The 230,686-nt window shown below is 70.0% G+C and carries 205 protein-coding genes and 2 pseudogenes (2 of these 207 only partly in view); 130 read left to right on the forward strand and 77 right to left on the reverse strand.

Going from position 1 to position 230,686, the window contains the following annotated elements; translation table 11 throughout:
* From ASD56_RS06090 to ASD56_RS06110, 5 genes are all read left to right on the forward strand, one after another.
* Nucleotides 1–1,012, forward strand: the 3' end of a protein-coding gene (locus ASD56_RS06090; protein WP_055962494.1) for a family 78 glycoside hydrolase catalytic domain. 1,646 nt of this gene lie to the left of the window's left edge; 1,012 of the gene's 2,658 nt are visible here — the last part of the coding sequence; its start codon lies off the left edge, out of view; its stop codon occupies nt 1,010–1,012.
* Nucleotides 1,013–1,058: 46 nt separating this feature from the next.
* A complete protein-coding gene (locus ASD56_RS06095) occupies nt 1,059–2,300 on the forward strand; it encodes a glycoside hydrolase family 1 protein (protein WP_055962496.1) in 1,242 nt (413 codons plus the stop codon).
* Nucleotides 2,297–3,124 carry an SDR family NAD(P)-dependent oxidoreductase gene (locus ASD56_RS06100; protein ID WP_082541280.1) on the forward strand — a complete coding sequence of 276 codons (828 nt, stop codon included), beginning with the start codon at nt 2,297–2,299 and terminating at the stop codon, nt 3,122–3,124. Before ASD56_RS06095 ends, ASD56_RS06100 begins: the two co-directional genes overlap by 4 nt.
* A gap of 4 nt (nt 3,125–3,128) precedes the next feature.
* Entirely contained in the window at nt 3,129–4,109 is a 981-nt protein-coding gene (locus ASD56_RS06105; RefSeq protein WP_055962499.1) for a Gfo/Idh/MocA family protein, read from the forward strand.
* A gap of 165 nt (nt 4,110–4,274) precedes the next feature.
* Nucleotides 4,275–5,771, forward strand: a complete 1,497-nt coding sequence (locus tag ASD56_RS06110; protein WP_055962502.1) for an MFS transporter — start codon at nt 4,275–4,277, stop codon at nt 5,769–5,771.
* Between the two features lie 56 nt (nt 5,772–5,827).
* On the opposite strand, the gene ASD56_RS06115 is transcribed toward ASD56_RS06110, so the two are convergent.
* On the reverse strand, nt 5,828–7,042 hold the full coding sequence (locus ASD56_RS06115; protein WP_055962505.1) for a helix-turn-helix domain-containing protein: 1,215 nt from the start codon (nt 7,040–7,042) through the stop codon (nt 5,828–5,830).
* Nucleotides 7,043–7,178: 136 nt separating this feature from the next.
* Between ASD56_RS06115 and ASD56_RS06120 the strand changes: the two genes are divergently transcribed.
* A complete protein-coding gene (locus ASD56_RS06120) occupies nt 7,179–9,416 on the forward strand; it encodes a glycoside hydrolase family 2 protein (protein WP_055962508.1) in 2,238 nt (745 codons plus the stop codon).
* A 236-nt stretch (nt 9,417–9,652) separates the two neighbouring features.
* Here ASD56_RS06120 and ASD56_RS06125 read toward each other — a convergent pair whose 3' ends face one another.
* Entirely contained in the window at nt 9,653–10,603 is a 951-nt protein-coding gene (locus ASD56_RS06125; RefSeq protein ID WP_055962511.1) for a manganese catalase family protein, read from the reverse strand.
* A gap of 570 nt (nt 10,604–11,173) precedes the next feature.
* Here ASD56_RS06125 and ASD56_RS06130 point away from each other — a divergent pair.
* Nucleotides 11,174–11,998: a DUF4397 domain-containing protein gene (locus ASD56_RS06130; protein ID WP_055962514.1), complete on the forward strand. Its 825-nt coding sequence runs from the start codon at nt 11,174–11,176 to the stop codon at nt 11,996–11,998.
* A 79-nt stretch (nt 11,999–12,077) separates the two neighbouring features.
* Nucleotides 12,078–12,710 (forward strand): class F sortase, encoded by a 633-nt coding sequence (locus tag ASD56_RS06135; RefSeq protein WP_055962517.1) that lies wholly within the window; start codon nt 12,078–12,080, stop codon nt 12,708–12,710.
* Between the two features lie 16 nt (nt 12,711–12,726).
* On the opposite strand, the gene ASD56_RS16145 is transcribed toward ASD56_RS06135, so the two are convergent.
* The 3 genes from ASD56_RS16145 to ASD56_RS06145 form a co-directional block, all read right to left on the reverse strand.
* Nucleotides 12,727–12,894 (reverse strand): MetS family NSS transporter small subunit, encoded by a 168-nt coding sequence (locus ASD56_RS16145; protein ID WP_157535783.1) that lies wholly within the window; start codon nt 12,892–12,894, stop codon nt 12,727–12,729.
* Nucleotides 12,891–14,468 (reverse strand): sodium-dependent transporter, encoded by a 1,578-nt coding sequence (locus tag ASD56_RS06140; RefSeq protein WP_055962520.1) that lies wholly within the window; start codon nt 14,466–14,468, stop codon nt 12,891–12,893. Before ASD56_RS06140 ends, ASD56_RS16145 begins: the two co-directional genes overlap by 4 nt.
* Nucleotides 14,469–14,609: 141 nt before the next feature.
* Nucleotides 14,610–15,740: a peptidoglycan-binding domain-containing protein gene (locus ASD56_RS06145; protein WP_055962523.1), complete on the reverse strand. Its 1,131-nt coding sequence runs from the start codon at nt 15,738–15,740 to the stop codon at nt 14,610–14,612.
* A 186-nt stretch (nt 15,741–15,926) separates the two neighbouring features.
* Between ASD56_RS06145 and ASD56_RS06150 the strand changes: the two genes are divergently transcribed.
* Nucleotides 15,927–16,454 (forward strand): DUF1269 domain-containing protein, encoded by a 528-nt coding sequence (locus tag ASD56_RS06150; protein WP_055962526.1) that lies wholly within the window; start codon nt 15,927–15,929, stop codon nt 16,452–16,454.
* A 41-nt stretch (nt 16,455–16,495) separates the two neighbouring features.
* Here ASD56_RS06150 and ASD56_RS06155 read toward each other — a convergent pair whose 3' ends face one another.
* From ASD56_RS06155 to ASD56_RS06165, 3 genes are read right to left on the reverse strand one after another with little or no spacing between them, the layout of a single operon-like run.
* Nucleotides 16,496–17,149, reverse strand: a complete 654-nt coding sequence (locus ASD56_RS06155; RefSeq protein ID WP_327043462.1) for a response regulator transcription factor — start codon at nt 17,147–17,149, stop codon at nt 16,496–16,498.
* Nucleotides 17,146–18,279, reverse strand: coding sequence for a sensor histidine kinase (locus ASD56_RS06160; protein WP_055962533.1), 1,134 nt, complete (start codon nt 18,277–18,279; stop codon nt 17,146–17,148). Before ASD56_RS06160 ends, ASD56_RS06155 begins: the two co-directional genes overlap by 4 nt.
* A 4-nt stretch (nt 18,280–18,283) precedes the next feature.
* Nucleotides 18,284–18,991 (reverse strand): DUF2306 domain-containing protein, encoded by a 708-nt coding sequence (locus ASD56_RS06165; protein ID WP_055962536.1) that lies wholly within the window; start codon nt 18,989–18,991, stop codon nt 18,284–18,286.
* A gap of 133 nt (nt 18,992–19,124) precedes the next feature.
* On the opposite strand from ASD56_RS06165, the gene glsA reads away from it, so the two are divergent.
* Nucleotides 19,125–20,144: a glutaminase A gene (gene glsA, locus ASD56_RS06170; RefSeq protein WP_055962540.1), complete on the forward strand. Its 1,020-nt coding sequence runs from the start codon at nt 19,125–19,127 to the stop codon at nt 20,142–20,144.
* Nucleotides 20,141–21,793 (forward strand): MFS transporter, encoded by a 1,653-nt coding sequence (locus tag ASD56_RS06175; RefSeq protein WP_055962543.1) that lies wholly within the window; start codon nt 20,141–20,143, stop codon nt 21,791–21,793. The genes glsA and ASD56_RS06175 overlap by 4 nt, the downstream gene beginning before the upstream one ends.
* A gap of 214 nt (nt 21,794–22,007) precedes the next feature.
* Here ASD56_RS06175 and ASD56_RS06180 read toward each other — a convergent pair whose 3' ends face one another.
* Nucleotides 22,008–26,393, reverse strand: a complete 4,386-nt coding sequence (locus ASD56_RS06180) for a S8 family serine peptidase (RefSeq protein WP_055962545.1) — start codon at nt 26,391–26,393, stop codon at nt 22,008–22,010.
* Nucleotides 26,394–26,558: 165 nt separating this feature from the next.
* A complete protein-coding gene (locus ASD56_RS06185) occupies nt 26,559–27,641 on the reverse strand; it encodes a serine hydrolase domain-containing protein (RefSeq protein WP_055962548.1) in 1,083 nt (360 codons plus the stop codon).
* A gap of 59 nt (nt 27,642–27,700) precedes the next feature.
* On the opposite strand from ASD56_RS06185, the gene ASD56_RS06190 reads away from it, so the two are divergent.
* The gene (locus tag ASD56_RS06190) at nt 27,701–28,219 is read left to right on the forward strand and encodes a PadR family transcriptional regulator (protein WP_055962550.1); all 519 of its coding nucleotides are present in this window, start codon (nt 27,701–27,703) and stop codon (nt 28,217–28,219) included.
* A 59-nt stretch (nt 28,220–28,278) separates the two neighbouring features.
* On the opposite strand, the gene ASD56_RS16270 is transcribed toward ASD56_RS06190, so the two are convergent.
* The 5 genes from ASD56_RS16270 to ASD56_RS06215 form a co-directional block, all read right to left on the reverse strand.
* Entirely contained in the window at nt 28,279–28,581 is a 303-nt protein-coding gene (locus ASD56_RS16270; RefSeq protein WP_055962553.1) for a DUF4234 domain-containing protein, read from the reverse strand.
* A gap of 137 nt (nt 28,582–28,718) precedes the next feature.
* Nucleotides 28,719–29,480 (reverse strand): ABC transporter permease, encoded by a 762-nt coding sequence (locus tag ASD56_RS06200; protein WP_055962555.1) that lies wholly within the window; start codon nt 29,478–29,480, stop codon nt 28,719–28,721.
* A gap of 9 nt (nt 29,481–29,489) precedes the next feature.
* On the reverse strand, nt 29,490–30,278 hold the full coding sequence (locus ASD56_RS06205) for an ABC transporter ATP-binding protein (protein WP_055962558.1): 789 nt from the start codon (nt 30,276–30,278) through the stop codon (nt 29,490–29,492).
* On the reverse strand, nt 30,275–30,643 hold the full coding sequence (locus ASD56_RS06210) for a DUF1048 domain-containing protein (protein WP_055962561.1): 369 nt from the start codon (nt 30,641–30,643) through the stop codon (nt 30,275–30,277). The genes ASD56_RS06205 and ASD56_RS06210 overlap by 4 nt, the downstream gene beginning before the upstream one ends.
* Entirely contained in the window at nt 30,640–30,987 is a 348-nt protein-coding gene (locus tag ASD56_RS06215) for a PadR family transcriptional regulator (protein WP_055962564.1), read from the reverse strand. Before ASD56_RS06215 ends, ASD56_RS06210 begins: the two co-directional genes overlap by 4 nt.
* 106 nt (nt 30,988–31,093) lie before the next feature.
* On the opposite strand from ASD56_RS06215, the gene ASD56_RS06220 reads away from it, so the two are divergent.
* The 4 genes from ASD56_RS06220 to ASD56_RS06235 all read left to right on the forward strand — a co-directional run bounded on the left by ASD56_RS06220 (nt 31,094) and on the right by ASD56_RS06235 (nt 33,599).
* Nucleotides 31,094–31,645 (forward strand): YaeQ family protein, encoded by a 552-nt coding sequence (locus ASD56_RS06220; protein ID WP_055962567.1) that lies wholly within the window; start codon nt 31,094–31,096, stop codon nt 31,643–31,645.
* Nucleotides 31,646–31,754: 109 nt separating this feature from the next.
* Complete coding sequence (locus tag ASD56_RS06225) at nt 31,755–32,462, forward strand: hypothetical protein (protein WP_055962570.1); 708 nt, start codon at nt 31,755–31,757, stop codon at nt 32,460–32,462.
* A 49-nt stretch (nt 32,463–32,511) separates the two neighbouring features.
* Entirely contained in the window at nt 32,512–32,697 is a 186-nt protein-coding gene (locus ASD56_RS06230) for a CsbD family protein (RefSeq protein WP_055962571.1), read from the forward strand.
* 215 nt (nt 32,698–32,912) lie between these two features.
* A complete protein-coding gene (locus ASD56_RS06235) occupies nt 32,913–33,599 on the forward strand; it encodes a GntR family transcriptional regulator (RefSeq protein WP_055962576.1) in 687 nt (228 codons plus the stop codon).
* A gap of 17 nt (nt 33,600–33,616) precedes the next feature.
* On the opposite strand, the gene panB is transcribed toward ASD56_RS06235, so the two are convergent.
* The 3 genes from panB to ASD56_RS06250 are packed head-to-tail and all read right to left on the reverse strand — an operon-like array spanning nt 33,617 to nt 36,071.
* On the reverse strand, nt 33,617–34,489 hold the full coding sequence (gene panB / locus ASD56_RS06240) for a 3-methyl-2-oxobutanoate hydroxymethyltransferase (RefSeq protein ID WP_055962580.1): 873 nt from the start codon (nt 34,487–34,489) through the stop codon (nt 33,617–33,619).
* Nucleotides 34,486–35,337 (reverse strand): pantoate--beta-alanine ligase, encoded by an 852-nt coding sequence (gene panC / locus ASD56_RS06245; RefSeq protein WP_055962582.1) that lies wholly within the window; start codon nt 35,335–35,337, stop codon nt 34,486–34,488. Before panC ends, panB begins: the two co-directional genes overlap by 4 nt.
* Nucleotides 35,334–36,071, reverse strand: a complete 738-nt coding sequence (locus tag ASD56_RS06250; protein WP_055962585.1) for a DUF2520 domain-containing protein — start codon at nt 36,069–36,071, stop codon at nt 35,334–35,336. Before ASD56_RS06250 ends, panC begins: the two co-directional genes overlap by 4 nt.
* A 119-nt stretch (nt 36,072–36,190) precedes the next feature.
* On the opposite strand from ASD56_RS06250, the gene ASD56_RS06255 reads away from it, so the two are divergent.
* Complete coding sequence (locus ASD56_RS06255) at nt 36,191–37,063, forward strand: potassium channel family protein (protein ID WP_055962588.1); 873 nt, start codon at nt 36,191–36,193, stop codon at nt 37,061–37,063.
* Between the two features lie 28 nt (nt 37,064–37,091).
* Entirely contained in the window at nt 37,092–38,081 is a 990-nt protein-coding gene (locus tag ASD56_RS06260; RefSeq protein WP_055962590.1) for an FUSC family protein, read from the forward strand.
* Between the two features lie 449 nt (nt 38,082–38,530).
* Here the strand turns inward: ASD56_RS06260 and ASD56_RS16365 are convergent, their stop codons facing one another.
* The 3 genes from ASD56_RS16365 to ASD56_RS06280 are packed head-to-tail and all read right to left on the reverse strand — an operon-like array spanning nt 38,531 to nt 41,020.
* A complete protein-coding gene (locus tag ASD56_RS16365) occupies nt 38,531–39,727 on the reverse strand; it encodes a S26 family signal peptidase (protein ID WP_157535787.1) in 1,197 nt (398 codons plus the stop codon).
* Nucleotides 39,728–39,746: 19 nt separating this feature from the next.
* Nucleotides 39,747–40,337: a SipW-dependent-type signal peptide-containing protein gene (locus ASD56_RS06275; protein WP_162249507.1), complete on the reverse strand. Its 591-nt coding sequence runs from the start codon at nt 40,335–40,337 to the stop codon at nt 39,747–39,749.
* Between the two features lie 50 nt (nt 40,338–40,387).
* On the reverse strand, nt 40,388–41,020 hold the full coding sequence (locus tag ASD56_RS06280; RefSeq protein ID WP_082541285.1) for a SipW-dependent-type signal peptide-containing protein: 633 nt from the start codon (nt 41,018–41,020) through the stop codon (nt 40,388–40,390).
* A 291-nt stretch (nt 41,021–41,311) separates the two neighbouring features.
* Between ASD56_RS06280 and ASD56_RS06285 the strand changes: the two genes are divergently transcribed.
* A complete protein-coding gene (locus ASD56_RS06285; protein WP_055962597.1) occupies nt 41,312–42,325 on the forward strand; it encodes a pyridoxal-phosphate dependent enzyme in 1,014 nt (337 codons plus the stop codon).
* The gene (locus ASD56_RS06290) at nt 42,322–43,482 is read left to right on the forward strand and encodes a cystathionine gamma-synthase (protein ID WP_055962599.1); all 1,161 of its coding nucleotides are present in this window, start codon (nt 42,322–42,324) and stop codon (nt 43,480–43,482) included. Before ASD56_RS06285 ends, ASD56_RS06290 begins: the two co-directional genes overlap by 4 nt.
* A gap of 65 nt (nt 43,483–43,547) precedes the next feature.
* Here ASD56_RS06290 and ASD56_RS06295 read toward each other — a convergent pair whose 3' ends face one another.
* The gene (locus ASD56_RS06295) at nt 43,548–44,609 is read right to left on the reverse strand and encodes an SDR family NAD(P)-dependent oxidoreductase (RefSeq protein ID WP_055962603.1); all 1,062 of its coding nucleotides are present in this window, start codon (nt 44,607–44,609) and stop codon (nt 43,548–43,550) included.
* A gap of 49 nt (nt 44,610–44,658) precedes the next feature.
* Here ASD56_RS06295 and ASD56_RS06300 point away from each other — a divergent pair, with 49 nt between their 5' ends.
* Nucleotides 44,659–45,222, forward strand: a complete 564-nt coding sequence (locus tag ASD56_RS06300) for a TetR/AcrR family transcriptional regulator (protein ID WP_055962605.1) — start codon at nt 44,659–44,661, stop codon at nt 45,220–45,222.
* Nucleotides 45,223–45,244: 22 nt separating this feature from the next.
* Nucleotides 45,245–45,562: a DUF7882 family protein gene (locus tag ASD56_RS06305; protein ID WP_055962608.1), complete on the forward strand. Its 318-nt coding sequence runs from the start codon at nt 45,245–45,247 to the stop codon at nt 45,560–45,562.
* Between the two features lie 138 nt (nt 45,563–45,700).
* On the opposite strand, the pseudogene ASD56_RS06310 reads toward ASD56_RS06305, so the two are convergent.
* Nucleotides 45,701–46,021, reverse strand: a pseudogene (locus ASD56_RS06310) (DUF7882 family protein); the annotation flags it as partial.
* A gap of 19 nt (nt 46,022–46,040) precedes the next feature.
* Complete coding sequence (locus tag ASD56_RS06315) at nt 46,041–46,673, reverse strand: TetR/AcrR family transcriptional regulator (RefSeq protein WP_055962611.1); 633 nt, start codon at nt 46,671–46,673, stop codon at nt 46,041–46,043.
* 102 nt (nt 46,674–46,775) lie between these two features.
* Between ASD56_RS06315 and ASD56_RS06320 the strand changes: the two genes are divergently transcribed.
* Nucleotides 46,776–47,582: a sugar phosphate isomerase/epimerase family protein gene (locus tag ASD56_RS06320; protein ID WP_055962614.1), complete on the forward strand. Its 807-nt coding sequence runs from the start codon at nt 46,776–46,778 to the stop codon at nt 47,580–47,582.
* On the forward strand, nt 47,582–48,712 hold the full coding sequence (locus ASD56_RS06325; RefSeq protein WP_055962617.1) for a Gfo/Idh/MocA family protein: 1,131 nt from the start codon (nt 47,582–47,584) through the stop codon (nt 48,710–48,712). Before ASD56_RS06320 ends, ASD56_RS06325 begins: the two co-directional genes overlap by 1 nt.
* A 71-nt stretch (nt 48,713–48,783) precedes the next feature.
* Here the strand turns inward: ASD56_RS06325 and ASD56_RS06330 are convergent, their stop codons facing one another.
* From ASD56_RS06330 to ASD56_RS06345, 4 genes are all read right to left on the reverse strand, one after another.
* Nucleotides 48,784–49,419, reverse strand: coding sequence for an NADPH-dependent F420 reductase (locus ASD56_RS06330; protein ID WP_055962620.1), 636 nt, complete (start codon nt 49,417–49,419; stop codon nt 48,784–48,786).
* A gap of 55 nt (nt 49,420–49,474) precedes the next feature.
* A complete protein-coding gene (locus ASD56_RS06335) occupies nt 49,475–50,881 on the reverse strand; it encodes an aspartate aminotransferase family protein (protein WP_055962623.1) in 1,407 nt (468 codons plus the stop codon).
* Nucleotides 50,882–51,071: 190 nt separating this feature from the next.
* Nucleotides 51,072–51,374, reverse strand: a complete 303-nt coding sequence (locus tag ASD56_RS06340) for a hypothetical protein (protein ID WP_055962626.1) — start codon at nt 51,372–51,374, stop codon at nt 51,072–51,074.
* An 86-nt stretch (nt 51,375–51,460) separates the two neighbouring features.
* Nucleotides 51,461–52,633, reverse strand: coding sequence for an ROK family transcriptional regulator (locus ASD56_RS06345; protein ID WP_055962629.1), 1,173 nt, complete (start codon nt 52,631–52,633; stop codon nt 51,461–51,463).
* A gap of 133 nt (nt 52,634–52,766) precedes the next feature.
* Here ASD56_RS06345 and ASD56_RS06350 point away from each other — a divergent pair, with 133 nt between their 5' ends.
* From ASD56_RS06350 to ASD56_RS06375, 6 genes are all read left to right on the forward strand, one after another.
* Entirely contained in the window at nt 52,767–54,065 is a 1,299-nt protein-coding gene (locus ASD56_RS06350; RefSeq protein WP_055962631.1) for an ABC transporter substrate-binding protein, read from the forward strand.
* 3 nt (nt 54,066–54,068) lie between these two features.
* A complete protein-coding gene (locus tag ASD56_RS06355) occupies nt 54,069–55,112 on the forward strand; it encodes a carbohydrate ABC transporter permease (protein WP_055962634.1) in 1,044 nt (347 codons plus the stop codon).
* The gene (locus tag ASD56_RS06360; protein WP_055962637.1) at nt 55,112–56,008 is read left to right on the forward strand and encodes a carbohydrate ABC transporter permease; all 897 of its coding nucleotides are present in this window, start codon (nt 55,112–55,114) and stop codon (nt 56,006–56,008) included. Before ASD56_RS06355 ends, ASD56_RS06360 begins: the two co-directional genes overlap by 1 nt.
* Nucleotides 56,009–56,010: 2 nt before the next feature.
* Nucleotides 56,011–58,398: a beta-glucosidase family protein gene (locus ASD56_RS06365; RefSeq protein WP_200947461.1), complete on the forward strand. Its 2,388-nt coding sequence runs from the start codon at nt 56,011–56,013 to the stop codon at nt 58,396–58,398.
* Nucleotides 58,395–59,636 carry an endo-1,4-beta-xylanase gene (locus tag ASD56_RS06370; protein ID WP_055962642.1) on the forward strand — a complete coding sequence of 414 codons (1,242 nt, stop codon included), beginning with the start codon at nt 58,395–58,397 and terminating at the stop codon, nt 59,634–59,636. The genes ASD56_RS06365 and ASD56_RS06370 overlap by 4 nt, the downstream gene beginning before the upstream one ends.
* 121 nt (nt 59,637–59,757) lie before the next feature.
* Nucleotides 59,758–63,282, forward strand: a complete 3,525-nt coding sequence (locus tag ASD56_RS06375) for an SIR2 family protein (RefSeq protein ID WP_055962645.1) — start codon at nt 59,758–59,760, stop codon at nt 63,280–63,282.
* Nucleotides 63,283–64,245: 963 nt separating this feature from the next.
* Here ASD56_RS06375 and ASD56_RS06380 read toward each other — a convergent pair.
* Nucleotides 64,246–68,253: an endo-1,4-beta-xylanase gene (locus tag ASD56_RS06380; RefSeq protein ID WP_055962647.1), complete on the reverse strand. Its 4,008-nt coding sequence runs from the start codon at nt 68,251–68,253 to the stop codon at nt 64,246–64,248.
* A 106-nt stretch (nt 68,254–68,359) separates the two neighbouring features.
* Entirely contained in the window at nt 68,360–69,370 is a 1,011-nt protein-coding gene (locus ASD56_RS06385) for a LacI family DNA-binding transcriptional regulator (RefSeq protein WP_055962648.1), read from the reverse strand.
* A 140-nt stretch (nt 69,371–69,510) separates the two neighbouring features.
* Here ASD56_RS06385 and xylA point away from each other — a divergent pair, with 140 nt between their 5' ends.
* The 4 genes from xylA to ASD56_RS06405 all read left to right on the forward strand — a co-directional run bounded on the left by xylA (nt 69,511) and on the right by ASD56_RS06405 (nt 74,024).
* On the forward strand, nt 69,511–70,698 hold the full coding sequence (gene xylA, locus ASD56_RS06390; RefSeq protein WP_055962650.1) for a xylose isomerase: 1,188 nt from the start codon (nt 69,511–69,513) through the stop codon (nt 70,696–70,698).
* A gap of 105 nt (nt 70,699–70,803) precedes the next feature.
* Nucleotides 70,804–72,111 carry a xylulokinase gene (locus ASD56_RS06395; protein WP_055962653.1) on the forward strand — a complete coding sequence of 436 codons (1,308 nt, stop codon included), beginning with the start codon at nt 70,804–70,806 and terminating at the stop codon, nt 72,109–72,111.
* 293 nt (nt 72,112–72,404) lie between these two features.
* A complete protein-coding gene (locus ASD56_RS06400; RefSeq protein WP_235565536.1) occupies nt 72,405–73,238 on the forward strand; it encodes a transposase in 834 nt (277 codons plus the stop codon).
* A 48-nt stretch (nt 73,239–73,286) separates the two neighbouring features.
* Nucleotides 73,287–74,024, forward strand: a complete 738-nt coding sequence (locus ASD56_RS06405) for a GTP pyrophosphokinase (protein WP_055962656.1) — start codon at nt 73,287–73,289, stop codon at nt 74,022–74,024.
* Nucleotides 74,025–74,026: 2 nt separating this feature from the next.
* On the opposite strand, the gene ASD56_RS06410 is transcribed toward ASD56_RS06405, so the two are convergent.
* Nucleotides 74,027–74,626: a TetR/AcrR family transcriptional regulator gene (locus ASD56_RS06410; protein ID WP_055962659.1), complete on the reverse strand. Its 600-nt coding sequence runs from the start codon at nt 74,624–74,626 to the stop codon at nt 74,027–74,029.
* A 68-nt stretch (nt 74,627–74,694) separates the two neighbouring features.
* On the opposite strand from ASD56_RS06410, the gene ASD56_RS06415 reads away from it, so the two are divergent.
* The 4 genes from ASD56_RS06415 to ASD56_RS06430 all read left to right on the forward strand — a co-directional run bounded on the left by ASD56_RS06415 (nt 74,695) and on the right by ASD56_RS06430 (nt 78,439).
* Complete coding sequence (locus tag ASD56_RS06415; protein WP_055962662.1) at nt 74,695–75,843, forward strand: hypothetical protein; 1,149 nt, start codon at nt 74,695–74,697, stop codon at nt 75,841–75,843.
* A gap of 41 nt (nt 75,844–75,884) precedes the next feature.
* Nucleotides 75,885–77,087 (forward strand): cation:proton antiporter, encoded by a 1,203-nt coding sequence (locus tag ASD56_RS06420; RefSeq protein WP_055962665.1) that lies wholly within the window; start codon nt 75,885–75,887, stop codon nt 77,085–77,087.
* Entirely contained in the window at nt 77,084–77,569 is a 486-nt protein-coding gene (locus ASD56_RS06425) for a hypothetical protein (protein WP_055962668.1), read from the forward strand. The genes ASD56_RS06420 and ASD56_RS06425 overlap by 4 nt, the downstream gene beginning before the upstream one ends.
* Before the next feature lie 63 nt (nt 77,570–77,632).
* The gene (locus tag ASD56_RS06430; protein ID WP_055962671.1) at nt 77,633–78,439 is read left to right on the forward strand and encodes a tryptophan-rich sensory protein; all 807 of its coding nucleotides are present in this window, start codon (nt 77,633–77,635) and stop codon (nt 78,437–78,439) included.
* A gap of 12 nt (nt 78,440–78,451) precedes the next feature.
* Here the strand turns inward: ASD56_RS06430 and ASD56_RS06435 are convergent, their stop codons facing one another.
* Nucleotides 78,452–79,204 (reverse strand): glutamine amidotransferase-related protein, encoded by a 753-nt coding sequence (locus ASD56_RS06435; protein ID WP_055962674.1) that lies wholly within the window; start codon nt 79,202–79,204, stop codon nt 78,452–78,454.
* Between the two features lie 113 nt (nt 79,205–79,317).
* On the opposite strand from ASD56_RS06435, the gene ASD56_RS06440 reads away from it, so the two are divergent.
* From ASD56_RS06440 to ASD56_RS06455, 4 genes are all read left to right on the forward strand, one after another.
* On the forward strand, nt 79,318–79,932 hold the full coding sequence (locus tag ASD56_RS06440) for an RNA polymerase sigma factor (protein WP_235565538.1): 615 nt from the start codon (nt 79,318–79,320) through the stop codon (nt 79,930–79,932).
* Nucleotides 79,922–80,389, forward strand: coding sequence for a hypothetical protein (locus ASD56_RS06445; RefSeq protein WP_055962680.1), 468 nt, complete (start codon nt 79,922–79,924; stop codon nt 80,387–80,389). The genes ASD56_RS06440 and ASD56_RS06445 overlap by 11 nt, the downstream gene beginning before the upstream one ends.
* 75 nt (nt 80,390–80,464) lie before the next feature.
* A complete protein-coding gene (locus ASD56_RS06450; protein WP_055962683.1) occupies nt 80,465–82,072 on the forward strand; it encodes a S8 family peptidase in 1,608 nt (535 codons plus the stop codon).
* 10 nt (nt 82,073–82,082) lie between these two features.
* Nucleotides 82,083–84,557, forward strand: coding sequence for a CHAT domain-containing protein (locus ASD56_RS06455; protein WP_055962686.1), 2,475 nt, complete (start codon nt 82,083–82,085; stop codon nt 84,555–84,557).
* A gap of 200 nt (nt 84,558–84,757) precedes the next feature.
* Here the strand turns inward: ASD56_RS06455 and ASD56_RS06460 are convergent, their stop codons facing one another.
* A complete protein-coding gene (locus ASD56_RS06460; protein WP_268777907.1) occupies nt 84,758–85,369 on the reverse strand; it encodes a LysR substrate-binding domain-containing protein in 612 nt (203 codons plus the stop codon).
* Between the two features lie 188 nt (nt 85,370–85,557).
* On the opposite strand from ASD56_RS06460, the gene ASD56_RS06465 reads away from it, so the two are divergent.
* Nucleotides 85,558–85,956, forward strand: coding sequence for a DUF1304 domain-containing protein (locus ASD56_RS06465; protein ID WP_200947462.1), 399 nt, complete (start codon nt 85,558–85,560; stop codon nt 85,954–85,956).
* On the opposite strand, the gene ASD56_RS06470 is transcribed toward ASD56_RS06465, so the two are convergent.
* Nucleotides 85,957–86,559, reverse strand: coding sequence for a thermonuclease family protein (locus ASD56_RS06470; RefSeq protein WP_055962692.1), 603 nt, complete (start codon nt 86,557–86,559; stop codon nt 85,957–85,959). It abuts the gene before it with no gap.
* 58 nt (nt 86,560–86,617) lie between these two features.
* On the reverse strand, nt 86,618–87,025 hold the full coding sequence (locus ASD56_RS06475) for a transferase (RefSeq protein WP_055963760.1): 408 nt from the start codon (nt 87,023–87,025) through the stop codon (nt 86,618–86,620).
* Between the two features lie 235 nt (nt 87,026–87,260).
* Between ASD56_RS06475 and ASD56_RS06480 the strand changes: the two genes are divergently transcribed.
* Nucleotides 87,261–88,925: a PucR family transcriptional regulator gene (locus tag ASD56_RS06480; protein WP_235565541.1), complete on the forward strand. Its 1,665-nt coding sequence runs from the start codon at nt 87,261–87,263 to the stop codon at nt 88,923–88,925.
* A 123-nt stretch (nt 88,926–89,048) separates the two neighbouring features.
* Here the strand turns inward: ASD56_RS06480 and ASD56_RS06485 are convergent, their stop codons facing one another.
* The 12 genes from ASD56_RS06485 to ASD56_RS06540 form a co-directional block, all read right to left on the reverse strand.
* Complete coding sequence (locus tag ASD56_RS06485) at nt 89,049–89,399, reverse strand: cupin domain-containing protein (RefSeq protein ID WP_055962695.1); 351 nt, start codon at nt 89,397–89,399, stop codon at nt 89,049–89,051.
* Entirely contained in the window at nt 89,396–90,832 is a 1,437-nt protein-coding gene (locus ASD56_RS06490; RefSeq protein WP_055962698.1) for an NAD(P)/FAD-dependent oxidoreductase, read from the reverse strand. Before ASD56_RS06490 ends, ASD56_RS06485 begins: the two co-directional genes overlap by 4 nt.
* A 51-nt stretch (nt 90,833–90,883) precedes the next feature.
* Nucleotides 90,884–92,539, reverse strand: coding sequence for an amidohydrolase (locus ASD56_RS06495; protein ID WP_055962701.1), 1,656 nt, complete (start codon nt 92,537–92,539; stop codon nt 90,884–90,886).
* A 63-nt stretch (nt 92,540–92,602) separates the two neighbouring features.
* Nucleotides 92,603–93,514 (reverse strand): ABC transporter permease, encoded by a 912-nt coding sequence (locus tag ASD56_RS06500; protein ID WP_082541288.1) that lies wholly within the window; start codon nt 93,512–93,514, stop codon nt 92,603–92,605.
* On the reverse strand, nt 93,511–94,452 hold the full coding sequence (locus ASD56_RS06505) for an ABC transporter permease (protein ID WP_055962704.1): 942 nt from the start codon (nt 94,450–94,452) through the stop codon (nt 93,511–93,513). The genes ASD56_RS06500 and ASD56_RS06505 overlap by 4 nt, the downstream gene beginning before the upstream one ends.
* On the reverse strand, nt 94,445–95,629 hold the full coding sequence (locus ASD56_RS06510) for a polyamine ABC transporter substrate-binding protein (RefSeq protein WP_055962707.1): 1,185 nt from the start codon (nt 95,627–95,629) through the stop codon (nt 94,445–94,447). Before ASD56_RS06510 ends, ASD56_RS06505 begins: the two co-directional genes overlap by 8 nt.
* 96 nt (nt 95,630–95,725) lie before the next feature.
* A complete protein-coding gene (locus tag ASD56_RS06515; protein ID WP_055962710.1) occupies nt 95,726–96,895 on the reverse strand; it encodes an ABC transporter ATP-binding protein in 1,170 nt (389 codons plus the stop codon).
* A gap of 284 nt (nt 96,896–97,179) precedes the next feature.
* Nucleotides 97,180–97,968 (reverse strand): DNA-formamidopyrimidine glycosylase family protein, encoded by a 789-nt coding sequence (locus tag ASD56_RS06520; RefSeq protein ID WP_055963770.1) that lies wholly within the window; start codon nt 97,966–97,968, stop codon nt 97,180–97,182.
* Nucleotides 97,961–102,715, reverse strand: coding sequence for an ATP-dependent helicase (locus ASD56_RS06525; RefSeq protein ID WP_055962712.1), 4,755 nt, complete (start codon nt 102,713–102,715; stop codon nt 97,961–97,963). Before ASD56_RS06525 ends, ASD56_RS06520 begins: the two co-directional genes overlap by 8 nt.
* A 68-nt stretch (nt 102,716–102,783) precedes the next feature.
* Nucleotides 102,784–102,966 carry a PspC domain-containing protein gene (locus ASD56_RS06530; RefSeq protein WP_055962715.1) on the reverse strand — a complete coding sequence of 61 codons (183 nt, stop codon included), beginning with the start codon at nt 102,964–102,966 and terminating at the stop codon, nt 102,784–102,786.
* 75 nt (nt 102,967–103,041) lie between these two features.
* Nucleotides 103,042–104,688, reverse strand: coding sequence for an ABC-F family ATP-binding cassette domain-containing protein (locus ASD56_RS06535; RefSeq protein ID WP_055962717.1), 1,647 nt, complete (start codon nt 104,686–104,688; stop codon nt 103,042–103,044).
* Nucleotides 104,689–104,940: 252 nt separating this feature from the next.
* The gene (locus ASD56_RS06540; RefSeq protein WP_055962719.1) at nt 104,941–105,612 is read right to left on the reverse strand and encodes an alpha/beta hydrolase; all 672 of its coding nucleotides are present in this window, start codon (nt 105,610–105,612) and stop codon (nt 104,941–104,943) included.
* A gap of 75 nt (nt 105,613–105,687) precedes the next feature.
* Here ASD56_RS06540 and ASD56_RS06545 point away from each other — a divergent pair, with 75 nt between their 5' ends.
* The 3 genes from ASD56_RS06545 (at nt 105,688) to ASD56_RS06555 (ending at nt 110,014) form a co-directional block, all read left to right on the forward strand.
* Nucleotides 105,688–106,317 (forward strand): NUDIX hydrolase family protein, encoded by a 630-nt coding sequence (locus tag ASD56_RS06545; protein WP_055962723.1) that lies wholly within the window; start codon nt 105,688–105,690, stop codon nt 106,315–106,317.
* 25 nt (nt 106,318–106,342) lie between these two features.
* On the forward strand, nt 106,343–108,262 hold the full coding sequence (locus ASD56_RS06550; protein WP_055962726.1) for a M3 family metallopeptidase: 1,920 nt from the start codon (nt 106,343–106,345) through the stop codon (nt 108,260–108,262).
* A 156-nt stretch (nt 108,263–108,418) separates the two neighbouring features.
* A complete protein-coding gene (locus ASD56_RS06555) occupies nt 108,419–110,014 on the forward strand; it encodes a hypothetical protein (RefSeq protein ID WP_055962729.1) in 1,596 nt (531 codons plus the stop codon).
* 801 nt (nt 110,015–110,815) lie between these two features.
* Here ASD56_RS06555 and ASD56_RS06560 read toward each other — a convergent pair.
* The 3 genes from ASD56_RS06560 to ASD56_RS06570 are packed head-to-tail and all read right to left on the reverse strand — an operon-like array spanning nt 110,816 to nt 114,163.
* Entirely contained in the window at nt 110,816–111,883 is a 1,068-nt protein-coding gene (locus ASD56_RS06560) for a threonine aldolase family protein (RefSeq protein WP_055962732.1), read from the reverse strand.
* A 44-nt stretch (nt 111,884–111,927) separates the two neighbouring features.
* Nucleotides 111,928–112,611: an SDR family NAD(P)-dependent oxidoreductase gene (locus ASD56_RS06565; protein WP_082541367.1), complete on the reverse strand. Its 684-nt coding sequence runs from the start codon at nt 112,609–112,611 to the stop codon at nt 111,928–111,930.
* Nucleotides 112,604–114,163 carry a DUF6421 family protein gene (locus ASD56_RS06570; RefSeq protein ID WP_235565543.1) on the reverse strand — a complete coding sequence of 520 codons (1,560 nt, stop codon included), beginning with the start codon at nt 114,161–114,163 and terminating at the stop codon, nt 112,604–112,606. The genes ASD56_RS06565 and ASD56_RS06570 overlap by 8 nt, the downstream gene beginning before the upstream one ends.
* A gap of 152 nt (nt 114,164–114,315) precedes the next feature.
* Here ASD56_RS06570 and ASD56_RS06575 point away from each other — a divergent pair, with 152 nt between their 5' ends.
* Nucleotides 114,316–114,762: an Lrp/AsnC family transcriptional regulator gene (locus ASD56_RS06575; RefSeq protein ID WP_055963772.1), complete on the forward strand. Its 447-nt coding sequence runs from the start codon at nt 114,316–114,318 to the stop codon at nt 114,760–114,762.
* A gap of 22 nt (nt 114,763–114,784) precedes the next feature.
* A complete protein-coding gene (locus ASD56_RS06580; protein ID WP_055962737.1) occupies nt 114,785–115,750 on the forward strand; it encodes a diacylglycerol/lipid kinase family protein in 966 nt (321 codons plus the stop codon).
* Here the strand turns inward: ASD56_RS06580 and ASD56_RS06585 are convergent.
* The 10 genes from ASD56_RS06585 to ASD56_RS06630 all read right to left on the reverse strand — a co-directional run bounded on the left by ASD56_RS06585 (nt 115,747) and on the right by ASD56_RS06630 (nt 127,212).
* Entirely contained in the window at nt 115,747–116,709 is a 963-nt protein-coding gene (locus ASD56_RS06585; protein ID WP_055962740.1) for a hypothetical protein, read from the reverse strand. The two genes, ASD56_RS06580 and ASD56_RS06585, sit on opposite strands and share 4 nt — an antisense overlap.
* A 211-nt stretch (nt 116,710–116,920) precedes the next feature.
* On the reverse strand, nt 116,921–118,453 hold the full coding sequence (locus ASD56_RS06590; RefSeq protein ID WP_055963775.1) for a CoA-acylating methylmalonate-semialdehyde dehydrogenase: 1,533 nt from the start codon (nt 118,451–118,453) through the stop codon (nt 116,921–116,923).
* A 52-nt stretch (nt 118,454–118,505) separates the two neighbouring features.
* Entirely contained in the window at nt 118,506–119,825 is a 1,320-nt protein-coding gene (locus ASD56_RS06595; protein WP_055962744.1) for an aspartate aminotransferase family protein, read from the reverse strand.
* A gap of 112 nt (nt 119,826–119,937) precedes the next feature.
* Nucleotides 119,938–121,092 carry an ABC transporter substrate-binding protein gene (locus ASD56_RS06600; protein ID WP_055962747.1) on the reverse strand — a complete coding sequence of 385 codons (1,155 nt, stop codon included), beginning with the start codon at nt 121,090–121,092 and terminating at the stop codon, nt 119,938–119,940.
* Between the two features lie 70 nt (nt 121,093–121,162).
* A complete protein-coding gene (locus ASD56_RS06605) occupies nt 121,163–121,984 on the reverse strand; it encodes an ABC transporter permease (protein WP_055962750.1) in 822 nt (273 codons plus the stop codon).
* Complete coding sequence (locus ASD56_RS06610; protein WP_055962752.1) at nt 121,981–122,820, reverse strand: ABC transporter ATP-binding protein; 840 nt, start codon at nt 122,818–122,820, stop codon at nt 121,981–121,983. The genes ASD56_RS06605 and ASD56_RS06610 overlap by 4 nt, the downstream gene beginning before the upstream one ends.
* Nucleotides 122,820–123,773, reverse strand: a complete 954-nt coding sequence (locus ASD56_RS06615; RefSeq protein WP_235565545.1) for an ABC transporter permease — start codon at nt 123,771–123,773, stop codon at nt 122,820–122,822. The genes ASD56_RS06610 and ASD56_RS06615 overlap by 1 nt, the downstream gene beginning before the upstream one ends.
* Nucleotides 123,770–124,786: a TIGR03842 family LLM class F420-dependent oxidoreductase gene (locus ASD56_RS06620; protein WP_055962755.1), complete on the reverse strand. Its 1,017-nt coding sequence runs from the start codon at nt 124,784–124,786 to the stop codon at nt 123,770–123,772. The genes ASD56_RS06615 and ASD56_RS06620 overlap by 4 nt, the downstream gene beginning before the upstream one ends.
* Nucleotides 124,787–124,802: 16 nt before the next feature.
* Nucleotides 124,803–126,245, reverse strand: a complete 1,443-nt coding sequence (gene hydA / locus ASD56_RS06625) for a dihydropyrimidinase (RefSeq protein WP_055962758.1) — start codon at nt 126,243–126,245, stop codon at nt 124,803–124,805.
* A gap of 118 nt (nt 126,246–126,363) precedes the next feature.
* On the reverse strand, nt 126,364–127,212 hold the full coding sequence (locus ASD56_RS06630; RefSeq protein ID WP_055962761.1) for a nitrilase-related carbon-nitrogen hydrolase: 849 nt from the start codon (nt 127,210–127,212) through the stop codon (nt 126,364–126,366).
* A 174-nt stretch (nt 127,213–127,386) separates the two neighbouring features.
* Between ASD56_RS06630 and ASD56_RS06635 the strand changes: the two genes are divergently transcribed.
* Both ASD56_RS06635 and ASD56_RS06640 read left to right on the forward strand, forming a co-directional pair.
* Nucleotides 127,387–128,568 carry a sensor histidine kinase gene (locus tag ASD56_RS06635; RefSeq protein WP_055962764.1) on the forward strand — a complete coding sequence of 394 codons (1,182 nt, stop codon included), beginning with the start codon at nt 127,387–127,389 and terminating at the stop codon, nt 128,566–128,568.
* 59 nt (nt 128,569–128,627) lie between these two features.
* Nucleotides 128,628–129,212, forward strand: a complete 585-nt coding sequence (locus ASD56_RS06640; protein WP_442922396.1) for a response regulator — start codon at nt 128,628–128,630, stop codon at nt 129,210–129,212.
* A 263-nt stretch (nt 129,213–129,475) separates the two neighbouring features.
* Here the strand turns inward: ASD56_RS06640 and ASD56_RS16475 are convergent.
* Nucleotides 129,476–129,937, reverse strand: a pseudogene (locus ASD56_RS16475) (hemerythrin domain-containing protein); the annotation flags it as partial.
* 203 nt (nt 129,938–130,140) lie between these two features.
* Here ASD56_RS16475 and ASD56_RS06645 point away from each other — a divergent pair.
* Together ASD56_RS06645 and ASD56_RS06650 are read left to right on the forward strand one after the other, a co-directional pair.
* Nucleotides 130,141–130,923 (forward strand): ABC transporter ATP-binding protein, encoded by a 783-nt coding sequence (locus tag ASD56_RS06645; protein WP_055962770.1) that lies wholly within the window; start codon nt 130,141–130,143, stop codon nt 130,921–130,923.
* Between the two features lie 143 nt (nt 130,924–131,066).
* Entirely contained in the window at nt 131,067–132,449 is a 1,383-nt protein-coding gene (locus ASD56_RS06650; RefSeq protein WP_157535789.1) for an ABC transporter permease, read from the forward strand.
* 66 nt (nt 132,450–132,515) lie between these two features.
* On the opposite strand, the gene ASD56_RS06655 is transcribed toward ASD56_RS06650, so the two are convergent.
* Entirely contained in the window at nt 132,516–133,049 is a 534-nt protein-coding gene (locus ASD56_RS06655; RefSeq protein WP_055962775.1) for a hypothetical protein, read from the reverse strand.
* A gap of 120 nt (nt 133,050–133,169) precedes the next feature.
* Here ASD56_RS06655 and ASD56_RS06660 point away from each other — a divergent pair, with 120 nt between their 5' ends.
* Nucleotides 133,170–133,817: a 2-phosphosulfolactate phosphatase gene (locus ASD56_RS06660; protein WP_055962778.1), complete on the forward strand. Its 648-nt coding sequence runs from the start codon at nt 133,170–133,172 to the stop codon at nt 133,815–133,817.
* A gap of 120 nt (nt 133,818–133,937) precedes the next feature.
* Here ASD56_RS06660 and ASD56_RS06665 read toward each other — a convergent pair whose 3' ends face one another.
* The 3 genes from ASD56_RS06665 to ASD56_RS06675 form a co-directional block, all read right to left on the reverse strand.
* Entirely contained in the window at nt 133,938–134,426 is a 489-nt protein-coding gene (locus ASD56_RS06665; RefSeq protein ID WP_055962781.1) for a SprT-like domain-containing protein, read from the reverse strand.
* Between the two features lie 30 nt (nt 134,427–134,456).
* Nucleotides 134,457–134,984: a hypothetical protein gene (locus ASD56_RS06670; protein WP_055962784.1), complete on the reverse strand. Its 528-nt coding sequence runs from the start codon at nt 134,982–134,984 to the stop codon at nt 134,457–134,459.
* Nucleotides 134,985–135,086: 102 nt separating this feature from the next.
* Nucleotides 135,087–135,950, reverse strand: coding sequence for a spermidine synthase (locus tag ASD56_RS06675; RefSeq protein ID WP_055962787.1), 864 nt, complete (start codon nt 135,948–135,950; stop codon nt 135,087–135,089).
* Between the two features lie 255 nt (nt 135,951–136,205).
* On the opposite strand from ASD56_RS06675, the gene ASD56_RS06680 reads away from it, so the two are divergent.
* The 3 genes from ASD56_RS06680 (at nt 136,206) to ASD56_RS06690 (ending at nt 139,942) form a co-directional block, all read left to right on the forward strand.
* Nucleotides 136,206–137,876 carry an ABC transporter substrate-binding protein gene (locus ASD56_RS06680; protein ID WP_055963782.1) on the forward strand — a complete coding sequence of 557 codons (1,671 nt, stop codon included), beginning with the start codon at nt 136,206–136,208 and terminating at the stop codon, nt 137,874–137,876.
* 102 nt (nt 137,877–137,978) lie between these two features.
* Nucleotides 137,979–138,983, forward strand: coding sequence for an ABC transporter permease (locus ASD56_RS06685; protein WP_055962790.1), 1,005 nt, complete (start codon nt 137,979–137,981; stop codon nt 138,981–138,983).
* A complete protein-coding gene (locus ASD56_RS06690) occupies nt 138,980–139,942 on the forward strand; it encodes an ABC transporter permease (protein WP_055962792.1) in 963 nt (320 codons plus the stop codon). Before ASD56_RS06685 ends, ASD56_RS06690 begins: the two co-directional genes overlap by 4 nt.
* A gap of 446 nt (nt 139,943–140,388) precedes the next feature.
* On the opposite strand, the gene ASD56_RS06695 is transcribed toward ASD56_RS06690, so the two are convergent.
* Nucleotides 140,389–142,128 carry an ABC transporter ATP-binding protein gene (locus ASD56_RS06695; protein WP_055962795.1) on the reverse strand — a complete coding sequence of 580 codons (1,740 nt, stop codon included), beginning with the start codon at nt 142,126–142,128 and terminating at the stop codon, nt 140,389–140,391.
* Nucleotides 142,129–142,350: 222 nt separating this feature from the next.
* On the opposite strand from ASD56_RS06695, the gene ASD56_RS06700 reads away from it, so the two are divergent.
* Nucleotides 142,351–143,106 carry a LamB/YcsF family protein gene (locus ASD56_RS06700; RefSeq protein ID WP_055962798.1) on the forward strand — a complete coding sequence of 252 codons (756 nt, stop codon included), beginning with the start codon at nt 142,351–142,353 and terminating at the stop codon, nt 143,104–143,106.
* Nucleotides 143,100–144,656, forward strand: coding sequence for an urea amidolyase family protein (locus tag ASD56_RS06705; protein WP_200947463.1), 1,557 nt, complete (start codon nt 143,100–143,102; stop codon nt 144,654–144,656). Before ASD56_RS06700 ends, ASD56_RS06705 begins: the two co-directional genes overlap by 7 nt.
* A gap of 7 nt (nt 144,657–144,663) precedes the next feature.
* Here ASD56_RS06705 and ASD56_RS06710 read toward each other — a convergent pair whose 3' ends face one another.
* A complete protein-coding gene (locus ASD56_RS06710; RefSeq protein ID WP_055962801.1) occupies nt 144,664–146,547 on the reverse strand; it encodes a hypothetical protein in 1,884 nt (627 codons plus the stop codon).
* A gap of 182 nt (nt 146,548–146,729) precedes the next feature.
* On the reverse strand, nt 146,730–149,363 hold the full coding sequence (locus tag ASD56_RS06715) for a DUF4062 domain-containing protein (RefSeq protein ID WP_082541290.1): 2,634 nt from the start codon (nt 149,361–149,363) through the stop codon (nt 146,730–146,732).
* A 317-nt stretch (nt 149,364–149,680) separates the two neighbouring features.
* Between ASD56_RS06715 and rpoB the strand changes: the two genes are divergently transcribed.
* Nucleotides 149,681–153,172 carry a DNA-directed RNA polymerase subunit beta gene (gene rpoB, locus ASD56_RS06720; RefSeq protein WP_055962806.1) on the forward strand — a complete coding sequence of 1,164 codons (3,492 nt, stop codon included), beginning with the start codon at nt 149,681–149,683 and terminating at the stop codon, nt 153,170–153,172.
* A gap of 41 nt (nt 153,173–153,213) precedes the next feature.
* Entirely contained in the window at nt 153,214–157,104 is a 3,891-nt protein-coding gene (gene rpoC / locus ASD56_RS06725; protein ID WP_055962809.1) for a DNA-directed RNA polymerase subunit beta', read from the forward strand.
* Nucleotides 157,105–157,204: 100 nt separating this feature from the next.
* Here rpoC and ASD56_RS06730 read toward each other — a convergent pair whose 3' ends face one another.
* From ASD56_RS06730 to ASD56_RS06740, 3 genes are read right to left on the reverse strand one after another with little or no spacing between them, the layout of a single operon-like run.
* Complete coding sequence (locus ASD56_RS06730; RefSeq protein WP_055962812.1) at nt 157,205–157,837, reverse strand: DUF3618 domain-containing protein; 633 nt, start codon at nt 157,835–157,837, stop codon at nt 157,205–157,207.
* Complete coding sequence (locus tag ASD56_RS06735) at nt 157,834–158,256, reverse strand: phage holin family protein (RefSeq protein ID WP_055962814.1); 423 nt, start codon at nt 158,254–158,256, stop codon at nt 157,834–157,836. Before ASD56_RS06735 ends, ASD56_RS06730 begins: the two co-directional genes overlap by 4 nt.
* Nucleotides 158,253–158,990, reverse strand: a complete 738-nt coding sequence (locus ASD56_RS06740; RefSeq protein WP_055962817.1) for a hypothetical protein — start codon at nt 158,988–158,990, stop codon at nt 158,253–158,255. The genes ASD56_RS06735 and ASD56_RS06740 overlap by 4 nt, the downstream gene beginning before the upstream one ends.
* A gap of 221 nt (nt 158,991–159,211) precedes the next feature.
* Between ASD56_RS06740 and ASD56_RS06745 the strand changes: the two genes are divergently transcribed.
* From ASD56_RS06745 to ASD56_RS06990, 50 genes are all read left to right on the forward strand, one after another.
* Entirely contained in the window at nt 159,212–159,838 is a 627-nt protein-coding gene (locus ASD56_RS06745; protein ID WP_235565546.1) for a hypothetical protein, read from the forward strand.
* 121 nt (nt 159,839–159,959) lie between these two features.
* On the forward strand, nt 159,960–160,907 hold the full coding sequence (locus tag ASD56_RS06750; RefSeq protein ID WP_055962822.1) for a hypothetical protein: 948 nt from the start codon (nt 159,960–159,962) through the stop codon (nt 160,905–160,907).
* The gene (locus tag ASD56_RS06755; protein WP_055962823.1) at nt 160,908–161,417 is read left to right on the forward strand and encodes a hypothetical protein; all 510 of its coding nucleotides are present in this window, start codon (nt 160,908–160,910) and stop codon (nt 161,415–161,417) included. It begins immediately after the preceding gene.
* A 75-nt stretch (nt 161,418–161,492) separates the two neighbouring features.
* Entirely contained in the window at nt 161,493–162,149 is a 657-nt protein-coding gene (locus tag ASD56_RS06760) for a hypothetical protein (RefSeq protein ID WP_055962826.1), read from the forward strand.
* Nucleotides 162,150–162,284: 135 nt separating this feature from the next.
* The gene (locus tag ASD56_RS06765) at nt 162,285–163,421 is read left to right on the forward strand and encodes a serine/threonine-protein kinase (protein WP_055962835.1); all 1,137 of its coding nucleotides are present in this window, start codon (nt 162,285–162,287) and stop codon (nt 163,419–163,421) included.
* The gene (locus tag ASD56_RS06770) at nt 163,421–169,378 is read left to right on the forward strand and encodes an Ig-like domain-containing protein (RefSeq protein ID WP_055962838.1); all 5,958 of its coding nucleotides are present in this window, start codon (nt 163,421–163,423) and stop codon (nt 169,376–169,378) included. The genes ASD56_RS06765 and ASD56_RS06770 overlap by 1 nt, the downstream gene beginning before the upstream one ends.
* A gap of 44 nt (nt 169,379–169,422) precedes the next feature.
* Complete coding sequence (locus ASD56_RS06775; protein ID WP_055962841.1) at nt 169,423–170,388, forward strand: AAA family ATPase; 966 nt, start codon at nt 169,423–169,425, stop codon at nt 170,386–170,388.
* Nucleotides 170,385–171,758, forward strand: coding sequence for a DUF58 domain-containing protein (locus ASD56_RS06780; RefSeq protein ID WP_055962844.1), 1,374 nt, complete (start codon nt 170,385–170,387; stop codon nt 171,756–171,758). The genes ASD56_RS06775 and ASD56_RS06780 overlap by 4 nt, the downstream gene beginning before the upstream one ends.
* Nucleotides 171,755–174,265: a transglutaminase domain-containing protein gene (locus ASD56_RS06785; RefSeq protein ID WP_055962847.1), complete on the forward strand. Its 2,511-nt coding sequence runs from the start codon at nt 171,755–171,757 to the stop codon at nt 174,263–174,265. Before ASD56_RS06780 ends, ASD56_RS06785 begins: the two co-directional genes overlap by 4 nt.
* Nucleotides 174,262–175,707 carry a DUF5684 domain-containing protein gene (locus tag ASD56_RS06790; protein ID WP_055962850.1) on the forward strand — a complete coding sequence of 482 codons (1,446 nt, stop codon included), beginning with the start codon at nt 174,262–174,264 and terminating at the stop codon, nt 175,705–175,707. The genes ASD56_RS06785 and ASD56_RS06790 overlap by 4 nt, the downstream gene beginning before the upstream one ends.
* A complete protein-coding gene (locus ASD56_RS06795) occupies nt 175,704–176,606 on the forward strand; it encodes a hypothetical protein (RefSeq protein ID WP_055962853.1) in 903 nt (300 codons plus the stop codon). Before ASD56_RS06790 ends, ASD56_RS06795 begins: the two co-directional genes overlap by 4 nt.
* 325 nt (nt 176,607–176,931) lie before the next feature.
* Nucleotides 176,932–177,300, forward strand: coding sequence for a 30S ribosomal protein S12 (gene rpsL, locus ASD56_RS06800; RefSeq protein WP_018187369.1), 369 nt, complete (start codon nt 176,932–176,934; stop codon nt 177,298–177,300).
* A 5-nt stretch (nt 177,301–177,305) separates the two neighbouring features.
* Nucleotides 177,306–177,776 (forward strand): 30S ribosomal protein S7, encoded by a 471-nt coding sequence (rpsG, locus tag ASD56_RS06805; RefSeq protein ID WP_055962856.1) that lies wholly within the window; start codon nt 177,306–177,308, stop codon nt 177,774–177,776.
* Nucleotides 177,777–177,877: 101 nt separating this feature from the next.
* A complete protein-coding gene (gene fusA, locus ASD56_RS06810) occupies nt 177,878–179,992 on the forward strand; it encodes an elongation factor G (protein ID WP_055962859.1) in 2,115 nt (704 codons plus the stop codon).
* Nucleotides 179,993–180,151: 159 nt separating this feature from the next.
* Complete coding sequence (gene tuf, locus ASD56_RS06815; RefSeq protein WP_055962862.1) at nt 180,152–181,345, forward strand: elongation factor Tu; 1,194 nt, start codon at nt 180,152–180,154, stop codon at nt 181,343–181,345.
* 174 nt (nt 181,346–181,519) lie between these two features.
* A complete protein-coding gene (locus ASD56_RS06820) occupies nt 181,520–181,735 on the forward strand; it encodes a hypothetical protein (RefSeq protein WP_055962865.1) in 216 nt (71 codons plus the stop codon).
* 1,015 nt (nt 181,736–182,750) lie between these two features.
* A complete protein-coding gene (gene rpsJ / locus ASD56_RS06825) occupies nt 182,751–183,059 on the forward strand; it encodes a 30S ribosomal protein S10 (RefSeq protein ID WP_013584016.1) in 309 nt (102 codons plus the stop codon).
* Nucleotides 183,060–183,067: 8 nt separating this feature from the next.
* A complete protein-coding gene (gene rplC, locus ASD56_RS06830) occupies nt 183,068–183,727 on the forward strand; it encodes a 50S ribosomal protein L3 (RefSeq protein WP_055962867.1) in 660 nt (219 codons plus the stop codon).
* A 4-nt stretch (nt 183,728–183,731) separates the two neighbouring features.
* Nucleotides 183,732–184,394, forward strand: a complete 663-nt coding sequence (gene rplD / locus ASD56_RS06835) for a 50S ribosomal protein L4 (protein WP_055962869.1) — start codon at nt 183,732–183,734, stop codon at nt 184,392–184,394.
* Complete coding sequence (gene rplW, locus ASD56_RS06840; RefSeq protein WP_055962871.1) at nt 184,391–184,690, forward strand: 50S ribosomal protein L23; 300 nt, start codon at nt 184,391–184,393, stop codon at nt 184,688–184,690. The genes rplD and rplW overlap by 4 nt, the downstream gene beginning before the upstream one ends.
* Before the next feature lie 25 nt (nt 184,691–184,715).
* On the forward strand, nt 184,716–185,555 hold the full coding sequence (gene rplB, locus ASD56_RS06845) for a 50S ribosomal protein L2 (RefSeq protein WP_055962873.1): 840 nt from the start codon (nt 184,716–184,718) through the stop codon (nt 185,553–185,555).
* A gap of 12 nt (nt 185,556–185,567) precedes the next feature.
* Nucleotides 185,568–185,849, forward strand: coding sequence for a 30S ribosomal protein S19 (rpsS, locus tag ASD56_RS06850; RefSeq protein WP_055962876.1), 282 nt, complete (start codon nt 185,568–185,570; stop codon nt 185,847–185,849).
* A gap of 25 nt (nt 185,850–185,874) precedes the next feature.
* Entirely contained in the window at nt 185,875–186,273 is a 399-nt protein-coding gene (gene rplV, locus ASD56_RS06855) for a 50S ribosomal protein L22 (protein ID WP_055962879.1), read from the forward strand.
* Nucleotides 186,273–187,034, forward strand: coding sequence for a 30S ribosomal protein S3 (gene rpsC / locus ASD56_RS06860; RefSeq protein WP_055962881.1), 762 nt, complete (start codon nt 186,273–186,275; stop codon nt 187,032–187,034). The genes rplV and rpsC overlap by 1 nt, the downstream gene beginning before the upstream one ends.
* Complete coding sequence (gene rplP / locus ASD56_RS06865) at nt 187,034–187,453, forward strand: 50S ribosomal protein L16 (protein WP_018171451.1); 420 nt, start codon at nt 187,034–187,036, stop codon at nt 187,451–187,453. The genes rpsC and rplP overlap by 1 nt, the downstream gene beginning before the upstream one ends.
* Nucleotides 187,453–187,767, forward strand: coding sequence for a 50S ribosomal protein L29 (rpmC, locus tag ASD56_RS06870; protein ID WP_055962883.1), 315 nt, complete (start codon nt 187,453–187,455; stop codon nt 187,765–187,767). The genes rplP and rpmC overlap by 1 nt, the downstream gene beginning before the upstream one ends.
* Nucleotides 187,767–188,138: a 30S ribosomal protein S17 gene (gene rpsQ, locus ASD56_RS06875; protein ID WP_082541291.1), complete on the forward strand. Its 372-nt coding sequence runs from the start codon at nt 187,767–187,769 to the stop codon at nt 188,136–188,138. The genes rpmC and rpsQ overlap by 1 nt, the downstream gene beginning before the upstream one ends.
* Before the next feature lie 34 nt (nt 188,139–188,172).
* Nucleotides 188,173–188,541 carry a 50S ribosomal protein L14 gene (gene rplN, locus ASD56_RS06880; protein ID WP_055962886.1) on the forward strand — a complete coding sequence of 123 codons (369 nt, stop codon included), beginning with the start codon at nt 188,173–188,175 and terminating at the stop codon, nt 188,539–188,541.
* Between the two features lie 3 nt (nt 188,542–188,544).
* On the forward strand, nt 188,545–188,904 hold the full coding sequence (rplX, locus tag ASD56_RS06885; protein ID WP_055962887.1) for a 50S ribosomal protein L24: 360 nt from the start codon (nt 188,545–188,547) through the stop codon (nt 188,902–188,904).
* Nucleotides 188,905–188,906: 2 nt separating this feature from the next.
* The gene (gene rplE, locus ASD56_RS06890; RefSeq protein ID WP_055962889.1) at nt 188,907–189,497 is read left to right on the forward strand and encodes a 50S ribosomal protein L5; all 591 of its coding nucleotides are present in this window, start codon (nt 188,907–188,909) and stop codon (nt 189,495–189,497) included.
* 97 nt (nt 189,498–189,594) lie between these two features.
* Nucleotides 189,595–189,993 (forward strand): 30S ribosomal protein S8, encoded by a 399-nt coding sequence (gene rpsH, locus ASD56_RS06895; RefSeq protein WP_055962891.1) that lies wholly within the window; start codon nt 189,595–189,597, stop codon nt 189,991–189,993.
* 6 nt (nt 189,994–189,999) lie between these two features.
* On the forward strand, nt 190,000–190,536 hold the full coding sequence (rplF, locus tag ASD56_RS06900) for a 50S ribosomal protein L6 (RefSeq protein ID WP_055962893.1): 537 nt from the start codon (nt 190,000–190,002) through the stop codon (nt 190,534–190,536).
* Nucleotides 190,537–190,538: 2 nt separating this feature from the next.
* Nucleotides 190,539–190,898 (forward strand): 50S ribosomal protein L18, encoded by a 360-nt coding sequence (gene rplR / locus ASD56_RS06905; RefSeq protein ID WP_055962896.1) that lies wholly within the window; start codon nt 190,539–190,541, stop codon nt 190,896–190,898.
* Nucleotides 190,899–190,930: 32 nt separating this feature from the next.
* Entirely contained in the window at nt 190,931–191,587 is a 657-nt protein-coding gene (rpsE, locus tag ASD56_RS06910; protein WP_055963791.1) for a 30S ribosomal protein S5, read from the forward strand.
* Entirely contained in the window at nt 191,587–191,772 is a 186-nt protein-coding gene (gene rpmD, locus ASD56_RS06915) for a 50S ribosomal protein L30 (protein WP_023954062.1), read from the forward strand. The genes rpsE and rpmD overlap by 1 nt, the downstream gene beginning before the upstream one ends.
* Nucleotides 191,772–192,488: a 50S ribosomal protein L15 gene (gene rplO / locus ASD56_RS16480; protein ID WP_082541293.1), complete on the forward strand. Its 717-nt coding sequence runs from the start codon at nt 191,772–191,774 to the stop codon at nt 192,486–192,488. Before rpmD ends, rplO begins: the two co-directional genes overlap by 1 nt.
* 100 nt (nt 192,489–192,588) lie before the next feature.
* Nucleotides 192,589–193,914: a preprotein translocase subunit SecY gene (gene secY / locus ASD56_RS06925; protein WP_055962899.1), complete on the forward strand. Its 1,326-nt coding sequence runs from the start codon at nt 192,589–192,591 to the stop codon at nt 193,912–193,914.
* Nucleotides 193,911–194,519, forward strand: coding sequence for an adenylate kinase (locus ASD56_RS06930; protein WP_055962902.1), 609 nt, complete (start codon nt 193,911–193,913; stop codon nt 194,517–194,519). Before secY ends, ASD56_RS06930 begins: the two co-directional genes overlap by 4 nt.
* Before the next feature lie 3 nt (nt 194,520–194,522).
* Complete coding sequence (gene map, locus ASD56_RS06935; RefSeq protein ID WP_082541294.1) at nt 194,523–195,362, forward strand: type I methionyl aminopeptidase; 840 nt, start codon at nt 194,523–194,525, stop codon at nt 195,360–195,362.
* A gap of 9 nt (nt 195,363–195,371) precedes the next feature.
* Nucleotides 195,372–196,064 (forward strand): DsbA family protein, encoded by a 693-nt coding sequence (locus ASD56_RS06940; protein WP_055962906.1) that lies wholly within the window; start codon nt 195,372–195,374, stop codon nt 196,062–196,064.
* Nucleotides 196,065–196,219: 155 nt separating this feature from the next.
* A complete protein-coding gene (gene infA / locus ASD56_RS06945) occupies nt 196,220–196,441 on the forward strand; it encodes a translation initiation factor IF-1 (protein WP_017201569.1) in 222 nt (73 codons plus the stop codon).
* Nucleotides 196,442–196,507: 66 nt separating this feature from the next.
* The gene (gene rpmJ, locus ASD56_RS06950) at nt 196,508–196,624 is read left to right on the forward strand and encodes a 50S ribosomal protein L36 (RefSeq protein ID WP_005050492.1); all 117 of its coding nucleotides are present in this window, start codon (nt 196,508–196,510) and stop codon (nt 196,622–196,624) included.
* Nucleotides 196,625–196,769: 145 nt separating this feature from the next.
* Nucleotides 196,770–197,144, forward strand: coding sequence for a 30S ribosomal protein S13 (rpsM, locus tag ASD56_RS06955; RefSeq protein WP_055962910.1), 375 nt, complete (start codon nt 196,770–196,772; stop codon nt 197,142–197,144).
* Nucleotides 197,145–197,183: 39 nt separating this feature from the next.
* Entirely contained in the window at nt 197,184–197,582 is a 399-nt protein-coding gene (gene rpsK / locus ASD56_RS06960; RefSeq protein WP_055962912.1) for a 30S ribosomal protein S11, read from the forward strand.
* Between the two features lie 158 nt (nt 197,583–197,740).
* The gene (locus ASD56_RS06965; protein ID WP_055962915.1) at nt 197,741–198,730 is read left to right on the forward strand and encodes a DNA-directed RNA polymerase subunit alpha; all 990 of its coding nucleotides are present in this window, start codon (nt 197,741–197,743) and stop codon (nt 198,728–198,730) included.
* Nucleotides 198,731–198,772: 42 nt separating this feature from the next.
* Nucleotides 198,773–199,339: a 50S ribosomal protein L17 gene (rplQ, locus tag ASD56_RS06970; RefSeq protein WP_055962917.1), complete on the forward strand. Its 567-nt coding sequence runs from the start codon at nt 198,773–198,775 to the stop codon at nt 199,337–199,339.
* 239 nt (nt 199,340–199,578) lie between these two features.
* Nucleotides 199,579–201,756, forward strand: coding sequence for an adenylate/guanylate cyclase domain-containing protein (locus tag ASD56_RS06975; protein ID WP_055962920.1), 2,178 nt, complete (start codon nt 199,579–199,581; stop codon nt 201,754–201,756).
* Nucleotides 201,757–201,765: 9 nt separating this feature from the next.
* A complete protein-coding gene (locus tag ASD56_RS06980; protein ID WP_055962923.1) occupies nt 201,766–203,196 on the forward strand; it encodes a mechanosensitive ion channel domain-containing protein in 1,431 nt (476 codons plus the stop codon).
* A 29-nt stretch (nt 203,197–203,225) separates the two neighbouring features.
* Nucleotides 203,226–204,104: a tRNA pseudouridine synthase A gene (locus ASD56_RS06985; RefSeq protein WP_055962924.1), complete on the forward strand. Its 879-nt coding sequence runs from the start codon at nt 203,226–203,228 to the stop codon at nt 204,102–204,104.
* Nucleotides 204,105–204,182: 78 nt separating this feature from the next.
* Nucleotides 204,183–204,896 carry an endonuclease/exonuclease/phosphatase family protein gene (locus ASD56_RS06990; RefSeq protein ID WP_055962928.1) on the forward strand — a complete coding sequence of 238 codons (714 nt, stop codon included), beginning with the start codon at nt 204,183–204,185 and terminating at the stop codon, nt 204,894–204,896.
* A gap of 5 nt (nt 204,897–204,901) precedes the next feature.
* Here ASD56_RS06990 and ASD56_RS06995 read toward each other — a convergent pair whose 3' ends face one another.
* Nucleotides 204,902–205,753, reverse strand: a complete 852-nt coding sequence (locus tag ASD56_RS06995) for a hypothetical protein (RefSeq protein ID WP_055962932.1) — start codon at nt 205,751–205,753, stop codon at nt 204,902–204,904.
* Between the two features lie 218 nt (nt 205,754–205,971).
* Here ASD56_RS06995 and rplM point away from each other — a divergent pair, with 218 nt between their 5' ends.
* The 6 genes from rplM to ASD56_RS07025 all read left to right on the forward strand — a co-directional run bounded on the left by rplM (nt 205,972) and on the right by ASD56_RS07025 (nt 213,031).
* Nucleotides 205,972–206,418 carry a 50S ribosomal protein L13 gene (gene rplM, locus ASD56_RS07000; protein WP_055962934.1) on the forward strand — a complete coding sequence of 149 codons (447 nt, stop codon included), beginning with the start codon at nt 205,972–205,974 and terminating at the stop codon, nt 206,416–206,418.
* 26 nt (nt 206,419–206,444) lie between these two features.
* Nucleotides 206,445–206,921: a 30S ribosomal protein S9 gene (gene rpsI, locus ASD56_RS07005; RefSeq protein WP_055962937.1), complete on the forward strand. Its 477-nt coding sequence runs from the start codon at nt 206,445–206,447 to the stop codon at nt 206,919–206,921.
* A gap of 16 nt (nt 206,922–206,937) precedes the next feature.
* A complete protein-coding gene (gene glmM / locus ASD56_RS07010; protein WP_055962940.1) occupies nt 206,938–208,296 on the forward strand; it encodes a phosphoglucosamine mutase in 1,359 nt (452 codons plus the stop codon).
* 181 nt (nt 208,297–208,477) lie between these two features.
* Nucleotides 208,478–210,037 (forward strand): dicarboxylate/amino acid:cation symporter, encoded by a 1,560-nt coding sequence (locus ASD56_RS07015; RefSeq protein WP_055962943.1) that lies wholly within the window; start codon nt 208,478–208,480, stop codon nt 210,035–210,037.
* Nucleotides 210,034–210,900, forward strand: coding sequence for a fibronectin type III domain-containing protein (locus tag ASD56_RS07020; RefSeq protein WP_055962946.1), 867 nt, complete (start codon nt 210,034–210,036; stop codon nt 210,898–210,900). The genes ASD56_RS07015 and ASD56_RS07020 overlap by 4 nt, the downstream gene beginning before the upstream one ends.
* Before the next feature lie 61 nt (nt 210,901–210,961).
* A complete protein-coding gene (locus ASD56_RS07025) occupies nt 210,962–213,031 on the forward strand; it encodes a fibronectin type III domain-containing protein (RefSeq protein WP_055962949.1) in 2,070 nt (689 codons plus the stop codon).
* Between the two features lie 142 nt (nt 213,032–213,173).
* Here ASD56_RS07025 and ASD56_RS07030 read toward each other — a convergent pair whose 3' ends face one another.
* Nucleotides 213,174–214,118 carry a Ppx/GppA phosphatase family protein gene (locus ASD56_RS07030; protein WP_055962952.1) on the reverse strand — a complete coding sequence of 315 codons (945 nt, stop codon included), beginning with the start codon at nt 214,116–214,118 and terminating at the stop codon, nt 213,174–213,176.
* A 236-nt stretch (nt 214,119–214,354) separates the two neighbouring features.
* Here ASD56_RS07030 and ASD56_RS07035 point away from each other — a divergent pair, with 236 nt between their 5' ends.
* The 10 genes from ASD56_RS07035 (at nt 214,355) to ASD56_RS07080 (ending at nt 223,905) form a co-directional block, all read left to right on the forward strand.
* Nucleotides 214,355–215,959: a M28 family metallopeptidase gene (locus ASD56_RS07035; protein ID WP_055962955.1), complete on the forward strand. Its 1,605-nt coding sequence runs from the start codon at nt 214,355–214,357 to the stop codon at nt 215,957–215,959.
* 102 nt (nt 215,960–216,061) lie between these two features.
* Complete coding sequence (gene coaA, locus ASD56_RS07040) at nt 216,062–217,024, forward strand: type I pantothenate kinase (protein WP_442922386.1); 963 nt, start codon at nt 216,062–216,064, stop codon at nt 217,022–217,024.
* 78 nt (nt 217,025–217,102) lie between these two features.
* Nucleotides 217,103–218,953, forward strand: coding sequence for a glutamine--fructose-6-phosphate transaminase (isomerizing) (gene glmS / locus ASD56_RS07045; protein WP_055962960.1), 1,851 nt, complete (start codon nt 217,103–217,105; stop codon nt 218,951–218,953).
* Nucleotides 218,954–219,036: 83 nt separating this feature from the next.
* A complete protein-coding gene (locus ASD56_RS07050) occupies nt 219,037–219,417 on the forward strand; it encodes a holo-ACP synthase (RefSeq protein WP_055963800.1) in 381 nt (126 codons plus the stop codon).
* The gene (gene alr, locus ASD56_RS07055; RefSeq protein ID WP_082541296.1) at nt 219,414–220,538 is read left to right on the forward strand and encodes an alanine racemase; all 1,125 of its coding nucleotides are present in this window, start codon (nt 219,414–219,416) and stop codon (nt 220,536–220,538) included. Before ASD56_RS07050 ends, alr begins: the two co-directional genes overlap by 4 nt.
* A 59-nt stretch (nt 220,539–220,597) precedes the next feature.
* Nucleotides 220,598–221,047, forward strand: coding sequence for a tRNA (adenosine(37)-N6)-threonylcarbamoyltransferase complex ATPase subunit type 1 TsaE (gene tsaE / locus ASD56_RS07060; RefSeq protein WP_055963806.1), 450 nt, complete (start codon nt 220,598–220,600; stop codon nt 221,045–221,047).
* Between the two features lie 119 nt (nt 221,048–221,166).
* Nucleotides 221,167–221,823 carry a tRNA (adenosine(37)-N6)-threonylcarbamoyltransferase complex dimerization subunit type 1 TsaB gene (gene tsaB / locus ASD56_RS07065; RefSeq protein WP_055962962.1) on the forward strand — a complete coding sequence of 219 codons (657 nt, stop codon included), beginning with the start codon at nt 221,167–221,169 and terminating at the stop codon, nt 221,821–221,823.
* Nucleotides 221,820–222,314: a ribosomal protein S18-alanine N-acetyltransferase gene (gene rimI, locus ASD56_RS07070; protein WP_055962964.1), complete on the forward strand. Its 495-nt coding sequence runs from the start codon at nt 221,820–221,822 to the stop codon at nt 222,312–222,314. Before tsaB ends, rimI begins: the two co-directional genes overlap by 4 nt.
* Nucleotides 222,311–223,381, forward strand: coding sequence for a tRNA (adenosine(37)-N6)-threonylcarbamoyltransferase complex transferase subunit TsaD (gene tsaD / locus ASD56_RS07075; protein WP_082541371.1), 1,071 nt, complete (start codon nt 222,311–222,313; stop codon nt 223,379–223,381). The genes rimI and tsaD overlap by 4 nt, the downstream gene beginning before the upstream one ends.
* Nucleotides 223,378–223,905, forward strand: a complete 528-nt coding sequence (locus ASD56_RS07080) for a hypothetical protein (RefSeq protein WP_235565548.1) — start codon at nt 223,378–223,380, stop codon at nt 223,903–223,905. The genes tsaD and ASD56_RS07080 overlap by 4 nt, the downstream gene beginning before the upstream one ends.
* Here the strand turns inward: ASD56_RS07080 and ASD56_RS07085 are convergent.
* Entirely contained in the window at nt 223,895–225,088 is a 1,194-nt protein-coding gene (locus ASD56_RS07085; protein ID WP_055962970.1) for a class I SAM-dependent methyltransferase, read from the reverse strand. The two genes, ASD56_RS07080 and ASD56_RS07085, sit on opposite strands and share 11 nt — an antisense overlap.
* 146 nt (nt 225,089–225,234) lie before the next feature.
* Between ASD56_RS07085 and groES the strand changes: the two genes are divergently transcribed.
* Nucleotides 225,235–225,531 (forward strand): co-chaperone GroES, encoded by a 297-nt coding sequence (gene groES, locus ASD56_RS07090; protein ID WP_017203655.1) that lies wholly within the window; start codon nt 225,235–225,237, stop codon nt 225,529–225,531.
* Between the two features lie 237 nt (nt 225,532–225,768).
* Nucleotides 225,769–226,710 carry an EamA family transporter RarD gene (rarD, locus tag ASD56_RS07095; protein WP_055963813.1) on the forward strand — a complete coding sequence of 314 codons (942 nt, stop codon included), beginning with the start codon at nt 225,769–225,771 and terminating at the stop codon, nt 226,708–226,710.
* Nucleotides 226,711–226,782: 72 nt separating this feature from the next.
* Here the strand turns inward: rarD and ASD56_RS07100 are convergent, their stop codons facing one another.
* The 3 genes from ASD56_RS07100 to ASD56_RS07110 are packed head-to-tail and all read right to left on the reverse strand — an operon-like array spanning nt 226,783 to nt 229,641.
* On the reverse strand, nt 226,783–227,103 hold the full coding sequence (locus tag ASD56_RS07100) for a metal-sensitive transcriptional regulator (RefSeq protein WP_055962974.1): 321 nt from the start codon (nt 227,101–227,103) through the stop codon (nt 226,783–226,785).
* Entirely contained in the window at nt 227,087–229,429 is a 2,343-nt protein-coding gene (locus ASD56_RS07105; RefSeq protein ID WP_055962977.1) for a heavy metal translocating P-type ATPase, read from the reverse strand. The genes ASD56_RS07100 and ASD56_RS07105 overlap by 17 nt, the downstream gene beginning before the upstream one ends.
* A complete protein-coding gene (locus ASD56_RS07110; RefSeq protein WP_055962979.1) occupies nt 229,429–229,641 on the reverse strand; it encodes a heavy-metal-associated domain-containing protein in 213 nt (70 codons plus the stop codon). Before ASD56_RS07110 ends, ASD56_RS07105 begins: the two co-directional genes overlap by 1 nt.
* Nucleotides 229,642–229,883: 242 nt before the next feature.
* Here ASD56_RS07110 and ASD56_RS07115 point away from each other — a divergent pair, with 242 nt between their 5' ends.
* Nucleotides 229,884–230,686 carry the 5' portion of an ABC transporter substrate-binding protein gene (locus ASD56_RS07115; protein ID WP_055962981.1) on the forward strand. The gene runs 481 nt beyond the window's last position, so 803 of the gene's 1,284 nt are visible here — the first part of the coding sequence; it begins with the start codon at nt 229,884–229,886; the stop codon falls past the right edge of the window.

A 230,686-nucleotide genomic window follows, 5' to 3' on the forward strand; every position in this document is an offset into this window, starting at 1 on the left:
GGTGCGCTGGGTGGAGTGGGCGCTCGAGCAGGCGCGCAGCTCCCGCCACCACGCCCGAGTGCAGGCCTCCGCAGAGCCGGCTCCGTTCGAGCAGTACCTGTGGGACGGCACCTTCCACTGGGGCGAGTGGACCGAGCCCAAGCAGCGCGACGCCGACGGCAACCCGATCGACCCGATCCAGCACAACCCGATGGCCTGGTTCATGGCCGACAAGGGCGAGACCGGCACCGCCTACCTGCATCGCTCGACGGCGACGCTCGCGCGGATCGCGATGATCCTGGGAAGACCGGATGCCGCGCAGTACGCTGCCACGTCGCAACGGGTGGCGGACGCCTGGCGCAAGGCCTACCTACGGGAAGACGGGACGACCGTCACCGACACCCAGGCGGCGTACGTCCGGGCCCTGTCTTTCGGCCTCATCCCCGACAGCCTGCACGGGGCCGCGGTCGAGCGCCTCGTCGGCCTGATCCGCGCGGCGGGCACGCACTTGGGCACCGGATTCCTCGCCACCGGCGACCTGCTGCCGGTGCTTGCCGATGCCGGCCGCGCGGACGTCGCCTATGAGCTGCTCGCTCAGCGCACGGCACCGTCGTGGCTGTACATGCTCGACCGCGGAGCCACGACTGTATGGGAGGGGTGGGAAGGCATCGACGAGCGCGGCGTCGCCCACGACTCGCTCAACCATTACAGCAAGGGCGCGGTGATCCGGTTCCTCCACACCCACACGCTCGGGCTGCGGCAGGACGACGACTCCATCGCATGGGAGAAGGTGGTCGTCGCACCGGTTCCGGCACCCGGGATGACGTGGGCGCGCGGGTCGCACGACGGACCCCAGGGCGAGATCGCCGTCGAGTGGGTCATCGAGGACGGCCGCATCCGCATCGCCGCCGACATCCCTGCAGGCACCACCGCGGTGGTCGTCTTCCCCGACGGCACGACCCACGAGACCGGTCCCGGCAGGTTCGAGCACTCCGCCGCGCTGCCGGCATCCGATCCCGTCGCCTCACGGTGACACCCAGACACCCAGCCCGCACATCGATGTGAAAGAGAGCATGACAATGACCGAGACCCGCTTCCCCGACGGATTCCTCTGGGGCGCCGCCACCGCCGGACACCAGATCGAAGGGAACAACGTCAACAGCGACTGGTGGGCTCGCGAGCAGATGATGCCCGGCATGGAGCTCTCCGGCGACGCCGTCGACAGCTACCACCGCTACCGCGAAGACATCCAGCTGCTCGCCGACGCCGGCCTGACCTCGTACCGGTTCAGCTTCGAATGGTCGCGCATCGAGCCCGTCCGCGGCCACTTCTCCAAGGCGGAGTTGGCGCACTACCGCCGCATGATCGACTTCTGCCTCGAGCGGGGCGTCACGCCCGTGGTGACCCTGCAGCACTTCACGGCTCCGCAGTGGTTCGCCGCGCTCGGCGGGTGGGACTCGCCCGAGGCGGAGTCGCTGTTCTGCGCGTATGTCGAGCAGGCGTGCACGATCCTCGACGGTGTCGAGTGGGTCGCGACGATGAACGAGCCCAACATGCAGGCCGCGATCATGACCGCGATGCGGCGCCTGGCCGCATCCGGCGGTGACTGGACCAGCCCGACGGTCGAAGCCGAGGGCGACGACGAGAAGAAGCAGACCCACAGCGAGTTCCTCACTTACGCGGATCCCGAGATCGGTCGCCTCTTCACCCGGGTCCACCATGCGGCGCGTGAGATCGTGCGCGCCCGCACCGGAGCGAAGGTCGGATGGACCATCGCGGCCGGGGCGCTCACGGCTGCGCCGGGCGGTGAGGAGAAGCTTCTCCAGATCCGGTACGGCAAGGAGGACGTGTACTGGGAAGGCAGCCGCGGCGACGACTTCGTCGGCGTCCAGGCCTACTCGTCCCAGCAGGTCGACGCCAACGGGCTCGTCCCGCACCCGCCGCACCCGGACAACACCCTCGTCGGCACCTCCTTCCGCCCCGACGCGTTGGCGATGGCGGTTCGCCACGCCTGGGAGGTCAGCGAGCACACGCCGATCCTCATCACCGAGAACGGCATCGCGACCGGCGACGACGCGCAGCGGGTCCGCTACACGGACGCGGCGCTGCGAGGACTGCTCTACACGATCGCCGAGGGCATCGACGTGCGCGGCTACCTGCACTGGTCGCTGCTCGACAACTTCGAGTGGGGCCACTGGGAGCCGACGTTCGGTCTCATCGCGGTCGACCGCGACACCTTCGTGCGCACGCCGAAGCGCAGCCTCGCGTGGCTCGGCGCGGTCGCGCAGCGGAACTGCCTCGCGGCGGAGGTGACCGCGTGAGCCATCCCTTCGCCGACGTCTCCGCGCGCCCGCTCACCGATCTGCTGTCGCTCAGTGGCCGTCGCGCGGTCGTCACGGGCGGCGCGCAGGGGCTGGGTCGCGCCATCGCCGAGCGTCTCGCCGAGGCCGGTGCGGCCGTGGCGATCGCGGACCTCGACGTCCAGAAGGCATCGGATGCCGCGGCCGCCGTCGCGAGCGCGCACGGCACGCCGGCCATGGGCGTCCGCATGGATGTCTCAGATTCGGCATCCGTGCGCGAGGGGACCGACGCGGTCGTGGCGGAGCTCGGGGGAGTCGACATCTGGGTCAACAACGCCGGGGTCTTCCCCAGCGCCCCGGTGCTCGAGATGAGCGACGAGCAGTGGGATCACGTGTTCGCCGTCAACGCGCGCGGGGTGCGCAACGGTGCTCGTGAGGCGGCTCGGCGCATGGACGACGGGGGAGTGGTGATCAACGTGGTCTCGACCGCCGGCTTCCGCGGCACGGCCCCGGGCCTTTCGGCCTACGTCGCCTCGAAGCACGCCGTGCGCGGCATGACGAAGCAGATGGCGCTCGAGTTCGCGCCTCGCGGCATCCGCGTGCTCGGGGTGGCTCCGTCCTACGTTCCCACCGAGGGCAACATGGGGGCGGCCGCCGCGGCCATGGAGAAGATGGCGGCGTCCGGCATGGACATGTCGAGCGTCCCGGCCGCGATGTCGCAGAGCCTGATCGGGCGCGTCGGCAAACCGGACGACATCGCCCGGGTCGTGCTGTTCTGCGCCAGCGATCTGTCGCTCATCATGACCGGGAGCACCCTGCTGGCCGACGCAGGAGAGACGATCTGAGCCGATGGTGACCTGGGGGATCGTCGGGACCGGCGACATCTCGGACAAGCTCGTGCCGGACCTCCTCGCGGTGGCGCCGGGATCGGTCGCGGGCGTCTGGGGGCGCACGCGCGCACGGGCGGAGCACTTCGCGGCCGTGCACGGCATCCCGTTCGCCACCGAGGACTTGTCCGAGCTGTTCGAGCGCGCCGACATCGACGCGGTCTACATCGCCACGCCCGCGCACACGCACGCCGACGTCGCGATAGAGGCGCTCGCCGCGGGCAAGCACGTCCTCGTCGAGAAGCCGATCGCCGAGAGCGCCGCGGACGCGGAGCGCATCTTCGCCGCCGCCCGCGCCGCCGGTCGCTTCGCGATGGAAGCGATGTGGATGCGTTTCAATCCGCTGCACGTCGAGCTGCTCGACCGCATCGGGTCCGGACTGCTGGGCGAAGTGAGCAGCGTCCGGGCGAGCTTCGGCACGCCGTTCCGGGCGCGCGGCAGGATCTTGACTCCCGCGCAGGCCGGCAGCGCGCTGCTGGATCGCGGCATCTACACCGTCACCATCGCCCGCTGGTTCCTCGGTGACCCGACGCGGGTCGTCGCAGCGGGGACCTTCGCGGAGGACACCGATGTCGCGGGTCATGCGACGGTCGAGTCCGAGCGAGGGTTCGCGCAGCTCGCCTGGTCGGGAACGGAGTTCCTCGATCTCTCCGCGACGATCAGCGGCCAACAGGGCTGGATCACCCTCGATCCCATGTTCTGGGCGGGGACCCGTGCGCGCGTGCACGCGGGCTCGGTCGAGCGGATCTTCGGCTCTCCGGACGTCATCGAGCATCCCCGCGAGGGGAACGGGTATCGCCCGATGCTCGCCGCCGTGTCGGCCGCGATCGAGGACGGGCTCCTCGAGCACCCGTGGCACACGCACGCCGACACTCTCGCGGTGGCCCGCACGATGGACGATGTCCTGACGCAGATGCGCCGGGGCGCGGCATCCGGGAACTGAACCGGACAGCGGAGAAGCACCTGCGTGCCGAATGCGTGCTGTGCGTGCCGTTGTGTTTCTATTCCAGAGCGTCATCACCGGCATAACGTTGCGTTCGTCTCACCCAGCCCGCCTCGGTTGAACACCGACGGCGTCGAGACGAACACCCGAAGGAGAGTGAACGCGATGGCGCGTACCCCCAAGCAGACCGCGAGTGAAGCGGATGGAGTTTCCTACCGGCGCGCGCGCACGTGGGAGATCGCCTTCTCCCAGCTGAACAACGGCTCGGCGATGATCTTCTACGTCCTCGTCGGACTCATGAGCTACCTGCAGAACGCCGGCTACGGCATCGCGGTGGCCGTGGCGGGCCTGATCCTGACGCTCACGCGCGTGTTCGACGGGATCATCGATCCCCTGCTCGCCCTGATCATCGACCGGGTCACCCTTCCGTTCGGCAAGCTGCGGTTCTTCATGCTCACCGGGTGGGCCATCCGCTCCCTCGCGATCCTCCTGCTATTCGTCTGGGCGCCCGACACAGGGCTCGGCGCGCTGTTCTTCATCGCGATCTACGTCGTCTACATCATCGGCTCGTCGATGAACGACATCGCCGGGCAGATGTCCGGACCCGTGCTCACCAACGACCCCCGGCAGCGACCGACCGTGCAGGTGTGGGCCACGACCTACGCGTACCTTGTTCCCGCGATCTTCACGATCATCTCGACGGTGGTGTTCCTGCCGCGCCACGGCAACGAGTTCACCGTCGACATGCTCCGGGAGACCGCCATCACCTATGTGGCGTGCTCCCTCGTCTTCCAGCTGCTCGCGTGCCTCGGCGTCTGGCGGATCGACAAGCCGGAGAACTTCGCCCACCTGTCCGACCAGCCCATCAAGGCGGACGTCACCCTGCGCGACATGTGGCACCTCCTCACGCGCAACGGTCCGTTCCAGCGGTATCTGATCAGCGGCGCCTCCGACAAGCTCGCGCAGGTCGTGCGGTCTCAAGCCGTGATCGGCACCCTCATGTGGGGCATCCTGCTCGGCAACATGCAGATCGGGACGACGCTCAGCCTGATCGCGATCCTTCCCGGCATCCTGTTCGCCATTCTCGGCGCTCGCTACACCGGCAGGCGCGGGGCCAAGGCCGCGACGGTCGTGTCGACCTGGATCTGCCTCATCCTCGCGGGTCTCCTCACCGTCTTCTGCTTCGCGGTGGACATGCGATCGATCCTCGGCAGCATGCCGCTGACCATCGCGTTCTTCCTCGTGTACCTGCTGCTGAACGGCGCATCCATGGTGGTGACCGTCGCGTCCGGTGCGATGCGGGCTGACATCATCGACTACGAGCTCGACCGCTCCGGAAAGTACCTCCCCGCCACGGTCACCGCGACCTACAACATCGTCGACCAAATCATCTCGTCGCTCGGTGCCAGCCTGGCTCTGGGAGCCGTCGCGCTGATCGGCTTCACGCAGGTCATGCCGCAGCCCACGGACAGCCCGACCACGCCCATCCTGATGATGACCTTGCTCCTGTTCTTCGGCCTTCCGATCCTGGGCTGGGTGTGCACGCTGATCGCGATGCGCGGCTACGTGCTCGATCGCACCGGCATGATCGAGGTGCAGCAGCGCGTGGCCGAACGCAAGGCGGCGCTCCAGGCTCCCGAGCCGGCCGAATCGCTGACGTAACGGGCTCCGTCGTCTGAGGACTCGACCCGCATCCCCGCGAAGGGATGCGGGTCGAGTCATCTGGTGTGGGCGTCCCGGTACGCCGTCGGGGTGACCCCGTACGCCGCCCGGAAGACCTTGACGAAGTAGTTCGCGTCGTCGTATCCGACGAACAGCGCGATGTCGCGCACGCTCTGCGAGGTGGTGGAGAGCAGCCGCGCGGCGCGTTCGGTGCGCTGGCGCGCGACGTAGTCGGCGACGGTCATGCCCGTGGCCTCCTTGAACCGCCGCGCGAGGGTCGAGGTCGAGACGCCCAGCCGTTCGGCGAGCTCCGGGGTCGAGACCCGGTGGCTGAGGTGCAGGTCGATCTCGTCGGTCACCTTCCTCACGAGCGGCGGATAGGTGCGCTGCCGATGTCGCCGGACGTGGCGGCAGAAGTCGGTGACCATCTCGGAGGTGAACCCGACCGTCCGCCGGGGATCCGTGGTGTGGCCGACGCGGTGCAGCCGTTGCGCGTACTCCTGAGAGATCGCGTCGATCGTGACCGCGGGCAGGCCACCGCGCTGCGCCGCGACCCGGGCCATGATCCGGAGGATGGTCGTGCCGAGGAACGGCGTCGTCAAGTAGCTGATGGTCTGCGGCATCCCCGCCAGGCGCTGAAGAGCGGCCAGCGCAGCGTCCGCGGATCCGTCGGCCACGGCATCCATGAACTCCTGCTCGAGGCGATAGCGCTCTTCGATCACCGAGAACGAGGCCGATTGCGGCGTCTCTCCGTAGCCGGGTGCGATGGTCCCGCCCTCCGCCTTGATCTGATGCAGGCTGCCGAGGAGATCCTCGCTGCCCGAGGCCTTCAGCAGTGACGCAGCCGCGCGGTGGACGTACGCGGCATCAACGATCGGGTAGCGCGTGCGGTAGAGCTTGTACAGCCGCAGGTGCACCATCGGGATGCCGAGCCTGCTCATGACCTCCTCGCCGGCGCCCGGGTACATGGGTTCGTGCGTGTAGGGGCCGATGATCAGCAGCCGGTCATCCCAGCGCGCCATGGTCACCGCCATTCCCAGCGGCTCCCGGATCTCGTGCACGACCTGCGGAGCCATCTCCCGGACGAACTCGCGAAGCGCCGCGGCCGTGAAGGCAGGCTGGATGCGGGGCCCCAGGCAATGCTCGGCCTCGAACGCGCTCAGAGCGCCGGGGACATCGGTCGTCAGGGTGATTGGGCAGCTCAGCACTTCGGTGAGCGCACCAACGATCGGATCGAGCGGACCGTCGGGTGTCGCCGGCGACATCGCCATAGCTCCCTTCACTGCACCCAGCCGCTGTTGAATCAGTTCTGATGATGCGTCACCAGTTCTATCACCATGCTTCCGGCGATCCATACATTCGTACGACCGGTATGTCCCGTTGCCGCGCCTGTCGAAGGAGACCCCCATGACGCGACCGCCCGTCGACCGCCCCCGTCGGATGACGCTCATTCACGACGACTGGGCGTTCGCACCCGTCGCGCTGCCGTCGGATTCGACCTGGGAGGATGTCGCTGCGGCGGGGTCGTACGTGACGCTGCCGCACACGTGGAACGCGATCGACGGACAAGCGGGCGGCGAGTATCGCCGCGGGCGGTCCACGTACGCCCGACGCGTCGTGGCCGAAGCGGCGGACGTGCGGACCTGGGTCGAGTTCGAGGGTGTGAACTCCTCTGCCGAGGTGTACCTGAACGGCCGACTGGTCGCTGCGCACGACGGCGGATACTCGACCTTCCGGGCGGACCTGACCGGACACCTCGAGAACGGTGCCGGGACCCTTGTGGTCATCGTCGACAACGCCGCCAACGAGCGCGTGTACCCGCAGCAGGCAGACTTCACCTTCTACGGCGGCATCTACCGAGACGTCCGGCTCATCACCCTGGGAGCGCCGCACTTCGCCCTCGACGACCACGGCGGACTCGGGCTGACCGTGACGCCGATCGTCGACGGTGTCCGGGCGGACGTGGCGCTCGCGGCCGACGTCGACGGCGAGGCTTCGGCAGTGCGCTTCGTCATCGACGGCGAAGCGTCGGTCACCGTTCCCCTTCTCGACGGCGTCGCGACCAGCGAGCTGACGATCGAGCGCGTGCGCCGCTGGCACGGGCTGCGCGATCCCCACCTCTACACCGCACGTGCCGAGCTCCTGGTGGGCGAAGCCGTGGTCGATGCGGTCGAGCTGCGGTTCGGCTGCCGTGAGTTCGCGGTGGACCCCGATCGGGGCTTCCTGCTGAACGGCGAGCAGTACCCCCTGCGCGGGGTATCCCGCCACCAGGATCACGAGGGCGTGGGCAACGCCGTCACCGAGGAGATGAAGCAGACCGATCTCGCCCTGCTGCGCGAGCTGGGCGCGACCACGGTGCGTCTCGCGCACTACCAGCATGATCAGCGGTTCTACGACCTGTGCGACGAGGCCGGGCTCGTGGTGTGGGCGGAGATCCCGCAGATCACTGTCTTCCTCCCCGGTGCCGTCGACAACGCCCGCGATCAGCTCACGGAGCTCATCGTGCAGAACCGCCACCACGCGAGCATCATCAGCTGGGGGCTCTCGAACGAGATCACGCTCGCCGGCGCCGGTGAAGACGTCCTCGCCGCCCACCGTGAGCTCAACGACCTGGCGCACCGACTCGATCCCGGCCGGCTCACGGCGATGGCCCACCTGTTTCTGCTCGAGACCGACAACCCGCTGGTCGCGCTGGCAGACGTCATGTCCTACAACCTCTACTTCGGCTGGTACGTGGGCGAGGCCGCCGACAACGACACCTGGCTGGACGACTTCCACACGTCTTATCCGGAGGTCGCCATCGGTCTCTCCGAGTACGGGGCGGACGCCAACCCGCAGTACCAGTCCGCAGCGCCCGTCAAGGGCGACTACACCGAGAGCTACCAGGCGCTGTATCACGAGCACATGGTCACGATGATCGAGCAGCGGCCCTGGCTGTGGGCGACGCACGTGTGGAACCTCGCCGACTTCGGGTCGGCGGGTCGCGATGAGGGCGGAGTCGCCGGGCGGAACCAGAAGGGTCTGGTCACCTTCGATCGCGGGCTGAAGAAGGACGCGTTCTACGTGTACAAGGCTGCCTGGTCGGATGAGCCCTTCGTGCACGTGGCCGGCCGGCGCAGGGCCGAACGGGTAGAGGATGTGACCGAGGTCATCGTCTACTCCAACCAGAAGCACGTCACGCTCCTGGTCGACGGCGTCGAGGTCGGCTCCCTCACGGGGGAGCGGGCGTTCCGTTTCCAGGTGCCTCTGTCGGGCGAGCATGAGATCACCGCCCGGTCCGGCGACCTCGCCGACACGATCACGCTGCGCAAGGTCGACCACGTCGCCGCGGCCAGTGTCATGCCCACCACGACCATCGCGAACTGGTTCGACGATGCGGCGCTGCCGACTCCGGCCGGATACTTCTCCATCCGTGACACGCTCGGCGAGATCAAGCAGTCCGAGGACGGCGCGCGGATCATCTCGTCCGTGCTCGAGGCCGTGGCCGTCAGCCGCGGCGAGGTGGGCCGGGGAGCCCAGATCCCGCCCGCGATGCAGTCCATCGTCGACAGGATGAGCGTCGAGAAGCTCATCCTTCAGGCCGGAGGCGTGCCCGTCGAGCGTATTGCGGCACTGAACGCCGAACTCAACCTCATAGCCAAGTAACCCGACTGGGCACGCACGCGTTCGCCCACTAATGCGAGCATCTCGGGTTAGCAGACGCTGGAACCGAGCGCCTCAAGCCCGGTTCGGCCAATCAGCCTGAGCCGACCTGATGACCCGACCGGTGCACGCTTTGGCACTGGCCCTTCAGCGACGCCTATGCCACGTAGAAGCCCCGAGATCCCTGGTAAACACTGGGATCGCGGGGCTTCTCTCGTCGCGGAGATCGAACCGATGGGTCAGGGCAGTCTGCCGAACGTCGCATCGATGTCGGCGAGCTCCATCGCTGCGGTCGCTTCGATGAGCGCGATGAGGTCTTCGTCCGCGCCGGGCGAGAACTCTTCCGGGCGTTCTGGGGCGATCTCGATGGGCACCCCCTCCGGTGCCTGCTCCCTCGCTTCGAGGTTCGTTCCGTCCCCGGACGGCGACAAGCCCTGGAAGATCTTGCCTGCTTCGGACTGGTCGCCGAGGTCGAAGGAGTATTGCTTGTTCTGCAGCCCCAGGTCCAGGAGTCGCTTGACTTCTGGGAAGCGCTCTGCATTGGTCTTGGGGATCGGCAGCGTGTTCCTCCACTTCACCCCCAGCGTCTCGAGGGCCTTGGCGTAGGCGTTCTCGTGCGCCTGGTCGCGGACGATCAGATACGAGATCGTGGATCGGGCCGTCTTGTTGTCGGTCATCTCATACAGCCGGCATTTCTGCAGACGCCCGGTGGATTCGAGCATCAGGTTGTAGAGCAGGTCCAGCACGAGGTTGCCGGAGTTGTAGACATAGCTGCCGCTCCACGGATTGCCGACGGCGTCCACGGGCAACGCTCCCTGCGCGCCCACCAGGTAGTGGTGGATGTTGCCGTGGTCGAGCGCGATCTCGAGGGGAGTGGCTCCCTTGGCGCCCGGCATGTCCACCGGAGCGCCTGCCTTGCCCTGGTAGGCGGGCGAGCCGTCCAGCAGCCGGGCGATCGTGGTGCCGATCAACTCGACGTGGCTGATCTCCTCCGTGCCGATGCCCTGGATCAGATCCTTGTAGGGCTTGGCGTTGGGACCTCGGAAGTTGATGCTCTGGAACAGGTACTGCATCATCGTTCGCATCTCGCCGAATTGCCCCCCGAGCCCTTCCTGCAGCGCGTTCGCCGCCGCGGGATCGGGCTCGTCCTGCTCGATCGGGTTGATGAGATTCTGCAAGTGGAAGTACATGAGGGTCCTCTCGTCGGCTTGTGACCGACCACCCTCCGGCGGCTGCGCGGGATCGCCGTGGGATGGACACGATGGAATGCGCCGCGTAGCATCCAGGCCGCGTCGCCCAGATGCACTCCGCCGGGTGCCCTCGAGAGCCCGGTGTTGTTCGCGATCACGCGGAGAACGGCACGTGTCATCGTTGCGATCGCGTCGGAACATGAGCGGAGACTGTTCGAGGCGGAGCTCCGCGCTGCATGCACGCCGGCGGACACAGGCGAGCGAAGCAGAGCCGCTCGACGCCTCGCTCCACGTCACGACTGCGGGTGCAGCCCCGCCTCCGAAGGATCTTGAGGCCCCAGGTCTCGCGATCGCGATGGGGCGGGGCTGCATGCTTGTCTCTCCCCAGAGTTGCAAGCGTTCCGTCGCGTCATCGGTGAAGGACGTCGAGGAATACTTCCTCGGTGAGAGAGATGCGGAGCCACGCGTTTCGTTACGCGAACGTCGAAAGAACTTGCTGCATCCAAAAGGTGCGTTCGCCGGAAGAACTCCTTACAGGGCGGAACCCCGCATATCCCGAAGGAGAACAACGTGCGCAGGACACTCGCAGCAGGCGTGGTCGCCGGCTTTGTCGTGGCGGCGGGCTTCGCAGCCCCGGCCCAGGCGATTTCCGAGACCACCGCAGATCTTTATGTGCTTCACGCCATTCCAGCGACTCCGGTCGACGTCTACGTGAACGGAACGCTCACCCTGGACGACTTCCAGCCCGGCACCCTGGCCGGACCGCTCGATCTCCCGGCCGGCGACTACGCGGTCGCCCTGACCGCTCCCGACGCTGCGGACGACAGCGCGCCGGTGCTCGGTCCGGCGACCATCACCCTCACGGCCGGAACGAGCTACACGGCCACAGCCAACCTCGATGACGCGGGTGCGCCGGCGCTGAACCTTTTCACGAACGACATCGCGACGACCAGCGCAGGCGAAGGTCGCCTCACGGTGCGCCACGTCGCTGCCGCTCCGGCCGTCGATGTCCTCGCCGGAGGGGCTCCGGTCGTGGAGGACTTGGCCAACCCCGATGAGGCCACGCTCAACCTGCCCGTCGGCACCGTCGCCGCCTCCGTAGCGCTCGCCGGGACAACCGATCCTGTGATCGGTCCGGCAGACGTCGCCATCGAGGACGGCAAGCTCACGATCGTCTACGCCTGGGGCAGCGCCGAGGAGGGCACCCTCGCCCTGGCGACCCAGAGCATCACCGTCGGACACTCCACCCCCGGTGGCGTCAATTCCGGCACCGCCGGCTATGCGGCAGAGCGCGACGCGCTCATGCAAGCGAGCTGGATCTTCGGCGGAGCAGTGATCGCGATCGGCCTGCTGGCCGCGCTGGTGATCCGCCGCCGCGCGCACATCGAGTCCTGACCACAGCCTGCGGACCGCGAGGACTTCTCCCGCGGTCCGCAGGCCGCGCCAACAGCGACACCACCCGTTGGAAGGAAGCATGCCCCACAGGTTCAGCGCTGGCGTCGCGCTGCTTCTTGTGCTCACGCTGACGGCGTGTGCCGGCCCGACTCGTCCCGTCGGTGCCGAGCCCTCCCCGATCACATCAACGGCCCCGCCGGCGCCGGCGCCCACGCCGACGATCCAGGTGCCTGTGGCGTCTGCGGCACTGACGGAACCGGTCGCGGTCGTGCCGCCAATTTCGGTGCGCATCGAGGCCCTCGGCATCGAGGTGCCGGTGATACCCGTCGGCGTGGAATCCGACAGCTTCATGGAGCTGCCGGAGGACCCGGCGATCGCCGGCTGGTACCGATTCGGGCCGGCCCCCGGCACGGGCTCGGGCAACACCGTCATCTCCGCGCACATCGACTCGCCCAGATACCCCATCGGGCCCTTCGCCGCGCTGCGCGACGTGCCGGTCGGGGCCGAGGTGTCAGTGGCTTCGGCTGACGGCTCTTCCGTTCGCTACGCCGTGGAGAGCGTGACCTACTACGCCAAGACCGAGCTTCCGGTCGACGAGCTCTTCGCTCGAGGCGGCCCACCGGCACTCGTGCTCATCACCTGCGGCGGCGAGTTCGACAGCGCCACAGGCCGCTACCGCGACAACGTGGTGCTCATCGCCCGGTCCATGTGAGCATCTGCTCACGCGATCAGGTGTCGCGGATGTCCGGCGCGTCGTCTTCGCGGTGATCGTCGTCCCCGCCTGCGGGGTACGCGGCCAACTCCGGGCGAGCGCGCAGGAACAGGATGCTGGCGATCAGCCCTCCCCACACCAGCACGAGCGCGAGCAGCAGGAAGGTGATGGCGATACCGGTCATGAGCGCTTCTCCTTCTCGACCACTGCGTATTCCGGCCAGGCGGTGAAGTCGTCAGGGTCCCGTTTCCACCGCAGTTTCGTGAAGAGGACCGCTGCGACGATGATGAACGCGATCGTTCCCCAGCCGACCACCCCGAGGTACCACGCCGGCAGGTCGGCGTAGCCGTCGACGATCAGTGTGATGATCCGCGAGATGAGCATGTAGGCGAGCACGACCGGCGCGAGGATGCCGACGAGGAAGATCCACACCTTGCCGACGCGGAACGTCGAGACGGCGTTGAGGTGGAAACGGAGTTCGTCACCTTTCCGCACCACCCAGACGACGAGGATGGTCGACAGGACGGCTGAGGCGACGATTCCGATGTTGTTCGCCCACTGATCTGCGGTGTCGAGGGCCAGCAGGCCGGTCGTGGTCGAGAAGATGAGGATCGACAGGATGGCGGACACTCCGCCGACGCGCACGGCGGCCTGGCGAGGCGACAGGCCGAACTTCTCCTGGAATGCCGCAGAGACGACCTGCAGCACCGAGAGGAGAGACGTGAAGCCGGCCATCGTGAGAGAGCCGAAGAACAGTGCGCCGAAGATCGGCCCTCCGGGCATCTGCGAGACGATCGCGGGGAAGGTGATGAACGACAGTCCGACCCCGGTGAGCCCTTCGAGCTCGCTGACATCGACGCCCTGCTGGAACGCGAAGAAGCCGAGGGTGGCGAACACACCGATGCCCGCGAGGATCTCGAACGACGAGTTCGCGAACGCCACCACGAGCCCCGGTGCCGTCAGATTGGCCTTGCGCTTGCGATAGGACGCGTAGGTGATCATGATCCCGAACGCGATCGACAGCGAGAAGAAGATCTGGCTGTAGGCGGCGATCCACACGTTCGGATCGCCCAGCGCTTCCCAGTTCGGGGTGAACAGCGCGTTGAGTCCTTCGGCCGCGCCGTCGAGGAAGAGCGCGCGCACGACCAGCACCGCGAATGCCACCACCAGAAGGGGAAGGAAGATCACGTTCGCGCGCTGCACGCCCTTGGCCACACCGGCGGCGAGGACCGCGATGGTCACGATCCAGACGATCGCGAGCGGGATCAGGACACCCGGCACGAAGTCGAAGGAGAAGCCTGGGTCGCCGACCTGCAGGTATTCACCGGTGAGGAACGAGGCCGGGTCATCACCCCATCGCAGGTCGAACGAGAAGACGAAGTAACTCAGTGCCCAGGCGATGACGACTGTGTAATACAGGCCGATCACGAACGCGATCGCCACCTGGAACCACCCGAGTCCCTCGAGCCAGCGGCCTGATCGGCGCCCTCCCAGACGTCGGAACGCCGTCGGTGCGGATCCGCGGAAGCGATGACCGATCGCGTAGTCCAGAAACAGGATCGGGATGCCGGCGGTGATCAGCGCGACGAGGTACGGGATGAGGAACGCGCCTCCGCCGTTCTCGTACGCGACACCGGGGAAGCGCCAGATGTTCCCGAGGCCGACCGCGGAGCCGATCGCTGCGAGGATGAACCCGACCTGCCCTGTCCATTGCTCGCGGGGCGGTGCTGCCGACTGCGGTCTGGGTGCTGCGGACATGGGATCTCCTCGACATCCGGCCCGGGACGACGGACGAGCGCCGGGCGGTACGCCTCAGGTTAGACAAGAAATCACGCGTCCCCAAGACTCGAGTCCGCGAGGGCTGTGGTGGACCCGCACGGCACCCGAGCAGTGTCGGCCCTACGGGCTCTCGGTCGGCTCCGCCGAAGGCGTCGGCTCAGGTTCGGGCGCTGTGAGCTCCGCGAGGGCCTCGTTGAAGGCCGCGATCGTGACGGCATCGACGCTGCCGGTCGGTTCGACGCCGAGGGCGGTCTGGAACTCCTTGAGAGCCTCGGTGAGTTCCGGGGTCCACGTTCCGTCCACCGGCCCCTTCCAGAAACCCGCGAGCTTGAGGGTCTGCTGGACCGCGGCGGTCGTGGCGACCGCCTCTTGCGCAGCGACCCCGCCCAGAGCGAGCAGCTCCGCGTTGAGCGCCTCGGCGGTCGCCTTGTCGACCGTGCCCGTGACCGGCAGACCGTTCGCGCTCTGCAGGTCCTCGACGGCTGCGACGGTGGCGGGGCCGTAGATGCCGTCGATGGCGCCGGCGTAGCGTCCTGCGTCAGCGAGATTCTGCTGCAGCGCCGCGGTGTAGGCGCTCACCGCCGCCAATGCCGTCTGCTGCTGCGCGTCGCTGAGGCATCCGGCATCCGCGAACAACCGCAGCCACGCCATCTCCAGCGCGACGGCCGCGCTGTTGAACTGCTCCGAGGCGTCGGCCAGGGTCGTCTGATCGGTGACCGCCTCCTGCGCAGCCGAGAACTCGTCATCGGCCTGCTTCACCCGCTCGATGGAGTCGGTCGGAACCGACGGCGTCGGAGCCGGCGGCTCGGCGGCCTCGGACGGAGCGGGGGCGCCCGTCTCGGCGAGCGTCAGAGCCGCGGTGGCCTCGGCCAGATCCTCCTCCGCTTCGACGAGCTCCTGCTGCGCCTGCCCGGCGGCTTCGGCGTCGTCGAACGCGTCGTCGCGGAGATCGGTCAGGTCGCTGCCGGCATCCCTGACGTCACCGACGGTCGGCGCGGTGTCATTGAGGACGTCGCCGTAGCGATCGAGCGCGGTGATGTAGGTCTTGCTCGTGTCGCAGAAGGTCTCCGCCGCAGTGGTGAGATCGGCCTGCGCCTGCGCCACATCCTTCTCAGCCAGGGTCACGCGGGCCTTCGCCCGGTCGACGTCGCTGACCTCGCCCGAGCAGCCCGCCAGCCCGATCGCCGCCACCGCCAGCCACAGCAGGGCTGCAGTCCGGATGCCGAGCGTCTTCGCGTCCTGGCTGCTCACGGCGGCCCTCCTATCGATGCGACCACGCTAGTGAGCGTCTTCCGGGTCGCCGTCACCCCTCGAGAGTGATCCCACAGGGACTCTCGAAACTGCGGTAGGCCCAGGCATAGGATCACAGCACCGTCAGGAAGCGAAGCTCGCAGGCGACCGGCCGAACGTTTCCGGCGTGGATCGAAGGAGATATCGATGGGCGCGCAGAACCTCGTGCTGGTGGTCGGGTCGTATGACGATGCTGCCGCAGCCTCTGTCGACTACGACGGACTCAAGAGCGGTCAGGATGCCGGCGGCTATGAGATCGTCGGCGCCGTTGTGTTGGAGCGCGACAAGGACGGAAAGGTCCAGGTCAAGGAGCACGGCGACAAGTCCGTCGGGCACGGTGTGGCCCTGGGTGCCGGCGCGGGCGTGGTCATCGGACTGTTCGCACCACCGCTGTTGGCGGCTACTGCGGTGGGCGCGGGCATCGGCGCAATCCTCGGCGCCATCAAGAAGGGGCACGAGGAGAAGAAGATCGGCGACGACATCGACGAGTACCTCGCGCCCGGGACGTCGGCGATCGTGGCGGTCGTGGACGACAAGTGGGCCGACCGAGTCGAGGACGCGCTGGTGCGCGCGGAGAAGCGCATCACCAAGGCGATCGACTCGGAGAACTACGAGAAGCTGCGCAAGGCCATCGAGGAGTCGGACGATGACATCGTCGCGCAGCTCAACTCCTAGCTGACCTTGATCCGGGAGAGCAGGCCGGCACCGAGTCCCGGTCAGCGTAGCGAGCGCCCGCCCTCGTGAGCCCAGATGGCGAGCTCGACGCGATTGCGCGCACCGATCTTCGTCATGATGCTGGCGATGTGCGTCTTCACCGTGCCGAGCGAGATGTGCAGTTCCCGGCCGATTTCGCCGTTGCTGAGCCCGCGGGCGACCGCCTCCACGACATCCTCCTCACGATCGGTGAGGGGACTCGGCGCGCGAGAGGTCCGCTGCGGGGCTGAGTCTGCGAACGCCTCGATCAGTCGCACCGTGACGGCGGGGTCGATCAGGGCGTCGCCGCGGGCGGCGGCGCGCACCGCGTCCGCCAGAAGCACGGGTCCGGCATCCTTCAGGAGAAACCCCCGCGCTCCGGCTCGCAAGGCGGCGAACACGTGCTCGTCGAGGTCGAACGTCGTGATCACGACGACGGGGATCGGCTCGGCGACGGTCGGCCCTGCGAGCTCGCGGGTCGCCTCGAGGCCGTCCATCACCGGCATCCGGATGTCGATGAGGCACACGTCAGGGCGGAGGCGCCGCGCGAGCGCGACGGCCTCGGCACCGTCGGAGGCGACGCCGACCACCTCGATGTCGGTCTGCGCGTCGAGGATCATCCGCAGGCCGGTGCGCACCAGTTCCTGATCGTCCGCGATCAGCACCCGCACGCTCACGCCGACCATCTCCGACGCGGAAGCCAGGCCGTCACGACCCAGCCGCCATCGGGGCCGGGGCCTGCCTCGCAGGTGCCGCCGAACAGCGCTGCTCGTTCGCGCATGCCCGCCAGACCGAACCCTTCGGGAGCGGATGCCGCGTCCCGCCCGTCGTCGCGCACTTCGATGTGGGCTCCGGTCTCGTCGATGCGCACGCTCAGCTCCACGCGCGTAGCAAGCTTCGCGTGCCGACGTGCATTCGTGACCCCCTCCTGGGCGATCCGGAAGACGGCCGCAGCGACAGGTGACGTCACGGCATCCGCATCTCCTTCCAGACGCACCTCGATGACGGGAGCACGGGGGCCGCCTCGATCGAGCCGGACGAGATCGTCCAGTCCCGGCATCGGGGCGAGATCGGGAGCATCGCCCGAGTGCCGCAGCACGCCGACGATCGAGCGCATGTCGTGCAGTGTGCGCGACGCCTCGCCCTCGATCGTGCGCAGCGCCGCGAGCGCGGCGGCGGGGTCGGTCGAGGCGACGGCCGTGCCGGCTTGGGCCTGGATGGCGATCGCGGACACGTGATGGGCGACGGTGTCGTGGAGGTCGCGCGCGAGCTGCTCGCGTTCGAGCATCCGCACGCCCTCGAGCTCGCGTCGACGCGCGCCCGCGCGCAACCGGAACGCCAGGCCGAGCGTGGCCGTCATGGCGGCGACGGCCAGCCCGCCGATGACGTCGCCGAGGACGGGAGCGCTGCCCACGAGAGACAGCCCGATGCCGCAGATCACGAGCGCGGAACCCAGCACGAGCGCGCGCCCGGATCCCCAGCGGAAGAGCGCGTAGAGCAGCACGAGGAAGTACGCCGTCGTGAACAGCTGCGAGTCGCCGCCGGTCACGATTCCGACGACCGTGCCGGCGCCGAAGGCGATGGCGAACATCAGGAAGGGGCGCGCTCGCCGCCAGAGCAGCGTCGGTGCCAGCGCGACGAGCACGCCGGCCCACAGCCAGCGCCACGGCACGTCCGGGCGGAGGGATGCCTCCAGCACCGCGAGCACGGGGACCAAGCCGACGAGCGGCCAATCCCGCCAGACCCGTCGAGGCGGCTCCGGCGATGCCGCCGGCGCTCCCCAGAGCTGGCGGACCGGGCTCGTCATGCCCTCATGATAGGTGCGCGACGGAGCCGGATGCCGGGGCGACGGCTCGCCTCAGTGGACCCGCGCCTCGTGCGCGACGCCGGATGACGACCTCGGCGACGGCGAGGTTGATGGCCCAGCCCGCGCCCATCAGCACCGTGTGCACGGTCTGCGACGGTGGCGTGCCGACGATGAGCGCGCACGGCAGGAACGTGAGCACCTGGGTGCCCGCCCCGAGCCCGATGGCATAGGCCCGCGTCATCCAGGCACTGTGCACAGCCACGTTCCCCCGGCGGATGGCGAGGAAGGCCACCACGAGTCCGCCGGCCATGACCGTCGCCAGCACGAGACGCATCACGTACAGGCCCGGTCCGTTGACCGCCGGCATGGAGTAGAAGAGCGTCATCCACAGTGCGGACAGTGCAGACAGCAGGCCGGCTGGGAGGGCGATGCGGCCGGCGATCCGATGCCAGTGCCTGCGGCGCAGGGACGGCACGAACTGGAGCGCGCCGAGGACGAGGAACACTGTCGACCCTGCGATGTGCACGATGACCGGGGCCGGCGATGTCACGAACCGGGCGTTCTCCGCAGTCACCTCTGCTCCGACCGCGAGCGACGTCACCCTCAGCGCGCCGGCGAGGATCGGGACCAGGCTCAGCGCGGTCAGGCCCGCTGGCACGAGCCATTCCGGGCGCTGGCGACGGGTCCGCACGAGCGCATCAGTGATTGTCATTGCGCCATGCTCGCGCTCTGGGCAGGTGCGCCGCATCGGCCTGCCGGCCGGACCCGCCTCAGCCGAACGGCCGATCCTGCTCGCACGGCCGTGCACTGACGCCGCGCGCTCGAGGCCCCCTAGGGTGAGCCCTATGCGGGAAAGCGAACTCGATGTGGCGGATGTGCAGCAGCGCGCCGGGACCGGGGCGCTTCCGCCGGGGGATCGGATCGACGACCTGGTCCGCGAGGCATACGGCCGCGCCCGCACCCACGCCGAGGGAGAGGTCGCCGACTACATCCCCATCCTCGCCGAGGCGGATCCAGCGTCCTTCGGTGTCTGCGTCGCAGGGGTCGACGGCGAACTCCACGAGATCGGCGACACCCGCATCCGGTTCTCGATTCAGTCGATCTCCAAGGCCTTCGTCTACGCGCTCGTCTGCGATGCCCTCGGTCATGAGAAGGCCTTCGACGTCATCGGCGTCAACAACACCGGGCTCGCCTTCAACTCCGTCGTCGCAATCGAGCTCAACGACGGCCACCCGATGAACCCCATGGTCAACGCAGGCGCGCTGGCGGCGACGGCGATGGTCCCCGGAGACACCGCTGCGGAGAAGTGGGATGCCGTGGTCTCGGGGCTGTCGAGATTCGCGGGTCGCGAGCTCGTCGTCGACGAGACCGTCTACCGCTCGGAGGTGGAGACCAATCTGCGCAATCGCGCGATCGCCCAGCTGCTCGAGAGCTATGGGCGCATCACCGTCGATCCGCTGGAGGTAGTGGACGTCTACACCCGCCAGTGCGCGCTTCTCGTCGACGCGCGCGACCTGGCAGTCATGGGGGCGACTCTCGCCGACGGCGGCGTCAACCCGCTCACCGGCGAGAGGGTGGTGTCGGCATCCGTGTGCCGCGATCTGCTCGCAGTGCTTGCGGCCACCGGCCTCTACGAGCGGTCAGGGGAGTGGCTGTTCGAGATCGGGCTTCCCGGCAAGTCCGGCGTCGCGGGCGGACTGGTTACGGTCGCGCCGGGCAAGGTCGGCATCGGAACGTACTCGCCGCCCCTGGATTCCGCCGGCAACAGCGTCCGGGGCCAGATCGCGACCGCCTACCTGTCCCGAGGCCTTGGTCTCAACATCTTCGCGTCCGACTCCCACTTCTCCGGAAGGACTCCCCGATGACCGCTCCGACGACCGTGGACGCCAGCATCCGCACCTCCTGGGTGCCGATGATCGGCCTCTTCCTCGCCCAGATCCTCATGTCGTACAACGTCTCGGCGCTTCCCGTCTCGCTGGGAGGGATGGTCGAGACGTTCGGCGTGCCACCCACCGACGTGAGCACCGCGATCGTCACTTACGGGCTCGTCGTCGCGGCGCTCGTGATGCTTGGGGCCAAGATCGGCCAGCGAGTGGGATGGGTGCCGATGTTCCGCATCGTCGTCGCACTGTTCGCGGTGTCGGCCCTGCTCATGATCTTCGCGCCGACCGTCGAGTATGTCATCGCCGCGCAGGCTATGGCGGGAGCGGCGGCAGCCATCATCGTCCCCTCCCTCGTCGCGCTGATCGCCGAGAACTACCGCGGCCGGCAGCAGGAGACGGCGATCGGGTCCCTCGGGTCGGCCCGCGCCCTCGCCGGAGTGAGCGCCTTCCTCATCGGCGGGACGCTCGCGACCCTGGTCGGATGGCGGCAGGTCTTCGTCGTGGTCCTCATCCTCGCGGTCGCGGTCTTCGTCCTCAGCTTCTGGCTCCGCGGGCTGCCCGGCAATCCCGCGATCAAGATCGACCTGGTCGCGGCGGCCCTCATCGGCTTCGGCATCGTCGCGCTCACGCTCGGCGTCAACAATCTCAACAACTGGGGCATCGTGCTGGCTCGCCCCGGAGCGCCGTTCGACATCCTCGGTCTCTCGCCGGCGCCGCTGCTCATCCTCATCGGTCTCGTGCTCGCGCAGCTGTTCTTCCTGTGGACGCGGCGGCGGACGAAGACGGGCAAGGTGCCGCTCGTCAGCCTGTCGGTGTTCGGGTCCTCGCGCGAACGCGCCGCGGTGTACGCGATGTTCATCGTCGTCGGCCTCGAAGCCGCGCTCAACTTCTCGATCCCCCTCTATATCCAGATCGTCCAGGGGCGGACGCCGTTCGACACGTCACTGGCGATGCTGCCGTTCAACCTCACGGTCTTCGTGACCGCGACCGTCGTCGTGCGGTTCTACCGCCGCTTCCCACCCCGCGTCATCGGGATGTTCGGGTTCGGGCTCACCACGATCGCGCTCCTGTGGCTCGCCTTCGTCGTGACCAACAACTGGGAGACCCTGCCCACGATCCTGGGCCTTTTCGTGTTCGGCGTCGGCCAGGGCGCCCTGGTCACGCTCGTCTTCAACGTGCTCGTGACCGCTTCGCCCAAGGAACTCGCCGGCGACGTGGGCTCGGTGCGAGGCACGACGCAGAACCTCGCGTCCGCGGTCGGCACCGCCGTCTCCGGCGCGCTGCTGATCGGCATCCTGAGCCTCAACGTCGTCTCGGCGCTCGCGGAGCACCCGCAGCTGACCCCGGAGCTCGTGTCGCAGGTCGACCTCGACAGCATCAACTTCGTCAGCAACGACCGCCTCGACGACGTGCTCACCGAGCAGACGGACGCCACTCCCGAGCAGGTTGATGCCGCCGTGGCACTGAACGAGCAAGCCCGGTTGAGCGCGCTGAAGCTCGGCCTGCTGATCCTCGCCGGCGTCAGCGCGCTCGCGATCGTTCCTGCCAGCCGGCTGCCCCGGTTCCGTCCCGGAGAGGTGCCGGAGTCCGTCGCGACCGGCGAGGCGACGAAAAGCGATCCCGCAGTCTGAGATTCGTCGGCGTGTTGTCCCCCAAATGGGGGACAACACACAGGTTCAGTCCTGTACCGTCCTTCTTTGGAGCGGTGCTCAGTTCCGGCTCATCCCCCCTGAGCTGATGAACGAGCACCGCTCTTCCACCAGCCATTTCCGCGCCACGCCGCTGGGGAAACACCGCGCCCCGCCGAACCGATGATCGGTTCGACGGGGCGCAGTGGTACTTCGGCTAGTCGCGCATCGAGGCGGGGATGCTCAGCATCACCGAGCTCGAGTCCGAGCCGTTCGCTCCGCCCTCTCCGTAGAGCATCAGCTGGTGCTCGTTGTTGATGTCGAAGCTGTACAGCGGCAGGAACCAGCCGCCGTTCTCGACGGGCACCATGCCCGACAGGTCCCACAGGCGACCCTGCGGATCCCACAGGGACGACACCGCGAAGTCGGGCGCGAGCTCGACCGTGCCGAGCACCCAGCCGTCGTCCGTGACCTTCTCGGCCGTCGCGTTATAGCCGTAGTCGGCGAGACGCGTCATGCCGCCCGTCTCCGTCCACACGAAGGCGTCGTCACCGCTCGTGCCGACCACGGTGCCCGACGCGTTCACATCGAGGCCCATCGCCATGTACTGACCCGGAAGCGTGCCGAGGTTGCGCACGGCGCCGGTTGCGGCATCCCACGTCACCGCATTCGGTGCGTACTCGGCGGTGTTCGCGTACCCGACGACGGTGCCTGCGGCGTTGATGGCCCGCGTCTGCGTGCCCGACGGGTCGTCCGACAGTTGCTCCAGCTTGTGGAACACTCCGTCGGGCGTGCGGGTGAACGGGTCGCTGTAGCTGTGCCACATGCCGTCCTCGCCCTGCTCCATGAGCTCGGCGAACCCGGTGACGATGCCGTCGTCGTTGATCGCCGTGGCGTAGCCGCCCGGGTACGCACGCCAATCCGGAACGCCGATGACCGTGAGCGCGCCGTCGGCCGTCCACATCGAGGGCTGGTAACCCCAGAAGCTGTCGGTCAGGATGCCGACCGCGGTCTGGTCCTCGTTGATGCCGAGCGCCATGCCGTGGCGGGAGTCGCCCATGTGGAGGTTGACGAACCCGTTCTCGGCGGACCACGTCGTGGGCGTCATCCGCTCCTCGTACTGACGGTCTCCGGCGACGACCCCGCCGTCGGTCATCTCAGCGCCGACGAACGGCCCGGCCCAGCCGACGACGTCGAGCTGCGGCACCTCGACGGCCTTGATCGCGACGCTGGCTGCGCCGATGATCGTGCCGTGCTCGTTGGCCACGCGCACGCGTCCGACCATGGCCTCGGTCGTCAACTGACGAGCACTGACCGTCAGCGCGCCCTCGACGGGCATGGTCTCACCCGGGGCGAGAGAGTACGTCGCATCCGACGTCGGGGTGACGGTGCCCTGACCCTTCGAGAACAGCTCCTGGTGGTAGTCGAAGGTGACACCCTCGCCCGGCACGCTGACTCCCGCGACCACGATGTAATACGTGCCCGGCTGCGGGTCGTCGATGACGATCCGCTCTGCGCCAACACCCGTGGTCGCGCTCTGCCCGATGGGGCGTCCGCCGAAGAACACGTAGAAGTCCAGGTCGGCGGACTCGCGAGCCGTGAGCGTCACATCCAGTCGCGTGGATTCGCGCGGGATATAGAGCATGTTCGCGATCTGCTCGCCCTGAGCGACCGTCGCGAACAGGTTCGTGACCGTGCCGATCTCCCCGGTCGCGACGTGGGCCTCGACGGCGCCGAACGCGTTCGTTCCCGTCATGCTCACGTCGGTCGGCTCGTGCATCGTCACCGAGTCGATGGTCGTCGACACCGGTGCCACGGTCAGGCCCTGCAGCGCCACCGACGCGGAGTAGGCGTTGGCGTCGGTGCCGGAGGTGCGGCGCGCCTCGATGACGAACTCCCAGACACCGGGCTTCGGGCGGTAGATCGCACGTGCGGTCGCATCGCACTCCGCGGGATCGGCGTAGTCCGTGTAGCAGTGGTTGCTCGCATTGGAGTCCGCCGGCATGCCGTCCGGGTCGACCGGGAGGATGCGCATCTGGCTGCCGTCGACGATCCCGTCGAGCGTCAGCTGCAGCGCCTCCACACCCGCGGGCACGGGCACCAGCACCGAGGTGCTGCCGCCGCGCGGCAGGACGCCGGAGTCGGTCACCGCGAAGTCCGGGCCGGTGAGCGGCGCGGTCGCGAGAACGGTCACGCCGACGAACTGATCGATACCGGGGGTCGCCGGGTCGTCGATCGTCATGATCGCACTGTGCAGGCCCGACGTCGCCGCGTCGGCCGTGACGGTCACGCCCGAGGCCTTGTCCTTTTTCAGGGGGAGGGAGCCACGTGCGCTGAAGGTGCCGTCGTTGCCGATCCACCCGATCTTGTGGCCGATGCTCTTGTCGGAGCCGCTGGTGCGGGTGACCTGGATCCCGTAGGTCTTCTCCTGACCGGTCACCTGTCCGCCTGCTTCGGGCAGGCAACGGTTGTAGACGCCCGCTCCGACGTGCGGGGTGTCGAGCATTCCCGACAGCGAGGTGCACACGGGTGCTGCGATCTCGAGCTCGTTGACCGAGACCTTCTTCGCGAGGGTCTTCCAGGCGGCGACGGTGTCGATGACACCCGCACCCTGTGCGGTGGTCGGGATGCCGGGGATCAGGCTCGCGGTGCCGATCAGCGCCGTCTTGAGCGCCGACGCCGAGACCGTGACCTTGGACGCCTTCGCCGCCGACAGCAGCAGTGCCGCGGAGCCCGCGACCTGTGGGGCCGCCATGGACGTGCCGTTGAACATGCCGTAGCCGGCGGGCAGGTCGTACCCCGTCTCGAGGACGGCCTGGCCGGGCAGCCACATCGGGATGGGCGACACCGCGGAGCCGGGAGCCGCGACCTGCGGCGCGAGGCCGCCGTTCTCAGCGGGGCCCCGCGACGAGAAGCCGAAGATGCCCTCGTCGGTCGAGACCTGGGAGCCGTAGTTGGCCCACCAGGTGGACGAGCTGACCGAGGCGGCGACCGAGATGACCTCGGCGGCGACCGACGGCGAGCCGACCGTGTTGGTGCCCAGACCATCGTTGCCCGCGGCGACGACGATCTGCACGCCGTACTGCTCGATGAGCTGGTCGTAGAGGTCGGCGATCACGTCCGAGCCGTCGTTGAGCGGCGGGAGGCCGCCGATCGACAGGTTGACGACGTCGACGTCGCGGTTCACGACCAGGTCGATCATTCCCTCGGTCAGTGCGGCCTGCGTGCAGCCGCCTGCGAAGGTGCACGCCCGCGACGAGACGATCTGCGCGCCGGGCGCGGCGCCGTGCATCTCGCCGCCGAACATCGAGGTCGCCGCGACGATGCCGGCGACGTGCGTGCCGTGGGCGCCGGACGGGATGCCGATGTTGACGAAGGTGCCCGTCGTGCCCGCTTCGCCGCCCGCGGGGGCCATGTCGACGCCTTCGCGGTACTCGACGACGAACGGGATCTGCTCGTTCTGTGCCGTTGCCGGGTCGTCGGCACCGAAGTGGCTCAGCTGCTGGTCGATTCCGAACGGCGCCATGGCGGGCTGGTTCGTGAAGTCCTTGTCGTTGTCGGCATCCACCCAGATCGTGTGCGTCGACGGCTCGTACAGCACGCCGAAGGCATCCCACTTGGTGCCGTTGCCGTCGAGGTCGCCCGAGAGCTCGGCACCCATCGTGTAGTACTCGTAGAAGTTGCCGATGAGGAACTCGCCTGCGGGTGCGGTCCACTCGTAGCCGGCGAAGCGGAACGCGGGGCCGCTCTTCGCGGTCGCCATCTCGACCCACGTGCCGTCGCGGTCCTGGATCGGATCGGTCGCCGTCACCCAGTCGATGATCTTGGGCTTGCCGTCGCTCGTCGTCTGGAGGGCCGGGTGGCCCAGGTCGACGCCGGTGTCGACGACGCCGACCACGGTGCCTCGGCCGTCCCACTCGGGATTCGCCGTGAGGAAGGAGAGCGCGCCGGTCTCGTCGATCGGCATGTACGGGTTCGCCGCCGGGGTACTCGCGTCGGGAGCGCTCGGGCCTGCGCCGAGTGCGAACGGCGAGGCGGTGACGCCGGCTCCTCGGTCGGGCGCGGGCACCTGGAAGGTGCGGTTCAGGTCGATCGCCTTGACGCTCGGCATCGCGGCCAGCGTGGCGACGGCATCGGTGGGCACGGTGGCCCGGACGTAGCCGAGTTCTTCGGTCGTCGAGCCGACGACGCCGCCGGCCTGGTGCACAGCGGCGATGATCTCCTCGTCGGCCCCGTCGCGGGCGAGCATCATGACCGTGACGGTCTCGGCCTCGTCGGACTGGGCCTGCTGCAGGAGCCGGGTGTCGGCTTCCCCCAGCTTGTCGGTGGCGTCGTCGGTCGATCCGATCGAGTCGATCGGGTGGAACCCGGCTTCTCCCTCGGGCTCGTAGAGCTTGTCTCCGGCCGCCTGCTGCTGATCGATCGCCTCGTCGGCGAGAGGGCGGTCGGCGGCGAATGGACCACTCGGGTCGGGCGCCGCCGAAGGGTCCCGCTCGGGGAGCGGCGTGGGCGCTGCCACGGCGGTCCCGAGCGGCGCGATCACCATCGCGGCGGAGATCAGCGCCGCTGACGCGGCCCCGACCAGCTTCTTACGTTTACTCATCGTGCTCCTTGGTGGGGGGTGAGCACGGCGTCATATCGGCGCCGGACCGTGCCCGGGCGCAGACGACGTTGTCCGCCCGGCACACGCGTCCGAATCTCTCAGCGCCGTTCCCCGAGGGCAATCGATAATGGCGGCGGATGAGTGCCATGGCACGTTGTCGCCGCGCTACCGCCCGCGGAGCACCCGCTGCAGCAGCTGGATGTGCAGCTGGAAGCTCCTCGTCATCTCCTTTGTCGAGTGGAGGTTGAGCACGATCGTGATGTCTCGCTCGGGGTCGGAGAACAGATGGACGCCGGTCACTCCGAGGTGGCCGATCGTGCGCGGGAGGCCGAGCAGCAGCGGGAAGAAACCGGGATAGCGCAGCTGCATGAGTCCGGCTCCGTAGTGGATGCCGGGGCGGAACCGGTTCTCGATCCGCGCCATCCTTGCCCGCGACTCGGCGCCGAGGAGCGCACCGGAGTGCCAGGCGGCGGCGAACCGGTGCAGGTCGTCGACGGTGGTGACGACCCCGCCTCCGCCCCAGTCGCAACTCAGGCTCTGCGCACGGCTGAGGTCGACGCCGTCCACCAGGATCGGCGCGATGTCGAGCGCGCGGCCGGGGTCCGGATCGACGGATGCCGCGCCCCCGGGCATCGTGTGGAACAGCAGGCACGAGGCATCCATCCCCGACGGCCCGAGGATGCGCTCGTGCAGCTGCGTGCCGAGCGGAGCGCCACCCGACTCCTCGATCACGCGGGCCAGCAGCACGTAGCCCGTGTCGGAGTACGAGAAGCGCTCGCCGGGGCGGCCGACCGGCCTCTGGTGCTCGCGGGAGAAGGCGAGCAGGTCCGCCGGGGTGTACTCCCGGTCGAGGTCCCGGGTCGCCTGTGCTGTGAACGTCTCTCCGGTGTCGTTGCGCCCGCCGAAGTAGTCGGCGACACCGCTGGTGTGGGTGAGGAGGTGAAGAGCGGTGACGGATGCCGCGGCATCCCCATCCGAGAACAGCCCGTCCGTCTCACCGGGCGGGAGCAGCGAGGGCAGGGGAGCAGTGAGGTCGAGGTCGCCGCGCTCTGCGAGCTGGAACGCGAGGGTGGCCGTCAGCATCTTGCCCACGCTGGCGGCATGGAAGCGGCGCGCGCGGTCTCCGGACGCGAACTCCACGCCCGGCGCGCGGACCAGCACCTGCGGGGCCGGCAAGTCGGGACGCTTGCGAGCGAACCGCTCAGCGATCGCGGTGAGATCGGATTCGATGTCGCGATAACGGGCCATGGCACTCCCTTGTGATATATCTAAGGGATAGGTTGCCACAGATGCGACAGGATGGGCACATGCAGTTCGTCATCCTGGGCCTGCTCATGATGCGGCCGATGTCGCTCTACGACCTCCATGCCCAGTTCTCGGCCGGTCCGTCGCTGTTCTACAGCGCCAGCTTCGGCAGCATCCATCGCGCGCTCCGGCAGCTGGTCGCCCAGGGCATGGTGACGGTCGACGACGCCCCCGACTCGGCTCGAGGGCGCAAGCTGCACACGCCGACGCCGGCGGGCGTGGACGCCTGGCGGCAGTGGATGCACGAGCCGATCGGCGGGTCGAATGCCGAAACGGCGATGCTGGCGAAGGTCTACCTCCTCGGGCTGCTCGACGACGGCGACGAACGCCGCAGCGCCGTCGCCGTGCTGAAGGCCAGCGTCACCGAAGAGCTCTCCGCGCTGCGCGCCGTCGCCGCCGACCTGGATGCGACCGACATCCCCGAGGAGTACGCCGGTGTCTTCCGGTATCAGCGGGCGACTCTGGACTACGGCCTCCGCTCCCACGAGCTCGCGCTGGCCTGGCTCGATGACCTGGTCTGAGGACGCGAAAACGGGCCGCACCCGGCAGGTGTGCGGCCCGTTCTGCGTTGCTGATGCGTTCAGCTGGCCTTGCGGCGGTTGATGCGGGCCTGCACGAACGCCTGGCCGATCCAGCCGAGGAGGAGCATGAGGGCGAAGTTCGCGCCCTTGCTGGCGCCGGTGACCTCTTCGATCGCCTTGGAGAGCGACCACAGGTAGATGAAGGACATGATCGGGACGATCAGCCACCAGGTCGTCATCGGCTTCGCGCCGTTGCGCGCCATGTCACCGCGGGTCTTGGCGTACCAGACGATCGAGTAGATGCCGAAGGTGATGAGGGGAAGCCAGAAGACGGCGGCCGCGGAGCGGTGGGTGAGATTCACGAGGGTCCTGTCGAGCGAGGGTGTAGGGCGCGGCGAGTACCGGTGCCGGTGCTCACCGTACAGGTGCCGAAGGCTCTCGCCGGACGAAAACGGGCCGCACCCTGCAGGGTGCGGCCCGTTCCGGCAGTGCCACGGGATCAGCTGATCTTGCGGCGGTAGATCGCCATCGCCCAGAAGTACGCGACGACCAGGATGCCGACGCACCACGCCAGTGCGATCCAGATGCCGTCGCCGACCGGCTGGCCGGCGAACAGGTCGCGGAGGGTGTTGACGATCGGCGTGACCGGCTGGTTCTCGGCGAACCAGGCGACCGGCGCCGGCATCGTGTCGGTGGGAACGAAGGCCGAGCTGATGAACGGCAGGAAGATGAGCGGGTACGAGAACGCGCTCGCTCCGTCCACCGTCTTGGCCGAGAGCCCTGCGACCACGGCCAGCCAGGTCAGTGCCAGGGTGAACAGCACCAGGATGCCGGCTACCGCGAGCCAGTCCCACAGGTTCGCCTCGGTGCGGAAGCCCATCGCGAATCCGACGCCGATCACGATGACCAGCGAGATGACGTTCGCCACCAGTGACGTGAGCACGTGCGCCCAGAGCGCGGCGGACCGCGCGATCGGCATCGACTGGAAGCGCTCGAAGATGCCGCCCTGCATGTCCATGAACAGGCGGTACGCCGTGTAGGCGATGCCGGAGGCGATCGTGATGAGCAGGATGCCGGGCAGCATGTAGTCGATGTACGACGTGCCGCCGGTGTCGATGGCCCCGCCGAAGACGAAGACGAACAGGACCATGATGGCCACCGGGGTGACGGCGGTGGTGATGATGGTGTCGGGGCTGCGCAGGATGTGCCGCAACGACCGACCGGTGAGGACGGCGGTGTCGCCGGCGAAGTGCGTGGTCATCGTCGTTCCTTACTTGTCTGTGGTGGCGGCGTCGGGGACGAGCCCGTCGTCGCCGGTGATCGCGAGGAAGACCTCCTCGAGGGTGGGCTGCTTCTCGACGTACTCGACGGTCGCGGCCGGCAGCAGGCGCTTGAGCTCGGCCAGCGTGCCGTTGACGATGATGCGCCCCTGGTGCAGGATCGCGATCCGGTCGGCGAGCTGCTCGGCCTCGTCGAGGTACTGCGTCGTCAGCAGCACGGTTGTGCCGCTGTCGGCGAGCTCCTTGATCGTCTGCCAGACCTCGATGCGCGCTTGCGGGTCGAGGCCGGTCGTCGGCTCGTCGAGGAAGATCACCGGCGGCCTGCCGATGAGGCTCATCGCGATGTCGAGCCGGCGGCGCATCCCGCCCGAGTACGTGCCCGCCCTGCGCCCGCCCGCCTCGGTCAGCGAGAAGCGGGCGAGCAGCTCGTCGGCGATCGCGCCCGGGTCCTTCAGGTGGCGGAGGCGAGCGAGCAGCACGAGGTTCTCGCGCCCAGTGAGGATCTCGTCCACCGCGGCGAACTGCCCGGTCAGGCTGATTGACTCCCGCACCTTCTGCGGCTGGGACGCCACGTCGAAGCCATGGACGTCGGCCGAGCCGGCATCCGCCTTCAGCAGGGTGGCGAGGATCCGCACCACCGTCGTCTTGCCGGCGCCGTTGGAGCCGAGCAGGGCGAAGATGCTGCCGCGGGCGACGTCGAAGTCGACGCCCTTCAGCACGTGGAGGTCCTTATAGGACTTCTCCAGTCCGGTCACCCGGATCGCGGCATCCGTGGTCATTTCTTCTCTCCTTCTTCGGCGTCGTCCATCGCCTTCGTCAGACGGGCGCGTTCCTTGTCGATCCACTGCTTGCCGGTGTACGCCTGCGCGAACGTCTCGGCGAACTCGACGGGGTCATCGCCCACGATGTCGCGGACGGGGGTGCCGTCGACCGCTGCGCGCTCCCACAGATCGGCCAGGTCGGTGTACATCGTGATGAGCGTGGGGCCGTCGGTGATGCCGCCGGAGTACATGAGGTACCGGTGCATCGCCTTGGCGGCGGCGGCGTACGGCTCGGGCAGGGCGTCGATGCGGGCCTTGTCCTTCTTGTACTGCTTCTTTTCTGCGAGCGCGCCGGTGAAGAGCTCGATCCACTTCGCGGTCATGCGCTGTCTCCTTGGTCGTTGCTGCTGTCGTGGAGCTGTTCGATGCGTTCTGCGAGGAAGCTCCACGTCCTCCAGAAGTCCTCGAGCTGTTCGCGTCCCTGCGCGTTGATCGAATAGACCTTGCGCGGCGGCCCCTTCTCGGAGGGGACCTTCTCGACATCCACGAAGCCGCGCTGCTCGACGCGGACGAGGAGCGCGTACACCGTGCCCTCGGCGAGGTCGGAGAAGCCCTGCTCGCGCAGTCGCGCGGTGATGTCGTAGCCGTACGCGGGACGATGCGACACGATCGAGAGCACGATGCCCTCGAGAGTGCCCTTGAGCATCTCCGTCATCTGACTGGCCATGCTCACCTCCTCTACTCTGTGCTGCTGACTACCACTAGACGGTAACACTAAGTACCGGTAGTTAGCAACACTGAATACTGAACTTCTTCGCGTAGGCTCCTGACCTATGGCACTGGGCGCGACGATCATCACCTTCACGGTGCAGCTGGCAGACGTCGATCGCGGGGTGTACGAGGAGCTCGCGCTGCGTGTGGCGCGGCATCCCTCCGAGACGGAGGCGTACATGATGACGCGCCTCCTCGCCTACTGCCTCGAGTACGAAGAGGGCATCGTGTTCAGTGACGGGATCTCGCAGACCGACGAGCCCGCCGTGCTGGTGCGCGACATGACGGGCCGGATCACCGCGTGGATCGAGATCGGCGCACCCGACGCGGAGCGCCTGCACTACGGCAGCAAGCTCGCCGACCGTGTCGCCGTGTACACGCACCGCGATCCGGCCAAGGTCGCGGCGCCCTGGACCGGGAAGAAGATCCACCAGGCCGAGGCGATCACGCTGTACAGCTTCGACCCGGGCTTCATCGACGATGCCGTCAGGCCCCTCGAACGTCGCAACGACATGACCGTCTCGGTCACCGAGCGCCAGCTGTACCTCGAGCTGAACGGAACGACGCTGAGCACGGAGATCCACGCGCACCCGGTCGTGGCGCCCGCTCTCTGAGGCCCCGTAAATCCGGGCTTTCCCGCCGTGCGGAGGGAAAGGATAAACGCTTGACCGGATGCTGGCAACCCAGGCTCTGAACGGCCGGGTCCCGGCTTATCGTCTGGCTATGAGCACCTCAAGCACGCCCCGTGACTCCGCAGGTCGCCCGATCGACGACTCGGGTCGCCCGATCGACGACCGCGCGTACACGGCGGACGACCGCGCCTACACGGCACCGGTCGACCGCGAACTCGCGCACTCCGACGCCCTCGCGCTCGAGAACCGCCGGTTCCGCGGCGTCAAGTTCGGCTCGGCGTTCTTCGGATGGCTGACGGCGTTCGGCGCCGCGGTGCTGCTGACCGCCGTGGTGGGCGCCATCGGCGCCGCGATCGGCGTCAACACCGGGACCACGGTTGAAGAAGCAGCGGATGCCGCGGCTGACAACGCCGAGACGGTCGGCATCGTCGGCATCATCGCGGTGGCCGTCGTGCTCTTCGTCGCCTACCTCGCGGGTGGCTACGTCGCCGGGCGCATGGCTCGGTTCAGCGGAGCGCTGCAGGGCGTCGCGGTGTGGGTGTGGGGCATCGTGATCGCGCTCCTCGTGGCCATCCTCTCGATGATCCTGGGTGCGCAGTGGGACATCCTCGGCAACCTCGACAGCTTCCCGCGGATCCCCATGGCCGACTCCGCCACCACCACGGGCATCATCACGGCGGTCGTCGCCGCGGTCATCACGCTGGGCGGCGCAATCCTCGGCGGCATGGCCGGCATGAAGTACCACCGCCGGGTCGACAGCGTCGGCCTCGGCGACGAGCGCGTCGTGCGGGATCGATGACGCACGCGATGGATCGGCGGCACGAGGCCGCCGGAGAGGAGAAGAGCCCATGGGCATGGACGACGACATGAAGCACGGCGCCGAGGAGATGAAGGGCAAGGTCAAGGAGTCGGTCGGAGACATGACCGACAACGAGCGCCTTCAGGCCGAAGGCAAGATGGACCAGGCCAAGGCCAACATCAAGCAGGCCGGCGACGATGTGAAGGACGCGTTCACCGACGACGACCGGAGGTGATCCGCACCTCTGGTGCCCCCCGCGCAGACGCGGGGGGCACTGGTGTGTCAGCGGTCAGTCTCCGGTGAGGACGACGAGCTGCTGGGTCGCGCGGGTCATCGCGACGTAGCGGTCGACGGCTCCCTCGATGCCGAGCCCCACCCGTCAGGCTCGACGAGCACCACCAGGTTGAACCCGGCAGCCGGTCCTGCGGGTCTATCTCCTATAGTGAGCGGATGCCGAACGGAGAACCCCTGCAGATCCCGAGGCGCCAGATCCTCTCCGATCACGTCTACGCACAGCTGAAGAGCCTGATCATGAACGGCCAGGTGCCGCCCGGCGAGCGCCTGAACATCGAGGACCTCTCACGACGACTCGACGTGTCGCCGACGCCCGTGCGCGAAGCGCTCGCCCGTCTGGAGTCGGAGGAGCTCACGATCAAGCTTCCGCTCCGCGGTTACACGACGACGGCTCTGCTGGACCGCGAACAGATTCTCGACCTCTACGATCTCCGGTTCCTCCTCGAGGTTCCCTCCGCCAAGCGAGCGGCCACGCGTGTTTCGGCGGCCGACGCCGATGCGCTGCGGGCCGAACTGGCGACCGTTCAGAACGCGCCGCACGCGGACGGGTACGAGACGTACCGGGTCTTCATCGATCACGATGCCCGCTTTCACCGACTCGTCCTCGATCTGGCGGGGAACGAGATGGTCACCCAGGCGTTCCTGCGCACGCACTGTCATCTCCACCTCTATCGGCTCGCATACGACGGAACGTCCGGCAGCGATGCCGTCGAAGAGCATGCGGTGCTGGTGGATGCGCTCGTCAGCGGCGATCCCGAGGCGGCTGAAGAGTCCATGCGCAACCATCTCGCCCTCGCGCGCGACCGCGTGCTCGCCGGCCTCGACGCTCGCCCGGCTCCCTGAGGCGAGCAGAGGGAACGTCAGCCGCCGAGCAGCTCGTGAAGCCGGGTGACCTCGGCCTCCGGCATCCCGTAGCCGTGCTCTTCTTCGGGGTAGCGACCTGAGCGGACGTCCTCGGCGTAGGCCGTGACGGCAGCGATCATCTCGCCGCGCAGCTCGGCGTAGCGCTTGACGAAGCGCGCGGCATGGCCGTCGTAGATGCCGAGCAGGTCGTGGAACACCAGCACCTGTCCGTCGGTTCCGGGACCGGCGCCGATGCCGATCACGGGCACCGACAGCCGGGGCATGATGGCGTCGGTGACCGCGGTGGGGATGGCCTCGAAGACGAGGGCGAAGCACCCTGCCTCCTCGAGGGCGCGGGCGCTCTCGAGGAGAGTCACGGCCTCGTCGGCGGTGCGGCCCTGCGAGCGGTAGCCGCCGATCGTCGCGGCGGTCTGCGGGGTGAGCCCGATGTGGCCCATGACCGGGATGCCGGCGGCGACGATGGCCCGGGCGCGCTGCACCGACGTGCCGCCCCGTTCGATCTTCACGCCGTCGCAGCCCGTCGTCTTCACGAACCGCTGCGCGGTGGCCACGGCCTGCTCGTCCGATCCCTCGTACGAGCCGAAGGGGAGATCGGCGATGAGCAGCGGGGTCGAGAGACCTCGCCGAACCGCCGAGGTCAGCACGAGCATCTCGTCCACGGTGATGGGGACGGTGCTGTCATATCCGAGCACCGTCATCGCGCCCGAGTCGCCGACGAGCACGACGTCGACGCCCGCGGCCTCGGCGATCTGCGCGCTCGGGTAGTCGTACGCGGTGACCATCGCGATCGGATCCCCGGCGGCCTTCTGGGCGGCCAGGTCGGCGAAGGTGCGTCGCCGGGCGGGCGTCGCGGTGGGTCCTGTGCTCATGCGTGGGCCTCCAGAATCCGGTTGTCGATGAGGCGTGCGGCGCCGACGCGCGCGGCGACCGCGAGCAGTGCGGCGTCGTCGACGGTGTCGACCGGAGCGAGGTCGCCGGCGGACCGCAGCTCGAGATACTCGGGCTCGATGCCTGCGGCGTCGAGCACCGATCGCGCCGCCGCGACCACGGCCGCGGCATCCGTCTCTCCCGCGGCGACAGCCGCTTCGGCGGCGTCGAGCGCACGGTTGATGTGCGCGGCGCGCGCACGGGCTCCGGCGTCGAGGTAGACGTTGCGCGAGCTCATCGCCAGACCGTCGGGCTCGCGGACGATCGGGCAGGCCTCGATGCGCACCGGGATGTCGAGGTCGCGCACCACGCGGCGCACCACGAGCACCTGCTGGGCGTCCTTCTGCCCGAAGTAGGCGGTGTCGGGCGCGACGATCTGCAGCAGCTTCGTGACGACGGTGGCGACGCCGTCGAAGTGGCCCGGGCCGCGCGTCGCCCCGCAGAGCACGTCGGTGATCCCGGAGACATGGATGCTCGTGGCGAAGCCGTGCGGATACACCTCGTCGACGGCGGGAGCGAACAGGATGTCGGCGCCCGCGCCCGCGGCGAGCTCGGCGTCGCGGGCCTCGTCGCGGGGGTACGCGGTGAGATCTTCGCCCGCGCCGAACTGCGTGGGGTTGACGAACAGCGAGACGACGACGAGATCGGTGCCGGCCCGAGCGGCGCGGATCAGCGAGAGGTGGCCCTCGTGGAAGGCGCCCATCGTGGGCACCAGCCCGACGGTACGGCCCTCGGCACGGGCTGCGCGCACGGCGGAGCGGACGTCGGCGACGGTTCTCAGGATCCTCATGCGGTGTGCTCCTCGGCAGCGGCCAGCGCGCGCGTGCGCTCGACCAGGATGTCGAACAGCGGAAGCTCTGCGGGTGTTCCGGCGCGGACCGCTTCTCGCTGCCGGTCGACCGTCACCTCGTCACCGCGCGCGACGGGTCCGGTGAGGGCTGCGCGCGGTCCGTGCTGCGCCCAGTTGTCGACCGTTCCGTGCACGAGGGGCACGAGGTGGCGGCGCAGCACGACGGGATCCAGGCCCGATGCCGCGGCCGTAGCCTCGGCCGCCGCGGCGAGGGTGACGAAGAAGTTGGAGGCGATCGAGGCGGCCGCGTGGTACCCGGCGCGCTGATCGTCGGTCACGGTGAACGCCTCGCCGCCGACGGCGGCCACGAGGTCGCCGGCCGCGCTCAGGGCGTCGGGCGAGACGCCCGCAACGGCGCAGCCGATCCCCTGGAACGCGTCGGGTCCCTCGTCGCCGACGAACGCCCGCAGCGGATGCAGCCCGAAGTCCGCGCCGGATTCGCTCAGGGTGGTGGCGCCCGACGTGTGCCCGACCAGCGCGGCGCCGGCTCGCGCAGCGCGCACCGCCGCAGAGATCTCGCGGTCGGGAACGCACAGCAGCACGATGTCGGCCGGCTCCACCGGCTCGCCGCGACCGGTCGGTCCGTTGACCCGGTATCCGGCGGCGCGCAGCGCGGTTGCCGCGGCCCGGCCCAGGCGTCCGGGGCCGACGATGCTGATGGTCGCTGCGCTCATGGTCTCTTCCGCAGGCGGCTGCGGTGCGCCACCCAGTATCGCACCACCCCTCCGGCCCGCGAACTCGCGCGAATGTCACCATCGCAGCGGAGAGCGGTAGGTACTGCCAGAATCCAGGCATGGCCGCACCGCGCACTGAGCTCAAGAGCACCGGATACGAGATCTTCATCGGGCTGCTCTCGATGCTGTCGATCGCCAACCTCGTCCTCGTCTACGCCTTCGTGCACGACCCGGCACTGCAGCAGATCCTCAGTGTGATGAACGCGTTGTTCAGCGTGATCTTCCTGATCGACTTCATCTATCGCATCAGGACCGCGCCTTCGGCGGGCGCGTATTTCTTCAAGCACTTCGGCTGGGCAGACCTCCTCGCGAGCCTTCCCTTCCCGCAGGCGAAGATCCTGCGCGTCTTCCGCCTGGTGCGCGTCGCGCGCCTCATGCGAGATGTCGGACCTCGCAACCTCTGGAAGGCGATCGTTCGCGACCGCGCGGGTAGCGCGCTCCTGCTGCTCCTGCTCATGGGCATCCTCGTCCTCCAGTTCGGCAGCCTGATGGTGCTGCGCGTGGAGCAGTACGCCAACGGCGCGAACATCACGTCGGCCTCGGACGCGCTCTGGTACACCATCGTGACGATCTCGACCGTCGGCTACGGCGATCAGTTCCCCGTCACGGACGCCGGCCGCCTCATCGGCGCGGGCATCATCGTCATCGGCGTCGGCATCTTCGGCACGTTCACCGGCTACCTGGCGAACCTCTTCCTCACGCCCAAGAAGAGCAAGGACGAATCGGATGCCGCGGCCGCCGCGCCGGTGGATGACAGCGTGACAGCGGCCGAGGCCGCCCCGGCCGTCATCGTGCCGGCCGCTGCCGTCGTGTCCGCGAGTGCGACGACGGAGGAGCTCCGCGAACTGCTCGCCCGGTCCGAGGCGAACCTCGCCGAGATGCGGGTGCTGCTGGGCGCGCCGGACGACGGAGTGGGCTCCGCACCCGCGTGATGCGGCTCGCATGCGGCAGGGTGGTCGCATGATTGCCGCTCGCCCGATCGCCTGGTCCTGGCGCGGCGTCGCCCACGGCGCGATTCTCGGTGTTCCTGCCGCGATCGCGTCGGTCAGCGACCCAGGGCTCGGTCTCGCGCTCGCCGTCGGCGTGCTCCCGGCTGCGGCGCTCGGCCTGCGCAGCACCCGGCGCGAGCGCGCGATGGTGGTCGTCATCGGAGCGGTCGCCGGGGTGTCGCTGTTCCTCGGCTCGCTGGTGTCGGGCCTTCCGGTGCTCGCCGTTGCGCTGGTGTTCGCGCTGTGCGTCGGCGTCGCCCTGGCGGTCGCGGACTCGTCGCGGCGGCTTGCGCCGCTCGTGATGATGCTGGGGCTTCCGCTGTACGGCGCGGGGCTGTCCGAGAGTTCGTGGTCGGCCGGCCTGGCCGCCGGCCTGCTGATCGTCGGCGGCTCGGTATACGGGTGGCTCGTCTCGCTGGTCTGGCCGAGCGGCCCGGCCGTTGCGCGGCCGCCGCGGCGGGCGGCTCCTCGCTCGGCGATGCTCGTCTACGGCATCCAGATCGGACTCGCCGGCGCCGCCGGCGCGGCACTCGGCTTCGCGCTCGGAGTCGACCACCCCGGCTGGGCGTGCACGGCCGCACTGCTCGTGAGCCGCCCGGACCGCCGGCAGCTCGACGCCCGCGGAGCGGGCCGTACGGTCTCGGTCGTCGCCGGTGCGCTCGTCGCGTGCGCCCTCGCCGCGGCGTCGCCGTCGGCGCCGGCCATCGGCGCCGCCGTGCTCGTGGTGCTCGCGGTGGCCGCCGGCACCGCGGGGAGCCGCTGGTACGTGTTCCCGTTCTTCTCGACGGTGATCGTGCTGTCGATGCTGCTCCAGGACGAGACGACGCCGCCGGCGCACTGGTTCGTGGAGCGGGTGCTGCTCACGCTGGCCGGAGTCGCGCTCGCACTGGCGGCCGCGTGGGTGGTGCCGAAGGTGGCGCGGCGAGTGGGTCGGACGGAGCGTCTAGGGGGACCGGACTAGCGGCGAACAGTTACTGACGAGGCCGGTGAGGAACGTGACGCTGGCCGTGGCGGCAGCCGACTCCCAGCCCCCAGGTCCAACCGCGTAGAGCGAATAGATTCCGGAACCGAGGTCGAGGAGGCTTCGTGGAAGCGACATGCTTATGGCACTCGCACCCAACGTGCCTGCCTTGTCGACCGCCCCTACGAGAGCCCACCTATATCCGCTGCGCGCCAGTCCACCCGAGGCTGGCGCAGTCCACGTGAAGTCGATCGCTCCGAGGAGACCCTCGGAACAGTTGAGGTTGGAAACCGCTGTGACCTTGCCCGCGGTCATCGTGTCGCTGGTCGTGAATTCACTGTCCGTCCAGGCGGCATCGGTGTGGACCGGGCCGCCGGTGAACCCGGTCAGCGTGACGCATACGAGTGCCACGACGAAGACGGCGGCACGCAGCATCCGTGATCGTCGATTCATGGGCGCACCCTGCTGCGCGCGTAGACGCCGGCTCCGGCCGCCGCGAGCACCAGCGCCGTCGCCGCGAGCAGCCACGGCGCCTGCGCCCCTGTCGCGGGCAGAGCGCCGCCGGGACCGGTCGACACGTCGTCGCCCATGCCCACCGCCCGGACCGTGAGGTCGACCGCACCCGCGGCGTCTGGGTCGGCGGTGGCGGGCATCGCAACCACGACACGCAGCCAGCTCTGCTCGGTCGACGTCATCGATTGGATGCTGCGCTCCACGCCGTCGAGCGGCACAGGCTCCTCGCGGACCAGAGTCGTCGGGGTGGGGCAGGATCCACTCACCCATCGTTGCGGGCACGTGAGGACCTCGTACTGGAGGGCCAGCTCGGGGTCGCCCAGGGAGGAGAGCAGCACAGTGATCGTGCCCGGGGTGGGCGCGTCCGCACTGACTCCGACCTCCCACGCGGCGGATCCGCCGGGAAGAAGATCCCGCATCTGCGGCTGCTCGATGGAGATCAGACGGATGACCTCGCCCTGGATGATCCGCTCACCGCTCGCAGCGTGTGCTTGGTGGGGTGCGGCGACGATCGATCCGACCGCGAGCAACAGGGCCATGGCGGTGACGACGCCGGCGGTCTTGCCCGGGGCATCAGCAGATTCGGGTTCCGATTCCGGTACGGGCTCGCGTTCCCTTGTGCGCCTGTCGCGGCGCGGCCAGAACACCCACACCACCAGGACCGTCGCGCACACCGTGATGGTGCCGAGCACCCACGGGTTGCCCATCGAGGCGATCACCGGAGCGATTCCGGGCACCGAGCCGACCACCAGGCGCACGCGCTCGACGTCGTATGGCAGAGGGTCGTCGACGGCGTTGGCGTCTCCGCGCATCGTGATGCGGCGCATCTCGGCGGACGCGTCGGGCACCTCCGCCACACTCGTCACTCGGTGCGTGATCGGCAGCTTCCCCGGTCGATCGACCGTGACCACGTCTCCGACGGCGATCTCGTCCGCCGGGATGTGCCGCACGATCGCCGCGGAGCCCGCGGGAATCGTCGGCGACATCGACCCGGTGCTGAAAAGGATGATGCGCACGTCGAAGATGGCGGCGACGATCACGAGCGCGATGCACACGGCGCCCAGCACGGCCGCGACCGTGAGGGCGCCGTCGCCGAGGACGGCCCCCCACGATCGTTCATCCCTGCGTGGCATGGTGCGCTCTGACTTCAGATCAGCTGTTCGACGTCGACGTGAAGGTCCACGTCACCGTCCCGGTGGTTCCTTGGAACGTGTTGGGCGAACCGGGTGCGACGCGCACCTCGAAGCACAGTCCGATTGCACCGTTGGCCGCGGCGATCGGACTGGCGATCACGGGCGTGGGAGCCGGTGGCGCTGCCGCCACGTAGGTCGTGGCATTCCCCGCGATGAACGTGCCGGTCGTGAACGCGCCCGCATTGCAGGTAGCGGTGGGGTTCACCGCGGTCATGCGCACGGCGCGATACTGCAGCGCGGGCGCGAGTGCGCCACTGCTCGTGATCCCCGTCAGCGAGACGGTCCCCGCGACGTTGGTGGTGAGAGTGGTGCGGACGTTCAACCAGGCATAGTGCGACACGCTCGGCGACATCGCCGTCGCGTTGAACGTGAGCGAGGCGCCTGGCGCCGTCGTGTTGCTGGCGTACGTCGGTGACCCCGCGCTCTGCGACTCCGTGTCGAAGATGCTCGCGCCGAAGCTGCCCGTCGCGTTCTCGGTGTCGGTCCACGCCGCGAGCGTGGCGAACGAGCCGATGCCGAAGACGAGTCCTGCGGCGAGGACCACCCTCACGCGCCGGCTCCGAAGTCGCCGGCGCGTGATCCGCCTCGAGGAGCCCACGATCAGAGCGGGTCGCCCGACGTGCCCGCGAACTCCCACGTGATGGTTCCGGTCGCGCCCTGCGGCAGGCCGGCGCCGGCGGTCACGACGAAGCAGAGGTTGACGGGCGTCGCGGCAGCGGTGAGGTCGAATGCGGGAACGGTGCCGGTCGCGGTGGCCGCGCGGTTCGCGACGATGGCGGTCCCGGTCGGGGGAGCCGCCTCGGAGCAGGTGGCCCCGAAGGTGCCGACGTCGTACAGCGAGTAGGTCAGGTTGGTGCCGATTGCGCCGCCGATGACGTTCTCGAGCGTCACGTCCGCGGCGTAGTCGGAATCGGTGGAGAGCTGCACCGCGAACGGTGCGTAGACGACGTCTCCCGGTGAGAGCACGTCAGCGTCCAGCGCGAAGGCGAGCGTCTTGCCCGGGGCGGCCGGGTCGCTCGAGAAGGCCGTGCCGTCCGTGCTGCCCTGCAGATCGAACTGACCTGACGAGAACGTGCCGGTGGCGAACTCGGAGTCGTTCCACACAGCGAGGGTGACGGCGGCACCGACGCCGAGCACGAGGCCTCCGGCGAGGATCGCCGCCACCATGCGGCGCCGGTCGCGCGAGCGTCCGGGTGATTCGGGCACGGTCGGGGGAACTGTCTGGGCGGTCATGCTGTCTCCTTGATGCGATGGGTTGATACGGCATGCCCCAGACATGTGCTCCGATGCTAGAGCGGCGTGTCGCCCGGCGACAGGGGGGCAGGCTCATGCTTCGGCAAGCATGTGACCAACGCCACCGCGACGATTCCTCAGATGTCGGCAGCCGTCGCGCACCTCGATGGATCGGGCTACACTGACCGACGTGTTGACCTGTCGTTGTTGTCGCTGAGTGCCGTAGGCACGCTTCCGCGACCCCAGACAGCACTTCCGCGCACTCGCGCGGCGACACCGAGGACTCCATCCGTGCGTTACGCCAAGAGCGTTGCCGACCTCGTCGGCGACACCCCCCTCGTCCAGCTCACCCGTGTCACCGAGGGCATCGCCGCCACGGTGCTCGCGAAGGTCGAGTACTTCAATCCCGGCGGGTCCGCCAAGGACCGCATCGCCCGCGGCATCATCGACGCCGCCGAGCGCGACGGCCTGCTCAAACCCGGCGGCACGATCGTCGAGCCGACCAGCGGCAACACCGGCGTCGGCCTGGCTCTGGTCGCGCTCGAGCGGGGCTACCGCATGATCTTCGTGGTGCCCGACAAGTTCGCGGGCGAGAAGGTCGCCGTGCTCAAGGCCTATGGCGCCGAGGTCGTCATGACCGAGACCAGCGTCGAGCCCGACGATCCGCGGTCGTACTACAGCGTCTCGGACCGGCTCGTCCGCGAGATCCCGGGCGCCTTCAAGCCCAATCAGTTCGCGAACCAGAACGGCCCGGCCGCCCACTTCGGGTCGACCGGTCCCGAGATCTGGCGCGACACCGACGGGCGGGTCACGCACTTCGTGGCCGGCATCGGCACGGGCGGAACGATCACGGGCACCGGCCGGTACCTCCGCGATGTGTCCGGCGGCGCCGTCGAAGTGGTGGGCGTCGATCCCGAGGGCTCGATCTATTCCGGCGGCCCGGTGCACGGCTACCTGGTCGAGGGTGTGGGGGAGGACTTCTGGCCCGAGACGTACGACCCCTCCGTGGTCGGATCTCTCGAGCGAGTAGCGGATGCCGAATCCTTCGCCATGACCCGCCGGCTGGCGCGCGAAGAGGGCCTTCTCGTCGGCGGTTCCAGCGGGATGGCCGTCGTCGGCGCCCTCCGGGTCGCGAAGGACCTGCCCGCCGACGCCGTCGTGGTGGTGCTGCTTCCCGATCACGGCCGCGGCTACCTCAGCCGGATCTACGACGACGAGTGGATGCGCTCACGCGGGTTCGACCTGGACGATCCGCCGCATCCGCCCTACGAAGCACCCACCCCCATCGAAGGAGCATCCGAATGACCGACCCGATCGACCCGCGCGGATTCGACACCAGGGCGGTGCATGCCGGTCAGGCGTTCGACCCGACGACGGGCGCGGTCATCCCGCCCGTGCACTTCTCGACCACCTATGCCCAGGACGGCATCGGCGGTCTGCGGCAGGGCTACGAGTACGGGCGCAGCGGCAACCCGACGCGCACCGCGCTCGAGGCGCAGCTCGCCGCGCTCGAGGGAGGAGCGCACGGGCTCTCGTTCGCATCGGGCCTCGCGGCCGAGGATGCCCTGCTGCGCGCGGTCCTCAAGCCCGGCGACGAGGTGCTCCTGGGCGACGACGTCTACGGCGGCACCTACCGTCTCATCGCCCGGATCCTGGGCCCCTGGGGCGTCGGTCTGCGCGTGGTCGACATGAGCGACCTGACCGCGGTCGAGGCCGCGCTCGCCGAGCGCCCGGCGCGCATCGTCTGGGTCGAGACGCCGAGCAACCCGCTGCTGCGCATCACCGACATCGCGGGCCTCGCCCGGCTCGGCCACGCGGCGGGCGCTCTGGTCGTGGTGGACAACACGTTCGCCTCGCCCGCGCTGCAGCAGCCGCTGTCGCTCGGCGCCGACGTCGTCGTGCACTCGACCACGAAGTACCTGGGTGGGCACTCCGACGTCGTCGGCGGTGCGCTCGTCATGAACGACGACGCGCTCCACGAGCAGGCCAAGTTCCTGCAGTTCGCGGCCGGCGCCGTATCGGGACCGCTCGACGCCTGGCTCACGACCCGCGGCATCAAGACGCTCGGACTGCGGATGCGCCGGCACAGCGAGAACGCCCAGTCGGTGGCGGAGTTCCTCGCCGGGCACCCCAGGATCGCGCGCGTCCACTACCCCGGACTCGCCACGCACCCGGGTCACGAGCTCGCCGCCCGCCAGATGTCGGGATTCGGCGGCATCGTCTCGGCGGAGCTGGCGGATGCGGCATCCGCTCGCCGCTTCGCCGAATCGACGCGCCTGTTCCAGCTGGCCGAATCGCTCGGCGGCGTCGAGTCGCTCATGAACTACCCCGACGAGATGACGCACGCATCGGTGCGGGGCACCGAGCTGGCCGTTCCCGAGGAGCTCGTGCGGCTGTCGGTGGGCATCGAGAGCGCCGACGACCTCATCGCCGACCTCGACGCGGCGCTCGCCGCACTGTAGTCACGCACAGCCGAAGGGCCCTGGAGTCGCCTCTCCAGGGCCCTTCGGGGTGCGTCGCAGTGCGATCAGGCGGCCGACCAGCCGCCGTCACTCGGGAGCACCACTCCGTTGATGTTCACACCATCTTCGGAAAGAAGGAAGGTGATGGATGCCGCGAGGGCGTCGGCCTCGACCGGATCGGGCATGACCGACATGCCGACCTGGATGCGCGAAGCGCCCAGCGGCGAGCCGAACGTGGCCTCGATGTTGGTGATCGTGGGTCCGGGCGCGACCGCGTTCACGCGGATGCCGCTGGGTCCGTACATGAAGGCGCTCGACTTCGTGAGCCCGGCGACCGCGTGCTTCGAGGCGGTGTAGGCGGCACCGGCGGCGGAGCCGCGCAGCGCAGCCTCGGACGCGGTGTTCACGATCGAGCCGCCGCCCTGAGCGAGCATCGCGGGGATGACGGCGCGCATCATCTTCATGGTGCCCTCGACGTTCACGCGGAAGACGCGCTGCCACACGGCATCCGTCACGTCGCCGACGGGGGTCATGTCGTCCATGATCCCGGCGATGTTCGCGAGACCGTCGATCGTGTCTCCGGCGGCCTCGACGATGCGCGCGACGCCCGCGTCGTCGGTGATGTCGGCCACCAGCGACACGATGTCGGATCCGGCGTGCTCGGCGAGGAACTCGTCCAGACGCTCCTGGCTGACGTCGACCGCGACCACGCGCCCGCCCTCACGGGCGATCCGGGATGCCGTCGCCCGGCCGATGCCCGATCCGGCACCGGTGACGATCACCGTCTGGCCGGTGAAGCGGCCCTGATCCAGGCGCTCGGTCCACTCGCGCAACGCCACGGCGGCCTCGGCATCCTCTGCGTCGGAATCGACGGCGACAGGCACCGGGGCTCCGGCGGGGACATCACCGGCAGCCACCCGGCGGATGAGATCGTCGAGCATCTCCTGCGTGAAGGCCCCGCGGCTCATCTTGACCAGACGCTTGATGGCGAGGCGCCGGACCGGTTTGAAGACGTCGGGGGACTGCCCGCTCTGCGCGAGCATATCGGTGAGGATCGCGTTGCCGGCCGGGTCGGCCAGCCAGTCGGCGATCGAGGAGTCGCCGGTGAGCGGCTTCGGGTTGCCCATGTGTGTTTCCTTTCGACCGGACATCAGTGTCCGGTACTAGGCTACACCCGTGTCGACCGCCCTCTCCCCTCGCACCAACCGCGGTCCCGCCGCCGCTGCGGACAACCGCCGTGCCCTCATCGCCGCCGCGCGCGAGGTGTACGCCGAAGGCGGGCTCAGCGCGCCCTTCAGCGCGGTCGCCAAGCGCGCCGGCGTCGGTCAGGGCAGCCTCTACCGTCACTTCCCCGACCGGACGGCGCTGGCGGTCGCGGTGTTCGAGGAGAACGTCGCCGACCTCGAGGTCTTCACCGCGACGGGCGAGCGCACGATCGACGACCTGATGGATCGCGTCGTCGACCAGGCGGTCTCGTCGACCGCGTTCATCGAGCTGATCACGGCCGACATGAACGACCCTCGCGTTCAGCCTCTCGGCGAGCGGTTCGGGGCGGTCGTCGCTGCTCTCGTCGCCCGTGAGCGAGCCGCCGGACGCCTCGGCGAGCACATCGACGCGGCGGATGTGAACATGGCCGTGGGGATGCTTGCGACCGAGCTCGCGCGCGCCGACGCCGCCTCGCGCCCCGCCGTCGCCCGACGCGCACGGGCCCTCTTCCACGCCGCATTCGCTCCGCGCTGACCTGTGCCCTTATGCTCCTGGCATGGGCAGGTTCATCTACGACACGGCCGCCAATGCCGTCGACATCGAAGACCGGACACTCGCGCACCTGCGCATCGTGATGATGAACAAGCTGCGCCGGTCTGAGCCGTTCATGTTCGACGTCGAGGTCGGCGACGGCAGCGGTCGCCGCAGCTTCTGGATCCACCCCTCGGTGCCGCTCCAGTTCCACTTCTTCGGCAGTCGTCAGCCCCGGATCAACCGGCTCTGGGTCGAGGAGCTCATGCAGGCCGCGAGCGGACCCGGCGGCCTCACGATCCTGCCCGAGCCCTCTGACGAAGCGCCGCCCGAGCAGGGCTGACCGCGCGCCGCGAAAGCGTCAGCCGGCGGGAATGTCCGCCGGCGGCACGTCGGTGCCGGCGACCTTGAGCTTGTCGATCTCGAGGCTCTCGACCTCGACCGTGCCGACCTTCAGCGTGTCCGCTTCGCCGTCCTGGCCCACGACCGGCACGGGGCCGGTGTCGAAGTGCTCCGCGATCAGCGTGATGCCGCCGGAGGAGTTCGCGGAGTTCGCCAGCTCTTCGATCCACTCGCGGCTGAGTTCGGTGGGATCGGGATCGTCGAAGACGAAGCGCAGCGGGATCGACGGATGCAGCCAGATCGTGCTGCGTCCTCGCGGCTGATCGTCCGGATGCTTCCACGACACCGTGAAGCTCTCGTCTCGGCGCAGCTTGGTCGCGATGACGACTTTCAGGTGCGCGAGCGCGCGGTCTTCGATGTGGATCGGTGTGGCCGATCCTCCGTAGTAGATGGTCCCCACGATCAGAAGCCTAAGCCTGTTAAGACGCTGAATGCGCCCCGGAACCCAAAAGTTGCGCGAGCAGATCCAGCGCGTCGTTCTGGGGCACGGACTCGTCGAGCATCCACTGGATCTGAAGACCGTCCGAGGCGGCGATCACGAGCGAGGCGACGACCTCGGGATCGACGTCCTTGCGCATGCGGCCCCCGGCCTGATTGCGGCGCACGCGGTCGGCCAGGTCGGCCCGTACGCGGGCGAACCGGCTGGTCGCGAACTCGGCGGCGTCGGGGTGCCCCGACTCGAGGGCGGCGGCGACGAGAGTCGAGTACAGCTGCACCAGCCCGGGGACCGTGTGGTTGCGCCGCGCCGACTCGGTCATGATCTCGACGGGCGAGGCGTCCGGGCTCCACGGCTCGTTCTCGTTGATCTGGCGCTCGGCTTCGCGGTACACCTCGACGAGCAGCTGCTCGCGCGAGGAGAAGTAGTGGGTCAGCGCCGCGTGCGAGACGCCGATCTCTTCCGCGATGGCGCGGAGGCTCGTGCGGGCCGCCCCGCGCCGGGCGAAGACCTCGATGGCGCGATCGAGGATCTGCTGCCGGCGTGCGAGCCCCTTGGCGTAGGGGCCGCGTGCGCGAGCGGCGGACTCGTCCTCGGTGGTGGGCTCATCGGGCATGCAGGCATCCTATCGTTCAAAACCTCCACATGGAGGTTTATGCTAGCGTGCTGTCGAGGCGCCGCGCACGGCGCTCGTCGACGCCGACCTCAGGAGGTTCCCATGACGGCACTCACATCCGTCCAGCTGTTCACGGTAAAGGACGCGCTCGAAGCGGACCTCGACGGCACTCTCGCCGAGATCGCTCGCCGCGGCTTCACCGCGGTCGAGCCCTACGACTTCGTTCGCCGCGCGGAACCCCTCGCCGCGTCGCTCGCCGCTCACGGCCTGGTCGCCCCGACCGGCCACGCGATGCTGGCGACCGAGACCTTCGTCAACCCGGACGGCAGCGGCACGGAACTGCCGGTTCCCAGCCACGACGCAGTCTTCGATGCCGCCGAGACGCTGGGCATGGGCACCGTGATCGACCCGTACACGACCGCAGAGCGCTGGACGACGCGCGAGCAGATCGAGCACACTGCCGGGCTGCTCGACGCCGCCGCCGAGCGGGGCGCCGCACGCGGCATCCGTGTCGGCTATCACAACCACGCTCACGAGCTGGAGGCGCAGATCGACGGGCAGACCGGCCTCGAGGTGCTCGCCGAACTTCTCGACCCGCGCGTCGTGCTCGAGGTCGACCTGTACTGGGCGGCTCGTGCGGGGGTCGACCCCGCTGCACTGCTGCGCACGCTCGGCGACCGGGTCGTCGCGGTCCACGTGAAGGACGGCACCCTCGACCCTGAGGCGATCAAGGCGTACCCGCCGGCCGACCAGGTTCCCGCCGGGACGGGCAGCGTGCCGCTGGCCGAGGCGCTGGACGCGGCATCCGCTCTCGAGTTCGCGATCGTCGAGTTCGACGCTTACTCGGGCGACCTGTTCGAGGGCATCGAGCAGAGCCGGGTCTTCCTCGACGAGCGGGCGGCCCGCTGATGGGCGCCCCCGTCGGCGTCGGCATCATCGGCGCGGGGAACATCAGCGACCAGTACCTGTCGAACCTGACGCGCTTTCCCGACGTGCGGGTGCTCGCGATCGCCGATCTGATCGAGGACCGCGCGCGGGAGCAGGCCGAGAAGTACGGCGTGCCGCGCTTCGGAGGGATCGACACCGTCCTCGCCGATCCCGAGATCGAGATCGTCGTGAACCTCACGATCCCCGCGGTCCACATCGAGGTCTCCGAGGCGATCCTCGCCGCCGGCAAGCACGTGTGGACCGAGAAGCCCATCGGCGTCGATCGTGCGTCGTCACTCGGAATGCTGGAGAAGGCGGATGCCGCGAGCCTGCGCGTCGGCGTCGCGCCCGACACCGTGCTCGGCCCCGGCGTGCAGACCGCCAAGCGGGCGATCGCCCGCGGCGACATCGGGCGGCCGCTGTTCGCGCAGACGACGTTCCAGTGGCAGGGCCCGGAGCTGTTCCACCCGAACCCCGCGTTCCTCTACGCCGTCGGCGGCGGGCCGCTGCTCGACATGGGGCCGTACTACGTCTCGACCCTCATCCACGTCTTCGGTCCCGTCGCGGCCGTCGCCGCGCTCGGCCTCAAGGGCAGCGAGAAGCGCGCGGTGCAGGTCGGTCCGGCCGCGGGCGAGGAGTTCCCGGTCGAGATCCCGTCGACCGTCTCGGCGCTGTTCCAGTTCGAGGAGGGCGGTCAGGCCCAGAGCCTGTACAGCACCGACTCGCCGCTGTACCGCCACGGGATCGTCGAGATCACCGGCACCGAGGGCACCCTCGTGATCCCTGACCCGAACACCTTCGGCGGCCCCATCACCATCACGCGTCCGCTGGCCGAGATGGTGGTGCCGCCGGCCGTGATGCAGCAGGAGATCGTCGACGTGCCGCAGGAGGGCGTGCTCGCCGGCCGCGGCATCGGGCTGCTCGACATGGCCCGCTCCATCCGCGCCGGCCGGCCCCACGTGGCGACCGGCCGCTTCGGCTTCCACGTGCTCGACACGCTGCTCGCGGTCGAGGAGTCGGTCGAGGCCCGCCAGTTCGTGCCCGTGCAGAGCACGGTGGACGAGGTCGGCTCGATCTCGGCTGACTTCGACCCCTTCGAGGCGACGCTCTAACGTTTGATCTCGCTCAACGACCGGCGCGGACCGGCCGGTCGTTGAGCGAGGAGCGAAACGCCTCGCGCAGGTCAGCGGGTCGCGCGGGCCAGGTTCTGCTCGAGCTCCGACTTCGTCTGACGCGTCACGTACGCCGGGCGGTCGCGCTCGACGCGCCAGCTCTCGGCGACCGAGCCGATGTCGACGGTGTCGAAGCCGAACTCGTCGTACAGCGCCGTGACGTAGGCCGCGGCATCCGGATCATCGCTCGCCGTGGCGAGGGCACGACGGTCCTCGGTGCCGGCGGGGGTCCCGGTGGTCAGGATGTCGCTCGCGAGGATGTGGTTGAACGCCTTCGCGACCTTCGACTCGGGCAGGTGCCGCTGCAGCAGACCGGTCGTGGTCGTCTTCCCCTCGTCGAGCTCGGGGATGCGGCCGTCGCGCTCCCAGTAGTAGTTGTTGGTGTCGAGCACGATCTTGCCGGCGAGCGGCTCGACCGGGACGTCGGCGATCGCTTTGAGCGGCACCGTCACGACGACGACATCTCCGGATGCCGCGGCCCCCGTCGCCGTCGCGGCCGTGGCCTTCTCTCCCAGGTCTGCGACGAGGTCAGCGAGGGTCTCAGGACCCCGCGAATTGCTGATCACGACCTCGTACCCGCGCTCGACGAGGCCGCGCGCAAGGGCCGATCCGATGTGTCCTGCTCCGATGATTCCCACAGTTGTCATGCCGAGGGGGAACGCCGGGACGCGTCATCCATTCCCGCGATGTCGGTGGGTTTCCTCAGAGGCGGGTCCAGGCCTCCGTCAGCACGGAGCGGAGGATCTGCTCGATCTCGGTGAACTCGCTCGGGCCGACCGTCAGCGGCGGTGCGAGCTGGATGACCGGGTCGCCGCGGTCGTCGGCCCGGCAGTACAGGCCGGCGTCGAACAGCGCCTTGGAGAGGAACCCGCGCAGCAGGCGCTCGGACTCGTCGTCGTCGAAGGTCTCCTTGGTGGCCTTGTCCTTCACGAGCTCGATGCCGAAGAAGTAGCCGTCCCCGCGGACGTCGCCGACGATCGGCAGATCCTTGAGCTGCTCGAGAGTCGACCGGAAGATCGGCGAGTTCTCGCGCACCCGCTCGTTGAGACCCTCCTCCTCGAAGATGTCGAGGTTCTCGAGCGCCACGGCGGCCGAGACGGGATGACCGCCGAAGGTGTAGCCGTGGTAGAACGCCCGGTCGCCGGTGCGGAAGGGCTCGTAGATCTTGTCGCTCACGATCGTGGCGCCGATCGGCGAGTAGCCGCTCGTCATGCCCTTGGCGCACGTGATCATGTCGGGCTCGTAGCCGTAGGCGTCGCACGCGAACATGTGGCCGATGCGCCCGAAGGCGCAGATGACCTCGTCGCTGACGAGCAGCACGTCGTACTTGTCGCAGATCTCGCGCACGCGCTGGAAGTAGCCGGGCGGGGGAGGGAAGCACCCGCCGGAGTTCTGCACCGGCTCGAGGAAGACCGCGGCGACGGTGTCGGGGCCCTCGAACTGGATCATCTCCTCGATGCGGTCGGCCGCCCAGACGCCGAACTCCTCGAGGCTGCCCGTCGGGGCGCCCATGTCGGCGGCGCGGTAGAAGTTGGTGTTCGGCACCCGGAACCCGCCCGGGGTGACCGGCTCGAACATCGCCTTCATGGCCGGGATGCCGGTGATCGCCAGAGCCCCCTGCGGAGTGCCGTGGTACGCCACCGCGCGCGAGATGACCTTGTGCTTGGTGGGCTGGCCCTGCAGCTTCCAGTAGTACTTCGCGAGCTTGAACGCGGTCTCGACGGCCTCGCCGCCGCCGGTCGAGAAGAACACGTGGTTGAGGTCGCCGGGTGCGTACTCGGCGAGGCGATCGGCGAGCTCGATCGCGGCCGGATGCGCGTACGACCAGATCGGGAAGAACGCGAGGGTCTCGGCCTGCTTGGCGGCGACTTCGGCCAGGCGCCGGCGGCCGTGCCCGGCGTTCACGACGAAAAGGCCTGCCAGCCCGTCGATGTACTGCTTGCCCTTGGAGTCCCAGATGTGGTGACCCTCGCCCTTGACGATGATCGGGACGCCGGGGCCGCCCTCCTCCATCACGGACTGGCGGGCGAAATGCATCCACAGATGGTCCTTCGCCATCTGCTGCAGCTCTGCCTCAGTGCGGGCGTGGCGATCGGTGGTCGTCGACATTGCGGGCCTTCCGTCAGGACTTCTCCTCACGCTACTCGCGCGCCCGCACGGCGGCTATGACGGTCCGTCCTGATCAGCGGACGGATGCGGCGGACCGTCCGTGCGCCCGCACCGCTACGGCGAACCGTCGCGCGTGGTCGTGTGACAGGGCGTCAGGCGACCACTGGCGACGGTTCGGCGCCCGCGACGGTCAGTAGGCGGGCCCGGCGTTCGGGTTCGGCTCCGTGGGAGCCGGCGTCGTCGGCTCGGCGGGCGCCGGATACGTCGGCTCCTGCGGATTCGGCGCGAGCGGCTCTTCCGGCGCGGGGAAGGTCGGCTCACTCGGGAACGGCGACGGTGTCTCTCCGGGGATCGACGGCTCGGGCTTTCCCGGAGGGGTGGGGCCGCCCGGATCTCCGGGAATGCCGGGGGAGCCGGGGTCGCCCGGGACGCCGGGGAGTCCGGGGGCGCCGGGCAAATCAGGGCCGCCGGGGAAGGTGTTCGGATCGCTCATGGCTGGTCCTCTCTCGAGGTTCCAGGGTGCGCCGGGGCGCGGCATCCGCGACACCCGTTGACCGGTCCGGCGACCCGGTGTAGACGTCAGACGGTGACGCCCGCGGGATCGGCCAGCAGGCGCTCGAACGCGGCCTCGGCGGCGCCGATGAGCAGGCGGTTCTCGGCGAGGGAGGCCACGCGGATGTCGAGGCCCTCCATGTTCGCGGGCATCGCCTGCGCGGCCACAGCGTCGGTGAGGGCTTCGAGGTCGGAGGCGGCGAGGGTGGCCAGGAAGCCGCCGAGCACGACGACCGAGGGGTTCAGCACGTTGACGGCATTGGCCAGGGCGGTGGAGAGGATGCCGCGCTGCCGCGTCAGCTCGGAGGCCACCGCGCCATCGGCCGACGAGGCGAGGGCCTCGGCGAGCGTCGGCTCGTCGGCGGCGGGGAGGCCGACCACCTCGAGCAGGCGGCTGCGGCTGACCTCGTCCTCGAGCACGCCGCCGTCGGCGCGGCGGTCGGTCTCGGAAGCGATGCCGGGACGGTTCTGCCCGAACTCGCCGGCGTAGCCGCCGGCGCCGGCCACCGGCATCCCGTGCACGATCAGTCCGCCGCCGATGCCGCTGGCTCCGCCGTTGAGGTAGACGACGTGGTCGATTCCCCGGGCGGCACCATAGAGGTGCTCGGCGAGGGCGCCGAGGCTGGCGTCGTTGCCGACCACCGTCGGCAGGCCGGTCGCGTCGGCCACGAGGTCGCGCACCGGAGCATCGGTCCACCGCAGGTGCGGGGCGTCGCGGACGAGGCCGTCGGCGGCGCGCACGAGCCCCGGTACGGCGAGTCCGACCGCCATGAAGCGGGCATCCGTGAGGGGGCCGGTGCGCCAGGCTTCGAGCCGCGCGGCGATGAGCTGAGCGGTCTCGTCCGGGGTGAGGAGGTGATCGAGATCGATGCGCTCGCGCAGCACGAGCTCGCGGTCGAGGCCCACGGCCGCGATGGTCAGGGCGTCGACCTCGGGGTTGGCGGCGATCGCGAGGACCCCCGGTGCGACGGCGACGACGGGGGAGGGCCGGCCGACGCGACGCGAGGGGTCGGGGGCGCGCTCTTCGACGAGTCCTGCGCCGACGAGTTCGGCGACCAGGTCGGCTATCGTCGAGCGGTTGAGACCCGTGGCCTCGGTCAGCGTGGCGCGCGAAAGCGGTCCCTCGAGGTGCACCAGACGCAGGAGGCGCGCGAGGTTGCGCTGGCGGACGCTCTCGGCGCCGGTGGGCAGATCGGTCATCCCCCTCACTGTACGGCCGGGCGAGGGATCCGGCACGTATTTGTTGCTCTTGACGCCAAATGGCGTTCGACGTACTCTTGCAACGTCCAGATCACTTTCGACGTGGATGTCGAAACTTTCGAGAGGTTCGAAGATGAACACACGCAGCAGGACGAGGCTCGCAGCAGGCCTTGCCGCGACCGGCCTCGCCATCGGAGCGCTCGCCGGCTGTTCCGCCGGCGGCGGCGACGCGAACGGCGACGGCGGCGACGAGGTCACGCTCACCTGGTGGCACAACGCGACCAACGGCCCCCTGCCCGAGGTGTGGGAGGAAGTGGCCGCCGAGTTCGAGGAGGCCAACCCCGGCGTCAACGTCGAGCAGACCGGTTACCAGAACGAGGAGCTGCAGCGCACGCTCATCCCGAACGCCCTGGCAGCCGGCGACCCGCCGGACCTGTTCCAGGTGTGGCCGGGCGGCGAGCTGCGCGACCAGGTCGAGAACGGCTACCTGATGCCGCTCGACGACGCGATCCCCGACACGATCGAGTCCGTGGGCGCGACCGTGAACCCGTGGCAGGTCGGCGGCGAGACGTACGCGATCCCCTTCACCTTCGGCATCGAGGGCTTCTGGTACAACACCGAGATGTTCGACGAGGCAGGCGTCGAGGTCCCGACCACGTTCGACGAGCTGGTGGAGGTCGTCGGCGCACTGCGCGAGTCCGGCGTCACCCCGATCGCGGTCGGCGCCGGCAGCGGCTGGCCCGCCGCGCACTGGTGGTACCAGTTCGCACTGAAGTCCTGCTCGCCCGAGACCCTCGCGGCGGCGCAGGAGGAGTTCGACTTCAGCGACGAGTGCTTCGTCGAGGCGGGCGAGCAGCTCGAGGCGTTCCTCGGCGAGAACCCGTTCCAGGACGGCTTCCTCGGCACCGTCGCGCAGGAGGGCGCCGGCAGCTCGGCAGGTCTCGTCGCGAACGGCCAGGCCGCCATGGAGCTCATGGGCCACTGGAACGCCGGCACGATCGGCGGGCTCACCGCCGACCAGCAGGTGCCGCCGTTCCTCGGCTGGTTCCCGGTGCCCGGCATCGAGGACGCCGCGGGCGACCCGACCGCAGCCCTCGGCGGCGGCGACGGATTCGGCTGCTCGGCCGAAGCCCCGCCGGAGTGCGCCGACCTGCTCGCGTACATCATGAGCGAGGACGTCCAGGCGCGCTTCGCCGCCAGCGGCTCCGGCATCCCGACGGTGCCCGCAGCCCAGTCCGCCATCGAGGACGAGAACCTCAAGATGGTGGCCGAGGGCCTGGCCGAGGCATCCTTCGTCCAGCTCTGGCTCGACACCGCCTTCGGCACCACGGTCGGAAACGCCATGAACGAGGGCATCGTCAACCTCTTCGCAGGCACCGGCACGCCCGAGGAGATCGTCCAGCGGATGCAGGACGCGGCAGCGACTCTGTAGGCCATGACCACTCTCACCACCCCCGGGCCCGCGGTCACCGCGGGCCCGGGCCCTGCTCCCGCGCGCCGCCCACGGCGCGATGACCGGCGCAAGCGTCTCGAGATCGCCTTCTTCATGACGCCCGCGCTCGTGCTGTTCCTCGGCTTCGTGATCCTGCCGGTGATCCTCGCCGCGGTGTACAGCCTCTACAACCTCCCGGCCGCGTTCCAGTGGTCCGACCTCGCAGACCCCGCCCGCTTCGTCGGGCTCGACAACTACGTCCGTGCGCTCACGACACCCGAGTTCCAGCGCGCGGTCGCCAACACGTTCTTCATCCTCGTGGCGTCGCTGCTCATCCAGGGGCCGCTCGCGATCGGCATCGCACTGCTGCTGAACCGGCGTATGCGCGGCCGCAGCATCTTCCGCCTCCTGATCTTCGTGCCCTACGTCCTCGCCGAGGTGATCGCGGGTCTGGCCTGGAAGCTCATGCTCCAGCCGGCCGGTGCGGTCAACGCGACCCTCGAGGCCGTCGGCCTGGGCGCGCTCGCGAAGAACTGGCTCGCCGACCCGACCATCGCGCTGTGGACGATCTTCTTCATCCTCACCTGGAAGTACATCGGCTTCGCGATCCTGCTCATGCTCGCCGGCCTCCAGGGCGTCCCCGATGAGCTCGCCGAGGCCGCCGCGATCGACGGCGCCAGCTGGTGGCAGATCCAGCGGCACATCACCCTGCCCCTGCTCGGACCCACGATCCGCATTTGGGCCTTCCTGTCGATCATCGGCTCGCTCCAGGTCTTCGACATGATCTGGGTCACCGTCTCGCCGGCGGTGCGCCGCATCGCGACCGAGTCGATGGCGACGTACATGGTGCAGCAGGGACAGTTCGCCGGCCAGCCCGGCTACGGCAGCGCGATCGCCGTGATCATGTTCGTCATCTCGCTCGTCATCGCCCTGGTGTACCAGCGCTTCGCGCTGCGCCGCGACCTGGCGGGAGCCATCACGCGGACGGGCTCGGGGCCGAAGGGCAAGAAGCCCGGTGCCCGCGACAAGAAGGAAGGCATCAACTGATGTCCGCCACCACCACCATCGTCACCGGCGTCGACGGTCCGCACGACACGGCGCCCGCCGGCCGTAAGTTCGACTGGGGTCAGCCGTTCGTCTACCTCGTCGCGCTCGTCATCGCCGCGGTCGCCATCGGGCCGGTCATCTACGTCTTCATGGGCGGCCTGCGCACGACCGCCGACCTGAACGCCAACCCGGCTGGCCTTCCCGACCCGTGGACGCTGCAGAACTGGATCACGGTGCTCAGTGCCCCGCGGTTCTGGGGCAACGTGTTCGCGAGCAGCCTGCTGGCGGTCGCCACGACCGTCGGCGTCGTGATCGCCGGCCTGATGGCGGCGTTCGTGCTCGCGCGCTACGACTTCCGCGGTCGCCAGGGGCTGTACACGCTGTTCGCCGCCGGGCTCATGTTCCCGCTGACCGTCGCCGCGCTGCCGCTCACGCTGCTGCTGCGCACCCTCGGCCTGCACGGCACCTATCTCGGCGTGATCATCCCCGGCATCGCGTTCGCGCTGCCGACGACGATCATCATCCTCGTCCCGTTCCTGCGGGCCATCCCCGAGGAGCTCGAGGAGGCCGCGATGATCGACGGCGCCACCCGCATCGGGTTCTTCTGGCGGATCATGCTGCCGCTCGCCAAGCCCGGCCTCGTGACCGTGGGCATCCTGGCCTTCGTCGCGAGCTGGAACGGCTACCTGCTGCCCCTGCTCGTGATCAGCACCGGGTCGCTGCCGCAGGAGCTGTGGCCGCTGCCTCTCGGGGTGACCCAGTTCTCGACGCAGTACTCGCAGGACACCGGAGCGGTGCTCGCCTACACCTCGCTGGCGATGATCCCGGCGCTGGTCTTCTTCCTCCTCGCCGAGAAGCGGATCGTCGGCGGACTCACCGGGGCGGTGAAGGGATGACCATGTCACCGCAGACCCAGACCGGCACGTCCGGCGCTTGGCGCGACACGAGTCTCCCGGTCGCCGAGCGCGTCGCCGCGCTCATGGCCGAGATGACCGTGGCCGAGAAGGTCGCGCAGCTCTACGGCGTGTGGGTCGGCGCCTCGGACGACGGCGAGGATGTCGCGCCGCACCAGCACGAGATGGACGACCACGTCGACCTCGATGCGATCCTGCCCTGGGGTCTCGGCCAGCTCACGCGTCCGTTCGGCACGGCGCCGGTCGATCCGGCATCCGGGGCGCTGTCGCTGCAGCGCGCCCAGCAGAAGATCGTCGCCGCCGGACGGTTCGGCATCCCGGCTCTCGCCCATGAGGAGTGCCTCGCCGGCTTCGCCACGTGGGGTGCGACGGCCTACCCCGTGCCGCTCAGCTGGGGCGCATCGTTCGACCCCGACCTCGTCCGCGAGATGGGTCGACGGATCGGCGACGACATGCGCTCGGTCGGCGTGCACCAGGGTCTCGCCCCCGTGCTCGACGTCGTGCGCGACGCCCGCTGGGGTCGCGTGGAAGAGACCATCGGCGAGGACCCGTACCTCGTCGGCACGGTCGCGACGGCCTACATCCAGGGCGTCGAGTCGGCCGGCGTCATCGCGACGCTCAAGCACTTCGTCGGATACTCCGCCTCGAAGGGTGGCCGCAACCTGGCACCCGTCTCGGTGGGCGCGCGCGAGCTCGCCGACGTGCTCCTGCCCCCGTTCGAGATGGCGATCCGCGAGAGCGGCGTGCGCTCGGTCATGAACTCGTACACCGACCTCGACGGCATCCCCACGGCCGCCGACGCGTCGCTGCTCACCGGACTGCTGCGCGACGAGTGGGGGTTCGAGGGCACCGTTGTCGCCGACTACTTCTCGATCGCCTTCCTCAAGCAGCTGCACGGCTACAGCGAGGGGTGGACGGATGCCGCGCGCGACGCACTCGCGGCAGGCATCGACGTCGAGCTGCCCACCGTCAAGACCTTCGGCCCGGCCCTCGTGCAGGCCGTCGAAGACGGCGCGGTCGACGAGGCCCTGATCGACCGGGCGCTGACCCGCGTGCTGCGCCAGAAGGCGGAGCTCGGGATGCTCGACCCCGACTGGTCGCCTGTGCCTCCCGCGCTCGCCGCGGTGCGCCACGGTGCCGCCGGGCACGACGTCCGCGGCAGCGTCGACCTCGATCCGCCCGCCAACCGCGACCTCGCCCGGCGCCTGGCCGAGGAGGCGGTGATCCTGCTCTCCAACGACGGGGCACTGCCGCTGCGCAAGCCGCGCCGGATCGCGGTCGTCGGGCCCGTCGCGGCCGACCCGTACGCCGTGCTGGGCTGCTACTCGTTCCCCTCGCACGTCGGGGTGCGGCATCCGGAAGTGCCCATCGGTCTCACGCTGCCGACGCTGCGCGACGTGATCGCGGCCGAATTCCCCGACGCCGAGATCGTCTTCGCCCGCGGCACCACCGTCGACGGCGGCGAGACCGACGGGTTCGCGAAGGCGGTGGCCGCGGCATCCGCTGCCGACGTCGTCGTGATCGCGCTCGGTGACCGCGCCGGACTCTTCGGCCGCGGCACAAGCGGGGAAGGCTGCGATGTCGCCGACCTCTCACTGCCCGGCGCGCAGCAGGCGCTGCTCGACGCCGTGCTCGACAGCGGCACCCCGACGGTGGTGACGCTGCTCGCCGGCCGCCCCTACGCCCTGGGCTCGGCGCCCGAGCGCGCGGCGGCGATCGTGCAGACGTTCTTCGCCGGCGAGGAGGGCACGGGGGCGATCGCCGGCGTGCTCAGCGGCCGGGTGAACCCGAGCGGTCGCCTGCCCGTCAGCGTGCCGCGCGATCCCGGCGCCCAGCCGTCGACGTACCTCGCCGCGACGCTCGCGCGCCGCAACGAGGTCTCGAACATCGACCCGACCGCGGCATTCCCGTTCGGCCACGGTCTCGCCTATTCGCACTTCGTGTGGTCGGATGCCGCGGCCTCGGCACCGGAACTCTCCGTGGACGGGTCGGTCACGGTGTCGATGCACGTCGGCAATGCCGGCGACCGCGATGGGGTCGAGGTCGTGCAGCTGTACGTGCACGACCCGGTCGCCTCGGTGGTGCGTCCGGTGCAGCGTCTCATCGGCTACGCGCGGGTGCCGCTCGCGGTGGGCGAGCGGGCTCAGGTGTCGTTCGACGTCGCCGCGGACCTTCTGTCGTTCACCGGCGCCGGGGGTCAGCGCATCGTGGAGCCCGGCGCGATCGTGCTCGGTTTCGGGCGCTCGAGCGGGGAGATCCCGCTGACCGTTCCCGTTTCCGTGGTGGGTGAGACCCGGGTGGTCGATCGCGCGCGCACGCTGCACGCCGACGTGCGGGTCGAGGTGGAGTCGACCGCGGGGCAAGAGTTGTGAGCGCGACCGCTGCTGAGGATCGGTTCGAGCATCGGCGGGGGAGCGCGCTCGTCCGCGTGCTCGACGCCGACGGCGCACCGCTGCGCGACACCGAGGTCGTCGTCGAGCAGGTGAACCATGCCTTCGGCTTCGGCAACATCGGGTTCGACCTAATGGACCTCGCCGAAGGCCGGGGAGCACCTGGCGACGAGCAGCTCGCCGCCGACTGGCTCGAGCTGTTCAACGCGGCGACGCTTCCCTTCTACTGGGGCGACTTCGAGCCGACCGAGGGCGCCCCGCAGACCGAGCGCCTGCGCGCCGCGGCGCGATGGTTCGGTGATCGCGGAGTGGCCGTGAAGGGGCATCCGCTCGTCTGGCACACCGTGCAGCCGGACTGGCTGCGCGCGTACGACCTGGACGGGATCGAGCAGCGGCTGCGAAGTCGCGTGCGGCGCGAGGTGTCGGCGTTCCGCGATGTCATCCCAACTTGGGACGCCATCAACGAGCTCGTGATCATGCCTGTCTTCGATCGCGACGACAACGCCGTGACGCGCCTCGCCTGGAACCGCGGACGTGTCGCGATGGCCAAGCTCGCCTTCGAGGAGGCGCGGGCCGCCGATCCCGGAGCGACGCTGCTGCTGAACGACTTCGACCTCAGCACGGCGTACGAGTGCCTGATCGAGGGGCTGCTCGAGGCCGGGGTGCGGATCGACGCGCTCGGCCTGCAGACGCACATGCACCAGGGGTACCGCGGCGAGGACGAGGTGCTCGCGATCGCCGACCGCTTCGCCCGGTACGGGTTGCCGCTGCACTTCACCGAGAACTCGCTGGTCGCGGGCGCGCTGATGCCGCCCGACATCGAGGACCTCAACGACTACCGCGTGGACGAGTGGCCGAGCACGCCCGAGGGTGAGGCCCGGCAGGCGGACGAGATCGAGCGCCACTACCGCGCCCTGGTCTCGCACTCCGCGGTGGAGTCGATCACCTACTGGGGCATCACGGACCGCGGGGCGTGGCTGGGGGCGCCCATCGGGCTCGTGCGGGAGGACGGTTCGCGAAAGCCCGCGTACGACGCGCTTCGAGGGCTGATCGCGGGCGAGTGGTGGCTGCCGCCGACGACAGTGAGGACGGATGCCGAGGGCCAGGTGCTCGTGGCCGGCTTCGCCGGCGACTACGCGGTGCGCCGCGAGGGAGCGTCAGCCGAAGTGAGCCTCGAGCGCGGGCGCCATGACGACCGCGTCGAGGTGGGGCTGCCCTGATCCTGCCTCGTGGCTACCACCAGTCGGCGGACAGCGGTGCGGAGGATTTGCGCGCCGCGAGAGTCGAGGGCGTTGCATCGATCCTTCGCGGTTGGCAGACCATCACCGGCATGATTGAGCGATGTGGATAACGGGCGCCGTTGATGTGCCAGACGACCTGATTACCTCCCTCGAAGAGGGCAACCTCGTGATCTTCGTGGGAGCCGGTGCGTCGATGGACGACCCTTCCGGTCTCCCAAACTTCAACACCCTTGCCGATCTCATTGCCAGCAGTCACTCGACGAAGACCCGGGGCACGCGGCCAGCAGATCAGTTCTTGTCTGATCTCAGGGACGACGGGGTCGATGTGCATACGCACGCCGCGACCGTCATCGCTGCCCCAACGTCGCTCCCGAATCGCAATCACGCTGCGCTCGCCGAGATAGCCGCCTCCGGCCCGGCGCCACGCATCGTCACCACCAATTACGACATGCATTTGTCGCAGGCGGCCACGGGATTGGGTCGCGAGTTCTTGGTCTACGCCGCCCCGGCATTGCCGCTTGGACATGACTTCGACGGGATAGTTCATGTTCACGGCGCACTGTCGGGTGCTCCGAAGGCCCTAGTTCTTACTGATGCGGACTTTGGGCGTGCCTATCTGACGGAGGGTTGGGCGGCGCGGTTCCTGAACGACTTATTCCGCAGGTACGTAGTGCTGTTCGTTGGGTATAGCCACGAAGACGTCGTGATGACCTATCTCGCGCGGGGACTGCACGGATCGCAACCTCGCTTCGCCCTGGTGTCCGCGGCGGACCAACACGACTGGAGGCGGTTGGGCATCACGCCCATCATCTACCCCTCGTCTGGTCATGACCATTCGGCGCTGACGGATCTCCTTGAAGAATGGGCGCGCCGCGCCAAGATGGGTGCACTGGACCACACTGAGCGCGTGCGCCAGCTCGTTTCTGGCCGGCCACCGCTGTCCCCTGTCGAGAACGACTACTTGCTGCGCGTAATCCGCACGGAAGTCGGCGCTAGAGCCTTCGAGAGAAATGCCGGACGCGAGTGGCTCGCCTGGATAGCGAGCTCTGAACTCTTCGCCGAGAGCGTCACGGCATCCGGAAGAGTGGGCGCTTCTGCGGGGCTGATGATCACCTGGTTTGTTCGTCACTTCGCAACGGAGACGGAAGGCCTCGCAGAAGGTCTGCAAGCGATACGGCAGTTCGATCAGATGGCCCTTGGGGACACGTTCGTTACAGCACTGCTTACGACGCTCGCCGCAACTGACTCCTCTGATCGGACGGTCGCGGGGGCCTGGCTCAGCGCTTTGTCCCAACGCATCCGCACGGACACTTCGAACACGCTTCAATACCAGTTGCGCGGCCTCACCTTTCCAGAGGACTCCGACGTCGCTGCAATCCTGCTCGATGTCCTCTTGACACCGCGTGTCACGCTAGATGAGCCTTTCAGGCTCTTCGAGCCGGATCGTGCCCGCCTTCCTCGCGCCGAGATCGTGTGGGTCCCCGATGAGTATTGGCTTCGAGAGTTCTGGAACTCCCTCGCTACGGAACAAGCACGTGAACTATTCGCAGACGCAGCGAACCGAGCGCTCATACTCGCCTACTCGCTCTTGAATGCACACGGCGGTCCGAACGCCTCTGACGGAGCCGCCTGGTGGCGCCCGGCAATCGAACCCCATGAGCAGAATGGCGACTCGCTCGTCGATATCTTGATCGACTCACTACGGGATCGCGCAGACCGGGTAGGAGGCAGCGAGGGCGCCGAAGCACTGCAGTCCTCGTGGTGGTCTACCGGCCACAAACTCTTTCGACGACTCAGTGTGTACCTCGAGGGAGTGCGGACAGACCATGATGCTGACGCGCGCGTTGCCTGGCTCCTGCGCCAGAGTCTCATCCACGACTTCGACGTCAAGCACGAAGTGTTCTGGCTATTGGGTCGAAACGCCGCGGAGATCTCCGCAAGTACCAGCGCGAATCTTATTGATGCGGCCCTGGCCCGGCCCTCTTTCGGTGCGGTCGACGTTGACGGACGCCATCGGCAATACGCGATCTACAACCTCCTAACCTGGCTCGAACAGCATGCCCCGGGCATGCCTGGACTGGCAGACGCTTCTGAGAGCATCAAGGCAGCGAATCCCGACTTCCTCCCACGAGAACACCCCGATTTCGACGTGTACATGACGACGGGCACTTGGGAGGATCGCCCCCCAGCGCCCTTGGATGACTTCCGTAGCCGAGTGCAGGATGACGCCGAGGCGGCGCTCGAATGGTTGCAGTCGCAGAACTACAGCAGTACCGACTTCGATGCAGTGTCCTCCGATGGCGCAGCACGCTTGGTCTCGGGGCTCGCGAAGGAGTCGCCGCGATTGGTTGTTCGCTTGTGGCACACCGCTGTGGCCCAGGGCGACCAGCCGGTGGATGTCCGCGCGGCAATCCTCGATGGCTGGAACGCAGCCGAATTGGATGGAGACGCATGGAGGGAGGTTATTGGGGCCCTATCGACGGCCACGACGACGGACCAACAGGACCGAAGTCTCGCTAGATTGCTGCAGACCGCAGTGGCGGAGTCGCAGCCCGACGACGCCATCGCTGAACGGGCCACAACAATCGCCGAGGCGCTCGTTCAGTCCCGAGCAGCCGCATACGCGACATCCGCGGAGTCCTCGCTGATGCTGGGACTGAATTCTTGGCCGGGAACGATCGCCCAAATGTGGACGACGTTCTTTAGCAGGCTGTGGTCAGCAAATCGGGACGCCTGGCGGGGAATTCCCGACCAATACCACGATGCAATTCTCGCCATCACGCTCGCGGTTGACGAAACGGCCAAGGCGACCCACCCGGTCTTGGCCGCCGAAGTCTACTTTCTGTTTGCCGCCGATGAAGATTTCACCACCAGGCACCTGATCCCGCTCTTTGATCCTGCGTCGAATCCGCACACCGTGTTGGGCGTATGGGACGCCTACACGCACGGTCCCCGTCTGAACGACAGGATGATTGCCGCGGGCTTCCTAGACGTACTGCTGCGTGGTGCGCCGGTGGCGGAGCAGCTTCCGAAGCACCTATTCAACAACTACTGCTCTCTGCTGGTATCCGCCTTGCTCTACGGTGGCATTGCTGAAGATCAGCGGTCGGTCGCTATCCGCAGCATCTTCACTGGTAGCTCGGCTCTTCGGGAGACAGTGGTTGAGCTCCTTGTGGCGAAGCTGACTGAATTTGATTACGGCGATTCCGCCGGCGCTTGGGATACGTGGGTCGCGCAGTTAGTTGCGGCGCGAGCGGGCGGTTCGCCGAGTCCGATCGCGGAGACCGAGAAGGCGCGCTGGAACGCGATTTACGCGGCGATTCCGGACCGCGCCGACGAGGTCAGCTTGGCTCTGGAGCTGCTAGCTGGCCCCTTTTCGTTGCGCCTGCCGCCGAGCAGCTACGCCCGGCTTGAAGCTCTCGCGCGCACGCACCCGCGCGCTACGCATCGCTTCCTTAAGCATTCACTCATCAGCTGCGCCGCGGCGGATGGATTCTCCCTTTCTCGACTCGAGGAGACGGTGCGACTGCTGGTGGCGGCTCTTGGAACGAATGAGTTGCGGCCAATTGTCGATCGACTGGTTGGTCTTGGTGCGCACGAAGCCGAGTCGTGGTTGTCACCGTGACCCGATAGGTTGCTGCACTCGTAACTCGCGTCGCCTCGGCGACGAGGATGTCATCGCGGCCTCGGAAGCAGAAAGATGAAGAGCGGGTACGGGCACGAATAGGAGGCGCTTGCCAACACATGGACATCGCGAGAGCAACGACGGAAGCCGCGGGCCCGTCGAGCGCTAGTTATCGCGCTGAGGCTCGCAGACGGGTCACTGAGGGGCGCCTATCGGCGGGTGTCGTACCCCCGGACTAACTTCATCACCATGGACATTGGACTCGTGATCGCGTTGGTGGGCGTTGGCGGGACGGCGTTCGGTGCTCTCATCGGTTCGGTCACGACCGCCGGCCTCTCAGCCAGCAATGCTCGGAAGGTTGAAATTCGCGCGAACGTTCGGAGCGCCGCCAACGAGCTGCTCACGGCGCTCGGAGCAGTGCGGGCGGTAGCGCGACGCTCGCTACCGGTGAATTCGCTCGATGGTGAGGACGTCTCCGCCGCCGTCACCACTTGGGGCGATGCCGTAATCAGGCGCGGAGATCAGTTCCCTTCGGACGCGCGCCACGTAGGGCGCAGTGTCGTCGACGCCCTCGCGGAGCACGTGGGGATCGCTGCCCGTGCACACCGTGACCCGAGGTGGGGTTCGTTGCCGCTTGGCGGAATCACTGAGGACGGACGTGATACTGCCATCGCCTACATCGACCATGTCAGCGCGTGGATCAGTCGTAGCGAACAGAAGGGCACGTGGCTCCCTGGGCCGACGCGCTATCACGAATGGGTTCGTGAGTATGAACGTCGACGCTCGGAGCCGATCCCCAGCCGCCTGGACTGGATCCTTAGTCGACTTGCTAGCGAGCGTTCCGCCACTTAGTCGGAGCAGCGCATTCGCACGGCGGCAGCTTGCGCATGGAGACGCTCCCTAATGCTACTCGCGAGAAGGGCCGGGAGCTGCTCGCGCGACCCCCGGCCCTTCTCGACCTCGCTACTTCTTCTTGCCGGGCGGCACCGTCACCGGGTCAGAGGCAGCGGTCGCGGCATCCAATCCCTCGATCGTCGCGGTGACGACCACGGTGAGCACCGCGCCGGCGTCCTTCGGCTTGACCTTGTACTCGGCCTTGTTGGCGCGGGGGATGTCGACCCCGTCGGCCTGCCAGCGGTAGGTGAAGGTCAGGCCGTCCGTGTCCCACGTGCCGGGGGTCGCCGTCAGGCGCTGACCCACGAGCGCGTCGCCCTCGATCGTCGGCAGCGTGAGGTTCGCCGGAGCGGTCGGGACCACGACCTCCGGCAGCAGGCGACCGACTCCCCAGCGAGCCGTGGACTGGTAGCCCGCGCCTGTCGGGTCGGCCCAGTTGCGGATCGACGTGCGCTGGCCCTCGGCCGCGTCGTTCACCTGGAAGTCCAGGCCGTGGAAGGTGTCGGCTCCGCCGTACTCGAGCAGGCTGATCGCGGCCTCGACCACGTACCCTCCGTCGACCAGTGCGGTCGCGCTCTGCACGCGAGCCCGCTGGAAGGCCTCGTCGCCGGTGCCGAACGACACCACGTTCGCGGAGCTGATGCGAATCTGCGAGTCGTCGTAGCGGTACGAGCCGTTCTTCGCGTTGCCCGGGTCGACGTAGATCTCGACCGAGTCCTGGATCCAGGGATCCGACCCGCTCACGTCCACCACCGGGTCGGCGACCTGCGCCACGACATACAGGGTCTGGTCCTTCCAGAGCGTCCGGACCGTCGCCGTCGCGCCAGAGGTGCCGACCACCTGCTTGTCGGTGGACACCGTGCCCGCGGCATCCCACAGTCCCTCGATCGTGCCGTCGATCGCCGGAGCCTCCGCGGTGGCGGCGACCTCCAGGTACGACAGCGGCTCGACGAGGGTCAGCGTGCCCACCTGTCCGGGGGTGTTCCAGCCGTGCACGGTCGTGCCGTCGGTGACGCGCACGTCGAGGCCCAAGGTCGAGCCTTCGGTCGCGGGCGTGGGCAGCGGCAGCGAGACGACGAGGTCGTAGCCGCCGGTCCGCTCTGTCACGACCGCGGCCACGCCGGCAGTCGCGCTCGTGCCGTCGCGGCCGACTGTCACCACGGCGCCGCCGTACTCGAACGCCACGGCGTCCGTCGCGTCGGCCGTCGCATCCTCGACCCGCACGTATGCAGTCAGGTGGTCCGGGCTCCAGCGCAGCTGGAACGCGGCGGCGTCGTCGATGACGTTGAGCGGCAGCTTGCGCCACTCGAGCGACCCGGTCGCCTGCGCATCGATGGGCACGTCGCCCTGGAACACGTTCGCCGTGCGCAGCCGCGCGGGCAGGTCGGCGTCGGCGGCGCCGTAGTACGCCGGCTTGGCCTGCAGGCCGTCGTCGAACAGCAGCGGAGCACCCGACGACGAACGCCAGCTGCGCCCGTCGGTGAGCCCCCACACCGTCACCGAGAACAGGTCGTCGGTGTGCTCGCGGAACACTCGGAAGGCGTCGCGGTAGTAGTAGCCCTGCTCGATGAGCTTCGCCGGCGTCACCGGAGTGCCCGTCGTGACGTCGAGCTCGGTGACCGCCTGCGTGACGGGCAGGTCCTGGAACGCGACGATCGCGTCCTCGAGAGCGCCGACCGGCATCGACAGGCTGACGTGGAACTGGTGCCCCACGCCGTCCACCGGCACGCCGCGCGACAGCATCCGCTCGACCAGCGCGTGCAGGCGCGCCTGCTTGCCGGTCTGCTCGGTGTTGTAGTCGTTGATGAACAGCGTCACCGGACGCTCGGCCCCGGCCGCGGCGTAGACGCCGTTGAAGGACTCCTCCGCGTAGCGGAACGCCAGGTCGATGAACTCCTCGCCCAGGATCCGGTACCACTCGCTGCGCCGCAGGCCGTCGGCGTAGTCCGCGCTGTCGGAGACGACCTCGTTGACGACGTCGAACGCGTACAGCGGGTTGGTGTCGCTGCCGAACGCACCGTACGTGTCGCTGAGGTGCTCGGCCACCGCGAAGATGTGCGTGCGCAGGCGATCGCGCAGGATCTGACGGTCCGCCTCACTGGTCGTGAGCGGCTGGCCCGCGGCATCCTGGAAGAAGAACGCCGGCGTCTGGCTGTGCCACGCGAGCGTGTGCCCGTACACGCCGAGATCGTTCTCCTGCGCGTACTCCATGAGCGCGTCGGCCTCGGGGTGCGGCGTGAACACGCCGTTCGCGTCGTACCAGGCCTCCGGCTTCATGTAGTTCTCGCTGGTCACCTGGTCGAAGTGCTTCACCAGCAGATCGGATGCCGCGCCCACCGTCTCGCGGCTGTCGATGGCCACGCCGAGCGGGAAGTCGACGGTGTCCTTCAGCGGCTGGAGGTCCTGGATGACCGCCGGCTCGGGAGTGCGCACGACGATGTCGTCGAGCAGCAGGTCGGACGTGTTCGTGCCGTTGTAGTTCGTCTCGAAGTACAGCAGCGCGCTGTCGGCCTCGCCCATCGTGAAGGTCGCGGTCACCTCGGTCCAGCCGCTGTTGGTGACTCCGGTGAACTGGCCGAGGGTCGCGTAGCTCGTCGTGCCGTCAACCGTGCGGGCGATGCTGAGCCAGACGGCATCCACCGCCTGGCCGGCGGGGAACCGCACCCAGGCCGAGAGCTCGTAGGTCACGCCCGCCTCGAGGATCCCCGTCACGTCGCGGCCGATGCCGCTGCCCTGCGACGTGCGGCCGGTGACCGCCGCTGCCTGGGCGCCGCCGTGCGCGTCCGCGGTGGTGATCGCGACAGTCGGCGCGCCGGAACCGGAGTCACGGGGGCCCCAGCCGTCGAGTCCGTCCTCGAAGTCGGTGCTGATCGCGGTCGTGCCGCCCGCGGGCGGGGCGCCTGCCGGGAGGGTGAACCTCCATCCCTCAGCGAGGCGCTCCGACACCACGGTCTTCACGGCCGCGAGAGTGCCGGAGCGGTCGCCGCCGCCGTCGTGTGCGAGCACGACCTCGCCCGGCTTCATCGCCGCGCGCAGGTTGGCGGTCAGCGTCGGGATGTCCTGCGTCGCCCAGTCGTTGATGGTGTTGATGACAGCGAGCGGCTGCATGCCCAGCGAGACCGCCGCCGCGGGCGTCTGGCCCCAGCTGCCGTTCGGTGCCCGGAAGAACGGGACCTTGGCGTTCGGGTCGCCGAGCGCCGTGCGGATGATCTGCAGGTTCTGCGCCATCCGCTGCTGCGCGTCGGCTGCCGAGAGCGAGCCCATGTCGTCGTAGGTGGTCGAGTGGTTGCAGAGCGTGTGACCCTCGGCGACGATCCGCTTGAGGATGTCGGCGCCACCGGGTGCGGTGATGTTCTGGCCGATCACGCAGAACACCGCCTGCAGGTCGTTGGCCTTCAGGTAGTCGAGCAGCGCGGGCGTGGTGCCCGGGTTCGGGCCGTCGTCGAAGGTGAGCGCCGCGACGTTGCCGCTGCCCTGCGCGAGGCTGACGGGCGTGGGCACCGGGTTGGGTGCGCCGCCGGGGACGACCTCCGGGTCGGGGAGGCCGGAGTCCTCGGTCGTGACAGAGATGTCGTCGACGAGGTAGCTGTAGGGCCCGGTGAGGTCGGCCGTGCCGATGTAGACCTGCAGCGCGGCGGGGTCGGCGTCGGCCGGAACCGCGAACTGGCCGGTGACGGTGGTCCAGGCATCCGCTGTCATGGTCGTGTTGCCGATCCAGGTGTAGGTGGGCTTCATGACGAAGCGCACGCCCGCTGAGCCTGACGTGCCCTCGGCCAGTCGCACCCGCATCGAGAACGAGTAGGTCTCGCCGGGCGTGTAGATGCCCGCCGGGCTCTGCAGGCCCACGTAGTCGGCGGCGCGGTCAGCCACCAGCAGCGCCTTGCCGCCGTCGACGTCGACGACCGACAGGATGCCAGCGCCGCTCTGGGTCCAGGTGCCGGTCGTGCCGTCCTCGAAGTCGACGCTCGACACGGTGACGGGCTCAGCCGAGGCCATGCCTGCCGGGACGACGACGAGAGCGGCGGTGACCGCTGCTGTGGACGCGATCGCGAGCAGACGGCGAATGGAATGACGCATCGTAGGCGCTCCTTTGCGCGGGGGATATGTGGCGAGGGCCAACATATGTTCCGGGCGCTGACGAGCAGCCTGACCGTTACCGTTAAGTTACGAAACTTCTTCGAAACTATCGAGAGCGTGGCGCAGCGGTGCTGCCGCGCACGACGAGGTGGGTGGCCAGGTCCATCCGGAGGGTGTCGGGCACCTCGCCCTCGGCCATGCGCAGCACCAGGCGGGTGGCCTCCTCGCCCATGCGCTTGAGCGGCTGGTGCACCGTCGTGAGCTGAGGGCTCATCCAGCGGGAGAGGGCGATGTCGTCGTAGCCGACGACCGAGAGATCGTCCGGGACGGAGAGGCCCACCTCGCGTGCCGCCGCGATCGTGCCGAGTGCCTGCAGGTCGCTGCCGGCGAAGATCGCGGTCGGCGGATCGGGGAGCGCAAGGATCTCGCGCGCGCACGCCTCGCCGCCCGTCGTGTGGAAGTCGCCGAAGCGGATCCATGCCGGGTCGATCGGAAGGCCCGCCGCGTTCATCGCCGAGCGGTAGCCGTCGACGCGGGCCAGCGAGCACATCATGTCTTCCGGGCCCGTGATCGCCGCGATGCGGCGGTGGCCCAGCTCGATCAGGTGGCGAGTGGCCATGAGGCCGCCCGACCAGTTCGCCGATCCGACGCTGGGCACGTCCGGCGGCGGGTCGCCGGCGGGATCGACGATGGCGAAGGGGATGCCGCGGGAGCGCAGCATGTCGCGGTGCGGGCCGCCGATGTCGGAGAAGACCAGGACCACTCCGGCCGGACGCCGGCGCAGGACGCCTTCGATCCAGTCGGGCGCGGGGGCGTGGCGGTCGCCGCTGACCGTGAGGACGACGGAGAGCCCGGCGGCGTGCGCGACGTCTTCGACGCCTTCGATGACCTCCATCGACCAGCTCGACTCGAGCTCGTGGAACACCAGCTCGAGCAGCTCGCTCCGGGGGGAGGACGACCGCCGGGTGTAGCCGTGCCGCGAGAGGTGCTCCTCGAGCCGGACCCGGGTGGCGGGCGCCACGTCGGCTCGGCCGTTGAGCACCTTCGACATCGTGGCGAGCGATACGCCGGCCTCGGCGGCGATCTCGGCGAGAGTGACACGTGACGTGCTGGCCATGAGGCGATCTTAGGCGCCGGATCTCGCAACTTTCGATTGCGCTCGCCGCTGGACGCGGCATCCGTCATGGTATAGGTTGTCTTCAACAACATTTCGCGTGTTGTCCCGAATCGTGTTCAGCGCAGAATCCAAGGAGCGTCATGCCTACCCCCACCCGCGAAGACAAGTTCTCCTTCGGCCTCTGGACCGTCGGCTACAACGGCGCCGACCCGTTCGGCGGCCCGACCCGCAACCCGCTCGACGTCGTGCACGTCGTCGAGAAGCTCGCCGAGGTGGGCGCCTACGGCCTCACCTTCCACGACGACGACCTGTTCGCGTTCGGCTCGTCCGACGCCCAGCGCCAGAGCCAGATCGACCGCCTCAAGGGCGCGCTCGACGACACCGGCCTCATCGTGCCGATGGTGACCACGAACCTCTTCTCCGCTCCGGTGTTCAAGGACGGCGGCTTCACGGCCAATGACCGCGACGTGCGCCGCTTCGCGCTGCGCAAGGTGTTCCGCCAGCTCGACCTCGGCGCCGAGCTCGGTGCCAAGACGTTCGTCATGTGGGGCGGCCGCGAGGGCGCCGAGTACGACTCGGCCAAGGACATCCGCGCGGCGCTCGAGCGCTACCGCGAGGCCGTCAACCTGCTCGGCGACTACGTCACCGACAAGGGCTACGACATCCGCTTCGCCATCGAGCCCAAGCCCAACGAGCCCCGCGGCGACATCCTGCTGCCGACGCTCGGCCACGCGATCGCCTTCATCGACTCGCTCGAGCGCCCCGAGCTCGTCGGCCTCAACCCCGAGGTCGGCCACGAGCAGATGGCGGGCCTCAACTTCGCCGCCGGCATCGCCCAGGCGCTGTTCCACGGCAAGCTCTTCCACATCGACCTCAACGGCCAGCGCGGCATCAAGTACGACCAGGACCTCGTGTTCGGCCACGGCGACCTGCACAACGCGTTCGCGCTCGTCGACCTGCTCGAGAACGGCGGCCCCGGCGGCATCCCCGCGTACGACGGCCCCCGCCACTTCGACTACAAGCCCTCGCGCACCGAGGACGAGAAGGGCGTCTGGGAGTCGGCCGCCGCGAACATCCAGATGTACCTGCTGCTCAAGGAGCGCGCCGCGGCCTTCCGCGCCGACCCCGAGGTGCAGGAGGCTCTCGAGGCCGCTCGCGTCGCCGAGCTCTCGGTGCCCACGCTGAACGAGGGAGAGTCCTACGACGACTTCCTCGCCGACCGCTCGGCGTACGAGGACTTCGACACCGACGTGTACCTGGGCGGCAAGGGCGGCGGATTCGTGCGCCTGCAGCAGCTCGCCACCGAGCACCTGCTCGGCGCCCGCTGAGGCATCGAACTCGTCGAACCAGGGGATTCGAGCCGAGACCCAGGGTAATGCCCTCGGTCTCGCGCCGAATCCCCTGGTTCGCGCCAACCTCGTGAAGGAGTACCGATGGCGCTCGTGATGGGCATCGATTCGTCGACGCAGTCGTGCAAGGTCGTGATCCAGGATGCCGCGGAAGGCGCCATGGTGCGCGAAGGCCGTGCCTCCCACCCGGACGGGACCGAGGTCGACCCGCAGGCGTGGTGGGTCGCGCTCCAGTCCGCGATCGCCGAAGCCGGCGGCCTCGACGACGTCGAGGCGTGGGCCGTCGGCGGCCAGCAGCACGGCATGGTCGTGCTCGACGCCGAAGGTCGCGTCATCCGTCCCGCGCTGCTGTGGAACGACACCCGCTCCGCCGGCGCCGCGACCGACCTGATCCGCGAGTTCGGTGCCGATGCGCTCGCGCAGCGCGCCGGCCTCGTGCCGGTGGCGTCCTTCACCATCACGAAGCTCCGCTGGCTGCGAGACGCCGAGCCCGCCAACGCCGCGCGCGTGGCCGCCGTCGCGCTGCCGCACGACTGGCTGACCTGGCGCCTGCGCGGGTTCGGACCCGAGGGCGAGTCCGCGCGCGGCCCCGTGCTCGACGAGCTCGTCACCGACCGATCGGATGCCTCGGGCACCGGGTACTGGGACCCCGCGACCGGCGGCTACGACCGCGAGCTGCTGGCCGCAGCGCTCGGACACGACGCCGTGCTGCCGCGCGTGCTCGGCCCGGATGAGTGGGTCACCGATGCTCAGGGGCGCCGCGTCGGCGGTGGGGCAGGCGACAACGCCGGAGCCGCCCTCGGGCTGGGCGCCGGCACCGGCGACGTCGTCGTGTCGATCGGCACGAGCGGCACGGTGTTCGCCGTCAGCGACGAGCGCACGATCGACCCGTCGGGCACGGTCGCCGGATTCGCGGACTGCACCGGGCGCTTCCTTCCGCTCGTGGCCACCCTCAATGCGGCGCGGGTGCTCGACGCGATCGCGCGCCTGCTCGGCGTCGACCACCCCGAGCTCAGCCGTCTGGCCCTCGCGGCCGAACCCGGCGCCGGCGGCCTGTCGCTCGTGCCCTACTTCGAGGGCGAGCGCACCCCGAACCTGCCCGATGCGACGGCGTCGCTGACCGGTATGACCCTGGCCTCGACCACGCGCGAGAACCTGGCGCGCGCGGCGGTCGAGGGGATGCTATCGGGCCTCGCCGCCGGTCTCGACGCCCTGCGCGGACTCGGCGTCCCGCTCGAGCGTGCCCTGTTGATCGGCGGAGCCGCGCAGTCCGAGGCGGTGCGCACGATCGCGCCCCTCGTGCTCGGGCTCGCGGTCGAGGTGCCCGAGCCGGGGGAGTACGTCGCACGAGGCGCCGCCCGGCAGGCGGCATCCGTCCTCGCCGCCTCCTGATCCGGGCGCCCGTCCTGCCGGGCGGCGCCGAGAGTGCGCGAACGGCTGCCCGGCCGACCGCGCGGACGTCGTTTGCGCGTTTTCGGCAACCCCCGGCCACGGCCCTGTCGCGCACGACCGGACCCGGAGCGGATGAACGGACGCAACACGCCGCCAGCCGTCGCCCGGTGACGGCGTGTCGCGTCCGTTCGCCGAACGAGGGGTCACTCCGGCAGCACATCGTGCCGATGCTCACCCCGCCCCGCCGGGACCCGATGCTCGCGCGAGGCGAAGCCGTGGGTGAGGATGGTTCCGTGCCTGAGCGCAGCGACCTCGACGCCATCGCGGCGGAGCTCTACGTCCTGCCGCCTGCGGAGTTCACCGCCGCCCGCAACGCCCGCGTCGGCCTCGCCGATCGCTCGATCGCGGCCCACGTCAAGGCGCTGCGCAAGCCCACGGTCGCAGCGTGGGCGGTGAACCTGCTCGCCCGGGCGGGTCAGCTCGGCGAAGCGCTCGAGCTGTCCGCCGCCCTGCGCGAGGCCCAGGAAGACCTCGACGCCGCCGAGCTCTCGCGCCTGAGCCGGCAGCGCCGGGCACTCGTGGCCGCACTCGCCGCTCAGGCCGTGGGGCTGGCCAAGGACGCCGGCGTCGCCGTCAGCGGAGCCGCCCGCGAAGACGTCGAGAAGACGATCAACGCCGCGGTGATGGATGCCGCGGCCGCCGCCGCCGTCATGACGGCGCGCCTGGTCACGCCGCTCGAGGCCGGGTCCTTCGAGGAGTCCGACCTCGCCGACGCCGTCGCCGGCTCGGTGCCCGGTGTGGTGGCCGCCCCGCAGCGGGACGACTTGGCCGAGCGCCGCGCGCGCAAGGCCGCCGAGAGGGCCGCGCGCGAGGCGGAGCGGCTCGCGAACGAGGCCGAGCGCGAGCTCGCGCGGATCGACGCGCAGCGCGAGAAGCTGCAGGAGCGCGTCGACCACGTGTCCGAGCGGATCGACGACCTGAGGCGCGATCTGGAGCGGCTCGAGGGTGAGCAGGCCAAGGCGTCGGCCGCGCTCCGCGCGGTGGAAGAGGAGCGTGCGGGCGCGGCATCCCGAGCGAAGTCGGCCGCCAAGGACGCCGAGCGCGCCCGCGACGCCGTCGCCGAATGAGTGCGGTTCTCACAGGAGTCTCGTAGTCGGCGTCCCTAGCGTGGGGTCATGGCCGATACGGCGCCCCTGGCGCACGCAGCTGATCCCGATGCCTCGATCACCGTCTCGGCGGCCGAGCTGCGAGAGCTCCGCGACGAGTTCGAGCGGTTCCTGATGGAGTACCGCTTCGGCATGCAGGAGGTCGAGACGAAGCTCGGCATCCTGCGGGACGAGTTCCAGCTCGTCCACGACTACAACCCGATCGAGCATGTCTCGAGCCGCGTGAAGTCGCCCGACAGCCTCGTCGAGAAGATCCAGCGGAAGGGCATCGATCCGGACTTCGCGTCCATCCGCGAGCAGGTCACCGACATCGCCGGCGTCCGCGTCACGTGCAGCTTCGTCGCCGACGCGTACCGGCTGTTCGACCTGCTGACGACGCAGGACGACATCCGGGTGCTCACGGTGAAGGATTACATCGCGAACCCCAAGCCCAACGGCTACAAGAGCCTGCACGCGATCGTGGCGGTGCCGGTGTTCCTCTCGACCGGTCGTGTCGACGTGCCGGTGGAAGTGCAGTTCCGCACCATCGCGATGGACTTCTGGGCCAGCCTCGAGCACAAGATCTATTACAAGTACGACACGAACGTCCCGGCCGAGCTGCTCGACAGCCTGAAGGATGCCGCCGACACGGCGTCCGAGCTCGACGAGCGGATGGAGCGGCTGCACCGCGAGATCCGCGGCTCGTCCACGACGCTCCCGCCGGCTCCGCTGCGCCGCAGCGGTCCCGCTCGCGCCATCGAGGCCTGAGGTCAGTCGGCGAGGATCGTCACGACGGCCTCGACGTATTCGGTGACGTCGCGCGGGCCGAACACCGCCGTGTTGGCGACGTACCCCTGCGCCAGGGAAGCGATCGTCCGGGCGGTTGTCGCGACCAGCACGTGCAGATCGGAATCGGATGCCGCGGCCCCGAGCCGCTGGCGTGCCCAGGGTGTGACCGCTGCCGCCAGTGAGTCCCGCAGGCGACCGGCGGTGCGGGTCATCTCGGCGTGCAGGTCCGCGTCGACCATCGCCTCGCCCCAGAACTGGACGACGAGCGGAGCCGGGAGCCCGTCGTCGCTGAACGTGCGCAGCATCTCGGCGAGCACCTGGCGGGGAGCGGTCACCTCGCCACGCCGGCCGGCGGACTCGAGTTCGTGCAGGTGGACGAAGAGGAACCTGCCCACGATGTAGCGCGCCAGCTCGCTCTTGTTGGTGAAGTGCGAGTAGATCGCCCCGGTCGACAGGCCGGACTCGGCCACGATGTCTGCGATCGACGTCTCGCGGACACCGTTGCGCTCCAGGCAGCGCAGCGCGGCGCGGGCGATCTCGTCGCGTCGCGCCTCGCGATAGGCCTCGCTCACCTTGGGCATGGAAAGAGAATAGCCGTTCTGTTATCCTCCTGAAAAAGAACGCTCATTCTCTTTCAGGGAGGTTCGTCATGGACACCTCGATCGCGGGGCGCCCGCCCCGCACGACATGGGGCTTCGCCGCTCTCTTCGGGCTGCTGGGGTCCCTCATCGTCGCCGTGGTCGTCACGGCTTTCGTCTGGCCGGCCGCCACCTCGGAGGTGCACGGCCTGCCCGTCGCGATCGGCGGGCCCGCCGATCAAGTCGCTCTCGTGGAGGGCGCCATGTCCGAGCAGGATCCGGAGCCCTTCGCGCTTCAGGCCGTCGATACGCGCGCTGAGGCCGTCGCGCTGATCGAGACCCGCGAGATCTACGGCGCCATCCTGCTCGGCGACGAGCCGGAGGTCCTCATCGCCTCCGCAGCCGGACCGGTGGCCGCGAACGCGCTGCGCGGCGTCGCCACGCAGCTTCAGGGGAAGATCGACACCGGCGTCACCGACGCGCTCACGGCGCAGCTCACCGCGATCGCGCAGGCGCTGCAGTCCGGGCAGCAGCCGCAGCTGCCACCCGGCGGCGCCGCGCTGCCGGAGGTCCCGACGGTGACTGTGACCGACCTCGTGCCGCTCGCCGAAGGGGACGCGACGGGCGCAGGGCTTGCGGCATCCGTGTTCCCCCTCGTCCTCGGCGGGATGATCGGCGGAATCCTGCTCACTCTGCTCGTCCAGGGCGTGGTCCGGCGGCTCGTAGGTCTCGTCGTGTTCGGCGTCGCCGCGGGTGCGGGGATCGTACTCGTGATGCAGTCGTGGTTCGGCATCCTGCAGGGCGACTGGCTGCTGAACGCCGCGGTCGTCGGCACCGGAGTCATGGCCACCGGCGCGCTCATCATCGGGCTGGCCGCGCTCGTCGGCCCTCCCGGCATCGGCATCGGCGCGGTCATCACGATGCTCATCGCGAACCCGATCGCCGGGGCGGCCGCACCCCCGCAGTTCCTGCCGGAGCCGTGGGGAGCCGTGGGCCAGTTCTTCGTGCCCGGGGCGTCCGCCACGCTGCTGCGATCGGTGGGCTACTTCCCGGATGCCCCGACCCTGATGCAGTGGCTGGTACTGGGTGCGTGGCTCGCCGGCGGAGTCCTGCTCGCGCTCATCGGCCATCACCGCGAGGCGGCCGAGATCGCGCCTCCTGCGGATCAGCTCGAGCACGCCGAGGCGGCGACCGACCGGGAGCCCGCCGCCGTCGGCTGACCGCCCACGGCAGGCACGCCGGGGATCGCTAGGGTGAGTGCGTGAACGACCTCGAGCCCACGCTGCTCATCATCCCGATCCTCGGCGTGCTCGCACCGCTCTTCGCCCGCGGCATCAGCCGCTGGGTGCGCGTGCCGATCGTCGTGTTCGAGCTCGTGCTGGGCATCCTGGTCGGGCCGAGCGTGCTGGGCTGGGCGCAGCCCGACGCCTTCATCGACGTCCTCTCGGAATACGGGCTGGCGATGCTCTTCTTCGTCGCGGGATCCGAGATCGAGTTCGCGGCGTTCCGCGGGCGCACCGGCAAGCGGGCGACCCTCGGCTGGCTGATCAGCCTCGTGGCCGGCGTCGCCGCCGCGTGGGTGTTTGTTCCGGGCGAGGAGGCGGTCGTCATCGGCGTCGCCTTGTGCTCGACGGCGCTGGGCACCATCCTCCCGATCCTCCGCGACGCGGGAGAGCTCAAGACGCCGTTCGGACGTGCCCTGGGGGCGATCGGCGCGGTCGGCGAGTTCGGCCCGCTCGTGGCCATCTCGATCTTCCTCGGCAGCCGCAACCCGGGCTTCTCCACCGTCGTGCTCCTGCTGTTCGTCGCCCTCGCGGGCTTCGCGATCTGGCTCGCCGTCCGCCTTCCGCGCGGGGCCATGCACCGGTTCGTGAATTCGTCCCTGCACACGTCCGGTCAGTTCGCCATCCGTGTCGTGTTCGTCATCCTCGCCGGACTCATCGCGCTGAGCATCGTGTTCGACCTCGATATCCTGCTGGGCGCGTTCGCGGCCGGCATCGTGTGGCGCCTGATCATGCGCGATGCGGACGAGGCGGACCGCGAGGCCGTCGAGAGCAAGGTCGAAGCCGTGGCCTTCGGCTTCCTCGTGCCGGTGTTCTTCATCTACACCGGGGTGATGTTCGACCTCGAGGCGCTGCTCGCGCAGCCGCTGCTCTTCCTGCTGCTGCCCGTGGTGCTCGTCGTGCTGTTCATCGTCCGCGGCGTCCCGTCGATGCTCGCGGCACCCGAGGGCTCGACGTCCAAGGATCGGCTGTCGATCGCGCTCCTCGGGGCGACCGGGCTGCCGATCATCGTCGCCGTCACGGCCATCGGCGTCGAGGACGGCGTGCTCTCGTCGGCCGCCGCGGCCCTCCTCGTCGGCGCCGGGATGCTGTCGGTGCTGCTGTTCCCGCTCATCGCCATGAGCATCCGCGGCGAGCGGCAGGTCGGGGCGAGCGAAGTGCTCGAGGACGACCTGGCGTGAGCGCCGTCGCGCTCCTCGCAGCCGCCCGGGCGCGGCTGGCGGGTGCGCCGCAGGAGGCCCTCGGCGAGCTGCGGACGCCGGGACGCGTGCTCGGCATCGCGCGCGCTCCGCGGATCGTGCCCGCAGGCCAGGCCTGGCACATCGGAGCGCTGCTGCTCACCGACGACGCGGTGCTCGCCACCGGCGAGATCGTGCGAGCCCGCGCCGAAGCCCGGCGCGGGTACGCCGCCGAGTCGCAGCGGCAGCGTGCCGAGCTCGCCGCCGCCGCCCGGCGCGGCGGGTTCGACGAAGGTCAGGTTGTCCACATCGGGTGGCAGGTGGCCGATCCGGCCGCGGTCGACCGGGGCGCGGCATCCGGTCCCCTCGCCCTCGTCGACGGCGTGCCCAGCGTGCGATGGAGCGCTGCGGGCGGCTACGTGCCGCTCGACCGGTACCTCGACGAGCGCATCGCGCTGCTGCTCGCCCCGCCGCCGGGCGCCTAGCGCACGCTCTGCCGCTGTCAACCCCGTGACGGGCAGCACGGCCGGTTCCATAACCTGGGCGGCATGGATTCCGCAGCGAAGGACCTCGCCCGTCAGATCATCGTGATCAGCGCCTTCTGCTTCATGATCGTCGCCGCCATGGTCGGCACCGGCCTGTTCGGGGGCACCCCGGTGCAGGACCTCCAGGACGGCGCACTCGATGCCGACGGCTCGTACCTGGCGCCGGCACGGCAGGCGTTCTCGATCTGGACGGTGATCTACGTCGGGCTGTTCGCGTACACCGTGTGGCAGGCGCTGCCGCGTCAGCGCAGCCGCTCCCGTCAGCGCGACCTCGGCTGGCTCATCGCCGGCACCATGGTCCTCAACGGCCTGTGGCTGGTGACCGCCCAGTTCGCGACGCTGCCCCTCACGGTGCTCGCCATCGTGCTGCTGCTGGTGCTCCTCGGCCTCACCTTCCGTCGCGCGGTCGTGCGCCCGGGCCGGGGCTGGATCGACGCGCTGCTGATCGACGGCGTCACCGGGCTGCACCTGGGCTGGGTCGCGCTGGCGACCGTGGCCAACACGTCGGCCTGGCTGACGACGATCGTGCCCGAGGAGGCGGAGGAGTCCGCCGCCCTGTGGGGGATCGCCGTGCTGGCCGTCGTCGCGGCCATCGGCGTCGGCATCGCGTGGGCGAGCGAGTGGCGCATCGCCCCCGGCCTCGCGATGGGATGGGGACTCGCGTGGATCGCGGTCGGCCGTCTCGCCTTCGAGCCGCCCAGCCAGGCGATCGGCATCGCCGCGATCTTCGCCGCCGTGATCGTCGTGGTCGTCCCCCTCGCCGGCACGCTCATGCACCGCGTCGCCCTGATGCGCAACGCCGAGGCCTGACGCCCGGTGGGGTCAGGCGGCTTCGGCCGGCCGGAAGCGCCGGGCGAACGCCTCGAGCAGCCGTGACGGCTGGGTGACGGATGCCGCGAGGACCCGCGACGCGACGACGTCGTAGTCGTTCGCCTCGAAGTAGCCGTCGTCGCGGTACACCGCCATCCGCTCGGTGAAGGCGCGGGTCGTGGGCTCGGGGTGGAACTGGGTGGCGTACAGCCGGTCGCCGACCACGTAGGCCTGGACGGGGCATCCTTCGTTGAAGGCGAGCAGCGTGGCCCCGGCGGGCGGGGCGGCGGTGCCCTCCTTGTGGGCGGTGAGGGCCGTGAAGCGGTTCGCGAGCCCGCCGAAGAGCGGATCGGATGCCGCGGCCGGCGTGAGCTCGATGGCGACCGGACCGGTGTCCTCGGGGTACGCGCGGCTGACCTCGCCCCCCAGCATCCGCGTGACCACTCCGATGCCGTAGCAGGTGAACATCGCCGCGGGGCCGTCGCCCGCAGCCACGCGCCGCGCGATGCGCTCGAGGTCGGCTTCGAGCCGCCGCTGCACGTCGGTCTTGGTCGACTCGGGGTCGGCGAGATTGAAAGGGCTGCCGCCCACGAGGAATCCGCTGTACCGCTCGAAGACGTCGCCGGGCAGGGGCTCGCGCACGAGGTCGTGGTGACCCAGCTGCGAGGGATCCAGACGCATCGCGGTGCGGAACGACTCGTACTCGGCCGCCGCCGCGCCCTGCTGCGGCCGCACGCAGACATAGAGCAGCGGCGCGGGGGTCATCCCGGCAGTCTAAATCGCGGCATCCTCCGCTGCGATATCCGCACCGGTCGCATGACGTCGTGTATCACGTGCGCCCTATCGCTCTCTGTACCTGTGTGGAGACAATGGGCATCATGACGCACGCGCCCCAGGCTTCGGTCGAGTCGGCCGAGCCGGCGCGCTGGGAGCGCGCGGCGACGCTCTTCGTGCAGTGGCGCGAGGGCGACAGCCGTGCGATGGACGAGCTGGTCCGGCTGCTCAGTCCGACGCTGTGGCACGTCGCGCGGGCCTACGGGCTGGATCCCGGGCTCGCGCAGGATGTGGTGCAGACGACGTGGCTGACCCTGGTCCGCCGGCACGAGACCATCAACGATCCCCGTGCGGTGTCGGGCTGGCTCTCGATGTGCGCGCGGCGCGAGGCCTGGCGGGTGGGCAAGCAGCAGCGCCGGTCCGATCCGACCGAGGTCGAGGCGCTCGAACCGCACCTTCCCACGCACGAATCCGCCGAGCAGACGGCGGCCACCGGCGACGCCGCGAACCGGCTGTGGCAGGCGGTCGGGACGCTCAACGAGCGGTGCCGCCGGCTGCTGCGGATCGTGGCGTTCGAGGAGCGCCCCGACTACGCGCGGATCGCCCAGGACCTGGCCATGCCGGTCGGCTCGATCGGGCCGACCCGCCAGCGATGCCTCGGAAAGCTTCGCGCTGCGCTCGAGGACGCCGGATGGGAAGGAGCAGCTGATGGAACCTGAAGACTTCGCCGCCGACGCCGCGCTGTTCGCTCGCCTGCGCGCGGTGTGGGAAGAGCTCGATCCGGTACCGGCCGGCCTGGTCGACCGCATGGTGGCCGTCGTGGCCGTCGAGGATCTCAGCCGCGAGTACGCGCTGCTCACCCTCGTCGAGGGAGCGACCGCCGCAGTCCGGGGCGAGAACGACACCGCGACCCTGCAGTTCAGCGACGGCAGCACGAGCGTGATGGTCCACGTCACCTCCACAGCGGACGGCGGCAGGCGGGTCGACGGGTGGGTGGATGCCGCGCCGATGGCCGTGAGACTGGTCCAGGGCGAGCGGGAGTGGGAGGCTGAGTCCGGTGAGCACGGTCGTTTCGCGTTCGCCGAGGTGAGCCCCGGCCTCACGCGCATCCGAATGGTCGTGCGCGATGCCGGCGGCGAGCTGCGGGAGTTCCAGACGCCGCAGTTCGAGGTCTGACCCTTCGGGGGCGGTCCACGCAGTCCAGCGGCTTCGACGAGCGGCCGCGCCGAGCGAGATCGAAGGAGATGGCAGATGGCACGACCGGTCGCCGGTGACGGAGCCAAGCGTCCGCGCAGGGACAGGACGCGAGGAGCGTCGTGGGAGGAGCGGGAGCAGGTCATCAAGCCCCTCGGGGTCGTGCTGCAGCCTCCGGCCGAGCCCGGGGAGCGCGCCATCTTCCCGACGGTGTACGTGCCCGATCGGATCCTCGTCTCGGCCCGACGCGACGCGCAGGAGGTGGCGGACGCTCTCAACAAGGAGTTCGCCGATTCCGGCATCCGTCTCAGCCTGGAGCGTTCCCCGCTGGCCTTCCAGCGTCGCGCGCGTCGCCGCAGCGGCAACGGCGGCCCGGCCGTGACCCGGCTGCTCCTGGTCTCCGAGCCCGATGCGAAGCCCGGTGCGCCGGACGCGTGGGCGGTGCTGCGGGATGCCGCGCGCCGAGGCGTCGACCTCACCGGGGTGGGCCTGGACCACCTGCTCACCGTCGGCCCGATCGGGATGAACCCGTTCACGTCGACAAACCCGTTCGCGTCGACGAATCCGTTCACCTCCACGAACCCCTTCACGTCCACCAACCCGTTCACCTCGACGAACCCGTTCACGTCGACGAATCCCGCCAGCACGGGCCTCGGCAGCTACGCCCTGCCCGGGTACGGCGGTCGGCAGCCCGTCGCCTGGATCGGCGGACCGCCGCCGCGCACCGAGCACGGATCGCACGATCGACCCGTCGTGATGGTGCTCGACACCGGCTGCGGCGAGCACGACTGGTTCGGGCCCGGCGTCGTGGAGCGACGCGTGGAGGTCGACGGGCATCCGATCGGCCGCACGAGCACGTCGGACGACCCCGAGGTCAATCCCGACCTCGTCGGGCCGCTCGACGGTCAGATCGACCCGATCGCGGGTCACGGCACGTTCATCGCCGGGATCGTGCTGCAGGCGTGCCCGGAGGCGGTGATCCTCACCCCGCGCATCGCCGACAGCCTGGGGCGGGTCATCGAGTCGGATCTCATCGACGCCCTCGATCAGGTCGCCGAGCTGGTGCGGCGGCACGACCAGAAGATCGACGGCGGGCGACGCATCGACGTGCTCAACATGTCGCTCGGCTACTACCACGAGACCCCGGCCGACGTCCTGTTCAGCGACGGCCTGCGCGACGTGCTGCTCGAGATCACGGATGCCGGCTGCGCCGTGGTCTGCAGCGCAGGCAACGACGCCACCGACCGGCCGATGTTCCCGGCCGCCTTCCCGGGTGAGAGCGGCTCGGCGCCGCTCGTGTCGGTCGGCGCCTGCAACCCGAATCGCCGGACGGTCGCGCTCTACAGCAACACCGCACCGTGGGTCGATCTCTATGCCCGGGGGACGGCCGTGGTCTCCACGTTCCCGAGCTTCAACGGCGGCGCTCAGGCGGTGACCAGCCGTCCCGCGCACGGCAAGGCGCGCGAGGCGATCGACCCCGACGACTTCAGCGGCGGGTTCGCGGTGTGGAGCGGCACGTCGTTCGCCGCGCCCCTCGTGGCAGGCACGATCGCCGCCCGGCTCGACGCCGCGGCGGCCGACGGGGGATGGCCCGCGAAGGTCTCGGAGCGCGTCGGGCGGGCCGAGAAGATCGCCGCGGCCCTCGCCGAGGAGCGGCCCTTGTAGATTCGGCGATATGGGGCTGAGCGCGCAGCGACTGTACGACCGCGGCGTCGCGCACGGGAACGCCGGGCGCAACGCCGCTGCGCGCCGCGACCTGCGCTCCGCGCTGACCCGCACCGACGACCCCGACCTGCGGGCGCGCGTCCTGGGCACGCTGGCGTACATCGAAGCGCGCACCGGCGACCCCGCGGCCGCCGAGATGCTGTGCCTCGAGGGCCTCGCCGACCCGCGCGTGGGGGCCGCGACCCGCGCCGTCCTCGACGGTCAGCTCGGCGTGCTCGCGCTCATGAGCGGACAGGCCCAGCAGGCGCGTGCTCTGCTCTCCCGCGCGCTCGAGAACGCCGAGGACGGTCCGACGTCGGGCCGCATGCGGATCAACCGGAGCGTCGCGGCGATGCAGCTCGGCGACCTGAGCCAGGCGCGGTCCGATCTCACGCTCGCCGCGGCGACGTTCGAGCGCGCGGGAGACGAGGTCGAGCGCGCCAAGGCGCTGCACAACCTCGGCTACACGGAGCTGCTGGCGGGCGACCTCGTCCAGGCTCTCGGTCATATGGCCTCGGCCCGGCCGGCGCTCGAGTCGCAGTCCGCGGTCGCGGCGGCGCAGTGCGACGTCGACCGCGCTGACGTGCTGCGCGATGCCGGTCTGACCACCGAGGCCGAGCGGATCCTGGAACGGGTCGCCCGCACGTTCGGATCGCACGGGATGACCCAGGCCCGCGCCGAATCCGAGCTGAGCCTCGCACGCTCGCTGCTCTCGCACGACCCCCCTGCGGCCGCCCGTGTGGCGCGGCAGGCGGCGCGTCGATTCCGCGCGATCAGGAGCGCCACGTGGGCCCTGCGCGCGGACGCGGTGCGCACGCGAGCCGAGCTCGTCACCGATGCCTATGGCCGTCGCGGCGAGCGGCGGGCGGCGACGCGCCCGACAACGGATGCGCAGGCCGCGGACGAGCTCGCGGCCGCCCTCTCACGGGCCGGGTTCGACGTGGAGGCGCTCACCGTCAGGCTGGCCGCGGCGCTGCGCCTCACCGAGAACGGATCCGCCGTCACCACGCCTCGGGTGCCGGCCACGGCGCCGACGGGCCCCCGACTGATGCTCCATCAGCTGCGCGCGCGCCGCGCGGAGCTGCGAGGGGCGGGCGCGGATGTGCGCCGGCACTGCGCGCGCGGCCTGGACGAGCTCATCCTCAGGCAGGCTTCGTTCGGCAGCCTCGATCTGCAGACCTCGGCCGCCATGCACGCCGTGCCGCTGATGGTCACCGGCCTCTCGTCGGCGGTCGCCACCCGTCGGCCCGACGTCGTGTTCGAGTGGTCCGAGCGCGCGCGTCATCTCAGCCAGTCCGTCGTGCCGCTGCGTCCGCCGCCGGACCCGCTGCTCGCCGCCGATCTCGCGGAACTGCGGCGCCTGCGCGGTGACGGGGCGGACGAGCACTGGCTCGCGGATCCGAGGGCTGCCGCCCTCCGAGATCGGATCCGCGATCGCCAGTGGAGCGGCGTCGGCGCACGCGGGGTGCAGGATCGCGCGGACCTCGCTGCCCTGCGCGCCGGCCTCGACGACCACACGGCTCTGCTGGCGTACGTGTGGGCGGGCGACCGCCTCGCGTGCGTCGTGGCGACGTCCGACCGGGCAGAGGTCGTGGACCTCGCCCCGTGGGCGCACGTGCGAGGTCTCATCGCCGGGCTGCGCGCGGACCTCGACGTCTCGGCATCCGTCACGAGCGGCCCTCTCGCCGACGTGGTCCGCCGTTCGCGCGACGAGAGGCTCGCCGCGCTGTCTGCCGCCCTGCTCGCGGAGCCGGCGGCCCGCTCCGGGGCGCGGCGGTTCGTGATCACCGCGCCCGGCGTGCTCAACGGCCTGCCGTGGGGGATGCTGCCCGCCATGAGCGGGCATCCGTTCACGCTGGCCGTCTCCGCTTCGCGGTGGCTGTCGCTGCGAGGCGGTGCTGCGGCGCAGCACGCCGTCGCGGGCTTCGTCGCAGGACCACGGGTCGTCCGCGCCGGCGAGGAGGTGCAGCGCGCCGCAGCCGCGTGGGGGACCGCCCGCACGCTGACGGACGCCCAGGCCACCGTCGGAGCGGTCACCGAACTCGCCGGAGCGGTCGATGTGCTGCACATCGCCGCGCACGGGCGCCACGCGGTCGACAACCCGCTGTTCTCCGGGCTCGAGCTCGTCGACGGGACTCTGTTCGGCTACGACATCGACCTCATGCCCACCGTGCCGCGAACGGTCGTGCTGTCGGCGTGCGAGGTCGGGCGGTCCTCGGTCCGGTGGGGCGAGGAGGCGATCGGCATGACCCGGGGCTGGCTGCACGCCGGCACCCGGTGCGTCGTCGCCGCACCCGTCGTCGTCGCCGACGACGTCGCGTGCGAGCTGCTGACCGCGATGCACGAGGCGCTGGCGGCCGGCGAGACGCCGTCCGAGGCGCTCGCTCTCGCTGGTGCGCAGACCGGCATCGTGGCGCCCTTCCAGGTGCACGGGGCGGGGTTCTAGAAAGATTTCGATCCGGATGTATCAGGAGGGTGGGGACACGCTCTTGATCATCGGGACTGCTCGCGCGACGCCGATCTGGGGAACGGCGTCCGCTCGAGGAGAAGACAGGGCTTGGGGAAGTCTGGGGACATGGTCTTCTGAGCAGGAACACGGGGGATGTCGCAGGGGGGCCAAAAACCGCGACATCCCCCTCCTTCGTCTCAGGCGCGCGAGGAGTTCTCGGTGCGTCCGCGGACGATGCCGATGAAGGTCTCGACGGACGCGGTCGTGCGCTCGGCGACCCACGCCAGGGCCACCCGTGAGGTCGGGCCGTCGCGCAGGGGCCGGTACTCGACGTCCTTGCGCCGGTGCAGGCGCGCGAGCGACATCGGGACCACGACGATCCCCACGCCGGCTGCCACCGTCGCGATCGCTTCGCCGGTGTCTGCGGGGGGCGCGAACGCCGGGGCGACAGTGCCGGGAATCCGGATGCCGAGCACGTCGTCGGCGGGAATGATGAGGATCTCGCCCGCGAGGTCGGCCGACGAGAGCTCGTCGGCGGCCGTCAGGTGCGAGTCGGCGGCCGTCACGACCACGGGCACCTCGTCGTAGAGCGCGATGACATGGAACGCATCGCCGTGCAGCGGCAGGCGCACCAGCGCGGCATCCACCTCGCCGTCGACGAGGGCGCGACGCTGGTCGGCGGCCGCGACCGGGATCAGCTCGAACTCCACGCCCGGCATGCGGTCGTGCCACGCGTCGATCCACTTGCCCGGTGTCGCTCCCGGCACGGCGCCCAGGCGGAAGGGTCCGGAAGGCGGGGCGGGCTCCAGGGCGGGCGCCGGCGGAACCGGCTTCTGTTTCGGCCTCGGCTTCGCGGTGGATGACTTCGGCGCCGGACGGGCGCCGGCCTTCGCGGGGCGGCGTGCCGAGGCATCCCGGCCGCTCCTTCCCGGTCGTCCGCGCGACCCTCCGCCCTTGCCCATGCCGTTCAGCGTAGCCGGGGCGCTAGGGTTCGCTCATGGTGGCGATCCTGGCAACGGTCTTCGCGGCGCTGGCCGCACTCCTGCACGTCTACATCTTCGTGATGGAGAGCGTCCAATGGACGCAGCCGAAAGTCTGGCGCCGCTTCGGGGTCGCCGACCAGGCCGCGGCCGAGACCACCAAGCCGATGGCCTACAACCAGGGCTTCTACAACCTGTTCCTGGCGATCGGCGTCGCGATCGGCCTCGTCCTCTTCCACAGCGGCGCCGACGATTCCGCGCTGCGGGCGGCCGGCCTCGCGCTCGTCCTGTTCGGCCTGGGGTGCATGGTCGCGGCATCCCTCGTGCTGCTGACGACCGGCGGCAAGTACTGGCGCGCGGCGATGACCCAGGGCACGCTGCCCCTCATCGGGTTCGTGCTGTTCCTCTTCGCCTGATCAGCGGCACGCGCCCCAGCGGCCCAGCCCACCCGCGGACGCGGCGTCCCGGTCCGCCGTGAAGAGGTCGGCGTAGGCGACATTCGGAGCGATGGTCATCACCTCGGCGTCGCCGGCCGCCATGAGCTCGTGGTTGACGAAACGGCCATCGTCGGTCCACAGGTACAGGAGCGCGCGGTCGTAGCGGTCGCGCCACTCGGCGTCGGCCACGGCCCAGACCGTCGCGCCCTCGGGCAGCAGCGCGCGCAAGTGCTCGCGCGCCTCGTTCGCCCAGCATTCCAGTTCGGGAGCGCCCTCCGGGGTGTCGATCCCGATCAGGCGGATGCGCACCTCATCGGTCGTGGTCACGACGGCATTGGGAGAGACCGGGCGCGCGACGATGGTGTCGCCGTCGACGACGTGGTCGACCGTCAGCGCGAAGGCATCGGCCGGGCGGGCCGGGACGACCGGCGGCTGGGGTGCGGCAGGGTCAGCGACGACCGCCCCGGGTTCGGGGGCGCCGAGAGCGTCCTGCGTGCGCTCATCCGCCGTCGCGAACCAGATCCCGACGCCGAGCACCGCGGCGAGGCCGATCCAGAGGATCGCGAGGGCGAGGCGGTGCACCGTCGAACGCTAACAGGCGCCGGCGACGCAGCTCGCGGCATCCGCTCGGGAAGAGGTGTCAGGCCGCCAGGCGGAGGCCCCGCGGGTCGGTCGCGACGCGCTCGCCGTCGCCGATCGTCTCGTCGTCGCCGATGAGCGAGCCCACGGCCACCCGCGCCTCGCTGCCGACGTGCGTGCGGACGCCGATCTTGGCGCGCGCGCCGATGGCCGCGCGGGGACCGATGTGGGCGTGGGGTGCGATGTCCGCGTCAGGACCGATGACGGCATCCGATTCCACCCAGACCCCCCGGCCGATGTGGGCGCCCGCGGCGATCTGCACGCCCGGCTCCACATACGCGCCCGCCTCGACGAGCGCACTCGGGTGGACCTTCGCGCCATGCGCGATCAGGCCCCGGCCGTTGACGTGCTTGCGATAGCGCAGCGTCTCGCCCCGGTCGTTCTCGATGTCGACGTAGTTCTTGCCCACGATCCCCTCCGGCAGCACCGTTTCGTGCTGAGTACAGGAATAACCTGTCCCTCTATAAATTCATTCCCGCGCATCGGATGTTCTGGATGCACCTTCTATTCGTCGCCCCGGCCCCGATGGATTGCACCCCCTTGACTTCGCGGGATCCTTCCGCTGCGCAGTCCCCGGACAGATCGACCGGGCGTGCCCTAGGCTGGGCGAGACCCGAATCGACGAAGCAGCAGAGGCGGCTACGGTGCCCGACCGTCGCACGGATCGGACCACCCGTACGGATCGTCCGATCGACAGCGCAGCATACGAGACGCTGCCGACCGTGCGCGAGGTGCTCGCCCTCGACGCGGTCGCGCAGAGCGTTCCCGAGGTGCTGGTCGGAGACGACGCCCTCGACGCGCATGTGCGGTGGCTGCACGTCTCCGACAGCGCCGGTGTCGCCCGCCTCCTCGACGGCGGCGAGCTGCTGCTCTCGACGGGTTCGTCGTGGCCCTCCGAGCCGGCTCAGCTGCGGAAGTTCGTGGGCGAGCTCGCCGACGCCGGACTGTCGGGTCTGATCCTCGAGCTCGGAACGCATTGGCGGCACGTGCCGGACGGACTTCTCCACGCCGCGCGCGATCGGGGACTCGCCCTCATCGTGCTGCACCGCGAGGTCAAGTTCGTCACCCTCACCGAGGCCGTGCACGGGCGGATCATCGCCGGTCAGACCGACGCGCTCCGGGCGCGCGACGAGGTGCGCGAGCGCTTCACGGCGCTCGTCCTGCGGGGTTCGCCGGCCGACTTCATCGTGCATCAGCTCGCGCAGACGCTCGGCGCCCCCGTCATCCTCGAGAACCGGGGGCACGAGGTCGTCGCGGCCGAGGTCCCCCTCGCGCTCGAGGAGGAGCTGTTCACCGAGTGGGAGCTCCGCTCGCGCTCCGCCCATCGCCGCGCCGAGCAGCGGCGCGAGTCGGACGCCGCCCCTCGGCCCGAGGACTGGCTCATCGTGCCCGTGGAGGCCCGCGGGATCCGCTGGGGTCACGTGATCGCGCTGCCGGGACCCGACCACCCGGCGGGCCGCACCGCAGTGCTCGAACAGGGCGCGATCGCCCTCGCGGTCGGGCGCCTCGCCGACGGCGACGCCGACGAGTGGGGCCGCATCGGCCGCCGCCGCCTCATCGAGGGTCTGCTCGCGGGACGGTTCGCCGGCATCGGCGGCGCCGGCGCCCGGCTCGAGGCGGCAGGGCTCCCCATCCGCGGCGCCCGGCTGTACGGCATCGTCGTGTCGGGAGCGGTCGTCTCCGCAGAGCGGGCGGATGCCGCGGCCCGCGCCCTGCGCGGGCGCACGCTCGCCGGCGCGGCACCGGAAGGGGTTCCCGCGCCCGCGACGGCCATGCTGCTCTCGCTGCCCGCCGACACGGCGTTCGACGACGCCATGGCCCTCCTCTTCGCCGAGTCGCTCGTGGAGCGGCCCGGCGAGTCCGACCGCCTCACGGTCTCGGTCGGCCGGGCGGCGGATGGACTCGACGCCGCCCTGGCGTCACTGCACGACGCCGTCGACCTCTCGCGCGGCCGTCGCCGGCGCGCGGGCAAGGGGCCCGCGCTCCGCCGGGCGGAGAACCGCCCGCTCGTGCAGCTGGTGACGGCGCTGCGCGACGATCACCGGGTCCTCGAGCACGGCGAGCGCATGCTGGCGCCGCTGATCCTGCACGACCTCACCCGCAGCGGCGACCTGCTCGACGTCCTGGAGGCGATGCTCGCGCATCCGGGAAACCGGACGGCCGCGGCATCCGCTTCACACCTGTCCCGCTCGGTGTTCTACCAGCGCATCGGGCTCATCGAGCAGCTGCTCGGCGTCGACCTCGACGACGGCGAGACGCAGACCGCGCTGCACCTCGCGCTGCTGGTGCGGCGCAGCGCCGGGCGCTGACCCACGCGCGCGGCGCTCATCTGTGTGAATTCGACCTCGACGGCACGCCGGAAGCGCGGTTTCGCACAGACGGATGGCGACGTGACGGATGCCGCAAAGGGAGCGTGCGCGACGCGCGAGGGCTCAGCCGGTGACGTAGACCTTGCGGAGGGTCTCGCGGACCGTCCACACCGTGCGCATCCCCGCCTCGAGCCGCACGATCGACCCCGGGCGCAGCTCGATCGGGGTCAGCGCCGGGTCGTCGAACTCGAGGGTCGCGTCGCCCGCGAGGACGACGAAGACCTCGTCGGCCTCCACGTCGGTGGAGACCCCCGTCGTGTGCTCCCACACCCCGATGGTGCGGCCGGCCGCCTCGTCCAGCTCGACGTAGCGCGTCGCGGGAGCGCCGGAGCGGACCTGATCCGCCGGCACCGCCTCGAACGCGACAGACAGGGCCGCGGCATCCGTCACGGCACCCGGCGCCAGCCGCGTCATGAGTCGAACCCGAGCCCGAGGGCGTCCAGAGTCTTCAGCAGCACGTTGCGGCGTCCGCCCTCGTGATCGGCCCTGTCGAGCGACCAGCGCGTCGCGTTGATCCCGATGGCGGCGGCCGGCTCGGGCGGGAACGGCAGCGGGCGGCTGCGCACCATCTCGAGTTCAGTGCGTTCAGTGCGCTCGCCGGAGAGCAAGTCGAGCATGGTGTCGGCGGCGAACCGCGTCGCGGCGACCCCGAGGCCGGTGAAGCCGGCGGCGTAGGCCACCCGTCCCTTGCGCGCCGTGCCGAAGTACGCGCAGAAGCGCGTGGACGTGTCGATGGCGCCGGCCCACTTGTGGCTGAATCGCACGCCCTCCAGCGCGGGGAAGGTCGTGAGGAGGTGGCTCGCGAGCCGCTCGAACGTCTCGTCGCGCCGCTCGTACTGCGCGCGCACGCGCCGGCCGTAGTGGTAGACCGCGTCGTAGCCGCCGAAGAGGATGCGGTTGTCGCTGCTCAGCCGGTAGTAGTGGAACTGGTTCGCGAGGTCACTGATGCCCTGCCGGTCGCGCCAGCCGATCGCGGCGAGCTGCTCATCGGTGAGCGGCTCGGTCATGAGCACGTAGTCGTAGACCGGCACGGTCATGAGCCGGTTGCGCTTGAGCAGCGACGGGAAGACGTTGGTCGCGAGCACGACCTGCCGGGTCGCGACGCGGCCGTGGGTCGTGACGACCTGCACGCCGGTGCCGTCGTCGTCGATGGCGTGCACGGGCGAGTTCTCGAAGATCTGCACGCCCGCCTCCTCGACCGCGCGGGCGAGGCCCGCGGCGAGCTTGCCGGGGTGCACCAGGGCGGTGGAGCGCTGCTCCCACACCGCGCCCAGATACGTCGGGGAGGAGACGGATGCCCGCACCTCGGCCTCGCTCAGGCGCCGGACGTGCTCGTCGCCGCGGGCCGCGGCATCCTGAGCCCATTCGTCGAGCCACGCGACCTGGTGCGGCTCGGTCGCGACCCCGAGTGCGCCGACGCGCTCCCACTCGGCGTCGATGCCGTGGCGGGCGATGTCCTCGCCCATGCCGTCGAGGTTCTCGAGCCCGAGCGCATCGAGCAGGTCGATCTCGTCGGGCCAGCGGCTGAGGCCGTTGTCGCGGCCGTGGGTGAGGCTCGCGTCGCAGAAGCCGCCGTTGCGGCCCGAGGCGGCCCAGCCGGCCGTGCGCGCCTCGAGCACGATCACGCGCAGGCCGGGGTCGCGGTGCTTGGCGCGCAGCGCGGTCCACAGCCCCGCGTAGCCGGCGCCGACGATCACGAGGTCCGCGCGGCTCTGGCCGGTCAAGCGGTCGCGAGCCTCCCGGGCCGGCAGATCGTCGAGCCAGAACACGCTCTGGCGCGCGCCTTCCAGGCTGTGCGCGATGGCAGCGGCTGACGGCGGGTGCCGTTCGAAGACGGTCGTGCCCACGGTTATCACTCACCTGTTCGATGGATTGGTTGGAGCGGGGGGATGCCGCGGCTACGCGTCGTCGGCGGCGAACACCCGCCGGCCCTCGACGAAGGTCTGCAGCACGCGGGTCTCGCCGATGGCGTCGGGCGGGCCGTCGAACGGGTCCCGGTCGAGCAGCGCGAGGTCGGCGAACTTGCCCGCCTCGATCGTGCCGGTGGTCTCGTCGAGGTGGTTCACCCAGGCCGAGCCCGCCGTGTACGCGGTCAGCGAGGTAGCGAGGTCGATGGCCTGCTCAGGGAGGAACGGGTCGTACTCGCCCTCCTCGTACCCCGGCGCCGCCTTGCGGTTGACGGCCGTGTGGATCGCCGCGAGCGGATCGGGCGTCGACACCGACCAGTCGCTGCCGGCCGCCAGCACCGCGCCCGCGCGCAGAAGGTCGCCGAAGGGGTACTGCCAGGCGTCGCGCGGCGATCCGAGGAAGGGCAGGGTGAGGTCCACCATCTGCGGCTCGTACGTCGCCCACAGCGACTGCATGTTGGCGGCCACGCCGAGCTCGCGGAACCGGGCGATGTCTTCCGGATGCACGACCTGGATGTGCGCGATGTGGTGCCGGTTGTCGCCGCGGCCGTTGCGCGCGAGCGCCTGTTCGACGGCATCGAGGCATTCGCGCACCGCTCGGTCGCCGATGGCGTGGAAGTGCACCTGGAAGCCCTCGGCGTCGAGGATGGGCACCGCCTCGTTCAGGATCTCCGGCCGGACGAACGAGATGCCCGAGTTGTCGGTGAAGTGACCGTGGCCGTCGCAGTACGGCTCGAGCATCGATGCGGTGAAGTTCTCGGCGACGCCGTCCTGCATGACCTTGACGGATGTCGCGGCGAACCGTCCGCCGCGGTACCGCTCGCGCCTCTCGAGGATCGAGGGGATCTGCTCGAGCCCCTGCGTGCGGTCCCACCAGATGGCGCCGACCACCCGGGCGGTCAGGGTGCCGTCAGCCGCGGCGCGGAGGTAGGCGGGGCCCGGGTCTCCGGCATCCCCGTACGACCCGACGATGGCGTCCTGCCAGGCCGTGATGCCGTACGAGTGCAGGTAGCGCTGACCGACGAGGAGCGCCTCGGCGAGCCGCTCCAGGGGCTCCTCGGGCAGGAGGCGGTTCACGAGGGCCATCGCGCCCTCGTGCAGCGTGCCCGAGGGAGCGCCGTCGGCGTCGCGCTCGATGCGCCCGTCGGCGGGATCGGGTGTGGCCTTGTCGATACCGGCGAGGCGCAGCGCCGCGGAGTTCACCCACGCGCCGTGGCCGTCGCGGTTGGGGAAGAACGCGGGGCGGTCCGGCACGACCCGGTCGAGCTCGGCGGCGGTCGGCGTGCCTCCGGGAAAGGCCGACATCTGCCATCCGCCGCCGAGGATCCACTCGTCGTCCGGACGGGCCCCCGCATACGCTCCGATCGCCTCGAGGTACTCGGCGGCCGTGCCGTACTCGGCCAGGTCGCAGCGGAGCATGTCGAGCCCGCCCCACACCGGGTGGACGTGGGCGTCCTGGAACCCGGGCACGAGCATCCGCCCGCGCAGGTCGATCAGCTCGGTCTTGGGGCCGATCAGCTCGTGCACGGAGTCCCCGCCGACGGCGACGATCCGGCCGTCCCTCACCGCGAGGGCGCTCGCACGCGAGCGCACCGTGTTCGCGGTGAAGATCGGCCCGCCGGTGAAGACGAGATCGGCGTGCGGCATGGGACTCCTCCAGTAACGGGCGTTTCGTCTCGGTCGCTGCGCTCGCTCGGCGAGCGCCGGGGGTCAGCTGCCGCCCATGGTGCGCGCGATGTCGGTCGCCGAGTCGCCGGCGCGCTTGAGCACCAGCGCGACGAGCGCGAGGGCCACCAGGGTGAGCAGCAGCATGATCGTCGAGACCGCCGCGATCTCGGGCCGCAGCCCCGAGCGCACCGCGCTCAGCACGTAGACCGGCCACGGCGTCGTGCCCGACACCTGGACGAAGGCCGCGACGATCGTGTTGTCGAGGCTCAGCGTGAACGCCAGCAGGAACCCGGCCAGCACCGCGGGCATCGCGAGGGCGAGTGTGATGCGGCGGAAGGTCGTGACCGGCTTGGCGTACAGATCGGCCGAGGCCTCTTCGAGGTTGGCATCCATGCCGACCAGGCGGGCACGAACGATGTACGACACGACGGCGGTCGCGAACAGCGACGAGCCGATCGAGAGGCGGACGATGCCGTCGTTGAACATGCCGATCCCGGCATCCTGACCGAGGAAGACGAACCACGGCAGCAGCGCCACCGCGTCGACGATCTCGGGGGTCACCGAGACGAGCAGCAGGAGCGCGAGGAACCACCACACCCACTTGCCGGGATGCCGTGCCATCGCGATGCCCGCGAGCGTGCCGAGCGCGGTGGCGATGATCGCCGCGATGAAGGCCGTGACGAGCGACACGCGCACGGCGCTCTGGATCGCGGGCTTGTCGATGATGGTGCGGAACGCGTCGAACCCGAAGCCGTCCCACGACACCAGCAGGCGGCCGGTGTTGAAGGACGAGATCACGATGACGATGATCGGCAGGAACAGGAAGAGCATGACGAGCACGCCCCAGACGCCGAAGGCGACGTCCGGCCACGGCTTCTTCGCCCGGGGCAGCTTGCGCGCCGAGCGGGGCGCCGACTGCGCCCGCAGCCTCGTCTCCGTCTTCGTCTGGGTCACGACAGCACCTCCGAGGTGACGGGGGTCGCGGCATCCGCTTTCTCGTCCGCGGGATCCGGCCCCAGGACGAGGCGGTCGCGGGCGCGCAGCGGCAGCGTCACGAGCCAGATCAGAGCTGCGGCGACGGCGATCGTCAACATGATCACGATCATCAGCAGCACGGCCATCGCCGAGCCCAGGGCCCAGTTCTGCGCGCTCTGGAACTGACTCGCGACGAGTTGGCCGACCATGTTGCCGCGCGCGCCGCCGAGGACGGTCGCGGTGATGTAGTCGCCCATGAGCGGGATGAACACCAGCAGCACGCCCGCGATGATGCCGGGGCGCGCGAGGGGGAGCGTCACGCGGAAGAAGGTCGTCCACTTGCCGGCGCCGAGGTCCTTCGACGCCTCGCGCAGCGCCGGCCCGACGCGGTCGAACGCCACGAACAGCGGCAGGATCATCAGCGGCAGGTAGTTGTAGACCACGCCGATGATGACGGCCGTGCGCGTGTACAGCAGCTCCAGCGGGCCGTCGAGGATGCCGGCGCCCTGCAGCAGGGTCGACAGCCAGCCCTCGGGCGCGAGGATCACCTGCCACCCGATGGTGCGGACGAGGAAGTTCGTCCAGAACGGGACCAGGACGAGGGCGATCAGGATGCCGCGGCGCGAGGGCGCCACCTTGAAGGCCATCCAGTAGGCGACCGGCGCTCCGATGAGGAAGCACAGAACGGTGCCGATGATCCCGACCCACAGCGTGTTCTGGAACGTCGCGAAGAAGGTCGGCGACATCGCCTCGGCGTAGCGGTCGAAGGACAGGATGTCGTTCGCGTGCGTGCCGAAGATGCCCGGCTTGTAGCCGAAGCTGAACCACACCACCATCGCCACCGGTGCGACGAAGAACAGCAGGAGCCACGCCCAGGCCGGAGCGGCGAGGGCGGCTCCGGCCGTGCGGCTACGCACCAGCGGCGGCCTTCATCTCGTTCCAGATCTCCACGCGCGTGGTCTGCGAGTCGTTGAGGACCTGCTCCTCCATCGAATCGAGCTGCTCGGTGGTGAAGAAGATGAGGTCGGTCATCTCGAGGCCGTCCTCGACCGCCTTCTCCTCCATGTCCTTGCCGCCGACGTTGTAGCCGATGTAGTCCAGGTTGAGCGCGAGGCTCTCGGGCGACAGCGAGTAGTTGATGAAGGCGTGCGCGGCCTCCGGGTGCGGAGCGCCGGCGGCGATGGCCCAGTTGTCCATCCACAGCTCGGTGATCGGGCCGGGGAGCACCCACTGCCAGCGGTCGGGCTCGCTCGACTCCAGGAGGCCGAGCCGTGCGTCGCCGTTCCACGCCTGCATGAGCGCCTGAGTGCCCTGCGGGATGGCGCTCGTGCCGGGGTAGGAGTCGAAGGCGGCGATGTGCGGCGCGATCTCGTCGACCAGGAAGGCGCGGCAGGCCTCGAGCTCGTCGGGGTCCTCGGTGTTCCAGTCCATGTCGTTGGCCCAGAAGTAGGCGCCGATGATGCCGGCCGGGTCGTCCGACATCGACGTCTTCCCGCTCGCCTCGTTCTGCGCGGCGTCGAAGAAATCGCCCCACGTGGCGAGCTCGCGCGTGATGACGTTCTTGTCGTAGACGAACCCGGTCGTGCCCCATGCCTTGCAGACCGAGTACTCGTTCTCGGGGTCCCAGGCGCGGCCGAGGTATGCGGGATCCATGTTGGCGAGATTCGGCAGCAGGTCCTTGTTGAACGGCGTGAGCAGGCCGTTCTCGATCATCTGGGGGATGAACACGCCCGTCGGCACGACGATGTCGTAGCCGGAGGTGCCCTTGGCCGCGATGAGCTTGGCGATGAGCTCCTCGTTGGACGAGTACGAATCCAGCGTGACGTCGGGGCCGAGCTCCGACGTGAAGCCCGAGACGACGTCGGGCGAGTCGTAGTCGCCCCACGTGTAGACGGACACGTTGTCTTCGAGGTCGCCGCCGGTCGCCTGAGGCTTGGGAGCCGAGCCGCCCCCGGGTGCGCAGGCGGCCAGGGCCGCGGCGCTGCCGGCGATGGCGGCGATGCTGAGGAAGCGGCGGCGCGACAGCTCGCGCATGATGGTCGGTGCCGAGCCCTCCGGAGCGAGGATCCGGAGCGGGTTGCGGGATTCGGTCATCGGAGTCTCCTGGTTCGGGTCGGGAAGCCGGTGACGTCGATCTTGTTCGTCACCGGGTGTGCCGGTCGGGTCCGGCAGAGGCAGCGTGGTGGTGTTTCAGACTGTCGGCGGAGCGACGTAGCCGCCCTCCTGCGCGGACAGGTCGGCGGGGAACAGCAGGACGTGGTGGGCCGCCCACGTGCACACGACGGGGTCGCCGATCACGAGCGCGGGTGCGTCGGGGGTCGGACGTCGCACGATGAGGCTCTGATCCTCGCCCAGCTGCACGAGGTACTGCATCGTGTCGCCCAGGTGCGAGACGCCGATCAGGATCCCTCGGGTGCTGTTGCGGTCGGGCACGGGCGTGCCGTCGTCGGCGGCGATGCGGATGAACTCCGGCCGGACCGCCGCTTCGCCCTGCGTCGCGCCGGGCAGCATCGCGTCGACGGCGCTCACCACTGCGTGGGGAGACGTGACGGTCGTGCCCGACTCGGTCACCTCGCCGCGGAAGAAGTTCTGCTGGCCGACGAAGGCCGCCACGTACGCCGAGGCGGGCCGGGCGTAGACGGTGTCGGCGTCGGCGAGCTGCTCGATGCGGCCCGCCCGCATGATCGCGATGCGGTCGCTCATCGACAGTGCTTCGCCCTGGTCGTGGGTCACGAACACGAACGTGATGCCGACCCGCGACTGCAGCAGCTTGAGCTCGAGCTGCATCTCTTCGCGCAGCTGCCGGTCCAGGGCGCCGAGCGGTTCGTCGAGCAGAAGGACCGAGGGCCGGTTGACGAGCGCGCGGGCCAGCGCGATGCGCTGCTGCTGGCCGCCGGAGAGCTGCGTGGGCTTGCGATCGCCGAAGCGCCTCATCTGCACGAGGTCCAGCGCCTGCGAGACCTTCTCGCGGATCTCGGACTTCGGGGTGCGGCGCTGCTGGAGGCCGTAGGCCACGTTCTCGGCCACCGACAGGTGCGGGAACAGGGCGTACGCCTGGAAGACGGTGTTCACGTCGCGTCGGTAGGGAGGGATGCCGCGGACCGACCGGCCCGAGACGCTGATGTCTCCGGCATCCGGCTGTTCGAACCCGGCGATCATGCGCAGCGTGGTCGTCTTGCCGCAGCCCGAGGGTCCGAGCAGCGAGATGAACTCGCCGGGCTGGATCGTCAGCGAGAGGTCGTCGACGGCGACCTGGTCGCCGTAGCGCTTCGTGATGGCGTCGAGCACCACCTCGCCGCGACGCTCCGCAGGTGCGGGGGTGTTCGCGGGAGCCGTCTCCGCGTCAGTCGCCGTGGTCACTCGGTCGGGTCCTCCTGGTCACGAGCCGCGCGACGCTGCGCGGCTGATCGATGTGAGGGGTATTCAATATCGGGCGGTTCTGCCCCCGCAACGTGCCGCTCGGCGAACCGGACGATCCGGGGTGCGGACGGCACCGGCCCGACAGATCGTCCGGGGTTGTGTAACGGTCAGGAAACCGCGCGGTTTCGGGCGGCTCACGGTGGCGGCGGACCGGGTCGCGGGCGATTCGCCGACAGATCGTCCGTCGGCGCTGATCCGGGCGCGTCGTCAGAGGGTCCTCGCGCTCAGGTCTGACACACCGGGCACCAGAAGACGATGCGCTCTCGAGTCGGATCGGCACCCAGCGAGCCGCCTCGGATGAGGGTGCCGCAGCGGCGGCACGGCCGACCCTCCCGGCCGTACACCCAGGTCGAGCGCCCCGGGCGGTCCTCCCCGGTGAAGGTGCGCCGGGACCGGTTGCGGTTGGCGCGGATCATGCGCGCGCCCAGGTCGACGACGGCCGCGGCATCCGTCTCATCCGCCGGTGTGGTGGGAAGGATGCCGCGCACGAACAGGATCTCGTTCGCGTACTCGTTGCCGAAGCCGGCGATGTTGCGCTGGTCCTGGATCGCCACGTGCACCGCGCGGGTGTCGGCGCTCAGCCGCCGGACGGCCTCGGCCGGATCCCAGGTGTCGGCGAGCGGATCAGGACCCAGATGGCCGACGAGCTGGTCCTCGTGCGTGGTCGGCACGACCGAGATGTCGGCGAGGTCGAATCCGACCGTCTCCCATTCGGTGCCGTCGGGTGCCCGCGCCCCGATCACGGCACGCGCCTTGAACGCCGCATTGCGCCATCGCTCGCCGCGGCGGTAGACGTGCCACTCGCCCTCCATCTTGAGGTGCGTGTGGAGCGTGTAGTCCCCGATCCGGTGCAGCAGGTGCTTGCCGCGAGGCACGACGTCGTGCACCGTGCTGCCGGTCAGATCGACCGTGGCCGCCTGGGGTACGCGCAGCTCGAACCGGGTCACCTCGGCTCCCGCCAGTGCGTCGTTCAGACGGCGCGCGGTCCGGAAGACGGTGTCGCCCTCAGGCATGAGCGGGCCCGGCCGCGCGCGCGGCACGCTCGGCGTCGCCCGCGGTGAGCCGGCGCATGGTCAGGCCACGCGGCGACTCGACGAAACCGGCCTCCCGCAGGGCGCGCCCCCAGCCCGTGCCGTGCACGAACGCGCCGTTGACCTGCTCGATCGTGAGCGTGTCGAGCCGGCGGGCTCGGGCTGTCGCGGCGAGAGCCCGGGTCGCGGCGGCGATGGCCTCCTCGTCGCCGGTGAAGGCCAGCGCGGACTTGCCGCCGCGTTCGAGGTAGAGCACCAGCATCCCGTCGACGAGCACGACGAGCGCTCCGGCCTTGCGCCCGGGGCGGTGGCCGACGCCCTCGAGCGCCGGCCAGGCCAGCGCCGCGCCGTACGGGTTGGCGGGGTCGGTGGCGGCGAGCGTCACGGCTCGCAGGGGCGGCGGGTCGGGCAGGGCGGCGAACTCGCGGAGTCGGTCGACGGTGGCGGATGCCGCGAACTGCGCCGCCCCGAGCTTCTCGACCACATACCCGCGTCGGCAGTGCCCCGCCTCTTCGAACCCCGCGAGCACGCGGTACGCCTGGGCGAAGCCGCCGGGCAGACCCTCGGCCTGCACGGCGCCGCGGGTGACGACGCCGTAGCGATCGAGCAGCAGGCTGGCCGCTGCGGTGGCGCGCAGCGCCGGATCGGCCTCGGGCTCCGGCAGCAGCGACCAGCGACCGCCGAGTGCCGGCGGTCGGGGCGGCACCGATGACGCGACGGTCCGCACCGCTGCACCGCGGTAGAGCCGCGTCCGCGGTGTCTTCCGGGCGACGCGGTGCGCCTGCGACCCGCCGCCGACGAGTGTGCGGACCGGCGCGAACGTGTCGTTGGTGACGCGGCCGGTCCACGTCAGGCGCCACAGGGCCTCGACGACCGACTGCTCGTTCTCGGCGCCGACGAGCTGCCGCAGCTGCGTCGCGAAGAACCCGCCGCCGGCTGCCAGCGCCGAGAGCAGCTGGTCGTCGAGCGAGCCGGGTGCGATCTCGTCGGCGACGGTCGTGAGGGTGAGCGGCACGGCATCGGCCGGATGCAGGGCGATCCATCCGTCGCGACCGGCGAGGCTGCCGTGCCCGGACCAGACCACTTCGCCGCTGGAGGTCAGCTCGTCGAGCATTCCCGGTGCGTAGTCCGACACCCGGGCCGGCAGGACGAGGGACTCCCACGCGCTGGCGGGGATCGGCACGCCGGCGAGCTGTTCGATGACGGCCGCCACGCCGTCGACGCCTTCGAGCGGGCGCGTCACGTGCTGCCACACCGGAAGGAAGCGCGCATAGGCGTCCTGCGGCACCGGCTCGACACTGCCGCGGATGGCCGCGAGCGAGCGCATGCGCAGCCGGCGGAGTACCTCCGAGTCGCACCACTCCGACTCGTCGCTCGTCGAGGTCGAGGCCGGCAGGAAGTACCCGCTCGCGAGGCGGCCCTGCGACTCGAGGCGCTGCAGGGTGTGCCGGGCGACGGCGATGCCCACGCCCAGGCGCTGGGCCACGGCATCCGCGGTGAACGGACCGTGCGTGCGTGCGTAGCGGGCGACGAGATCGCCCAGCGGGTCGGCCAGCGGCTCGAGGAACGCATTCGGGATGCCGACCGGCAGCGCCACCCCGATCGCGTCGCGCAGGCGCCCCGCGTCCTCGATCGCGGCGAAGCGCGCGGCCCCGGCGATCGTGATCGGGATCACGCGGCGGGCCGTCACCAGGGCGTCCAGCAGAGCGGATGCCTCGGCCTCGGTCGCCGCGGGCGTTTCGGGATCGGCGGGTTGCAGTCGGACCGCGACCTCGGCGGGGTCGAGCGGACCCAGGATGCGGAGCAGATCGGCGACGCCCTCGATGCCGCGCGCGCGCCGATCGGGATCGAGCCGTTGCGCCTCCCGCTCGAACTGGGCGATCACGTCGGGATCGAGCAGCTCGCGCATCTCGATCTTGCCGAGGAGCTCGCTCAGCAGCGCCGGATCGACCGACAGCGCCGCCGCCCGGCGTTCTGCGAGAGGCGAGTCGCCCTCGTACATGAACGCACCGACATATCCGAAGAGCAGGTCGCGCGCGAAGGGCGACGGCTGCGACGGCTCGGTCTCGACGAGGCGGATGCTGCGATCGGCGATGCTGCGGGCGAGGCGCAGGAGCGCCGGCACGTCGTAGACGTCCTGCAGGACCTCGCGCAGCGTCTCGAGGATGATCGGGAACGTCGGATACCGCCGGGCGACCTCGAGCAGCTGCGCGGAGCGCTGGCGCTGCTGCCACAGCGGACTGCGGCGGCCGGGGTTGCGCCGGGGCATGAGCAGCGCGCGGGCCGCGCACTCGCGGAATCGCGAGGCGAACAGCGCCGAGCCGCCCACCTCGTCGGTCACGATCTGCTCGAGCTCGTCCGCCTCGAAGACGAACAGCTCTGCGCCCGGAGGCTCGGCCGCGGCATCCGGAACGCGCGCGATGATGCCGTCGTCGCTGGCGACCGCCGACCCCTCGACCCCGAGGCGCTCGCGGATGCGGGCGTTCACGGCCAGCGCCCACGGAGCGTGCACCTGCATGCCGTACGGGGAATGAAGGATGATGCGCCAGTCGCCGACCTCGTCCCGGCCTCGCTCGACGGTCAGCTGCCGGTCGGTGGGAAGCGTGCCCGTCGACTCGCGCTGCTCGGCAAGGTACGCGAGCAGATTGCTCTGGGCCCGGTCGTCGAGCCCCGCGTCGCGCAGCCGCTGCTCGGCCTTCTCGGGCTTCGCCGTCGACACCTCGCGCGAGAACTTCCCGAGGGCCTCGCCGAGCTCTGCCGGACGCCCGATGCCGTCGCCGTGCCAGAACGGCACCTTGCCGGGCTGTCCGAAGGCGGGCACGACGTTGACCCGGTCGTGGGTGATCTCGACGATCCGCCAGCTGGTCGTGCCGAGGGTGAAGACGTCGTTCACGCGGGACTCGTAGACCATCTCCTCATCGAGCTCGCCCACGCGGGCGTTCTGCGACTCACCGGCGATGAAGACGCCGAACAGTCCTCGATCGGGGATCGTCCCGCCGCTCGTCACGGCGATGCGCTGCGACCCGGGACGCCCGGTGAGGGTGCCGTGATCGCGGTCCCACACCAGTCGCGGCCGGAGCTCGGCGAACTCGTCCGACGGGAAACGCCCCGCGAGCAGGTCGAGCGTCGCCTCGTACGCGGAGCGCGGCAGCGAGCGGAACGGCGCGCTTCGCTTGAGCGTCTCGTACCAGCCCTCGACGTCGACCGGGCCGAGCGCAGACGCGGCCACGGTCTGCTGCGCGAGGATGTCGAGCGGGTTCTGCGGGATCGAGATCGCCTCGATCTGCCCGGCGAGCATGCGCTCGGTGACGATCGCGGTGTGGAGCACGTCGCCTCGGTGCTTCGGGAAGAGCGCCGCGCGGCTGACCTCGCCGACCTGGTGACCGGCGCGGCCGATGCGCTGCAGACCGGATGCCGCGCTCGGCGGCGCCTCGACCTGGATGACCAGGTCGACCGCGCCCATGTCGATGCCCAGCTCGAGGCTGCTCGTCGCGACGACGCAGCGGAGTACCCCGGACTTCAGCTCTTCCTCGACCTGGGCGCGCTGCTCCTTCGACACCGAGCCGTGGTGGGCCTTGGCGAGCACCGGGTCGGCGCCCGCGGTCGCTCCCGCCTGCGCCATCATGGCGGCGGGCACACTGGCGTCGGGCAGATCGAGCCCCAGGCGCTCGGAGTAGATCTCGTTGAGGCGCCCTGTCAGCCGCTCGGCGAGGCGGCGAGAGTTGCAGAAGACGATGGTCGACCGCTGCTGCAGGATCCGGTCGACGATCGCCTCTTCGACGTGCGGCCAGACCGATCCGGTCATCTCTGTCTCGCCGGCCCCGGTCGCCCGCGCCTTGCCGCCGCTCGACCCGTCGGCGAACCAGTCCTCGTCGATGGGATCGGCGTCGTCCTCGTCAGGAGACGGGACCGCGCCGGGCGGGGGTGCCGAGCCGGGAGGCGGCGGGGGGTTGAGCATGTCGTCGATGGGGACGACGACCTTCATGTCGAAGGCCTTGGACGCGCGCGGGGCGACGATCTCGACCGGAGCCGAGCCGCCGAGGAAGCGGGCGACCTCGTCGATCGGGCGCACGGTGGCCGACAGGCCGATGCGCTGCGCCGGCTTGTCGAGCGTCGCGTCGAGCCGCTCGAGGCTCACCGCCAGGTGCGCGCCGCGCTTGGTGGCCGCGACCGCGTGCACCTCGTCGACGATCACCGTGTGGACGTTCTTGAGCGTCTCGCCCGCCGCGCTCGTGAGCATGAGGTAGAGCGACTCGGGGGTCGTGATGAGGATGTCGGGCGGAGCTGTGACGAGCTTGCGCCGGTCGCTCGACGTGGTGTCGCCCGAACGGACTCCGACGGTCACATCGGGGACGGCGATGCCCAGGCGCCGCGCCGACTGCCCGATGCCCACGAGCGGCGAGCGGAGGTTGCGCTCGACATCGACACCGAGCGCCTTGAGGGGAGAGATGTAGAGGACGCGGGTGGGAGATGCCGCGGGGACCGCCTGCTTCTTGCGCCCGCGCGCGGGCTCGGCGGCCGCGGTGGCATCCTTCTCGCGGAACACCCGGTCGATCGCCCAGAGGAACGCCGCGAGGGTCTTGCCGGAGCCGGTCGGCGCGACGACCAGCGCGTGCCGGCCGTGGGAGATGGCGTCCCAGGCGCCGATCTGGGCGTCGGTGGGGCTCGGGAACGCGCCGCGGAACCAGTCCTGCGTCGCGGGTCCGAACCGCTCGAGCACCTCGACCATCCCTCCATCTTGGTCGCTGGCGCCGACATCCGGGCGGGCTTGACGGACGGCCGAGGCCCTGGGGCGGATCAGTCCTCGGAGGGGATGAGGATCCAGAGCGCGATGTAGACCCAGAGGGACAGGCCGAAGAAGACCATCGCGAGGAGGGTCAGGATCCGCACCGCCACCACGTTCACGCCGAACCGGTTGGCCACCGCGGCGCACGCCCCCGCGATCATGCGCCCCTCGCGGGGCCGGACGAGTTGCTTCATGTGCACATCATGTCCGAAAGGCGCCGCGCCCGACACCCGGTCCGCGTGCGGCGGACCGGATGCCGGGCACCGGCGTCACTGCTCGGTGAGGCCGCCGTCGCGGTGGAGCTCGAGGGTGAGGTCGATGCCCAGCCTGCTGAGGAAGGCGTCGTCGTGGCTCACCACGAGCACCGCACCGCGATAGGCGGCGAGGGCGTCGACGAGCTGGTCGACCGTGTCGAGGTCGAGGTTGTTCGTCGGCTCGTCGAGCACGATCAGCTGCGGCGCGGGGTCGGCCAGCAGCAGCCGCGCCAGGGCGACGCGGAACCTCTCGCCGCCCGACAGCGTGGACACCGGCCGCGAGACGGCGTCGCCTCGGATCAGGAACCGCGCCAGGCGGTTGCGCAGCTCGGGGATCGGGACCTGCGGCGCTGCGGCTGCCACGTTCTCGAGCACAGATGCGCCCTCGTCGAGTCCGTCCATCCGCTGCGGCAGGTACCCGACCCGGTCGGTCTGCGCCGTCGCGACGGGACGAAGCGTTTCGTCTCGCTGCGCTCGCTCAACGACCGCTGGCCACGGAGCCCCCGCGCCGCCGGCCGACGCGACCAGCGCCTCGAGCAGCGTCGTCTTGCCGGCGCCGTTCGCGCCGACGAGGGCGACCCGCTCGGGGCCCTGCACGATCCAGGAGTGCTCACCGTCGCCGAGCGTCGCGATGCGCCGGCCGGCAGGCACGCCCGGGTCGGGCAGGTCGATGCGCACGGAGTCGTCCTCGCGCACCCGCCGCTCGGCCGCGTCGAGGGTCGCTCGCGCCGCGGCCTCGCGCTCGGCCTTCTCGCCGCGCAGCTTGCCCGCGGAGACCTGCGCCGCGCGCTGCAGATTGCCGGCCACGATCGGCGGCACCCGCTTCTGCACCTGGGCCTTCCGTCCCATCGACTGCCGGTGCGCGATCGTCGTCTCGGCCTCGATGCGCTGCCGCTTCTCGCGGCGCACGGCCTGCGCCGCGGTCTTCTCGGCCCGTCGTGCGGCGTCCTGCTCGGCATCCAGCCACGCCTTCCACTGCGAGTAGGGGCCGCCGAACACCGACAGCTCGCTGCCGTAGAGCTCGGCGGTGCTGTCCATCAGCTCGAGCAGCGAGACGTCGTGGCTGACGACGATCAGGGTTCCGCGCCAGTCCCGCACCATGTCGCCGAGCCGGGCCCGGGCGTCGCGGTCGAGATTGTTGGTGGGCTCGTCGAGCAGGGCGATCGGCGCCCCGCGCAGGCGAATGCCTGCGATGGCGGCCAGCACGGACTCTCCGCCGGACAGCTCGCCCACGCTCCGGTCGAGCATGTCGGGCGCGAGTCCGGCCTCGGCCAGCGCCCCGTGGGCGCGTGCCTCGATGTCCCAGTCCGAGCCGATGGCGTCGAAGTGGCGGGGGTCGTCATCCCCGGACTCGATGGCGCGCAGCGCCGTGAGCGGCGCGAACACGCCGAGCAGCTCGGCGACGGGTCGGTCGACGTCGAGCGTGAGCCGCTGCGGGAGGTACGCGACATCCGAGGAGGTCGTGACGTGCCCCGCAGCGGGAGTGAGCTCCCCGGCGATGAGCCGGAGCAGCGTGGACTTGCCGGTGCCGTTGCGGCCGACGAGTCCGGTGCGACCGGTCCCGAACGCGCCGGAGACGTCGTTCAGGGCCGGCGTGCCGTCATCCCACGCGAACGAGACGCGATCGAGGAGGACGGATGGAAGAAGGGTATGGGCGGGCATGAGGCCTCCGAGGTGTGTCGGTCATGCGCTGACACCGGATGCCGCGAAAGAGCTCGGCGGCCCGCAAGGAAGCAGGCAGAGGCCGAGGAGAAGCGGCGGGATCGACGGTCAGCGCGTTATCAGAAGCGCTGGCACGTCGGAGATCGACGGAGCAGCGCGATTACAGCGCGGTCGCGGCGATCAGCTTCAAGGGAGTTCCTCACAGAGGGGACAAGGCCGGGAGCCACGATAGCGGATGCCGGCACCCCGCGGCTAGGAGGGTGCTGAGTCCTCGAGTGCCACGAGCTGCTTCTCGAGGAAGACGCGCACGTCGGCGAGCTCGGGCTCGGAGACGCTGTGGGTGAGCCCGGGATAGACGCGCCCGCTCAGCTCGACGTGGCCGGGAAGCCACTGCGTCGTGTGCTCGACCAGGAAGTCCGGGATCACGTCGTCGTTCGTGCCGCGCCCCCAGAAGACGGCGGGCTTGCGCTCGGCGAGCTCTCCGTCGCGAGCCAGATCGCCGGGCGTGACGTAGCCCGAGAGGTTCACGGCGAAGGCGAAGCGCTGCGGCTCCAGCCGCATGGCCTGCAGGGACACAGCGGCCCCCTGCGAGAAGCCCAGCAGCCCGATGGAGCGATGAGCGTGGGCCGCGGCATCCGTCCACTCGATGAGCCGGGTCGCCGATGCGGTGACGTGCTGCGCGTCGCGGCTCTCGAGGCCCTCGATCGGGTACCAGGAGTATCCCGGCGCGGGGAACGGCGGCGCGAGGGGCGCCCGCACCGCGGCGACGACGAACTCCGGCGGCAGGTACGGCACGAGCCCGAACAGGTCGCGCTCGTCGGCGCCGTAGCCGTGAAGCAGCACGAGCAGCGGACGGTCCTCCCGGTCGCCGTCATCGGCGGACCACAGGACGGCATCGACATCGAGGGGCGTGTGCGGACTCACGCATCCATCCTGCCGGTCGCACGCCCCGACCGCGCCCCTGAGACGCGCGCGGGGTCGCTGGGGTATACAGGAGTCATGCCGGTCCGCACGCCTGATCCCGATCCCAACGAGCCCAGTGACGAGGGCCCCCGCGATCCGATCGGCAGCGGCGGATCGCCGTTCAGCTCCCCGTCGCGCGGCAGCGCCGCCAACCCGGGCTGGCTCTCCGACATCGAGCTCGCCGAGGCGCGTCGCCGGCTGCCCATGCTCTACGTCGAGGCCCTCCCGGTGCGCACCGACGGCGTCGGCGTGGTCACCGAGGTCGGCATCCTGCTGCGCGCGACGCCGCTCGGCGAGATGACCCGCACCCTCGTCTCCGGCCGGGTCAGGTACGGCGAGACGGTCCGGGATGCGCTGTTCCGCCACGTCGAGAACGACCTCGGGCCGATGGCGTTCCCGCTGCTGCCCCCGCAGCCTTCCCCCTTCACCGTGGCCGAGTACTTTCCGATGCCGGGACTCAGCCCTTTCCACGACGATCGCCAGCACGCGGTGTCGCTCGCTTTCGTCGTGCCGGTGACGGGCACGTGCGAGCCCCGGCAGGACGCGCTCGAGGTCACCTGGCTGACGCCCGGGGAAGCGGCATCCGATGCCCTTTCCGCCGAGATGGAAGGCGGCCGGGGCACCCTCATCCGCCTCGCGCTGGCGAGCGTCGGCGCCTTGCGCTGATTCGGGCGGCACGTAGGCTCGTCCGGTGACCAACGACGCTCTGCCGCCTCTCGCCTTTCCCGCTGACGACGCCGCGTGGGCGGTGTTCGCGGCCGATCGGCCCGCCCAGCGCCTGGCGCACGTCGCCGCGATCGATGCCCGGCTCACCTCGGATCCGTCGCTGACCACGCTCGAGCGGCTCGAACTGTGGAACGACGCCGACATCGCGCTCTCCGAGGCGCTCAGCGAGGCCTACGTGCTCAGCGAGGCGCACCCCGACAGCCACATCCGCGAGGTCGCCGAGGGGCAGGTGCAGGCCGTCGAGTCCGTCAGCAGCGCCCGCATGCTCGACCGCGCGCTGTGGTCGGTGTTCGCCGACGCCGATGCGACCGGTCTCGACGACGACGCGGCACGGCTGCTGACCCACGTGCAGCGGGACTTCCGTCGTGGCGGCGTCGACCTCGACGAGAGCGACCGCGAGCGGGTGCGCGAGCTGACCGACCGCGACACGGAGCTCTCGCTCGAGTTCTCGCGGAACGTCCGTGACGGCAGGCGCGAGGTCACCGTACCGGTCGCCGGCATCGCCGGGCTGCCGCAGGACTTCATCGACGCGCACCCGGTCGACGCCGACGGACTCGTCACCCTCACCACCGAGTACACCGACCTCATGCCGGTCCGCGAGTACGCCGCCTCCCGCGAGACCCGGATCGCGGTGCTCAGCGCCTACAACGACATGGCGTGGCCCGAGAACGACCCCGTGCTCGCCGAGCTCCTCGCCGTCCGCGCCGAGCGCGCGGGCCTGCTGGGCTTCTCCGACTGGGCGGACTATGAGACCCAGACGCGCATGATCGGCGCGGGCGCCGAGATCCCCGCCTTCCTCTCGAAGCTGGATGCCGCGTCCGCCGTCGCCGCCGAGCGCGAGTACGCGCGGCTCCTCGAGCGGCTGCGCCGCGACGCGCCCGATGCCGACGCCGTGAGCATCGCGGACTTCTGGTACCTCCTGGGCGCCATCAAGCGCGAGGAGTACGACGTGGACGCGCAGCTCGTGCGCTCGTACTTCCCGTTCGATCGCGTGAAGCCCGGCGTGCTCGAGGTGACGGGGCGGCTGCTGGGCCTCGAGTACCGCCCGGTCGACGTGCCGACCTGGCACGAGGACGTCTCGAGCTACGACGTGCTGCGCGACGGTGAGCGGATCGGCCGCATCCACCTCGACCTCCACCCCCGTCCGGGCAAGTTCACGCATGCCGCGTGCTTCCCGCTCGCGCCGGGCGTCGCCGGCCGCGTGCTTCCGGAGGCCGTGCTGCTGTGCAACTTCTCGCGGGGCCTGCTCGAGCACGACGAGGTCGTGACGTTCTTCCACGAGTTCGGGCACCTCGTCCACGACATCCTCGGCGGCGCGCAGCGCTGGGCCCGCTTCAGCGGCGTCGCGACCGAGTGGGACTTCGTCGAGGCGCCGAGCCAGCTCCTGGAGGAGTGGGCGTGGGACGCCGACGTGCTCCGCTCGTTCACCGCGAACGAGGCCGGCGAGCCGATTCCGGCCGAGCTGGTCGCCAAGATGCGCGTCGCCGATGCGTTCGGCCGGGCCCTCGAGGTGCGCCGGCAGCTGGGCCACGCGAATGTCTCGTACCACCTGCACGTCGATCGTCCGGGCGACCTGCAGGCGGCGACCGAGCAGCTCTACGCCACGTCGTCGCCGGTGCAGCCGCTGCCCGGGCTGCACTCGTACGCGGGCTTCGGGCACCTCACCGGCTATGGCGCCTGCTACTACACCTACCAGTGGAGTCTGGTGATCGCGCGCGACCTGCTCTCCGGGTTCGGGGCGGGTCTCATGGACGAGCAGACGGCGCAGCGCTACCGGCGCGAGATCCTCGAGCCGGGCGGCAGCCGCGATGCGCGCGACCTGGTCGAGGCATTCCTCGGGCGGCCCTATTCGTTCGACGCGTACCAGGAGTGGCTGGGCGCCTGATCGCGGCATCCTCGGGTGTGAAGATCCCATCGACCGCACTCAGGTAGGCGGGGTAACCTTCCCCTGCCGGACACCGTTCCCCCCACCTCGCCCGGCCCCTGATCACGGCCGCACTCTCGCGCGCGCCGACATCCCCCGAAGAAGCGGAGACACCAGATGTCCGACAACGCCGCGCACGGCCGAGCCGACGCCGAAGAATCGACCCCGTTCGACCGGCTGATCGCCGACTCCACGTCGCCGTCCAGTGCCCCCACGGCGGCGTCGTTCGCGACGTCGTTCCGCGGCTACGACAAGGACGAGGTGGATGCCGAGCTGCGCTCGCTGCGCGCCAAGCTGAACTCCGCAGAGGACCAGGTCACCTCGCTCAAGCAGAACCAGCGCCGGGCCGGCGCCGCGGTGACGCACAGCCGCGAGAAGATCGAGAAGCTCGAAGCCGACCTCGCCGCCGCCGAGGCGCAGCGCGCCGAGGCCGTCGAGAATCTCGAAGCCGCGGTCGCCGCGGCCGTCGAGCACGATCGCGACGCGGTCGAGCGGCTCTCTGGCGAGCTGGCCGCGGCCAACGCCCGTGCAGCGAGCGCCGAGCACCGCGTGCAGGCGCTCACCGAAGAGCTCGTCGGCGCGGCCGAGGAGTCGTCGTCGTCCGATCGTCCGCGGTTCGAGGAGATCCTCCGCGTCGCCGAGGAGCAGGCGAACGTCCTGCTGCGCAACGCCACCGTCCAGGGCGAGCGGCTGCTCGAAGTCGCGCTCGAAGACATCGAGGCGCGCCGCAAGGACGCGCAGGCCGAGGCCGAGGCCGTCGTCTCGCAGGCGCAGCACGAGGCGCAGCAGATCCGGCTGAAGATCGACACCGAGCTCACTGCGCACCAGGCGCGCCTCGAGCGCGAGGCCGCCCACGCCGCCGAGAAGGTGTCGCAGGCCGAGCGTGAAGCCGCGGCCATCCGCACCGAGTCCGAGAAGGGCGCGGCCGCGCTGCGCTCGATGGTCGCCCGCGAGACCGGCCAGGCCCGTGCCGAGGCGGAGGAGGCGGTGCGCGAGCTCCGTGTCCGCGCCCTCGACTTCGAGGCCTCGCTCACGCGGCGCCAGGACGACGCGCAGCAGGAGTTCCTCGTGCTGCACACCCAGGCCGTCGCGCACGCCGAGCGCATCACGCAGGACGCCAACGAGCAGGTCGCCGCGTCGCTCGACCACGCGCAGCGCGTGTCGGCGAAGGCCGAGGACTTCGAGCGCCTCATGCGCGCTCAGGCCGCGCAGATCGAGGCGGACGCCAATGTGCGATCCCGCGAGACGCTCGACCAGGCGCACGCCAAGGCGCAGCGGATCATGGACCTCGTCACCACGCAGGCGCAGACCGTGCTGCGCGACGCCGAGGACCGCACGCGCCAGCTGCGCTGGCAGCAGCACCAGCTGACGAGCTTCATGTCCGAGGTCAAGGAGATGATCCGCCCCGCCGGTGTCGAGTCGTCCCGTTCCGCCGGCGCGGCTGCTGAGGTCGAGGCTGTCGTCGAGGCTGAGCCGGCCGGCGTCGTGGTCTCGGACGAGTCGGATGCCGACGCTGAGGCTGAGGCTGAGGCTGAACCGGCCGGCGCTGTGGCTGAGGACGAGTCGGATGCCGACGCCGAGGCCGACGACGAGATCGTGATCGCCGAGCTCAAGGGCGAGGACGAGGACGCCGCCGACAGCGACGCTGACGACGCTCAGGCCGAAGACGCCGAGACCGAGCGCGTCGACGAGCTCGAGCCCGCCAACAGCTGACCCCGGCTCCGGGGCACCCCCGCTGAGACTCAGTTCCGCGCCTGAGACTCCGTGCGTCGCACTGAGTCTCAGGCGCTCGAGTGAGTCTCAGCGCCGGGCCCGCCGTCGACGGGCGGACGACGGCCGCGGCATCCACCGTCAGCGGTTGAGCGGCGAACCTCCGCACTTCACCGAGACTCAGCGCTCCGCCCGAGACCCCGGGCATCGCCGTGAGTCTCGGGCGGACTGCCGAGTCCCAGCGCCTCGGGCGCTGCGTCCTGCGCCCGCCACGTCCCTGTTCATCTGTGCGACTTCGATCTTCCGGCGCGGGGTCGAGGTCGATTCCGCACAGATGAGCGCAGCGGAACGGCATGACCCTGCGCGCGAGCCCGGCCCGCGGTCCGGGCCCGGGTCAGCCCACCCGCCGTTCGGCGTCCATGTGTCAGTTCGTCTGTGCGAAATCGATCCCCAGCGCGGCGCCGAGGTCGATTTCGCACAGATGAGCGCCAGAACCCCGAACCCCCTGCGCGCGAGCCCGGCCCGCGGTCCCGACCCGGGTCAGACCACCCGCCGGTTCGGCATCCGTGCGTCAGTTCATCTGCGCGACTCCGACCTTCCGGCGCGGCGCCGAGGTCGATTCCGCACAGATGAGCGCAGCGGAACCGGCATCACCCTGCGCGCGAGCTCGGCCTGCGGTCCTGACCCGGATCAGCCCACGCGCCGGTTCGGCATCCGTGTGTCAGTTCGTCTGTGCGACATGGACCTTCCGGTGCGGTGTCTAGGTCGATTCCGCACAGATGAGCGCCGGCGCGCCCGCGCGCGTCAGACCGAGGTCTCGCGGGCGATCGCGGCGACGAAGGCGTCGATGTCGTTCTCGCTGGTGTCGAACGAGCACATCCAGCGGACCTCGTTCTTCGCGGCATCCCAGTCGTAGAACCGGAACGAGCCCCGCAACCGGTCGGCGACCCCGTCGGGCACGGTCGCGAAGACGCCGTTCGCCTGCGTCGGCTGCGTGAACGCGACCCCGCGGATCGAGCCGTCGGCGAGGCCGGACTCGACGCCGGCGCGCAGGCGCTGCGCCATGGCGTTGGAGTGCGACGCGTTGCGCAGCCAGAGGTCGCCGTCGAGCAGCGCGACCAGCTGCGCCGAGACGAAGCGCATCTTCGACGACAGCTGCATGTCGAGCTTGCGCAGGTACGTGAGTCCCTGCGACGCCTCGGGGTTGAGCACGACGATCGCCTCGCCGAGCATCGCGCCGTTCTTGGTGCCGCCGAAGCTGAGCACGTCCACGCCCACATCGGTCGTGATCGCCCGCAGCGGGACGCCGAGCGAGGCCGCCGCGTTCGACAGGCGCGACCCGTCCATGTGCAGCTTCATGCCGTGGCCGTGCACGTGGTCGGCGATGGTCCGCAGCTCGTCGGGCGTGTACAGCGTGCCCAGCTCGGTCGACTGCGTGATCGACACCACGAGCGGCTGCGCGCGGTGCTCGTCGCCCCAGCCCCACGCCTCGCGGTCGATGAGCTCGGGGGTCAGCTTGCCGTCGTCGGTCGGGACGTTCAGGATCTTGATGCCGCCGACGCGCTCGGGCGCGCCGCCCTCGTCGACGTTGATGTGGGCGGTCGTGGCCGCGATCACCGCGCCCCAGCGCGGCAGCATCGACTGCAGCCCGACCACGTTCGCACCGGTGCCGTTGAACACCGGGAACGCCTCGACGCCGTCTCCGAAATGGCGCGCCATGCCCTGCTGCAGCCGCGCGGTGTAGTCGTCCTCGCCGTACGCGACCTGGTGCCCGTCGTTGGCCGCCGCGATCGCGGCCAGCACCTCGGGGTGGATGCCGGAGTAGTTGTCGGAGGCGAAGCCGCGCAGGTTCGTGTCGTGGATCGTGGTCACGGTGTTCCAATCTAGCCGGGCGCGCAGCGGCGCCCGCGTGGAGCTCAGAGGTCGGGGGCCGTCAGCTCGACGATGGTGTCGTTGACCTCGGCGGCTTCGGCCTGCCAGAGGTCCGTGAAGCGCAGGGCGAGCGCGTCTTCCAGGCCCGAGAGTGCCTTGACCCGGAAGACGACGGATGCCGCGGCCAGCGGCGCTCCGGCATCCCGAGCCGCCTTGGCGAAGCCCTGCGCGACCGCACGCGTCCAGGCCTCGGTCGCCGCCTTGACGGCCGCGTAGTTCGCACCACCGGCGAGTGGCCGCGCGACGGCGGTGGAGGAGACGACGGCCAGGCGCCCGGCGGACGAGGCGCGCAGATCGGCGTCGAACGCGCGGCTGACGTGACGCAGCGCCGTGAACGACGACTCGAGCGCCCGGTAGTCGGCTTCCGTCTGGCCGGCGAGCCCGCCCCCGCCACGCCAGCCGCCCACGAGGTGGAGCACGCCGTCCACAGCGCCGAACGTACCGTGCACGCGCTCCGCGAGCGCACCGACAGCGGCCTCGTCGCCGAGGTCGCACACCTGCGTGCCGATCCCCGAAACCTCCGCGGCGAGCTCGTCGAGCTTCGCGCGGTCGCGCCCGGCCGCGACCACCCGCGCGCCGGCCGAAGCCAGCGCGCGGGCGGCCGCGAGTCCGGACGCGCTCGTGGCGCCGGCGATCAGGACCAGCCGGCCGTCGACGGAGTCAGGCATCGTCCCCGCGCCCACTCCGCTGATCGCTGGCGCGATCGGCGGAGCCCCCGGGCGCGTGGGCCCACCCGGTGACGCCGGCCGTCGATTCGATGACGGGCTTCATCTTCTTGTCCAGCGCTTCGAAGAACATCGAGAGCGGGAACTCGTCGTCCAGCACCGCGTCGGTGTAGCCCTTGGGCGCGCCGGCGAGGATCTCGTCCGGCAGGCCGCGGGCCCAGACGGATGCCGGGCTCGGGGTGACCGTGCCGCGGACGAGGTCATAGGCGGCGAGCCAGTGCGCGACCTTCGGCCGGTCGATCGAGCGCCAGTACAGCTCGTCGATCGCGTCGGCCAGCGCCATGACGGCCGCCGGCACGTCGGGCCAGTCGAACGCCAGCGAGGTGTCGGTCCAGTGCAGCACGCCCCGCTGGTGCAGCCACGCGAACAGCAGCTGGCCGCCGAGCCCGTCGTAGTTGCGCACCCGCGAGCCGGTGATCGAGAACCGGAAGATCCGGTCGAAGATCACCGCGTACTGCACGAGGCCCGCGTGCTCGAGCATCTCGCGCTCTGCGTCGTCCAGCTGCTCGCCCGACTCGGCACGAGCGGCGAGGCGCCCCTGGATCGCGACGCACTCGCGGAACGCCGTGAGGTCGCACCGCAGCTCCTCCAGCGAGTACAGGAAGAACGGCATCCGCTGCTTGATCATGAACGGGTCGAACGGCAGGTCGCCGCGCATGTGCGTGCGGTCGTGGATGATGTCCCACATCACGAACGTCTTCTCGGTGAGCGCCTGGTCGTCGAGCATGCGGGCGGCGTCGGCCGGCAGCTCGAGCTTGGTGATCTCGGCTGCCGCGCGCACGACGCGGCGGTAGCGCGCCGCCTCACGGTCCTGGAAGATCGCGCCCCACGTGAAAGCGGGGATCTCGCGCATCGCGACCGTCTCGGGGAACAGCACGGCCGAGTTGGTGTCGTAGCCCGGCGTGAAGTCGAGGAACCGCAGCGAGACGAACAGCTTGTTCGTGTACTGCGTCTCGAGCTCGGCGATGAACTCCGGCCAGATCACCTCGACGAGAACGGCCTCCACGTGCCGGTTCGACGAGCCGTTCTGGGTGTACATCGGAAAGACGACGAGATGACGGATGCCGTCGACCCGGTGCTGCTGCGGCTGGAAGGCCGTCAGCGAGTCGAGGAAGTCCGGGATGCCGAAGCCTTCGTCCATCCAGCGGGCGAAGTCGCGCCGCGACGCGTCGAGATACTCGGCGTCGTGCGGGAACAGCGGGGCGAGCTCATCCACCGCCGCGATGATCGCGCGGACGTGCTCGGCGGCGGCGGGACGATCGGATGCCTCGGCGACCGAGCCGTCCTTGATCTGGAGTGCCTGGAGCGCTGTCGCGGCCGCCTTCAGGGAGAGCCAGGCAGAGGAGGTCTCGACGCCCTGGGCCAGGTCTGCGTCCTCCACGACTGGGGCCACGCGCCCGGAGGCTCCGCCCGACGCGTCAGCGGCGAGTGGAGTGGGCGTGGGGGCTGGTTCGCCGACGATCGCCTGGGACGCGTGGATGTGGCTGGTGGGCATGGTGAACCTCCGTTCCTGGGTGGACAGAGGTCAGTCTACGGGAGAACTTCCTGTGGATCATGCCATCGGCAGGAATAGTTCCTGCTGACGCCCACCGCGCTTGGTAGGGTCGGACCATGCTCAGCTCCGACGAATCGACGCCGACCGCGCCGGTGGACGACCCGATCGATGCGGCGATCGTGCGCGAGGTGTCGCGCAATGCCCGGGCGACGCTCGCCGAGCTGTCCACTGCTGCGGGGCTCTCGATCTCGGCCGTGCAGACGCGGCTGCGCCGCCTCGAGTCCCGCGGCGTGATCACGGGCTATCGCGCGGTGATCGATGCCGAGTCGGTGGGCAAGCCGCTGTCGGCGTTCATCGAGATCACGCCGCTCGACCCCGCCCAGCCCGACAACGCGCCCGAGATGCTCGAGCACCTCGCCGAGATCGAGGCCTGTCATTCGATCGCCGGTGACGCCAGCTACATCCTCTTCGTGCGCGTGAGCTCGCCGCGGCACCTCGAGTCGCTCATCCGCGACATCCGCCTGGCCGCCTCGGTCAACACCCGGACGACGGTGGTGCTGCAGACCTTCTACGAGAACCGCCCGATCCTTCCGGCCTGACGCGGTGGGTAGTGTCGGGCCTATGCCCTCTGCGCCCACGCCACTGCCCGCCGTCGAGCGCGGGGCCGGGGTGCTCATCCTTCGCAACGCCCTCGCCGGCTCGGCCGTGCTGCGCAGCGACCCGGGGCCCACCATCGCGGACCGCCTGCCCGACGCCGTGGTGCGCGAGCTCGCCGAGGGCGAGGATCTCGGGGAGGTCGTCGCCGCGGCCATGGCCGGCGACGCGGCGCCGGAGGTGCTGGGCGTCTACGGCGGCGACGGCTCCGTCTCGCGCATGGCGGATCTGGCGCGCAAGTACGACCGCCCGCTGCTGGCGATGCCCGGCGGCACGTTCAACCACTTCGTGCGAGCCCTCGGCATCGCCGACGTCGACACCGCCATCGACGCGCTGCAGGCGGGATCGGGGGTGACTGCGGGCGTCGTGGAGGCGAGCGCCGACGGCGGCGATCCGGTCACCGTGCTCAACGTCGTCTCGGTCGGCGCGTACCCCGAGCTCATCGAGGAGCGTCAGCGACGCAGCAGCCTGGGCAAATGGCTCGGCGGAGTCGCGGCGACCTGGGGAGCGCTGCGCAGCGCCGAGCCGATCACCGTCGTCCTCGACGGCAAGCGCGCGCGGGTGTGGTCCGTCTTCGTCAGCGTCGGCCGGAACGACCCGGAGCGCGTGGCCACCATGCAGCGGCAGGACGTGACGGCCGATCGCCTCGACATCCGGATCCACCACGCGCGCGGCTCCCGCCTGCGGGCGCTCGCATCCCTCGCCTTCGGCAAGCGCACGGCGGCGGTGCTGCGGGCGGTTCGCCTGTTCCCGCGGGATGCCGACATCGAGCGACTGGTGCTTCACGAGGTCGAGTTGCACGTGCGTCCGCAGCCGGGCCGTCCGTCGGTGTTCGTGCACGACGGCGAGCTCGTGCAGCGCGAGCCCGAGGGCTTCACGCTGCGCTGCGAGGCCGTCCCATCGTCGCTGCGGGTCTACGCCCCGGCGCTCTAGGCCTGATACACCGTGGCGGTGTCGATCGTCATGTACGGGAAGTTCAGCGTCACCCAGCTGTAGACCTTGAAGTTGCTGCCGTCGGGACCGGTGAGGGGCCGCCCCTGAGTGTCGGTGAGCGTGGATGTCGCAGTCACCCGGCCGACCGCTCCGAAGAGGTACTCTCGGCCGCCCTGGACGAGGAAGCGCTTGCGGAACGGCCGGGGGGTGAACAGCGCCCCCGGGAGCCGGTTGCGCTCTGGCCCATGGCTCTGGTCGCGGGTGATTCGGGCGATCGGCTGGTCGGAGTAGTCGATCAGGTCGTATCCGCCCGGGATCACCTGCCAGAGCGCGAGCACGACGCTCGCGCTCAGGGTCACGCTGCCGGCCGACACGGTCGGAAAGTAGTCGAGAACCGAGGTGAGCATGCCATCCCGCACCGCGACGACCGGCTCGAAGTCGACGGTGCCGAGCGTGAACTCCGGCGTATAGCGCACTCCGATCCCCGCCTCGGAGCGCGAGTCGGCGCCGGGAGAGGACCACGGGACGATCGTGTAGGCGAACAGGCTCCCGTCGTCGGCATTGGCCCAGTCGGGTCGCGTGGGATTGCCGACGGCCGGCCACGCGGCCGCGTAACGCTGCCGGTCGGGCGGCGGCGTCAGCCAGAACTCCCGGTAGTCGGCGCGCCGCGGGATGTACAGCGACTTCGGCCAGCGGATCGCTCCGAGGTCGAGGTCCAGGTCGAGCACGCGCTTGCGGCCGAAGGCCCCGGAAGTCGTGAAGTCGCCCCATTCACCCCAGTACCCCGCCGCGGCATCCCCGCCGCGAACGGGAAGCGCATCGGGGATCTCGGACTCCAGACCGCTGCGGCGAAGCGCCGCCTCGATGTGCGCGGTGGAATGGTCCCCGACCCTGTCGGCGGGCAGCCGAAGCTGCTCCGGGTCGAGCTCGGGCGTGGCGCGGTTCCCTGAGTCGTTCATGTTCCTGCCTCTCCGCTGGATCTGCAGAAGAGGAGGCCTCCGGCCCGCACCAGATACACACACGCGACGCTCGGCACGTTTCGTCTCGTCGCTTCGCTCCTCGCTCAACGACCGGGTGTGGTTCCGGTCGTTGAGCGAGTGGAGCGAGACGAAACGGCAGCGGAGACGACGGATGCCGCGACCCATGAAGGCCGCGGCATCCGGTGTTCGCTCAGTCGTGCTGCGGGAAGCCCAGGTTCAGACCCCCGTGCGACGGGTCGAGCCAGCGCGAGGTGATCGCCTTCTCGGCCGTGAAGAACTCGAAGCCGTGGGGACCGTAGGCCTTGGCGTCGCCGAACAGCGAGGCCTTCCAGCCGCCGAACGAGTGGTACGCGACCGGGACAGGGATCGGCACGTTGATGCCGATCATGCCGACCTGGGCCTCGCGCTGGAAGCGCCGTGCGGCACCGCCGTCGTTGGTGAAGATCGCCGTGCCGTTGCCGTAGAGGCTGGAGTTGATGATGCCGAGGCCGTCCTCGTAGCCCTCGACGCGCACGACCGACAGCACCGGCCCGAAGATCTCGTCGGTGTAGACGGTCGACGAGGTCGGCACCTTGTCGATCAGGGTGGGGCCGAGCCAGAAGCCGTTCGGGTCTCCGTCGATATCCACGTCGCGGCCGTCGACGACCACCGAGGCGCCGTCGGATGAGGCGACGTCGATGTAGGACGTGACCTTGTCGCGGTGCTGCCCGGTGATGAGCGGACCCATGTCGCAGCCGCGCATGCCGTCGCCGGTGCGCAGGGTCGCCATGCGCTCCGAGACCTTCTGCACGAACTCGTCGGCGATGGTGTCCACCGCCAGGACCACCGAGATCGCCATGCAGCGCTCGCCGGCCGAGCCGAAGCCGGCGTTGACGGCGGCGTCGGCCGCGAGGTCGAGGTCGGCGTCGGGCAGGATCAGCATGTGGTTCTTGGCGCCGCCGAGAGCCTGCACGCGCTTGCCGTGGCCGGTCGCGGTCTCGTAGACGTACTTCGCGATCGGGGTCGAGCCGACGAACGAGATCGCCTTGACGTCGGGGTGCTCGAGCAGCGCGTCGACGGCCTCCTTGTCGCCGTGCACGACGTTGAGCACGCCGTCCGGCAGCCCGGCCTCCTTGAGGAGCGCGGCCATCCAGTTCGCAGCGGTCGGGTCCTTCTCGCTGGGCTTGAGGATCACGGCGTTCCCGGCCGCGAGCGCGACGGAGAAGAACCACAGCGGCACCATCGCCGGGAAGTTGAACGGGCTGATGATGCCCACGACGCCGAGCGGCTGGCGCAGCGTGTAGACGTCGATGCCGGTCGAGACGTTCTCGGAGTAGGCGCCCTTCGTCAGGTGCCCGAGGCCGCATGCGAACTCGACGACCTCCATGCCGCGCGCGATCTCGCCCAGGGCGTCCGACAGGACCTTGCCGTGCTCGGACGTGAGGATCTCGGCCAGCTCGCCCTTGCGCTGGTTGAGCAGCTCGCGGAAGGCGAACATGACGCCCTGGCGCTTGGCGATGGAGGAGTCCCGCCAGCCCGCCCACGCCTCGGAGGCGACGTCGACGGCGGATCCGACATCCGCTTTCGAGGCGAACCGCACCTGCTTCTGCACCGTTCCGAGCGCGGGGTTGAAGACGGACCCGGTCCGCTCGGATTCGCCGGCCCAGGCCGCCCCTCGCACCCAGTGCTCGAGGATCGTGGTCGCGGACTGGTCGGTCCGCTCCAGGGTCGTGGTGTCGGTCATCGTGTTCCTGCCCTTCATTGGGAAGCCCTCCTCGTGAGAGGACGTACACGCGTCAGAAGAGGTCTTCTTCGACGCTCGTCAAGGCTTCATCGTAAATCGTCATGGCCTGTGCCACCTCTTCGTCGGTCACGACGCAGGGCGGCACCACGTGGATGCGGTTCTCCGCGGCGAAGGGCAGCAGCCCTCGCGCGGTCAGTTCCTTCTTGAGCTTTCCGATCACATCGGCGCCGACGGGCTCGCGCGTCGCGCGGTCGGAGACGAGCTCGATCGCCCAGAACACGCCCTCGCCGCGGACCTCGCCGACGAGCGGGTGCTTGTCCTCCAGAGCGCGCAGTCCGGGGCCGATCGCGTCGGCGCCCACGCGGCGGGCGTTCTCGACGATGCCCTCGCTCTCCATCGCATCGATGGAGGCGATGATGGATGCCGCGGCCAGCGGGTGCCCGGAATACGTGAGCCCGCCCGGGAAGACGCGGTCGTCGAAGGTCGCCGAGATCGCGTCCGAGATCACGACCCCGCCGACCGGCACGTAGCCGGAGTTCACGCCCTTCGCGAAGACGATGAGGTCGGGCACGACATCCGAGCCCTCGAACGCGAACCAGCGGCCGGTGCGCCCGAACCCGCACATCACCTCGTCGGCGATCAGGACGATGCCGTACCGGTCGCACAGCGCGCGCACGCCGGCGAGGTAGCCGGGCGGCGGCACCAGGATGCCGGCGGTGCCGGGCACGGACTCGACCAGGATCGCCGCGATCGTCGCCGGTCCCTCGGAATGGATGACCCGCTCGAGGTGGTGGAGCGCGCGCGCCGACTCCTCCTCCGGCGTCAAGGCCCAGAACTCGCTGCGGTACAGGTACGGCCCGAAGAAGTGGGCGTGTCCGCGGGCGTACTGGTTCGGCATCCGTCGCCAGTCGCCCGTCGCGACGATCGCCGCCCCGGTGTTGCCGTGGTACGAGCGGTAGGTCGACAGCACGGTGTCGCGCCCGGTGTGGAGGCGGGCCATGCGGATGGCGTTCTCGTTGGCGTCCGCCCCGCCGTTGGTGAAGAAGACCTTGGCGAACCCGGCCGGCGCCTTCGAGAGGATGCGCTCGGCGGCCTGACCGCGAGTGAGGTTGGCGGTCGCGGGGCCGATGGTCGCGAGCTCGCCCGCCTGCTTCTGGATGGCGGCGACGACGGCCGGATGCTGATGCCCGATGTTCACGTTCACCAGCTGGCTGGCGAAGTCGAGCATGCGATTGCCGGCGTGGTCCCACACCACCGTGCCCGAGCCGCCGGCGATCACCGGGAGGTCGAGTCCGGCCTGCGCGGACCAGGAGTGGAAGACGTGCTCGCGGTCGAGTTGCTTCGCCACGGCGTCGAGATCCTCTGTCGTCACGCCACTGTCCTTCCGTCGAGGTTCCTTCGCTACGCTCGTCGCTCGGCGACCGGGGGTCAACAGGCAACCCGGCCGCCGAGCGGGCGATGCGATACGGAACGTCCGGGTGGTGTCAGTTGCCGCCTTCCAGCAGTTCGACCTCGATGGGCTCGAACGAGTCGCCGGTGAGGTCGACACCGTCGGCCTCGAGCTCGTCCAGCGCCTGCTGGATGTACTCGTTCGACCAGGCGCTCGCCGGCGGCTCCTCGGTGATGAGGTGCGCCCCGGTCTCATTGACGGCCGCCAGGGCTCCGTCGACGGTCTGCTGCCACGCGGCCTCGTCGATGATCCCGATGCCGTCCGGCGACGGCCAGATGAGCTTGTTGATCTCGTTCATCATCCACAGCTCGTGGCTGGGACCCCACGCGGAGCCGTTCTCGAGGGTGATCGCCGCGGCATCCTCGGGGTTGTCGCGTGCGAACAGCCAGCCCTTGACGACCGCCTTCAGGAACGCGACGGCCGTCTCGGCGTACTCCTCGTCGCTATCGAGGCGCTCGGTGTCGGCCCAGATCGCGTCCTGCAGCATGGCGCCGACGGTGTCCTGGTAGCTGATGACGTTGAAGTCCTCGGGCTGGTAGAGCTCACCCGTGTCGGGGTCGACCGTCTCGAGCAGCTGGGCGTACTCGTTGTACGTCATCGCCTGCGCGGCGTCGATGTCGCCCTGCAGGAACGCGTTCATGTTGAAGTCCTGCGTGATGATCTGCACGGTGGTCGAGTCGAGGCCCTCGGCGGCCATGGCCGCGAAGATCTCCCACTCGTTGCCGAAGCCCCACGAGCCGATGGTCTTGCCCTCGAAGTCGGCGACGGACTCGATGCCGGAGTCGGCCCACGAGACCTGCAGGGTGCCCGACCGCTGGAAGATCTGGGCGATGTCGGTGAGGTTCGCTCCGGCCTCGATCGAGCCGAGCACCTTCGGCACCCACGCGATCGCGAAGTCGACGTCGCCGTTGGCGAGGGCGTCCTGCGGCACGATGTCACCGCCGGACGGGATGATCTCGACGTCCAGGCCCTCCTCTTCGAAGTAGCCCTGGTCGATCGCGGCGAAGTATCCCGCGAACTGCGCCTGGGGCAGCCACTGGAGCTGCAGCTTGACGGGCGTGAGGTCGCCGTCGCCGCCGTCGCCTCCGTCGGTGTCGTCCGTTCCCCCCGAGCCGGCGCAGCCGGCGAGAAGGACGGCCGACAGGGCGAAGGCCCCGGTCGCGAGTGCGCGACGTGTGCTGTGGTTCATGTCGTTCCTTTCGATGTGACGCTGCGGTGCAGGGCCGTCCCTGAGGGGACGGGGTCGGGGATCGCTGTGCTCATGCGCCTCCGGAGGGGATGCGGCGGAGCACGAGCCACTCGAGCAGAGCGGTCGCGAGGTAGAAGAGCAGGCCGAGTGCGATGGCCGCCGCCACGTAGGCCCAGGCGCGTGCGTAGGCGCTCGTGGCCGCCGAGGTGGCGATGAAGGTGCCGAGGCCGCCGCGGGGTCCGCCGAAGTACTCGGCGACCAGCGCCGAGATCACGGCGAGCGAGCTGGCGATGCGGATGCCCGTCATCAGGTACGGCACGGCCGTCGGCAGCGTGACCTTGCCGAACGTCTGCGCTCCCGAGGCGGCGTACACGCGCATGAGGTCGCGGTGGACCGGCCGGGTCTGTCGGAGGCCCCGCAGGGTGTTCACGAACACCGGGACGAACGCGGCGAGCGCGGCGATGGCCTGGCGCCCGAACTGGCTGTCGGCGCCGAACATCGAGTTGAGCACCGGGGCGAGCGCCACGATCGGCACGACCGCGAGGGCGGCGACGATGGGCGCCGACATGCCGTCCACGGCGCTCCACCGCGACGCGAGGGCGGCGAGGAGTACGGCGGTCACGGTGCCGACGACGAGTCCGATGAGGGCGTTGGTACCCGTGACGATCGTCGCCGACAGGATCGCGGGCCAGAACTCGACGAGCTGCTCGGCGATCGCCGCGGGGCTCGGCAGCAGGTAGTCCGACACTCCGACGACGGTCACCAGGAACTGCCAGACCGCCAGCCCGAGCAGGCCCACGACGATGGGCGCGATGACGCGGAGCCGGCGCTCGGTGGCTGGGCTCCAGCCCGCGTCGCGGGTGGCGGGGGCGGTGGGCGCGTCGACGGTCATCGCTCCTCCGTGCCTCGCGGCCCGGTGGCGGGAGTGCCGTGGAGCGCCTCGCGCACCGCGGTCACGACGGCGAAGAACGCCGGCGTCTCGCGGAGCGTGTCGTCGCGTGCGACATCCGTCCCGAACCCCGTCTCGATGACGGTGGTGATCCGGCCCGGCCGGGGTGACATGACCACGACCCGGTCCGAGAGGAACACCGCCTCGGGGATCGAGTGGGTGACGAACACCACCGCGGCGCCGGTCTCGGCCGCGATGCGCGAGAGCTCGGCCTGCATGCGCTCGCGCGTCATCTCGTCGAGCGCTCCGAAGGGCTCGTCCATCAGCAGCAGCCGCGGCCGCTCGGCCAGGGCCCGCGCGATGGCGACGCGCTGCTGCATCCCTCCGGAGAGCTGATCCGGATGCCGATCCGCGAAGTCCGACAGTCCGACGAGGTCCGCGAGCTCGGCGACCCGCGCCTGACGTTCCGCCGCGCCGACGCCGTGGATCTCCAGCGGCAGCGCGATGTTGGCGGCGACCGTCCGCCAGGGGAGGAGCCCGGCCTGCTGGAACGCGATGCCGTAGTCCTGGTCGCGGCGGGCCCGGTTCGCCGGCTTGCCGAACACCTCGATGGTTCCGGCGCTCGCCGTGTCGAGATCGGCGATGAGGCGGAGCAGCGTCGACTTTCCGCAGCCGGATGGACCGATGAGGGACACGAACTCGCCGGCAGCGACCGTCAGGTCGATCCCGTCGAGGGCGGTGACGTCGCGCGCCTTGGAGGCGAAGACCTTCGAGACTCCGCGGACGCTCACCGCCGCGGCGGTCGTCGCGGTCTGCGGGCTCGTCGCCGTGTCGGTCATCAGGCGGCCTCTCCTCGTCGGTAGTCCTTCAGGAACACGCCCAGCAGCGCCACGGAGCCCGCCGCCACCAGTCCGAGCGCGACGGCCCCGAAGATGGGGGCCCACGCCTTGGACGGGTCGCCCGACGCCTGCCCGGCGAACTGGATGAGCAGGCGCCCGATGCCTCCCTGGAGCCCGGTCGACACCTCGGCGACCACCGCGCCGATGACGGCGTTGGCGGCGCCCAGGCGCAGCGCGGGAAGCAGGTAGGGGACGGATGCCGGCAGCCGCAGCTTCAGCAGCGTCGGCCAGTAGCCGGCCGCGTAGGTGCGCATGAGCTCGGTGTGGATGCGGTCGGGGGACTGCAGGCCGCGGAGCGCGCCGACGGCGATCGGGAAGAACGCCAGGTACGAGGCGATGAGCGCGACCGACATCCAGTCCTGCCACTCCCAGCCGCCGATCTCGATGCGGGACCCCCAGCTCTTCACGATCGGCGCGAAGGCGATCAGCGGCACGGTCTGGCTGAGGATGATCCAGGGCAGCAGACCCCATTCGGCCAGGCGCCAGCGCTGCATGAGCAGCGCGAAGAGGAAGCCGACGATCATGCCGACGATCCAGCCGACCGCCGCGATGCCGAGGGTCGTGAGCGCGCCCAGGGCGACCATCGACCACAGTGGCGGCGACCCCTCCTGGCGGGTGACCGGCTCGACGAGGCGCGCGGCCATGTCCCACACGTGCGGCATGGCGAGGTCGGTGGTGCGGGGCAGGATGCGCACCCCGAGCACGATCACCCCGTCCTCCGGCGCCAGCAGCTTGTACAGCTCCCACACCACGATCACCGCCGCGACGCCGACGATGCCCCACAGCCACGCGCGCGCGGGTCGCGGGCCGCGGGGCCGGGCGGCGCGCGCGGGGTGCGCCGGGTCTCCCGGAGCGGCAGGAGCGGCCTCGGCCGCGGTGGGATCCGCCGTCATGCCTTCGCCGTCACCTGAGCCGAGAGCGCGGGGATGACCGTCTCGCCGTACACGCGCATCGTCTCCTCCTTGTTGTCGTGCTGGAGGTAGCCGGCGAACTGGGTGACGCCGAGCGCACGCAGCTGCTCGAGCTTGGCGATGTGCTCGTCGGCGGTGCCGAGGATGCAGAATCGCTCGACGATCTCGTCCGGCACGAAGTCGACGTGGTCGTTGTCGGCCTTGCCGTGGGTGTTGTAGTCGTATCCCTGGCGGCCGGCGATGTACTCCGTGAGGGCGTCCGGCACGGCGCCGTGCTCGCCGTACTTCGCGACGATGTCGGCGACGTGGTTGCCGACCATGCCGCCGAACCACCGGCACTGGTCGAGCATGTGCGCGCGGTCGTCGCCGATGTACATCGGAGCGGCGACGCAGAAGGCGATCGACTCGGGGTCCCGCCCGGCGGCGGCCGCGGCATCCTTCACCGTCTTGATCATCCAGGCGGCGATGTCGACGTCCGCGAGCTGCAGGATGAAGCCGTCGCCCACCTCACCGGTGAGCTTCAGCGCCATCGGGCCGTACGCCGCGACCCAGACGTCCAGCTCGGAGCCGCGGCTCCAGGGGAACTGCAGCGTCGCGCCCTTGTATTCGACCGGCCGCGAGTTGGCGAGCTCGCGGATGACATGGATCGACTCGCGCAGCTCGGCCATCGTCACCGGCTTGCCGTTCGTGACCCGCACCGCCGAGTCGCCGCGGCCGATGCCGCAGATCGTGCGGTTGCCGTAGAGCTCGTTGAGGGTGGCGAAGACGGATGCCGTGACCGTCCAATCCCGCGTGGCGGGGTTCGTGACGAACGGGCCCACCGTGACCCGCTTGGTCGCGTTGAGGATCGCCGAGTGGATGACGTAGGGCTCCTGCCACAGCAGGTGCGAGTCGAACGTCCACACGTGGCTGAAGCCGTGGGCCTCGGCGAGCTGGGCGAGCTGCACGGTGCGCGCGGCGGGCGGGTTGGTCTGAAGGACGACTCCGAAGTCCATCTGTGTCACCGGCCCGTCAGACCAGGTACTGCGACAGGCCGCGCTTGAGGTAGCGCCCGTCGCCCTTCGTGCCGAGGTACTGCCCGCCGTCGACGACGACCTTGCCGCGCGAGATCACGGTGTCGACGTGTCCGTCGATCTCGTAGCCCTCCCATGCCGAGTGGTCCATGTTCATGTGGTGGGTGCGGCCTTCGCCGATCCCGATGGAGGTGTGCCCGTTCGGGTCGTAGACGACGACGTCGCCGTCGGCGCCCGGCTGGATCACCCCCTTGCGTCCGTAGAGGCCGAACATGCGGGCGGGGGTCGTGCTGGTCAGCTCCACCCAGCGCTCGAGGGTGATCTTCCCGGTCACGACCCCCTGGTACATGAGATCCATGCGGTGCTCCACCGAGCCGATCCCGTTCGGGATGGCGCGGAAGTCGTCCGTGCCCAGCTCTTTCTGGCCCTTCATGCAGAACGGGCAGTGGTCTGTGGAGACCATCTGGATGTCGTTCGTGCGCAGCGCCTGCCACATGTGGTGCTGGTGGCCCTCGCCGCGGCTGCGCAGCGGCGTCGAGCACACCCACTTCGCGCCTTCGAACTGGCCCCACTCCTCGCTGAACGCGCCGAGCTGCTCCTCGAGCGAGAGGTACAGGTACTGCGGGCACGTCTCGCCGAAGACGTTCCACCCCTGGTCGCGCGCCCACGCCAGCTGCTCGACCGCCTGCTTCGCGGATACGTGCACCACGTACAGCGGCGCCCCGGTCAGGTTGGCGAGCATGATCGCCCGGTGCGTGGCCTCTTCCTCCATCTGCCAGGCGCGCGCGATGCCGTGGTAGTACGGCGCCTTCTTGCCCATCTCGGCCAGCTGGGCCGCGAGGACGTCGATCGCCGGGCCGTTCTCGGCGTGCATCATCGTGAGCAGCCCGGTTTCGGCCGACTTCTGCATCGCCCGCAGGATCTGCGCGTCGTCCGAGTAGAAGACCCCGGGATAGGCCATGAAGAGCTTGAAGCTCGTGACGCCCTCGTCGATCAGGCCGTCCATCGCGCGGAGCGAGTCCTCGTCGACGCCGCCGACGATCTGGTGGAACCCGTAGTCGATCGCGCAGTTGCCCACGGCCTTCTCGTGCCAGGCGGCCAGGCCGTCCTGCACGCGCTCGCCGTAGCGCTGCACGGCGAAGTCGATGATGCTCGTCGTGCCGCCCCACGCGGCCGCCCGCGTCCCGGTCTCGAAGGTGTCGGACGCGTTCGTGCCGCCGAACGGCAGCTCCATGTGCGTGTGGGCGTCGATGCCGCCGGGGATCACGTACTTGCCGGTCGCGTCGATGACGCGGTCGACGGATGCCGCGACATCCGTCCCGAGCAGTTCCGACCCCGGGCGCAGCACCGCCGCGATGGTCTCGCCGTCGATGAGCACATCGGCCTCGCCCCGGCCGGTGGCCGAGACGACGGTGCCGCCGGTGATGAGTGTCGTGGTCATTGTGCGATTTCTCCGATCTCGCTTGCCTTCGAACCGCGAACCAGGGGATTCGCGGTGAACCCGATGGCCTCGCCCTCGGGTTCGACGGTGATCCCTTGGTTCGGCATCCGTCCGTGCCTCACGGCTTCGCGATCTTCGTGTACGAGTCGGGACGGCGGTCGCGGTAGAACTGCCAGTCGTCGCGCATCTGCTTGACCATGTCCATGTCGAGGTCGCGAATGAGCACCTCCTCATCGCTGCCCGAGCCGCGCTCGCCCACGAAGTCGCCCCGCGGGTCGATGACCTGGCTCGTGCCGTAGAAGTCGACGGCGAGCTCGCCGTACTCGTTGTCCTCGCGCCCCACGCGGTTGGGCTGCAGCACGAAGTACCCGTTCGCCACAGCCGCGCACGGGCCCTCGACCTCCCACAGCCGGTTCGACAGTCCGGGCTTGGTGGCGTTGGGGTTGAAGACGATGTGCGCGCCGTTCAGGCCGAGTTCGCGCCAGCCCTCGGGGAAGTGGCGGTCGTAGCAGATGTACGTGCCGACCTTGCCGACGGCGGTGTCGAACACGGGGTAGCCGAGGTTGCCGGGACGGAAGTAGAACTTCTCCCAGAAGCGGTCGAGGTGCGGCAGGTGGTGCTTGCGGTACTTGCCGAGGATCGTGCCGTCGGCATCGACGACCACCGTCGTGTTGTAGTAAACGCCGGTGATGTCCTCCTCGTAGATGGGGAGGATCATCACCATGTTCAGCTCGGCGGCCAGCGCCGCGAATCGCTGCACGATCGGGCCGTCGGCGGGCTCTGCGTAGTCGTAGTACTTCTTATCCTGCGTGATCCCGAAGTACGGGCCGTAGAAGAGCTCCTGGAAGCAGATCACCTGCGCACCCTGGGCCGCGGCATCCCGCGCGAACTGCTCGTGCTTGTCGAGCATCGACTCCTTGTCGCCCGTCCAGGTGGTCTGCGTGATGGCCGCGCGTACCGTCGTCATCGTCTCTCCCTGCCTCTTCGCCGATCGTCGCCCATCTGGATTTCCCAGCGGTTTCGGCCTGTGACGCGACAGTAAAGCCTGGTTCGCGCCGCCGCAATGGTGGGTTGGGCAGACCTTAGCGATGTACATCGCGGGACGGATGCCGCGGCATCCGTTCTCCCGTACCGTGAGACGGTGTTCCGCAGCCTGAAGCCGTACCAGATCGTCGTCGACGTCGTGGGGGCCGTGCTGTTCTTCCTGGTGGCCTGGCCCGTCGAGGCCGTGCTCGTCAGCCGGGCAGGCCTGGAGCCCAACGTCGACGCCGTCGGAGCGAGCCTCGAGGCGGCCCTGGTGGCCGCCGTGTTCGCCGTCGCGATCGCGCTGCGGCGACTCTCGCCCGGACTCGCGCTCACCGTCGCGTGGGCCGGTGCCCTGCTGCAGATGGGCCTCGGACGCTCGCCGGGCCTGGCCGACATCGCGATCTTCGCGGTGCTCTACGCCACCGCCGCCTACGGCTCCTCGCGCGTGTACTGGGCCGGGCTGCTCTCTGCCCTCGGCGGCGCCCTCGTGATCACGGTGTACCTCATGGCCGGCCCGGTGTTCGCCGGGGGAGGCGGGCTGACGTGGCAGACCCTGCCCCTCGCTCTGGTCATGCTGGTCGCCGCGGCCTTCGCCCTCGGTCTCTCTTGGACGATCGGCGCCCTCGTGCGCACGGCGATGCGCGCGCGGCAAAGCCGCGAGGCCAAGGATCGCGCCGAGGCGGACGCCGTCGTCGAGCAGGAGCGCGTGCGCATCGCGCGCGACATGCACGACGTCGTCGCGCACTCGCTGGCCGTCGTGATCGCGCAGGCCGACGGCGCACGATACGCCGCGGCAGCCGACCCGGCCGCGGCGACGACGGCGCTCACGACCATCTCGACGACGGCGCGATCCGCGCTGGCCGACGTGCGGCTGCTGCTCACGCAGCTGCGGCACAGCCAGGCCGACGGTCCCCAGCCGACGATCGCCGACCTCGAGCAGCTCTACGCCCAGGTCCGCGCCGCCGGGGTGCAGCTGCGCGTCGACGTCGACCCCATGCCGCCCGGCGAGCCGCCGGCCGGGGTGCAGCTGGCGGTCTACCGGATCCTGCAGGAGGCGCTCACCAACGCGCTGCGCCACGGCGCCGGCGGCCCGGTCGACGTGCGCCTGTCGTGGCATCCGGATCGCGTCGACCTGGAGGTCGGCAACCCCTCCGCCGGCGTGGTCGGCGCCGCGCCCGGGCACGGCGTGATCGGCATGCGCGAGCGCGCGCAGCTGGCGGGCGGCAGCCTCGACACCTCGGCCGACGCCGGCCGGTTCACCGTGCGCGCGACGCTCCCGATCGGGGCGGCCTCGTGACCGGCCCGATCCGGGTCGCGCTCGTCGACGACCAGGCGCTGTTCCGGGCGGGCATCCGCATGCTCGTCGACTCGCAGCCCGACCTCGAGGTCGTGGCCGAGGCGTCGAACGGGCAGGAAGCGCTCGGCGTGGTCCGGGCCACGCGACCCGACGTCGTGCTGATGGACATCCGGATGCCGGTGATGGACGGCCTCGCCGCGACCGCCGAACTGCTGCGCGACGACGACCCGCCGCGCATCGTGATGCTCACGACCTTCGACCTCGACGAGGCCGCGGCCAGGGCCATCCGCGAGGGGGCGAGCGGCTTCCTGCTCAAGGACGCCGATCCCGAGTTCCTCCTCGCCGCCGTCCGCACCGTGCATGCGGGCTCGGCCGTGATCGCGGCATCCGCCACCCGCGATCTGTTCGCCCACTTCTCGGATGCCGCGCCCCGGCCCGTGCCCGCCGCCTACGGCACGCTGACCGACCGTGAGCGCGAGATCTTCGCGCTGGCCGCCCGTGGACTCTCCAATGCCGAGATCGCCGGTCGCGAGTTCCTCAGCGAGGCCACGGTCAAGACGCACATCAGCCGCATCCTCACCAAGCTGGCGCTCCGCGACCGCGTGCAGCTGGTCGTGTTCGCCTTCGAGCACGGGCTCGCCTGACGCGCGCGCGAGGCGCCGGGCTCAGCGCCCTTCGAGCGCCGCCGGTGCTTGGCGTAGGCGCGCCGCCCGATCAGCCGCCATGCGATCCGCCCCGGCGCGGGCATGTGCTTGTGCAGCCACTCGTGACCGCCGTCGGGCTGCGACGCCAGGATCTCGCCGAGCTGCTGCCATGTCTGGCCCTTCGGCACGGACTTGCGGCCGTGCTCGGCGAACCACTCCACTTCGCGCTGGGTGATCGTGGACTCCATGACGGGCACGATGTTCGTCTCCTCGTCGGGCAGATGCACGGCCATCGCGCGATTGATGCCGTCGAGGGCGGCGAGCACCGGCGGGGCATCGGTGCTCGATCCCGAGCCGCGCCAGGCCGGAAGCGCTGCATCGAGCGCCATCAGGTGAACGAGGAGCTCGGCATGCTGCTCCTTCATGCGCGCGACGTGGGCCGAGCACGACGGCGCCCGCTCGTCGAGCGCGTCCCACAGCCGCTCGTCCTCGGCCTCGTGGTGGGCGTGCAGCCCGATCGACAGCGTCTCGAGCTGCGTGGCGACGGCTGCCGCGTGGACGGTGTCCTCCTCGGACACCGCGCGGAGGAGGTCGGCTGCTTCCCCGAAGCCGCGCCGGAACATGCGGTGGATCTCGATCATCCCGCTCGCATCGCAGGTCTTGGGGCGATCGGGCAGCGAGCGGTCGGGCAGCTCGCCGCTGGGGGGCAGGGGCGTCGCAGGCATCGGGTCTCCTGGTCGTCGTGGAGCGGTTCATCTGTGCGAGATCGACGATCCCCCGGCCGCGAAGGTCGGTTCCGCACAGATGAACCGACCTGTCGAGACCATAGACCCGGCGACCCCGCCCGCGGAAGAGTCATCCTCGCGATGTACGCGGATGCTCCGCCCGGCCGATTCCGCGGCGAACCGTCGTCCGTAGCGTCGAAGCCATGGAGATCACATCGACCGACCTCGGCCTCGCCGCCCGGGTCCAGCAGCTCACGAAGACCTACGGCGCCGGCGAGAGCACCGTGCGGGCGCTCGACGGCGTGTCGGTGGGCATCCGCCGGGGCGAGTTCACCGCGATCATGGGGCCCTCCGGCTCGGGCAAGTCCACGCTCATGCACATCATGGCGGGACTGGATGCCCCGACCGCCGGCCGCGCGTGGATCGGCGACACCGACATCACCGCCCTCTCGGACCTCGAGCTCACCATCCTGCGCCGCCGCCGCGTCGGGTTCGTCTTCCAGGCCTTCAACCTCGTTCCCACCCTCGACGCCCTCGGCAACATCCTGCTGCCGTTCGACCTCGACGGGCGCCGCCCGACCGCGCTCGAGAAGGCGCGCATCGACGGCCTCATCGACACGCTCGGCCTCGGCTCGCGTCTCGGCCATCGGCCGCATCAGCTCTCGGGAGGCCAGCAGCAGCGCGTCGCCATCGCGCGCGCACTCGCCACGGCACCCGACCTGGTCTTCGCCGACGAGCCGACGGGCAACCTCGACTCGCGCAGCGGCCGCGAGGTGCTGGGCCTGCTCGCCTCGGCGAGCCGCGACCACGGCCAGTCGATCGCGATGGTGACCCACGATCCGGTGGCCGCCAGTCACGCCGATCGCGTGCTGTTCCTCGGCGACGGCTGTATCGTCGCCGACAAACCGCGCCAGAGCGCCGAGGAGATCTCGGCCTACATGCTCGCGACCGAGCTGAGCGCGGGCGAGCCGGCGGTGGCCTCATGATCCCCACGGCTTCTCCACTCGCCGCTGACGCGTCGGGCGGAGCCTCCGGCCGCGTGGGCCCATCTTCGGTGACAGTGCCGGTGGCAGAGCGGATGCCGCGGCCCGCGGCATCCGGATCCCTCTCCTGGCTCCGGGAGCGGGGCATGGGCGCGAGCATCCTCGTCGCGGCCATCTCGAGCGCGTTCGGTGCGGTGCTGCTGAGCGCGACGGGCTATATCGCGGCGATCATGCGCGCCGACCCGTACATCGGCGACAGCGGGATGGTCGCCCTGGTGCTCGGGATCATGACGTTCGTCCTGGTCGGCGTCGCGGTGTACGTCGCCGCGATCGTCACCTCGAACACGTTCTCGACCGTGGTCGCCGGTCGCACGCGCCGCATCGCGCTGATGCGCCTCATCGGCGCCTCCGCGCGGTCGCAGCGCACGGAGGTCGCGCGCCAGGGGCTCGTCGTCGGGGCCATCGGGGCGTTCCTCGGCCTGCTCGCCGGCACGGCGGTGTCGGCGCTCGGCATCGTGGTGCTCGAGGCGACGCTCGGGATCGGCGATGTCGGCTACACCGTCGTGCAGGGGATGCTCCTCATCCCCGCCGTGATCGTCGCCCTCACCACCTGGGCGGCGGCGTGGACCGGTTCGCGACGGGTGCTCACGGTCACGCCGCTGCAGGCGCTCGGCGGCTCGGTGGAGGCATCGCACGAGACCCTCGCCCACCGCCGCGGCCGCAACGGCTCGGCCATCGCGCTGTTCATCACCGGCGCGGCGCTCCTCGCTGCGGGAATCCTGCTCGGCTTGCTGAGCCCGCTCGGCGTGATGGTGGCCTTCGTCGGCGGCATCCTGTCGTTCACCGGTCTCGTCCTGGGGTCGACGCTGATCATGCCGCCCGTGCTGCGGCTCGTCGGCCGGCTGTTCGGCCGCTCGGCGACCGCGCGACTGGCCGCCGAGAACGCGCTGCGCTACCCCGAGCGCTCGAGCCGGATGGCCATCGGCGTCGTGATCGGAGTGACGCTCGTCACGATGTTCGCCGTGGCCCTGGAGACCGTGAAGTCGGTCATCGCGATCTCGTCGGGGGGCGAGATCGAGCCGGAGTTCTCGACGCTCATCGACACGTTCGCCGGCATCATGATGGCGCTCGTCGCCGTGTCGGCGGTCATCGCCGCGGTGGGACTCGTCAACCTCCTGACGATCGGCGTGGTGCAGCGTCGCCGCGAGCTGGGGCTGCTCCGCTCGCTCGGCGTATCGACCGGACAGGTGCGGCGCATGGTCCTGCTCGAGGCCGCGCACATCACGATCGCCGCCGTCAGCACCGGGCTGGTGCTCGGGATCGGCTACGGCTGGGCGGGGGCGCAGTCGCTGCTGGGGTCGGTGCCGATGCCTCCGGCCTGGCAGGCGCCGACGCTGGTGGCACCGGCGGTGCCGTGGCTGCCGGTCCTCATCATCGTCGTCGCGATGGCCGCATTGACGCTCATCGCGGCGGTGGTGCCGACGCGACTGGCGACCCGGGTCGCTCCCGTGGAGGCGCTCGCCGATTGACACGGCGACGGACGAGGATGCCGCGGCTCGGGCTTCGAGCCGCGGCAACCGTTTCCGGTCTCCGGATCAGTTCCCTGGGTCGTCCACCGGAGGCTCGACGGTGTCCGGAACCGGGTCGTGCGCCCACGTCGGCGCGAGCGCCTTGATGCGCGCTCCCCGCCACTGCCACATGCCCCACAGCATCGGCCATAGGGCGGGGGCCGTCGGGCCGCCGATCACGAGGCGATCCCGCCACAGCGTACGAGTGGGATCGCCCGGCGCGGGCGAGACCGCCATCTGGTGATCCCAGACGTCCAGACTTGCGAGCGGCCCGGTCAGCGGAATGCCGCTGTCGCGGAAGATCCGCACCCGCCCATCGGGCTCGTCGACGGAGCGTTCGCTGATGTGGATCAGCTGACGCCCCATCGGCAGGGAGCCGAAGGCCGAGAGCTGCACCGGAACGTCGTCGCCTGGGCTCCACGCCGACGGCATGCCGCTGGGCACGAGCGGCTCGAGGTCGAGCATCGGGCCGTACAGCTCGGCGACCGCGCGAGGGGAGTGCACCGCCCGCCACGCGGCGTCGGCGTCGCAGTCGATCACGATCTTCAGCATGATGCGCATGCCTCAGTGTCGCACCGCCGGGCACAGGCCCCGGCGTGCTGGCGCCGCCGCCGATCCGCAGCTATGGTGTGCCGCCTCCCGGGCACGGGCCAGGGTCGCGACCCGTCGTACGCTGGACGGATGCCCGGCCCGCAGCATCCGCATGACCAATCCGCCTACCAGGTCCGCCTGGAGTGGGGCGTCGAGGGGCTCGAGCGCCTCGCTCCGGCCGACGTGATCGTGATCGTCGACGTGCTGCGGTTCTCGTCGACCGTGATCCGGGCCGTCGAGCGCGGCGAGACGATGGGGCTGGATGCCGCGGCCCACGCCGTCTCGCTCAACGGCGCCGCCGTGGCCGTGGCCGCCGGCGCAGGTACGGCGCGGGTGCTGATCGGAGGACTGCGCAACGCGGCGGCCGTCGCACGCGCCATCCTGGACCTGCAGCATGAGCGCGGCGCGCGCACGAGCATCTCGGTCATCGCCTGCGGAGAACTGGCCTCCCGCGAGCAGGGTGCGGCCCTGCGCTTCGCGGTCGAAGACCTGCTCGGCGCCGGCGCCGTCATCGACGCGCTCGCCGGGCTCGGCATCGACCACAGCTCACCCGAGGCCGCCGTGGCGGGCGAGGGCTTCCGCTCCCTCCGCGGGGCGGCGAAGCACCTGCTCACCGCGAGCGCGTCAGGACGCGAGCTCGACGCCAAGGGTCTGCGCGACGAGGTGCTGGCCGCAGCCGCCGTGGATGCGGCATCCGTGGTCCCCGTCCTGCGCGACGGCGTCTTCGCCGCCCTCTGACCCGGGGCGGGCCAGCCCGTCGGTGAACGGTCGCAACACGCCGCATCGACTCGCGACGTGACGGCGTGTCGCGTCCGTTCATCGCGCGCGAGGGCGCCGGCCGGCCGTGCCGGGCCGGGCTCAGCGCGGGGTGACCGCGGCGAGGCGCGTCGCGGGCGAGATCTGGCGCCGCGACCACGTGAAGGCGTGGCGCTCGTCGAACCGCGGCGCGCACTTGGCGCACGAGGTCGGCCGGGTCGCGCGGCGGTGGCGATAGGCGACGTGCCCGGCGGGGCAGACCCCCACCCAGGGGGCCAGATCGGTCGCCGTCTCGCCGCGGTGGGTGGTGCCGCCGACGTAGCCGAGCTCGCGCGCGATCGTCTTCCACTTCGGCCCGTGGCCCGCGGCGGGGCCGGCGAGCGCGTGGGCGACCTCGTGCAGCAGGGTCTGGTGGTTGGTGTCGTCGTCGTGCAGGACCGCGAGGTAGCGAGAGACGCTCAGCCGCTTGCGCGAGAAGTCACACAGGCCCGCACGGCGCTTGGCGTTGTCGAAGCCGAAGCTCCACGTCTCATCGAGGTGCGCGGCGATCAGCGCCTCAGCCCAATGGCGCACCCGGTGCAGTTCCGACATGGATGAGAGCGTAAGCCGCGCCGGCGACAGTCAGCTGGCGACCGGCGTGTGGGCGCGTCGGCGGTCGGCCGCGTCGATGGCGAGCAGCGTCGATTCGAGCTGGTCGTCGGCCGCGCCGGATTCCTGGCGCAGGAACAGCGCGTTCTTGAAGTCGCGGCGGGCGGCCTGGAAGTCGCCGGCCTCGTAGTGCACCTTGCCGCGGTGCTGATAGGCGAACGCTGCGATGCCCGCCCAGCCCTGTCCCTCGGCCTCTTCGGCGCACGTGGTGAGCTCCTGGTCGGCGGCAGCGTACGCGCCGCGCACCTGCAGCACCGAGGCGTGGAGGATGCGCGCGCGCAGCAGGTCCTTGCGCGTCCCCGCCATGCGGGCCACGCGGACCGACTGCTCCGAGACCACGAGGGCGTCTTCGGCGCGGTCCAGCACCTTCAGCAGCCAGACCCGCTCGAGGAGCGCGGGCAGGCTGCGCTGCTCGCCGATCTCGTCGAGTCGCTCGCGACACTGACGCACGTCGACCTGCTCGCGGAGGGTGTCGGGGTCGTACCCGCGGATGTAGCTCACAGCGACTCCCTTCAGCCGTGCCCGGTCGCTCCATCCAGTGTGACGCGCGCCTTCGCGATCATCGGTCGTGGCACGCCGACAGCGGTCAGGACGGAAGCGAGATCAGCGGTCGAACAGGGATGCCGAGGGTTTCGGCGAGTCCGTCGCGTCACCGTCCGAGGCGACCCGCGCGCCGCGCGCGAACTCCGTCACCTCGGCGCCCTCCGCGACCTTCGCCGGGTGCGGTCCCGCGGCCATGAGCCGCGGAAGCCACTGCGTGGGAAGCGGCGCGCGCGACGCCGCGATCACGAGGTTGCCGAACCGGCGCCCCTTGAGGGTCTGCACCTCGGCCAGCACGATCACGTTCTCGAGCACCGCCCCGATCGTCGCGACCTGGCGCCGCGCGAAGGCGAGCCCGGCGCCGTCGGCGACATTGACCAGCAGTACGCCCTCGGGCGCGAGGTACCGCGCCGCGGCGGCGTAGAACTCCACGGTCGTGAGGTGGGCGGGGGTCTGGGCGCCCGAGTACACGTCCGACACCACGAGGTCTGCGGCGCCGACGAGGCCGGCGGGCAGGCGGTCCAGCCCGGCCCTCGCGTCGCCGATGCGCACCCGGATCGCCGCTCCACGCGGCAGCGGGAGGTTCTCGCGCACCAGGTCCCACAGCGCCGGCTCGAGCTCGATCACCTGCTGGCGCGAACCCGGCCGGGTCGCCTCGACGTAGCGCGGGATGGTCAGGGCTCCGGCGCCCAGGTGGATCGCGGTGAGCGGCTGCTTCGGCATCCGCAACTGGTCGATCACCGCGCCCATGCGCGCGATGTACTCGAAGTGCAGGTGGGTCGGATCGTCGAGGTCGACGTGGGACTGCGGGGTGCCGTCGACGTCGAGCTCCCAGCCGCCGCCGAAGGTCGAGGGGATGACCCGGGCGAGCGTTCCGTCGGACAGTCGCGCCGAGGGAGCGGATGCCTCATTCCTCGTGCGCGCCATGCCACCACGTTAGGCCCGCCGTGCAGCTTCGCCGGCCGCCGTTGACACTTCTGTGACGCGAGCCGCACGCGCATTGCGCATATCGCTGTGTCGCAAAGCCCTGTCATCGTCGAAATACAATCGAGACACAGGTGTAACAGTCGTGACTGCCCGGTCCGGGTAGCGTCGATTCATCACACCCCCTGAGGGCTGCGCGCACCTCTGCTCCACATCGATGTGCAGCGGGGCCCACACGACATGGAAGGTGCACAGCACATGCTCCACACTTCGAAGAGGCGCCTGCTTGCCGGCGCCGCAGCGATCGCCGTCGGGGCGATCGTCCTCACCGCGTGCGCGAGTCAGCGCGAAGAAGGCGGCGCCAGCGAAGAGGCCGGCGACGTCGACTCGACGTTCGTCTTCGGCGCTTCGGGCGACGTCTCGGGTCTCGACCCGGCCATGGCCAACGACGGCGAGACCTTCCGTGTGTCCCGCCAGATCTTCGAGGGCCTCGTCGGCGTCGAGCCGGGAACGGCCGACCCCGCCCCCGGTCTCGCCGAGAGCTGGGAGCAGTCCGAGGACGGCCTCACCTACACGTTCGCGCTCAAGGACGGCGTCACGTTCCACGACGGGACCGACTTCAACGCCGAGGCCGTGTGCTTCAACTTCGACCGGATGAACAACTTCACCGGCGTGGCGGCGAGCGAGAGCCTGTCGTACTACTGGGGCAAGCTGATGCGCGGCTACGCCGAGACCGGCACGTCGATCTACGGCGGCTGCGAGGCCACCAGCGACACCGAGGCCGTCATCACCCTCACGCAGCCCTTCGCCGGATTCATCCCCGCGCTGTCGCTGCCGTCCTTCGCGATCCAGAGCCCCGCGGCGCTCGAGGAGTTCGCCGCCGACGAGGTCGGCGGCACGGCCGAGGCGCCGGTGCTCTCCGAGTACGCGCAGGGCCACCCGGTCGGCACCGGTCCCTTCAAGTTCGAGTCGTGGGCGCCGGGCGAGTCCCTCAGCCTCAGCGCGTACGAGGACTACTGGGGCGAGCAGGGCCAGGTCCAGGAGGTCATCTTCCAGGTCATCGGCGACACCACCGCGCGTCGCCAGGCACTCGAGTCCGGCAGCATCGACGGCTACGACCTCGTCGCCCCCGCCGACCTCGGCGCGCTCGAGGAGGCCGGCTTCATGCTGGTCAACCGCGACCCGTTCAACATCCTCTACCTCGCGATGAACCAGGCCGACCCGGCACTCGCCGACATCAAGGTCCGTCAGGCGATCGCGCACGCGGTCGACAAGGAGCAGCTGGTCACCCAGGTGCTGCCCGAGGGCACCGAGGTCGCGCGTGAGTTCATGCCGCCCGCGGTCATCGGCTGGAACGAGGACGTCACGACGTACGAGTACGACCCCGAGGCGGCCAAGGCGCTGCTGGCCGAGGCCGGCTTCGACGAGGCGAACCCGCTGACGCTGCAGTTCAACTACCCCGTCAACGTGTCGCGTCCGTACATGCCGAACCCGGAGCAGATCTACACCAACCTGGCGTCGCAGCTCGAGGCTGTCGGAATCGTGCTCACCCCGGTCGGCGAGGAGTGGAACCCCACCTACCTCGACCGCATCCAGGGCGGCAGCGACCATGGCATCCACCTGCTCGGCTGGACCGGCGACTACAACGACCCCGACAACTTCGTGGGCACGTTCTTCGCCTCCGCCGGCAACGAGTGGGGCTTCGAGAACGCGGAGCTGACCGCGGCGCTGACCGAGGCCCGCGGCCTCGCGACGGCCGAGGAGCAGGAGGCCGCGTACCTCGCGATCAACGAGCAGATCATGGAGTTCCTGCCCGGACTCCCGCTGGCCCACCCGGTGCCGACGCTGGCCTTCGCCGAGCGCGTCACCTCGTACCCGGCCAGCCCTGTCCAGGACGAGGTCTACAACCTCGTCGAGCTGAGCGAGTAAGACGAGCAGAGCGGATGCCGCGGCCCCGGGTCGCGGCATCCGCTCTCCCCTCCCCGCTCGGCCCGGCGGCGCTCCCGCTGCCCGACTCCCGGAGAACCATCCGTGCTACGCACCATCGGTCACAGGCTCCTCCTGCTGATCCCGACCCTGTTCGGACTGTCCGTCCTCCTCTTCCTCTGGGTGCGCGCGCTCCCCGGCGGACCGGCCGTGGCCCTGCTGGGCGAGCGGGCCACGCCCGAGGCGATCGAGGAGATCAACGAGGCCTACGGCTTCAACAAGCCGCTCATCGAGCAGTACTTCACGTGGCTCGGCCAGCTGCTCTCCGGAGACTTCGGCACCTCGCTGCAGACCCGCGCACCCGTGATCGAGGAGTTCGCGCGCCGCCTGCCGGCCACCCTCGAACTCAGCATCTTCGCGATCATCATCGCGGTGGGCGTCGGCATCCCGCTCGGCTATCTCGCCGCCCGCCGGCACGGCCGGGCATCCGACCACGTGCTGGTCGCGTCGAGCCTCATCGGCATCACGATCCCGGTGTTCTTCCTCGCGTTCATCCTGAAGTGGATCTTCGCGGTCCAGCTCGGCTGGCTCCCCTCGGAGGGGCGCCAGGACCCGCGCATGGACGCCACGCACTACACCGGCTTCTACGTTCTCGACGGCATCCTCACGGGTGAATGGGATGCCGCGTGGGACGCCTTCACGCACCTGATCCTCCCCGGAATCGCGCTCGCGACCATCCCGCTGGCGATCATCGTGCGCATCACCCGCGCCTCGGTCCTCGAGGTGCAGAACTCCGACTACGTCCGCACCGGCATGGCCAAGGGCGTGGCGCGGGGCACGATCCGCAGCCGGTTCATCCTGCGCAACGCGATGCTCCCGGTGATCACCACGATCGGCCTGCAGGTCGGTCTGCTCATCTCGGGCGCGGTCCTCACCGAGACCGTCTTCGCCTTCCCCGGCATCGGCTCGTTCCTGTACCGCGCGATCTTCTCGCGCGACTATCCGGTCCTGCAGGGGTTCATCATCTTCATCGCCGTCGGATACGCGCTGATCAACCTCGCGGTGGACGTGTCCTACAGCTTCATCGACCCGAGAGTGAGGGTCTCATGACCTCCGCGATGCTGCCCCCCGCGCCCAGCGGCGGCCCCGTCGACGACACCTCGATCGACGACAAGGAGCTGCTCGGCGCCAAGACGTCCGGCGGCGGATTCTGGCCCGACGTCCTCCGGCGCCTCCGCAAGAACCCCAGCGCCTGGGTGGGCGCCGCGATCATCGCCGTCTTCCTGCTCGTGGCGATCCTGGCGCCGTGGCTCGCTCCGTACGGGCCGACCGAACTCCCGGGGCAGCGCTACATCACCCCGACGCACATCCCCGGCCCGGGGGAGCTCGAGCAGTTCCCGCTCGGACTCGACCGCTTCGGCGGCGACGTGCTCTCGAAGCTCATCTGGGGCGCTCGGGCGACGCTCATCATCGGCGTCGTCTCGACCGCCATCGGCCTCATCGGCGGCATGATCCTCGGCTTCCTGTGCGGCATGTTCGGAGGCTGGGTCGACACGCTCATCATGCGCATCGTCGACATCATGCTGTCGGTCCCGTCGCTGCTGCTCGCGGTCTCGGTCGCGGCGGTGATCGGCCAGAACCAGGGCTCGCTCATGATCGCCATCGGCGTGGTCCAGGTGCCGGTGTTCGCGCGCCTGCTGCGCGCCTCGATGCTGCAGCAGCGCAACGCGGACTACGTCCTGTCGGCGCAGACCCTCGGGCTTGGGCGCGGCAAGATCACCATGTCGCACGTGCTGCCCAACGCGGTCGGACCGGTCATCGTTCAGGGCACGCTCTCGCTCGCCACGGCCGTGATCGAGGCCGCCGCGCTGTCGTACCTCGGACTCGGCGGCGACGTGCCGCAGACGGCGGAATGGGGGCGCATGCTGACGTACGCGCAGCTCGAGCTCGCCATCGCGCCGTCGCTCGCGTTCCTGCCCGGCATCTGCATCACCATCACCGCGCTCGGCTTCACGCTGCTCGGCGAGGCGCTGCGGGAGGCCATGGATCCTCGCACGCGGGCTCGCTGAGGTTTCGTCGGGGTCCGCTACGCGATTCGCGGTCCGGCGCGCTGCCCTCGCGCCGGGCTTCGCCCGGGGCTCCCGCCAGACCCGGTGCTCCTCGCACGCGGGCTCGCTGAGGTTTCGCTGGGGGTCGCTGCGCGATCGCGGTCCGGCGCGCTGCCCTTGCGCCGGGCTTCGCCCGGGGCTCCCGCCAGACCCGGTGCCACGCGCGCCGGACCGCGAATCGCTTCGCTCCGCGGATGCAGCGACCCTGGCGTCGCTCGTGGGAAAGGGCAGACCTGGGTTGCGCGTTGGTTCGGGCTGCCCCTTGGCCGACGCACGCGCTTCCTTACGAGGCATGCGGATCATCGGCGTGCATCAGCACACAATGCGTGCCTCAGCGGGCTCGGCGTGCCTCGGTGAAGCGGCGCTCGCACGGCGCGCCGCGCCGCGCCGCCGCGCCGCCCGCGGGGTCAGACGGCGATGTCGAGCTCGTTGCCCGGGATCGAGGCCAGGAGCCGGCGGGTGTAGGGGTCGCGCGGGTTCGTGAAGATCTCCTCGCTCGAGGCCGCCTCCACGAGAGCGCCGTCCTTCATCACGCAGACGTAGTCGCTGATGAGGCGCACCACCGCGAGGTCGTGCGAGATGAAGAGGTAGCTCAGGCCGTACTCGCCCTGGAGATCGCGCAGCAGCGTCAGCACCTGGTCCTGCACGAGCACGTCGAGAGCCGACACCGGCTCGTCGCACACGATGAGGTCGGGGGAGAGCGCGAGGGCGCGCGCGATCGCGACGCGCTGACGCTGACCGCCCGAGAGCTCCGACGGGTAGCGGCGCAGCATCGTCTGCGGCAGCGCGACGTCGTCGAGCAGCTGCCGCACGCGCGCAGCGCGCTCCTTGGCCGATCCGCGCTTGTAGAAGTCCAGCGGCTCGGTGATGATCCGCTCGATCGAGAACATCGGGTTCAACGACGAGTAGGGGTCCTGGAAGATCGGCTGCACACGCTGGCGGAACTCCTTGAGCTGCTTGCCCTTGAAGGTCGCGACATCCGTCCCGTCGAAGCGCATCACGCCCTTGGTGGGTTCGACGACCTTGAGCATCATGCGAGCGGTGGTGGTCTTGCCCGATCCGGACTCACCGACGATCGCGACGGTCTCGCCGCGCGGGATCGAGAACGACACGTCGTCCACCGCGACGAAGTCCTCCTTGCTGCCCCGCACCTTGAAGACCTTGGTCAGGCCCTCCACCTCGACGATGTTGTCGACCACGGCTGCCTCGGCCGGCGTCGAGGGCGCGGCGGCCTCCGGGCGCTCGGTGACCACGGCCGCGGCATCCGTCTTCGCGATCTCGGGGATGCCGGAAACGGTCGTCCGGAACACCTCGGGCCGCAGCCGCACCGCCGACACCGACGGAGCGGCCCGGACGAGCGCCTGCGTATAGGGCTGCTGCGGGTCCTCGAGGATCTGCCGCGCCGGGCCCTGCTCGACGATGCGGCCGCGGTTCATCACGACGACGCGCGATGCCCGCTCGGCCGCCAGGCCGAGGTCGTGCGTGATGAGCATGAGGGCGGTGCCGAGCTCGCCGGTCATACGCTCGAGCTGGTCGAGGATCGTCTTCTGCACCGTCACGTCAAGGGCGCTGGTGGGCTCGTCGGCGATCAGCAGCTTGGGGTTGCACGCGAGGCCGATGGCGATGAGCGCGCGCTGGCGCATGCCGCCCGAGAACTCGTGCGGGTACTGCTTGGCACGCTCCTCGGCGTTGGGCAGGCCCGCCGCGGCCAGGGTCTCGACGACGCGCTTGTCGACGTTCTTGCGCGTGGCCAGGCCGTGCGCGAGCAGCGTCTCGGCGATCTGCGTCCCGATCTTGGCGACCGGGTTGAGGTTGGACATCGGGTCCTGCGGCACCAGGCCGATCGAGCGCCCGCGGATCGTGCGCATCACGCCTTCGGAGGCGCCGACGAGGTCTTCGCCCTCGAACATGATGCTGCCGCGGGTGACCTTGCCGTTGCCGGGCAGGAGGCCGATGACGGCCATGGCGGTCGTCGACTTGCCCGAACCCGACTCGCCGACGATGGCGAGCGTTTCGCCGGCGGCGAGGTCGAGGTCGACGCCCTCGACCGCGTTGACCGGCCCGTCCATGGTCTGGAACTGGACCGCGACGTCGCGGACCTGGAGCAGCGGCGTGCCCGCTGCGAGACGTTCGGTGGATCGGGCCATTCGTCCATCCTGCCTCCCTCGGGCCGCACGCGCACGTGCCGCGCACGAGGTTTTACGCAGTCGTGACGCGGGCCTCCGGGGCTCGCTCGCGGCGCCATTGAGCACAACTCCTCAAGATCGGATGCCGCTCCCTCCCTTTCCCGGCATTTCGGCTCACAAGCCCTCGGTTTTGAGGAGTTGTGCCCAGGCCGACGGCGTCCCGGAGCGGACTAGCGTGGACCTATGGCGGCCATCGATCTCAACGCCGATCTGGGCGAGACCATCGACGGCGTGCCGACGGCCGACGACGAGGCGATGTTCGCGGTGATCTCGAGCGCGAGCGTCGCCTGCGGCGGGCATGCGGGGGATGCCGCGGCCATGGCCGAGGCGGTGGCACGCGCCGCGCGGCACGGTGTCGCGGTCGGCGCGCACCCGTCCTACCCGGATCGGGCCGGCTTCGGTCGCGTGGCCATGAGCTTGAGCCCGGACGAGCTCGCCGAGACCGTCGCGGTGCAGCTCGGCGCCCTCGTCGCGGCCGGCGCCGACGTGCGGTACGTGAAGCCGCACGGCGCGCTCTACCACGCCGTCGCGCACGACGACGCGCAGGCCCACGCGGTCGCCCGGGCCATCGCCGATCAGTCCGACCTCCTCGGCCGCGCGCTGCCGATCCTGGGCCTGAGCGGCCGAATCGCGGCGGCCGCGGCATCCGTCGGTCTGCCCTTCGTGCGCGAGGCCTTCCTGGACCGCGGCTACACCGCTGCCGGCGGCCTCGTCCCGCGGGGCGCGGCCGGAGCGCTGCTCGACGACCCCGACGCCGTGGCGACACGCGCGATCCGGCTCGTGCGCGAGGGAGTCGTCGAGGCCGCGGACGGAGCACTCGTCGAGGTGGATGCCGCCTCCCTGTGCCTGCACGGCGACTCGCCGTCGGCGGTGGCGATGGCCCGCGCCGTGCGGTCGGCCCTCGACGCGGACGGCATCGAGGTGCGCGCGCCGTGGTGAGCGTGCAGGTGCTCCCGGTGGGGGAGCGCGCGTTCCTGCTCGAGACCGGCTCGCTCGACGAGGTGCTCGCGCTGCTCGCGGCGCTGGAATCCGCCCGCCCGGACGGCGTCGTCGATCTCGTGCCCGCCGCGCGGACGGTCCTGGTCCGCGTCGATCCGCGTGTGCTCCCGCTCTCGGCCGCTCGTGCCTGGGCGCTCGGCGTCGCACAGGCGGCTCAGAGCGCAGCGGCGGCACCCGGCGAGACCGTCGAGCTCGAGGTCGCCTATGACGGCGCCGACCTGGCCGAGACGGCCGAGCTGCTGGGCGTGACGCCCGCCGAGCTCGTGCAGCGGCACACCGGCGCCGAGTGGACGGTCGCGTTCACGGGCTTCGCGCCGGGTTTCGGGTACCTCGTCAGCGGTGACTGGCCCTTCGACGTCCCCCGCCTGGACGCCCCGCGCACCCGGGTGCCGGCCGGGTCGGTCGCGCTCGCGGGCGAGTTCTCCGGCGCCTACCCCCGCGATACCCCCGGCGGCTGGCGGCTGATCGGGACGACCGGAGCACGGCTTTTCGATCCGGATGCCGCGTCCCCCGCGCTTCTCGCGCCGGGGACGCGCGTCCGATTCCGGGAGCTGTCCGGCGGATCGTCGCCGGTGCGCGCGAGCACAGGATCTCCTGCCGCCGTGCGCCCGCCGGACGGAGCATCGATCGAGGTCGTCGAGCCCGGCCTGCTCGCAACCCTGCAGGACCTCGGCCGCGCCGGGTCGGCCGCCCTCGGCGTAGCGACCTCGGGCGCGCTCGACCGTGCCGCCCTGCGGACGGCGAACCGCCTGCTCGGCAACGGCGAGAACGCCGCGGCGATCGAGGTGACGATGGGCGGCTTCCGGGCCGTGGCGCGGTCCGAGCTCTGGTTCGCGGTGACCGGCGCCTGGGGTCCGATCCGGCTCGACGGCCACGAGGTGGACCCGTTCCAAGCGCACCGCTGGCCCGCGGGCGCAGAGCTGCACGTCGACTGGTTCGCGCACGGCGCGCGCGCGTGTCTCGCGGTGCGCGGCGGCTTGGACGGGCCGCCGGCGCTCGGCTCGCGCGCGACCGACCTGCTGGCCGGGCTCGGACCGGCTCCTCTCCGGCGCGGCGACGTGATCGGCGTGCGCGACGACATCGCCGGCCCGATCCCGGTCGGGCCGCCCGCACTGTGGGGGATGCCGCACGACGACGAGCTCGTGCTCGAACTCGCGCCCGGGCCCCGCGCGGACTGGTTCGCGCCGGCCGCTCACGAGCAGCTGTTCGAGGCCGTGTGGACGGTCACGAGCGACGCCGACCGCGTGGGTGTGCGTCTGGACGGCCCCGAGCTCGCACGCATCCGCACCGGGGAGCTCGCGAGCGAGGGCATGGTGCCCGGCGCGCTGCAGGTCCCGCCGAGCGGCCGGCCGACGATCCTGCTGTCGGACGGCCCCGTGACGGGCGGCTACCCCGTCATCGCGGTGGTGACGGATGCCGCGCTCGACCTGCTCGCGCAGGCACGGCCGGGCACCGGCATCCGCTTCCGTCACGCCCGGACGGCGAGCTGAGCCCCGGCTACGGGTTGAGCTGGTGCCGGGCGGGGTACGCCTTCGGAGTGAGCGTGAGCGTGAGCGTGATCTTCTTGCGCGCGGGCAGCTCGACCTCGATGCGGTTGGTGCTCACCGCCCTGCGGGTCGTCTTCGTGCGGACCTCCGGCGTGGCGAAGTCGATGATCTTGCCGGGGTAGTCGCCCTCGTCGATGACGGTCGCCTCGACCTCGTCGATGCGGTCCTCGCCGAATGCTCCGGCCTGCACGACGACGCTCGCGCCGCGGCGGACGCCGAGGTTGACGAGCTCCAGCGTGACGCTGTCCGGGGTGATCTTCGACACCAGGGCCGACACCTCGGGCGGGAGGCCCGGACGCCCGGCGGCACGGTCGTAGTAGCGCACGCGGGCGTGCTGCAGGCCGCCGTTGTACAGCGCGGGCGGCGCACCGGTCGTGAGCTGCGTGAGCACCTCGGTCACCACGGGGTTGACCCCCTGCCAGTAGTGGATGTGCGACTTCTGCGGGTCGAACGGGAAGAGGTCCATCAGGTCGAGGCGGTGGTTGACCTGACCGAGGGCCATGGTCAGCGCGCGCTCGGGGTAGTCCGGGTTGGCTCCCCACAGGTAGGACACCCACGGTGCTTCGTGGCCGGCCTCTTCCTTGTCGCGGAACTCGGCGACCACGGTGGGGTCGACGATGCCCTGTTCGAGGACCCGCTCGAGCCGCTGCGTGTCCTGGTCGTTCATCGTCCACCACCACAGCCAGGTCGGAAAGGCGTTCAGCATGGGGCCGTAGTCGAACCAGCCGTCCTGGCCGTAGCGCATCGGCACGAGCATGCCGGCCTTCTCGTCCTCGTACAGGCCGGTGGTCTTGTTGCCCATGCGGGCCATCCACGAGCCGCGCAGGCTCAGCGGCTGGTCGACGTCGGGCTCCTCCATGACCGCGTTCTCGATGACGAGGTCCAGCGGCACGCGGGTGAGGTCGAAGTACGAGTCGTCGCCGGTGACCAGCGCCGCGTTCTGGCCGGCGATGAGGGTTCCCATGCCGATGCTGGCGATGCCGTGCGGCCACGTCCACCCGTAGTGCCCGCCGTACCAGCGGCCGTCCTGCATGCCGCCGGCGACGCCGTCCAGGTCGACGTTGTCGGGAACGATGCCCGAGTTGGCGTTGGCGCGCTCCACCCAGCCGTCCACGTACCGCGTGATCCACTCGGCGTACTTCGCGTCGCCGTCGTACAGCCACGCGTTGGCGGCGAGCGAGGTGGCCGCGAGGTTCATGGGGATGTCGCCGTTGCCCATGCGGGTCTGCATGGCCTGACCCATGCGGTCGGCCATCCCGGGCTTGCCCAGGTCGTCCCACTCGACGATCCCGGGCACGTGGTGCAGCGGCAGGCCGTACTGGGCCATGAGGGGCTGGTTCGCCGGATAGGTCTCCCATTCCGGGCCGACACCGGGACGCAGACCCATCGAGCCGTTGTGGGGTGCGCCGATGGTGTTGGTCGCTTCGTCGTAGTTGACGCTGCCCGGGAGGTAGTAGTCGGCGAGGCGGCGGGCGCGCTCGCGGAACGCCTCGTCCGACGGGTCGGCCGCGCAGATGCCGTAGAAGTAGATCAGCGCCTCGCCGTTGTGGAACCAGTCGTAGCCGCGCTCGAGATCGTCCACAACGAACCCGGCCTCGGTCATCTGCGCCGTGATTCCGCGCCAGTGGTGCTTCAGGGCCTCAAGGAGATCGTCGGCGCCGCCGAGCATGTACAGCGCCGGCCAGTTGAAGAAGGGCTCGTAGAAGTCGTCCGAGCCGTCGCGCGTGTCGGTGAACGCGCGTGAGAACCGCAGCCGTCCGTCCTCCTCGCAGAAGCGCGCCACCAGCTCGCGCCAGCCCTCGTCCATGACGTCGAACAGGCGGCGCTGAAGCACGGCCCACTCCGGAGGAGACTGCACGGGCACGGACGCGGAGAAGCGAGGAAGCGGCCTCTCATGCGTCGGCAGGGCGGGGGAGGGGCTCAGTTCATCGCTCAAGGATTTTCCAGACGTCGTTGCCAAGGAGACGGCTATAGATTATCGATAATGACCGTGGCTGACAAGAGCCGGCCGTCGGATCACCAGTGTGCCAGCGCCGCCTCGACCCCCGCATGCTCCGTTTCGGGGAGCGCCAGGCGCACCGCCTCGGGCACGCTCAGCTCGGCCCCGGCGGCCTCGCCGGCCGCGACGACCTCGGGATCCCGGCCGCGCAGGATGTCGAGGTACGGGGTGTGCACCGTGAACGCCTCGACGTCGAAGATGCCGATGCGACGGCGGATCACGCCGGCGGCCACCGCGAGAGCGGACGCGCGCCACGCGTCGCCCTTCGCCGCAGCGACCGCGCACACCCCCTCGAGCCCGTACGCGACGCCCTCCTCGTAGTGCAGCTCCACCGAGAGGAGCAGGGTCTGGAGGAACTCGTCCTCGGCGAGATCGATGTGTCCGAGCTGGAAGTTCAGTCTCGAACGGAGGTTGCCGGCGACCGACGTGGTGAACAGGTCGCCGCCGGCCGAGGCGACCTCGGTGGCGCGGTCGAAGTGCGCGAGCGCCTCCTCGATCGAGCCGCGCACCCAGGCCAGTCGGCCGAGCGACACCTCCGTGATGGCCTCCGCCCAGCCGTTGCCGAGCGCGCGCAGCCGGGCCACCGCACGGCGCAGCTCGCGTTCGGCCTTGGCGACATCGGGGTCGACGAGCTGCACGCGCGCCGTCGCCCGCGCGGCGAGCGCCATGGCCGCGGCATCCTCGTCCCCGCTCTCGGTGAACAGCCGCACGCACTCTCCCAGCCCGGCCACCACCTGCGGGCTCGGCCGCTGCCACATCTCGCCCCACAGGGCGAGGAACCACGCGACGGCCCGCGTGTGCGGGGTGATCGGCTGCTCGTGCTGCTTCTCGAGGAGCTCCAGCATCCACAGGCGCACCTCGGCGAAGAATCCCGAGATCCACCAGTAGATGAGCAGGCTCCAGGCGAAGTCGCCGGCGTCGTCGAGGCGGTCCGTGTAGACGAGGTGGCGGACGGCCGCGCGAAGATTGGGCAGCTCCAGTCCGAGCTGCACGGCCGCCTGCGCCTGCCCATCGCCTCGCAGGCCGGGGGCCACCCGCCGCACGAATTCGACGTAGTAGTCCGCGTGCGCCGCTCGCACGCGGTCGGCGTCGCCTCGCGCCTTGAGGCGCCCCAGCGAGTACTCGCGCACGATCGCGAGCAGCGAGAACACCGCGCGCCCGCCGATCTCGGTCTGCGTGACGAGCGAGCTGTCGACGAGGGCCGCCAGGGCGTCGAGCTCCTGGCCTTCCCACGACCGCCCTGGAGCCAGCGCCTCGACGGCCTCGAGGGTGAAGCGCGTCGCGAAGACTCCCAGATCCTCCAGGAGATCCCGCTGCGGTTCCGGCAGCAGGCCCACGCTCCAGTCGATGGTGGCCCTCATGGTCCGGTGACGCTCCGGCAGGTCGCGCACCGCAGCCGTCAGCAGGGGGAGGCTCTGCTCGAGTCGCTGCGCGATCCCGCTGGGCGTCAGGATGCGGGTCTTCGCCGCAGCGAGTTCGATCGCCAGGGGCAGGCCCTCGAGGGCCCGGCAGATCACCGCCAGGTCGGCGGCGTTGTCCGGGGTCACGTCGAAGCCGGGCTTGACGGCCTGCGCCCGGTCGACGAAGAGGGCGACCGCGGCCGAGCGGGTCGACGGATCCAGACTCGCCGACGCGCCCTGCGGCGGAGTCGTCAGCGTCGGCACCTCGTACACGCGCTCGCCGCGGATGCGCAGGACGATCCGGCTCGTGACCAGGAACGTCGCGGTCGGGGCGACCGAGTAGAGCCGGACGAGCACCGGAGCGGCCTCGACGATCTGCTCGAAGTTGTCGAGCACTACGAGCACCTTGCGGTCGGCCAGCGCGTGCGAGATGCGCTCCTCGAGCGCCGCCTCGCCGTTGTCGCGGATGCCCAGGTGATAGGCGATGGTCGGCAGCAGCAGGCCGGGCTCGAGGACGCCCTCCAGCAGCACGAAGTACGTGCCGTCGGGGAAGAGGTCCTCGGATGCCAGTGCCGTCTCGATCGCCAGCCGGCTCTTGCCGATGCCGCCGGGACCGATGAGGCTCACCACTCGGTCCGTCCCGCGGGCGAGCACGTCCCGCACCGCCGCGATGTCGGCGTCCCTGCCGATGGTGGCGGTGTAGGGCGCCGGAATGCGTGCGATGAGGGATGCCGCGGCCCCGTCGCCGTCGGAGTCGGTGACCATGCGGGACTCGTCGAAGCGCTCGGCCAGGAGCATCGCGAGATCGCCCGCGACCTGATCCTCGAGCTCCTCCGCGGAGCGGAAGTGCAGATAGGCCGCCGTGTCGTCTGCCTGGATGCGCTCGATCAGCTCGGTGAGGCGCTCGTCCCGCGTCGCCGACTCCTTGATGTAGATGAGCTTCGGCATCCCCTTCGGTGCGAGGTTGTACTCGTCCTCCAGTCCCGAGACGTCCTCGTCGGGCGCCACCCAGCCGTAGCTCGCGCCGTAGATGCCGATGAACACGTCGCTCTGCGACAAGTAGGAGCGATACAGCTCGCGCGGGGGATGGGGGCGCGCACCCAGTTCGAACATGACGGGCGCGAGCCGCATCCGCTCCACGGCGCCACGCACCGCCCGACGCTCGTCGGCGAGCTCGCGCAGAGTCGAGCTCACGAACACCCGGATCCGCTGGTCGGGAGTGCGGATCACGGGGTGTGTGACCCCAGTCATGTGCACATCATGGCGCAGCAGGCGGTTGTCGCGCCATCAAGACAGGCGGAAATCCGCGGCTGGATGCCCCTCCGCTCGCGGTTATACCGCAGCATCCGAAAGTCGTCAAGGATGCCGCTGGACATGGCGCGTCATGACACGTATAGTAGGTCCTTGCGCTCTTGGATTCCCCCTGCCCTCATATGGTGGTCGGCTGTGCCTGCGCCCCCTCGCTTGATCGCGAGGCGTGCCGCGCGGGTTATCGGGGAAACGACTGAGCACTCCACCCTGACGACAAGGAAACGAGCCCCTGACCCGGGCCCACGGAGGTAATCCCCTTGGCTGCTGCGCGCAACGCATCCACCACCACCCCCAAGAACGGCCGCGGAGCATCCCGCCTCTCGTTCGCCAAGATCTCCGACACGCTGACGGTCCCCGACCTTCTCGCGCTTCAGACGGAGTCGTTCGACTGGCTCGTCGGCAATGAGGGCTGGAAGGCCCGCGTCGCCGAGGCCAAGGCTGCGGGCCGCACCGACGTGCCCGAGATCAGCGGCCTTGAGGAGATCTTCGAGGAGATCTCGCCGATCGAGGACCTGAGCGAGACCATGCAGCTCTCGTTCACGAACCCGTACCTCGAGCCCGAGAAGTACTCCATCGAGGAGTGCAAGGAGCGCGGCAAGACGTACTCCGCCCCGCTCTACGTCGAGGCCGAGTTCATGAACCACCAGACCGGTGAGATCAAGACGCAGACGGTCTTCATGGGCGACTTCCCGCTCCAGACCGGCAAGGGCACGTTCATCATCAACGGCACCGAGCGTGTCGTCGTCTCGCAGCTCGTCCGCTCGCCCGGTGTCTACTTCGACAAGACGCCCGACAAGACGTCCGACAAGGACATCGTCTCGGCGCGCGTCATCCCGAGCCGCGGCGCGTGGCTCGAGTTCGAGATCGACAAGCGCGACCAGGTCGGCGTGCGCATCGACCGCAAGCGCAAGCAGTCGGTCACCGTCTTCCTCAAGGCCCTCGGCCTGACGAGCGAGGACATCCTCGCCGAGTTCGCCGGCTTCGAGTCGATCGAGGAGACCCTCTCGAAGGACACGATCCTCTCCAAGGAGGACGCGCTCCGCGACATCTACCGCAAGCTCCGTCCGGGCGAGCAGGTCGCCGCCGAGGCCGCCCGTGCGCTGCTGGACAACTTCTACTTCAACTCCAAGCGCTACGACCTCGCCAAGGTGGGTCGCTACAAGATCAACCAGAAGCTCGGCCTCGACAAGCCGCTGTCGGACTCGGTGCTCACGGTCGACGACATCGTCGCCACGATCAAGTACCTCGTCCGCCTGCACCGCGGCGACACGACGTTCGAGGGCATCCGCTCGGGCAAGCAGGCCGAGATTCGCCTCGACATCGACGACATCGACAACTTCGGCAACCGTCGCATCCGCGCCGTCGGCGAGCTCATCCAGAACCAGGTCCGCACCGGCCTGTCCCGCATGGAGCGCGTCGTCCGCGAGCGCATGACCACGCAGGACATCGAGGCGATCACGCCGCAGACCCTGATCAACGTGCGTCCCGTCGTCGCCGCGATCAAGGAGTTCTTCGGAACCTCGCAGCTGTCGCAGTTCATGGACCAGAACAACCCGCTCGCGGGTCTGACCCACAAGCGCCGCCTGTCGGCGCTCGGCCCCGGCGGCCTCTCGCGTGAGCGCGCCGGCGTCGAGGTCCGTGACGTCCACCCGTCGCACTACGGCCGCATGTGCCCGATCGAGACCCCGGAAGGCCCGAACATCGGCCTGATCGGCTCGCTCGCCTCGTTCGCGCGCATCAACGCGTTCGGCTTCATCGAGACGCCGTACCGCAAGGTCGTCAACGGCAAGGTCACCGAGCAGATCGACTACCTGACCGCGTCGGAGGAGGACGACTTCATCGTCGCCCAGGCCAACGCGCCGCTCAAGGCCGACGGTCACTTCACCGAGGACCGCGTGCTCGCCCGCAAGAAGGGCGGCGAGGTCGACCTGTTCCACGCCGAGGAGATCGGCTACATGGACGTGTCGCCGCGCCAGATGGTGTCGGTCGCGACCTCGCTCATCCCGTTCCTCGAGCACGACGACGCGAACCGCGCCCTCATGGGTGCGAACATGCAGCGCCAGGCCGTTCCGCTCCTCCGCTCGGAGTCGCCTGTGGTCGGCACCGGCATGGAGGGCTTCGCGGCCATCGACGCCGGTGACGTGGTCACCGCCGAGAAGGCCGGTGTGGTCCTCGAGGTCTCGGCCGACGTCGTGACCGTGCAGCTCGACGAGGGCGGCACGCAGGACTACTTCCTGCGCAAGTTCGACCGCTCCAACCAGGGCACGAGCTACAACCAGCGCGTCGTGGTCTCCGCGGGCGACCGCATCGAGGTCGGCGAGGTCATCGCCGACGGCCCCGCGACCGAGAACGGCGAGCTCGCGCTCGGCAAGAACCTCCTCGTGGCGTTCATGACGTGGGAGGGTCACAACTTCGAAGACGCGATCATCCTGAGCCAGGACCTGGTGAAGGACGACACCCTCTCCTCGATCCACATCGAGGAGTACGAGGTCGACGCCCGCGACACGAAGCTCGGCAAGGAGGAGATCACCCGCGATCTCCCCAACGTCAGCCCCGACCTGCTGAAGGACCTCGACGAGCGCGGCATCATCCGCATCGGCGCCGAGGTCCGTCCCGGCGACATCCTCGTCGGCAAGGTCACGCCCAAGGGCGAGACCGAGCTGTCGGCCGAGGAGCGCCTGCTCCGCGCGATCTTCAACGAGAAGAGCCGCGAGGTCCGCGACACGTCGCTGAAGGTGCCCCACGGTGAGCAGGGCACGATCATCGCGGTCAAGGAGTTCAACGCCGAGGACGGCGACGACGAGCTCGGCTCGGGCGTCAACCGCCGCGTCGTGGTCTACATCGCCCAGAAGCGCAAGATCACCGAGGGTGACAAGCTCGCCGGCCGTCACGGCAACAAGGGCGTCATCGCGAAGATCCTCCCCGTCGAGGACATGCCGTTCCTCGCGGACGGCACGCCGGTCCAGGTCATCCTGAACCCGCTCGGCATCCCCGGTCGAATGAACTTCGGCCAGGTGCTCGAGCTGCACCTCGGATGGATCGCGCAGCAGGGCTGGAAGGTCGAGGGCACCCCGGCATGGGCGAAGTCCCTGCCGGCCGAGGCCTTCGAGGCCGCTCCCGGCACGAAGGTCGCCACCCCGGTGTTCGACGGCGCGTCGGAGGAGGAGATCGCAGGTCTGCTCGACTCGACCAACGTGACCCGCGACGGCGACCGCCTCATCGGCTCCAGCGGAAAGACGCTGCTGTTCGACGGCCGCTCCGGCGACCCGTTCCCGGCGCCGGTCTCGGTGGGCTACATGTACATCCTGAAGCTGCACCACCTCGTGGACGACAAGATCCACGCGCGGTCGACGGGTCCGTACTCGATGATCACCCAGCAGCCGCTCGGTGGTAAGGCCCAGTTCGGTGGTCAGCGCTTCGGTGAGATGGAGGTGTGGGCCCTCGAGGCCTACGGTGCCGCCTACGCACTGCAGGAGCTCCTCACGATCAAGTCCGACGACATCCTCGGCCGCGTCAAGGTCTACGAGGCGATCGTCAAGGGCGAGAACATCCAGGAGCCCGGCATCCCCGAGTCGTTCAAGGTCCTCATGAAGGAGATGCAGTCGCTCTGCCTGAACGTCGAGGTCCTCTCGGCCGACGGCACGCCGGTCAACCTCCGTGACACCGACGACGACGCCTTCCGCGCAGCGGAAGAGCTCGGCATCAACATCTCCAGCCGGTTCGAGTCCTCGTCCATCGACGAGATCTGACCCGGCCAGGCAACGAACAGAATTCCGACACAGGAGAACCAGTGCTCGAATCAACCACTTTCGACCAGCTTCGTATTGGCCTGGCCACCGCTGACGACATCCGTCGTTGGTCGTTCGGCGAGGTCAAGAAGCCGGAAACCATCAACTACCGCACGCTGAAGCCCGAGAAGGACGGCCTCTTCGGAGAGCAGATCTTCGGGCCCTCGCGTGACTGGGAGTGCGCGTGCGGCAAGTACAAGCGCGTCCGCTTCAAGGGCATCGTCTGCGAGCGCTGCGGCGTCGAGGTCACCAAGTCCTCGGTCCGCCGTGAGCGCATGGGCCACATCGAGCTCGCCGCGCCCGTCACCCACATCTGGTACTTCAAGGGCGTCCCCTCGCGCCTGGGCTACCTGCTGGACATGGCGCCGAAGGACCTCGAGAAGGTCATCTACTTCGCCGCCTACATGGTGATCTCCGTCGACGACGAGGCGCGTCACCGCGACCTCGCGATGCAGGAGAACAACATCCGTCTCGAGCTGAAGACGCTGGCCGACCGCCGCGACTCCAAGATCGCGACCCGCCTCCAGAAGCTGGAGGAGGAGCTCGCCGCGCTCGAGGAGGAAGGCGCCAAGGCCGACCAGAAAAAGAAGGTCAAGGACGCCGCCGAGAAGGAGATGGCGTCGATCCGCAAGAGCGCGGACGACCAGATCATCCGTCTCGAGAAGGTGTGGGAGGACTTCCGCACCCTCGAGGTCGGCGCGCTCAAGGGCGAAGACGAGATCTTCCACGAGCTCCAGGACCGCTTCGGTCAGTACTTCGAGGCGCACATGGGCGCCGAGTCGATCAAGCGTCGCCTCGAGGCGTTCGACCTCGCAGCCGAGTCCGAGAGCCTGCACCTGCAGATCTCCGAGGGCAAGGGCCAGCGCAAGATCCGTGCGATCAAGCGCCTGAAGGTCGTCAACTCGTTCCTGCAGACCGGCATGAGCCCGGCCGCCATGGTCCTCGACGTCGTTCCGGTGATCCCGCCGGAGCTGCGCCCGATGGTGCAGCTGGACGGTGGCCGCTTCGCGACCTCCGACCTCAACGACCTGTACCGTCGCGTGATCAACCGCAACAACCGCCTCCGTCGCCTGATCGACCTCGGTGCCCCCGAGATCATCGTCAACAACGAGAAGCGGATGCTGCAGGAGGCCGTCGACGCGCTCTTCGACAACGGCCGCCGCGGTCGACCCGTCACGGGCACCGGCAACCGCGCGCTCAAGTCCCTGAGCGACATGCTCAAGGGCAAGCAGGGCCGGTTCCGTCAGAACCTCCTCGGCAAGCGCGTGGACTACTCGGGCCGTTCGGTCATCATCGTGGGTCCGCAGCTCAAGCTCCACCAGTGCGGTCTGCCCAAGCAGATGGCCCTCGAGCTGTTCAAGCCGTTCGTGATCAAGCGCCTGATCGACCTCGGTCACTCGCAGAACATCAAGGCGGCCAAGCGCGCCGTCGAGCGCACCCGTCCCGAGGTCTGGGACGTGCTCGAGGAGATCATCCGCGAGCGTCCGGTGCTGCTCAACCGCGCGCCCACGCTGCACCGTCTCGGCATCCAGGCCTTCGAGCCTCAGCTCGTCGAGGGCAAGGCCATCCAGCTGCACCCGCTCGTCTGCGCCGCGTTCAACGCGGACTTCGACGGCGACCAGATGGCTGTCCACCTGCCGCTGTCGGTCGAGGCTCAGGCCGAGGCCCGCATCCTCATGCTGGCGTCGAACAACATCCTCAAGCCGTCGGACGGCCGCCCGGTGACCTTGCCCTCGCAGGACATGATCATCGGTCTGCACCACCTGACGACGGTCAAGCCCGGCGCAGCCGGCGAGGGTCGCGCGTTCGGCTCGGTGGGCGAGGCCATCCTGGCCAAGGACGAGGGCACCCTCGACCTGCAGGCCAAGGTGCGCATCCGCATCCCCGGCATGACGTTCCTCGAGTCCGAGGGCGAGACCGCCGAGTCGATCGCCGCTTACGAGCGCAACGGGCTCGTCGAGACCTCGCTCGGACAGGCGATCTTCAACGACACGCTCCCCAAGGGCTACCCGTTCGTCCGCGAGCAGGCCGACAAGGGCAAGCTGTCGCAGATCGTCAACAAGCTCGCCGAGGAGTACCCGAAGGTGGAGGTCGCTGCTTCGCTCGACCGCATCAAGGACGCCGGCTTCTACTGGGCCACCCGTTCGGGTGTCACCGTGGCGCTGAGCGACATCCTCACGCCCCCGAACAAGGGCCAGATCGTCGCGGGCTACGAGAAGAAGGCCGCGAAGGCGCAGGACCAGTTCGAGAAGGGTCTCACCACCGACGCCGAGCGTCGTCAGGAGCTCATCAAGATCTGGACCGAGGCGACCGACGAGGTCCAGAAGGCGATGCGCGACAACTTCCCCGAGGACAACACCATCAACCGCATGGTGTCGTCGGGTGCTCGTGGTAACTGGCTGCAGATCCGCAACATCGCGGGTATGCGAGGCCTGGTGAACAACCCCAAGGGTGAGATCATCCCCCGTCCGATCATCTCCTCGTACCGCGAGGGTCTGTCGGTGGCGGAGTACTTCATCGCGACGCACGGTGCCCGTAAGGGTCTGGCCGACACGGCCCTCCGTACGGCCGACTCGGGATACCTCACGCGTCGTCTCGTGGACGTCTCGCAGGATGTCATCATCCGCGAGGAGGACTGCGGCACGAACAAGGGTCTCGAGCTGCCCATCGCGGCGGCCGGCGCCGACGGCACCCTGGTGCGCGACGCGAACGTCGAGAACTCGGTGTTCGCCCGCACGCTGTCCTCTGATGTCATCGACCCGAAGGGCGCGGTTCTGGCCGAGGCCGGCGACGACGTGGGCGACGTCCTGATCGACAAGCTCGTCGAAGGCGGCGTGGAGGCCATCAAGGTCCGCTCCGTCCTGACGTGCGAGTCGGCCGTGGGTGTCTGCGCGAAGTGCTACGGCCGTTCGCTGGCCACCGGCAAGATCGTCGACATCGGCGAGGCCGTCGGCATCATCGCGGCCCAGTCGATCGGTGAGCCCGGTACCCAGCTGACGATGCGTACCTTCCACACCGGTGGTTCGGCCTCCGCAGACGACATCACGCAGGGTCTGCCCCGCGTGCAGGAGCTGTTCGAGGCGCGCACGCCCAAGGGCGCTTCGCCGATCGCCGAGTCCGACGGACGCATCACGATCGACGAGACCGACAAGGCGAAGAAGGTCATCCTCACGCCCGACAACGGCGACGAGCCGCACGTCTACCCGGTGCTGAAGCGCGCGACGCTGCTGGTCGAGGACGGCCAGCACGTCACGGTCGGCCAGCCGATCCTGGTGGGCACGCTGGACCCCAAGGAGGTCATGCGTGTCATGGGTGCCCGCGAGGTGCAGCGTTACCTCGTGAACGGCGTCCAGGGCGTGTACCGCTCGCAGGGCGTGCCGATCCACGACAAGCACATCGAGGTCATCGTCCGTCAGATGCTGCGCAAGGTCACCGTGGTCGACCACGGCGAGACCACGCTGCTCCCCGGCGAGCTGGTGGACTTCAAGCGCTACCAGAACATGAACCGCGAGGCCGTCGGCGAGGGCAAGCGCCCCGCGTCGGGTCGTCCGGAGCTCATGGGTATCACGAAGGCGTCGCTCGCGACGGAGTCGTGGCTGTCGGCCGCGTCGTTCCAGGAGACGACGCGCGTCCTCACCCAGGCGGCGATGGAGGGCAAGAGCGACCCGCTCATGGGCCTCAAGGAGAACGTCATCATCGGAAAGCTCATCCCCGCCGGAACCGGACTTGCGAAGTACCGCAACGTCTCGGTCGAGGCGACGGAGGAGGCCAAGAGCGAGCGGTACCCCAACCGCATCTTCGCCTCGGACGGCGCCTACTCGGACGCCGACCTGAGCTACGTCGACTTCGACAGCTTCTCCACCGACGGCGACTTCAGCGGCAACTACAACTAACACCGCCGACGTCACCGAGTGCCTCTAGCACTATGACGTAGCGATCCGCACGAAGGGCCCCGGCATCTGCCGGGGCCCTTCGTCGTGGGACGGATCGGTCTCAGACCTGAGTGCCGCCCACCGGTCCGCCGGCGGCAGCCCCACGCTGTTCCCCCGCGCCGACGTTCTCCTTCACACGATCGGCAGTCGACTGCGCCTCTTCCTTGACCGTCTCTGCGGAGTCGACCGCCGCCTGCTTGACCTGGTCCACGGCGTCCTTCGCCGGCTGCTTGAGGCTGCCCGCCACCTCCCGCGCCGTCTCGCCCGCCTTGTCGACGAGCGGCTGCGCCTGATCCTTCAGCTGGGATGCCATCCTGCGTTCGCGGTCGCTGGCGGGGATCAGCATGGCGGCTACGAAGGCGAGGCCTGCGGCGACCGCACCCACCACGAGCGGTGCGCCCTGCGTGGTCTGCTTCGCCTTGTGCGGCAGGTCGGCGACCACCTCGCCCGCCGACGAGACGGCGTCCGAGACGGCGTGCCCGGCGGTGGAGGCCGCCCCGGATGCCGAGTGCCCGATGTCGTCGGCCTTGCCCATGACACGCTCCCTTACGTCGTCGATCCGCTGGCGCAGTCGGGTCTTCTGGCGGTCGACGATCTTGACGGGCGTCACCTTGTCGGCGAGCGCGTCGACGTCCTGGCCGAGCTCTGCGCGGGTCACCTCGATGTCTGCGCGAATCTCATCCGGAGTGCTCATCGGTTCTCCTCATTCCTCTTCAATGTCTCGGGGATTTCCTTGATCGTCTCGACGGTCTGGGGAGCACCCCGGACCTTCTTCACCTGGCTGCGGCCGACCGCGAACAGGATCGCTCCGATGACCGCCCACAGGATGGCCACGATCACGGCCGCCCATGCGTTCCCCATCAAGTAGCCGAGCGCCCACCACAGGGCGATCGACAGGAAGAGGATGGCCATCATCGCGCCGTAGGCGGCGCCGGCGAACATCCCGGCCCCCGCGCCTGCCTTCTTGGCGGAGTCTTTGAGCTCGACCTTGGCGAGCTCGAGCTCCTTGCGCATCAGCGTCGACAGATCGCGCGTGACCTCGCCGACCAGCTGTCCGAGAGATGAGTCGGCGGCCTGCTGCTGTGAAGGCGTGTCGAAGGTGGGGTCTGTCATGGTCGATCACCCTGACTTCCCTGTGCCGTCCACGGGTCGCCCGAGGTGGTGTCGCCCACCACGGTCTCGCCGTAACCGGCGTCCACGGCCCCCGAGCCGTAGCCCGTCGCGCCTGCTCCCACGGTCGTGCCCTGACCCGAGGCGACCGCTGTTGCGAGCGGCGTCTCGTCGTACGGCGAAGTGTTCGCCGACTCGAGGGCGGGCGTCCCGCCGTAGCCGCTGACTCGGGCGGGCTGCTCGGGTTCGCCCTCACGGAGCGCCCGAGCCATGCGGCCCGCCACGACGCCGATTCCTGCGGCGATCGCGAGGAAGAGCCCCGTATTGCGGCGCGCGAAGCTCCGGACCTCCTGGACGATGTCGTCCGGCTCGCGGTCCGAGAGCCAGGTCGCCGCCGAGTCGACGCGCTGCGACAGCGAGCGCACCAGGTCACTGGCGGGGCCGGACTCGGCGTTGTCGGCCATCGAGGAGAACTGCGAGCCTGCACTGCGCAACCCGTCGGCGGCGCGCTGCTTCTGCGTCGAGGCCTGGTCCGTCAGTTGACTGCGGGCGTCTGAGAGCAGGCCGCGGGCGGCGCGCTTCGCCTGGTGAGCGACGTGGGACGCCTCATCCTTGGCGACATCGGCGACATTGGTCGCGCCCGCGCCGACCTCAGCAGCCGCGTCGATCGCCTTCTCTTTGAGGCCCTCGCCGCCGGAGCCGGTGTTGTCCGGTGTTCCTGTTTCGTACGTCGTCATGTCCGTTCCTCTCACTTTCGCGACGGCAAGGCCTGTGGCACCCGGCCGGGCCTGGGGGTGCCCGCCGTCGGAACGGCTAGATTCCCTCCACGATGCGGGATCTCCGAGGGGGTCGACGTAGCGCAGGTCGTGGGATAACCTCTGCCGCCTCGACCGGGCCCGGCGCTTCGCTGCGCGTCGCGCCGAGCGCCGACGGATCCCGCCGTACCGTTGAGGAGGAGGTGGGGGCCTTGGCGCGAATCGGCGGACGCAACTCGTGGATCGCCATCCCTGCGGGGATGGTGTGCACGGCGATCGTCGCTGCCCTCATCTGGCTCTCCCTGCCGATGGTGCCGGTGACCATCGCCTGGGCCGGCGACACGATGCGCCGCGCGACCGCGCCCCGGGTCGCCGCCCCGCCGACGGACACTCCCGCGCTGCGCATCGTCGCCGGTGAGACGATGGACTGTCGCTCGATCTACACCGACAGCCTCTGGAATGAGCTCACGTGGCAGGGAAAGGCGGTGCTCGACCAGAGCTTTGATCCGCCGGCGACCGCGGTGACGACCTTGACCGAGGTGCTCGCACCTGATGTCCGGCTGACGTGCGCGTGGCGGATCGACGGCGCGCCCGTGATCGTGACCACCCTCGCCGTGGTGGCGGCGGACGCGCCCGCTCTGACCGAGGCGGCGCTCCTCGGCCAGGGTTTCGCCTGCGGGATCCCCGACGGCGCGGTGCGGTGCTCGCGGGTGCTCGGTGGCGTGACGGAGGTGCAGGTCGTCCGCGATGGCCTGTGGATGTCGAGCGTGGAGAGCGGGTGGCGCCCCGAGCGCTTCAGCGACCGCGTGGCGGCGGAGGTGTGGGGCTGACACCCGCACGGCACGAACTTGCAACCTCGCCTGCGCCACCACGGCACGCCTGCGCGTCGCAGGCGCGAGCGGGTACTACCCTCGCACTGCGGGGACCATCCCCGCGTGAGGAGTGCCTGCGATGAGTGACCCCAAGTCGTCCTACGGCGAGCCGGTCGAAGAGCCCACGCCCGTCGATGACGTCGTCGGCCGTGCGCACGAGGGTCTCGCCGAGGCCGAAGCCGCGCGCCGTGAGTCCGCCGCCGACGAAACCGTCGCCCCGGCTTCCGATGCCGAGGTCCAGGCCGCTCCGGCAGCCCCCGCAGAGCCCGACCCCTGGGACTCGCCCGAAGCCGCCTCGCTGACGACCGAGAGCACGCCGGCCGCGGCATCCGACTCGGTCGTCTACGACAAGCCCGCCGTCACGGCCTACGACACTCCCGCCGAGTCGGCGGCGGCCGCTCCTGTCGTGACCGCGAGCGACCCCGTCGCCGAGACCGTCGTCGTCTCGCCGGCGACTCCGCAGCCCATCTTCGTCCAGGCGCCGGAGGCTCCGAACCCCCGCGGCAATCGTGCCGCGGCGGGTGCCATCGGCCTCGTCGCCGCGCTCACCTTCGCGGTCCTCTACTTCGGTGTCTGGCTGGGCCTGACCGCCCTCGCCGGCGACGTCACCGCCGACAACGTGGGCACGGTCGCGCTCGGCGGGCTCGGCTCGTTCGTCCTCTGGGTGCCGGTCGTCGTCTTCTTCCTCGCGTTCTGGCTGCTCGGCGCCATCATCAACCGCGGTCGCTGGGGCCAGTGGGTCGTGTTCGGACTGCTGGTCGGCGTGGCGTCGTGGGCCGGCTACCTGCTCGGCCAGCTGTTCCAGGAGCAGTTCTGGATGCTGACCGCGTCCGAGGGCGCGCAGCTCATGACCGACAACATGCTCGCCCCGCTCGCCATCGCGGCGTTCATCATCGGTCGCGAGCTCACCATCTGGTTCGGGTCCTGGGCCGCCGCGCGCGGCCGCCGGGTCACCGAGCTCAACGTCGAGGCGCAGCGCGAGTACGAGCGCACGCTCGAGGCGGGTCCTCAGCTCGTCCGTCAGTAGATGACCGCGTCGCCGCCGCCCGGCACCGGGCCCGACAGCGCGCCGGGCAGCGGGCCGGTCCGTCCGGTCCTCGCGCTGGCGCTGGCGACGGCGGCGTTCTTCGCGCTCCTCATCTTCGGGCTCGGGATGACGAGTCTGATCGCCGACCAGGACGTGATCGAGACCCCGGGTCTCGGTCAGATCCCCGGGATCACCGGGACGGTCATGACGACTGCGGCGTTCGCGGCGGGGCTGTGGGCGGCGGTACGCCGCCGGCCGGCGGCCTATTCCGGTGCGCTCTGGACCGCGCTGGCGTGCTTCCTCGCCTACGTGATCGGCGTGTGGCTGGGAGCGCTGTTCTCCGGCGCGGGCCTGGCGGTCTCGACCGCGGTGGCCGGCCGGATCGCGACGTCGTGGTTCGGGCTGGTCGTCGCAGCGGCGGCGCTGCTGGCGGCGTGGGGCGGGATCGCGCTCGTGCGCACCCGGGCACAGCGCCCGCGCTGGCCGTGGGAGGACGAGTTCGACGAGTGAGCCGCGGCGGATGCGAGCCGCCCGGCGACGCTGGAATCACGCGCCGACCGGGCGTTCGGTACTACCGTTGACTCCGTGGAGCGCTCACTCGAGACGCAGGTGAGCCAGGCCGTCGACGCCTGGCTGACTTGGCTGCCTCGGTGGGAGCCCGCCACGCATCGCGGACGGGTCGCTCCGTGCCGTCGCTGCTTCGGATCCCCGGTGCTGTCGGCGGCGGGTCTCGGCGCCGACGTGCCGCACGGGGTGCAGCACGGGCTGTCGACGCGGATCAAGACGATCGTGGACCGCGCGGTCGCCGAGTACACCTCGGTGAACCTGCCCATGCTGCAGGCCGAACTCGATCAGCAGGCCGCCCGCAATCGGGCGCGCAGCTATCGGCCCGCCGAGAACCTCGACCCCGAGTTCGAAGGCCTGCCGCTCGACCCCGACCCGGTACCCGGGGCCCCGTTCCTCTTCACCATCTCCGACATGGCCGCCGAGGCGGACGCCGTCGTCCCGGCGCTTCCGCCGCTGAGCGCCGAGGCGAAGGCGGCGCTCCGCCAGGAGGTCGGGCTGGCGGACGACTACGCCAACATGGTCGGCCGCGAAGTGTGCACGATCCTGCTGCACCATCGCCTGCGGATCCAGGCCGCCATCAGCGAATTCGTCGAGCCGCAGATCGAGGCCATGCTCGACGAGCTCACCCGCTCGCTCGACGCGCCGTTCGATCCGCACGACCCGCTCTCCGGCTAGGCGCCGGGCGCGCCGTGCGACGCTCCGTCCAGCGCGCTGTCAGAAGCGCGGGCGGTGGATTTGTTAGCATGGGCGGGTTTGCTGCGCTGTCGGCACGCCGGCCTTTCCGGCGCTTTGAACCTTGGGGGAGGTGACGTGGCCACGAGGCTCCCGTCAGCGCCCCCGATTCTGCCGGGGCTGGCCTACATCCGCCCCCTCGGCTCCGGCGGTTTCGCCGACGTCTTCCTGTACGAGCAGGACATGCCGCGACGCAACGTCGCCGTGAAGGTCATGCCGAGCGACGTCCGCGATCCCGACCTGCGCAGGATGTTCAACGCCGAGGCGGACGTCCTCGCGCACCTCTCGGCCCACCCCGCGATCGTCACCGTCTATCAGGCCGGCATCTCGGCCGACGGGCGGCCGTACATCGTCATGGAGTACTGCCCCGATTCGCTCGCGCAGCGCTACCGCCTCGAGCGCATCCCGGTCGACGAGGTGCTCGCGATCGGCGTCCGCATGGCCGGCGCGCTCGAGTCCGCGCACCGCGCAGGGCTCGTGCACCGCGACGTGAAGCCGAGCAACATCCTCATCACGACGTTCGGCACTCCGGTGCTCGCCGACTTCGGCATCTCGTCGTCGCTGATGCCGAAGGGCACCGACGAGGTACTGGCGATGTCGGTGCCCTGGAGCGCGCCCGAGGTCATCTCCGAGCAGACCGCGGGATCGGTCGCGAGCGAGGTGTGGAGCCTCGGCGCGACGGTGTACTCGCTGCTGGCGGGGCACAGTCCGTTCGAGCGGCGCGAACGCGGGCAGAACACCAAAGAGCTCCTCCGCCGCCGTATCGCCAAGGCGACGTACACCGAGATCCCCCGAGCCGACGTGCCCGCCTCTCTTCAGGCGGCCCTCGCGACCGCGATGCACCGCGATCCCGCCCGCCGCCAGCCGTCCGCGCGTGCCTTCGCCGAGGCTCTCCGCGCCGTGCAGACCGAGCTGGGACTGTCGGCCACTCCGCTCGAGGTCCCGGGCGAGGAGTGGTCGCCGTCCTCGGCGCCCGTCGACTTCGCCGACACCTCGCTGCGCGGCCCCGCGCGCTCGCGCATCGAGCGCGAGGGCACCCGCAAGCGCCGCGCCTCCACCGGCGTCTCCGGGCTCGCCCGCGACGAAGACACCGACTTCTCCGCGCCTTCCCGGGCGAAGGGGCGCGCGCTGCCCTGGGTGATCGGCAGTGTCGCGGTGGTCGTGGCCACCACAGGGGCCGTGGTCGCCACGCTGTTCGTCACGGGGGTGCTGTGATGCGCCGTCGCTCCATTGCGGGCCTCGTCGCGGCCGGAGCCGTCATCGCGGTCGTCGCCGGCGTGAGCGTGGTGTGGCCCGGCCTCGACGCGCAGGAGACGCCCGAGGTCGACACCGCGGTGTGGGCGCTGCAGACCGGTGACGGCCGTCGCTACGCCCGGGTGAACACCTCGATCGGCGAGCTCGACACGGTCCGGGGCATCAGCAACCCCGACCGCGTGGTCCAGACCGGCGACGCGGCGTACATCTTCAGCGACAGCTTCAGCAAGGTCACCCGCATCGACGAGGCGCGGCCCACGGATCTCGACGAGGAGGCGCTCCAGGCGTCCGCGTCGACGCCGGCAGGCACGACCGACGTCGTGACCGCCGGCGACTACGTCGCCTACCTCACGGACTCGGGGGCGGTCTTCGCGGGTCTCCTCTCGTCGGAGTCCCCGGCGCAGCTCGACCCGTTCCCCTCCGACGACGAGGACGCGCCGCAGTACGCCGCCGATGCCATCGCGGTGGACGAGCGCGGCATCCTGTACGCGTACTCGCGCGAGAACGCCTCGGTGCTCCGCTACGACATCGCCGCCGGCGAGGTCGACGGCCGCGATCCCCTGGACGTCGACGGTCTGGCCGCCCCGGCCGTGACGGCGGCGGGCGACACCTGGGTCGTCGTCGACACCGAAGACGGCGATGTGTGGCTGCGGGGAGCGGATGCCGCGTCCTCGGCCCCCACGACGGGCGCGGTGGTCGTCAGCGAGCCGGACCCTGGGGGAACCGACGTCTATCTCGCCGACGAGACGTCCCTGGTGCGCGTGCCCGTGGACGGCTCTGCGGCGGACCCTGAGATCGGCGGCACGGGAACAGTCCTCGGCGAGCCGGCGCAGCCGATCGTCCACGACGGTGAGGTCTTCGCGGCCTGGCTCGGCCAGGGCGAGACCGGCGGTGTGCTGTGGCGCTCGCGCGGCGAGCGGGTCGACCTGGACTACGGCGACCAGGCGCTGCCCGACCAGCGCCGGCCGGTCTTCGTGGCGAGCGATCAGGCCGTCATCCTCAACGACACGCGCTCGGGCTGGGCGTGGAGCGTTCCCGACGGAGCTCTCATCCCGTCGAGCCAGGACTGGTCGCTCGACGACCGCACCGACCCGGACGCCGTCCCCAGCGAGGACCAGCTGACGGTCGTCCTCGACCCGAAGCCCCCGATCGCCGAGCCGGATTCCTTCGGCGCCCGCGCCGGCAGCCTCACAACGCTGCCGGTGCTCATGAACGACCACGACCCCAATGAAGACGTGCTGAGCATCGATCCCGCCTCGGTGGGCGGCCTGGATCCGGCCTTCGGGACGGTCTCGCTCACCGACGACGGTCAGCGCCTCGCCGTGCGCCTCACCCCCGAGGCCAGCGGCAGCGCCTCCTTCACGTATGGCGTCACGGACGGCACCGCCGAGGGCGGCCTGCTGTCCGAGCCCACGACCGTCGCGCTCACGGTGGCCGCGGCATCCGCCGGCTCTCCGCCGGAATGGTGCGGCGTCGAGCGCTGCCTCGTCGAGTGGCCCGTGCCCGAGGTCGCGCGCGGTGGCACGGTCACGGTCCCGGTGCTGCCAGGCTGGGTCGATCCCGAGGGCGATCCGCTGCTGCTTCTGTCCGTCGAGAACACGACCGGAATCGGCACGGTCGCCGCCACTCCCGCGGGCGACGTCGTGTACCAGCACAGCGACAACGGCGACGGCGGCGAGGAGCTCATCGAGCTCGTCGTGACGGTGTCCGACACCGAGGGGCTGACCGCCCAGAAGTCGCTCGTCGTGCGGGTCTCGCCCGAGCCGCAGCTCGAAGCGCAGTCCTTCGCCGTCGTCGACACCGTCGCCGCCGCGCTCACCGTCGACGTCGCCGACCACGTGACCGGCACCGCCGGCACCGTGACGCTCGACTCCGTGCGCGTGCTCGACGACGCGGCGGCCACCGCGACCGTCGTCGACGGAACGACCGAGTTCGACTTCTCGGCGAAGTCCGCCGGCACGTTCCGTGTGGACTTCACCGTGACCGACGGCGTCTCGGACGCGACCGGCACGGCACGCATCACGCTCCTGCCCGCCGAGGCGCCCGCTGACCTGGCCACCTCGCCCGTCGTGGCGTTCGTGCACCCGCAGCAGGACGCGACGCTCGACGTCTTCGCCGCGGTCTCGAATCCGACCAGGCGGGTGCTGCTGCTGAGCGATGTCGTGGCGACGGCGGATGCCGGTGCCACCCTCTCGGTCGATGCCGTCGGCCAGAACAACCTCCGCGTCTCCGGCACGACCGCCACCGGTGGCGCGGGGCGTCTGGGCACAGTGAAGTACGTGGTGAGCGACGGGACCGAGGACCAGGGCTCCCGCGTCGAGGGCGAGGCCACGGTCTTCCTGCTGCCGCCGGCTCCCGAGCTCGCACCCATCGCCGTGGACGACACCGTCGTGGTGCGCGCGGGCGCGCAGATAGACATCCCCGTCCTCGAGAACGACATCTCGCCCGCGGGCGGGCGGCCCACGCTCAACCCCGCGTCGGTCGTCTCCTCGAGCGAGGACGCGCTGGCGTTCGGCGCCGGCGACGTGCTGCGCTATCTGGCGCCGACCGAGCCGGGCGAGTACGGCATCGAGTACTCGGTCTACACGACGGGCGCTCCGGCGCTCGCCGACACCGCCACCGTGCGCGTGCGGGTGCTGGCCGACGACGCCAACCGCGCACCGGTCCCCGACACGCTCGAGGGCCGCGTACTCACCGGGCAGTCGACACTCATCGAGTTCGACGGCTTCGGCATGGACCCCGACGGCGACGTGGTCACCCTCGACCGGATCGTCGAGCAGCCGGCGCGAGGCGCCGCGACGATCTCGGCCGACGGCGGGTCGATCCTCTACTCGAGCGTCCCGGGCGACAGCGGGCAGGTGTCGTTCCGCTACCGCGTGGTCGATGCGTTCGGCGAGACCGGCGAGGCCATCGTGCGTATCGGCGTGCTGGACGGCCAGTCGAACCCGAGCCCGGTGACCTTCACCGACTATGTCCAGGTGCAGGCGGGCGAGGACAACACGATCCGGGTCAGCCCGCTCTCCAACGACGTGGATCCCACGCTCGGCACTCTGGCGCTCACCGACGTGCGGCCGGATCTGCCGTCGACCCTCATGGACGGCAGCGAGAACCCCGAGTTCTCGCGCCTCGACGAGCGGCTGCTGTCGGTCGACGACGCGACCGTCGTCATCGAGGCGGGCACCGAGCCCACGACGATGTCGTTCCTGTACGACATCGAGTCGAGCACGGGCAACACCGGGCGGGGCCTGATCGTGGTCAAGGTCGTGCGCGAGAACGTGCCCGACTACCCGGTCATCTCCGACACCTTCCTCACTGCCGAGACCCGCGAGGACTTCCCCGACGGGGTCGATGTGCTCGACGACAAGGTCGCCTGGTCCGGCGGCGACGTCGCCGGTCTGGAGGTGTCGCTGTGGGGGGCTCCGGCGGGCGTGTCGGTCGACGGCTGGGAGGTCAGCGGCGAGCTGACCTCGACGACGCAGCTCATCCCCTTCGCGGTGACGGGCGTCGGCGCCTCTGGCGAGGTCACCAGCTACGGGTTCCTCCGGGTCCCTGGCGACGACGACCTGGCGCTGACCATCCGCTCCGGCGCACCGTCGCCGGAGGTGACCGAGCTCGAGTCCGTCAGCTTCGACTTGGCCGAGCTGGTGGCCAAGCCCCGCGGCAGCCGCATCGAGGTCGGGACCGACGTGCGCGTCTCGGGCGCTCGCGCGCAGGCCGCCTGCGTCGTCGAGTCGGGGACGACGGTCCGCTACGACTCCGGCCCCGGAGCGCCGTGGGCCGACTCGTGCCAGGTGCCGGTGCGCCTGACCGGTCAGGATGACTGGACCTACCTCTCTGTCCCGATCATCGTCAACGCGCTCGATCCGCAGCCCGTGCTTCGTCCCGGCTCGATGACCGTGGGCCCCGGCGAGACGGCGACCTTCGACCTCAACGACATGACGACGTGGCAGCTGCGCGAGGACTGGGACGGCGTCGATTACGCACTCGACTACTCGGGCTCCGCATTCGAGGTGTCCGTCGACGGCTCGACCGTGACGGTCACCGGCGCCGACCGGGCCGTTCCCGGCAGTGAAGAGGCCGCGATCGTCTCGATCACGAGCCACACCGCCGTGGCCCCGGCGCGCCTGATCCTGCGCGTCGGCGCGGCTCCGTCGACCCTGCCGCAGGGCGGCTCGGCGACGCAGCAGTGCTCGCAGGGGTCGGGGGCTTCCTGCACCATCTCGGTGATCGGCGCCGGCGGCGAGGTCAATCCGCTCCCACGCACCCCGCTGGAGGTCGTCGACGTGCGGCCGACCGGTGCGTGCATCGGCGTCTCGTTCCGCGTCGCCTCGGCGACCTCGGTCCAGGCGTCGTGGACGGCGGATGCCCCGGGCGCGACGTGCACGGCGACCTTCTCGGTCCGCGACGCGCAGGGCCGGACCACCGCGTCCGAGCGCGACGGCCGGGTTCTGCTCGACCTCCTGGGCTACCCGAAGGCCCCCGCGAGCGTGTCGCAGACCGCGTACGCCAACGGCTCGCTCACGCTGCGCGTAGACCCGGGCGAAGCGCGTCAGGCCTACCCGGGGCTCTCCGGATTCGTGATCCGCTCGAACGGTCAGAATGTCGCGGAGTGCTCGGCCGACGGCAGCTGCCCGCCGATCTCGGCGCCCAACGGCGAGGAGCGCACCTACGAGGCGTTCGCGGTGAACTCGGTCGGCGAGTCGCGCAGCGGCGTCCGCACGGTGGCGTGGGCGTACGACGCGCCGCCGGCGCCTACCAATGTCACGTCTCGTCCGGTTCCGACGGCCGGAGAGGGAGGCGTCGTCGCGCTCACCATCGAGGGCATCGTCCCCTCCGAGACCGGCAGCGTCGAGATCAGCAGTGCGTCGGGAGAGCGCGTGCGAGTCCCCGTGCACGGCAACCAGACGACCCTGGAGGTGCCGTACTACCGTGTCGGGACCAACACCTCGACCCTGATCAGCGTCACGCCATTCTCGCGCTTCGAGCTGCCGCCCGGCCTCGGCGGCAGCGCATCCGGAGCGGCGGCGACGACGTTCGGCAACGGCGTCGGCGTCCCGCTGGATCCGCGACTCAACCTCACCTCGACGACGAACGAGGATCGGACGGCCACGATCACGGCACAGGGAACCGGCGAGCTCAACGGCACCGGCTCAGTCCTGCACTACGGCATCGTCGAGAAGGGGCAGGCCTGTGTCCCGACCGCCGGCGGCTCGCAGGCCACGTTCGCGGGGAAGCGGGTCGGTCGGGACTACTCGTTCACGCTGTGCGTCTCATCGATCTACGCGGGTGAGGAATTCGGCACGGCCGTCACGGAGGCGACAGTGAGGGCCTGGCCATCAGGGGCCGCACCCACGGGCTGGACGTTCGCCGTCGATCGGGCGCCGAACATCTCCGAGTTCCGCGCCGACTGGATCATCCGCGCACAGCCCACCTCGACCGAAGAAACGCCCGACTGGGGACATTCGGAACTGCGCGGAGGGCCGCCGACGACGATCTTCGGCCGTGATCCGGTCATCGAAGTGCGCTATGTGCACGATGTCTGGTCCGACTACGTCACCCCCTGGGCGCGGGTGGTTCCCGCGGCAGGCAGCGCGCCCTACCAGGTGCAGGCCAGCTGGCAGGTCGCCAGCTGCGTCGGCGGTTCGGATCTCGTGGCGAGCGGAAGCTCGACCGGCGGGGGAGCTGTGTTCACATTCGCGAACGGCGATATGCGGTTCTACGACGAGAACGACAACCTGATTCCCCGACTGGACAACACGACCTGGGCGGTTCCGCTCGGTGCCGTCCGCGTGGCGGGCGTCGGAGTCTCGGCGAACTGGGACGCGAAGGGCTGGGGCCTGAATCCGGCATCGACCACCTTCTCCGCCACGTGCGACCCGAACCTCCCCGGTCCGCCGCCGACGCCGCCTACGCCGTAGCCGCGGCATCCCGAATCTCTTCCACCCCCGACAGAGGACAGCGCATGACCATCACGCAGGAGCAGGCGACCTGGTTCGCTCAGACGTTCGGCCAGCTCGCCGACAACGTGGAACGCGCCGTGCTCGGCAAGCGCCACATCGTCGAACTCGTCCTGACGGCCATGCTCAGCGACGGTCACGTGCTCCTCGAGGACGTCCCGGGCACCGGCAAGACGTCTCTCGCCCGCGCCATGGGGCAGTCGGTCCAGGGGTCGAACACGCGCATCCAGTTCACCCCCGACCTGCTTCCCGGCGACATCACGGGCATCAGCGTGTACGACCAGAAGGAGGGCGTGTTCGAGTTCCACGCCGGGCCCATCTTCGCCAACATCGTGCTCGCCGACGAGATCAACCGCGCCAGCCCCAAGACCCAGTCCGCGCTGCTGGAGGTCATGGAGGAGGGCAGCGTCACGATCGACGGCGTCTCGCGCAAGGTGGGCGTGCCGTTCCTGGTGCTCGCCACGCAGAACCCGGTCGAGCAGGCAGGCACCTACCGGCTCCCCGAGGCGCAGCTGGACCGCTTCATGATGCGCGCCTCGCTCGGCTACCCCGACCACGCCGCGACTGTCCGCATCCTCGACGGCGCCGCGGTCGCGACGGCCGATCTCGCCCCGGTGATCACGCCCCAGGCGCTCGTCGGCATGGCCGACCTCGCCGGACAGGTCTACGTCGACGCGCTCGTGCTCGACTACATCGCCCGGCTGGTCGACGGCACGCGCTCGGCCGACGAGGTGCGCCTGGGTGTCAGCATCCGCGGCGCGCTCGCCCTCACCCGTGCCAGCCGCACCCGCGCGGCCTCGCAGGGTCGCACCTACGCCACGCCCGACGACGTCAAGGCACTCGCGGTGCCGGTGCTCTCGCACCGTCTGATCCTGCACCCCGAGTCGGAGTTCGACGGCGTCACGCAGGAGGCCGTCATCGGACAGGTCCTCCTGGACGTGGCCCCGCCCAGTCGCCGCGAAGCCGTATGAGCCTCACCGAGTCCCGCCTCACCCGCACGTCGGCCGCCACCGGCGTCACCGGGCGCACCCATGTCACCTCCACCCAGGTGGCGTCGTCGGGGCGCGACCGGGCGATGGTGCGCGTCGTCGTCTGGGCGGCCGAGGTATGGCGCTCGGTCGCGCGCGGTATCGCGGTCGCCGCAGCCTGGAGTGCGCGCACGGTGCGCCCGGCGGGCGTGCTGGTGGCCGCGGCCGCGACGGTGGGCATGGGACTCGGCATCCTCTTCGGATGGATGGAGTGGATGGTCGCCGGCGCGATCTCGCTCATCCTGCTCGCGGCGTCGGTGCCGTTCCTGTTCGGCGCCCGCTCGTACGACGTGGACCTGTCGCTCACGCACGAGCGCGTCATCGCCGGTGACGGCGTCACCGGCGAGATCGTGGTGCGCAACCATGGCCACCGGATCGCCCTTCCCGGCCGCATCGACATTCCGGTCGGTGCGGGGCTCGTCGAGTTCGGCGTGCCGCTGCTGCGCCCGGGCCACACCGTCGCGCAGCCCCTCGACATCCCGGGGCTCCGCCGCGGCATCATCACGGTGGGTCCGGCCACCACGGTGCGCAGCGACCCCATCGGGCTGCTGCGCCGCGAGCACGCCTTCGAGGACCTCCACGAGGTCTACGTCCATCCCCGCACCACCGAGCTTCCCTCCACCAGCGCCGGCCTCATCCGCGACCTGGAGGGCAACCCGACGCGCCGCCTCGTCGACTCCGACATGTCCTTCCACGCGATCCGCGAGTACACCACGGGCGACTCCCGCCGCCACATCCACTGGAAGTCCACTGCCAAGACCGGCAAGCTCATGGTCCGCCAGTACGAGGAGTCCCGCCGCTCGCGCATGGCCGTCGTGCTCGCCGTCGCCGAGCAGGAGTACGCGGACGCCGACGAGTTCGAGCTCGCCGTGAGCTGCGCGGCATCGCTCGGGCTGCGCGCGGTGCGCGACGCCCGCGACGTCGAGATCGTCACGGGCTCCGAGATCCCGCGCGTGGTCCGCGGCCGCCTGCGCGCCATCCGGCACATCCCGTCCGGCGCACCGCGTCCCATGCTGGACGGCTTCAGCGGCGTCGACCTGCTCGAGAGCACCATGCCCGTGTCCGAGGTGTGCCGCCTGACTGCGGAGTCGGGCGACCGCCTCTCGATCGCGTTCGTGGTGGTCGGCTCGCGCGTGCCGCTGACGCGCCTGCAGCAGGCTGCCCTCGCCTTCCCGGCCGACACGAGCGTCGTCGCCGTCATCTGTGACGAGCGGGCGCATCCTCGCATGAAGACCCTGTCCGGCCTCACCGTCCTCACGGTGGGCACGCTCGACGACATGGCGGGCCTCCTGCTGCGCGGAGCGACGTCATGACCGCGATCCAGGATGCCGCCGCCCCCGTGCAGGGGACCTCCTGGTTCGCGCCGCGCATCCTCGCGGGAAGTCTCTTCGCCGGGCTCGTCGTGCTGCTCGCCGCCGTCGCGGCCTGGCCGATCTACCGCTCCTGGCAGCTCGTGGTGCTGGTGGCCGCAGCCTCCGCCGTCGCCGCAGCGATCGCGGCCGTCGCCCGGCGTCTGCGCTGGGGCGGGTGGATCGTGACAGGTGTGCTCGCGGCGACCTTCTTCCTCATCGGCATCCCGCTGGCCGTGCCGTCGCGTCTCGGCGGGCCCGCCGAGATCCTGCGCGGGCTCGGAGAGCTCGCGTCGGGCGCAGTGCTCGGCTGGAAGGACCTCGTCACCGTCGAGCTGCCGCTGGGCGCCTATCGCAACCTCCTCGTCCCCGCGCTCCTGGTCTTCCTCGTCGGCACGACCGTGGTGCTGCTGCTGGCGTGGCGGGCCGATCGCGCAGCCTACGGCGCGGTCCCCGTGGCGCTGGCGATGGTCTCGTTCGGCCTCTTCTTCGGCCGCACGACCGTGAGCGCGCCCCTCAGCATCGGACCGGTCGTGCTGAACGCTCCCGTGGAGACCTTCCTGGGCGCGGGCGGTCTCGTGGTCTGTCTGCTATGGCTGGCCTGGCGCACGCACGACGAACGTGTGCACGCGCTCCAGCGCGCGGCGGCATCGAGCGGCGTCCGCGTATCGCGCCGGCCCTCGCGCGCCGACCGCCGGCGGACCGCTCTGGGCGCCGGCATGGTCTGCGTCGCCCTGCTGGCGGCCGTCGTGGTCGTGCCGCTGGCGGCTCAAGGCGCGCAGCGCGACGTGCTGCGTTCTTCGGTGGAGCCGGACATCGACCTCTCCGCAGAGGTGAGCCCGCTCGCGCAGTACCGGGCGCAGTTCGCCGACGGGCGCGCGGACGAGGTGCTCTTCACCGTCGGCGCCGAGCAGAGTGGGGTCCCCGAGCGCGTGCGGCTGGCGACGCTGGACGCGTACGACGGCGAGGTCTACCGCAGCGGCGGAGAAGGCGCGGTCGATGTCGGCCGGTTCGTCCGCGTGCCTTCGGTCCTCGACCCGGGCCCCGGCGAGCCGGTCGCGGCGGACGTCACGATCGAAGATCTGGACGGAGTGTGGATGCCGACGGCCGGCCGCCTCGCCCGCGTCGACTTCGCGGGCGACCGCGCCGCGTCCCTCGCCGACCGCTTCTACTACAACGCCGCCGCCGCAGCAGGCGTGCAGACCGCAGGCGGCGGCCTCGAGCCCGGCGACCGCTACGTCGTCCACGGCGTGGAGCCCGCCGCTCCCGACCTGGCCGAGATCGAGGCGCCCGGCGGCGCAGTCGGCGACATCTCCGTTCCCGAGAGTCTGCGCACCTGGATGGACCAGCACGCGACCGGCTCGGACGGCGCAGCGCTGGCCGGGCTCGTCGTGCTGCTGCGGGAACGCGGCTACCTCAGCCATGGCCTCACCGAGGATTCGGCCGAGTGGATGGAGTCGCTTCCCGACTACGCCTTCCAGCCGAGCACGTCCGGCCACTCGCTGGCGCGCATCGACCAGATGTTCACACGCCTGCTCGAGCGCGAGGTCGACCCGCGCGCGGTGCAGTCGGGCAACTTCGTCGCCGCCGTCGGAGACGACGAGCAGTTCGCCGTCGCGGTGGCCCTCATCGCCCGCGAGCTGGGCTTCCCGGCCCGGGTGGTCGTCGGCACGCGACTCTCATCGGCAGACGCCGGACTCGCCGTCTGCGACGAGGGCGTCTGCCGCGCGCAGGACCTTGCTGCGTGGACCGAGGTGCAGTCGACCGACGGCGCCTGGGTGCCCATCGACGTGACACCCCAGTTCGAGCAGTCGCCCAGCCTCGACGTCACCGAGCAGCGGGATCCCGAGGTGGTGACCGAGGTCCGCCCGGACAGCGTGGAGGAGGTCCTTCCGCCCGATCCGGTCCAGGAGGACTCCGGCGCGTCCGACCGCGCCGAGGAGGCCCCCGGCCTCGACCTCGCGTGGCTGTGGCCGGTGCTCCGCACCACCGGCGTCGTGCTGCTCATCCTCGGGCTCGCGCTGGGCCCCTTCCTCGTGATCATCGGCGCCAAGGCGGCCAGGCGCCGCGCCCGCCGCCGTGCCGAGAACCCGTCCGCACGGATCGCCGGCGGGTGGGACGAGTTCGTGGACGCGGCGGTCGACGCCGGGCGCGAGGCGCCGCGGACGCACACGCGCCGCGAACTCGCGGAGGCCTTCGACGCGCCCGCGGGCCTCGTTCTCGCGGCGACCGCCGATCGGGCCGTATTCTCGTCGCAAGACGAGACACCCGCCGAGGCCGACGCCTACTGGCACTCGGTAGACGAGCAGCGCCGGAAGCTGGCGAAAGAGCAGGGGTTCTGGCGCCGGCTCGCGGTGACCGTATCGTTGAGATCGTTCGTCCGTCAGCTGGCACCCGTTTCGGGTGCCCGTACGCGTTTCGCCGAGAGGGGGATGCGCCGGGCCCCCCAGCCCGAGCCTCCGATGCCATGACCGCTGTCGATTCCTCCGCCTCCGTCGTCCCCATCCTCCTGTCCCTGATCGCCGTCGCGGCGCTGTACGTCTGGACCGCGCTGGCGCTTTCCGCCGTCTTCCGCAAATCCGGCGAAGAGGGATGGAAGGCCTGGGTCCCCGTCCTCAACGTCATCGTGCTGCTCCAGCTCGGCAGCTTCTCGCCGTGGCTCGTGCTCGTGGGTCTCGTGCCGATCCTCGGGCCCCTCGCGCTGTGGGTCCTCATCGTGCTCGCCTGCTACCGCATCAACCTCGCGTTCGGCTTCGGCGTCGGCATGACCGTCGTCGCCGCGCTGTCGCTGCCGGTCTGGGCCACCGTGATCGGCTTCGGGGCGACGCGCTGGGTCGGCGCCGAGGCTCCGGCCGCACGCCGCCGCTCGAGCGAGGACAGCGAAGCGTCCGCCGCCGCGTACCCCGCCGCGCCGCCACTCCCGTCTGCGGCTGCGCCGGCCTGGCCGGGCGGCAGCTGGGCACCCGAGCCGGCGAACGCCGCACCGCCGGTGCCGCCGCTTCCGACCGCCACCGCCGCGGCGTTCAGCATGCCGTCGCCTTCTGCGCCTTCCGATGAGCCCATCTCGTTCGTGCCGGCGATGCCGGCATCGGCGCCGCGAGCGACCCCGCCCGTGCCGCCGACCCCGGCAGCTGCGCCGACCCCGGCGGCTCAGACCCCGGCGGCTCAGGCTGCTCCCGCTCCGGCTGCTGCCGCGGGCAAAGACGGGTGGGGCGGTTTCGACTTCGGCGCTGCGGGCGAGTTCACCGACGAGGTCACCGCCGCTGTGGCAGGAGCCCCCGGACCCGTCTCCGCCGCAGCCGCTTCCGGCCGACCGAAGCCGGATCCGCTCTCGGCGACACCGCCGGTCACACGTGTCCCCGCTGCGCAGCCGTCGACGGATGACGAGCCCTGGTCGCCGTCGCGATCGCCGCTGCCCGACTCCGACGCGTTCCCGGAGGCATCCGGCGAGGTCTCGGCCGTCGCAGGAGCACCGGATGCCGGCATCCCGCGATCGGCGCGCGCGTCGGTGTCGGCGCAGCACGTGCTCCCCGAGATCCCGGACGACGACGTCGAAGAGACGATGATCGCAAGCCGGCGCAAGGCGCACTGGAGCCTTCAGCTGCCCACGGGCACCGCCGTGGACCTGCACGCCGACGTCGTGCTCGTCGGCCGCCGCCCCGCGCCCAGTACCGCCTTCCCTAACGCCCAGCTCGTCGAGGTCGACGACGGCACCGTCTCCAAGACGCACCTGCGCCTGGAGCGTCACGGCGACGAGTGGTCGGTCACCGATCTGCACTCCACGAACGGGACCATCCTCATCGCCTCGGACGGCGCCGAGCGCGAGATCGCCCCGGGCGCCGCGCACCGCGCGCCTCGTCGCTTCCTCATCGGCGACGCCGAGCTGCGGCTGGCTGACGAAACCGGTCGATGACGGCCGCCGACCTTCCGGACGAGCTCACCGGTCCCTCCCGCCGTCGGTCGGCGCAGCCGGTCGACGCGTTCGACGAGGCTCCGGATGACGTCACGACCCTGTCGACCCGTCGCCGCGGGCCGCAGGCGGAGGTCGACGTGTCTGACGCGGACGTGCCGGACGACGCCACCACGCTGTCCACGCGTCGCCGGTCGGCCAACGCCGACCCGTCCGATGCGGACGAGCCGGATGACGTCACCATCCTCTCGACCCGTCGCCGCGGAGCGCAGGCGGAAGCGGATGCGTCCGATGCGGACGTGCCAGATGAGGTCACGACCCTGTCGACCCGTCGCCGGTCGGCGGAGGCCCCAGCGCCCGACGAGGACGTGCCGGATGACGTCACCACCCTCTCGAGGCGCCGCGCATCGGCCGTGTCCACCCCGAGCGATGCGCCCGAAGAAGCCACGATGCTGTCGGCTCGTCGCACCCCGAAGGGCGAGACTCCCGAGGACGAGGGAGCCCATGACGCGACGGTGCTCACGCCCCGTCAGACCGCTCAGCCCGAGGTCCTCGACGACTCGACCGTCGTGCTGGCGTCGTCGCTGAAGGCGCAGGCCGCGGGGTCGCCGCAGCCCCAGGCCGAGCAGGCGATCTTCCGCCCCCGCGCCGCTCACGTGCCCGATGCCGCGGCGCTGCGGACTCCCGTCGCACCGCGCGCGATGCCCGACATCACCGTGACCCGCGCGCCGGATGCCGCGCCCCCGCGCGCGATCGCACCGTCAGAGGCGACGCCGGATCACGTCGGCACGGAGCGCGCCGAGCGTGCGCGAGGGCGGCGTCGCGCCCTGGTCGTGGGCGTCGTCGCGCTCGCCGTCGTCGCCGGATCGGCGGCCGCGCTGGTGCTCCTGCTCCTGACCTGACGGCGCCTCGTGGGCCGCGTTTGACCGACCCCCGGCATCCCGCGTATCATTGACCGGGTGTGCGCTCGTGCGCGCCGTCCGCCGTGCCTCGGCGCGGAGTCGGCTTGCGAGCGCCCCATCTCAGGGAACGGCCTGCGAACAGGCCACCCCCACGGCATATCCACCACATAAGGCGCGGCACCATCATGCCGCGCCGGTGGGTAATTGTGAGCCCGCCGCGTCACGAATCGCAAGATCCGAGATCGGCGGGGGAGACACGCTTGCTGTCACCGTGCAGCACTGTGCGGAGCCGAAAGGCACCGTGCAGCACAACATAGGAGAGAACGTGCCAACCATTCAGCAGTTGGTTCGCAAGGGTCGCTCGCCCAAGGTCACCAAGACCAAGGCGCCGGCGCTCAAGGCGAACCCGCAGCAGGCAGGCGTCTGCACTCGCGTGTACACGACCACGCCCAAGAAGCCCAACTCGGCGATGCGCAAGGTCGCCCGTGTCAAGCTCCGCAACGGCACCGAGGTCACCGCCTACATCCCCGGCGAGGGCCACAACCTGCAGGAGCACTCGCTCGTGCTCGTCCGCGGTGGTCGTGTGAAGGACCTCCCCGGTGTCCGTTACAAGATCGTCCGTGGCGCGCTCGACACGCAGGCCGTCAAGAACCGTAAGCAGGCTCGTAGCCGCTACGGCGCGAAGAAGGGTTAAGGAATATGCCTCGTAAGGGACCCGCCCCGAAGCGCCCCGTCGTCAACGACCCGGTCTACGGCGCACCGATCGTCAGCCAGCTCGTGAACAAGATCCTCGTCGACGGCAAGAAGTCCATCGCCGAGTCGATCGTGTACACCGCCCTCAAGGGTGTCGAGGCCAAGAACGGCCAGGACGCCGTCGCCACGCTCAAGAAGGCGCTCGACAACGTGCGCCCGACCCTCGAGGTCAAGAGCCGTCGCGTCGGTGGCTCGACCTACCAGGTGCCGGTCGAGGTCAAGCCTCACCGTGCCAACACGCTCGCCCTGCGCTGGCTCGTGAGCTACGCCAAGGGTCGTCGTGAGAAGACGATGACCGAGCGCCTCCAGAACGAGATCCTGGATGCCTCGAACGGCCTGGGTGCCGCGGTCAAGCGCCGCGAAGACACCCACAAGATGGCCGAGTCGAACCGCGCCTTCGCGCACTACCGCTGGTAACCAGCGCGGCGGCCGGGTCGAGGCATCCCCTCGATCCGGCCGCCCCACCTGCCTGACCGTCTCGTACGGTCGACTGGAATTCCAAAGTAAGGAAGAACCCCGTGGCACAAGAAGTGCTCACCGACCTCACCAAGGTCCGCAACATCGGCATCATGGCGCACATCGATGCCGGCAAGACGACGACGACCGAGCGCATCCTGTATTACACGGGCACCAATCACAAGATCGGTGAGACGCACGATGGCGCGTCGACCACCGACTGGATGGAGCAGGAGCAGGAGCGTGGCATCACGATCACCTCTGCTGCTGTGACGTGCTTCTGGGACAAGAACCAGATCAACATCATCGACACCCCCGGTCACGTGGACTTCACCGTCGAGGTGGAGCGCTCGCTCCGCGTCCTCGACGGCGCCGTCGCCGTCTTCGACGGCAAGGAGGGCGTCGAGCCCCAGTCCGAGACCGTGTGGCGTCAGGCCGACAAGTACGACGTCCCGCGCATCTGCTTCGTCAACAAGATGGACAAGCTCGGCGCCGACTTCTACTTCACGGTCGACACGATCATCAACAAGCTCAAGGCGAAGCCCCTCGTCATCCAGCTGCCCATCGGCGTCGAGAACGACTTCATCGGCGTCGTCGACCTCGTCGAGATGCGCGCGCTGGTCTGGGCGGGCGATGCCAAGGGTGATGTCACCATGGGCGCCAAGTACGACGTGCAGGAGATCCCGGCCGACATGGCCGACAAGGTCGCCGAGTACCGCGAGATGCTGCTCGAGACGGTCGCCGAGACCGACGAGGAGCTTCTCGAGAAGCACTTCGGCGGCGAGGAGCTCACGGTCGCCGAGATCAAGGCTGCGATCCGCAAGCTGACGGTCAACTCGGAGATCTACCCCGTGCTCTGCGGCTCGGCGTTCAAGAACCGCGGCGTGCAGCCGATGCTCGACGCGGTCGTGGACTACCTCCCGTCGCCGCTCGACGTGCCGGCCATCGAGGCCCACGACCCGAAGAACGAAGAGACCGTCATCCTGCGCCACTCCGACCGCGAGGAGCCCTTCACGGCGCTGGCGTTCAAGATCGTGACGCACCCCTTCTTCGGTCGTCTGACCTACATCCGCGTGTACTCCGGTCACCTGGATTCCGGCGCGCAGATCGTCAACTCGACGAAGTCCAAGAAGGAGCGCATCGGGAAGATCTTCCAGATGTACGCCAACAAGGAGAACCCGGTCCCCGCGGTCACCGCCGGTCACATCTACGCGGTCATCGGCCTCAAGGACACGACCACGGGCGACACGCTGTGCGATGCGCAGAACCAGGTCGTCCTCGAGTCGATGACGTTCCCCGAGCCGGTCATCGAGGTCGCGATCGAGCCCAAGACCAAGGCCGACCAGGAGAAGCTGGGTCTCGCGATCCAGAAGCTCGCGGAGGAGGACCCGACGTTCCGCGTCGAGCAGAACTCCGACACCGGTCAGACCGTCATCAAGGGCATGGGCGAGCTGCACCTCGACATCCTGGTCGACCGCATGAAGCGGGAGTTCAAGGTCGAGGCGAACGTGGGCAAGCCCCAGGTCGCGTACCGCGAGACGATCAAGAAGTCGGTCGAGAAGCACGACTACACCCACAAGAAGCAGACGGGTGGCTCGGGTCAGTTCGCGAAGATCCAGTTCACGATCGAGCCCCTCGAGGTCACGGCCGACAAGACGTACGAGTTCGAGAACAAGGTCACGGGTGGCCGCATCCCGCGCGAGTACATCAGCCCGACCGACCAGGGCTTCCAGGACGCCATGAACGTCGGCGTGCTCGCCGGCTACCCCATGGTGGGCGTGAAGGCGATCCTTCTCGACGGCGCGTCGCACGACGTCGACTCGTCGGAGATGGCGTTCAAGATCGCCGGCTCGATGGGCTTCAAGGAGGCCGTCCGCCGCGCGAACCCGGTCATCCTCGAGCCGCTCATGTCCGTCGAGGTGCGTACGCCCGAGGAGTACATGGGCGACGTCATCGGCGACCTGAACTCGCGTCGTGGGCAGATCCAGTCCATGGAGGATGCTCAGGGCGTGAAGGTCGTGCGCGCGCTGGTTCCGCTGTCCGAGATGTTCGGCTACATCGGCGACCTGCGCTCCAAGACCTCCGGCCGCGCCGTCTACTCCATGGAGTTCGACAGCTACGCAGAGGTCCCGCGCAACGTCATGGACGAGATCGTCCAGAAGACCAAGGGCGAGTAACCCTTTTCACTCCGGGATGCCTCCGCGACGAGGCATCCCGGAGCACAACTTCACACTGATCCAACAGAAACCTCTCTACTAAGCTAGAGAAATCCCCGTAGAGATCCGGCGCACACCAGCGTCTGGAGATCTCTACACGAACGTCCTGAGGAGGACCCAGTGGCCAAGGCCAAGTTCGAGCGCACCAAGCCGCACGTCAACATCGGAACGATCGGTCACGTTGACCACGGCAAGACCACGCTCACCGCAGCGATCTCGAAGGTGCTCGCCGACAAGTACCCGTCGGCCACCAACGTGCAGCGCGACTTCGCGTCGATCGACTCCGCTCCCGAAGAGCGTCAGCGCGGCATCACGATCAACATCTCGCACGTCGAGTACGAGACGCCGAAGCGCCACTACGCGCACGTCGACGCCCCGGGTCACGCCGACTACATCAAGAACATGATCACCGGTGCCGCTCAGATGGACGGCGCGATCCTCGTGGTCGCCGCCACCGACGGCCCGATGGCTCAGACGCGTGAGCACGTGCTGCTCGCCAAGCAGGTCGGCGTGCCGTACCTGCTGGTCGCGCTGAACAAGTCCGACATGGTCGACGACGAGGAGATCCTGGAGCTCGTCGAGCTCGAGGTTCGCGAGCTGCTGTCGTCGCAGGACTTCGACGGTGACAACGCTCCGGTCGTCCGCGTCTCGGGCCTCAAGGCTCTCGAGGGCGACGCTGAGTGGGTCGAGAAGATCGTCGAGCTCATGGACGCCGTCGACGAGTCCATCCCGGACCCGATCCGCGACAAGGACAAGCCGTTCCTCATGCCGATCGAGGACGTCTTCACCATCACCGGCCGTGGCACGGTCGTCACGGGCCGCGCCGAGCGCGGTACCCTCGCGATCAACTCCGAGGTCGAGATCGTGGGTCTGCGCCCGACGCAGAAGACGATCGTCACCGGTATCGAGATGTTCCACAAGCAGCTCGACGAGGCCTGGGCCGGCGAGAACTGTGGTCTGCTCCTGCGCGGCACCAAGCGTGACGACGTCGAGCGCGGCCAGGTCGTCGTGAAGCCCGGTTCGGTCACCCCGCACACCAACTTCGAGGGCACGGCGTACATCCTGTCCAAGGAAGAGGGCGGCCGTCACAACCCGTTCTTCACGAACTACCGCCCGCAGTTCTACTTCCGCACCACCGACGTCACCGGCGTCATCTCGCTGCCCGAGGGCACCGAGATGGTCATGCCCGGCGACACCACCGACATGACGGTCGAGCTGATCCAGCCGATCGCCATGGAGGAGGGCCTCGGCTACGCCATCCGTGAGGGTGGCCGCACCGTCGGCGCCGGCACGGTCACGAAGATCATCAAGTAATCTTCGGGAATCTGTGAGACGGATGCCGCGGCATCCGTCACCGACAAGGGGTCGGGCCTCCGGGCCCGGCCCCTTCGTCGTACCCGGGCGGATGGAGGCAGACGTTGACGGCCGCCCGCCCACCGGTCTTGAATGGGCGGTGAACGCCCATCCGGGGCGCCGAAGGAGCATGCGATGGGTATCGACGACCTCGTCAATCAGGGCAAGGACTTCCTCGAGCAGAACAAGGACAAGATCGACGACGTGATCAAGTCGGAGCAGGCGGAGGGCGTCAGCGACACGGCGCTGGACGCGGCCGCCGAGTTCGTGAAGAAGATCGCCCCCGACAGCATCGATCAGCACGTCGACGGCGTGCGCGACAGTGTCGACAAGGCCGTCGGACACGAGTAGAAGACAGCCCACTCAACGAGTGCAAGCGGTCCCGCAGTCATCGCGGGGCCGCTTCTTCGTGCGCACGCCGGGGACGCATGAGTGTGGGAGGACACTTTGGGCTTGACGCCGCAACGGGGGAGCGGCTACGTTCCCAAGTGGGGCAGTTTGTTGGCCGTATGCGCGCTGGGGAGTGAGCATCGGCTGGAAAGCACCTGTCTTGGGGGCCTGGATACCACCGGGTTCTCCCGTGGCATGACATCGGCAAGTTTGGGGAAGTTCGAGATGTCTGGGGACCTCGAAGAATACGGCTCGACACATCCGGCGGAGGGTCGCGTACTGCGGCACGCAGCCGGTCGTGGTCGATCCATGACGCAGAGCCGCGACCTCGCGGCGGTCGTCCTGGAATCGCTGCCGCGAGCGTTCGCACCCGTGAACGCTGTGCCGACTTTCGCCGATGTCATGCCACACCGATTCTTGATCGGCGGCTCCGTCACCCCGATCCCGCTGACCGCGCCGACGCGGTGACGACACCCGTGCCGGCTCTTCCTGCTGCCGCGCAGCCGGGGCACTGACTGTGAGAGAGGGCGGGCTCGCCCCTGGTCCGTCCTCTCTCACACCTTTCTGCTGAGAAGCAGCCGAGCAAACGCATCGCGCGACACGCCCGAGTTTGCGACACGCCCGGGCGACACGTAGACTAGTGAGGTTCCACATTCCGGCGCCCCTTCATCGGCGCGCACCGGATCACTGCCAGGGCAGTGCATAGGCGGCGCAGACGCGCAGGGTCCTAGGCCGCGGGCAGCAGAACCACCACATCTCAAACCCCCTCAGCACGAGAGTGTTCCTCTTGTGTGCGAGTGAGTGGCGGATGCCGGGAGCGGCGCTACGGCGCGGCATCCGGATTGACATCAGAACAGCGGTGCAGCAACGCACTGCAAGAGCAGTGCAGAAGTGCCATGGCGCGCGAGCGCCACCGTGCGTCCAATGCCTCCGGGAAGTCCGGAACGGTAAGACGCGAGAAGAGAGAGAGCAGACAATGGCGGGACAGAAGATCCGCATTCGCCTGAAGTCGTACGATCACGCCGGCCTCGATTCGTCGGCCCGCAAGATCGTCGACACCGTGACCCGTGCCGGCGCTACCGTGGTGGGCCCCGTGCCCCTGCCGACCGAGAAGAACGTCGTGTGCGTCATCCGGTCGCCCCACAAGTACAAGGACAGCCGTGAGCACTTCGAGATGCGCACCCACAAGCGTCTGATCGACATCATCGACCCGACGCCCAAGGCTGTCGACTCGCTCATGCGTCTCGACCTGCCGGCCGATGTCAACATCGAGATCAAGCTCTGAGGTTCGACATGGCTGACATCAACAACAAGATTTCGAAGGGCCTGCTGGGCACCAAGCTCGGCATGACCCAGGTCTGGGATGAGAACGGCAAGCTCGTTCCCGTCACCGTCATCGAGGTGGCCCCCAACGTGGTCACCCAGGTGCGCACGCCCGAGAAGGACGGCTACAAGGCCGTTCAGATCGCCTACGGCCAGATCGACCCCCGCAAGGTCAACAAGCCGCTCACGGCCCACTTCGAGGCCGCCGGCGTGACCCCCCGCCGCCACATCACCGAGATCCGCACCGCCGACGCCGCTGACTACGCGCTCGGCCAGGAGCTCACGGTGGATGGCGTCTTCGAGGCCGGTCAGCTGATCGACGTCGTCGGCACCAGCAAGGGTAAGGGCACCGCGGGTGTCATGAAGCGCCACAACTTCAAGGGCGTCTCCGCTTCGCACGGTGCGCACCGCAACCACCGCAAGCCCGGCTCCATCGGCGCATCGTCGACCCCGAGCCGCGTATTCAAGGGCATGCGCATGGCCGGCCGTATGGGTGGCGAGCGCGTGACCGTCATGAACCTCAAGGTGCACGCCATCGACGCCGAGAAGGGTCTGCTGCTCGTCAAGGGCGCCGTCCCCGGTGCTCGTGGCCGCATCGTTTACGTCCGCAACGCAGTGAAGGGGGCCTGAGCACATGGCTGACTCGACTCTCGCGCTCGACGTCCTGAAGGCCGATGGCAAGAAGGTCGGCTCTGTCGAGCTGCCCGCCGCGATCTTCGACGTCAAGACGAACATCCCGCTCATCCACCAGGTCGTCGTCGCGCAGCGCGCAGCGGCTCGCCAGGGAACCCACTCGACCAAGCGTCGCGGTGAGGTCTCGGGCGCCGGCCGCAAGCCCTTCAAGCAGAAGGGCACGGGTAACGCCCGTCAGGGCTCGATCCGCGCGCCGCACATGACCGGCGGTGGCATCGTCCACGGCCCGAAGCCGCGCGACTACTCGCAGCGCACCCCCAAGAAGATGATCGCCGCAGCCCTCCTGGGCTCGCTCAGCGACCGTGCTCGTGGTGGCCGTCTGCACATCGTCGACTCCTTCGCCATCGAGGGCGCGCCTTCGACGAAGGCCGCTGCTGCGGTCCTCGGCGCGCTCGCCCCGGCGAAGAACGTCATGGTCGTCATCACGCGTGACGACGAGCTCAGCATCCTGAGCGTGCGCAACCTCGCGTACGTCCACGTGCTGTACTTCGACCAGCTGAACGCCTACGACGTGCTCGTCTCGGACGACATCGTCTTCACCAAGGCCGCCTACGACGCGTTCATCGCCTCGAAGGCCGGCTCCACCGAGGAGGTCTCGGCATGACCGCCGTGAACAAGGACCCGCGCGACATCATCCTGAAGCCGGTCGTCTCCGAGAAGAGCTACGGGCTCATCGACGAGGGCAAGTACACGTTCCTCGTGGACCCGCGCGCGACCAAGACCGAGATCAAGCTCGCCATCGAGAAGATCTTCGGCGTCAAGGTCGCTGCGGTCAACACGATCAACCGCGTCGGCAAGACCCGCCGCACCCGCTTCGGCGCCGGCAAGCGCAAGGACACCAAGCGCGCCATCGTGAGCCTGAAGTCGGGCACCATCGACATCTTCACGGCAGTCGGCTGACGGTCGGGATAGAGGACTAGAGAACATGGCAATTCGCAAGTACAAGCCCACGACCCCGGGTCGCCGCGGCTCGTCGGTGGCCGACTTCGCCGAGATCACCCGATCGACGCCTGAGAAGTCGCTCCTCCGCCCGCTGTCCAAGACCGGTGGCCGCAACAACCAGGGCCGCATCACGACCCGTCACATCGGTGGTGGCCACAAGCGCCAGTACCGCGTCATCGACTTCCGTCGCAATGACAAGGACGGCGTGAACGCCAAGGTCGCTCACATCGAGTACGACCCCAACCGCACCGCACGCATCGCGCTGCTGCACTACTTCGACGGCGAGAAGCGCTACATCCTCGCGCCGAACAAGCTGTCGCAGGGCGACATCATCGAGTCGGGTGCCTCGGCTGACATCAAGCCGGGCAACAACCTGCCGCTGAAGAACATCCCCACCGGTACCGTGATCCACGCGATCGAGCTCCGCCCCGGCGGCGGCGCGAAGATCGCGCGTTCGGCCGGTGTGTCGGTTCGCCTCGTCGCGAAGGACGGCAACTTCGCCCAGCTGCGTCTGCCCTCGGGCGAGATCCGCAACGTCGATGCGCGCTGCCGCGCGACCATCGGCGAGGTCGGCAACGCCGAGCAGTCGAACATCAACTGGGGCAAGGCCGGTCGCAACCGCTGGAAGGGCATCCGCCCGACCGTCCGCGGTGTCGCGATGAACCCCGTCGACCACCCGCACGGTGGTGGCGAGGGCAAGACCTCTGGTGGTCGTCACCCTGTTTCGCCGTGGGGCAAGGCCGAGGGCCGCACCCGTCACGCGAACAAGGAAAGCGACAAGTACATCGTTCGCCGTCGCAACGCCGGCAAGAAGCGCAAGTAGGAGTAGAGGAAGATGCCACGCAGTCTTAAGAAGGGCCCCTTCGTCGACGAGCACCTGCTTCGCAAGGTCGTCGTCCAGAACGAAGCCGGTTCCAAGAACGTCATCAAGACCTGGTCGCGCCGTTCCATGATCATTCCGGTCATGCTCGGTCACACCATCGCCGTCCACGACGGTCGCAAGCACATCCCCGTGTTCGTGACCGAGAGCATGGTCGGCCACAAACTGGGCGAATTCGCGCCCACCCGCACCTTCCGCGGCCACGTGAAGGACGACAAGAAGGGCCGCCGCCGCTGACGCGGTGGCGATAGAGGAGAGAGAAATGGTGGAGTCCATCGCACGTGTGCGACACATCCGCGTGACCCCTCAGAAGGCTCGTCGTGTCGTCGCCCTCATCAAGGGCAAGCAGGCCGAGGAGGCCCTGGCCATCCTCAAGTTCGCGCCGCAGAGCGCGAGCGAGCCGATCTACAAGCTCGTCGCCTCGGCGATCGCGAACGCTCGCGTGAAGGCCGACAAGGACGGCGAGTTCCTGGACGAGCAGGACCTGTACGTGGCCAACGCGTACGTCGACGAGGGCACGACGCTCAAGCGTTTCCGCCCCCGTGCCCAGGGTCGCGCGTTCCAGATCAAGAAGCGCACGAGCCACATCACGGTCGTGCTCTCGACGCCCGAGGTCGCTGAGGCGGCCCCGGCTGCCAAGACGAAGAAGGCGAGCAAGTAATGGGCCAGAAGGTCAACCCGTACGGCTTCCGCCTCGGCATCACCACGGACCACGTGTCGCGTTGGTTCTCGGACTCGACGAAGCCCGGACAGCGTTACGCCGACTACGTGGCCGAGGACATCAAGATCCGTCGTCTCCTGACGACGTCGCTTGATCGCGCCGGCGTCAGCAACATCGAGATCGAGCGCACGCGTGACCGCGTTCGCGTCGACATCCACACCGCCCGCCCGGGCATCGTCATCGGCCGCCGCGGCGCCGAGGCCGAGCGCATCCGCGCCGACCTCGAGAAGCTCACCGCGAAGCAGATCCAGCTGAACATCCTCGAGGTCAAGAACCCCGAGGCCGACGCTCAGCTGGTCGCGCAGGGCATCGCCGAGCAGCTCAGCGCCCGCGTGGCTTTCCGCCGCGCGATGCGCAAGGGCCTGCAGGGCGCTCAGCGCGCCGGCGCCAAGGGCGTTCGCATCCAGGTCTCCGGCCGCCTCGGCGGCGCCGAGATGAGCCGCTCGGAGTTCTACCGCGAGGGTCGTGTGCCGCTGCACACGCTTCGCGCGAACATCGACTACGGGTTCTACGAGGCCAAGACCACCTTCGGCCGCATCGGCGTGAAGGTCTGGATCTACAAGGGCGACCTCACCAACAAGGAGCTCGCGCGCGAGCAGGCCAACGCACCGAAGGCGCCTCGTGGTCGTGACGACCGTGGCGGCGACCGTCGTCGTGGACCGCGCAACGACGCACCCGTCGCAGAAGGAGCATCGGCGTAATGCTTATCCCCCGCAAGGTCAAGTACCGCAAGCAGCACCACCCGGGTCGCTCGGGCCAGGCCACCGGTGGCACCAAGGTGTCGTTCGGTGAGTTCGGCATCCAGGCGCTCACGCCCGCATATGTGACGAACCGTCAGATCGAGTCCGCTCGTATCGCGATGACGCGTCACATCAAGCGTGGCGGAAAGGTGTGGATCAACATCTACCCCGACCGTCCGCTCACCAAGAAGCCGGCCGAAACCCGCATGGGTTCCGGTAAGGGCTCGCCCGAGTGGTGGGTCGCAAACGTCAAGCCGGGTCGCGTCCTCTTCGAGGTCGCCGGCGTCAACGAGGAACTCGCTCGTGAGGCCCTGACCCGTGCCATCCACAAGCTGCCCCTGAAGGCACGCATCATCAAGCGCGAGGAGGGCGACGCGTAATGGCGATCGGCACCAAGACGCTCGCACCGAGCGAGCTCGACACGTTCGAAGACCAGCGCCTCGTCGAGGAGCTGCGCAAGGCCAAGGAAGAGCTGTTCAACCTGCGCTTCCAGTCGGCCACCGGCCAGCTCGAGAGCCACGGCCGCATCCGCGCCGTGAAGCGCGACATCGCGCGGCTCTACACCGTGATCCGTGAGCGCGAGCTCGGCATCCGTGCCACGCCCGCGCCGCTGGAGACCGCGACGAAGGCGAAGAAGACGAAGGCCAAGAAGGCGGACTCCGCTGACGAAGCCGTGAAGGAAGAGGCCGAGTGATGGCTGAGACCACCGAGAAGAAGGCCCCCGCGAAGAAGGCCAAGGCTCCCGCAGCCGAGGCCGTCGTCAAGGAGCAGACCGGACACGAGTCGTCCGCGCACGATGTGCGCGACGCCGACGCCCGCGGTTACCGCAAGGCCCGCCGCGGCTACGTCGTGAGCGACAAGATGGACAAGACGATCGTCGTCGAGGTCGAGGACCGCGTAAAGCACCCCCTCTACGGCAAGGTCATCCGTCGCACGTCGAAGGTCAAGGCGCACGACGAGGGCAACACCGCCGGCATCGGCGACCTCGTCCTCATCAACGAGACCCGTCCGCTGAGCGCCACCAAGCGCTGGCGCCTGGTCGAGATCCTCGAGAAGGCCAAGTAAGCCCTCGGGCTGCTTGGAACCCAAGGAGTAACAAGTGATTCAGCAGGAATCCCGCCTGAAGGTCGCCGACAACACCGGCGCCAAGGAACTGCTCACGATCCGCGTGCTCGGTGGCTCGCACCGCCGGTACGCCGGTCTGGGCGACATCATCGTGGCCACGGTCAAGGATGCGATCCCCGGCGGCAACGTCAAGAAGGGCGACGTGGTCAAGGCCGTCGTCGTCCGCACCAAGAAGGAGGTCCGTCGTCCCGACGGCTCCTACATCAAGTTCGACGAGAACGCCGCCGTCATCCTGAAGAGCGACGGGGAGCCCCGCGGCACCCGCATCTTCGGACCGGTCGGTCGTGAGCTTCGCGACAAGAAGTTCATGAAGATCGTCTCGCTCGCGCCGGAGGTCATTTAAGTCATGGCGAAGATCAAGAAGGGTGACCTGGTTCAGGTCATCTCGGGCGCCAAGCCCGAGCGCGGCGGAGACCGCGGCAAGCAGGGCAAGGTCCTCGAGGTCCTCGTCGAGCAGAACCGCGTCATCGTCGAGGGCGTGAACTACGTCACCAAGCACACGCGCGTGGGTCAGACCCAGCGCGGCACCAAGACGGGCGGCATCGAGACCTTCGAGGCCCCCATCCACATCTCCAACGTGGCGCTCGTCGACCCCTCGACCAAGAAGCCGACCAAGGTCGGTCACCGGGTCGAGGAGCAGACCAAGGACGGCGTCAAGCGCACCGTCCGCGTGCGCTTCGCCAAGAAGTCAGGCAAGGACCTCTGAATATGAGCACCGCCACTGCCGCGGCGGCTGGCAAGATCCAGCCCCGCCTGAAGCAGAAGTACAACTCCGAGATCAAGAAGGCTCTGCAGGAGGAGTTCGGCTACCCGAACGTCATGCAGATCCCCGGTCTCGTCAAGGTCGTGGTCAACACCGGTGTCGGCGAGGCAGCTCGCGACAGCAAGGTGATCGATGGTGCGGTCGACGACCTCACCAAGATCACCGGCCAGAAGCCGGTCGTCACGAAGGCCCGCAAGTCCATCGCGCAGTTCAAGCTGCGCGAGGGCCAGGCCATCGGCGCGCACGTCACCCTCCGCGGTGACCGCGCGTGGGAGTTCGTTGACCGTCTGGTCAACCTCGCCCTGCCCCGCATCCGCGACTTCCGCGGCCTCTCGGCCGCGCAGTTCGACGGGAACGGCAACTACACCTTCGGTCTCCAGGAGCAGTCCGTGTTCCACGAGATCAATCAGGACAAGATCGACCGCGTCCGCGGTTTCGACATCACGGTCGTCACCACCGCGAAGACGGATGCCGAAGGCCGTGCGCTGCTGCGCCACCTCGGCTTCCCCTTCCGCGGCGAGGACGCTCAGGCCTGAGCGGCGATTGCCCCGGGGGCCACGCCCCCGGGGCTCTCATAGAAGGTCGTCTGTCGTGTAACGGCAGCCGAAACCTCATGAACAAAGGAACAGACAAATGACAATGACAGACCCGGTCGCAGACATGCTGACCCGTCTGCGCAACGCGAACTCGGCGCACCACGACAGCGTGTCCCTGCCGAGCTCGAAGCTCAAGACCCACATCGCCCAGATCCTCCAGCAGGAGGGCTACATCGCCGGCTGGGAGGTCGCTGACGCTCGCGTCGGACAGACCCTCACCCTGACGCTGAAGTACGGCCCGAACCGCGAGCGGTCGATCGCCGGCATCAAGCGCGTCTCGAAGCCCGGCCTCCGCGTGTACGCGAAGTCGACCGAGATCCCCACCGTCCTCGGTGGCCTCGGCGTCGCCATCCTGTCCACCTCCTCCGGTCTCCTCACGGACCGTCAGGCCGAGCAGAAGGGCGTGGGTGGGGAAGTCCTCGCCTACGTGTGGTGATCTGACATGTCGCGTATCGGACGTCTCCCCATCGACATCCCCGCGGACGTGACCGTAACGGTCGCCGGCCAGGATGTCGCGGTCAAGGGCCCCAAGGGTGAGCTGTCGCTCACCGTTGCGAACCCCATCGAGGTCAAGGTCGAAGAGGGCCAGGTCGTCGTGACCCGTCCCGACGACGAGCGTGCTTCGCGCTCGCTCCACGGCCTGACCCGCACGCTCATCAGCAACAACATCGTCGGTGTCACCCAGGGCTACACCAAGGGCCTCGAGGTCGTCGGAACCGGTTACCGCGTGGCGCAGAAGGGCAGCTCGGTCGAGTTCGCCCTCGGCTTCTCGCACCCCGTTCTGGTGGACCCGCCCGCGGGCATCACCTTCACGGTCGAGGGCAACAACAAGCTCACCGTGAGCGGCATCGACAAGCAGGCCGTCGGCGAGGCGGCTGCAAACATCCGCAAGATCCGCAAGCCCGAGCCCTACAAGGGCAAGGGTGTGCGGTACGCCGGCGAGGTCGTTCGTCGCAAGGCCGGAAAGAGTGGTAAGTAACCATGGCTGTCAAGACAAAGACTCAGGCGCGCACGCGCCGTCACCTCCGTCTTCGCAAGAAGGTCGTCGGCACCGAGCAGCGTCCGCGCCTCGTCGTCACCCGCTCGGCCCGCCACGTCTTCGTGCAGGTCGTCGACGACACCAAGGGCCGCACCGTGGCCTCGGCGTCGACGCTCGAGACCGACCTTCGCGCGTTCGACGGTGACAAGACCGCCAAGGCCCGCAAGGTCGGCGAGCTCGTCGCCGAGCGCGCCAAGGCCGCCGGCGTCTCCGACGTCGTGTTCGACCGTGGTGGCAACCGCTACGCGGGCCGTGTCGCCGCGATCGCCGATGGCGCTCGCGAAGGAGGTCTGAACCTGTGAGCGAATCAACCAACAACCCCGTGGAGACCGAAGTGACCGAGCCGGCTGCTGCCGCTGCGACCACCGAGGCGCCCGCCGAGCGTGAGCGCGAGCCGCGTCGCGGCGGTCGCGAGCGCAACGCCAACCAGCGTGACCGTGGGTCGCGCGATGCCGACAAGAGCCAGTTCCTGGAGCGCGTCGTCACCATCAACCGCGTGTCGAAGGTCGTCAAGGGCGGTCGTCGCTTCAGCTTCACCGCTCTCGTGGTCGTCGGCGACGGCAACGGCGTGGTGGGTGTCGGCTACGGCAAGGCCCGTGAGGTGCCCCTGGCCATCTCGAAGGGTGTCGAAGAGGCCAAGCGCAACTTCTTCCGCGTGCCCCGTTCCGGCTCGACCATCCCGCACCCGGTGCAGGGTGAGGCCGCTGCCGGCGTGGTGCTCCTTCGTCCGGCCGGCGCCGGTACCGGTGTCATCGCCGGTGGTCCGGTTCGTGCCGTCCTCGAGTGCGCGGGCATCCACGACGTGCTGTCGAAGTCGCTCGGCTCGTCGAACACGATCAACATCGTCCACGCGACGGTGGAGGCCCTGAAGCAGCTCGAGGAGCCCCGTGCGGTTGCCGCACGTCGTGGCCTCGAGTTCGACCAGGTCGCCCCTGCCCGTCTCGTTCGTGCCGAGGCCGAGGCCGCGGCTGCCCCGAAGGCAGGTGTCTGATGGCTGCACGCCTGAAGGTGACCCAGGTCAAGTCCAAGGTGAGTGAGAAGCAGAACCAGCGCGACACGCTGCGTTCGCTTGGTCTGAAGCGGATCGGCGACTCGGTCGTCCGTCCCGACGACGCGCAGACGCGCGGCTACGTCAAGACCGTCGCGCACCTCGTGAAGGTTGAGGAGATCGACTAATGGCTGAAAAGGCCGAGAAGAAGGACGCCGTCGAAGCTGAGGTCAAGGCCCCCGCTAAGAAGGCTGCCCCCAAGAAGGCTGCCGCCGAGAAGGCTGCGCCCGCGAAGAAGGCTGCCGCCGACAAGCCGGCCGCCGAGAACAAGGCGCCCGCCAAGGCTGCCGCCGCCAAGGCCGACAAGGCCGAGGCTGCGGAGAAGGCTCCTGCGAAGGCTCCTGCCGCCAAGAAGGCTCCTGCCGCCAAGAAGGCTGCCCCGAAGGCGGATGCCCCGGCATCGCGTCCGGGTGTCCTGAAGGTCCACCACCTCCGTCCGGTCCCCGGCTCCAACACCGCGAAGACCCGTGTCGGTCGCGGTGAGGGCTCGAAGGGCAAGACGGCCGGTCGTGGCACCAAGGGTCAGAAGGCCCGCTACCAGGTCAAGGCCGGCTTCGAAGGCGGCCAGATGCCGCTGCACATGCGTACGCCGAAGCTGCGCGGGTTCAAGAACCCGTTCCGCGTCGAGTACCAGGTCGTGAACCTCGACAAGCTCGCCGAGCTGTACCCGGCCGGCGGCGACGTCACCGTCGTCGACCTGGTCGCCAAGGGCGCAGTTCGCAAGAACGAGAAGGTCAAGGTGCTCGGCACCGGAGACATCGCGGTCAAGCTCAACGTGTCGGTCGACAAGGTCTCGGGTTCCGCCGAGCAGAAGATCGTCGCCGCGGGCGGTTCCGTCAAGTAGTACGCACAGTGGGGGCCGGAGCGATGCTCCGGCCCCCACTGGGTTACCCTGGACGTCGGCACGTCGCCGTGCGGCCGGCACCCCTTCTGGAGGCATCCTCTTGTTCAGCGCCATCGCGCGGGTCTTCCGCACTCCCGACCTTCGGCGGAAGATCGCATTCACTCTGGCGATCATCGCCCTGTATCGCCTCGGCGCCCACATCCCGGCTCCGTTCGTCGACTTCCCCAACGTGCAGTCCTGCCTGGACCAGTCCGCAGGCACGCAGGGGCTCCTGTCGCTCGTCAACCTGTTCTCCGGCGGCGCGCTGCTGCAGCTGTCGATCTTCGCGCTCGGCGTCATGCCGTACATCACCGCGACGATCATCGTCCAGCTCCTGCGCGTGGTCATCCCGCACTTCGAGACCCTCTATAAAGAGGGCCAGTCGGGCCAGGCGCGACTGACGCAGTACACCCGTTACCTGACGATCGCGCTCGCACTGCTGCAGTCGACGACGCTCGTGACGGTCGCCCGCAGCGGACAGCTGTTCGGCGCCACCGGCATCCCGGAGTGCGAGCAGCTTCTCACCAACGACGTGTGGTGGGCGCAGCTCCTCATGATCATCACGATGACCGCCGGCACCGGCCTCATCATGTGGTTCGCCGAGCTCGTCACCGAGCGCGGCATCGGCAACGGCATGTCGCTCCTGATCTTCACCTCGATCGCCGCCGCGTTCCCCGCGTCGATGTGGGCCATCTGGCAGTCGCGCGGCTTCGAGGTCTTCCTCCTGGTCCTGCTCGTCGGCATCGTGGTGGTCGCCCTGGTGGTGTTCGTCGAACAGTCGCAGCGGCGCATCCCGGTGCAGTACGCCAAGCGCATGGTCGGACGCCGCACCTACGGCGGCACCAACACGTACATCCCGATCAAGGTCAACATGGCCGGCGTCGTGCCCGTCATCTTCGCGTCGTCGCTGCTGTACATCCCCGCGCTGATCGCGCAGTTCAACATGCAGCCGAACGCCGAGAACGAGATTCCGCCGTGGGTCGCGTGGATCCAGCAGTACTTCACCAACGGTGACAGCCCCATCTACATGGCGGTGTACTTCCTGCTCATCGTCGGGTTCACGTACTTCTACGTCGCGATCACGTTCAACCCGGTCGAGGTCGCCGACAACATGAAGAAGTACGGCGGCTTCATCCCCGGCATCCGTGCCGGCCGTCCCACCGCCGAGTACCTCGACTACGTGCTGACGCGCATCACGCTGCCCGGCTCGCTGTACCTCGGCTGCATCGCCCTGCTCCCGCTCATCGCCCTGGCCACGGTGGGCGCCAACCAGAACTTCCCGTTTGGCGGCGCCTCGATCCTGATCATCGTCGGTGTCGGACTCGAGACGGTGAAGCAGATCGACGCCCAGCTGCAGCAGCGGCACTACGAGGGCCTCCTCCGATGACGGTCAGCGAGGGCACCCGACTGCTGATCGTCGGACCCCAGGGATCCGGCAAGGGAACCCAGGGCGTGCGGATCGCTCAGGCGTTCGGCGTCCCGGCGATCTCCACCGGTGACGTGTTCCGCGCCGCTGTCGCAGCCGGTTCGGAGCTCGGCAACCAGGTGAAGGCGATCATCGAGGGCGGCGATCTGGTCTCGGACGAACTGACCAGCGCGGTCGTGCGCGACCGTCTGTCCCAGCCCGACGCCCAGGGCGGCTTCCTGCTCGACGGCTACCCGCGCAACATCAACCAGGTCTCGCACCTGGACGAGTTCCTCGAGGGCCGCGACGAGAGCCTCGACGCGGTGATCGAGCTCACCGTCCCGCGCGACGAGAGCATCGCCCGTCTGTCGCTGCGCGCGAAGGAGCAGGGCCGCACCGACGACACCGAAGCGGTCATCGCGAACCGCCTCGCGATCTACGAGCGCGAGACGGCTCCGATCCTCGGCGTGTACCGCGCCCGCGGGATCGTCGACGCGGTCGACGGGGTCGGCAGCCTCGATGAGATCGCGGCTCGGATCGTCGCGGCGCTCGAGGCCCGTGGCCTCGGCCGTTCCGCCGCGGCCTGATCCGTGTCGCTTCGCCGCTCGATCTACAAGACGCCCGCCCAGCTTCGGGCGATGGTGGAGCCCGGTCTGATCACCGCGGCCGCGCTGGATGCCGCTCGCGCGCTGATCGCGCCGGGCGTGACGACCGCTGAACTGGATGCCGCGGCATCCGCCGTCATCACCGCCCGGGGCGCGAAGTCGAACTTCCAGATGGTGCGGGGCTACCGCCACACCATCTGCGCCTCGGTCAACGAGCAGGTCGTGCACGGCATCCCGGGCCGGCGCGTGCTCGAGCCCGGCGACATCGTCTCGATCGACGCCGGGGCCGAGTACAAGGGCTGGAACGGCGACTCGGCCTTCACGTCCGTGCTTGCCGACGCGTCCCGCCCGGACGTCGTCGCCGAACGGCAGCGACTGTCGGACGTCACCGAGGGATCGCTCTGGGCCGGCATCGCCGCGCTCGCGACGGCATCGCATCTCGGCGAGATCGGCGCGGCCGTGCAGGGCCACATCGAGGCCAACGCGCCGGCGACGGGCTACGGCATCCTGCGCGAGTACGTCGGCCACGGCATCGGACGCAAGATGCACGAGGCGCCGTCGGTGTTCAACTACCGGGTGCCCGATCGCGGTCCCGAGGTGCGGCCCGGCCTGGTCCTCGCGATCGAGCCCATGGTCGTCACCGGCGACCAGGCGACCTTCATCGAAGACGACGACTGGACCGTCTCGACCCTTGACGGCGGTGCGGGCTCCCACTGGGAGCACAGCGTGGCCGTGCACGAAGACGGCATCTGGGTGCTCACCGCACCCGACGGCGGCGCCGCTGGCCTGGCGGCCTTCGGCGTGACGCCGCGAGAGATCCCCTAGGAGCAGGCCATGGCCGACGGCGCACGCAAGATCAACTGGTTCGCGATCACCGTGAGCGTCGCCGTGGTGGTCGCTCTGGTGATCGCCGCCGTCGTCGTGATCTCGCTGAACAACAACGGCGGGGGAGACCCCGAAGCGGGCGGGACCCCGACGGCCTCGAACATCGAGTCCGAGACCGGCGCGATCCTCGTCGGCGACGGCGCGAACCGTCTCGACACCTATATCGACTTCATGTGCCCGATCTGCAACCGGTTCGAGCAGGAGTTCGGTCCCGCCATCGACGACCTCGTCGCCGACGGCGAGATCACCCACGGCATCCATCCCATCGCGATCCTCGACAACAGGTCGCAGGGAACCGAGTTCTCGACGCGTGCCGCGAACGCGATGTACTGCGTCGCGGTATCGGATGCCGCGGCATCCGTCCCGTTCATGAACGCGATGTTCGCGCGCCAGCCCGCCGAGGGCAGCCCCGGCCTGAGCAACGGCCAGATCCTCGAGATCGCCGCCTCCGTCGGCGTCGACGGCATCGACTCGTGTGTCGACGACGGCATCTACGCCGACTACGTCACGGCGATGACGGAGCAGACGCCGGTGCAGCCCGGCGCGGCCGGGATCGGCACTCCGACGATCGCGGTCAACGGCGAGGTCATCTCGAACTCCACGATCCCCGCGCCGGCCGACCTCGGCTCCCTGTTCGAGTAGCGATCGAATCGCCGGTCACCCCGGCGCTGGTTTGCCGAGGCTTCCGATATCACGTATGCTTGATCTTTGGTGCGTTGCGCCTTCATCGGCGTGTCCGAGCACCACAATCCCATCCACCGCAGACCGACCGGTCTGCAACGAGTGTTAGCGAGCGTATGGCGAAGAAAGACGGTGTCATCGAGATCGAGGGCGTGATCTCCGAGGCGCTGCCCAACGCGATGTTCCGCGTTGAGCTGAGCAACGGACACAAGGTCCTCGCGACGATCTCCGGCAAGATGCGGCAGAACTACATCCGCATCATCCCCGAGGACCGTGTCGTCGTGGAGCTCAGCCCCTACGACCTCACCCGCGGGCGCATCGTCTACCGCTACCGCTAGACCGGTCGAGAAGTAACGCCCCGAGCACGAGCGTGCCCGAAGGCGAAGACAGCGAAACAGGAAATCATGAAGGTCAACCCCTCCGTCAAGCCCATCTGCGACCACTGCAAGGTCATCCGTCGTCACGGTCGCGTCATGGTCATCTGCAAGTCGAACCCGCGTCACAAGCAGCGCCAGGGCTGATCGGATGCTGCGCCCCGGCGCAGCCCCCGGCTTACAACTCAACACATCACAGGCAGGATCAGAACCCGTTCGCGGGGGACACCTCGGGCGGAGGCCCGGGCACCGATCCTGCTCCACACCTCCACTCACTCCTTAGGAGAACCGCATGGCACGTCTTGCCGGCGTTGACATCCCGCGCGACAAGCGCGTGGTGATCGCCCTCACCTACATCTACGGCGTTGGCCGTACCCGTTCCGTCGAGATCCTCAAGACCACTGAGATCGACGAGAACATCCGCGTCAAGGACCTCAGCGATGAGCAGCTCATCGCGCTCCGCGACCACATCGAAGGAACCTACAAGGTGGAGGGTGACCTCCGCCGCGAGGTCGCCGCAGACATCCGCCGCAAGGTCGAGATCGGCTCGTACGAGGGCATCCGCCACCGCCGCGGGCTCCCGGTGCGCGGTCAGCGCACGAAGACGAACGCGCGTACCCGCAAGGGCCCCAAGCGCACCGTCGCCGGCAAGAAGAAGGCGCGCTAGGCCTCCGCCGGCGCCCCAAGGATTTAGGGAGAACCGCTCATGGCACAGGCCAAGACCGCCGCGCGCAAGCCGCGCCGCAAGGAGAAGAAGAACATCGCGCTGGGCCAGGCCCACATCAAGTCGACGTTCAACAACACGATCGTCTCGATCACCGACCCCTCGGGTGCGGTCATCAGCTGGGCGTCGTCGGGTGGCGTGGGCTTCAAGGGCTCGCGCAAGTCGACCCCCTACGCCGCAGGCATGGCCGCAGAGTCGGCCGCCCGCCAGGCGCAGGAGCACGGCGTCAAGAAGGTCGACGTCTTCGTGAAGGGCCCGGGCTCGGGCCGCGAGACCGCGATCCGCTCGCTGCAGGCTGCAGGCCTCGAGGTCGGGCAGATCCAGGACGTGACGCCGCAGGCCCACAACGGCTGCCGTCCGCCGAAGCGCCGCCGCGTCTGATTTAAGGAGCCGGGGTGCCCTCGTGGCACCCCGGCTACCGCACGTTTGCGGATGCCTCGAACGGCCTGTCCGGCCGGACGCGGCATCCCTGGAGAAAACTCAACACCTCACCCACCGCACGTGTCATATAGCGGGCACGTGATCGAAAGGAACACATAGTGCTCATCGCACAGCGTCCCACCCTGACCGAGGAAAAGGTCGGGGAGTTCCGCAGCCGCTTCGTCATCGAGCCGCTGGAGCCCGGCTTCGGGTACACCATCGGCAACGCGCTGCGCCGCAGCCTCCTCTCGTCCATCCCCGGCGCTGCCGTGACGTCGATCCGCATCGACGGCGTCCTGCACGAGTTCAGCACCATCCCGGGTGTGAAGGAGGATGTCACCGAGATCATCCTCAACATCAAGCAGCTGGTCGTCTCCAGCGAGCGCGACGAGCCCATCACGGCGTACCTGCGCAAGACCGGCTCCGGTGAGGTCACCGCCGCCGACATCTCGGCTCCGGCCGGTGTCGAGGTGCACAACCCGGACCTCGTCATCGCGACCCTCAACGACACCGCGAAGTTCGAGCTCGAGCTCACCATCGAGCGCGGCCGCGGCTACGTGTCGGCGACCCAGAACCGCAACGAGTACGCCGAGGCCGGTCAGGTCCCGATCGACTCGATCTACTCGCCGGTCCTGAAGGTCAGCTACCGCGTCGAGGCCACCCGCGCCGGTGAGCGCACCGACTTCGACAAGCTCGTCCTGGACGTCGAGTCGAAGCCGTCGATCGCCCCTCGCGACGCCGTCGCGTCGGCCGGTCGCACGCTGACCGAGCTGTTCGGCCTGGCCCGTGAGCTCAACGTCGAGGCCGAGGGCATCGAGATCGGCCCCGCGCCGGTCGAGACCGTCCTCTCCAACGAGCTGTCGATGCCGATCGAGGACCTCGATCTGTCGGTCCGCTCGTACAACTGCCTCAAGCGCGAGGGCATCAACACCGTGTCGGAGCTCGTCGCCCTCTCGGAGACGCAGCTCATGAACATCCGCAACTTCGGTCAGAAGTCGGTCGACGAGGTGCGCGACAAGCTCGTCTCCCTCGGCCTGTCGCTGAAGGACTCGGTCCCCGGGTTCGACGGCGCGCACTTCTACGGCGGCTACGACGACGAGACCGTCTGAGTCCCCGGCTCACACCCGAATTCTGATCTGGAGTAATTGAGAATGCCTAAGCCCACGAAGGGTCCCCGCCTCGGAGGCGGCCCCGCACACGAGCGCCTGCTGCTTGCGAACCTCGCCGCGGCCCTGTTCACGCACAAGTCCATCAAGACGACCGAGACCAAGGCCAAGCGCCTGCGTCCGCTCGCCGAGCGCCTCATCACCTTCGCCAAGCGCGGCGACCTGCACGCCCGTCGCCGGGTGCTGTCGGTCATCGGTGACAAGGAAGTCGTGCACGTCCTCTTCACCGAGATCGCGCCGCTGGTCGCCGAGCGTGAGGGCGGCTACACCCGCATCACCAAGGTCGGCAACCGCAAGGGCGACAACGCCCCCATGGCCGTCATCGAGCTCGTCCTCGAGCCGGTGACCCCGAAGGCGAAGTCGGCCAAGAAGACCGCGGCCGCCAAGTCCGCCGCCGTCGTCGAAGAGGCACCCGCCGAGGCCGAGGCCGAGGAGACGCCCGTCGCCGACGAGGCTGCCGAGGCCGGCGCCGAGTCGCAGGAGGAGGGCGCGGCCGCCGAGGCTGCGGCCGAGGACGCCGTCGAGACCCCCGCCGAGGAGAAGTCCGAGTGATCGGACGGCCGGGCAACATGCCCGGCCGCCGGACGTGAGTCCGGCACCCTTGCACCGCGAGACCCGCGAGCCCATCAGGGCCCGCGGGTCTCGCTGCGTCTACGGACGTATCAGGGCCGCAGCAGCAGCCCTCTACCCTGCGAGCAGACCCTGGCGCTAGTCTGAGCGCAACCTCGGGCACCGGGGTGGGATTTCGGGGGAAGCTTCCCGCGCCGATGGGGGCGCACGAGGGAGACGTTGTGTCCGCACCGGCGACGCCGACGGGGGCACCCACGACGTGGGTGGGCACTCCCCGCGCGCGCCGGCGGGCGGGCCTGTCGATCTACTCGATCCTGCTGATCATGCTGCTGTCGGTGAGCGTGCTGTCGAGCATCGTGGTCGGGGTGATCGGGTACGTCAACGGCACCGAGGCGCTGCGGGCCATCGCCTACGAGCGTCTCGTTGAGATCCGCGAGAACCGCAGTCGCGAGGTGGCGCAGCTGTTCTCGTCGATCGAGAACGCCGTGCGGCTGAGTTCGCTGAACGAGACGAGCAAGGAGGCGGCGCGCGCGTTCGGTGCGGGCTTCGCCGAGCTCGAGCAGGCGGAGCTCGACCGAGCCGAGACGGCTGCCGTCGAGTCGTACTACAGCGACGTCTTCGCCGCCGACCTGTCCGAGGCCACCGGCGAGGACGTCGACGGCTCGACGTTCGCTCCGCGCAGCGCCGCGCAGAGCTACCTGCAGCTGCACTACGTGATCCCCTACGCCGACTGGGAGGAGGCGATCGTCGCCTCCGACGCCGGCGACGGCAGCGCGTGGTCGGCGGCGCATGCCCGGTACCACCCGTACTACCAGACGATGACCCAGCTGCAGGACTTCGAGGATGTGCTCATGCTCGACACCCAGGGCAACGTCATCTACACCGCGTACAAGGGCGTCGACCTCGGGACCAACCTCTTCGACGGTCCCTACCGGCTCTCGAATCTCGCGGAGGCCTACCGGCAGGCGATGGACCGCAACATCGTCAATGACGTCGTCATCGCGGACTTCGCGCCGTACAGCCCGAGTCTCGGCAACCCGGCAGGATGGGCGGTCACACCGATCGCCGATGGCGGAGAGGTGATCGGGGCGCTCGCGATCGAGCTGCCGATCGACCGCATCAACGAGGTCATGACGGTCGGCGGCGACTGGGCCATGAACGGACTCGGCGAGACCGGCGAGACGTACCTCGTCGGCCGGGACATGCTCATGCGCTCCGTTTCGCGCCAGCTGGCCGATGATCCGGCGGGCTACGAATCGGCGGCCATCGCCGCCGGACTGCCGCCCGCGGCAGCCGCGCTGAGCGTGCACAACGGCAACACGCTGATGCAGCAGGCCATCGACGGCGAGGCGGTCATGAAGGCGCTCGCCGGCGAGAGCGGCACGCTGCTGGAGCGGGACTACCTGGGCCGCGAGAGTCTGGTCGCGTACGCGCCGCTCGGTGTCAACGGCCTCAGCTGGGTGATCGTGGCACAGGAGACCGCCGCCGAGGCGATGGTGCCGGTCGACGACTTCACCCGCAACCTGATCCTCTCGACCGCCGGCATGATCATCTTCGTCTGCCTGCTCTCGCTCTTCCTCGCCCAGATCTTCGTGCGGCCGCTGCGCCGTCTCAAAGCCGCCGCGCAGCGGATCGCGGCGGGCGAGGAGGGCGTGCAGGTCGATGCCGGCTCGAGCGACGAGCTCGCCGACGTCGCCAACGCCTTCAACGACATGAGCCGCAGTCTGCAGGTCAAATCGCAGCTCATCGAGCAGCAGGAGAAGGCCAACGAGCAGCTCATCCTCTCGTTCATGCCTGAGGGGATGGCCGATCGCTACAAGCACGGCGACGAGGCGATCACGCAGGACAGCGACGACGTCACCGTCGTCTTCGCCGACATCGTCGGGTTCGAGGAGCTCGCGCTCTCGCTCTCGTCGGACGAGGCGATCGCCCGTCTCAACGACCTGATCCGCACGTTCGACGAGGCCGCCGAGCGTCACGGCGTCGAGCGCGTGCGGACGACCCGCCAGAGCTACCTCGCCAGCTGCGGCCTGGCGACGCCGCGAGTGGACAACGCCCGCCGCGCGGTCGAGTTCGCCCTCGAGCTCGACGCCATCCTCGAGCGGTACTCGGCGCAGCAGGGCGTCGAACTCGGCCTGCGCGCCGGCCTGGACTCCGGCAAGGTCACCAGCGGGCTCATCGGCCGGGCTCGCGTGGTCTACGACATGTGGGGGGATGCCGTCAGCCTGGCGTTCCGCGTGCAAGGCGACTCCGACGAGCCGGGCATCTACGTCACGCAGCGCGTCGCCGACCGTCTGCCGGACTCCATTCCGGTGCATCCCGCCGGCGACGTCCACACCCAGAGCGGCCCGCAGCGGGTGTGGAAGATCGAGTCGCCCGTGGTCGTCGTGGAGGGATGAGGCATCCGGATGTCGGACATCGTCTCGCAGCCGTGGTTCTGGCCCGCCGTGATCGTCTCGGTCGGTCTGCCGCTCATGCTGATCGGCCTCACCGAGTTCCACAACGCCCTCGCGCGCCGCGGCAGCCGCGCCGCGCCGATCGTGCTCATGGTGCGCAACTACCTGGTGCCGGTGGCCGGCATCCTGGTCCTCATCAGCCAGCCGGGGGCATGGGAGGGCGAGGGCACCTGGCCGCGGGTGATCTGGACGATCTTCGGCCTGCTGGTGATCGTCGTCACCATCAACGCCCTCAACCACCTCATCTTCCACCGGGCGGAGAAGGGGTCCTGGCGCGACAGGTTCCCCACGATCTTCAGCGACCTGATCCGCTTCGTCTTCATTGTGCTCGGCATCGCGGCGGTGTTCTGGTGGGTGTGGGATGCCGATGTCGCCGGCGTGTTCGCCGCGCTCGGCATCACGTCGATCGTCGTCGGCCTGGCCCTGCAGAACGCCGTGGGGTCGATCGTCTCGGGGCTGTTCCTCATCTTCGAGTCGCCGTTCGACCTCGGCGATTGGATCGAGACGGGCGGCACGCGCGGACAGGTCGTCGAGGTGAACTGGCGCGCCGTGCACCTGGACACCGGCAACGGCATCGTCGTGATGCCGACCGCCGAGCTCGCGGGGGGTTCGTTCGTGAATCTCACGCGCAGCTCGGAGGCGTATGCCGCCGTGCACACGGCGACCTTCGGCAGCGACGACCCGCCCGGCCGGGTGCGGGAGCTCCTCGTGGCCGTGGCACGCGATCTGCCGATCGTCGCGTCCGCCGAGCCCCGGGCGTCGACCGTTGGCGGCGGCACCTTCTCCGTAGCGATCCCGCTCCGCAATCCCGGCGACCACGACGCGGTGCTCGACGCCTTCGCCACGCGGCTCTGGTACGCCGCCCGTCGCGCCGACCTCCACCTGGACGGCGACACCAGCGACGACTGGCGCACCCCGGCGCAGCTGCAGGACAGCCTGCGCCAGATCGCGCCCGCGCTCAGCCTCAAGGCCGGAGAGACCGATGCGCTCGCCGCCCACGCGCGACTGGAGCGCTACTGCGCCGGCGAGTCGATCCTGCGCCCGGGGATGGTGCCGACCGAGACGAGGTTCATCCTCGCCGGCAGCGTGATGCTCGGCATCCCGACCGACGACGACGGCTTCGTGCAGGTGACGGTGCTGGGCGTGCACGACGCCGTGGGCCTCACCGCCCTGTCACGCACGCAGACCATCTCGCGGGCGGTGGCGATGAGCGAGGTCGACGTGGTGGTCCTGCCGGTATCGGTGCTGGACGAGATCGTGCGGATGCACCCCGTCGTCGCGCGCGAGATCGTCCGGGAGAGCGAGAATCGCGTGCGGCTCGCGCAGACGGCGCTGCAGTCCGCGGGCGGCGTGCTGCCTCACGGCCGCCGCGTGCTCGGCTGAGGGAAGTCGAGGGAGCCTAAGCTGGGGCGGTGCGCATCAGGCTCGACATCGCCTACGACGGCACGCATTTCCGGGGCTGGGCGCGGCAGCCGGGCCTGCGCACCGTGCAGGAGACCCTCGAGGCCGCGCTGGCCAGGATCCTCGGCGGGCAGCCGCGACTGGTGGTCGCCGGCCGGACAGACGCGGGCGTCCACGCTGCGGGCCAAGTCGCGCACATCGACCTGGACGAGGGTCAGCGCGAGCGCCTGATGGCGCGCCGGCCGCGCGCCGGAGCGGCGGCGGTCGATCCGATCGCGACCCTCGCGGCCCGGCTCACCGGAGTCGTGGGCGCGTACTCGGACGTCGCCGTGACGCGGACCGCTCTCGCGCCGTCCGGGTTCGACGCCCGGTTCTCGGCGGTGTGGCGCCGCTACGAGTACCGCATCGCCGATGCGGTGTCGGGCTACGACCCGCTCGAGCGCCATCGCACCACCACCGTGCGCGCGACGCTGGACGAGCAGGCGATGGATGCCGCGGCCCGGTCCCTGATCGGACTCCACGACTTCGCGGCGTACTGCAAGCCGCGCGAAGAGGCCACGACGATCCGCACCCTGCTGGAGTTCGACTGGCACCGCGACGCCGACGGCGTGCTGCGCGCCAACGTGAAGGCCGACGCCTTCTGCCACAGCATGGTCCGCGCGCTCGTGGGCGGCTGCGTCGCGGTCGGCGAGGGCCGGCTCGACCCGGCGGACCTCGGCGAGATCCGCGACGCGCGCGAGCGCGTGCCCGAGGTCAAGGTGCTCGCCGCACGCGGCCTCACGCTGACCGCGGTCGGCTATCCGGCCGACGATCTGCTCGCGCAGCGGGCCGAGCAGACGCGCGCGCGGCGCGACCTCGACGGCCCCGCGATCGAGATCGACGACGAGTGACGGAGTACCTGTGAGTGCACGGAGCATCCATCCGGCCGATACCGCAGCGCGACCGGCCGGGCCTATGCTGAGGCCGTCATGAAGGTGATCTCGTACAACTTGCGCAAGCACCGCGCGGCCGTCGAGCTCGCGCATCTGGTCGAGCGTCACGGCGCCGACGTGCTGTGCCTGCAGGAGGCCGACACGTCCGACATCCCGGAGGTGATCTCCGGTCTCCGCCTCGCCGACTCGACGCAGCGCAACCGTCTCGGTCTCGCGGTCTACTACCGCGAGAACACGTATCGCGCCGTGGACGTGCGAGCGCTCGCGTTGAAGAAGTCCCTGCACGACCGCGTCCTCAAGCCCGCCGAGGAGCGACTGCTGGGCGTCAGGCTGCACGATATCGACGCCGGCCATGACTTCATCGTCGCCTCTTTCCACGCGGCGCCCCTGACGGCGCTCAACTCACTGCGGCGCCACCAGATCCGCACCGCTCTCACCGAGCTGCAGAGCCTCGGCGAGGGGCTGCCCGCCCTGATGGTGGGCGACTACAACTATCCGGTCTTCAAGGAGCACCTGGGCCAGCACATACGCGAGCAGGGGTATGAACTGAACCTCAGCGACTCCCGCACGTATACGCGGTATCGCTTCTTCCGCGGGCACTACGACTTCGCGACCTCGATCGGCTTCGAGATCGACCGGGTGCGCACCCTCCCTCAGGGGCTCAGCGATCACCTGCCGATCCTCGTGACGGCCCGCCCGTCGGCGACCTCGCGGCGTGCCGCCAGTCACTCCGAGGCCGGCGCGGCCTGAGGCCCTCAGCGGGCCGCGGCGATCCTCGGGTCGGCGTCGTCCCACTTCTCGATGCTCTGGACGACCCAGAATGCGAAGAACAGCGAGAGGGCCGCGGCCTCGGCCAGGAGCACGACCGGCACGCCCGAGGCTCCGGCGCCCGGGAGCAGAACGATGTAGGCGACGAGAACGGCGACGAGCGCGAGCGCGATGACGGTGTACAGCACGCGGAAGACCAGCGGCGGCGGCGCCTGTCGTCGCGGAAACGCGTTGAAGATCGCCACCGCCGCGAACAGGGCGAAGAAGGCGATCGTCGCGACGAAGTGACCCTGCGCGAAGAAGGCGTCGCGACCGAAGACCCAGAAGGCGCCGACCGTGGCCAGCAACGCTGTCGTGAGGACGAGCGAGAACCCGACGGCGGCGAGCGAGAGCTGGCGCAGCGCGACCAGGAGCAGCGCGACCAGCACGGTGAGTCCGCCCATGATGAGGTAGGTGAGGACGCCGTTCGCGGCATCCGCTTCATAGGCAGGTGGGAAGCAGCGCGTCGAGCATGGCACGGACAGGCCTGGAACGCTGCCGGGTGCGAGTGTGGTGGGCACGAGGGCGATGAGCGGAGCGAACAGGGCCGCCGCATCGAGGAGAGCTCGCTCGACGCCCCGGCCCGACAGTGCCACGAGGGCGAGGGCCGCGGCGATCAACGCCCCGACGAAGGCGTTGCGCGCGGGGGAGTAGAAATAGTCGCTGACCGAAGTCAGAACGCCGACTTCGGCTGTGGCCACGCCGACCGCGACGAAGATGGCGAGGGCTGTGCCGGCGATCCCGATCCGCAGATAGCGGTAGGTGCGCTGCACCGACGTGGACGAGGCGACGGACGACATGCCGCCGACACTAGCGACACGCACGGACGGGGTGCCTCGCGACGCGCGTTTGGCTGTGGTAATGGAATGGCGTAGACTCGACCTTTGGTGTGCGGCTCAGCTGACCCGGCACCACGAACGTGAGCCCTCCACTGGCGTGTTCCACCCCCTCGGGGAGCGAACCACCCCGGAGCGGGATTCACGAACTTCTCCGTTCGAATCAAGAAAGCAGCACTACTGTGACGCGCACTTACACCCCCAAGACTGGCGAGATCCAGCGCGACTGGCTCGTCATCGACGCGACCGACGTCGTCCTCGGCCGCCTCGCCTCGCACGCGGCGATCCTCCTCCGCGGCAAGCACAAGGCCACCTTCGCCAACCACGTCGACACCGGTGACTTCGTCATCATCATCAACGCCGACAAGGTCGCCCTCACGGGTCAGAAGCTCCAGAAGAAGAAGGCCTACCGTCACTCGGGCTACCCGGGCGGTCTGTCCTCGGTCACCTACGAGGAGCTGCTCACCAAGAACCCCGAGCGCGCCGTCGAGAAGGCCGTCCGCGGCATGCTCCCGAAGAACAGCCTCGGTGCCGCGCAGCTGCGCAAGCTGAAGGTCTACCGCGGCGCAGAGCACCCCCACGGTGCTCAGCTGCCCAAGACGTACACCCTCGACCAGGTCGCCCAGTAAGCACCGCAGAGAATAAGGACACACTCGTGGCGAACATCGAAGACTCCACCAACTACTCCACCGAGACCCCCGTCGACCAGCTCGACGCAGCCCCCGCCGAGCGCCCCGTGCTCTCGGTCCCGGGTGCAGCCGTGGGCCGTCGCAAGCAGGCCATCGCCCGCGTGCGCCTCATCCCCGGCTCGGGCGTCATCACGGTCAACGGCCGTGAGTTCGAGGACTACTTCCCGAACAAGCTGCACCAGCAGCTGATCACGGACCCCTTCACGGTTCTCAACCTGACCGACGCCTACGACGTCATCGTGCGCATCTCCGGCGGCGGCCCGTCGGGTCAGGCCGGCGCGCTGCGCCTCGGCATCGCCCGTGCGCTCAACCAGATCGACGAAGAGAACAACCGCCCGACCCTCAAGAAGGCCGGCTTCCTGTCGCGTGACGCCCGCGTCATCGAGCGCAAGAAGGCTGGTCTCAAGAAGGCCCGCAAGGCGCCGCAGTACTCGAAGCGCTGATCGGCGCTCCTTCCGTATGCCGCTCTTTGGCACGGACGGGGTGAGGGGGCTGGCCAACGGCCCCCTCACCGCCGATCTCGCACTGTCCCTGGCCCAGGCGACCGCCGTCGTCCTGGGCCAGGGCCGTACCGCCGACGCGCGCCGCGCCGCCGGCAAGCGCATCACGGCCGTCGTGGCCCGTGACCCCCGCGTCTCCGGCGAGTTCCTGTCGGCCGCCGTCGAGGCGGGCCTCGCGTCCTCGGGCGTCGACGTCCTCGACGCCGGCGTGCTGCCGACCCCGGCCGCCGCGTTCCTCATCGGCGACATGGACGCCGACTTCGGCGTCATGGTGTCGGCGTCGCACAACCCGGCGCCCGACAACGGCATCAAGATCTTCGCGCGCGGCGGAGTGAAGCTTCCCGACCTCGTCGAGCAGCGCATCGAGCACGCCATGGCGGGCCCCAAGCTGCAGCCGACCGGTGCCGCCGTGGGCCGCATCCGCCGGTTCGCCGACGCAGAGGACCGCTACGTGGTCCACCTCCTCGGCTCGCTGCCGAATCGCCTGGACGGCATCCACGTCGTCCTCGACTGCGCGCACGGGGCGGCATCCGGTGTCTCGCCCGAGACGTTCCGCGACGCCGGTGCGCGCGTGACCGTGATCGGCGCCGACCCCGACGGGCTCAACATCAACGACGGCGTCGGTTCGACCCACCTCGACTCGCTCGCCGAGCACGTCGTGCGCGTCGGAGCGGACGTCGGCATCGCGCACGACGGCGACGCGGACCGCTGCCTGGCGGTGGACGCGGCCGGACGCATCGTCGACGGCGACCAGATCATGGCGATCATCGCGGTCGCGATGAAGGCGCGCGGTCATCTCAAGGACGACACCCTCGTCGCCACAGTGATGAGCAACCTCGGCCTGCACCGGGCGATGGCCGCCCAGGGCATCCGCGTCGAGCAGACCGCCGTGGGCGACCGCTACGTGCTCGAGCGCATGAACGAGGGCGGGTTCTCGCTCGGCGGCGAGCAGTCCGGCCACGTCATCATGAGCGATTTCGCCACGACGGGCGACGGCCTGCTGACCGGCCTGCATCTCGTGGCCGAGATGGCGGCGCAGAAGAAGACGCTCGCCGAGCTGGCCTCGATCATGACGGTGTACCCGCAGGTGCTGATCAACGTGAAGGACGTCGACCGCACGCGTGCGAACGACGACGAGGGCGTGTCGGATGCCGTCGCCGCCGCAGCCGCCGAGCTCGGCGACTCCGGCCGGGTGCTGCTGCGCCCGTCAGGAACCGAGCAGCTGGTGCGCGTCATGGTCGAAGCGACCTCTTCGGAGGACGCCCAGCGTCACGCCGAAGCGCTCGCCGCGGTCGTGCGTGAGCGCCTCGCGCTCTAGGACTCTCGATACACGGATGACCGCCGGCTGATCGCCGGCGGTCATCCGCGTCTTCGGCGTCGTGCGCAACGCGCGCCGACTCGCGCGTTAACACTCGGTCACCGCTCGTTACCGATCACAGTGGCCGATATCGGCGTTGCTAACTTCGCGAAATGCTCCATCTCCCGAAGAGGCGCCGGCGATGACCGGCGGCTTCGATGTGCTCTCGCTCGTCTCGCTCGTCGTGACGCTGGCGGCGTTCGCGCTGCTCGTGCTGCTGCGCCGACGCCGCGCCGGCTTCACCACGCTCGTGCTGCTGGGGCTTGCCGTCGGCATCGTGATCGGCATCCTGTTCCGCGGTCACCTGACCTACGTCGGGTTCCTCGGCGACCTGTACGTCCAGGTCATCACGGCGATCGTCGCGCCGCTGATCTTCATCTCGATCCTCTCGAGCGTCACCTCGCTCGGGTCGACGGCGAAGCTGCGCACGATCGGGCTGTCGAGCACCTTCTGGCTGCTGCTGACCAATGCGATCGCCATCGTCCTGACGCTCGCCATCGTGCTGAGCATCGGACTCGGGACGGGCGTCGAGCTCGACCTCACCGGTGAAGGCGCCGACAGTCTCGAGGGTCTGGTCCGGCCGCTCGACCAGGTGCTGCTCGGCCTCGTCCCCGCCAATCTCGCGGGCGATTTCGTCAGCAACAACATCGTGCCGATCATCCTGTTCGCGATCCTGTTCGCCATCGCTTACCTCGTGGCGAACCGGGCCCCGGACGCGCAGCTCGGCGCCTTCAAGAACGTCGTCGACGGCGCGAAGCGCGTGGTCATGACGGCGGTCGGCTTCGTCATCGAACTGACGCCCTACGCCGTGCTCGCGCTCGTCGCGGTCACGACGGCCACCGCGGTCACGCGGATCGAGATGGTGCTGTCACTGCTCGGCATCCTCGTCCTGGCGGTGGGCATCGCGTTCCTGGATGCGTATCTCGTCAACGGCGTGCTGCTGCGGGTCTTCGCCGACGTCAACCCGATCCGCTGGTTCCGGCACATGACGGCGGCGCAGTACACCGCGTTCACGACCCAGTCGAGCGTCGGCACGCTGCCCATCACGATCCCATCGCTGACGCGCAAGGTGGGCGTGCCGGAAGACATCGCGACGTTCGCGGCACCGGTGGGAACGACCATCGGCATGCCCGGATGCGCCGGAATCTGGCCCATCATCGTCGCGGTCTTCTCGATCAACGTGCTCGGCCTGGACTACTCGGTGTGGGACTACCTCGCCCTCGCCGGCCTGTGCATGCTCGTGTCCCTCGGCACCGCCGGAGTCCCCGGCACGGCGATCATCACCGCTACCGCCGTGCTCACCGCTGTCGGACTTCCGGTCGAGATCCTCGTCGTCCTCATTCCGATCAGCGCCGTCGCCGGCACCGCCAGCACCATGGCGAACGTCACCGCCGCCGCGACGGCGGCGACCATCGTCGCCCGACGCCTCGGCGTGCTGGACGACGCGATGTTCCGCTCCTCTCGGGACGGCGATCCTGCGCCGACTCGACGTGCGCGCCGCCGGAGTGAGCCGGCGGCCGCGACCCCGGCGCCTGGTGCAGAAGCGACGCAGAGCGCCCCCTCGCAAGACAGAGCGCAGACGGATGCCGCGACCGCGGTGCTGAACCGCTCGGCCGGCGAGTACACCATGCCCGACGGCGTGCCCTTCGGGCAGTGCGAACTGCCCGGCTCCCGCCTTCCCGAAACCGTGAGGACATCATGACCGCCCAACTCGACTCCCGCCCCCGACGGCGCCGCACTCTCGCCGCCGTCGCGGCGGCCGTGGTCGTGGCGGCGCTCTCGCCGCTCGGCGGAGTGCTCGCCACTCCCGCGTACGCGGCCGGCGACGTATGCGACATCTGCTCCCTGAACTTCGACGTCACGGCGTGCGAGAAGATCGGCGGCTGGCCGTACGACTCGACGCTCGAGTCGCCGCCGCCGGCGGTCTCGGGCGGAGGCGGGGCGACCGCCCCGCAGCCTGCCGCCCCGCCGCCCGCGCCCGCCCCGCAAGCCCCTGCGCCGGTCGCACCGCAGCAGCCCGCAACCGGTGGCACCTCCTCCAGCGGCTCCACGTCCTCCGGCACGGCGACCACGACCGGATCCCACGCCCCGGCCGTCGTCGCGGCGGTGCCACAGGCGCCGACCCTCGGACATCGGGTCGACGGCCGCACGCTGACGCTGACCTGGTCGGCCCCGGCCGACGGCGGTGCGGCGCTGACCGGCTACAAGCTCGTCCTCAACGACGGGACGCCGATCCCGATCGCCGCGGACGCAACAGGGTACGAGATCGAGCTCCGCGCCGGCGAGTACGACGTCGCCCTCATCGCCGTCAACGGCGTGGGCGATTCGCCGCCGTCGGCCACGGTGACCGGCATCGAGATCTCCGCCACGCCGACGCCATCGGCGGAGAGTTCCGCCGACCAAGCCGACGCGGACGATGCCGTCGCGGCTTCCGCCGACTCGAGCGGCGCCTCGCCACTCATCGGAGGCGCCGTGATCGGCGGTCTCGTCCTCGCCGCCGGCGGCCTTCTCACCTGGTGGTGGCTCCGTCGACGCACGGCCGTCCCGCGCACGCCGCCGGCTTGATCCGATCCACCCTCGTTCCTGCTTCCCGTCACCCTCCCACCCGCACAGAGAGCCTCCTCCCATGAGCACCCGCACCCGAAAGAGACTCGCGGCGACCGTCGTCGCGGCATCCCTCGCCCTCACCGGCGCCGTCGTCGCGGCGCCTGCCGCCACGGCCGCGCCGACCGGCTCCGACCTCGACTACTTCTCCTCTGCCTTCCCGGGCCTCCGGGCGGACTCGGTGTTCGAGGCCGTCACGTTCGAACGCTTCGAGTACCTCCTCGGCAGCGAGGGTACCTACGCGTTCCTCATCGGAGGGCCGGCCGATCCGACCACGAAGGCCGCGATCTCGCACATCGACGCCGTCGCCGCGCAGTACGGAGTCGACGCGGTCTACACCTTCGACCCGCGCCTGGACGGCGCGGCGATCGACATCCGCACCACCGCCCTGCCCGACATCTCGGCGCTGTGGACGGACGCAGTCGACAACTACCTGAACAAGGACACCGCTCCCGCGTTCGGCGGCGCGGTGGGGGACGACCCCTACCTGTTCATCTACGACAAGGCGCACACGGCGGGCGAGGTCGAAGACCGGATCGTCGCGTCGCTCGCCGGCGCCGTGAATGCGGCATCCGTCGCCACGCCCGAGGCGGCAGCCGCCTATCGTGCGCAGGTCGCCGCCGTGTTCGACTCCATTGCGGTCGGCGGCGTCGCTGCGATCGATACGCAGAGCCAGTTCACGTTCTACAAGAACGAGATCAACCGCCGGCATCAAGCGCAGTACGTCGACGCCGCCAAGTACGGCGCCGAGATCCTGGCCGATGCCGACGGCGCGGACTGGGCGATCAAGCAGATCACCTACCCCGAGCTCCTGCAGGTGCTCGAGTCCGACGGCGATCACGTCATCCTCTTCGGCGGAACGTGGTGCCACAACACCCGGGCCGTCATCAAGGACGTCAACCGTGCGGCCGCCGCAGCGGGGGTCGACACGGTGTACCAGTTCGACCTCCGGCTGGACGGCACGAGCAGCAACGACCTGCATATCCGCGACTCCGGCTCCGAGATCTCCTACCTGTACGGCGACGTGGTCGCCGAGTTCTTCCCGAACCTGCGCACGCAGTACCAGGTGGCGCTCGGCGGCGGCCAGAAGGTCGACTACCACCCGGGCGGCGACACCTCGGTCGCCGTGGCCTCGGCCAAGAAGCTGCAGGTGCCGTACCTGATCGAGTACGACAAGGCGAATGCCGGCGCGCCCATCGTCCAGGACTGGATCCGCGAGAACGTCGGCGGCACGTTCACGGAGTACATGACCGAATGGTGGTGGGTGGCGGGTCTCCCCGGCAGCCGGCCGGGCAACGTGACCGAGGCGGACTGGCCGGCACGGCAGGCGCAGAACTGGGCCTTCGCGAATGAGGCGATCGCGAAGATCGACAAGTTCTTCGGCCTCGCCTCCGCGCCGGCGGCACCGGCTGCCGCGGCCGTCTCGGTGACCGGCGCAGACGCGACGGTGTCGTGGGCGGCGCCCGCCGACGGCGGTTCGGCGCTCACCGGGTACCGTGTGGCGCTCGACGGCGGCACCCCGATCGACCTCGGCGCGGCGACCACCGCCCACACCTTCACCGGCCTGACGGCGGGCGAGCACTCCGTGACCGTGCAGGCGCGCAGCCACGTCGGCGTCTCACCGGCGTCGTCGGCCAAGACCTTCACGATCGCCGCAGCGGTCGAGCCGGAGCCTGAGCCCGAGACGCCGACGCCCGCCGTCACGGTGACCGGTGACCTCCGCCCGGGTGGGTCGGTCGTGGTGTCGGGCTCGGGTCTGCCGGCGTCCACGCCCGACGTCACGGTCGAGATCCGTTCGACGCCGCAGACGCTGGGCGTCGTGTCCACCGCGGGCGACGGGACGTTCCGTCTCGCCGCGACGATCCCCGCGTCGATCGCTCCCGGCGCTCATGCGGTGGTCGTCCTCATCGACGGCCAGGTCGTCGCAAGTCAGGCCGTGACGGTCGCCGCCGGCGCGGCGGGTGCGGGGGCCGCGGTGCTCTCCGCGACCGGTGGCCCCGGCATCCCGTTCGCCATCATCGGCGGAGCGCTCACGCTGATCCTCGGGGGAGCAGTGCTGCAGGCGCTTCGGCGCAGGCGGGCCACCGTCTGATTCGAACGTTCGCGGCGCCCCGGGCTTCGGCTCGGGGCGTCGCGTCGTCCGCGGTCGTCGAACCGTTGCGTCCGGCTGCGCTGCGGGGGTCCGAGCGACCGTTCGCGACGGTTCGCCAGCCCGGACCCGGCCACAGCGTGGTTCAGACGGGCGTCGCGTCCCAGGACAGTGACTCGATGTACCGCAGCAGCACGCCCTCGCGCAGGGCCCAGGGCGACACCTCGAGCTCGTCCACGTCGAGCGCCCGCATCGCCTCGTGCAGCACGACGGCGCCGGCGACGATCTGGAACGTGCGGTCCGCCGTGATTCCCGGCAGTTCCTGACGAGCGGATGCCGGGATCCGCGCCAGCCGCGGGATCCACGAGCCGAGCGCGGCGCGGGGGAGCACCATCCGCTCGATGCCCGACCACCCGGGGACCGGGTAGCCGACGAGTTTGGCCAGCGAGCGGATCGCCTTGGACGAGCCGACGACGTGGTCCGGGCGCGCGAGGGTGCCGAACTCCGCCGCCACGGGCGCCAGCGTCTTCCGGGCGTGGTCGCGCAGACGCTCGACGGCGTCCTCGCCAGGCGGGTCGTCGGGAAGGAACTGGATCGTCATGCGGCCCGCGCCGAGGGGGACGGATGCCGCGGCATCCGGCAGTTCGTCTCCTCCCGCCGCGATCTCGAGCGAGCCGCCGCCGATGTCGAAGAGCAGGATCTGGCCTGCGGCCCAGCCGAACCAGCGGCGGACCGCGAGGAAGGTGAACCGGGCCTCGGTCTCGCCGCCGAGCACCTGCAGGGGCTGGCCGAGCGCCTCTTCGATGAGCGCGATGACCTCGGGGCCGTTGGTCGCCTCGCGGACCGCGGAGGTCGCCGTGGCGAGAAGCTCGTCGACGCGCTCGTCCGCGGCGACACGCCGGGCCTCGGTCACGGCATCGACCAGGGCGGTGACGCCGGCCGGCGAGATCTCTCCGTCCGGGCCGAGGTAGCGCATCAGCCGCAGCACCGTGCGCTGGCTGGTCGTTGCCAGCGGTCGCCCGCCGGGGCGTACGTCGGCGACGAGCAGGTGGACGGTGTTGGAACCGATGTCGAGGACTCCGAGGCGCACGGGTCGACAGTATCGCTCCCCGTGGGCGGCCACCGCGCGCGTGACGCTCGCTGCGACGCCCGAGTCCCACATGAGCGCCGGATGAGAAGTCGCATCGCGCTCTACCGCGGCGGCGACGCCCCATCTAGCCTCGGCCTCGGGTGCCGACCCGGCGCCCGTCCCCCGCGCGCGGACGTCGAGAGGGTCGCCCGTGCGCACGGCGCTCGACGATGAGCGCCGAGCGTGAAGGAGAGAACATGAACCGATCCCGAAGCAATGCGCATCGCGCGCTTGCGCTGACCGCGGCAGGAGCGACGGCTCTCGCCCTCGCCATCGCCCCCGCGGCCGCCGCATCGGCCGCGCCTGCGGCGAAGTGCGACAACCGGAACAACAACACCGTCTCCAAGCTCCTCGAGTGCGTCACCGCCGCCGGTGCGATGGAGCACCTCCAGGCACTCCAGGAGATCGCCGACGCGAACAACGGCAACCGCGCCGCCGACACGTCCGGATACGAGGCGAGCGTCGACTACGTCGTCGATACGATGACCGCTGCGGGTTGGCAGGTCTCGATCGACGAGTTCGACTACCTGGTTCCCGTGCCCACGGTTCACCAGCTCACTCCGCAGGACGTCATGCACGAGGCCGGATTCTTCTCGGCCGGATCGGCCGAGGGATCCGTGACCGGCGCCGTCGTGCCGATCGATCTGGCCCTCGCCAACCCCGCCGCGAGCACGAGCGGCTGCGAGGCCGCCGACTTCGCGAACGCGAACCTGACCGGACCGGCCGACATCGTGCTCGTCCAGCGCGGCGTGTGCGAATTCGGCGTCAAGGCCCGCAACGCCCAGAATGCCGGCGCTGAGGCCGTCGTCATCATGAACCAGGGGAACACGCCCGAGCGTTCGGGCATCATCACCAACGTGACGCTGATCGGGGCGAATCCGACGGCGCTCGACATCCCGGTGGTCAACACGTCGTTCGCCGCCGGTTCTGCTCTGGCGGTGCCCGGCTCGACTGCGACCGTCTCGATGTTCATCGAGAACCACCCGCAGAAGAACGTGATCGCCGAACTGCCGGGTGTCAACTCCGACAACGTCGTGATGGCGGGTGCGCACCTCGACTCGGTGCCCGCTGGCCCCGGCATCAACGACAACGGCTCCGGCTCGGCAGCGCTCCTCGAACTGGCGGAGACCATGCAGAAGGTCAAGCCGCAGAACACCGTGCGCCTGGCGTGGTGGGCCGCCGAGGAAGTCGGTCTCGTCGGTTCGCAGGCCTACGTCGACGGTCTCAGCCAGGGGGAGAAGGACCGCATCGGGCTGTACCTGAACTTCGACATGGTCGCCTCGCCGAACTTCATCTACATGGTGTACGACGGCGACGAGTCGACGTTCGAGGCGCCGGTGGTCGTCCCCGAGGGCTCGATCCAGATCGAGGACCTGTTCGAGCGCTACTTCACCAGCGTGGGCCAGCCGTACGACGACGCCGAGTTCAGCGGACGCAGCGACTACGAGGCGTTCATCCTGGCCGGCATCCCGGCCGGCGGTCTGTTCACGGGCGCCGAGGACGAGAAGAGCGAGGAGCAGGCCGCGATCTGGGGCGGCACCGCGGGCGAGTGGCTCGACCCGTGCTACCACCAGGCGTGCGACGACATCGGCAACGTCAGCATGGAGGCGCTCGAGATCAACGCGGACGCCATCGCGCTGTCGGTGCTCGCATACGCGTACTCGACCGAACTCGTCAACGGCGTCGTCGGCGTCGACGTGCCCGGCGGCCTGGTGCTGCCCGAGCCTGCCGGCCCCGAGGGCACGTGGGCGGGTGGCGGCGGCGGCCTGCACCCCGACCACGGCCACAACGCGGCGGAGTAGGTCCGAACCATCCCGACGGCGGGCCCGTCCCCTCACCGGGGACGGGCCCGTCTCGTTTCGCCCGGCAGGCACGCCGGGCTGCGGCATCCGGTGTTCGATACGATGAGCGGGATGTCTGCCGACGATGCCTCCACGCTCACCACGGCGCTCTCGCTGTACCGCGAGATCGACCGCGCCGAGTGGGCGCGCACGGCGGCGGGGATGTCGCAGCCGCTGTCCGAGACCGAGATCGTGCAGATCCGCGGGCTCGGAGATCGCCTCGACATGGCCGAGGTCTCGCAGGTGTACCTGCCGCTGTCGCGGCTGCTGTCGCTGTACGCCAAGTCCACTCAGCGACTGGGCGCCGAGACCAGCGCGTTCCTGGGCGACGCCGACAGCACCACGCCCTTCGTCGTCGCCGTGGCGGGCTCGGTCGCCGTCGGCAAGTCGACCATCGCCCGCCTGCTGCGCGAGCTGATGAGCCGCTGGCCGGACACCCCGCGGGTGGAGCTCGTCACCACCGACGGCTTCCTCTACCCGAACGCCGAGCTCGAGCGCCGCGGCATCATGGCGCGCAAGGGCTTCCCGGAGTCCTACGACCGGCGTGCGCTGGTGTCGTTCCTCACCGAGGTCAAGAGCGGGGCGGCCGAGGTGCGGGCGCCGTTCTACTCCCACATGCGGTACGACATCGTCCCCGATGCCCACACCACCGTGCGTCGGCCCGACGTCGTCATCGTCGAGGGCCTGAACGTGCTGCAGCCGTCCCCCGCACCCGGAGATGTCGCGGTGAGCGACCTGTTCGACTTCTCGATCTACGTCGACGCCGATCCCGGCCACATCGCACAGTGGTACGTCGAGCGCTTCATGGCGCTGCGCACCGGCGCGTTCGCCAACCCGAGCTCGTTCTTCAACGTGTTCTCGCACCTCACGGACGACGAGGCCGTGCAGACGGCGATGGGCTACTGGAACGACATCAACCTGCCCAACCTGATGGAAAACGTCCTGCCCACTCGTCACCGCGCCAGCCTGGTGCTGCAGAAGGCGCCCGACCACACCGTGGAACGCGTTCTCCTCCGCAAGCTCTGACGCCTGAAAAATCGCTCTGATCTGGGCTCGGCTTTTCGTTCAGACTCCTCGCATAACTCCGCGCCTACCATGGAAGGCATGTGTGGAATCGTCGGATACGTGGGCCCGCGGCAGAGCCAGCCCATCCTCCTCGCCGGTCTGGCACGGCTCGAATACCGCGGGTACGACTCCGCCGGCATCGCCGTGATCGACGCCGAGGGAGACCTCGGCATGCGCAAGCGCGCCGGCAAGCTGGGCATGCTGCGCGACGACCTCAACGACTCGCCGCTCGCCGACGGCACCACCGGCATCGGCCACACACGCTGGGCGACCCACGGCGGCCCCACCGACGACAACGCCCACCCGCACCTGGCGGACGACGACAAGCTCGCCGTGATCCACAACGGCATCATCGAGAACTTCTCCGAGCTCAAGGCGGAGCTGCTCGAGGGCGGCTACACCTTCCGCAGCGAGACCGACACCGAGGTCGCCGCTGTCCTGCTCGGCCGCGAGTACCGCGCCACGGGCGACCTGACCGCCGCCTTCCGCGCGGTCGTGTCGCGCCTCGAGGGCGCCTTCACTCTCCTCGCGATGCACGAGGAGCAGCCCGGCCTCGTCGTCGGCGCGCGCCGCAACTCGCCGCTCGTGATCGGCCTCGGCGAGGGCGAGAACTTCCTGGGCTCCGACGTCGCCGCGTTCGTCGAGCACACCCGCAACGCCCTCGCGATCGGCCAGGACCAGATCGTCGCGATCACCCCCTCCGGCGTCGAGGTCACCGACTTCGACGGCAACAGCGTCGAGGTCGAGCCGTTCGAGGTGACCTGGGACGCCTCGGCCGCCGACAAGGGCGGCTGGTCGTCCTTCATGGCCAAGGAGGTCTCGGAGGAGCCCGAGGCCGTCGCGAACACCCTCCGTGGCCGCCTCCGCGACGGCGAGGTCGTGATCCCTGAGCTGGACGGCCTCGACGAGCTGTTCCTCGGCATCTCGCGCATCATCGTCATCGCGTGCGGCACCGCCGCCTACGCCGGGCAGGTCGGCAAATACGCGATCGAGCAGTGGACGCGCGTCCCGGTCGACGTCGAGCTCGCCCACGAGTTCCGCTACCGCGACCCGGTCATCGGACCCGACACGCTCGTCGTCTCGATCAGCCAGTCCGGCGAGACCATGGACACGCTCATGGCCGTCAAGTACGCCCGCGAGCGCGGCGCCAAGACCCTGTCGATCTGCAACACGCAGGGCGCGACCATCCCGCGCGAGTCCGACGCCATCGTCTACACCCATGCCGGACCCGAGGTCGCGGTCGCATCGACCAAGGCGTTCGTCGCCCAGATCACCGCGCTCTACCTTTTCGGGCTGCACGTCGGCCGTATCCGCGGCGCCGTCTCGCCCGCCGATGCCGCTGCGCACGTCGCCGAGCTCGAGGCGATCCCCGCGAAGATCTCGCAGATCCTCGAGCGCGAGCAGCCGCGCATCGAGCAGCTCGCGTACTGGATGGCCGACACCCGTTCGGTGCTGTTCCTCGGCCGCCACGTCGGCTACCCCATCGCGCTCGAAGGCGCACTCAAGCTCAAGGAGCTCGCCTACATCCATGCCGAGGGCTTCGCGGCCGGCGAGCTCAAGCACGGACCCATCGCGCTCATCGAGGCCGGGCAGCCGGTCTTCGTGATCGTGCCGTCGCCGAGCAAGTCCGCCGAGATGCACAAGAAGGTCGTCTCGAGCATCGAGGAGATCCGTGCGCGCGGCGCCCGCGTCATCGCGATCGCCGAAGAGGGCGACGTGGCCGTGCTTCCCAAGGCCGACGAGGTGCTGCGCATCCCGCTCGCCGGGGCCCTCTTCGAGCCGCTGCTGGCGGTCGTGCCGCTGCACATCTTCGCGATGGGCCTGGCGACGGCGAAGGGACTCGACGTCGACCAGCCGCGCAACCTCGCGAAGTCTGTCACGGTGGAGTAGGCACGGTCGGATAGCCCCACCGGCCCGGCGGAACGCCGGGTAGGGTGACGGATGCCGCGACCGCGGCCGGACGGGAGTGTGTCGTGATCGTGGGGATCGGAGTCGACCTCGTCGACATCGGCCGTTTCGAACGGACGCTGGAGCGCACGCCCCGGCTGGCCGAGCGGCTGTTCTCCGAGCGGGAGCGCGAGCTCAAGCCCCGGTCGCTCGCCGCACGCTACGCCGCCAAAGAGGCGCTGATCAAGGCGCTCGGCGGGTCCGACGGCGTGCACTGGACTGAGATCGAGATCACGCCCGAGCCCTCGGGCCGGCCGTGGTTCACGCTCAGCGGCTCCACCGCCGAGGTCGTCGCCCGCCGCGGCATCACGACCGTCCACCTGTCGATGTCGCACGATGCCGGCTTCGCCACTGCGTACGTCGTCGCCGAGGCGTCGGACGCGGCATCCGCGGAGGACGCGCCGTGAGCAAGCTGGGCCCGGGCGCTCTCCGCGAGGCGCGGATCGACGTGGGCGCCATCGAGGACAACGTACGCCACCTCCGGCGACTCACGGACGCCGAGGTCATCGCCGTGGTGAAGGCCGACGGCTACGGGCATGGCGCGGTGCGCTCGGCGCTCGCCGCGCTCGCCGGAGGTGCGACGCGGCTGGGCGTTGCCGAGGTGGCCGAGGCGATCGCGCTGCGGCGCGCCGGCATCGACGCGCCCATCGTGGCCTGGCTGCACGCCCCCGGAGCCTCGTTCGCCGAAGCCGCCGCGCAGCGCATCGAGCTCGGCATCTCCAGCTTCGACCAGCTGCTGCAGGCGGCCGCCGCCGCCACGGCGGACCGGCCGGTGCCGGTGCACCTGAAGCTCGAGACGGGGCTCTCCCGCAACGGCATCCCTCCCGATGACCAGCGCGTCGTGTTCGCCGAGGCCGCGCGACTCGAGCGCATCGGGAAGATCCGCGTCGTCGCCCTGTTCAGCCATCTGTCCAACGCCTCGGCCGACGATGACCTCGCGGCCCTGCGCCGGTTCGAAGAGGGCGTCGCCGCTGCGGGATCCCTCGGCGTCACCCCGCCGCTGCGTCACCTCGCCGCCACGCATGCGGCGATCGCCCTGCCGCAGACGCGGCTCGGCTGCGTGCGGATCGGGATCGGCATATACGGTCTCTCGCCGTTCGAAGACCGCAGCTCCGCGGATCTCGGCCTGCGCCCGGCCATGACTCTGCGCGGCGCCGTCGCGGCGGTGCGGCGGGTGCCGGCGGGGCAGGGCGTGTCGTACGGCTACGACTACCGGGCCGAGCGCGACACGACTCTGGCGCTCGTCCCGCTCGGCTACGCCGACGGTGTGCCGCGTCAGGCCTCGGGCAGCGGCCCCGTCGTGATCGGCGGGCGCCGGTTCGCGGTCGCGGGCAGGATCGCCATGGATCAGTTCGTCGTCGACGTCGGCGAGCATCCGGTCGCAGTGGGCGACGAGGTGGTCCTCTTCGGCGATCCCACCCTCGGCGCCCCCGCGGCGGACGACTGGGCGACCGCCGCCGGCACCATCAACTACGAGATCGTCACGCGCATCGGCCCGCGCGTTCCCCGCCGGCAGGTGTCGGGGTGAGCGCGCGAACCGGTCTCGACGAGCTGGTCGGCACGCGCGAGGTCCCCACGCCCGCCGACATGGAGCGCTTCGGCGACCAGATCGGCCGCGCAATGGGTCCAGGGGACCTGATCGTGCTCACCGGCCCGCTCGGCGCGGGCAAGACCACGCTCACGCGGGGGATCGGGGCCGGCCTCGGCGTGCGCGGGCCCGTGCAGAGTCCCACGTTCGTCATCGCGCGCACCCATCCGTCGCTCGTCGGCGGCACGCCGCTGGTCCACGTCGACGCCTACCGGCTGGGATCGCCGGCCGAGCTGGACGACCTCGACATCGACTTCGACGCGTCGGCGGTCGTCGTCGAGTGGGGTCGCGGCATGGTCGACGGTGTGCGCGACCGCTGGTGGGAGATCGAGATATCGCGCGAGTGGCATGGCCGCGGCGTCGACACCGCGTGCGGCACGTACTCCCGGGCCACCGAAGCCCTCGACGCCGACACCCCTCGAGTCCTCACGATCACCCGGCATCCGTAGCGACCGCGGGTTCGGGGCGCCGTGACTCGGCGACACGCGGGAGCCGTCGGCGTGTCCTGGCCTCACGGCGACCCGAAACGACGAGTCGCCCGGCACTCGGCGCCGACTACCCTGGAGGAGTGATCCTCGGCATCGACACCTCGCTCGGCTCGGCCGTCGCGGTCGTCGAGCCGGACGGCGTGGTGAGATCGCAGCGCGAGAGCCTCGACCCGCGCGGCCACGCCGAGGTCATCGGCTCGCTCATCCAGGAGGCGCTGGCCGAGGCATCCGTCACCGCCGCCGAGATCACGCACGTCGCCGCCGGAATGGGCCCCGGTCCGTTCACCGGACTGCGGGTCGGGATCGCGGCCGCGCGCACGTTCGCGCTCGGCCGGGGGATCCCGGTGGTGCCGGTGGTGAGTCACGATGCCGTCGCCCTCGAGCTGCTGCTGCACGAGGCGCTCCACGCCGGCTTCGACGCCGAGGACCGATCCTTCGCGGTGGTCACCGACGCTCGCCGCCGTGAGTTCGCCTTCACCGTGTATCGCGGCATCGACGACGGCGGTCTGCCCATCCGCCTCGCAGAGCCGGCCCTCGCGCCGCGCGACGAGCTCGACGCCGTGCTGTCCCGCGACGGAGTCGAGCGTCGCGACGCCGAACGGATCCCCGCCGCGCTTCTGGCGCTCGCCGCCGCCCGCGCCATCGCCGCCCGGCGCACGATCGGCCCGGACGACGCGCTGTACCTCCGTTCCCCCGACGTCACGATGCCCGGCGCCCCGAAGCGGGTGAGCGCATGACGCTGCGCCCGGCATCCGTCGCCGACCTCGACGCCATCATGTCGCTGGAGCGCGCCTCGTTCCCCGGCGATGCCTGGTCGGACGCCATGATGCGCGAGGAGCTCGGTTCGCCGCACGGCTGGTACGTGGTCGACGAAGAGGCGGGGCGTCTTGTGGGGTACGGCGGTCTGCGCGCGGTGCGCGGGGCGACGGATGCCGACATCCAGACCATCGCGCTCGCCCCAGAGGTGCGCGGCCGGGGTCGTGGCCGCACGCTGCTGCGGGCGCTGCTCGCCGAGGCGGCTCAGCGGGGCGTCGACGACGTCTTCCTCGAGGTCCGCGCCGACAACCCCGTCGCGCAGGCGCTGTACCTCTCGGAGGGCTTCCTCGAGGTCGGGCGCCGCCCCCGCTACTACCAGCCCGACGACGTCGACGCGATCGTGATGAAGCTCGACCTGCGCGGGCGGGCGGCACTAGAGCCGTCCGCAGCGGATGCCGGGGCGTGCACGTGAACCGCGCCGAGCCCCTGGTCGTGGGCATCGAGACGAGCTGCGACGAGACCGGCATCGGGATCGTCCGCGGCCGCACGCTGCTGTCGAACACGATCGCCAGCTCGATGGACGAGCACGCCCGCTTCGGCGGGGTCGTGCCCGAGGTCGCCGCGCGCGCCCACCTCGAGGCCCTCGAGCCGGCGATCCACGCGGCGCTCGCCGAGTCGGGGGTCGCCCTGGGCGACATCGACGCGGTCGCCGTCACCTCGGGGCCCGGGCTCGCCGGTGCGCTCATGGTGGGGGTCGGCGCGGCCAAGGCGCTCGCGGTGTCGCTGGATCGCCCGCTGTACGCCGTGAACCACCTCGTCGGCCACATCGCCGCCGACATCCTCGACCCCGATGCGCCGCCGCTCGAGTACCCGACCGTCGCCCTCCTGGTCAGTGGCGGGCACACGTCGCTCCTCCTCGTGCGCGACCTCACCACCGACGTGGAGCTGCTGGGCGAGACGATGGACGACGCCGCGGGCGAGGCCTTCGACAAGGTCGCACGGCTGCTCGGACTTCCGTACCCCGGCGGTCCCGAGATCGACCGGGCGGCGGCATCCGGAGATCCGGACGCCATCCCGTTCCCGCGCGGTCTCTCTCGCGCGAGCGACCTGGCCGCCCATCGCTACGACTTCTCGTTCTCGGGGCTCAAGACCGCCGTCGCACGGTGGGTCGAGCAGCGGCAGGCCGCCGGTGAGCCGGTGCCGGTCGCCGATGTCGCGGCGAGCTTCCGCGAGGCCGTCGTGGACGTCCTCGTGACCAAGGCGCTGGCTGCCTGCCGCGATCACGAGGTGCCGCGGCTGCTGCTGGGCGGCGGAGTCATCGCGAACCGCCGGCTCCGCGAAGTCGCGATCGAGCGCGCCGCCGCGCAGGGTGTCACCGTGCGCATCCCGCCGCTGTCGCTGTGCACCGACAATGGGGCCATGATCGCCGCGCTGGCGTCCGAGCTCGTGATGTCGGGCCGCGCCCCCTCGACGCTGCACTTCGGGGCGGACTCCACCCTTCCGGTGACCGAGATCCAGGTCGCGGAGGAGGCCTCGTGACCCCCGACGAGCGGATGCCGCAGCCTCCGCGCCCGCCATTGCCCGAGGCGTCCGCCGCGGATGCCGCGGCCGGCGTGCCGTCACCCGCCGTCGAGCCGCCATCACCCGACGTCGCGCTGGCGGACGAGGCGTCGCCGCTTCCCGGCGCCCATCGCGGAGGTTTCCAGCGCCTGCCCACGGCCCCGGTCTCCGTCGTCAGCCAGTCCGCCCCGGCAGAACCCGGCACGGAGGAGGACGAGCCCCTGCCCACGGCGCAGTGGCTGATGCCGCCGGCCGACGGCCCTCACCGCGGCCTCGGTGCTTGGGCGCTCGCGTTCGCGATCGCCGGGCTGGCGGTGTCGCTGTTCGTCGGCTGGGGCTTCCCGATCGGCATCGTCGCCGTCGTTTCGGCGATCCTCGCGCTGCGCCGTCCGCTCGAGAGCCGCGCCGTCGCGGTCTGGGCGCTCTCGATCGGTGTCGTGTCGATCCTCTACAGCGCCGGCTGGCTGCTGTTCGCGGCGTATCGCGCGCCGTTCATCGGCTGAGCCGTTCGGCCAGCACCGCGATGCGCGTGCTCCCGACGCGTGTGAGGAACAGCGTCGCCTCGGCGTCGCCGCGCAGTGTCAGCTTCCGGCGGAACTGCGCCGGATCCACGTCGACGCCGCGCTTCTTGATCTCGAGCCGGCCGATGCCTCGCTCGCGCAGCGCGCCATTGATCACCGGGACCTTGGCGGGCATGGCCTTTTCGACCCGGAACGTCGTGACGAACGGGCTCGTCAGCGCGGCATCCGACGTCAGATAGGCGATGTGCGGATCGAGCATGCCGGCGTCGAGCGCGCGGGCGACGTCGCCGATCAGCCGCGCCCGGATGACGGCGCCGTCGGGCTCGTGGAGGTAGGTGCCGAGCTCGCGCTCCGGCACATCGTCGGCGTCCTCGGCGGCGGTGATCTCGTGGGCCTCGTCGCCGCGGATCACCAGGGCCGCCCGCCGGACGCCCTCGCGCGCCAGCGCCTTCGACCAGAGCACCAGTTCCACCGTCGACCCGTCCGCGCTGACCCACTGCGCCTCGACGTCCGCCGGAATGAGGTCGCGGTCCAGGCCCGGGCCGAGCTTGATGCCCGTGGGCAGGCGCGCGGCCAGCGCGAAGGACCAGTCCAGCGACGGCGACCAGTCCTCGGGCCGCGTGCGTGTGGTCTCGGAGTGCCCGGCCGTTCGCCGGGCGGGGTCGAGCCACACGGCATCCACGCCCGACAGGTCTGCGGTCTCGGCGGTGCCGTGGGTGACGCTCACGGTCTCACCGAAGGGTGCGAGGTTGTACGCCGCGATCGCGGCCGTGACCTCGTCGGCGTCGACGGCGTGGACGGATAGTCCCAGTCCGGCCAGGCCCAGGGCGTCACCGCCGATGCCGCAGCCGAGGTCGGCGACGCGGGTCAGCCCGGCATCCCGGAACCTGCCGGCGTGACGCGCGGCGATCGGCAGCCGCGTGGCCTGCTCCAGACCGGCACGTGTGAAGAGCATGCGCTCGGCGAATGGCCCGAACTTCGAGGTCGCGCGGGCGCGCAGCCGCGACTGGGTGACGACGGCGGCCACGAGGTCGGGGGAGTGGCCCTCCTTGCGCAACCGCGACACGGTGCGCGCGACGTCGTCCGCCGATTCCACCGCCGGGAGCGCGTCGAGCAGGCGCAGTCCGTTGGGGGTCAGCAGCGCGGTCAGCTCGGCCATCTCCACCGGCCCAGCCTACGGCGATGCCACACGGCGTCACGCGGTTGGCACTCACGTTGCGTGAGTGCCAGCGCTTGCCTAGACTTGCCGTTAGCACTCTCAGTGTGCGGGTGCTAACGAGTCTTAGTCTCAAAGGAAAGAAGAGGTAGACCGTGTCGGTTTCCATCAAGCCGCTCGAGGACCGCATCGTCATCAAGCAGGTCGAGGCCGAGCAGACCACCGCGAGTGGCCTCGTCATCCCCGATACTGCCAAGGAGAAGCCGCAGGAGGGTGAAGTCGTCGCCGTCGGCCCCGGCCGCATCGACGACAACGGCAACCGCGTTCCGCTCGACGTCGCCGTCGGCGACCGTGTCCTGTACAGCAAGTACGGCGGCACCGAGGTCAAGTTCGGCGCGGACGAGTTCCTCGTCCTGTCGGCGCGCGACGTCCTGGCGGTCGTCGTCCGCTGATCCCAGCGCGTACCGAGAGGGTCGGATGCTTCGGCATCCGGCCCTTTCGTCGTCCTGGCAGACATCGCGCGAAGGTCGGCAGTCGCTCGCGCCCCCGGAGGTCGCCGCCCGGGCTCGGGGCGCCGGCGCCCGTCCTAGGCTGGACCGGTGAGCCCCGAATCGTCCCCGTCCCCCGCCGCGCCCTCCGAGAGCTCTACGGAGCTCGGCGCCGCAGCGACGGCGACCGCCGGGATCGCCGTGGTCCCGGCGTCCCGGACCGGCGCCGTCGCCGCGCACCTCGCGACGCAGCACACCCTGGGCGGCGTCTACGCGTTCACGGCGTATCTGCTCTGGGGCTTCCTTCCGCTGTACTTCCTGCTGCTCATGCCGATCGGGCCGTTCGAGCTCGTCGCCTGGCGGATCCTGCTGTCCCTCGTGTTCTGCGCGCTGCTGCTGGCCGTCACGAGGTCGTGGGGGCGCATCGCCGCGATCCTGCGTCAGCCGCGCATCGCGTGGCTGACGGTGCTCGCCGGCGGACTGATCTACATCAACTGGCAGGTCTTCATCCTGGGCGCCCTCACCGGCCACGTCATCGAGACGAGCCTCGGATACTTCATCAACCCGATCGCCACCGTGCTGCTGGCGGTCCTGGTGCTGCGCGAGCGGCTGCGGGTCACGCAGTGGATCGCCATCGGCATCGCGACGCTCGCCGTGCTCGTCATCATCATCGGGTACGGATCGTTCCCGTGGATCGCGCTCACGCTCGCGGCGACCTTCAGCCTCTACGGGCTGGTGAAGAAGCGCGTGGGTCCGTCCGTGGACGCCGTGAGCGGCCTCACGCTCGAGTCGCTGTGGCTCGTGCCGGTGGCCGGCGTGCTGCTCATCGTCGTCAACGCGACGACGGGCCTCATGATCGGCACCGAGGGCACGTGGCACACCGTGCTGCTGAGCCTCGTCGGCGTCGTCACCGCGGTGCCGCTGCTCTTCTTCGCCGCCGGTGCCCGCCGCGCCTCGCTGACGCTCATCGGGCTGCTGCAGTTCGTGGCGCCGATCCTGCAGTTCATCATCGGCGCGTGGCTGCTCGGCGAGCCGATGCCGCTCGAGCGCTGGATCGGCTTCGGCCTCGTCTGGGTGGCGCTCGCCGTCCTGACCGTGGACTCGCTGGTCCACGCGCGCCGGTCGCGCTCAGCGCCCGCCTAGCGCCCGCCCATCTGTGCGAAAGCGACCTTCACGCCGAGGCGGAAGGTCGCTTTCGCACAGATGAGCGCCGGGTCAGCGCACGAGGCGCGCGATCGCCTGAGTCGCCTCGGTGATCTTGGCGTCGGCCTCCGCCTCGCCCGAACGTGCCGCGTCGACGACGCAGTGCCGCAGGTGGTCGTCGAGCAGTCCCACCGCGACGGCCTGCAGGGCGCTCGTGAGGGCGCTGATCTGCGTCAGGATGTCGATGCAGTACTTCTCGTCCTCCACCATCTTGTGGATGCCGCGCGCCTGCCCTTCGATCCGCTTCAGGCGGTTGAGGTACTTGTCCTTGTCGGTGATGTAGCCGTGGTGGCTGTGCTCGGCGAGAGCGACGGCCTCATGCGTGGTGTCCACTGTGTGCCTCCTGGGGCGATGCGGGTACGTGTACGGGTGCGGGTTCGGCGACCGCGCCGGAGCGGCTGCGGAAGGACTTCAGCCGCAGGCTGTTGCCGACGACGAAGACGCTCGAGATCGCCATCGCGGCGCCGGCGATCATGGGGTTGAGCAGGCCGAGCGCTGCGAGCGGGATCGCCGCGACGTTGTACGCGAAGGCCCAGAACAGGTTGACCTTGATGGTGCCGAGCGTCGCGCGCGACAGCCGGATCGCATCGGCCGCGCTGCGCAGGTCGCCGCGGACCAGGGTGATGTCGGATGCCTCGATCGCGGCATCCGTCCCCGTTCCCATCGCCAGGCCCAGGTCGGCCTGCGCCAGGGCGGCGGCGTCGTTGACCCCGTCGCCCACCATCGCGACCACGCGGCCCTCGGACTGCAGCTGCCGGATGACGGCGACCTTGTCCTGCGGAAGGACCTCGGCGATCACCCGCTCGATGCCGACCTCGTGCGCGACCGCGTCCGCGGCGGCGGTGTTGTCGCCGGTCAGCAGGATGGTCGAGAGGCCCAGCGCCCGTAATTGCGCGACCGCCTCGGCGCTCGTGGGCTTCACCTGATCGGCGACCACGAGCACGCCGCGCGCCTCTCCGTCCCAGGCCACGAGCACGGCGGTGCGACCGGCGGCCTCGGCGCGATGCTTGGCCTCGGCGAGGTCCGCCGGCAGGGTCAGCGCCCAGTCCTCGAGCAGTCCCGAGCGGCCGACGATGACCGCGTGCCCGTCGACGACGCCTGAGACGCCCTTGCCGGGGACGTTCTGGAACGACTCGACATCGGGCAGCGCGCTGGTCTCGGCGACCGCACCGCGCGCCACCGCCTGAGCGATCGGGTGCTCGGACGCGTGCTCGAGGGCACCCGCCAGTCGCAGCAGCTCGACGCGGTCGGTTCCGGATGCGGTCACGACATCGACGAGGGCCATGCGGCCCGTCGTGACGGTGCCGGTCTTGTCGAGCACGATCGTGTCGACGGCGCGCGTGGACTCCAGCACCTCGGGTCCTCGGATGAGGATGCCGAGCTGGGCGCCGCGGCCGGTGCCGACCAGCAGCGCGGTCGGCGTGGCGAGTCCCAGGGCGCAGGGGCAGGCGATGATCAGGACGGCGACGGCGGCGGTGAAGGCCATCGTCGCGTCGTAGCCGAGGAGCAGCCAGGTCGCGAGCGTGGCGAGGGAGATCACCAGCACGATCGGCACGAAGATGCCCGAGATGCGGTCGGCCAGGCGCTGCACGTCCGCCTTGCCGGACTGCGCCGCCTCGACGAGCCGGGCCATCTGGGCGAGCTGGGTGTCGTCGCCGACCCGCGTGGCCCGGACGACGAGCCGTCCGCCGGCGTTGACCGTCGCGCCGATCACGGCGTCGTCGGGGCCGACTTCCACGGGCACCGACTCGCCGGTGACCATCGAGGCGTCGACCGCAGAGGTGCCCGACACCACGACGCCGTCGGTGGCGATCTTCTCGCCCGGCCGCACCACGAACTCGTCGCCCGCGCGCAGCTGCGCGATCGGGACGCGGGACTCGACCACCGCTCCGTCGGGTCCGGCACGCAGCACGGCCACGTCCTTCGCGCCGATCTCGAGCAGGGCCCGCAGCGCGGCGCCGGCGCGGCGCTTGGAGCGCACCTCGAAGTACCGGCCGGCGAGCACGAACATCGTGACGCCCGCGGCGACTTCGAGGTAGATGTCGCCCGCGCCGTCGCCCGGCTGGACGGACCACTCGAAGGCGTGGGTCATGCCGGGCATGCCTGCGTGGCCGAAGAACAGGGCGTAGAGCGACCACAGGAAGGCCGCAGAGACCCCGAGGGAGATGAGGGTGTCCATCGTGGCGGCGCCGTGACGCAGGTTGATCCAGGCGGCGCGATGGAACGGCCAGGCGCCCCACACCACGACCGGTGCGGCAAGCGCGAGGGATGCCCACTGCCAGTACGTGAACTGCAGCGCGGGGATCATGGCGAGCAGGATCACCGGCACCGAGAGCACGATCGAGCCGATCACCCGCTGCCGGAGGCCGACGAGCTCGGTGTCGGTGACGTCGTGATCGTGCTCACCCCCGGGCTCGGCGGAGGGAGTGGGGAGGACGGCCGTGTAGCCGGTCTTCTCCACCTCGGCGATGAGCTCCTGCGGGTCGAGCCCCGCGGGGGCGGTGACGGTCGCCTTCTCGGTGGCGTAGTTGACGGATGCCGCCACCCCGTCCATCCGGTTCAGCCGCTTCTCGATCCGGTTGGCGCACGAGGCGCATGTCATGCCGCCGATCTCGAGCTCGATGCGCGACCCGGCGTCGGGAGCGGGGGGCGGGATCATCAGACCCGAACCGCTTCATAGCCGGCCTCGTCGACGGCGGCGATGACATCGGCGTCGGCGACGGGGGCGGAGGACTCGATGACGAGCGAGCCGGCCTTTGCGTCCACGGCGATCGCCTCGATGCCTGCGAGCTTCGACACCTCGCCGCGCACCGATGCCTCGCAGTGCCCGCAGCTCATGCCGGTCACCTGGTACTCGGTCTTGTGCGTCATGGGTCTTGCCTTTCGGGGGAATGATCGACTGGATACCCCATCGGGGTACGAATGCATCAACGATATACCGGCTAGGGGTATTCCGGGTCGATGAGAGCGATACCAATGGCCTCGCGCGGCCGATCCATTGCGTTACACATCGTTAACGAACGGCAACATTCCGATGCGTCCCGCGCGGTTAGGTTAGGGACACTGGGTCGGCGCCCGAGTCGAACCCGTGTTCATTCACAGCAAGGAGCAACATGAGCGTCTTCACCCGCTCGCGCAAGGCAGCCCTCGGCACCATTGCGCTCGCAGGCGCCTCCGCCCTCGTCCTCGCCGGCTGCGCCGGCGGTGGCACGGGCGGCGAGACCAGCGCACCCCCCACCGAGGAGCGCGACCTCGCCCTCAAGATCGGCACCATCCTGCCGCAGACGGGCAACCTGTCGTTCCTCGGACCGCCGGAGGAGGCAGGCGTCGGCCTCGCCGCCGCCGATGTCAACGAGGCATCCGGCGACACGGGCCTGACGATCGAGGACATCGTCTGGGGCGACTCGGGCGACACCGACAACAAGGCGTACGCGACCACCATCCAGACGCTGATCTCGGAGGGTGTCTCCGCCGCGATCGGCGCCGCTTCCTCGGGTGTCACGAAGCTGTTCCTCGACGACGCCGTCGCCGCGGGCATCATCACGTTCTCGCCGGCCAACACGTCGCTCGACTTCACGTCGTGGGACGACAACGGCCTGTACTGGCGCACCGCCCCCTCGGACACGCTCCAGGGCGAGGTGCTCGGCAACCTCGTGGCAGAAGACGGCCACGAGAACGTCGCAGTCCTGTACCTCAACGACTCGTACGGCACCGGCCTGAACGAGGTCTTCCAGGAGACCTTCACCGGCGCGGGCGGCACGATCGTCGAGGAGCAGTCCTACAACACCGGCGACACCTCGTTCGACGCGCAGATCAGCTCGCTGATGGCCTCGAACCCCGACGCCATCGTGCTGATCACGTTCGACGAGATCTTCACCATCGGTCCGGCACTGCTGTCCGCGGGCTACCCCGCCGA

The organism is Microbacterium sp. Root166, assembly GCF_001427145.1.
Lineage (GTDB): Bacteria > Actinomycetota > Actinomycetes > Actinomycetales > Microbacteriaceae > Microbacterium.

Coding starts and splice junctions, on each gene's coding strand:
- ASD56_RS06095 (WP_055962496.1), top strand. CDS start 1,059: ATGACCGAGACCCGCTTCCCCGACGGATTCCTCTGGGGCGCCGCCACC.
- ASD56_RS06105 (WP_055962499.1), top strand. CDS start 3,129: ATGGTGACCTGGGGGATCGTCGGGACCGGCGACATCTCGGACAAGCTC.
- ASD56_RS06110 (WP_055962502.1), top strand. CDS start 4,275: ATGGCGCGTACCCCCAAGCAGACCGCGAGTGAAGCGGATGGAGTTTCC.
- ASD56_RS06115 (WP_055962505.1), bottom strand. CDS start 7,042: ATGGCGATGTCGCCGGCGACACCCGACGGTCCGCTCGATCCGATCGTT.
- ASD56_RS06120 (WP_055962508.1), top strand. CDS start 7,179: ATGACGCGACCGCCCGTCGACCGCCCCCGTCGGATGACGCTCATTCAC.
- ASD56_RS06125 (WP_055962511.1), bottom strand. CDS start 10,603: ATGTACTTCCACTTGCAGAATCTCATCAACCCGATCGAGCAGGACGAG.
- ASD56_RS06135 (WP_055962517.1), top strand. CDS start 12,078: ATGCCCCACAGGTTCAGCGCTGGCGTCGCGCTGCTTCTTGTGCTCACG.
- ASD56_RS16145 (WP_157535783.1), bottom strand. CDS start 12,894: ATGACCGGTATCGCCATCACCTTCCTGCTGCTCGCGCTCGTGCTGGTG.
- ASD56_RS06140 (WP_055962520.1), bottom strand. CDS start 14,468: ATGTCCGCAGCACCCAGACCGCAGTCGGCAGCACCGCCCCGCGAGCAA.
- ASD56_RS06150 (WP_055962526.1), top strand. CDS start 15,927: ATGGGCGCGCAGAACCTCGTGCTGGTGGTCGGGTCGTATGACGATGCT.
- ASD56_RS06160 (WP_055962533.1), bottom strand. CDS start 18,279: ATGACGAGCCCGGTCCGCCAGCTCTGGGGAGCGCCGGCGGCATCGCCG.
- ASD56_RS06165 (WP_055962536.1), bottom strand. CDS start 18,991: ATGACAATCACTGATGCGCTCGTGCGGACCCGTCGCCAGCGCCCGGAA.
- glsA (WP_055962540.1), top strand. CDS start 19,125: ATGCGGGAAAGCGAACTCGATGTGGCGGATGTGCAGCAGCGCGCCGGG.
- ASD56_RS06175 (WP_055962543.1), top strand. CDS start 20,141: ATGACCGCTCCGACGACCGTGGACGCCAGCATCCGCACCTCCTGGGTG.
- ASD56_RS06180 (WP_055962545.1), bottom strand. CDS start 26,393: ATGAGTAAACGTAAGAAGCTGGTCGGGGCCGCGTCAGCGGCGCTGATC.
- ASD56_RS06185 (WP_055962548.1), bottom strand. CDS start 27,641: ATGGCCCGTTATCGCGACATCGAATCCGATCTCACCGCGATCGCTGAG.
- ASD56_RS06190 (WP_055962550.1), top strand. CDS start 27,701: ATGCAGTTCGTCATCCTGGGCCTGCTCATGATGCGGCCGATGTCGCTC.
- ASD56_RS06200 (WP_055962555.1), bottom strand. CDS start 29,480: ATGACCACGCACTTCGCCGGCGACACCGCCGTCCTCACCGGTCGGTCG.
- ASD56_RS06205 (WP_055962558.1), bottom strand. CDS start 30,278: ATGACCACGGATGCCGCGATCCGGGTGACCGGACTGGAGAAGTCCTAT.
- ASD56_RS06210 (WP_055962561.1), bottom strand. CDS start 30,643: ATGACCGCGAAGTGGATCGAGCTCTTCACCGGCGCGCTCGCAGAAAAG.
- ASD56_RS06215 (WP_055962564.1), bottom strand. CDS start 30,987: ATGGCCAGTCAGATGACGGAGATGCTCAAGGGCACTCTCGAGGGCATC.
- ASD56_RS06220 (WP_055962567.1), top strand. CDS start 31,094: ATGGCACTGGGCGCGACGATCATCACCTTCACGGTGCAGCTGGCAGAC.
- ASD56_RS06225 (WP_055962570.1), top strand. CDS start 31,755: ATGAGCACCTCAAGCACGCCCCGTGACTCCGCAGGTCGCCCGATCGAC.
- ASD56_RS06230 (WP_055962571.1), top strand. CDS start 32,512: ATGGGCATGGACGACGACATGAAGCACGGCGCCGAGGAGATGAAGGGC.
- ASD56_RS06235 (WP_055962576.1), top strand. CDS start 32,913: ATGCCGAACGGAGAACCCCTGCAGATCCCGAGGCGCCAGATCCTCTCC.
- panB (WP_055962580.1), bottom strand. CDS start 34,489: ATGAGCACAGGACCCACCGCGACGCCCGCCCGGCGACGCACCTTCGCC.
- panC (WP_055962582.1), bottom strand. CDS start 35,337: ATGAGGATCCTGAGAACCGTCGCCGACGTCCGCTCCGCCGTGCGCGCA.
- ASD56_RS06250 (WP_055962585.1), bottom strand. CDS start 36,071: ATGAGCGCAGCGACCATCAGCATCGTCGGCCCCGGACGCCTGGGCCGG.
- ASD56_RS06255 (WP_055962588.1), top strand. CDS start 36,191: ATGGCCGCACCGCGCACTGAGCTCAAGAGCACCGGATACGAGATCTTC.
- ASD56_RS06260 (WP_055962590.1), top strand. CDS start 37,092: ATGATTGCCGCTCGCCCGATCGCCTGGTCCTGGCGCGGCGTCGCCCAC.
- ASD56_RS16365 (WP_157535787.1), bottom strand. CDS start 39,727: ATGCCACGCAGGGATGAACGATCGTGGGGGGCCGTCCTCGGCGACGGC.
- ASD56_RS06280 (WP_082541285.1), bottom strand. CDS start 41,020: ATGACCGCCCAGACAGTTCCCCCGACCGTGCCCGAATCACCCGGACGC.
- ASD56_RS06290 (WP_055962599.1), top strand. CDS start 42,322: ATGACCGACCCGATCGACCCGCGCGGATTCGACACCAGGGCGGTGCAT.
- ASD56_RS06295 (WP_055962603.1), bottom strand. CDS start 44,609: ATGGGCAACCCGAAGCCGCTCACCGGCGACTCCTCGATCGCCGACTGG.
- ASD56_RS06305 (WP_055962608.1), top strand. CDS start 45,245: ATGGGCAGGTTCATCTACGACACGGCCGCCAATGCCGTCGACATCGAA.
- ASD56_RS06315 (WP_055962611.1), bottom strand. CDS start 46,673: ATGCCCGATGAGCCCACCACCGAGGACGAGTCCGCCGCTCGCGCACGC.
- ASD56_RS06320 (WP_055962614.1), top strand. CDS start 46,776: ATGACGGCACTCACATCCGTCCAGCTGTTCACGGTAAAGGACGCGCTC.
- ASD56_RS06325 (WP_055962617.1), top strand. CDS start 47,582: ATGGGCGCCCCCGTCGGCGTCGGCATCATCGGCGCGGGGAACATCAGC.
- ASD56_RS06330 (WP_055962620.1), bottom strand. CDS start 49,419: ATGACAACTGTGGGAATCATCGGAGCAGGACACATCGGATCGGCCCTT.
- ASD56_RS06335 (WP_055962623.1), bottom strand. CDS start 50,881: ATGTCGACGACCACCGATCGCCACGCCCGCACTGAGGCAGAGCTGCAG.
- ASD56_RS06340 (WP_055962626.1), bottom strand. CDS start 51,374: ATGAGCGATCCGAACACCTTCCCCGGCGGCCCTGATTTGCCCGGCGCC.
- ASD56_RS06345 (WP_055962629.1), bottom strand. CDS start 52,633: ATGACCGATCTGCCCACCGGCGCCGAGAGCGTCCGCCAGCGCAACCTC.
- ASD56_RS06350 (WP_055962631.1), top strand. CDS start 52,767: ATGAACACACGCAGCAGGACGAGGCTCGCAGCAGGCCTTGCCGCGACC.
- ASD56_RS06355 (WP_055962634.1), top strand. CDS start 54,069: ATGACCACTCTCACCACCCCCGGGCCCGCGGTCACCGCGGGCCCGGGC.
- ASD56_RS06360 (WP_055962637.1), top strand. CDS start 55,112: ATGTCCGCCACCACCACCATCGTCACCGGCGTCGACGGTCCGCACGAC.
- ASD56_RS06365 (WP_200947461.1), top strand. CDS start 56,011: ATGTCACCGCAGACCCAGACCGGCACGTCCGGCGCTTGGCGCGACACG.
- ASD56_RS06375 (WP_055962645.1), top strand. CDS start 59,758: ATGTGGATAACGGGCGCCGTTGATGTGCCAGACGACCTGATTACCTCC.
- ASD56_RS06380 (WP_055962647.1), bottom strand. CDS start 68,253: ATGCGTCATTCCATTCGCCGTCTGCTCGCGATCGCGTCCACAGCAGCG.
- ASD56_RS06385 (WP_055962648.1), bottom strand. CDS start 69,370: ATGGCCAGCACGTCACGTGTCACTCTCGCCGAGATCGCCGCCGAGGCC.
- xylA (WP_055962650.1), top strand. CDS start 69,511: ATGCCTACCCCCACCCGCGAAGACAAGTTCTCCTTCGGCCTCTGGACC.
- ASD56_RS06395 (WP_055962653.1), top strand. CDS start 70,804: ATGGCGCTCGTGATGGGCATCGATTCGTCGACGCAGTCGTGCAAGGTC.
- ASD56_RS06405 (WP_055962656.1), top strand. CDS start 73,287: ATGGCCGATACGGCGCCCCTGGCGCACGCAGCTGATCCCGATGCCTCG.
- ASD56_RS06410 (WP_055962659.1), bottom strand. CDS start 74,626: ATGCCCAAGGTGAGCGAGGCCTATCGCGAGGCGCGACGCGACGAGATC.
- ASD56_RS06415 (WP_055962662.1), top strand. CDS start 74,695: ATGGACACCTCGATCGCGGGGCGCCCGCCCCGCACGACATGGGGCTTC.
- ASD56_RS06430 (WP_055962671.1), top strand. CDS start 77,633: ATGGATTCCGCAGCGAAGGACCTCGCCCGTCAGATCATCGTGATCAGC.
- ASD56_RS06435 (WP_055962674.1), bottom strand. CDS start 79,204: ATGACCCCCGCGCCGCTGCTCTATGTCTGCGTGCGGCCGCAGCAGGGC.
- ASD56_RS06440 (WP_235565538.1), top strand. CDS start 79,318: ATGACGCACGCGCCCCAGGCTTCGGTCGAGTCGGCCGAGCCGGCGCGC.
- ASD56_RS06445 (WP_055962680.1), top strand. CDS start 79,922: ATGGAACCTGAAGACTTCGCCGCCGACGCCGCGCTGTTCGCTCGCCTG.
- ASD56_RS06450 (WP_055962683.1), top strand. CDS start 80,465: ATGGCACGACCGGTCGCCGGTGACGGAGCCAAGCGTCCGCGCAGGGAC.
- ASD56_RS06455 (WP_055962686.1), top strand. CDS start 82,083: ATGGGGCTGAGCGCGCAGCGACTGTACGACCGCGGCGTCGCGCACGGG.
- ASD56_RS06465 (WP_200947462.1), top strand. CDS start 85,558: ATGGTGGCGATCCTGGCAACGGTCTTCGCGGCGCTGGCCGCACTCCTG.
- ASD56_RS06485 (WP_055962695.1), bottom strand. CDS start 89,399: ATGACGCGGCTGGCGCCGGGTGCCGTGACGGATGCCGCGGCCCTGTCT.
- ASD56_RS06495 (WP_055962701.1), bottom strand. CDS start 92,539: ATGCCGCACGCCGATCTCGTCTTCACCGGCGGGCCGATCTTCACCGCG.
- ASD56_RS06510 (WP_055962707.1), bottom strand. CDS start 95,629: ATGACCGAATCCCGCAACCCGCTCCGGATCCTCGCTCCGGAGGGCTCG.
- ASD56_RS06520 (WP_055963770.1), bottom strand. CDS start 97,968: ATGCCTGAGGGCGACACCGTCTTCCGGACCGCGCGCCGTCTGAACGAC.
- ASD56_RS06525 (WP_055962712.1), bottom strand. CDS start 102,715: ATGGTCGAGGTGCTCGAGCGGTTCGGACCCGCGACGCAGGACTGGTTC.
- ASD56_RS06530 (WP_055962715.1), bottom strand. CDS start 102,966: ATGAAGCAACTCGTCCGGCCCCGCGAGGGGCGCATGATCGCGGGGGCG.
- ASD56_RS06535 (WP_055962717.1), bottom strand. CDS start 104,688: ATGCCCGCCCATACCCTTCTTCCATCCGTCCTCCTCGATCGCGTCTCG.
- ASD56_RS06545 (WP_055962723.1), top strand. CDS start 105,688: ATGCCGGTCCGCACGCCTGATCCCGATCCCAACGAGCCCAGTGACGAG.
- ASD56_RS06555 (WP_055962729.1), top strand. CDS start 108,419: ATGTCCGACAACGCCGCGCACGGCCGAGCCGACGCCGAAGAATCGACC.
- ASD56_RS06565 (WP_082541367.1), bottom strand. CDS start 112,611: ATGCCTGACTCCGTCGACGGCCGGCTGGTCCTGATCGCCGGCGCCACG.
- ASD56_RS06570 (WP_235565543.1), bottom strand. CDS start 114,163: ATGCCCACCAGCCACATCCACGCGTCCCAGGCGATCGTCGGCGAACCA.
- ASD56_RS06580 (WP_055962737.1), top strand. CDS start 114,785: ATGCCCTCTGCGCCCACGCCACTGCCCGCCGTCGAGCGCGGGGCCGGG.
- ASD56_RS06585 (WP_055962740.1), bottom strand. CDS start 116,709: ATGAACGACTCAGGGAACCGCGCCACGCCCGAGCTCGACCCGGAGCAG.
- ASD56_RS06590 (WP_055963775.1), bottom strand. CDS start 118,453: ATGACCGACACCACGACCCTGGAGCGGACCGACCAGTCCGCGACCACG.
- ASD56_RS06600 (WP_055962747.1), bottom strand. CDS start 121,092: ATGAACCACAGCACACGTCGCGCACTCGCGACCGGGGCCTTCGCCCTG.
- ASD56_RS06605 (WP_055962750.1), bottom strand. CDS start 121,984: ATGACCGTCGACGCGCCCACCGCCCCCGCCACCCGCGACGCGGGCTGG.
- ASD56_RS06610 (WP_055962752.1), bottom strand. CDS start 122,820: ATGACCGACACGGCGACGAGCCCGCAGACCGCGACGACCGCCGCGGCG.
- ASD56_RS06615 (WP_235565545.1), bottom strand. CDS start 123,773: ATGACGGCGGATCCCACCGCGGCCGAGGCCGCTCCTGCCGCTCCGGGA.
- ASD56_RS06620 (WP_055962755.1), bottom strand. CDS start 124,786: ATGGACTTCGGAGTCGTCCTTCAGACCAACCCGCCCGCCGCGCGCACC.
- hydA (WP_055962758.1), bottom strand. CDS start 126,245: ATGACCACGACACTCATCACCGGCGGCACCGTCGTCTCGGCCACCGGC.
- ASD56_RS06630 (WP_055962761.1), bottom strand. CDS start 127,212: ATGACGACGGTACGCGCGGCCATCACGCAGACCACCTGGACGGGCGAC.
- ASD56_RS06640 (WP_442922396.1), top strand. CDS start 128,628: ATGCTCGTCGACTCGCAGCCCGACCTCGAGGTCGTGGCCGAGGCGTCG.
- ASD56_RS06645 (WP_055962770.1), top strand. CDS start 130,141: ATGGAGATCACATCGACCGACCTCGGCCTCGCCGCCCGGGTCCAGCAG.
- ASD56_RS06650 (WP_157535789.1), top strand. CDS start 131,067: ATGGGCGCGAGCATCCTCGTCGCGGCCATCTCGAGCGCGTTCGGTGCG.
- ASD56_RS06655 (WP_055962775.1), bottom strand. CDS start 133,049: ATGCGCATCATGCTGAAGATCGTGATCGACTGCGACGCCGACGCCGCG.
- ASD56_RS06660 (WP_055962778.1), top strand. CDS start 133,170: ATGCCCGGCCCGCAGCATCCGCATGACCAATCCGCCTACCAGGTCCGC.
- ASD56_RS06665 (WP_055962781.1), bottom strand. CDS start 134,426: ATGTCGGAACTGCACCGGGTGCGCCATTGGGCTGAGGCGCTGATCGCC.
- ASD56_RS06675 (WP_055962787.1), bottom strand. CDS start 135,950: ATGGCGCGCACGAGGAATGAGGCATCCGCTCCCTCGGCGCGACTGTCC.
- ASD56_RS06680 (WP_055963782.1), top strand. CDS start 136,206: ATGCTCCACACTTCGAAGAGGCGCCTGCTTGCCGGCGCCGCAGCGATC.
- ASD56_RS06690 (WP_055962792.1), top strand. CDS start 138,980: ATGACCTCCGCGATGCTGCCCCCCGCGCCCAGCGGCGGCCCCGTCGAC.
- ASD56_RS06695 (WP_055962795.1), bottom strand. CDS start 142,128: ATGGCCCGATCCACCGAACGTCTCGCAGCGGGCACGCCGCTGCTCCAG.
- ASD56_RS06700 (WP_055962798.1), top strand. CDS start 142,351: ATGGCGGCCATCGATCTCAACGCCGATCTGGGCGAGACCATCGACGGC.
- ASD56_RS06715 (WP_082541290.1), bottom strand. CDS start 149,363: ATGACTGGGGTCACACACCCCGTGATCCGCACTCCCGACCAGCGGATC.
- ASD56_RS06730 (WP_055962812.1), bottom strand. CDS start 157,837: ATGAGCACTCCGGATGAGATTCGCGCAGACATCGAGGTGACCCGCGCA.
- ASD56_RS06735 (WP_055962814.1), bottom strand. CDS start 158,256: ATGACAGACCCCACCTTCGACACGCCTTCACAGCAGCAGGCCGCCGAC.
- ASD56_RS06740 (WP_055962817.1), bottom strand. CDS start 158,990: ATGACGACGTACGAAACAGGAACACCGGACAACACCGGCTCCGGCGGC.
- ASD56_RS06750 (WP_055962822.1), top strand. CDS start 159,960: ATGAGTGACCCCAAGTCGTCCTACGGCGAGCCGGTCGAAGAGCCCACG.
- ASD56_RS06755 (WP_055962823.1), top strand. CDS start 160,908: ATGACCGCGTCGCCGCCGCCCGGCACCGGGCCCGACAGCGCGCCGGGC.
- ASD56_RS06770 (WP_055962838.1), top strand. CDS start 163,421: ATGCGCCGTCGCTCCATTGCGGGCCTCGTCGCGGCCGGAGCCGTCATC.
- ASD56_RS06775 (WP_055962841.1), top strand. CDS start 169,423: ATGACCATCACGCAGGAGCAGGCGACCTGGTTCGCTCAGACGTTCGGC.
- ASD56_RS06780 (WP_055962844.1), top strand. CDS start 170,385: ATGAGCCTCACCGAGTCCCGCCTCACCCGCACGTCGGCCGCCACCGGC.
- ASD56_RS06785 (WP_055962847.1), top strand. CDS start 171,755: ATGACCGCGATCCAGGATGCCGCCGCCCCCGTGCAGGGGACCTCCTGG.
- ASD56_RS06790 (WP_055962850.1), top strand. CDS start 174,262: ATGACCGCTGTCGATTCCTCCGCCTCCGTCGTCCCCATCCTCCTGTCC.
- ASD56_RS06795 (WP_055962853.1), top strand. CDS start 175,704: ATGACGGCCGCCGACCTTCCGGACGAGCTCACCGGTCCCTCCCGCCGT.
- rpsG (WP_055962856.1), top strand. CDS start 177,306: ATGCCTCGTAAGGGACCCGCCCCGAAGCGCCCCGTCGTCAACGACCCG.
- ASD56_RS06820 (WP_055962865.1), top strand. CDS start 181,520: ATGGGTATCGACGACCTCGTCAATCAGGGCAAGGACTTCCTCGAGCAG.
- rpsJ (WP_013584016.1), top strand. CDS start 182,751: ATGGCGGGACAGAAGATCCGCATTCGCCTGAAGTCGTACGATCACGCC.
- rplC (WP_055962867.1), top strand. CDS start 183,068: ATGGCTGACATCAACAACAAGATTTCGAAGGGCCTGCTGGGCACCAAG.
- rplD (WP_055962869.1), top strand. CDS start 183,732: ATGGCTGACTCGACTCTCGCGCTCGACGTCCTGAAGGCCGATGGCAAG.
- rplW (WP_055962871.1), top strand. CDS start 184,391: ATGACCGCCGTGAACAAGGACCCGCGCGACATCATCCTGAAGCCGGTC.
- rplB (WP_055962873.1), top strand. CDS start 184,716: ATGGCAATTCGCAAGTACAAGCCCACGACCCCGGGTCGCCGCGGCTCG.
- rpsS (WP_055962876.1), top strand. CDS start 185,568: ATGCCACGCAGTCTTAAGAAGGGCCCCTTCGTCGACGAGCACCTGCTT.
- rplV (WP_055962879.1), top strand. CDS start 185,875: ATGGTGGAGTCCATCGCACGTGTGCGACACATCCGCGTGACCCCTCAG.
- rpsC (WP_055962881.1), top strand. CDS start 186,273: ATGGGCCAGAAGGTCAACCCGTACGGCTTCCGCCTCGGCATCACCACG.
- rplP (WP_018171451.1), top strand. CDS start 187,034: ATGCTTATCCCCCGCAAGGTCAAGTACCGCAAGCAGCACCACCCGGGT.
- rpmC (WP_055962883.1), top strand. CDS start 187,453: ATGGCGATCGGCACCAAGACGCTCGCACCGAGCGAGCTCGACACGTTC.
- rpsQ (WP_082541291.1), top strand. CDS start 187,767: ATGGCTGAGACCACCGAGAAGAAGGCCCCCGCGAAGAAGGCCAAGGCT.
- rplX (WP_055962887.1), top strand. CDS start 188,545: ATGGCGAAGATCAAGAAGGGTGACCTGGTTCAGGTCATCTCGGGCGCC.
- rplE (WP_055962889.1), top strand. CDS start 188,907: ATGAGCACCGCCACTGCCGCGGCGGCTGGCAAGATCCAGCCCCGCCTG.
- rpsH (WP_055962891.1), top strand. CDS start 189,595: ATGACAATGACAGACCCGGTCGCAGACATGCTGACCCGTCTGCGCAAC.
- rplF (WP_055962893.1), top strand. CDS start 190,000: ATGTCGCGTATCGGACGTCTCCCCATCGACATCCCCGCGGACGTGACC.
- rplR (WP_055962896.1), top strand. CDS start 190,539: ATGGCTGTCAAGACAAAGACTCAGGCGCGCACGCGCCGTCACCTCCGT.
- rpmD (WP_023954062.1), top strand. CDS start 191,587: ATGGCTGCACGCCTGAAGGTGACCCAGGTCAAGTCCAAGGTGAGTGAG.
- rplO (WP_082541293.1), top strand. CDS start 191,772: ATGGCTGAAAAGGCCGAGAAGAAGGACGCCGTCGAAGCTGAGGTCAAG.
- ASD56_RS06930 (WP_055962902.1), top strand. CDS start 193,911: ATGACGGTCAGCGAGGGCACCCGACTGCTGATCGTCGGACCCCAGGGA.
- ASD56_RS06940 (WP_055962906.1), top strand. CDS start 195,372: ATGGCCGACGGCGCACGCAAGATCAACTGGTTCGCGATCACCGTGAGC.
- infA (WP_017201569.1), top strand. CDS start 196,220: ATGGCGAAGAAAGACGGTGTCATCGAGATCGAGGGCGTGATCTCCGAG.
- rpmJ (WP_005050492.1), top strand. CDS start 196,508: ATGAAGGTCAACCCCTCCGTCAAGCCCATCTGCGACCACTGCAAGGTC.
- rpsM (WP_055962910.1), top strand. CDS start 196,770: ATGGCACGTCTTGCCGGCGTTGACATCCCGCGCGACAAGCGCGTGGTG.
- rpsK (WP_055962912.1), top strand. CDS start 197,184: ATGGCACAGGCCAAGACCGCCGCGCGCAAGCCGCGCCGCAAGGAGAAG.
- rplQ (WP_055962917.1), top strand. CDS start 198,773: ATGCCTAAGCCCACGAAGGGTCCCCGCCTCGGAGGCGGCCCCGCACAC.
- ASD56_RS06980 (WP_055962923.1), top strand. CDS start 201,766: ATGTCGGACATCGTCTCGCAGCCGTGGTTCTGGCCCGCCGTGATCGTC.
- ASD56_RS06990 (WP_055962928.1), top strand. CDS start 204,183: ATGAAGGTGATCTCGTACAACTTGCGCAAGCACCGCGCGGCCGTCGAG.
- ASD56_RS06995 (WP_055962932.1), bottom strand. CDS start 205,753: ATGTCGTCCGTCGCCTCGTCCACGTCGGTGCAGCGCACCTACCGCTAT.
- glmM (WP_055962940.1), top strand. CDS start 206,938: ATGCCGCTCTTTGGCACGGACGGGGTGAGGGGGCTGGCCAACGGCCCC.
- ASD56_RS07015 (WP_055962943.1), top strand. CDS start 208,478: ATGACCGGCGGCTTCGATGTGCTCTCGCTCGTCTCGCTCGTCGTGACG.
- ASD56_RS07020 (WP_055962946.1), top strand. CDS start 210,034: ATGACCGCCCAACTCGACTCCCGCCCCCGACGGCGCCGCACTCTCGCC.
- ASD56_RS07025 (WP_055962949.1), top strand. CDS start 210,962: ATGAGCACCCGCACCCGAAAGAGACTCGCGGCGACCGTCGTCGCGGCA.
- ASD56_RS07035 (WP_055962955.1), top strand. CDS start 214,355: ATGAACCGATCCCGAAGCAATGCGCATCGCGCGCTTGCGCTGACCGCG.
- coaA (WP_442922386.1), top strand. CDS start 216,062: ATGAGCGGGATGTCTGCCGACGATGCCTCCACGCTCACCACGGCGCTC.
- glmS (WP_055962960.1), top strand. CDS start 217,103: ATGTGTGGAATCGTCGGATACGTGGGCCCGCGGCAGAGCCAGCCCATC.
- tsaE (WP_055963806.1), top strand. CDS start 220,598: ATGGAGCGCTTCGGCGACCAGATCGGCCGCGCAATGGGTCCAGGGGAC.
- rimI (WP_055962964.1), top strand. CDS start 221,820: ATGACGCTGCGCCCGGCATCCGTCGCCGACCTCGACGCCATCATGTCG.
- ASD56_RS07105 (WP_055962977.1), bottom strand. CDS start 229,429: ATGATCCCGCCCCCCGCTCCCGACGCCGGGTCGCGCATCGAGCTCGAG.
- ASD56_RS07110 (WP_055962979.1), bottom strand. CDS start 229,641: ATGACGCACAAGACCGAGTACCAGGTGACCGGCATGAGCTGCGGGCAC.